General features: G+C 61.9%; 238 protein-coding genes, 1 tRNA gene and 3 pseudogenes (1 of these 242 only partly in view). 125 read left to right on the plus strand and 117 right to left on the minus strand.

Annotation, left to right across the window (positions count from 1 at the left end; translation table 11 throughout):
* Positions 1-126 precede the first annotated feature (126 nt).
* Positions 127-378, minus strand: coding sequence for a hypothetical protein (locus KBY73_RS10145; protein ID WP_254936986.1), 252 nt, complete (start codon positions 376-378; stop codon positions 127-129).
* 195 nt (positions 379-573) lie between these two features.
* On the opposite strand from KBY73_RS10145, the gene cysK reads away from it, so the two are divergent.
* Positions 574-1,560, plus strand: a complete 987-nt coding sequence (cysK, locus tag KBY73_RS10150) for a cysteine synthase A (protein ID WP_254936987.1) — start codon at positions 574-576, stop codon at positions 1,558-1,560.
* Positions 1,561-1,567: 7 nt separating this feature from the next.
* Positions 1,568-4,309 (plus strand): cation-transporting P-type ATPase, encoded by a 2,742-nt coding sequence (locus KBY73_RS10155; RefSeq protein WP_254936988.1) that lies wholly within the window; start codon positions 1,568-1,570, stop codon positions 4,307-4,309.
* On the opposite strand, the gene gorA is transcribed toward KBY73_RS10155, so the two are convergent.
* The 3 genes from gorA to KBY73_RS10170 form a co-directional block, all read right to left on the minus strand.
* Positions 4,306-5,649, minus strand: a complete 1,344-nt coding sequence (gene gorA / locus KBY73_RS10160; RefSeq protein ID WP_254936989.1) for a glutathione-disulfide reductase — start codon at positions 5,647-5,649, stop codon at positions 4,306-4,308. The two genes, KBY73_RS10155 and gorA, sit on opposite strands and share 4 nt — an antisense overlap.
* 18 nt (positions 5,650-5,667) lie before the next feature.
* Positions 5,668-6,666 carry a DUF389 domain-containing protein gene (locus KBY73_RS10165; protein WP_254936990.1) on the minus strand — a complete coding sequence of 333 codons (999 nt, stop codon included), beginning with the start codon at positions 6,664-6,666 and terminating at the stop codon, positions 5,668-5,670.
* Positions 6,667-6,791: 125 nt separating this feature from the next.
* Entirely contained in the window at positions 6,792-8,255 is a 1,464-nt protein-coding gene (locus tag KBY73_RS10170) for an ammonium transporter (RefSeq protein ID WP_254936991.1), read from the minus strand.
* A gap of 272 nt (positions 8,256-8,527) precedes the next feature.
* Here KBY73_RS10170 and KBY73_RS10175 point away from each other — a divergent pair, with 272 nt between their 5' ends.
* Positions 8,528-8,869 carry a P-II family nitrogen regulator gene (locus tag KBY73_RS10175; RefSeq protein WP_254936992.1) on the plus strand — a complete coding sequence of 114 codons (342 nt, stop codon included), beginning with the start codon at positions 8,528-8,530 and terminating at the stop codon, positions 8,867-8,869.
* A 132-nt stretch (positions 8,870-9,001) separates the two neighbouring features.
* On the opposite strand, the gene KBY73_RS10180 is transcribed toward KBY73_RS10175, so the two are convergent.
* Entirely contained in the window at positions 9,002-9,520 is a 519-nt protein-coding gene (locus tag KBY73_RS10180) for a phycocyanin subunit beta (protein ID WP_254936993.1), read from the minus strand.
* Between the two features lie 93 nt (positions 9,521-9,613).
* On the opposite strand from KBY73_RS10180, the gene KBY73_RS10185 reads away from it, so the two are divergent.
* The 3 genes from KBY73_RS10185 (at position 9,614) to KBY73_RS10195 (ending at position 11,809) form a co-directional block, all read left to right on the plus strand.
* On the plus strand, positions 9,614-10,870 hold the full coding sequence (locus tag KBY73_RS10185) for a glutathione S-transferase family protein (protein ID WP_254936994.1): 1,257 nt from the start codon (positions 9,614-9,616) through the stop codon (positions 10,868-10,870).
* A 6-nt stretch (positions 10,871-10,876) separates the two neighbouring features.
* Positions 10,877-11,434: a DUF2808 domain-containing protein gene (locus tag KBY73_RS10190; RefSeq protein ID WP_254936995.1), complete on the plus strand. Its 558-nt coding sequence runs from the start codon at positions 10,877-10,879 to the stop codon at positions 11,432-11,434.
* Positions 11,435-11,530: 96 nt separating this feature from the next.
* Positions 11,531-11,809: a DUF427 domain-containing protein gene (locus KBY73_RS10195; protein WP_254937307.1), complete on the plus strand. Its 279-nt coding sequence runs from the start codon at positions 11,531-11,533 to the stop codon at positions 11,807-11,809.
* Between the two features lies 1 nt (position 11,810).
* On the opposite strand, the gene KBY73_RS10200 is transcribed toward KBY73_RS10195, so the two are convergent.
* The 4 genes from KBY73_RS10200 to KBY73_RS10215 form a co-directional block, all read right to left on the minus strand.
* Positions 11,811-12,284 carry an SgcJ/EcaC family oxidoreductase gene (locus KBY73_RS10200; RefSeq protein ID WP_254936996.1) on the minus strand — a complete coding sequence of 158 codons (474 nt, stop codon included), beginning with the start codon at positions 12,282-12,284 and terminating at the stop codon, positions 11,811-11,813.
* A 44-nt stretch (positions 12,285-12,328) separates the two neighbouring features.
* The gene (locus tag KBY73_RS10205; protein WP_254936997.1) at positions 12,329-12,565 is read right to left on the minus strand and encodes a hypothetical protein; all 237 of its coding nucleotides are present in this window, start codon (positions 12,563-12,565) and stop codon (positions 12,329-12,331) included.
* Between the two features lie 104 nt (positions 12,566-12,669).
* Positions 12,670-14,838: a glutamine synthetase III gene (locus tag KBY73_RS10210; protein ID WP_254936998.1), complete on the minus strand. Its 2,169-nt coding sequence runs from the start codon at positions 14,836-14,838 to the stop codon at positions 12,670-12,672.
* Positions 14,839-14,963: 125 nt separating this feature from the next.
* A complete protein-coding gene (locus KBY73_RS10215) occupies positions 14,964-15,359 on the minus strand; it encodes a Hepatitis C virus core protein (RefSeq protein ID WP_254936999.1) in 396 nt (131 codons plus the stop codon).
* A 52-nt stretch (positions 15,360-15,411) separates the two neighbouring features.
* Between KBY73_RS10215 and arsS the strand changes: the two genes are divergently transcribed.
* From arsS to KBY73_RS10235, 4 genes are all read left to right on the plus strand, one after another.
* Positions 15,412-16,425, plus strand: coding sequence for an arsenosugar biosynthesis radical SAM (seleno)protein ArsS (gene arsS / locus KBY73_RS10220; RefSeq protein WP_254937000.1), 1,014 nt, complete (start codon positions 15,412-15,414; stop codon positions 16,423-16,425).
* 134 nt (positions 16,426-16,559) lie between these two features.
* Positions 16,560-16,967: a PilZ domain-containing protein gene (locus KBY73_RS10225; protein WP_254937001.1), complete on the plus strand. Its 408-nt coding sequence runs from the start codon at positions 16,560-16,562 to the stop codon at positions 16,965-16,967.
* Positions 16,964-17,557, plus strand: a complete 594-nt coding sequence (locus tag KBY73_RS10230; RefSeq protein ID WP_254937002.1) for a hypothetical protein — start codon at positions 16,964-16,966, stop codon at positions 17,555-17,557. Before KBY73_RS10225 ends, KBY73_RS10230 begins: the two co-directional genes overlap by 4 nt.
* 72 nt (positions 17,558-17,629) lie before the next feature.
* The gene (locus KBY73_RS10235; protein WP_254937003.1) at positions 17,630-18,118 is read left to right on the plus strand and encodes a LexA family transcriptional regulator; all 489 of its coding nucleotides are present in this window, start codon (positions 17,630-17,632) and stop codon (positions 18,116-18,118) included.
* Positions 18,119-18,241: 123 nt separating this feature from the next.
* On the opposite strand, the gene KBY73_RS10240 is transcribed toward KBY73_RS10235, so the two are convergent.
* Complete coding sequence (locus tag KBY73_RS10240; RefSeq protein WP_254937004.1) at positions 18,242-18,565, minus strand: hypothetical protein; 324 nt, start codon at positions 18,563-18,565, stop codon at positions 18,242-18,244.
* Positions 18,566-18,714: 149 nt separating this feature from the next.
* On the opposite strand from KBY73_RS10240, the gene KBY73_RS10245 reads away from it, so the two are divergent.
* Together KBY73_RS10245 and KBY73_RS10250 are read left to right on the plus strand one after the other, a co-directional pair.
* Positions 18,715-18,879 (plus strand): hypothetical protein, encoded by a 165-nt coding sequence (locus tag KBY73_RS10245; protein ID WP_254937005.1) that lies wholly within the window; start codon positions 18,715-18,717, stop codon positions 18,877-18,879.
* Between the two features lie 39 nt (positions 18,880-18,918).
* Positions 18,919-19,584, plus strand: coding sequence for a phosphoribosyltransferase (locus tag KBY73_RS10250; protein WP_254937006.1), 666 nt, complete (start codon positions 18,919-18,921; stop codon positions 19,582-19,584).
* A 2-nt stretch (positions 19,585-19,586) separates the two neighbouring features.
* Here the strand turns inward: KBY73_RS10250 and KBY73_RS10255 are convergent, their stop codons facing one another.
* The 5 genes from KBY73_RS10255 to KBY73_RS10275 all read right to left on the minus strand — a co-directional run bounded on the left by KBY73_RS10255 (position 19,587) and on the right by KBY73_RS10275 (position 23,152).
* Positions 19,587-19,748 (minus strand): hypothetical protein, encoded by a 162-nt coding sequence (locus tag KBY73_RS10255; RefSeq protein ID WP_254937007.1) that lies wholly within the window; start codon positions 19,746-19,748, stop codon positions 19,587-19,589.
* 421 nt (positions 19,749-20,169) lie between these two features.
* Complete coding sequence (locus KBY73_RS10260) at positions 20,170-20,607, minus strand: hypothetical protein (protein ID WP_254937008.1); 438 nt, start codon at positions 20,605-20,607, stop codon at positions 20,170-20,172.
* A 32-nt stretch (positions 20,608-20,639) separates the two neighbouring features.
* Complete coding sequence (locus KBY73_RS10265) at positions 20,640-21,470, minus strand: sulfite exporter TauE/SafE family protein (RefSeq protein ID WP_254937009.1); 831 nt, start codon at positions 21,468-21,470, stop codon at positions 20,640-20,642.
* Positions 21,470-21,997 (minus strand): rhodanese-like domain-containing protein, encoded by a 528-nt coding sequence (locus KBY73_RS10270; RefSeq protein ID WP_254937010.1) that lies wholly within the window; start codon positions 21,995-21,997, stop codon positions 21,470-21,472. Before KBY73_RS10270 ends, KBY73_RS10265 begins: the two co-directional genes overlap by 1 nt.
* A gap of 18 nt (positions 21,998-22,015) precedes the next feature.
* Positions 22,016-23,152 carry a rhodanese-like domain-containing protein gene (locus KBY73_RS10275; RefSeq protein ID WP_254937011.1) on the minus strand — a complete coding sequence of 379 codons (1,137 nt, stop codon included), beginning with the start codon at positions 23,150-23,152 and terminating at the stop codon, positions 22,016-22,018.
* Positions 23,153-23,261: 109 nt separating this feature from the next.
* Between KBY73_RS10275 and KBY73_RS10280 the strand changes: the two genes are divergently transcribed.
* Genes KBY73_RS10280 through KBY73_RS10295 form a run of 4 tightly spaced genes read left to right on the plus strand, consistent with a single transcriptional unit; the run spans position 23,262 to position 26,303 of the window.
* A complete protein-coding gene (locus tag KBY73_RS10280; protein WP_254937012.1) occupies positions 23,262-23,582 on the plus strand; it encodes a helix-turn-helix transcriptional regulator in 321 nt (106 codons plus the stop codon).
* A 49-nt stretch (positions 23,583-23,631) separates the two neighbouring features.
* Complete coding sequence (locus tag KBY73_RS10285; protein WP_254937013.1) at positions 23,632-25,182, plus strand: carboxypeptidase M32; 1,551 nt, start codon at positions 23,632-23,634, stop codon at positions 25,180-25,182.
* A 30-nt stretch (positions 25,183-25,212) separates the two neighbouring features.
* On the plus strand, positions 25,213-25,800 hold the full coding sequence (locus KBY73_RS10290; RefSeq protein ID WP_254937014.1) for an inorganic diphosphatase: 588 nt from the start codon (positions 25,213-25,215) through the stop codon (positions 25,798-25,800).
* Between the two features lie 14 nt (positions 25,801-25,814).
* On the plus strand, positions 25,815-26,303 hold the full coding sequence (locus KBY73_RS10295) for a L,D-transpeptidase (protein ID WP_254937015.1): 489 nt from the start codon (positions 25,815-25,817) through the stop codon (positions 26,301-26,303).
* Between the two features lie 279 nt (positions 26,304-26,582).
* Here the strand turns inward: KBY73_RS10295 and KBY73_RS10300 are convergent, their stop codons facing one another.
* The 4 genes from KBY73_RS10300 to rpoD are packed head-to-tail and all read right to left on the minus strand — an operon-like array spanning position 26,583 to position 31,317.
* On the minus strand, positions 26,583-28,601 hold the full coding sequence (locus KBY73_RS10300) for a chloride channel protein (RefSeq protein WP_254937016.1): 2,019 nt from the start codon (positions 28,599-28,601) through the stop codon (positions 26,583-26,585).
* On the minus strand, positions 28,576-29,526 hold the full coding sequence (gene hemC, locus KBY73_RS10305; RefSeq protein ID WP_254937017.1) for a hydroxymethylbilane synthase: 951 nt from the start codon (positions 29,524-29,526) through the stop codon (positions 28,576-28,578). Before hemC ends, KBY73_RS10300 begins: the two co-directional genes overlap by 26 nt.
* A 25-nt stretch (positions 29,527-29,551) precedes the next feature.
* On the minus strand, positions 29,552-29,950 hold the full coding sequence (locus KBY73_RS10310; protein WP_254937018.1) for a DUF1824 family protein: 399 nt from the start codon (positions 29,948-29,950) through the stop codon (positions 29,552-29,554).
* A complete protein-coding gene (gene rpoD / locus KBY73_RS10315) occupies positions 29,947-31,317 on the minus strand; it encodes an RNA polymerase sigma factor RpoD (RefSeq protein WP_254937019.1) in 1,371 nt (456 codons plus the stop codon). The genes KBY73_RS10310 and rpoD overlap by 4 nt, the downstream gene beginning before the upstream one ends.
* 403 nt (positions 31,318-31,720) lie before the next feature.
* Here rpoD and priA point away from each other — a divergent pair, with 403 nt between their 5' ends.
* Positions 31,721-33,952 carry a primosomal protein N' gene (gene priA, locus KBY73_RS10320; protein ID WP_254937020.1) on the plus strand — a complete coding sequence of 744 codons (2,232 nt, stop codon included), beginning with the start codon at positions 31,721-31,723 and terminating at the stop codon, positions 33,950-33,952.
* Positions 33,953-33,961: 9 nt separating this feature from the next.
* Here the strand turns inward: priA and KBY73_RS10325 are convergent, their stop codons facing one another.
* The 3 genes from KBY73_RS10325 to KBY73_RS10335 are packed head-to-tail and all read right to left on the minus strand — an operon-like array spanning position 33,962 to position 36,541.
* Complete coding sequence (locus KBY73_RS10325; protein WP_254937021.1) at positions 33,962-35,080, minus strand: DUF3153 domain-containing protein; 1,119 nt, start codon at positions 35,078-35,080, stop codon at positions 33,962-33,964.
* Positions 35,073-35,951 carry an acetylglutamate kinase gene (gene argB, locus KBY73_RS10330; RefSeq protein ID WP_254937308.1) on the minus strand — a complete coding sequence of 293 codons (879 nt, stop codon included), beginning with the start codon at positions 35,949-35,951 and terminating at the stop codon, positions 35,073-35,075. Before argB ends, KBY73_RS10325 begins: the two co-directional genes overlap by 8 nt.
* A 41-nt stretch (positions 35,952-35,992) precedes the next feature.
* Entirely contained in the window at positions 35,993-36,541 is a 549-nt protein-coding gene (locus tag KBY73_RS10335; RefSeq protein WP_254937022.1) for a DUF2854 domain-containing protein, read from the minus strand.
* A gap of 22 nt (positions 36,542-36,563) precedes the next feature.
* Here KBY73_RS10335 and KBY73_RS10340 point away from each other — a divergent pair, with 22 nt between their 5' ends.
* Complete coding sequence (locus KBY73_RS10340) at positions 36,564-36,767, plus strand: hypothetical protein (protein ID WP_254937023.1); 204 nt, start codon at positions 36,564-36,566, stop codon at positions 36,765-36,767.
* 23 nt (positions 36,768-36,790) lie between these two features.
* Here KBY73_RS10340 and KBY73_RS10345 read toward each other — a convergent pair whose 3' ends face one another.
* On the minus strand, positions 36,791-37,297 hold the full coding sequence (locus KBY73_RS10345) for a single-stranded DNA-binding protein (protein ID WP_254937024.1): 507 nt from the start codon (positions 37,295-37,297) through the stop codon (positions 36,791-36,793).
* A gap of 31 nt (positions 37,298-37,328) precedes the next feature.
* Between KBY73_RS10345 and KBY73_RS10350 the strand changes: the two genes are divergently transcribed.
* A complete protein-coding gene (locus KBY73_RS10350; protein ID WP_254937025.1) occupies positions 37,329-38,120 on the plus strand; it encodes a precorrin-6A/cobalt-precorrin-6A reductase in 792 nt (263 codons plus the stop codon).
* 3 nt (positions 38,121-38,123) lie between these two features.
* Here the strand turns inward: KBY73_RS10350 and KBY73_RS10355 are convergent, their stop codons facing one another.
* The 4 genes from KBY73_RS10355 to KBY73_RS10370 form a co-directional block, all read right to left on the minus strand.
* Positions 38,124-39,122: an adenosine kinase gene (locus tag KBY73_RS10355; protein WP_254937026.1), complete on the minus strand. Its 999-nt coding sequence runs from the start codon at positions 39,120-39,122 to the stop codon at positions 38,124-38,126.
* Entirely contained in the window at positions 39,122-40,441 is a 1,320-nt protein-coding gene (locus KBY73_RS10360) for an adenylosuccinate synthase (RefSeq protein WP_254937027.1), read from the minus strand. Before KBY73_RS10360 ends, KBY73_RS10355 begins: the two co-directional genes overlap by 1 nt.
* Before the next feature lie 88 nt (positions 40,442-40,529).
* Positions 40,530-40,964, minus strand: coding sequence for a photosystem II protein Psb27 (gene psb27, locus KBY73_RS10365; protein ID WP_254937028.1), 435 nt, complete (start codon positions 40,962-40,964; stop codon positions 40,530-40,532).
* Positions 40,965-41,011: 47 nt separating this feature from the next.
* Positions 41,012-42,838, minus strand: coding sequence for a proline--tRNA ligase (locus tag KBY73_RS10370; RefSeq protein WP_254937029.1), 1,827 nt, complete (start codon positions 42,836-42,838; stop codon positions 41,012-41,014).
* Positions 42,839-42,978: 140 nt separating this feature from the next.
* Between KBY73_RS10370 and KBY73_RS10375 the strand changes: the two genes are divergently transcribed.
* Positions 42,979-43,467: a hypothetical protein gene (locus KBY73_RS10375; protein ID WP_254937030.1), complete on the plus strand. Its 489-nt coding sequence runs from the start codon at positions 42,979-42,981 to the stop codon at positions 43,465-43,467.
* 359 nt (positions 43,468-43,826) lie between these two features.
* Here the strand turns inward: KBY73_RS10375 and KBY73_RS10380 are convergent, their stop codons facing one another.
* Complete coding sequence (locus tag KBY73_RS10380; RefSeq protein ID WP_254937031.1) at positions 43,827-44,525, minus strand: class I SAM-dependent methyltransferase; 699 nt, start codon at positions 44,523-44,525, stop codon at positions 43,827-43,829.
* Between the two features lie 82 nt (positions 44,526-44,607).
* Between KBY73_RS10380 and KBY73_RS10385 the strand changes: the two genes are divergently transcribed.
* A complete protein-coding gene (locus KBY73_RS10385) occupies positions 44,608-44,970 on the plus strand; it encodes a 2Fe-2S iron-sulfur cluster-binding protein (RefSeq protein ID WP_106502554.1) in 363 nt (120 codons plus the stop codon).
* A gap of 29 nt (positions 44,971-44,999) precedes the next feature.
* Positions 45,000-45,344, plus strand: a complete 345-nt coding sequence (locus KBY73_RS10390; protein ID WP_254937032.1) for a Spx/MgsR family RNA polymerase-binding regulatory protein — start codon at positions 45,000-45,002, stop codon at positions 45,342-45,344.
* Here KBY73_RS10390 and KBY73_RS10395 read toward each other — a convergent pair.
* Complete coding sequence (locus KBY73_RS10395; RefSeq protein ID WP_254937033.1) at positions 45,310-46,851, minus strand: hypothetical protein; 1,542 nt, start codon at positions 46,849-46,851, stop codon at positions 45,310-45,312. The two genes, KBY73_RS10390 and KBY73_RS10395, sit on opposite strands and share 35 nt — an antisense overlap.
* Positions 46,852-46,928: 77 nt before the next feature.
* Here KBY73_RS10395 and lepB point away from each other — a divergent pair, with 77 nt between their 5' ends.
* On the plus strand, positions 46,929-47,696 hold the full coding sequence (lepB, locus tag KBY73_RS10400) for a signal peptidase I (RefSeq protein ID WP_396096967.1): 768 nt from the start codon (positions 46,929-46,931) through the stop codon (positions 47,694-47,696).
* Here the strand turns inward: lepB and KBY73_RS10405 are convergent.
* Both KBY73_RS10405 and KBY73_RS10410 read right to left on the minus strand, forming a co-directional pair.
* On the minus strand, positions 47,659-48,939 hold the full coding sequence (locus KBY73_RS10405) for a dihydroorotase (RefSeq protein ID WP_254937034.1): 1,281 nt from the start codon (positions 48,937-48,939) through the stop codon (positions 47,659-47,661). The two genes, lepB and KBY73_RS10405, sit on opposite strands and share 38 nt — an antisense overlap.
* 3 nt (positions 48,940-48,942) lie before the next feature.
* Positions 48,943-50,277, minus strand: coding sequence for a histidine phosphatase family protein (locus tag KBY73_RS10410; protein WP_254937035.1), 1,335 nt, complete (start codon positions 50,275-50,277; stop codon positions 48,943-48,945).
* Between the two features lie 83 nt (positions 50,278-50,360).
* Here KBY73_RS10410 and KBY73_RS10415 point away from each other — a divergent pair, with 83 nt between their 5' ends.
* The 5 genes from KBY73_RS10415 (at position 50,361) to KBY73_RS10435 (ending at position 55,867) form a co-directional block, all read left to right on the plus strand.
* Positions 50,361-51,776: a CPBP family intramembrane glutamic endopeptidase gene (locus tag KBY73_RS10415; protein WP_254937036.1), complete on the plus strand. Its 1,416-nt coding sequence runs from the start codon at positions 50,361-50,363 to the stop codon at positions 51,774-51,776.
* A gap of 33 nt (positions 51,777-51,809) precedes the next feature.
* Positions 51,810-52,316, plus strand: a complete 507-nt coding sequence (locus tag KBY73_RS10420) for a hypothetical protein (RefSeq protein WP_254937037.1) — start codon at positions 51,810-51,812, stop codon at positions 52,314-52,316.
* Positions 52,317-52,329: 13 nt separating this feature from the next.
* The gene (locus KBY73_RS10425; RefSeq protein WP_254937038.1) at positions 52,330-54,147 is read left to right on the plus strand and encodes a penicillin-binding protein 2; all 1,818 of its coding nucleotides are present in this window, start codon (positions 52,330-52,332) and stop codon (positions 54,145-54,147) included.
* A gap of 116 nt (positions 54,148-54,263) precedes the next feature.
* On the plus strand, positions 54,264-55,445 hold the full coding sequence (locus tag KBY73_RS10430; RefSeq protein ID WP_254937039.1) for a transaldolase: 1,182 nt from the start codon (positions 54,264-54,266) through the stop codon (positions 55,443-55,445).
* Positions 55,446-55,489: 44 nt separating this feature from the next.
* Complete coding sequence (locus KBY73_RS10435) at positions 55,490-55,867, plus strand: Crp/Fnr family transcriptional regulator (protein WP_254937040.1); 378 nt, start codon at positions 55,490-55,492, stop codon at positions 55,865-55,867.
* Between the two features lie 8 nt (positions 55,868-55,875).
* Here the strand turns inward: KBY73_RS10435 and KBY73_RS10440 are convergent, their stop codons facing one another.
* The 5 genes from KBY73_RS10440 to KBY73_RS10460 all read right to left on the minus strand — a co-directional run bounded on the left by KBY73_RS10440 (position 55,876) and on the right by KBY73_RS10460 (position 60,257).
* Complete coding sequence (locus KBY73_RS10440) at positions 55,876-57,042, minus strand: NAD(P)/FAD-dependent oxidoreductase (protein WP_254937041.1); 1,167 nt, start codon at positions 57,040-57,042, stop codon at positions 55,876-55,878.
* Complete coding sequence (gene frr / locus KBY73_RS10445; protein WP_254937042.1) at positions 57,039-57,578, minus strand: ribosome recycling factor; 540 nt, start codon at positions 57,576-57,578, stop codon at positions 57,039-57,041. Before frr ends, KBY73_RS10440 begins: the two co-directional genes overlap by 4 nt.
* Before the next feature lie 8 nt (positions 57,579-57,586).
* A complete protein-coding gene (gene pyrH / locus KBY73_RS10450) occupies positions 57,587-58,294 on the minus strand; it encodes a UMP kinase (protein ID WP_106502448.1) in 708 nt (235 codons plus the stop codon).
* A gap of 65 nt (positions 58,295-58,359) precedes the next feature.
* Positions 58,360-59,043: a cob(I)yrinic acid a,c-diamide adenosyltransferase gene (gene cobO / locus KBY73_RS10455; protein ID WP_254937043.1), complete on the minus strand. Its 684-nt coding sequence runs from the start codon at positions 59,041-59,043 to the stop codon at positions 58,360-58,362.
* A complete protein-coding gene (locus KBY73_RS10460) occupies positions 59,040-60,257 on the minus strand; it encodes a site-specific integrase (RefSeq protein WP_254937044.1) in 1,218 nt (405 codons plus the stop codon). Before KBY73_RS10460 ends, cobO begins: the two co-directional genes overlap by 4 nt.
* Positions 60,258-60,448: 191 nt before the next feature.
* Here KBY73_RS10460 and hemH point away from each other — a divergent pair, with 191 nt between their 5' ends.
* From hemH to KBY73_RS10485, 5 genes are all read left to right on the plus strand, one after another.
* On the plus strand, positions 60,449-61,624 hold the full coding sequence (gene hemH, locus KBY73_RS10465) for a ferrochelatase (protein ID WP_254937045.1): 1,176 nt from the start codon (positions 60,449-60,451) through the stop codon (positions 61,622-61,624).
* Between the two features lie 40 nt (positions 61,625-61,664).
* Positions 61,665-62,228, plus strand: a complete 564-nt coding sequence (locus KBY73_RS10470; RefSeq protein WP_254937046.1) for a M23 family metallopeptidase — start codon at positions 61,665-61,667, stop codon at positions 62,226-62,228.
* 142 nt (positions 62,229-62,370) lie between these two features.
* Positions 62,371-64,143 (plus strand): biosynthetic-type acetolactate synthase large subunit, encoded by a 1,773-nt coding sequence (gene ilvB, locus KBY73_RS10475; RefSeq protein ID WP_396097051.1) that lies wholly within the window; start codon positions 62,371-62,373, stop codon positions 64,141-64,143.
* Positions 64,140-64,529, plus strand: a complete 390-nt coding sequence (locus KBY73_RS10480; protein ID WP_254937048.1) for a hypothetical protein — start codon at positions 64,140-64,142, stop codon at positions 64,527-64,529. Before ilvB ends, KBY73_RS10480 begins: the two co-directional genes overlap by 4 nt.
* Before the next feature lie 20 nt (positions 64,530-64,549).
* A complete protein-coding gene (locus KBY73_RS10485) occupies positions 64,550-64,756 on the plus strand; it encodes a GIVxVP protein (protein ID WP_254937049.1) in 207 nt (68 codons plus the stop codon).
* Between the two features lie 23 nt (positions 64,757-64,779).
* Here the strand turns inward: KBY73_RS10485 and KBY73_RS10490 are convergent, their stop codons facing one another.
* On the minus strand, positions 64,780-65,220 hold the full coding sequence (locus KBY73_RS10490; protein WP_254937050.1) for a hypothetical protein: 441 nt from the start codon (positions 65,218-65,220) through the stop codon (positions 64,780-64,782).
* Positions 65,221-65,368: 148 nt separating this feature from the next.
* Between KBY73_RS10490 and ppsA the strand changes: the two genes are divergently transcribed.
* Positions 65,369-67,789, plus strand: a complete 2,421-nt coding sequence (ppsA, locus tag KBY73_RS10495; RefSeq protein WP_254937051.1) for a phosphoenolpyruvate synthase — start codon at positions 65,369-65,371, stop codon at positions 67,787-67,789.
* 17 nt (positions 67,790-67,806) lie between these two features.
* Here ppsA and KBY73_RS10500 read toward each other — a convergent pair whose 3' ends face one another.
* Positions 67,807-68,874: a metallophosphoesterase gene (locus KBY73_RS10500; RefSeq protein ID WP_254937052.1), complete on the minus strand. Its 1,068-nt coding sequence runs from the start codon at positions 68,872-68,874 to the stop codon at positions 67,807-67,809.
* 289 nt (positions 68,875-69,163) lie between these two features.
* On the opposite strand from KBY73_RS10500, the gene KBY73_RS10505 reads away from it, so the two are divergent.
* Positions 69,164-70,867, plus strand: a complete 1,704-nt coding sequence (locus tag KBY73_RS10505; RefSeq protein ID WP_254937053.1) for an NAD(P)/FAD-dependent oxidoreductase — start codon at positions 69,164-69,166, stop codon at positions 70,865-70,867.
* On the opposite strand, the gene KBY73_RS10510 is transcribed toward KBY73_RS10505, so the two are convergent.
* From KBY73_RS10510 to KBY73_RS10525, 4 genes are all read right to left on the minus strand, one after another.
* The gene (locus tag KBY73_RS10510; RefSeq protein ID WP_254937054.1) at positions 70,806-71,168 is read right to left on the minus strand and encodes an AbrB family transcriptional regulator; all 363 of its coding nucleotides are present in this window, start codon (positions 71,166-71,168) and stop codon (positions 70,806-70,808) included. The two genes, KBY73_RS10505 and KBY73_RS10510, sit on opposite strands and share 62 nt — an antisense overlap.
* 104 nt (positions 71,169-71,272) lie before the next feature.
* Positions 71,273-72,088, minus strand: a complete 816-nt coding sequence (gene pgeF / locus KBY73_RS10515; protein ID WP_254937055.1) for a peptidoglycan editing factor PgeF — start codon at positions 72,086-72,088, stop codon at positions 71,273-71,275.
* A 9-nt stretch (positions 72,089-72,097) separates the two neighbouring features.
* Positions 72,098-72,982, minus strand: coding sequence for a Tab2/Atab2 family RNA-binding protein (locus tag KBY73_RS10520; RefSeq protein WP_254937056.1), 885 nt, complete (start codon positions 72,980-72,982; stop codon positions 72,098-72,100).
* Complete coding sequence (locus KBY73_RS10525) at positions 72,979-74,262, minus strand: S1 RNA-binding domain-containing protein (RefSeq protein WP_254937057.1); 1,284 nt, start codon at positions 74,260-74,262, stop codon at positions 72,979-72,981. Before KBY73_RS10525 ends, KBY73_RS10520 begins: the two co-directional genes overlap by 4 nt.
* Positions 74,263-74,311: 49 nt before the next feature.
* Here KBY73_RS10525 and KBY73_RS10530 point away from each other — a divergent pair, with 49 nt between their 5' ends.
* The 6 genes from KBY73_RS10530 (at position 74,312) to folE (ending at position 79,527) form a co-directional block, all read left to right on the plus strand.
* Entirely contained in the window at positions 74,312-75,115 is an 804-nt protein-coding gene (locus KBY73_RS10530; RefSeq protein WP_254937058.1) for a creatininase family protein, read from the plus strand.
* Positions 75,116-75,159: 44 nt separating this feature from the next.
* Entirely contained in the window at positions 75,160-75,879 is a 720-nt protein-coding gene (locus KBY73_RS10535; RefSeq protein ID WP_254937059.1) for an aldehyde oxygenase (deformylating), read from the plus strand.
* A gap of 62 nt (positions 75,880-75,941) precedes the next feature.
* The gene (locus KBY73_RS10540; protein ID WP_254937060.1) at positions 75,942-76,994 is read left to right on the plus strand and encodes a long-chain acyl-[acyl-carrier-protein] reductase; all 1,053 of its coding nucleotides are present in this window, start codon (positions 75,942-75,944) and stop codon (positions 76,992-76,994) included.
* Positions 76,995-77,024: 30 nt separating this feature from the next.
* Positions 77,025-78,014, plus strand: coding sequence for an acetyl-CoA carboxylase carboxyltransferase subunit alpha (locus KBY73_RS10545; RefSeq protein WP_254937061.1), 990 nt, complete (start codon positions 77,025-77,027; stop codon positions 78,012-78,014).
* Between the two features lie 38 nt (positions 78,015-78,052).
* Positions 78,053-78,775 (plus strand): SDR family oxidoreductase, encoded by a 723-nt coding sequence (locus KBY73_RS10550; protein ID WP_254937062.1) that lies wholly within the window; start codon positions 78,053-78,055, stop codon positions 78,773-78,775.
* Positions 78,776-78,783: 8 nt separating this feature from the next.
* The gene (folE, locus tag KBY73_RS10555) at positions 78,784-79,527 is read left to right on the plus strand and encodes a GTP cyclohydrolase I (protein WP_254937063.1); all 744 of its coding nucleotides are present in this window, start codon (positions 78,784-78,786) and stop codon (positions 79,525-79,527) included.
* A gap of 45 nt (positions 79,528-79,572) precedes the next feature.
* Here the strand turns inward: folE and KBY73_RS10560 are convergent, their stop codons facing one another.
* Entirely contained in the window at positions 79,573-80,055 is a 483-nt protein-coding gene (locus tag KBY73_RS10560) for a hypothetical protein (protein ID WP_254937064.1), read from the minus strand.
* Positions 80,056-80,114: 59 nt separating this feature from the next.
* Complete coding sequence (locus KBY73_RS10565; RefSeq protein ID WP_254937065.1) at positions 80,115-80,807, minus strand: phosphoribosylanthranilate isomerase; 693 nt, start codon at positions 80,805-80,807, stop codon at positions 80,115-80,117.
* A 55-nt stretch (positions 80,808-80,862) separates the two neighbouring features.
* Between KBY73_RS10565 and KBY73_RS10570 the strand changes: the two genes are divergently transcribed.
* The gene (locus tag KBY73_RS10570; RefSeq protein WP_254937066.1) at positions 80,863-82,125 is read left to right on the plus strand and encodes a site-2 protease family protein; all 1,263 of its coding nucleotides are present in this window, start codon (positions 80,863-80,865) and stop codon (positions 82,123-82,125) included.
* Here KBY73_RS10570 and KBY73_RS10575 read toward each other — a convergent pair.
* Positions 82,032-82,817 carry a lipoyl protein ligase domain-containing protein gene (locus KBY73_RS10575; RefSeq protein WP_254937067.1) on the minus strand — a complete coding sequence of 262 codons (786 nt, stop codon included), beginning with the start codon at positions 82,815-82,817 and terminating at the stop codon, positions 82,032-82,034. The two genes, KBY73_RS10570 and KBY73_RS10575, sit on opposite strands and share 94 nt — an antisense overlap.
* A 14-nt stretch (positions 82,818-82,831) precedes the next feature.
* Between KBY73_RS10575 and KBY73_RS10580 the strand changes: the two genes are divergently transcribed.
* Positions 82,832-83,635, plus strand: a complete 804-nt coding sequence (locus tag KBY73_RS10580) for a sulfite exporter TauE/SafE family protein (RefSeq protein ID WP_254937068.1) — start codon at positions 82,832-82,834, stop codon at positions 83,633-83,635.
* On the opposite strand, the gene KBY73_RS10585 is transcribed toward KBY73_RS10580, so the two are convergent.
* Positions 83,612-84,097, minus strand: a complete 486-nt coding sequence (locus tag KBY73_RS10585) for a CRR6 family NdhI maturation factor (protein ID WP_254937069.1) — start codon at positions 84,095-84,097, stop codon at positions 83,612-83,614. The two genes, KBY73_RS10580 and KBY73_RS10585, sit on opposite strands and share 24 nt — an antisense overlap.
* A gap of 89 nt (positions 84,098-84,186) precedes the next feature.
* Here KBY73_RS10585 and psaM point away from each other — a divergent pair, with 89 nt between their 5' ends.
* From psaM to KBY73_RS10600, 3 genes are all read left to right on the plus strand, one after another.
* The gene (gene psaM / locus KBY73_RS10590; RefSeq protein WP_106502470.1) at positions 84,187-84,291 is read left to right on the plus strand and encodes a photosystem I reaction center subunit XII; all 105 of its coding nucleotides are present in this window, start codon (positions 84,187-84,189) and stop codon (positions 84,289-84,291) included.
* 303 nt (positions 84,292-84,594) lie between these two features.
* A complete protein-coding gene (locus KBY73_RS10595; RefSeq protein WP_254937070.1) occupies positions 84,595-84,858 on the plus strand; it encodes a hypothetical protein in 264 nt (87 codons plus the stop codon).
* A gap of 27 nt (positions 84,859-84,885) precedes the next feature.
* Positions 84,886-85,866, plus strand: a complete 981-nt coding sequence (locus KBY73_RS10600; protein WP_254937071.1) for a protochlorophyllide reductase — start codon at positions 84,886-84,888, stop codon at positions 85,864-85,866.
* Here KBY73_RS10600 and KBY73_RS10605 read toward each other — a convergent pair.
* Positions 85,863-86,333 (minus strand): hypothetical protein, encoded by a 471-nt coding sequence (locus KBY73_RS10605; protein ID WP_396096980.1) that lies wholly within the window; start codon positions 86,331-86,333, stop codon positions 85,863-85,865. The two genes, KBY73_RS10600 and KBY73_RS10605, sit on opposite strands and share 4 nt — an antisense overlap.
* Positions 86,334-86,515: 182 nt before the next feature.
* Here KBY73_RS10605 and KBY73_RS10610 point away from each other — a divergent pair, with 182 nt between their 5' ends.
* Positions 86,516-87,274: a BMC domain-containing protein gene (locus KBY73_RS10610; RefSeq protein ID WP_254937311.1), complete on the plus strand. Its 759-nt coding sequence runs from the start codon at positions 86,516-86,518 to the stop codon at positions 87,272-87,274.
* A 58-nt stretch (positions 87,275-87,332) separates the two neighbouring features.
* Here KBY73_RS10610 and KBY73_RS10615 read toward each other — a convergent pair whose 3' ends face one another.
* Positions 87,333-87,914 carry a non-canonical purine NTP pyrophosphatase gene (locus KBY73_RS10615; RefSeq protein ID WP_254937072.1) on the minus strand — a complete coding sequence of 194 codons (582 nt, stop codon included), beginning with the start codon at positions 87,912-87,914 and terminating at the stop codon, positions 87,333-87,335.
* A 153-nt stretch (positions 87,915-88,067) separates the two neighbouring features.
* Between KBY73_RS10615 and KBY73_RS10620 the strand changes: the two genes are divergently transcribed.
* From KBY73_RS10620 to KBY73_RS10705, 17 genes are all read left to right on the plus strand, one after another.
* Positions 88,068-89,063: a sodium-dependent bicarbonate transport family permease gene (locus tag KBY73_RS10620; RefSeq protein WP_254937073.1), complete on the plus strand. Its 996-nt coding sequence runs from the start codon at positions 88,068-88,070 to the stop codon at positions 89,061-89,063.
* 4 nt (positions 89,064-89,067) lie between these two features.
* Complete coding sequence (locus tag KBY73_RS10625) at positions 89,068-89,349, plus strand: P-II family nitrogen regulator (protein WP_254937074.1); 282 nt, start codon at positions 89,068-89,070, stop codon at positions 89,347-89,349.
* A gap of 230 nt (positions 89,350-89,579) precedes the next feature.
* Positions 89,580-89,891: a BMC domain-containing protein gene (locus tag KBY73_RS10630; protein WP_106502566.1), complete on the plus strand. Its 312-nt coding sequence runs from the start codon at positions 89,580-89,582 to the stop codon at positions 89,889-89,891.
* Between the two features lie 64 nt (positions 89,892-89,955).
* Positions 89,956-91,365, plus strand: a complete 1,410-nt coding sequence (locus tag KBY73_RS10635; RefSeq protein ID WP_106502475.1) for a form I ribulose bisphosphate carboxylase large subunit — start codon at positions 89,956-89,958, stop codon at positions 91,363-91,365.
* Positions 91,366-91,518: 153 nt separating this feature from the next.
* Complete coding sequence (locus tag KBY73_RS10640) at positions 91,519-91,860, plus strand: ribulose bisphosphate carboxylase small subunit (protein ID WP_254937075.1); 342 nt, start codon at positions 91,519-91,521, stop codon at positions 91,858-91,860.
* 117 nt (positions 91,861-91,977) lie between these two features.
* Positions 91,978-94,356, plus strand: a complete 2,379-nt coding sequence (locus tag KBY73_RS10645; protein ID WP_254937076.1) for a CsoS2 family carboxysome shell protein — start codon at positions 91,978-91,980, stop codon at positions 94,354-94,356.
* Between the two features lie 7 nt (positions 94,357-94,363).
* Positions 94,364-95,869: a carboxysome shell carbonic anhydrase gene (locus tag KBY73_RS10650; RefSeq protein WP_254937077.1), complete on the plus strand. Its 1,506-nt coding sequence runs from the start codon at positions 94,364-94,366 to the stop codon at positions 95,867-95,869.
* Position 95,870: 1 nt separating this feature from the next.
* On the plus strand, positions 95,871-96,152 hold the full coding sequence (locus tag KBY73_RS10655) for a carboxysome peptide A (protein ID WP_254937078.1): 282 nt from the start codon (positions 95,871-95,873) through the stop codon (positions 96,150-96,152).
* Complete coding sequence (locus tag KBY73_RS10660) at positions 96,152-96,403, plus strand: carboxysome peptide B (RefSeq protein WP_254937079.1); 252 nt, start codon at positions 96,152-96,154, stop codon at positions 96,401-96,403. The genes KBY73_RS10655 and KBY73_RS10660 overlap by 1 nt, the downstream gene beginning before the upstream one ends.
* Before the next feature lie 63 nt (positions 96,404-96,466).
* The gene (locus KBY73_RS15075; protein WP_315858430.1) at positions 96,467-97,096 is read left to right on the plus strand and encodes a BMC domain-containing protein; all 630 of its coding nucleotides are present in this window, start codon (positions 96,467-96,469) and stop codon (positions 97,094-97,096) included.
* A 5-nt stretch (positions 97,097-97,101) separates the two neighbouring features.
* Positions 97,102-97,569 (plus strand): ferritin-like domain-containing protein, encoded by a 468-nt coding sequence (locus KBY73_RS10675; protein WP_254937081.1) that lies wholly within the window; start codon positions 97,102-97,104, stop codon positions 97,567-97,569.
* 22 nt (positions 97,570-97,591) lie between these two features.
* Complete coding sequence (locus tag KBY73_RS10680; protein WP_254937082.1) at positions 97,592-99,451, plus strand: NAD(P)H-quinone oxidoreductase subunit F; 1,860 nt, start codon at positions 97,592-97,594, stop codon at positions 99,449-99,451.
* A 7-nt stretch (positions 99,452-99,458) separates the two neighbouring features.
* Complete coding sequence (locus KBY73_RS10685; protein WP_254937312.1) at positions 99,459-101,003, plus strand: NADH-quinone oxidoreductase subunit M; 1,545 nt, start codon at positions 99,459-99,461, stop codon at positions 101,001-101,003.
* A complete protein-coding gene (locus KBY73_RS10690) occupies positions 101,003-102,142 on the plus strand; it encodes a CO2 hydration protein (protein WP_254937083.1) in 1,140 nt (379 codons plus the stop codon). Before KBY73_RS10685 ends, KBY73_RS10690 begins: the two co-directional genes overlap by 1 nt.
* Positions 102,143-102,205: 63 nt before the next feature.
* Positions 102,206-102,463: a 4a-hydroxytetrahydrobiopterin dehydratase gene (locus tag KBY73_RS10695; RefSeq protein WP_254937084.1), complete on the plus strand. Its 258-nt coding sequence runs from the start codon at positions 102,206-102,208 to the stop codon at positions 102,461-102,463.
* A complete protein-coding gene (gene cbbX, locus KBY73_RS10700; protein WP_254937085.1) occupies positions 102,460-103,386 on the plus strand; it encodes a CbbX protein in 927 nt (308 codons plus the stop codon). The genes KBY73_RS10695 and cbbX overlap by 4 nt, the downstream gene beginning before the upstream one ends.
* Positions 103,387-103,410: 24 nt before the next feature.
* The gene (locus tag KBY73_RS10705) at positions 103,411-103,881 is read left to right on the plus strand and encodes a hypothetical protein (RefSeq protein ID WP_254937086.1); all 471 of its coding nucleotides are present in this window, start codon (positions 103,411-103,413) and stop codon (positions 103,879-103,881) included.
* A gap of 23 nt (positions 103,882-103,904) precedes the next feature.
* On the opposite strand, the gene dnaA is transcribed toward KBY73_RS10705, so the two are convergent.
* On the minus strand, positions 103,905-105,296 hold the full coding sequence (gene dnaA, locus KBY73_RS10710; protein ID WP_254937087.1) for a chromosomal replication initiator protein DnaA: 1,392 nt from the start codon (positions 105,294-105,296) through the stop codon (positions 103,905-103,907).
* A 97-nt stretch (positions 105,297-105,393) separates the two neighbouring features.
* Here dnaA and KBY73_RS10715 point away from each other — a divergent pair, with 97 nt between their 5' ends.
* The 3 genes from KBY73_RS10715 to KBY73_RS10725 are packed head-to-tail and all read left to right on the plus strand — an operon-like array spanning position 105,394 to position 107,851.
* A complete protein-coding gene (locus tag KBY73_RS10715; protein ID WP_254937088.1) occupies positions 105,394-106,518 on the plus strand; it encodes a trypsin-like peptidase domain-containing protein in 1,125 nt (374 codons plus the stop codon).
* Positions 106,515-107,132, plus strand: a complete 618-nt coding sequence (locus KBY73_RS10720; protein ID WP_254937089.1) for a TIGR04282 family arsenosugar biosynthesis glycosyltransferase — start codon at positions 106,515-106,517, stop codon at positions 107,130-107,132. The genes KBY73_RS10715 and KBY73_RS10720 overlap by 4 nt, the downstream gene beginning before the upstream one ends.
* Positions 107,123-107,851, plus strand: a complete 729-nt coding sequence (locus tag KBY73_RS10725) for a TIGR04283 family arsenosugar biosynthesis glycosyltransferase (protein WP_254937090.1) — start codon at positions 107,123-107,125, stop codon at positions 107,849-107,851. Before KBY73_RS10720 ends, KBY73_RS10725 begins: the two co-directional genes overlap by 10 nt.
* 9 nt (positions 107,852-107,860) lie before the next feature.
* Here KBY73_RS10725 and KBY73_RS10730 read toward each other — a convergent pair whose 3' ends face one another.
* Positions 107,861-108,349, minus strand: coding sequence for a GNAT family N-acetyltransferase (locus tag KBY73_RS10730; RefSeq protein WP_254937091.1), 489 nt, complete (start codon positions 108,347-108,349; stop codon positions 107,861-107,863).
* An 8-nt stretch (positions 108,350-108,357) separates the two neighbouring features.
* Between KBY73_RS10730 and KBY73_RS10735 the strand changes: the two genes are divergently transcribed.
* The gene (locus KBY73_RS10735) at positions 108,358-109,194 is read left to right on the plus strand and encodes an alpha/beta hydrolase (RefSeq protein WP_315858431.1); all 837 of its coding nucleotides are present in this window, start codon (positions 108,358-108,360) and stop codon (positions 109,192-109,194) included.
* 1 nt (position 109,195) lies between these two features.
* On the opposite strand, the gene KBY73_RS10740 is transcribed toward KBY73_RS10735, so the two are convergent.
* On the minus strand, positions 109,196-110,995 hold the full coding sequence (locus tag KBY73_RS10740) for an ABC transporter ATP-binding protein (RefSeq protein ID WP_254937092.1): 1,800 nt from the start codon (positions 110,993-110,995) through the stop codon (positions 109,196-109,198).
* Positions 110,995-111,642, minus strand: a complete 648-nt coding sequence (hisG, locus tag KBY73_RS10745; RefSeq protein WP_254937093.1) for an ATP phosphoribosyltransferase — start codon at positions 111,640-111,642, stop codon at positions 110,995-110,997. The genes KBY73_RS10740 and hisG overlap by 1 nt, the downstream gene beginning before the upstream one ends.
* Positions 111,643-111,694: 52 nt before the next feature.
* Between hisG and gloB the strand changes: the two genes are divergently transcribed.
* Positions 111,695-112,438: a hydroxyacylglutathione hydrolase gene (gene gloB / locus KBY73_RS10750; RefSeq protein WP_254937094.1), complete on the plus strand. Its 744-nt coding sequence runs from the start codon at positions 111,695-111,697 to the stop codon at positions 112,436-112,438.
* Here gloB and KBY73_RS10755 read toward each other — a convergent pair.
* Complete coding sequence (locus tag KBY73_RS10755) at positions 112,435-113,550, minus strand: ABC transporter ATP-binding protein (protein ID WP_254937314.1); 1,116 nt, start codon at positions 113,548-113,550, stop codon at positions 112,435-112,437. The genes gloB and KBY73_RS10755 overlap by 4 nt on opposite strands.
* Positions 113,551-113,624: 74 nt before the next feature.
* Between KBY73_RS10755 and KBY73_RS10760 the strand changes: the two genes are divergently transcribed.
* A complete protein-coding gene (locus tag KBY73_RS10760) occupies positions 113,625-114,026 on the plus strand; it encodes a RidA family protein (protein ID WP_254929441.1) in 402 nt (133 codons plus the stop codon).
* An 18-nt stretch (positions 114,027-114,044) separates the two neighbouring features.
* Here KBY73_RS10760 and KBY73_RS10765 read toward each other — a convergent pair whose 3' ends face one another.
* Positions 114,045-114,212, minus strand: a complete 168-nt coding sequence (locus tag KBY73_RS10765; protein WP_254937095.1) for a hypothetical protein — start codon at positions 114,210-114,212, stop codon at positions 114,045-114,047.
* A gap of 346 nt (positions 114,213-114,558) precedes the next feature.
* On the opposite strand from KBY73_RS10765, the gene KBY73_RS10770 reads away from it, so the two are divergent.
* Entirely contained in the window at positions 114,559-114,705 is a 147-nt protein-coding gene (locus KBY73_RS10770; RefSeq protein WP_254937096.1) for a hypothetical protein, read from the plus strand.
* A 43-nt stretch (positions 114,706-114,748) separates the two neighbouring features.
* Positions 114,749-114,822 (plus strand) — tRNA-Pro (locus KBY73_RS10775).
* A 239-nt stretch (positions 114,823-115,061) separates the two neighbouring features.
* Here KBY73_RS10775 and KBY73_RS10780 read toward each other — a convergent pair.
* From KBY73_RS10780 to KBY73_RS10830, 11 genes are all read right to left on the minus strand, one after another.
* Positions 115,062-115,346: a hypothetical protein gene (locus KBY73_RS10780; protein ID WP_254937097.1), complete on the minus strand. Its 285-nt coding sequence runs from the start codon at positions 115,344-115,346 to the stop codon at positions 115,062-115,064.
* A gap of 103 nt (positions 115,347-115,449) precedes the next feature.
* Positions 115,450-116,259 carry a BRO family protein gene (locus KBY73_RS10785; protein ID WP_254937098.1) on the minus strand — a complete coding sequence of 270 codons (810 nt, stop codon included), beginning with the start codon at positions 116,257-116,259 and terminating at the stop codon, positions 115,450-115,452.
* Positions 116,256-116,531, minus strand: coding sequence for a hypothetical protein (locus KBY73_RS10790; RefSeq protein ID WP_254937099.1), 276 nt, complete (start codon positions 116,529-116,531; stop codon positions 116,256-116,258). The genes KBY73_RS10785 and KBY73_RS10790 overlap by 4 nt, the downstream gene beginning before the upstream one ends.
* Positions 116,531-117,067, minus strand: a complete 537-nt coding sequence (gene ssb / locus KBY73_RS10795; protein WP_254937100.1) for a single-stranded DNA-binding protein — start codon at positions 117,065-117,067, stop codon at positions 116,531-116,533. The genes KBY73_RS10790 and ssb overlap by 1 nt, the downstream gene beginning before the upstream one ends.
* Positions 117,064-117,309, minus strand: a complete 246-nt coding sequence (locus KBY73_RS10800) for a hypothetical protein (protein ID WP_254937101.1) — start codon at positions 117,307-117,309, stop codon at positions 117,064-117,066. The genes ssb and KBY73_RS10800 overlap by 4 nt, the downstream gene beginning before the upstream one ends.
* The gene (locus KBY73_RS10805; protein WP_254937102.1) at positions 117,306-118,649 is read right to left on the minus strand and encodes a recombinase RecT; all 1,344 of its coding nucleotides are present in this window, start codon (positions 118,647-118,649) and stop codon (positions 117,306-117,308) included. Before KBY73_RS10805 ends, KBY73_RS10800 begins: the two co-directional genes overlap by 4 nt.
* Positions 118,649-119,497 carry a PD-(D/E)XK nuclease-like domain-containing protein gene (locus tag KBY73_RS10810; RefSeq protein WP_254937103.1) on the minus strand — a complete coding sequence of 283 codons (849 nt, stop codon included), beginning with the start codon at positions 119,495-119,497 and terminating at the stop codon, positions 118,649-118,651. Before KBY73_RS10810 ends, KBY73_RS10805 begins: the two co-directional genes overlap by 1 nt.
* Positions 119,494-119,829, minus strand: coding sequence for a hypothetical protein (locus KBY73_RS10815; RefSeq protein ID WP_254937104.1), 336 nt, complete (start codon positions 119,827-119,829; stop codon positions 119,494-119,496). Before KBY73_RS10815 ends, KBY73_RS10810 begins: the two co-directional genes overlap by 4 nt.
* Before the next feature lie 145 nt (positions 119,830-119,974).
* Entirely contained in the window at positions 119,975-120,658 is a 684-nt protein-coding gene (locus KBY73_RS10820) for a hypothetical protein (RefSeq protein WP_254937105.1), read from the minus strand.
* 153 nt (positions 120,659-120,811) lie between these two features.
* Positions 120,812-121,156 carry a VRR-NUC domain-containing protein gene (locus tag KBY73_RS10825; RefSeq protein ID WP_254937106.1) on the minus strand — a complete coding sequence of 115 codons (345 nt, stop codon included), beginning with the start codon at positions 121,154-121,156 and terminating at the stop codon, positions 120,812-120,814.
* On the minus strand, positions 121,153-122,547 hold the full coding sequence (locus tag KBY73_RS10830) for a DEAD/DEAH box helicase family protein (protein ID WP_254937107.1): 1,395 nt from the start codon (positions 122,545-122,547) through the stop codon (positions 121,153-121,155). Before KBY73_RS10830 ends, KBY73_RS10825 begins: the two co-directional genes overlap by 4 nt.
* Before the next feature lie 81 nt (positions 122,548-122,628).
* On the opposite strand from KBY73_RS10830, the gene KBY73_RS10835 reads away from it, so the two are divergent.
* From KBY73_RS10835 to KBY73_RS10885, 11 genes are all read left to right on the plus strand, one after another.
* Positions 122,629-122,829, plus strand: a complete 201-nt coding sequence (locus KBY73_RS10835; protein ID WP_254937108.1) for a hypothetical protein — start codon at positions 122,629-122,631, stop codon at positions 122,827-122,829.
* Positions 122,829-125,525, plus strand: a complete 2,697-nt coding sequence (locus KBY73_RS10840; RefSeq protein WP_254937109.1) for a primase-helicase zinc-binding domain-containing protein — start codon at positions 122,829-122,831, stop codon at positions 125,523-125,525. The genes KBY73_RS10835 and KBY73_RS10840 overlap by 1 nt, the downstream gene beginning before the upstream one ends.
* A 544-nt stretch (positions 125,526-126,069) precedes the next feature.
* Entirely contained in the window at positions 126,070-126,588 is a 519-nt protein-coding gene (locus KBY73_RS10845) for a hypothetical protein (RefSeq protein ID WP_254937110.1), read from the plus strand.
* Positions 126,585-128,231, plus strand: a complete 1,647-nt coding sequence (locus KBY73_RS10850; protein ID WP_254937111.1) for a terminase — start codon at positions 126,585-126,587, stop codon at positions 128,229-128,231. Before KBY73_RS10845 ends, KBY73_RS10850 begins: the two co-directional genes overlap by 4 nt.
* A complete protein-coding gene (locus tag KBY73_RS10855; protein WP_254937112.1) occupies positions 128,228-128,929 on the plus strand; it encodes a sigma factor in 702 nt (233 codons plus the stop codon). Before KBY73_RS10850 ends, KBY73_RS10855 begins: the two co-directional genes overlap by 4 nt.
* Before the next feature lie 729 nt (positions 128,930-129,658).
* On the plus strand, positions 129,659-131,242 hold the full coding sequence (locus KBY73_RS10860) for a DUF4055 domain-containing protein (RefSeq protein WP_254937113.1): 1,584 nt from the start codon (positions 129,659-129,661) through the stop codon (positions 131,240-131,242).
* 16 nt (positions 131,243-131,258) lie between these two features.
* Positions 131,259-131,756 carry a hypothetical protein gene (locus KBY73_RS10865; protein WP_254937114.1) on the plus strand — a complete coding sequence of 166 codons (498 nt, stop codon included), beginning with the start codon at positions 131,259-131,261 and terminating at the stop codon, positions 131,754-131,756.
* Positions 131,757-131,759: 3 nt separating this feature from the next.
* A complete protein-coding gene (locus KBY73_RS10870; protein ID WP_254937115.1) occupies positions 131,760-132,929 on the plus strand; it encodes a LysM peptidoglycan-binding domain-containing protein in 1,170 nt (389 codons plus the stop codon).
* Between the two features lie 69 nt (positions 132,930-132,998).
* On the plus strand, positions 132,999-133,952 hold the full coding sequence (locus KBY73_RS10875) for a hypothetical protein (RefSeq protein ID WP_254937116.1): 954 nt from the start codon (positions 132,999-133,001) through the stop codon (positions 133,950-133,952).
* A 20-nt stretch (positions 133,953-133,972) separates the two neighbouring features.
* Entirely contained in the window at positions 133,973-134,260 is a 288-nt protein-coding gene (locus KBY73_RS10880; RefSeq protein WP_254937117.1) for a hypothetical protein, read from the plus strand.
* 128 nt (positions 134,261-134,388) lie between these two features.
* The gene (locus KBY73_RS10885) at positions 134,389-134,577 is read left to right on the plus strand and encodes a hypothetical protein (RefSeq protein ID WP_254937118.1); all 189 of its coding nucleotides are present in this window, start codon (positions 134,389-134,391) and stop codon (positions 134,575-134,577) included.
* 57 nt (positions 134,578-134,634) lie between these two features.
* On the opposite strand, the gene KBY73_RS10890 is transcribed toward KBY73_RS10885, so the two are convergent.
* Complete coding sequence (locus KBY73_RS10890) at positions 134,635-134,970, minus strand: hypothetical protein (protein WP_254937119.1); 336 nt, start codon at positions 134,968-134,970, stop codon at positions 134,635-134,637.
* Positions 134,971-135,114: 144 nt separating this feature from the next.
* Positions 135,115-135,333 (minus strand): hypothetical protein, encoded by a 219-nt coding sequence (locus KBY73_RS10895; protein WP_254937120.1) that lies wholly within the window; start codon positions 135,331-135,333, stop codon positions 135,115-135,117.
* A 404-nt stretch (positions 135,334-135,737) separates the two neighbouring features.
* Here KBY73_RS10895 and KBY73_RS10900 point away from each other — a divergent pair, with 404 nt between their 5' ends.
* Positions 135,738-135,965, plus strand: a complete 228-nt coding sequence (locus tag KBY73_RS10900) for a Nif11-like leader peptide family natural product precursor (RefSeq protein ID WP_254937121.1) — start codon at positions 135,738-135,740, stop codon at positions 135,963-135,965.
* A gap of 110 nt (positions 135,966-136,075) precedes the next feature.
* Here KBY73_RS10900 and KBY73_RS10905 read toward each other — a convergent pair whose 3' ends face one another.
* From KBY73_RS10905 to KBY73_RS10935, 7 genes are all read right to left on the minus strand, one after another.
* Complete coding sequence (locus KBY73_RS10905) at positions 136,076-136,252, minus strand: hypothetical protein (RefSeq protein ID WP_254937122.1); 177 nt, start codon at positions 136,250-136,252, stop codon at positions 136,076-136,078.
* Positions 136,253-136,504: 252 nt separating this feature from the next.
* Positions 136,505-136,810, minus strand: a complete 306-nt coding sequence (locus KBY73_RS10910; RefSeq protein WP_180667611.1) for a hypothetical protein — start codon at positions 136,808-136,810, stop codon at positions 136,505-136,507.
* A 306-nt stretch (positions 136,811-137,116) separates the two neighbouring features.
* The gene (locus tag KBY73_RS10915; RefSeq protein WP_254937123.1) at positions 137,117-137,518 is read right to left on the minus strand and encodes a LexA family transcriptional regulator; all 402 of its coding nucleotides are present in this window, start codon (positions 137,516-137,518) and stop codon (positions 137,117-137,119) included.
* 59 nt (positions 137,519-137,577) lie between these two features.
* Positions 137,578-137,796, minus strand: a complete 219-nt coding sequence (locus KBY73_RS10920) for a hypothetical protein (protein ID WP_254937124.1) — start codon at positions 137,794-137,796, stop codon at positions 137,578-137,580.
* Positions 137,797-138,128: 332 nt separating this feature from the next.
* Positions 138,129-138,392, minus strand: a complete 264-nt coding sequence (locus KBY73_RS10925; protein ID WP_254937125.1) for a hypothetical protein — start codon at positions 138,390-138,392, stop codon at positions 138,129-138,131.
* Between the two features lie 25 nt (positions 138,393-138,417).
* Complete coding sequence (locus tag KBY73_RS10930) at positions 138,418-138,984, minus strand: phage tail tip lysozyme (RefSeq protein ID WP_254937126.1); 567 nt, start codon at positions 138,982-138,984, stop codon at positions 138,418-138,420.
* A gap of 11 nt (positions 138,985-138,995) precedes the next feature.
* Positions 138,996-139,748: a L,D-transpeptidase gene (locus tag KBY73_RS10935; RefSeq protein ID WP_254937127.1), complete on the minus strand. Its 753-nt coding sequence runs from the start codon at positions 139,746-139,748 to the stop codon at positions 138,996-138,998.
* Positions 139,749-140,025: 277 nt separating this feature from the next.
* On the opposite strand from KBY73_RS10935, the gene ruvA reads away from it, so the two are divergent.
* A complete protein-coding gene (gene ruvA, locus KBY73_RS10940; protein ID WP_254937128.1) occupies positions 140,026-140,673 on the plus strand; it encodes a Holliday junction branch migration protein RuvA in 648 nt (215 codons plus the stop codon).
* A 183-nt stretch (positions 140,674-140,856) separates the two neighbouring features.
* Here ruvA and KBY73_RS10945 read toward each other — a convergent pair whose 3' ends face one another.
* Complete coding sequence (locus KBY73_RS10945; protein ID WP_254937129.1) at positions 140,857-141,342, minus strand: hypothetical protein; 486 nt, start codon at positions 141,340-141,342, stop codon at positions 140,857-140,859.
* A complete protein-coding gene (locus KBY73_RS10950) occupies positions 141,339-141,857 on the minus strand; it encodes a hypothetical protein (RefSeq protein ID WP_254937130.1) in 519 nt (172 codons plus the stop codon). Before KBY73_RS10950 ends, KBY73_RS10945 begins: the two co-directional genes overlap by 4 nt.
* A gap of 176 nt (positions 141,858-142,033) precedes the next feature.
* Here KBY73_RS10950 and KBY73_RS10955 point away from each other — a divergent pair, with 176 nt between their 5' ends.
* Positions 142,034-142,255 (plus strand): hypothetical protein, encoded by a 222-nt coding sequence (locus KBY73_RS10955; protein WP_254937131.1) that lies wholly within the window; start codon positions 142,034-142,036, stop codon positions 142,253-142,255.
* 64 nt (positions 142,256-142,319) lie between these two features.
* Here the strand turns inward: KBY73_RS10955 and KBY73_RS10960 are convergent, their stop codons facing one another.
* Positions 142,320-142,532: a hypothetical protein gene (locus tag KBY73_RS10960; protein ID WP_254937132.1), complete on the minus strand. Its 213-nt coding sequence runs from the start codon at positions 142,530-142,532 to the stop codon at positions 142,320-142,322.
* A gap of 206 nt (positions 142,533-142,738) precedes the next feature.
* Here KBY73_RS10960 and KBY73_RS10965 point away from each other — a divergent pair, with 206 nt between their 5' ends.
* From KBY73_RS10965 to KBY73_RS10995, 7 genes are all read left to right on the plus strand, one after another.
* Positions 142,739-143,647 (plus strand): major capsid protein, encoded by a 909-nt coding sequence (locus KBY73_RS10965; protein WP_261347701.1) that lies wholly within the window; start codon positions 142,739-142,741, stop codon positions 143,645-143,647.
* A 75-nt stretch (positions 143,648-143,722) separates the two neighbouring features.
* Positions 143,723-144,157 (plus strand): hypothetical protein, encoded by a 435-nt coding sequence (locus tag KBY73_RS10970; protein ID WP_254932038.1) that lies wholly within the window; start codon positions 143,723-143,725, stop codon positions 144,155-144,157.
* Between the two features lie 10 nt (positions 144,158-144,167).
* The gene (locus tag KBY73_RS10975) at positions 144,168-144,812 is read left to right on the plus strand and encodes a hypothetical protein (protein ID WP_254937133.1); all 645 of its coding nucleotides are present in this window, start codon (positions 144,168-144,170) and stop codon (positions 144,810-144,812) included.
* 77 nt (positions 144,813-144,889) lie between these two features.
* The gene (locus KBY73_RS10980) at positions 144,890-145,132 is read left to right on the plus strand and encodes a hypothetical protein (protein WP_254937134.1); all 243 of its coding nucleotides are present in this window, start codon (positions 144,890-144,892) and stop codon (positions 145,130-145,132) included.
* Between the two features lie 43 nt (positions 145,133-145,175).
* Positions 145,176-145,853 carry a hypothetical protein gene (locus KBY73_RS10985; protein ID WP_254937135.1) on the plus strand — a complete coding sequence of 226 codons (678 nt, stop codon included), beginning with the start codon at positions 145,176-145,178 and terminating at the stop codon, positions 145,851-145,853.
* Positions 145,854-145,865: 12 nt separating this feature from the next.
* The gene (locus tag KBY73_RS10990; protein ID WP_254937136.1) at positions 145,866-146,915 is read left to right on the plus strand and encodes a hypothetical protein; all 1,050 of its coding nucleotides are present in this window, start codon (positions 145,866-145,868) and stop codon (positions 146,913-146,915) included.
* A 3-nt stretch (positions 146,916-146,918) separates the two neighbouring features.
* Positions 146,919-147,113: a hypothetical protein gene (locus tag KBY73_RS10995; protein ID WP_254937137.1), complete on the plus strand. Its 195-nt coding sequence runs from the start codon at positions 146,919-146,921 to the stop codon at positions 147,111-147,113.
* Between the two features lie 13 nt (positions 147,114-147,126).
* On the opposite strand, the gene KBY73_RS11000 is transcribed toward KBY73_RS10995, so the two are convergent.
* Positions 147,127-147,714, minus strand: coding sequence for a sigma-70 family RNA polymerase sigma factor (locus KBY73_RS11000; protein ID WP_254937138.1), 588 nt, complete (start codon positions 147,712-147,714; stop codon positions 147,127-147,129).
* Positions 147,715-147,991: 277 nt separating this feature from the next.
* Here KBY73_RS11000 and KBY73_RS11005 point away from each other — a divergent pair, with 277 nt between their 5' ends.
* Both KBY73_RS11005 and KBY73_RS11010 read left to right on the plus strand, forming a co-directional pair.
* A complete protein-coding gene (locus tag KBY73_RS11005; RefSeq protein ID WP_254937139.1) occupies positions 147,992-148,525 on the plus strand; it encodes a hypothetical protein in 534 nt (177 codons plus the stop codon).
* Positions 148,526-148,532: 7 nt separating this feature from the next.
* A complete protein-coding gene (locus KBY73_RS11010) occupies positions 148,533-149,204 on the plus strand; it encodes an HNH endonuclease signature motif containing protein (RefSeq protein ID WP_254937140.1) in 672 nt (223 codons plus the stop codon).
* A 69-nt stretch (positions 149,205-149,273) separates the two neighbouring features.
* Here the strand turns inward: KBY73_RS11010 and brxL are convergent, their stop codons facing one another.
* The 8 genes and pseudogenes from brxL to KBY73_RS11050 all read right to left on the minus strand — a co-directional run bounded on the left by brxL (position 149,274) and on the right by KBY73_RS11050 (position 165,350).
* A complete protein-coding gene (brxL, locus tag KBY73_RS11015) occupies positions 149,274-151,298 on the minus strand; it encodes a protease Lon-related BREX system protein BrxL (RefSeq protein ID WP_254937141.1) in 2,025 nt (674 codons plus the stop codon).
* A gap of 125 nt (positions 151,299-151,423) precedes the next feature.
* Positions 151,424-154,096, minus strand: coding sequence for a PglZ domain-containing protein (locus KBY73_RS11020; RefSeq protein ID WP_254937142.1), 2,673 nt, complete (start codon positions 154,094-154,096; stop codon positions 151,424-151,426).
* Between the two features lie 641 nt (positions 154,097-154,737).
* Positions 154,738-158,478: pseudogene (pglX, locus tag KBY73_RS11025) on the minus strand (BREX-1 system adenine-specific DNA-methyltransferase PglX); the annotation flags it as partial.
* Between the two features lie 14 nt (positions 158,479-158,492).
* Positions 158,493-162,029: a BREX system P-loop protein BrxC gene (gene brxC, locus KBY73_RS11030; RefSeq protein WP_254937144.1), complete on the minus strand. Its 3,537-nt coding sequence runs from the start codon at positions 162,027-162,029 to the stop codon at positions 158,493-158,495.
* A gap of 2 nt (positions 162,030-162,031) precedes the next feature.
* Positions 162,032-162,658, minus strand: coding sequence for a BREX protein BrxB domain-containing protein (locus KBY73_RS11035; protein WP_254937145.1), 627 nt, complete (start codon positions 162,656-162,658; stop codon positions 162,032-162,034).
* Positions 162,655-163,644, minus strand: a complete 990-nt coding sequence (locus KBY73_RS11040) for a BrxA family protein (protein ID WP_254937146.1) — start codon at positions 163,642-163,644, stop codon at positions 162,655-162,657. The genes KBY73_RS11035 and KBY73_RS11040 overlap by 4 nt, the downstream gene beginning before the upstream one ends.
* Positions 163,644-164,204: a BrxE family protein gene (locus tag KBY73_RS11045; RefSeq protein ID WP_254937147.1), complete on the minus strand. Its 561-nt coding sequence runs from the start codon at positions 164,202-164,204 to the stop codon at positions 163,644-163,646. The genes KBY73_RS11040 and KBY73_RS11045 overlap by 1 nt, the downstream gene beginning before the upstream one ends.
* Before the next feature lie 168 nt (positions 164,205-164,372).
* Positions 164,373-165,350 (minus strand): hypothetical protein, encoded by a 978-nt coding sequence (locus tag KBY73_RS11050; protein WP_254937148.1) that lies wholly within the window; start codon positions 165,348-165,350, stop codon positions 164,373-164,375.
* A 125-nt stretch (positions 165,351-165,475) separates the two neighbouring features.
* On the opposite strand from KBY73_RS11050, the gene KBY73_RS11055 reads away from it, so the two are divergent.
* The 3 genes from KBY73_RS11055 to KBY73_RS11065 all read left to right on the plus strand — a co-directional run bounded on the left by KBY73_RS11055 (position 165,476) and on the right by KBY73_RS11065 (position 168,390).
* Positions 165,476-167,701, plus strand: a complete 2,226-nt coding sequence (locus tag KBY73_RS11055; RefSeq protein WP_254937149.1) for an ATP-binding protein — start codon at positions 165,476-165,478, stop codon at positions 167,699-167,701.
* A gap of 69 nt (positions 167,702-167,770) precedes the next feature.
* The gene (locus tag KBY73_RS11060; protein WP_254937150.1) at positions 167,771-168,001 is read left to right on the plus strand and encodes a hypothetical protein; all 231 of its coding nucleotides are present in this window, start codon (positions 167,771-167,773) and stop codon (positions 167,999-168,001) included.
* An 8-nt stretch (positions 168,002-168,009) separates the two neighbouring features.
* Complete coding sequence (locus tag KBY73_RS11065) at positions 168,010-168,390, plus strand: type II toxin-antitoxin system PemK/MazF family toxin (RefSeq protein WP_254937151.1); 381 nt, start codon at positions 168,010-168,012, stop codon at positions 168,388-168,390.
* 31 nt (positions 168,391-168,421) lie between these two features.
* Here the strand turns inward: KBY73_RS11065 and KBY73_RS11070 are convergent, their stop codons facing one another.
* Together KBY73_RS11070 and KBY73_RS11075 are read right to left on the minus strand one after the other, a co-directional pair.
* On the minus strand, positions 168,422-168,790 hold the full coding sequence (locus KBY73_RS11070; protein WP_254937152.1) for an AbrB family transcriptional regulator: 369 nt from the start codon (positions 168,788-168,790) through the stop codon (positions 168,422-168,424).
* Between the two features lie 176 nt (positions 168,791-168,966).
* Positions 168,967-169,587, minus strand: a complete 621-nt coding sequence (locus KBY73_RS11075) for a methyltransferase domain-containing protein (RefSeq protein WP_254937153.1) — start codon at positions 169,585-169,587, stop codon at positions 168,967-168,969.
* Between the two features lie 248 nt (positions 169,588-169,835).
* Here KBY73_RS11075 and phnC point away from each other — a divergent pair, with 248 nt between their 5' ends.
* The 4 genes from phnC to KBY73_RS11095 all read left to right on the plus strand — a co-directional run bounded on the left by phnC (position 169,836) and on the right by KBY73_RS11095 (position 173,368).
* Positions 169,836-170,618 (plus strand): phosphonate ABC transporter ATP-binding protein, encoded by a 783-nt coding sequence (gene phnC / locus KBY73_RS11080; protein WP_254937154.1) that lies wholly within the window; start codon positions 169,836-169,838, stop codon positions 170,616-170,618.
* Between the two features lie 21 nt (positions 170,619-170,639).
* Positions 170,640-171,518: a phosphate/phosphite/phosphonate ABC transporter substrate-binding protein gene (gene phnD, locus KBY73_RS11085; RefSeq protein ID WP_254937155.1), complete on the plus strand. Its 879-nt coding sequence runs from the start codon at positions 170,640-170,642 to the stop codon at positions 171,516-171,518.
* Positions 171,519-171,587: 69 nt separating this feature from the next.
* On the plus strand, positions 171,588-172,385 hold the full coding sequence (phnE, locus tag KBY73_RS11090; RefSeq protein WP_254937156.1) for a phosphonate ABC transporter, permease protein PhnE: 798 nt from the start codon (positions 171,588-171,590) through the stop codon (positions 172,383-172,385).
* Positions 172,386-172,387: 2 nt separating this feature from the next.
* Positions 172,388-173,368, plus strand: coding sequence for an NAD(P)-dependent oxidoreductase (locus KBY73_RS11095; protein WP_254937157.1), 981 nt, complete (start codon positions 172,388-172,390; stop codon positions 173,366-173,368).
* Positions 173,369-174,463: 1,095 nt separating this feature from the next.
* On the opposite strand, the gene KBY73_RS11100 is transcribed toward KBY73_RS11095, so the two are convergent.
* Positions 174,464-174,835: an AbrB family transcriptional regulator gene (locus tag KBY73_RS11100; RefSeq protein WP_254937158.1), complete on the minus strand. Its 372-nt coding sequence runs from the start codon at positions 174,833-174,835 to the stop codon at positions 174,464-174,466.
* Between the two features lie 137 nt (positions 174,836-174,972).
* On the minus strand, positions 174,973-175,572 hold the full coding sequence (locus KBY73_RS11105) for a thermonuclease family protein (protein WP_254937159.1): 600 nt from the start codon (positions 175,570-175,572) through the stop codon (positions 174,973-174,975).
* A gap of 182 nt (positions 175,573-175,754) precedes the next feature.
* Here KBY73_RS11105 and KBY73_RS11110 point away from each other — a divergent pair, with 182 nt between their 5' ends.
* Positions 175,755-176,042: a hypothetical protein gene (locus KBY73_RS11110; RefSeq protein WP_254937160.1), complete on the plus strand. Its 288-nt coding sequence runs from the start codon at positions 175,755-175,757 to the stop codon at positions 176,040-176,042.
* Positions 176,024-176,602, plus strand: a complete 579-nt coding sequence (locus tag KBY73_RS11115; protein WP_254937161.1) for a DUF4236 domain-containing protein — start codon at positions 176,024-176,026, stop codon at positions 176,600-176,602. The genes KBY73_RS11110 and KBY73_RS11115 overlap by 19 nt, the downstream gene beginning before the upstream one ends.
* Positions 176,603-176,606: 4 nt before the next feature.
* Here KBY73_RS11115 and KBY73_RS11120 read toward each other — a convergent pair whose 3' ends face one another.
* From KBY73_RS11120 to KBY73_RS11135, 4 genes are all read right to left on the minus strand, one after another.
* The gene (locus KBY73_RS11120; protein WP_254937162.1) at positions 176,607-177,458 is read right to left on the minus strand and encodes a hypothetical protein; all 852 of its coding nucleotides are present in this window, start codon (positions 177,456-177,458) and stop codon (positions 176,607-176,609) included.
* Positions 177,459-177,602: 144 nt separating this feature from the next.
* Positions 177,603-177,707, minus strand: coding sequence for a DUF1651 domain-containing protein (locus KBY73_RS11125; protein WP_315858435.1), 105 nt, complete (start codon positions 177,705-177,707; stop codon positions 177,603-177,605).
* Between the two features lie 19 nt (positions 177,708-177,726).
* Entirely contained in the window at positions 177,727-177,912 is a 186-nt protein-coding gene (locus KBY73_RS11130) for a hypothetical protein (RefSeq protein ID WP_254937163.1), read from the minus strand.
* A 7-nt stretch (positions 177,913-177,919) separates the two neighbouring features.
* Entirely contained in the window at positions 177,920-178,204 is a 285-nt protein-coding gene (locus KBY73_RS11135; RefSeq protein ID WP_254937164.1) for a galactose oxidase, read from the minus strand.
* A gap of 99 nt (positions 178,205-178,303) precedes the next feature.
* On the opposite strand from KBY73_RS11135, the gene KBY73_RS11140 reads away from it, so the two are divergent.
* On the plus strand, positions 178,304-178,429 hold the full coding sequence (locus tag KBY73_RS11140) for a hypothetical protein (RefSeq protein ID WP_254937165.1): 126 nt from the start codon (positions 178,304-178,306) through the stop codon (positions 178,427-178,429).
* Between the two features lie 72 nt (positions 178,430-178,501).
* Here KBY73_RS11140 and KBY73_RS11145 read toward each other — a convergent pair whose 3' ends face one another.
* The 6 genes from KBY73_RS11145 to KBY73_RS11170 all read right to left on the minus strand — a co-directional run bounded on the left by KBY73_RS11145 (position 178,502) and on the right by KBY73_RS11170 (position 183,288).
* Positions 178,502-178,822 (minus strand): DUF5615 family PIN-like protein, encoded by a 321-nt coding sequence (locus KBY73_RS11145; RefSeq protein WP_254937166.1) that lies wholly within the window; start codon positions 178,820-178,822, stop codon positions 178,502-178,504.
* Positions 178,823-179,125, minus strand: coding sequence for a DUF433 domain-containing protein (locus KBY73_RS11150; protein WP_254937167.1), 303 nt, complete (start codon positions 179,123-179,125; stop codon positions 178,823-178,825). It abuts the gene before it with no gap.
* A gap of 6 nt (positions 179,126-179,131) precedes the next feature.
* Entirely contained in the window at positions 179,132-180,076 is a 945-nt protein-coding gene (locus KBY73_RS11155) for an RAD52 family DNA repair protein (RefSeq protein WP_254937168.1), read from the minus strand.
* A 109-nt stretch (positions 180,077-180,185) separates the two neighbouring features.
* A complete protein-coding gene (locus KBY73_RS11160; protein ID WP_254937169.1) occupies positions 180,186-180,812 on the minus strand; it encodes a siphovirus Gp157 family protein in 627 nt (208 codons plus the stop codon).
* A 76-nt stretch (positions 180,813-180,888) separates the two neighbouring features.
* Positions 180,889-181,356: a hypothetical protein gene (locus KBY73_RS11165; protein WP_254937170.1), complete on the minus strand. Its 468-nt coding sequence runs from the start codon at positions 181,354-181,356 to the stop codon at positions 180,889-180,891.
* Positions 181,357-182,037: 681 nt separating this feature from the next.
* Positions 182,038-183,288: a site-specific integrase gene (locus KBY73_RS11170; RefSeq protein WP_254937171.1), complete on the minus strand. Its 1,251-nt coding sequence runs from the start codon at positions 183,286-183,288 to the stop codon at positions 182,038-182,040.
* A 380-nt stretch (positions 183,289-183,668) separates the two neighbouring features.
* Here KBY73_RS11170 and KBY73_RS11175 point away from each other — a divergent pair, with 380 nt between their 5' ends.
* The 4 genes from KBY73_RS11175 (at position 183,669) to KBY73_RS11190 (ending at position 186,313) form a co-directional block, all read left to right on the plus strand.
* Positions 183,669-183,950 carry a hypothetical protein gene (locus KBY73_RS11175; RefSeq protein ID WP_254937172.1) on the plus strand — a complete coding sequence of 94 codons (282 nt, stop codon included), beginning with the start codon at positions 183,669-183,671 and terminating at the stop codon, positions 183,948-183,950.
* A 250-nt stretch (positions 183,951-184,200) separates the two neighbouring features.
* Positions 184,201-184,668 (plus strand): DUF2493 domain-containing protein, encoded by a 468-nt coding sequence (locus KBY73_RS11180; protein ID WP_254937173.1) that lies wholly within the window; start codon positions 184,201-184,203, stop codon positions 184,666-184,668.
* Positions 184,669-184,744: 76 nt separating this feature from the next.
* Positions 184,745-185,377 (plus strand): siphovirus Gp157 family protein, encoded by a 633-nt coding sequence (locus KBY73_RS11185; protein ID WP_254937174.1) that lies wholly within the window; start codon positions 184,745-184,747, stop codon positions 185,375-185,377.
* 96 nt (positions 185,378-185,473) lie between these two features.
* Entirely contained in the window at positions 185,474-186,313 is an 840-nt protein-coding gene (locus tag KBY73_RS11190; RefSeq protein WP_254937175.1) for an RAD52 family DNA repair protein, read from the plus strand.
* Positions 186,314-186,332: 19 nt separating this feature from the next.
* On the opposite strand, the gene KBY73_RS11195 is transcribed toward KBY73_RS11190, so the two are convergent.
* A complete protein-coding gene (locus tag KBY73_RS11195) occupies positions 186,333-186,893 on the minus strand; it encodes a hypothetical protein (RefSeq protein WP_254937176.1) in 561 nt (186 codons plus the stop codon).
* Positions 186,894-187,794: 901 nt separating this feature from the next.
* Here KBY73_RS11195 and KBY73_RS11200 point away from each other — a divergent pair.
* A complete protein-coding gene (locus tag KBY73_RS11200; RefSeq protein WP_254937177.1) occupies positions 187,795-188,646 on the plus strand; it encodes a hypothetical protein in 852 nt (283 codons plus the stop codon).
* A 4-nt stretch (positions 188,647-188,650) separates the two neighbouring features.
* Here KBY73_RS11200 and KBY73_RS11205 read toward each other — a convergent pair whose 3' ends face one another.
* From KBY73_RS11205 to KBY73_RS11215, 3 genes are read right to left on the minus strand one after another with little or no spacing between them, the layout of a single operon-like run.
* Positions 188,651-189,205, minus strand: coding sequence for a DUF4236 domain-containing protein (locus tag KBY73_RS11205; protein WP_254937178.1), 555 nt, complete (start codon positions 189,203-189,205; stop codon positions 188,651-188,653).
* Between the two features lie 3 nt (positions 189,206-189,208).
* Positions 189,209-189,532 carry a hypothetical protein gene (locus KBY73_RS11210; protein ID WP_254937179.1) on the minus strand — a complete coding sequence of 108 codons (324 nt, stop codon included), beginning with the start codon at positions 189,530-189,532 and terminating at the stop codon, positions 189,209-189,211.
* Positions 189,525-189,695, minus strand: coding sequence for a hypothetical protein (locus KBY73_RS11215; RefSeq protein ID WP_254937180.1), 171 nt, complete (start codon positions 189,693-189,695; stop codon positions 189,525-189,527). Before KBY73_RS11215 ends, KBY73_RS11210 begins: the two co-directional genes overlap by 8 nt.
* A gap of 180 nt (positions 189,696-189,875) precedes the next feature.
* On the opposite strand from KBY73_RS11215, the gene KBY73_RS11220 reads away from it, so the two are divergent.
* Complete coding sequence (locus KBY73_RS11220) at positions 189,876-190,199, plus strand: hypothetical protein (RefSeq protein ID WP_254937181.1); 324 nt, start codon at positions 189,876-189,878, stop codon at positions 190,197-190,199.
* A gap of 456 nt (positions 190,200-190,655) precedes the next feature.
* On the opposite strand, the gene KBY73_RS11225 is transcribed toward KBY73_RS11220, so the two are convergent.
* Together KBY73_RS11225 and KBY73_RS11230 are read right to left on the minus strand one after the other, a co-directional pair.
* Positions 190,656-192,101 carry a hypothetical protein gene (locus KBY73_RS11225; RefSeq protein WP_254937182.1) on the minus strand — a complete coding sequence of 482 codons (1,446 nt, stop codon included), beginning with the start codon at positions 192,099-192,101 and terminating at the stop codon, positions 190,656-190,658.
* 131 nt (positions 192,102-192,232) lie between these two features.
* Entirely contained in the window at positions 192,233-192,895 is a 663-nt protein-coding gene (locus tag KBY73_RS11230; protein WP_254937183.1) for a hypothetical protein, read from the minus strand.
* A 1,600-nt stretch (positions 192,896-194,495) separates the two neighbouring features.
* On the opposite strand from KBY73_RS11230, the pseudogene KBY73_RS11235 reads away from it, so the two are divergent.
* Positions 194,496-194,706 (plus strand): annotated as a pseudogene (locus tag KBY73_RS11235) (cell division protein SepF); the annotation flags it as partial.
* A gap of 862 nt (positions 194,707-195,568) precedes the next feature.
* Here KBY73_RS11235 and KBY73_RS11245 read toward each other — a convergent pair.
* A pseudogene (locus KBY73_RS11245) lies at positions 195,569-197,184 on the minus strand (IS3 family transposase).
* Between KBY73_RS11245 and KBY73_RS11255 the strand changes: the two are divergent.
* The 5 genes from KBY73_RS11255 (at position 197,159) to KBY73_RS11275 (ending at position 205,715) form a co-directional block, all read left to right on the plus strand.
* Entirely contained in the window at positions 197,159-197,698 is a 540-nt protein-coding gene (locus tag KBY73_RS11255) for a class I SAM-dependent methyltransferase (protein ID WP_254937186.1), read from the plus strand. The pseudogene KBY73_RS11245 and the gene KBY73_RS11255 overlap by 26 nt on opposite strands.
* A gap of 431 nt (positions 197,699-198,129) precedes the next feature.
* On the plus strand, positions 198,130-199,659 hold the full coding sequence (locus KBY73_RS11260; protein ID WP_254937187.1) for an ATP-binding protein: 1,530 nt from the start codon (positions 198,130-198,132) through the stop codon (positions 199,657-199,659).
* A 7-nt stretch (positions 199,660-199,666) separates the two neighbouring features.
* Positions 199,667-202,609 (plus strand): Z1 domain-containing protein, encoded by a 2,943-nt coding sequence (locus KBY73_RS11265; protein ID WP_254937188.1) that lies wholly within the window; start codon positions 199,667-199,669, stop codon positions 202,607-202,609.
* A 5-nt stretch (positions 202,610-202,614) separates the two neighbouring features.
* A complete protein-coding gene (locus tag KBY73_RS11270) occupies positions 202,615-203,619 on the plus strand; it encodes a PD-(D/E)XK motif protein (protein WP_254937189.1) in 1,005 nt (334 codons plus the stop codon).
* A complete protein-coding gene (locus tag KBY73_RS11275) occupies positions 203,616-205,715 on the plus strand; it encodes an AIPR family protein (RefSeq protein ID WP_254937190.1) in 2,100 nt (699 codons plus the stop codon). Before KBY73_RS11270 ends, KBY73_RS11275 begins: the two co-directional genes overlap by 4 nt.
* A 547-nt stretch (positions 205,716-206,262) precedes the next feature.
* Here the strand turns inward: KBY73_RS11275 and KBY73_RS11280 are convergent.
* The 5 genes from KBY73_RS11280 to KBY73_RS11300 form a co-directional block, all read right to left on the minus strand.
* Positions 206,263-208,290 carry a DNA cytosine methyltransferase gene (locus KBY73_RS11280; RefSeq protein WP_254937191.1) on the minus strand — a complete coding sequence of 676 codons (2,028 nt, stop codon included), beginning with the start codon at positions 208,288-208,290 and terminating at the stop codon, positions 206,263-206,265.
* Positions 208,290-209,006 (minus strand): DUF6339 family protein, encoded by a 717-nt coding sequence (locus tag KBY73_RS11285; RefSeq protein ID WP_254937192.1) that lies wholly within the window; start codon positions 209,004-209,006, stop codon positions 208,290-208,292. Before KBY73_RS11285 ends, KBY73_RS11280 begins: the two co-directional genes overlap by 1 nt.
* On the minus strand, positions 209,003-210,040 hold the full coding sequence (locus tag KBY73_RS11290; RefSeq protein WP_254937193.1) for a hypothetical protein: 1,038 nt from the start codon (positions 210,038-210,040) through the stop codon (positions 209,003-209,005). Before KBY73_RS11290 ends, KBY73_RS11285 begins: the two co-directional genes overlap by 4 nt.
* 3 nt (positions 210,041-210,043) lie before the next feature.
* Positions 210,044-211,993 carry a hypothetical protein gene (locus KBY73_RS11295; protein ID WP_254937194.1) on the minus strand — a complete coding sequence of 650 codons (1,950 nt, stop codon included), beginning with the start codon at positions 211,991-211,993 and terminating at the stop codon, positions 210,044-210,046.
* 126 nt (positions 211,994-212,119) lie between these two features.
* Entirely contained in the window at positions 212,120-212,383 is a 264-nt protein-coding gene (locus KBY73_RS11300) for a hypothetical protein (protein WP_254937195.1), read from the minus strand.
* An 888-nt stretch (positions 212,384-213,271) separates the two neighbouring features.
* Between KBY73_RS11300 and KBY73_RS11305 the strand changes: the two genes are divergently transcribed.
* The 7 genes from KBY73_RS11305 to KBY73_RS11335 all read left to right on the plus strand — a co-directional run bounded on the left by KBY73_RS11305 (position 213,272) and on the right by KBY73_RS11335 (position 217,568).
* The gene (locus tag KBY73_RS11305; protein WP_254937196.1) at positions 213,272-213,853 is read left to right on the plus strand and encodes a sigma-70 family RNA polymerase sigma factor; all 582 of its coding nucleotides are present in this window, start codon (positions 213,272-213,274) and stop codon (positions 213,851-213,853) included.
* A gap of 107 nt (positions 213,854-213,960) precedes the next feature.
* Positions 213,961-214,179, plus strand: a complete 219-nt coding sequence (locus tag KBY73_RS11310; protein ID WP_254937197.1) for a hypothetical protein — start codon at positions 213,961-213,963, stop codon at positions 214,177-214,179.
* 59 nt (positions 214,180-214,238) lie between these two features.
* The gene (locus KBY73_RS11315; RefSeq protein WP_254937198.1) at positions 214,239-214,640 is read left to right on the plus strand and encodes a LexA family transcriptional regulator; all 402 of its coding nucleotides are present in this window, start codon (positions 214,239-214,241) and stop codon (positions 214,638-214,640) included.
* Between the two features lie 157 nt (positions 214,641-214,797).
* On the plus strand, positions 214,798-215,121 hold the full coding sequence (locus KBY73_RS11320) for a hypothetical protein (RefSeq protein WP_254937199.1): 324 nt from the start codon (positions 214,798-214,800) through the stop codon (positions 215,119-215,121).
* Between the two features lie 258 nt (positions 215,122-215,379).
* Complete coding sequence (locus tag KBY73_RS11325; protein WP_254937200.1) at positions 215,380-216,309, plus strand: ArdC family protein; 930 nt, start codon at positions 215,380-215,382, stop codon at positions 216,307-216,309.
* 371 nt (positions 216,310-216,680) lie between these two features.
* Positions 216,681-216,899 (plus strand): hypothetical protein, encoded by a 219-nt coding sequence (locus tag KBY73_RS11330; RefSeq protein WP_254931390.1) that lies wholly within the window; start codon positions 216,681-216,683, stop codon positions 216,897-216,899.
* Positions 216,900-217,394: 495 nt separating this feature from the next.
* The gene (locus KBY73_RS11335) at positions 217,395-217,568 is read left to right on the plus strand and encodes a hypothetical protein (RefSeq protein ID WP_254937201.1); all 174 of its coding nucleotides are present in this window, start codon (positions 217,395-217,397) and stop codon (positions 217,566-217,568) included.
* A gap of 104 nt (positions 217,569-217,672) precedes the next feature.
* Here KBY73_RS11335 and KBY73_RS11340 read toward each other — a convergent pair whose 3' ends face one another.
* From KBY73_RS11340 to KBY73_RS11350, 3 genes are all read right to left on the minus strand, one after another.
* Positions 217,673-217,909, minus strand: coding sequence for a chlorophyll a/b-binding protein (locus KBY73_RS11340; RefSeq protein WP_254937202.1), 237 nt, complete (start codon positions 217,907-217,909; stop codon positions 217,673-217,675).
* 131 nt (positions 217,910-218,040) lie between these two features.
* Complete coding sequence (locus KBY73_RS11345) at positions 218,041-218,163, minus strand: hypothetical protein (protein ID WP_254937318.1); 123 nt, start codon at positions 218,161-218,163, stop codon at positions 218,041-218,043.
* Complete coding sequence (locus tag KBY73_RS11350) at positions 218,160-218,303, minus strand: chlorophyll a/b-binding protein (RefSeq protein WP_094560385.1); 144 nt, start codon at positions 218,301-218,303, stop codon at positions 218,160-218,162. Before KBY73_RS11350 ends, KBY73_RS11345 begins: the two co-directional genes overlap by 4 nt.
* A 266-nt stretch (positions 218,304-218,569) precedes the next feature.
* Here KBY73_RS11350 and KBY73_RS11355 point away from each other — a divergent pair, with 266 nt between their 5' ends.
* Positions 218,570-218,740: a hypothetical protein gene (locus KBY73_RS11355; RefSeq protein WP_254937203.1), complete on the plus strand. Its 171-nt coding sequence runs from the start codon at positions 218,570-218,572 to the stop codon at positions 218,738-218,740.
* A gap of 132 nt (positions 218,741-218,872) precedes the next feature.
* On the opposite strand, the gene KBY73_RS11360 is transcribed toward KBY73_RS11355, so the two are convergent.
* Both KBY73_RS11360 and KBY73_RS11365 read right to left on the minus strand, forming a co-directional pair.
* Positions 218,873-219,025: a hypothetical protein gene (locus KBY73_RS11360; RefSeq protein ID WP_254937204.1), complete on the minus strand. Its 153-nt coding sequence runs from the start codon at positions 219,023-219,025 to the stop codon at positions 218,873-218,875.
* Between the two features lie 16 nt (positions 219,026-219,041).
* Positions 219,042-219,279, minus strand: partial view of a hypothetical protein gene (locus tag KBY73_RS11365; protein ID WP_254937205.1) — the 3' portion only. Its footprint extends 23 nt past the window's final position; only the last 238 of its 261 coding nucleotides appear in the window; its start codon lies off the right edge, out of view; it ends in the stop codon at positions 219,042-219,044.

A 219,279-nucleotide genomic window follows, 5' to 3' on the forward strand; every position in this document is an offset into this window, starting at 1 on the left:
GACGGAATCCCGTCGAGCGCAAGAACATTGCGCAACACAACTGTAACGGAAGATTGCGGCTTTGGTGAGAAGGCTGGTCAGGGGGCGCCAAAGCCCTGCTGATGAAGCCCATAAGTACCGCTGATGTCAGTTGCTGGTCTGGCTGCTTGCTCCCGCCCCAGCCTCAATGCCTAAGGAGCGGCAGGCCCCAATCGGGTCAACCCCAGGGGCCAAGCCCAAGGCCTTGCGCAGGGCATCGAGTTGGCTTACCGACTGCAGATCGATGTTGTTGACCATCTGTTCACAGGCGAGCTTCTTAAGAGCCTGGCCATCAGGACGACCACAGGCCGAAGTCAAGCTGAGCACCACAAGTGCACCTAAGCAGCCGAGCTTTCCCACCAAAACCAGATGATTACCTTGGCCAAGGGTGGAAAAAACAAAGCCCATTTGGGTCTGGTCGGACTGGGCTCATCTGGTCAAGCGGCAGCTGGAGACCCTTCATCTTCAAAAAGGCCTGTAAATACCGGCTAATTCCTGCTGTTCACTCGGCAGACCATCCCTAGGGTGCGACAAGAGAATGGCTCCCCTAAACGGATGACGAGCATCTACGCCGACAACAGCCTCACCATCGGCAAAACCCCCCTGGTGCAGCTCAATCGGGTCACCGAGGGATGCAAGGCCCGCGTTCTGGCCAAGATTGAAGGTCGCAATCCTGCTTTTTCGGTGAAATGCCGCATCGGTGCCGCCATGATTTGGCGCGCCGAGCAGGAGGGTCTGCTGGGGCCTGGCAAGGAGCTGGTGGAGCCCACCAGCGGCAATACCGGTATTGCTTTGGCTTTCGTGGCCGCCGCCAAGGGGATCCGCTTAACCCTGACGATGCCGGAGACCATGAGCCTGGAGCGCCGCAAATTGCTCACGGCCTACGGCGCCCACCTCGTTCTCACTGAAGGAAGAATGGGCATGCCCGGCGCCATCGGCGCTGCCAAGGAAATGGCAGCCTCCGACCCCAGTCGCTACGTCCTTCTGCAGCAGTTTTCCAATCCGGCCAACCCCCAGATCCACCACGACACAACCGGCCCTGAAATTTGGACAGACACCGAAGGATCGGTGGATGTACTCGTGGCTGGAGTGGGCACCGGCGGCACCATCACCGGCGTCAGCCGTTACATCAAGGGCACCCTGGGCAAGCCACTGGTTTCGGTTGCAGTTGAACCCAACAACAGCCCAGTGATCAGCCAGGCCAAGTCAGGGCAGGAGCTCAAGCCCGGTCCCCACAAGATCCAGGGCATCGGCGCTGGCTTTGTGCCCGCCAACCTCGATCTGGACTTGGTGGACCGGGTCGAAACCGTTAGCGACGAGGAGGCGGTGGCCATGGCCCGCCGGCTGATGAAGGAAGAGGGAATCCTGGCTGGCATCTCCTGTGGTGCTGCAGCCACGGCCGCCCTGCGGCTAGCCCGAGAGGAGGCCTACGCCGGCAAAACCATCGTGGTAGTGCTGCCCGACTCGGGCGAGCGCTACTTGAGTTCGGTGCTGTTTGAAGGGGTGTTTGACGAGAAGGGGCTTGCCCCACCATCTAGCTGAAGCCGCCATGCAGCTCTCTGCAAGCCAGCCGATCTGGAGCATCCCAGCGCAGGCAGTGCCGGCAGCTCTGCAGTGCACACTCCAAGGCCTGAGCGACTCGGAGGCCCAGCGGCGGTTAGAGAGGTTTGGAGCCAATCGCCTGCCAAGCCAGCGCCGCCGTTCCCTGCTGCTGAGGTTTGTTGATCAACTGGTGCACTTCATGGCCCTGCTGCTCTGGGTGGCTGGGGCCCTGGCGTTTGCGGCGGGCACGCCCCAGCTGGGCTGGGCGATTTGGGCGGTGGTGCTGGTCAACGGTTTGTTTTCCTTTTGGCAGGACTACCAAGCCGAGCGCACCCTGACGGCACTGAAGCGGTCCTTACCGCGCCAGGTGCGGCTCTGGCGCAACGGTGAACTCACCGAGCTTGATGCCGAGCTGCTCGTGCCAGGCGACCGAATCCTGCTGGAGGAGGGAGACCAGGTGCCCGCCGACGCACGCCTGATCCTGGCCAACGAACTCAGCCTGGATCTCTCGGTGCTCACAGGCGAATCGCAGCCAGTGGCGCGCCATGCCGATGCCATCGACTCACCTCCGGCAGACAAAGTTTTCCTGATTCCGTCCCGGGAGCGGACCAATCTGGTTTTGGCGGGCACCAGCGTGGCAGGCGGTCGCGGCGAGGCGATCGTCTACGCCACGGGCGGTGAAACTGAATTCGGCCATGTGGCCCACCTCACCTCCGCCACAACCAGGGGCATCAGCACCTTGGAGCAGCAGGTGGGCCACATCGTGCGCACCATCACAGCCATCGCCTTAACCATGGGGGCGATCACCTTCAGCCTCAGCCTTCTGTTTGTGGGGATGGGTCCCCTCGAAAGCCTTGTGTTCGCGGTAGGCATCATCGTTGCCAACGTGCCCGAGGGCTTGCTGCCCACGGTCACCTTGGCCCTGGCGATCAACGTTCAGCGTATGGCCAGTCAGAAAGCACTGGTACGCAGGCTTTCAGCCGTGGAGACCCTCGGCTCGGTAAGCGTGATCTGCAGCGATAAAACCGGCACCCTCACCTGCAACCGCATGGCGGTGGAGGAGATGTGGCTGCCCCAGGCAGCCGAGAAGCCAGGGGCTGATCGAGGTGCAGAAGCCGAGCTGTTGCTAGCGGCCTGCCTTTGCTCAAACGCCCAAATAAAAGCCAGCGCTGACGGCAGCAGAGCCCTAGGCGACCCCACTGAAACCGCCCTGCTGCTGGCAGCCCAGGCTCGAGATCTGGGCCTCGAGGTGCATCAGCAGCGCCATCCCCGCAGCCGGGAGTTGCCATTTGATTCCCATCGGCGCCGAATGAGCGTGATCGTGCCCACCGATTCCGGTCTGCAGCTGATCACCAAGGGGGCACCCCTGGAGCTGCTAGAGCGCTGCAGTACAGAGGACCGAGCCCAGGCAGTGGCCGCCAACGACGACCTTGCTTGCCGCGGCTACCGCGTCATCGCCGTAGCCCAGCGCCGGCTCGAGTCCACAGAGGAGCATGCCCCAGCCGATCAACTGGAGCAAAAGCTCAGCTTGTTGGGCTTGATCGCCCTCTACGACCCGCCCCGGCCGGAGGTACCCGAGGCGATTCGCCAGTGTCACCAGGCGGGCATCAAGGTCACCATGGTGACTGGTGACTACGGCCTCACCGCCCAAGCGATAGCTCGCCAGATCGGCCTGCTGGATATGCCGGCCAAGGGCAACAACCACGCCCAGGCCGACCCGGTGCGGGTGATCCAGGGCGACCAGCTCGAAATGATCAGCGATGTGCACCTGCGCCAGCTGCTTAAAAACCGCAATCGGCTGGTGTTTGCCCGGATGGCTCCGGAGCAGAAGCTACGGCTCGTACAGGCCTATCGCTCCCTCGGCGAAGTGGTTGCGGTAACTGGCGATGGAGTCAATGATGCACCGGCCTTGCGGGCGGCCGATGTGGGCGTAGCTATGGGCCTGGTAGGCACAGATGTAGCCAGGGAGGCTGCCGATGTGGTGCTGCTAGACGACAACTTCGCCACGATCGTCACGGCGGTGCGCTTTGGCCGCGGCGTGGTGGCCAACATTCGCAAGTTCCTGCCCTACGTGCTGGCTAGCAACGTCGCCGAGATGGCTCCGTTTTTAGCCATGGTGACCCTGCAGATCCCGGCGGCCCTAACGGTGCTGCAGATCCTGGCTGTGGATCTGGGCACCGATTTACTTCCCGCCTTGGGGCTAGGAGCCGAGGCGCCTGAATCTGGATTGATGCGCCAACCGCCCCGGCGTCGCACAGCGTCGCTGCTGGATGGGCCCCTGATGCTGCGCGCCTATCTGGTGCTGGGCCTGAGCGAAGCCGTGGTGTCGATGACGGCCTACCTGCTCAGCTGGCAGCAGCAGGGTGTGGGCTGGGCCGAGCTCAGGCTGGCAGCGCCCCTGCTGCTCCACGGCGAGGCCGGAGCAGCGCTTACGGCCAACCAACAGCAGGCCTCAAGTGTGGCCTTCAGCTGCATCGTCGCAGGCCAAATCGGTGTGGCGATGGCCTGCCGCAGTGAGCATCGCTCTGCCTTCGGCAGCTTGGTGGAGCAGGGCTGGCGCCGCAATCCCCTGCTTTGGCTTGGCATAGCAGGGGAAATACTATTTACAGCCCTACTTCTCTACTGGCCGCCCCTATCTCGACTGGCTGCAATGGTTCCCCTCGACAGCCGAGCCCTGCCTCTAATCCTACTGGCGCCGTTTGTGGTGATGTTGGCGGATGATTGGCGCAAAAGCCGGCTCCCTGCTTAGTTCGGCATGGTCACAAACTCCTCGGCAACCGAGGGGTGCAGGGCCATGGTGCGATCGAAGTCCGCCTTAGTGGCGCCCATGCCGATGGCAATTGCTGCCATCTGAATAATTTCAGCGCTGTGCTCGCCCACCATGTGACAACCCAGCACCTTGCCGGTTTCCAGTTCCACTACCAACTTGAGCAATACCCTGGGGCCCCGGCCAGGTAAGGCTTGGCTCATTGGCCGGAAACGGGCCCGATGCACCCGCACGCCCCCTGGGCCGTGGCGCAGGATCGCCTCCTCTTCGCTGAGTCCCACAGTGGCCAACTCCGGCTGACTGAACACCGCACAGGCCACCAGGCTGTGGTCTACCTGGCGCGGGCTAGCGCCATAGACACTGTCAGCAAAGGCCCGCCCCTCATCAATGGCAACCGGGGTGAGGTTGATGCGGTCGGTGACATCGCCAACTGCATAGATATGGGGCACGTTGGTGCGCTGGTCGCTATCCACCGGAATGCGATTGGCCTCAGTGGCGATAGCCGCTGCCTCAAGGCGCAGGCCCTCCAAAAAGGGGCGCCTTCCGGTGGCAAGCAGCACCCCACCGCAAGGAATGAATTCGCCAGCCTCGGTGTGGACGCTGAGGTTGCCGTCACTGCCAGTGATAGCTGCAGGACTGTGGGCAAAGCGAATCTCAATACCCTCCTGCTCCATGCCCTCTTGAACAGCCCTGGCAGCTTCAAGATCAAAGCCCCGCAGCAAATGATTGCCGCGTACCAGCTGGGTCACGCCCACGCCAAGGCCATTGAGGATGCAGGCGAACTCACAGGCGATGAAGCCTGCTCCTACCACCACAATTCGCTCTGGCAACTGCTCCAGCAGAAACATTTCATCGCTCATCCAGCCCAGCTCTGCCCCTGGAATCGCTGGCCGCTGGGGCCGCCCCCCCACCGCGATCAAGATGCGCTCGGCCCGCAGGCGACGCTCGCCAACGGCAATGGTGTGACCGTCTTCAAAGCAGCCCCAGCCGCGCACCAGCTCTACCCCTGCTTTCTCAAGAAAGCCGAGGTGCAGCAGATTGAGCCGATCCACTTCGGCGCGCACATTGGTCAGCAGTGTGCTCGGGTTGCGGCGAATCCCCTCGATTTCCCAGCCATAGCTGGCTGCATCGGCAAGCAAATGTTTGTAAGCGGAGCCATAAACCAGAAGCTTTTTGGGCACGCAGCCGCGGATCACGCAGGTGCCTCCCACCCGATCGCCCTCCACGATCGCCACCCGGACGCCATAGCTTGCGGCCCGTTTGGCAGCAGCTAGACCACCCGAGCCGGCACCAAGCACCACCAAATCGAAGTGTTCGTTCATGGGCCGGTTGCTTCTTGCTCAGTACTTCCCATCATCTCGGCTGCCTGGACCAATGATGTCAATGGCGCTGCGCTGCACCACCAACTGATAGCGCTGCGGCTGCTTGCTGTTGATGAATTGCTGCACCGCCGCCACTTGAGCGGGGGTGGGCAGATCAGCACGATTGACCCGCACAGAGGCACGAATCAATGGTGGTTTGCTTGTCCAGTCGATGGTGATGCCAACCAGCTGGGAATCTCTGCCAATGGTGATAGTTTCAGTTTTGAGGCTTTTGGCAATCGACTCTTCAATCCGCCGCTGGGCTAGCTGCCGCTGGGATTGGCGCACTAGCTGCAGAAAACTGTTGCTGAGTGGCAGCAGTAGCACCGCCGTAAACAGCAAACTCACCAATCCCATCTGACTGCGCCACAGACGCCTGCGCAGCTGCGGCTGGGTGGCAACCAGCAGCAGCAAGGCGCCGCTAAGAATGCCCAGCAGGTTGGTAACAAACAGCAGCCCGGCGCCACGGGCTGCTTGCCATTCGCCTGCGGAGAGCAGCAGCCCTAAAACGCAAACTGGCGGCACCAGTGCCACCGCGATGGCGGTGCCTACTAAGGATGAAACGGCCCGGCTGCGGATTTTGGCGTAGACCGCCGCTGCACCCGCCACCAGGGCAATGCCCAAATCCAGCAAGTTTGGGGAGGTGCGGGCAGCCACCTCAGCTCCAAATACCGGCATACCCACGCCAGCCCCCACTAGGGCAGAGAGCGAAACCGTGATCGCAAAGCCCGCGGCAAGGGTGAGCAGCGAGCGGCCAACTAGGGCCGGATCATGCAGCATCCCAAAGGACATGGATCGCAGCGGCAGTATCCACGGTGCAATGACCATCGCCCCGATCACCACTCCAGCGCTGTCTGCCAGCAATCCGAAGCTGGCAATCAGGGATGCCGAGAGGGTCAGAACCAAAAAATCGGCATCTAAGCGGGCATCAGCCTCAAACTCTGCTGCCAACTCTTCGAAGCTGAGGCTATCGACCATCTCGGCGTCGCAGAGGGAACGCCCATAAAGATAGCCACAGTCGATCTGCCCAACTAAAAAGCCCACAGCGGAGCTGCGGGCTGACTAAAGGCTTCGAGGCCTAGCTTGAAACAAAAAGCGAATACTTACTTTGCCGAGGTGGCGAAGTCTGGATAAGCCTCCATTCCATGCTCACCGATGTCGAGGCCGATAACTTCTTCGCTCTCGGTGACGCGAATACCACCAAAGAGGGCGCCGATAGCAGACCAGACTATCCAGGATGAAACGATTGCGAAAACGGCAAAGGCTGCCGCACCAACAAACTGAATGCCAAGTTGACTAAAGCCGTGGCCAGTCAGCAAACCCTTGTCCACATTGAACAAGCCCACTGCAAGGGTTGCCCATACTCCGCAGACGCCGTGAACGGAGAAGGCGCCAACAGGATCATCGATCTTGATGCTGTCGATGAAAGCAACTGAGAACACCACTAGAGCGCCTGAGATAAAGCCAACTACCCAGGCGCCAGGCATGGAGAAGCCATCACAGCCTGCAGTAACACCTACCAAGCCGGCAAGAATGCCATTGATGGTCATGGTGAGATCAGGCTTGCCGGGGCGCTTGTCAGGTCCCATCCCAGGCAGCTGGGATGCCAGGGTGCCAGAAATTGCGCCACCTGCAGCCCCAAGGGTCGTGGTCACAGCGATGTAAGGAACCTCAGGTGCCATGGAAAGCCAGGAGCCAGGGTTAAATCCATACCAACCAAGCCAAAGGATCAGAGTTCCTAGTGTTGCAAGCGCCAGGTTGTGACCAGGAATGGCTTGGGGCTTGCCATCAACAAATTTGCCAATACGGGGTCCAAGAAGCATGGCCCCGATCAACCCAGCCCAAGCACCGAAGGAGTGCACCACAGTTGAGCCAGCAAAGTCGATGAAACCAAGCTTGTTCAGCCAGCCTTCACCAACGTTCCACTGCCAGGAACCTGCGATCGGATAGAGAACTCCGACCAAAATCAGTGAGAAGATAACAAATTCGCCAAACTTTATCCGTTCTGCAACCAAGCCTGAAACGATTGTGGCAGCAGTGCCAGCGAACGCAGCCTGGAAGAGAAAGTCAACGCTTGGTACCAGTTTGCCATCGGTAACCATCTCAGGCGTGACGGTTGGATCGAAGAACAAACCACCAAACTTGAACCAACCTGGAATTACCCAGCTGGCGTTGTACATGATCTTGTAGCCGATGAACCAGTAGGCCGTAACCGCCAAGGCGAAAACGATCAGGTTCTTAGCGAGAATGTTGACGGCATTCTTGGAACGACACATGCCGGCTTCCACCATGGCAAAGCCGGCGTTCATGAAGATCACCAAGGCGGCGCAGATCAACAAGAACATGTTGTTGGCCAAGAAGGCCGGAGTGAGCTCGGGAAGCTCGGCAGCATGGGCCGCCAGATTGAATACACCTAGGCCAAAAAGTGCTAGGGGTACGCAGGCAAGCCATACAAGCGTGCGGCTGTTGCCGAAACCTTTGATACTGCGCAGCAGCATCATCGGGGCCTCGGAAAGACTGGCCTCTTGAAGGCGCTTGCGCCGGGGAGGGGTGGAAGCAATGGTCATGGGCAGATCAGAGGGACGGCTGCTCAGGTTGGGGATTGTCGAGATCCCATCGCCAAGAACAATGCGCTTTCATTGCGGGATGGGATGTTCGTTTTGATACCGAATCAGCCTCCGCCTCACCGCGGCACCAAGACGACTGCCTTGAAAGCATCAAAAATGTTCATTGCAAACATTTCGAGCGGCGGCGACCCGGTCCGGGCCGTGCTTGCTGCGGTTGCTACAAAAAGCCTGGCTGGTTGTGGCTAGATATCCTCAAGACTTTCTCTGACCACATGAAACAGATCCAAGCCATCATCCGCCCCGAAAAGCTTGATGCCGTCAAGGATGCTCTTGTTAGCATCGGCATCAATGGCATGACAGTTACCTCCGTCCAGGGCTTCGGCAAGCAGATGGGCTACGCCGAGGTCTACCGGGGCGTCAAGGTTGAAGCCCGCCTGCTAACCAAGACCATGATCACGGCTGTCGTGACCGATGCGGCCCTTGCTGGGGTGGTTGAGGCGATTAAGTCCGCGGCTCAAACCGGCGAGATCGGCGACGGCAAGATCATCGTTATCCCTGTGGAAGCTTCCATCCGGATTCGGACTGGCGAAATAGGCGATGTCACGCTCGATTGAATGATTATATCTTAGACAAGCGGAAGTCCACATTTTAGCCAGGTCTTTTCTTCGAGAAAAACCTATTTCAAAAATACGCCGCCCAATCTATTGATTGGGCGGCGTTTAACTTTGATTATCCAGAAGTTGCAATCAGCCGACTGCAGCAGCAGCGCGGTCGAAGTAGGTGCCAACTTCGGACATCAGGGCGGAGCAATCGCCAGGGGTGATGCCGTTGCGATCGTTAGCGATCGAGATAGCAGCGTCCTTCATTTTGCGAACGCCTTCTGCCACGGAAGCGCCAGGAACGCCGAGGGCGAGGTAGGTCTCACGCAGGCCGTTGAGGCAGCGGTCTTCCAGCACGGAAGCATCGCCAGTGAAAACGGCGTAGGTGACGTAGCGGAGGATGATCTCCATGTCGCGCAGGCAAGCAGCCATGCGGCGATGGGTGTAAGCGTTGCCGCCAGGAGCGATCAAGGCGGGCTGCTGATCGAAGAGATCGCGAGCAGCGTTGGTAACGATGGCAGAAGCGTTGGAGGTGATGCGGTTCACCGTGTCCATGCGCTTGTTGCTTTCGGCAACCATCGATGCGAGGGCATCGATCTGGCCGGCGTTGATGAATTCGCCACGGGCATCAGCCTGGGCAACAACCTTGGTGAAGGCGTCGAACATTGGAGCTCTGTTATGGAACTTCGCTTTCGAACCTTAGATAGGCCACCGAGCACCCCGCGAGCTCCTAGAACCAAGGCTGCTGCAGCGATAGGGATGGCGTCGACAGGCCAGGAAGTGCTCGATTGGCACGAGCTCGAACGCCTCGGTGCGTCCCCAGCCGATCCAGTCAACGGTCCCACCAGCGCCCAGGCCCGGCTGCGTTTGTTTGGCCAGCCGGAGGAGGCAGTGCGGGTCACCCTGTTCCGCGACCACCATGCCTGGTGCCCCTACTGCCAGAAGGTTTGGCTCTGGCTGGAAGAAAGGCGGGTGCCCTACCGGGTGCGCAAGGTCACGATGTTTTGCTACGGCGAAAAGGAGGCTTGGTTCAAACGGCTGGTGCCTTCGGGGATGTTGCCGGCGCTTGAGCTCGATGGCCGCCTGATCACCGAGAGCGATCGCATCTTGGAGGCCCTTGAGGCAGCCTTCGCTCCCTTGGGATTGGGCATGAACGATCCGGCGGTGCTGCCCCTGCGCCAACTTGAGCGCCTGCTATTTCGTGCCTGGTGCCAATGGCTCTGTAGTCCGGGGCTGCGGCCCGCCCAGGAGCAAGCTGCCAAGGCGGCTTTTCAGCGCATTGCAGCCAACTTTGAGCAGGCGCTCAGCCAGCACAGTGGGCCGTTTCTGCTTGGCGAGCTAGGCACCGCTGATCTGGTGTTCGTGCCTTATGTGGAGCGCATGGCAGCAAGCCTGGCCTACTACAAGGGTTTTCTGTTGCGCAGCGAGCATCCGGCCATTGGCCGCTGGTTTGAGGCGCTGGAGCAGCGCCCCACCTACCTCGGCACCCAGAGCGACTTCCACACCCATGCCCACGACCTATCGCCCCAGATGGGTGGCTGCTATGCCAGCGGAGACGCCAACCAACAAGCGCTGGCTACCCAAATCGATCGGGGCCCCTGGCCCCTGGGCAGTCCCGACCCGGAAACCAGCCAAGCCGAACCGGACAATGCGGCAGCTTTTGCACTCAGCCGGGTGATCAAGCACCGAGCGGCGATTCTTTGCCGCAGCCCCCTGGGAGCGGAAAACTTCGATGTGCCGCTCCGTACAGCTCTCACTGCCCTGATACTCGCCAAGCCCCTGCCAGCACCGCCGGTCTCTGCCCCTGCCCTGCGCTATTTACGCGATCGGATCAGCGTGCCTCGGGACATGCCGCTTCATGCGGCCCGGCGCCTGCGCCAGGCACTGGAAACCACGGCCAGCCTCGATCCGCTGGCTGGCACAGCCCAGGGAGAGCCGCTCCCTGTTGCCCATCGCCGTGATCAAGACCCCAAGCCATTTCTCCAGGCTGCCCCTAGCGTTTTTCCAGTCGCCTAGCTCCCTATGAACCTGGCTCGACTTCGCCGCCTTGCCCTTGGAGTGGCCCTATCTGCCTCGATTGGTTCAGGGCTGATCAGCAATGGCCGAGCCCTTGAGCTCAAGGGGTCTACGTACTTCACCAGCCCCCCCTGGAAGGTGGATCTGGTGAGCTACTACACCACTATTTTCGAGCCTTTTGCCGAGTACTACTTCACGATCAGTCTCGATGCCGATGCCGGTGCCGCCCTCGGCCGCCTCACCATTCAGCAGACCCGCGGGGTCGACAATCGCTTCCCATTTGCTGTGGAGCGCACCGAAGCCTTTTTGGGCCGGCCACGCCAGCGAGGCCAGCGGCTGCCAGTTCAGGCCGAGTTTGATGCTGCTGCAAGGCAGTTCAGCCTCACCTTTCCTGAACCAATCCCCCCCGGCTCCACCTTCACCGTGGTGCTCAGGCCCTGGAACAATCCATCCTTTTCTGACACTTACATGTTCCAGGTGACGGCCTATCCAGCCGGCCCCAACCCCTCGCCAGCGCCGGTGGGATTTGGCACCTTGCGGATCTACGACCCCGATTGGCGCTGAAGCCAGATTCAAGGCCCTTCTGGCCCCTCACCCTGCTGCCCCTCAACCTGCTGCCCCTAGTTGCCACAATTGGGACTTGATGGCCAAGTGACGCCGATGCAAGCCCAGTGGAATGGTCAGGTGATTGCCAGCAGCGATGACATCGTCAAGGTCGACGGCAACGCCTATTTCCCTGCCGCCGCCCTTGACCCCGACTGCATTCGCCCCTCCACCCATACCAGCGTGTGCGGCTGGAAAGGCACGGCTCACTACTACGACCTAGTTGTCAATGGCCAGGTGAACGCCAATGCTGTCTGGTTTTATCCAGAGCCCAAGGAGGCCGCTGCCAACATCCGCGGCCGCGTGGCCTTCTGGAAGGGAGTGCAGGTGACCTGAATCAGCTGGGTAGCAAGGAGGAGTGGTGATGGAGGATCCGCCACTGGCCATCCTCCAAGCCATACACAAATGTGTAGCGGGCTTCCACCGTGGCCTCTGGGTCGTGGAGGGTGAATCGGTAGGTGCCCGCATCGACGGCCCCATTGCAACCCAATCGGATCTGACGGTGCGTGACGCTGCCACTGGGGTGGCGGGCCAAGAAGGAGCTGAAGTAATCAGTGATGGCCTCGGGTGTCTCTCGCAACTCACTAGAGAGAGTCGGCAGCAGCAACGCATGGTCGCCATAGAGCTGGGCCACTTGGGCCGGATCGCCAGTGGCTAGAGCCTGATTCCAGCTTTCAAACCAGCCTTCCACCTGCCGCTCATCGAGGGGGCTGCAGGCGGTTTGGGGGGCTGGCTGAGCACTGGGGTAAGCATTGGCCTCAAGTGCGTGCACCGGTGTGGCGATCAGAGCTACGGCAAGGGCTAGGGCCAAACTGCAGGGCTGGAGGCCAGCCTTGAAGTGGCGAAGCAAAGGATTCAGCAACCTGGAAATCGCAGGGTGCGCCAGTCGCCGCTGGCAGTACTCACTTCAACGCCAATCTCCACAGGTCCTGAGCTGCCACCGCAGTGGACGTTCCACCAGCCAATCGCTTCGCTCCATGCGGCATCGAGGGATTCGTAGAGGTCGTCGAGCACTGGATGGGGGGCGCCCTGACGATCGACTAGGCGGTAAATCCGCACGTGGCTGGGGGATTGGGTTCGCACTGCTGGCATGTCTGGCTTCGCTGCTCTACTGATAATCATGGCCCTTGTGCCAGATCGAAACTGTCACCTTCACAACATCTTCCGGTGTTGCAGGTTGCTGTGCCTCCAGGGCATCAGCGCATAAAAAGCATCTCCTGGTAGCTGGGCAGGGGCCAGAGACCGTCGTCGACCAAGCCCTCCAGACCATCCACCGCCGCACGCAGGTCGCCGATTAGCGGCATCAGGCTGTCGGCGCAGTGACGCATGTGGGCTTCGGTGCCGTGAGGCGCGGCATGTAGGGCCTGATCGAGACTCTCGCAACCGTTGTTGAGCTGCTCAAGCAGCTCGCCCAACTGATTGCGCAATTTGAGATTGGGATGCAAGCCCATCGCCTGCTGCTCCTGCAGGGCCTGGCCCAGCTCGCCTAGGTAGCGCACAGCCGCTGGATATACCTGGGTGCGAGCAATCTGCAGGGCCAGCTTTGCCTCCACTTCAATCGCCAGCACGTACTGCTCCGCGTACACCTCAAAGCGGCTCTCCAGCTCCACCGCACTGAGCACTCCCTGGCGCTCAAACAGCTCCCGCACCTCCGGGCGCTGCAGCACTGGCAAGGCATCGGCGCAGGTGCGCAGGTTTTCCAGGCCACGCTCTTCGACAGCCAGACGATGCCATTCGCTGGAGTAGCCGTCGCCGCCAAACACCACGGCGCCGTGCTCGCGCATTACCTGCTGGAGCACGTTGAAGGCCGCTTCGCCTAGGGCGGTGCCGCTGTCGAGCTGACTCTGCAGCCGATCTGCAATCCAGCCGATCGAATCGGCCAGGACCGTGTTCATCGCCACTAGGGGCCCGGCTACCGATTGGTTGGAGCCAACGGCGCGGAACTCAAAGCGGTTGCCCGTAAAAGCAAAGGGTGAGGTGCGGTTGCGATCGCCGGGGTCCTTGGTGAATTCCGGCAGGGTGTCCACCCCCAGGGTCATCACGCCGCCCTTGGCGGAACTCTGCAGGTTGCCCTCGCGGATCTGGTTGAACACATCCTCGAGCTGGCTGCCCAGGTACATCGAGATGATCGCCGGCGGTGCTTCGTTGGCACCAAGACGGTGGTCGTTGCCGGCGGTGGCGATAACGGCCCGCAGTAGGGGCCCGTAGCTGTGGACGCCGCGAATCACGGCGGCGCAGAACAGCAGGAACTGCAGGTTGTCGTGGGGCGTTTGGCCCGGGTCGAGCAGGTTGCCCTGGGTGGCGTTGCCGATCGACCAGTTGACGTGCTTACCCGAGCCGTTGATCCCCGCAAAGGGCTTTTCGTGCAGCAGGCAGGCGAAGCCGTGCTTTTTGGCCGTGGCCTTGAGCACGGTCATGGTGAGCTGCTGGTGGTCGGTAGCGACGTTGGCGGCTTCGAAGTAGGGCGCAATTTCAAATTGTCCAGGTGCCACCTCGTTGTGGCGAGTCTTGGCGGGAACGCCCAGGCGGTAGAGCTGCTGCTCCACGTCCTGCATGAACACCTGCACTCGCTCGGGGATGGCGCCGAAGTAGTGGTCGTCGAACTGCTGGCCCTTGGCGGGCGGGGCGCCAAACAGGGTGCGGCCAGCGAGGAGCAGGTCTGGGCGCAGGGCAACGAAGGCGTTGTCGACCAGGAAATACTCCTGCTCGGCGCCGCAGCTGGAGTTCACCGGAGCAACTTCGGTTTCACCAAGCAGACGCAGCAGGCGCTGGGCCTGGCGATTCATCGCGGCGTTGGAGCGCAGCAGCGGCGTTTTTTTATCTAGGGCCTCACCGGTCCAGGAAACAAAAACGGTGGGAATGCAGAGGGTCACCCCATTGGGGGTCTGCATCAGGTAGGCGGGGCTGGTGATGTCCCAAGCGGTGTAGCCGCGGGCCTCAAAGGTGGAGCGAATGCCGCCATTGGGGAAGGAGGAGCCGTCGGGTTCGCCCTGCACCAGCAGCTTGCCCGTGAATTCGGTGATCACTCGACCATCACTTTTGGGCGAAATGAAGCCGTCGTGCTTCTCGGCCGTGGAGTTGGTAAGTGGATAAAAAACGTGGGCGTAATACAGAGCTCCACGGCCGCTGGCCCAGGTCTTCATGGCGTCGGCCACGGCGTTGGCCAACGACAAATCGAGCTTGCCGCCTTCCCGGATCGTGCGTTGGATCGACTTAAAGATGCGTCCAGGCAAGGCCTCCTTCATCGCCTGGAGGCCGAATACGTCGCTAGCCCACAGCTCATCGAAGGGGGCAGCAGCAGTTGTCGCCACCGGGCGTCGCCGCTGAATCTGCTGGAGGGCGGCGTAACGATGCGAGCTGGGCATGGGATCGATCTGAAAATGCTTTATGTGGGCATCCAATGCGGCAATCCCGCCCCCTTGTGTAGCCGTTGCTACAAAAACCACTCCCGCGCTCGAGGGCTTGTTGCTATGGCGACAGACTGGACAGCTCAGATCAAGTAGCGGCGAATGCTGGGCCGACTCCAGAACACCAGCGCAGCAGTGGTAGCCGCCCAAAGCAGACCAGACAGCACTGCGGTGAGCAATCGCCCCTCACTGAGCAGCGCCATGCGCACGATTCCGTAAGGCAGCCCAATCGCCAGGGCCATAGACAGGGCCACGATCGCCAGGATCTGGCCCCATGCACGCCACTTGAGCAGGGCGATCGAGGCCACCAGGCCCACCACGGCCGTGGGCAGTACGGCACTAGCGCCCACAACGAGATTGGCCGTGCGCCAGGTGGGATCTAGCAGGATTACCGCCAGGCCTAGGGGGATGGCCAGACCATTGGCCACCAAACCCAGGCGAGCCAGGGTCACGTAGCCGCGGGGGGGCTGCTGCAACATCGCAAACTCGGTGCCAGCGACTCACCATGCTCGTTCATGGGTAGGCGGCAGGATGGTGGTGTTCGCAAATGGACGGGGATTGCAACTCCATTCCGCCCCGCCCCCAACAGGGGCCCAAGGGCCAGCAACGGCCTTCCCGCCGCTGCAACGGGGACCCCTGACAACCCTGCAGGTAAACCTCGGTTACCGCTGTAACCAGGCCTGCAGCCACTGCCACGTCAACGCTGGACCATCCCGTACCGAAATGATGGATCTGGCCACCCTGGACCTGATCCCGCCGGTTCTAGCGGCTCGTCAGCTGAGCTGCCTCGACCTCACCGGTGGAGCGCCGGAGCTCCACCCCCAGTTCAGGGAGCTGGTGGTAGCTGCCCGCCAGCTTGGCGTCGAGGTGCTCGATCGCTGCAACCTCACGATTCTGTCGGAACCCGGCCAGGCTGATTTAGCCCGGTTCCTGGCGGATCAGGGCGTCACGGTGGTGGCCTCCCTGCCCTGCTACGCCGCCGAAAACGTTGATCGCCAGAGAGGCAGCGGCGTGTTTGAGCGCAGCATCGAGGCTCTACGCCAGCTCAATGCCCTTGGCTATGGCCAGCCAGGCAGCGGGCTAGAGCTGCAGCTCGTCTACAACCCCCAGGGGCCAGACCTACCCCCTCCCCAAGCCCAGCTGGAGGCCGACTACCGCCGGGTGCTCGCCGCCGACTTCGGGGTGGTGTTCACCAGCCTCTACGCCCTTGCCAATATGCCGATCCAGCGTTTTGCCAGCTGGCTCCAAGCCCAGGGAAAGCTGGAGGCCTACCAAGCCCTGTTGCAAAACAAGCACTGCGGCGCGAATCTCGAGCAGGTCATGTGTCGCTCCCTGATCAGTGTCGACTGGCAGGGCTGGCTTTATGACTGCGATTTCAACCAGCAGCTTGGTCTGAGCGCAGCTGGCCGGCCCAGGCGCCACCTGGGCGAACTGCTGGGCTGGGATCCGCAGGGGGATGCGGTGGCAGTGGCAGATCATTGCTTTGGCTGCACCGCCGGAGGGGGCTCCAGCTGCGGCGGCGCCCTAAGCCGCGCCGCGGGCTGAATGCCACCTGGCCACGATCAAAATTTTCAGCCTTTTCTCAGTTGGCTTTTCGAGTCGCTTCAGTAAGATGCGAAAAAATTACTGGGTTATGCGCATGCGCGGATGTTTACCAATATCCGCCTGCATTTGACTGAATGCCTGATCCTTCCCCAAGGAATGAGGAGCGACACATTGTCCCCTCAATCAGCATGACGATTCAGATCGAATTTCATGTCGATCCAGTGCCGTTTATTGGTCGCCTTTGGGATGTGAGCGCCTCTGGTGCCTGCCTGCTGTTTCCCATCCGCGAGCCTGTTGTGCCTGGCTTGGTCGGCACCCTCACGATTCACCACCCCACCTTCGGAGATCCGATCCGGCTGCGGGCCAGCTCCCTCTGGGTCGATCGGTTGGAGTCAGCCTCCTATGTGGGGGTGCGCTTTCTTGAAACCGTCGACTTCAACACCACCTTTTTGAGATTTTTGATGCGCCGCAGCGGTGGCCACACGCCCGTGGTTGGTTTTGGCGACCTTCGCTCTGGCACGGCATTCGGCGGCTTCAGTTGAGCAAGCAGCGCCTTGGCCCAGCCCTACTGATACCCCTTGGTCTGGGCTGGCTTCTGGCCAGCTCTGCCCAGGCCCTGCAGCGCCTGGTGGATCCAGTAGCGGTCTGCGTGGTGGCCCCCCGGGTGGAGCCGGTGACAGAAGGAGATGCCATTGGCGTGGTGCCCACACCCATGCCCCTGCTGGTCGTGGTCGAACCCCTGTTGGAGCTCCGCATCGAGCGCCAGGGCCTGCTGGCCTGGCAGCAGCTTGCGCCTGCCGAGCGCCCCTTGCGAGCCCCCCTGGCCTGGCCCCTGGCCCCCATTGCCCCCGGCGAGGTGGTGCTGCTGCGCCTGAGACCTGAGCAGGCGGCAGAGGGCAGCTTTGCCCAAGTGCAATTAGTGGGTGCAGACGCCGAGCGGATGGCCCGCACCGCGGCCCTGATCCTCTCCCTAGGCCAGAACCCCCCTGCCTGGCTGGCAGCGATTGAAACGGCTCTGGAAGCTGGAGATGTGTCGCTGGCCTGGGCCCTGCTGTTTGAACCCCAGCTTCCCGACGCAGCCGATCTAGTCGCCCTGCGCAACGAGGTGGTGCGCAGGGGCTGCGGCGACTGACGCGCCACTACGGCGCCGATCAATACACGCGTACTATTTTTTGCGCTAGTGTGATGGCCTTCGGGGATTGCCATGGCGAGCGATCTGATCTGGCTTGGTCCCTTGCAGCCATCGCATCACGACCTCGAGCCCCTGCTCCTGCCCCTGGCCGGCGAAACCGTGGCCGCAGGCTTTCCCAGCCCTGCCGATGACTACATCGAGGCAACGATCGATCTAAATGGAGCCCTGATTCCGCGACCGAGCTCCACCTTTTTGATGCGGGTAGACGGCGATGCCATGCGCGGGGATGGCATTCACCACGGCGATCTATTAGTGGTCGACCGCAGCGTGGGTCCCCGTTCGGGCTCCATCGTGGTTGCTGTGCACGAGGGGCGCTTTCTGCTGCGGCGACTGGAAGGGGCACCTGCCCATTGGCGCCTGGTGGCCAGCGATGCCACTAGCCCAGCCATTGCCCTGCAAGGTGACGATCCCGACCTGCTGATCTGGGGCGTGGTGATCCATGCGGTACATCACCTTTGGAAGCCATCGCCGCAATCGCGAGTCCGAGGAAGCCGCTTTTAAGCGTTCACCAGAAGCCTTTGGAATAAAGCCATAGGCCTAGCAATCCCATTGGCACAAACACTGCGCCAAGGATCTGCAACTTGACGGTGCGCGGAGATGGCTGGTTCGGACGAGGCATGGTGGTCAGGCTGAGGGGGAGAACAAAATCGGGCGGTAGGTGGGCCGAGCGGAGGGCGAAAGGCTCCACTTCACCCGGCAGGTGAAGGTGGCGTATTCACCTTTGATGGCAGTTGAGAGCCGCATGGCCGTAGCGGTTGCATTGGCTGGCATGCGGTATTGGGCCTGATTGCAGGAGTCCACTTCCGAGACGTCCGAGCTGTATTCAACGGTGCCACTGGTGGGCGCGTCCTTGGCGTCTGTTTGGCCAGCTTGGGCTGCGCAGGGAGCAAGCAGGGAAGTGGTGGTGCAAAGGGCCAACAGACAGGGAAAGGCAGCAATGCGGCGCATGGCTAAGCGTCAAAGTCTTCCTGTAATAGCCGAAGAGACGCAGCCGCGCCTAGGCGAGCAGCCAGTGCGGCAACCTGGCCCAGCAACGCGCTTAGGGCGGCTCTGATCCACGGATGCACTAAAAGAGATTTGGATTGCCATTTCCCATTATGAATCTGCGCAGCCGCCGCATTTTTCTGACAATTCTTGTCGTGGTCATCGCAGTGGTGGTGGCGGGTTTGGCAGCAGGAGCGCTGGTGAGCTTTCCTGCCTCATTACTGATTCCCTTGCTGCTTATGGCTGCGGCCACAGCCCTCTTTTACATCTGGGCCTAAAACCAGGGTCTAAAACGGATTAGTCGCGGCTGGCAGAACATGATTTTGCATCCACCTCGATGGAGCAACCGCCATCAGGCAGGCCTGGAACTGGCTGAGCGGCTAAAGATCAGTGCGGGGTGCGACCATGACAGCACAGTTATTGGCTTGCCACGTGGCGGGGTTCCGGTAGCCGTCGCCATTGGCAGGCAATTGCGGCTTCCCGTGGCCACCTGGTCGGTGCGAAAGGTGGCCGATCCCCTGCAACCCGAGCTCGCGATCGGCGCTATTTCGGCAGGGAAGGTTGCGGTATGGCGAAATGGCCAAGCAGCGGTGCGGCGTCAGGAGCAGGCCCTCAGCGAGGGCTGGCTCCAGCTGCAGGAGCGGGAATTAGAACGGCGGCAAAAGCTCTTCGGCGATCCAAGCCCGAACCAACTGCGTAATCGCCATCTGATCGTGGTAGACGACGGGATTGCCACTGGGATGAGTGTGCGAGCCGCCCTGCTATCCCTGCGTCAGGCCGAGCCGCGCAGCATCACATTGGCAATTCCTGTGGCGGACTGCGCGGTGGCAAACCAACTGGGAGAGCTAGTCGATCAACTCGAAATCCTGTTGCTGGTGGAGCGACTCCAATCAGTGGGCATGTGGTACGGAACGTTTAACCAGCTCGAAGATCGCGAGGTGCTTAATCTTCTGGCAGCGGGAACACCCGAAGCGCCCAGCTGAAATCACTGCTTGCCCTTGACCTCAAGATCGTGGGCACCCTTTTGCAAAAGGTAGGAATGGATAGCCTCTTTCAAGACGACACCAAGTTTTTTGCCCTCGAGGATGGTTAAAAGTTTCAAAGCTCGATGCTCTTCCACCGATAGCTCAACGGTAATTCTCGGCATGACTGCGAAGGTATCTGGACCGATCAGGCAAATCTATGCCAATACTACCGGAGGATGTGCAATCGGATATCAACACCTCAACGCCAACGCTTCGCTACAGGAATGTGAGATGATGCGTGCGGGAAATAGCTAGTTTAGTGAATTAGTGACAAGGCATTAATGCAAATTCTGTAATGGCGCTCCAGTGTTCCCTAAAAGCGTCGCTGGATTCCAAGTTGCCAGGCCGTGCGGCAGCCCCCCCCCCGTCAAGTCAGTGCTGCCAGTGGGTCTAAAGCTAGTTTCATTAAAGCTAGAGCTTTAGGGATGAATAATTATCATCAGGGTTTATCGGCCATGCCAGCTAATGCAAAATATAAAGACAGCTACGGTTGCGACAAAGGCAAAATAAAGTAGCCAGCCGGCCAATCAAGCAGGCATTTCTTCAGTCATGTTGGCGCCACCAGTGCCAGCCTTCAATATTGATCAACAAACCAAGCAGGGTCATCACTGCCATCAGCACGATCTGATCGAGGCGTGCATCTGGCACCAAAATATCTGCCAGAAGATGTAAGATATTGGTAATTGAGTAAACAACACTTAGCCAAAAGTGCAGACGCCTCAACGGCCGCCAGCGAATCCCTGGACCGATAGCGGAATCGGAGAAAGAGATCAGCACGATTACAAGCAATGGCAGCAGAAAATAGCCGAGCATGGCGCTATAAAGCAGCGGCAATGCTACGAGAGGTATTTTGCTGTTGATCTCGGGTGACTGCCCGTGGAATAAGGGCATTAAGCCCAGATCCACGTGGAACAGCATGGCCAGCAACCAGGCAATCCAGAGAGTGATCAACCGCTGGGCATGATTTGTAGTGGAGTGCATGGATGGTCGCGAAAATGGATATGACCCTGAAATCAGTGTGATGAGATCCTGGGGGGATAGCCGGAAATCAATCCAGCGGGTAGGGGCAAGCGCCTGCTGGCCTCCCAGCCGGTGAGCAGGGCCGAGCCAATCAGCAGAGCGGAAAAGCCCAGTCGCAACATCCCTTCCGGCAGTCGGGGAGCGATGTTTTGGCCGATCAGGGCGCCGATGGCTCCCCCGCCAACCAGGGGTAGCAGCAGGGGCAAGTGGGCCGCGGGCCAATGACCTAGGGCCAGTAACGCCACCAACGCATTGGCGGCGATCAGTACCAAGCTGGTGCCGCTGGCCAGCTGCATCGGTAATCCAGCCAGGAGCACCAAAGCCGGCACAATCGCAAAACCACCACCCACGCCGGCTACGCCGGTGAGCAGCCCCACCAAGAAGCCCTGGCCAGCCAAGCCCAGGTTGTTGGTAGCCCCCGATAAGACGCGGCCGCCCGATCCTGAACCAGGCACCGGAACGCAGCAAAGCAGCCAGGAAGCCAGCAGGGCCGCCGCCGAAAACAGCCCCAACTGAACAACCTCAGGGATTAGTCCAGCCTTCACCCAGGAGCCGCCGATCCAGCTACCCACCAAAGCCGGCAGGCCAAGCAGCAGGGCCGCCCGTGGCGCCACCAGGCGGCGGCGCAAATAAGGGCCGATGTTGCCAAGGGCCAGCAAGCTGACCACAAGTAGAGAGAGCGGTACGGCCGCCTGAATAGGAAGGCCGGCCCCAGTGACCAGCAGGGGCAAAAGCAGGATGGAGCCCCCGGCACCGAGCACGGCTAGGAGCAGGCCAATCAGGGCGCCGCCACCCGTTAGCAGGAGCAAGGTGGCTGCTGCCATCAAATCGACACCCGGTTCCAGGGCATCAGGGCCAGCAGGCGGGCCATGCCACAAAAACCACTGATGCCAGCAAACACCAGGCCGGCTCCCACAAACCAGCTGAGCAGAATCCAAGCCGGCGCCACCCAGCTGCCAAGGCCCAGACCGAGCAGCACCAAAGAGCCAGCGGCGATCTGAACCTGGCGCATCAGCGGCAGGGGGGCGTTGTTGAGCCTGCGCAGCGGTAAACCAGCCTGCTGCCAGCTGGGGATGCCGCCATCGAGATCGGCAAGGGGGCTGGTGTGCCCGTGCCGCACCAACTGGGCTAGGGCCTGGGCACTGCGGCGACCGCTGTGGCATACCAGCACCAGGGCTCCTTGCGGCAGCTCGGTACGGCTGAGTCGAGCCAGCGGCACATTGACGCTGCCTTCGATGTGACCGCCGGCGAATTCCATTGCTTCGCGCACATCGATCACGCTGACCCGTTTTTCAGCCAGCTGCCTGGCTAGTTCCTGGGCATTGAGACGGGTATCGAGGTCTGGTTTCATGACTGATAAGGAGGTTGATCAGGTGGAAGCGACGCCTTGCAGCGAGTAGCCCTCATCCGCCCAGCGGGCCAGGCCGCCGTGGAGGTTTGCCACCTGGCTGAGGCCGGCCTTAAGCAACTGCTGGGTAGCTAGGGCCGAGCGGCTGCCGGAGTGGCAGACCACCACCACCGGTTGATTGACGGGAAGTTCAGAGATGCGACCTTCCAGTTCCGGCAGGGGAATCAGCAGGCTGCCCGCCACCCGACCGTCTGGGCCGCCAAATTCCCCAGCCGAACGCACATCCAGCAAGGTGAGGCCATCACGGTGGGACGCCACCCAGGCGGGGTGAAGTTCGGGCAGGCCTGCATAGCTGCGTTGCAATGGCGCCCAACATGGGTTTGCAGCAGCGCTGGTGACGTCCTGATCAACGGGCTTGCCAGAGCGCATGTTGCCCGGCAGGGCTTCGGCGATCCGGTGGGGGTGGGGCAACTTCATGGACTCCATGTGACCAACGAAATCCCTTTCCGTGGCCATACCGCCCAGGCGGGCGTTGAAAGCTTTTTCTTCAACCACCGAGCTGACCGTGCGGCCCTCGTAGTCGTGGCCTGGATAGAGCAAGCAGGAGTCGGGCAGGCTGAAGAGTTGCTGGGTAATCGAGGCCCAGAGGGTATGGGGGTTGCCCTGCTGAAAGTCACAGCGACCGCAGCCCCGCACGAGCAAGGCGTCACCACTGAATGCCATCGACTGATCGTCGAGCACAAAACTGAGGCAGCCATTGGTATGACCTGGGGTGCTGCGCACCTCGAGCCAACGAACGCCAAAGGACAGCCGATCCCCGTGCTGCAGGAGCATGGTCACGTTTTTCGCCTTGGCGGCTGCAGCTAGGCCAATTGCACAGCCAGTGGCCTCGTGCAGCAGCCAGCTGCCGGTGACATGGTCGGCATGGACATGGGTATCCAGAGAGGCCACCAGCTCGAGCCCCAGCTCACGGATTAGGGCAAGATCCCGGCCATGGCGCTCAAACACCGAATCGATGATCACCGCCTGGCGACTGGACACATCGCCTAGTAAGTAGGTGAAGGTGCCGGTCTGGGCATCAAAAAGCTGGCGGAAGAGCAGGGATCCCCCTCCAGCCGCTGCCCGCAGGGAGATCGGCGTAAACGGGGCGACAACCATCGCGGCATTGCAGCTTGTTATGACCATAGCCGCATAAATGCGTCGCGTCCGGGGGTGTTCGGGAGAATGCGTCTGACGACATAATCGATAGATGGCTTATTCCAGCTCGATGCCGTCTCCCCAGTTGCTGGAGGAGTACTGCCAGTTTTTTCGTTTGCTAAGCGAGCCGGCGCGACTGAAGTTGATTTGTCAGCTCAGGGCAGGGCCCATGGATGTGGCAGCACTGATCGAAGCCACTGGCTTCTCCCAATCCCACATCAGCCGCCAGCTCGGTCAACTGCAGAGGGCTGGCCTAGTGAGCTGCGAGCGCGATGGGGTCCGCACGATCTGGAGCGCCGAAGGCGCCTTGGTAGACGAGCTCTGCTCCCTGATTCAAACCCGACTCAAGCGACGTCTGGAGAATCAGCTAGCCCAACTGCAATCAGCCTGAGCGCGCAGGTCCTGAAGCCAGAAGAAGATGGCTCTATTAGACGTTCAACATGGCGCAGGCCCCATCGCCCCTAGATCAGCTGCGGGAGCACCTGCGCCAGAGCCAGCTGCTGGGCTCAATCAGCAGTGCCCTCTATTACGACCAGAACACGGTGATGCCGGCGGCCGGTGCCGAATGGCGTGGCGACCAACTGGCCCTGTTGGCCAGTCAGCTCCACGAACGCCAGAGCAGCCCTGCTTACGCCGATCTGGTCGAGGCGGCGGAAGCCGAGCTGCAAGCCAGCACTCCGGCGGCGGTGCGCCGCAACCTGCAGCTACTGCGGCTTGAGCTAAATCGCCAGCGCTGCCTAGATCCGCAGCTAGTGGCCCAGATAGCCCAAGCCCAGTCGCGCGGCAATGCCATCTGGCAGGAGGCAAGGCGCCGCAGCGACTTCAGCATCTTTGCTCCGGCCCTGGAAAGCCTGATCGGCCTCCGCCGCGAACAAGCGACCCAACTTGCCGCTGCCGAAGCCCAACAGCGCAGCCCCTGGGAAATCCTGGCCCAGCCGTTTGAGCCCGACGTCAGCAAAGAACGGCTGCAGCAGCTGTTTGCCCCACTGCAGGCCGAGCTGCCCGTCCTGCTCCAGCAGGCAGCAGCAAGCCAGCTATCCCCCCTGCCAGAGCTACCCGAAGCCCTGCAGGAAAATCTCTGCACCGAGCTGCTCAACAGCTGGGGCTACGACTCGGCCTACTGCCAACGCTCCCGCTCGGCCCATCCCTTCTCCTGCACCGTGGGCCCCCAGGACTTCCGCATCACCACCCGGGTGGTGCCGGATCAACCCCTCTCCGCCTTCCTTGCCACCGCCCATGAATGGGGCCACTCCTTATATGAACAGGGCTTGCCCCGCACGGGCAACCACTACTTCCCCTGGCCCCTGGGTGAGGCCACCTCGATGGGGGTGCACGAGTCGCAGTCGCTGTTCTGGGAATGCCGCGTGGGCCGTAGCCGCGCCTTCGCCGAGCGTTGGCATCCGCGCTTCTGCACCGGCTTAGGCAGCTACGGTGGCAATAGCGGTGGTAGTGATCCCTGGGGCGGAGCCTTCGGCTTCTGGCGAGGGCTCAATCCCCTGCGGCCCGGTCTAATCCGGGTGGAAGCCGACGAGCTCAGCTACTGCTTGCACATCGTGCTGCGCTTTGAGCTGGAGCTGGCCCTGCTCGAGCAGGACATGCCGGTGGCAGAACTACCCCAGCAGTGGAACCAACGGATGCAGAAGCTGCTTGGAATCCAGCCGCAGACTGACGCAGAGGGATGTCTGCAGGACATCCACTGGGCCGAGGGCCTGTTTGGCTATTTCCCCAGCTATGCCCTGGGCCATCTGATCAGCGCCCAACTCGCGGAAACCATGGAGCGGGAGCTTGGTGGCCCAGGTGCCATCGAGGCCGCGATCGCTGCTGGTCAGGAGAGCAGTCTGCGGGACTGGCTGGCGAGCAGGGTTTATCCCCTGGGCCGCAGCGTCAATGCGGAAGAGCTGGTGGAGCAGGTGAGTGGCCAGAGCCTCAGCGCGGCAGCCTTCCTTCGCTATCTGCGCAACAAGCTGGAGCGCCTGCAGGCAGATACTTAGGATGCTGCTTAGCCACTCAAATTCCGCTTCATGGCGAACATCGACCACGCCCCGAGCCGCACAATGCTCAACCTGTTGCACGTGCTGCCGGCCTTCGCCGATGAAGCCAAGCTGCGTGTCAACGCGATCGTGGAGCTCAACTCCATGACGATCAACAAGTACGAACTGATCACAGAAACCGGCCACCTCAAGCTGGATCGCGTCGGCTACTCCTCGCTGGCCTACCCCTTCGCCTACGGCTGCATCCCCCGCACTTGGGATGAGGACGGCGACCCCCTCGATATCGAGATTGTCGGAGTCACCGAGCCCCTAGTACCCGGATCCCTAGTGGAAGCCAGGATCATCGGCATCATGACCTTTGACGACGGCGGCGAGGTCGACGACAAGGTGATCGCCGTGTTGGCCGATGACAAGCGCATGGACCACATCACCAGCTTCACCCAGCTTGGTGAGCAGTGGGTCACGGAAACCCAGTACTACTGGGAGCACTACAAAGATCTCAAAAAACCCGGCACCTGCAAGGTCAATGGCTTCTTGGAGCCCGTGGAAGCCGTGCGAATCATCAAGGAGTGCGAACGGCGCTATCTCCATATCATTGACACCAAGCTGGTGAACTGAGAGCCCGTATCTCTATGGCTAGCCACCTCAAACCCCTCTGGCTTGCCGCAGCAGCCCTGGCGTTGGCCCCGGCCTGGACTCCTGTCCAGGCCCAAAGCAATAGCCGGGAAATCGTGCTGCAGCTTGACAAGCGCACGATCAGCCTGCGTGAAGGCGGCAAGGTGCTGGGTAGTTGGCCAGTGGCGATTGGCGATCCCAGCACCCCCACACCAGTAGGGCGCTTCTCGGTGCAAAACAAGGTTGTTAATCCCAAATACCAGAGCACCAAAAGCGGCAAGATCAATGCCACCGTCGGACCAAATGGCCCCTTAGGCGATCGCTGGCTTGGATTCCAGAAAAGTGGACCCAACCAGTACGGCATCCATGGCACGCCAAATGCTTGGTCCTGGACGGTGACATCACGCGCAGCCGTGACCAATGGTTGCGTGCGCATGCTCCACGAGCATGTGCGCTCCTTATTTGACCAGGTGGAAGTCGGTACGCCAGTAATCGTGCAGCGCTGAAACCAGCAGATTGTCGGAAAATATTCTGGAGATAACCCCAGCTTTGGCCCCAAGCTGGGGTTATCGGCGTACCTTATAAGGCCAAAACAAGGCGTGAGGCCTTTCGACTGCGTCTATGTCTGCGGTTCCCCACTCCAGTGACTCCTGCGAACCCCAAGTGAGCACCACCTTGAAGTGGGCTAGTGACGGAGAGCTTTCAGCCCTGGATTTGGAGCGGATACTGGCCAGGCTAAGTGCGGTTGATCCAGCAGCCCAGGCTCTCTGTAGCCAGCTGCAGACTCAAGCTTGAGCCCCATTCTCTGCGGGTGTGAACTGGCGTGCAAGGGCCCGGGCCATGCCATCCCGGCTGGCCAAGCCACGTAAAGAAGCAACCGGCAAGCCGGGATTGGGAAGTCCATGGGGTAGCGCTGCCGCCGCCGCCGCAGGCACATCAAAAACCGGCAATTGGCGCAAGCCATTTGGCCTGAGCTGGTCTTCCAGCTGAGCTAGCTGGGCAGACATCGGCAGCCATACCAAGTCACCGCGGCGACAGGAAAGCAGGGTGGGCACCGGCAAAGAGCCGTCTTCATTGAACTCTCGCTCGGCACTTAGGGCCCGCTGCAAATCAGCCAGGGTGACCAGCCCCACCACCCAAGCCCCATCCGCCACCACCAGACAGTGGCCGTGGGCCTCCACCAGCTGAACCAAGGCCTTTTGGGCTGGTAACTCAGCTGCCAACACCAGGGGGGCTTCGGGCTCGAAAGCCTCAGCCACCTGCAGGGCGGCCAACTGGCGGCGGCGATGCTCCTCTTGAGGGTCAGGCCCTAGTAAGCCCGGATCAGCCAGGCCCTGCCAGCGCTCCACTAAGGCAGCACTAAGGCCGGCGGCGGCCATCAGCGGCAGCACAATTCGAATATCACGGGTGAGCTCAAACAGCAGCAGCAGGGCCGTCAGGGGAGCCCGGGCACTACCGGCCAGCACAGCGGCCATGCCCACCATGGCGTAGGCGGGAGGCTCAGCCACCGGTAGGTGCAGGCCACTGTCACCAAGCAGCTGGCCGTAGCAGTTGCCGAGCACCGCTCCCAGGAATAGTGATGGGGCGAAGCCACCGCCAACAAAGCCGGTGGCATTGCTGATACCAGTGGCCAAAAGCTTGACTCCTAGCAATACCAGCAAGGTGAGCAGGGGCACGCCACCCTCGCTGCCAAGCAGGGCCTCAATCGTGTCGTAGCCGACACCCAGCACCTGGGGAAAACCCAGAGCCATCACACCCACACAGGCACCCCCCAGGGCGGTGGGCAGGCCTGGCGGCAGCTGGCCCAGCCAGGCCTGCAGCCGCTCGCTGCGGCCTGCAGCCAGCAGGCTCACCAAGGCCCAGGACATCAAGCTGGCCACCAAGCCCAAACCCAGATACAGGGGCAACTCCAGCGGTGAGCGCACCTCATAAGCAGGCAGCCGCAAAATCGGTGTGTCGCCGAGCAGCAATTGGGTGACCAGCGAGGAAGCCACCGCCGCCACCAGCACCGCCCTCAAGCTGGGCCGCCCCTGAACGGCACTGAAGCTTCCTTCAAAAGCAAAAAACACCCCGGCAATGGGTGCCTTGAACCCCGCCGCCAGGCCTGCGGCCACTCCCGCGGCCACCAGGGCTTTCTGGCTCTGGGGCGAGAGCCCGCCGCGCAGGGCCACCCAAAGGCCGATATTGCCACCACTTTCAACGCTGGGCCCCTCCGGGCCGAGGGAGGCACCACTGCCCAGGCTGATGGATGCACCCAGCAGGCGCTGAAAGGGCAAGCGGGGCCGAGTGCTAACGGCGCCATCGGCCATCGCCATCAGGCTGGGTAGGCCAGGGCCCAGGTCACCGCCATAGCGGCGCAAAAGACCAACAGCCCAGCCCCCCAGGGTGGGCACCACAACCACCGGCCAAAGACTGATCCAATCGGGCAGGGAGGAAACCGGCAGGGGCAGCGGCTCAGGAACGGCCGGGGGCGGTGGCAGGAAGCCAAGCCCGCCGAGACCCACCTGGAGCAGGGCCCGCAGCGGTGTGCCCGCATCAGGAGCCACCGCCAACGGCAATTCGGGTGCTAACTCCGGCGGCTGGCTACGACCAACCGTTAGGAGCCCTTCCACAAAAGGTCCAAACAGCCCGTTATTGATGAAGCCCAGCAATTCGTGGAAGGCCACCACTGCCAGTCCCGTGAGCACCCCAATCAGGGCAGCCCAGGCCAGCAGATTCCATTGATAGGGAAGGGCGCGTGCCTCGGCTTCAACGGGGCTGGCTGCGGCTGGCGCTGGTTCAGGCTTCGGGCCGGACAGTTTCAAAAATCTCCTCCAGGATCTCGCCTGCGCCCTGGGCCTTCAAAGCATGGGCAAGGGCGATACCAATGGCCTCAGGGTCAGCCTGGGGACCAGAAGCCTCGTCGCGGATCAGGCGCAGGCCGTCGATGCTTGCCACCATGCCCGTTAATACAAGCGTATCGCCGTCGAAGCGGCTGTTGACACCGATGGGCACCTGACAGCCCCCCTCCAGCTCACGCAAAAAGGCTCGCTCAGCCAGGCAGCGACGGGCGGTGGGCTGGTGCTCCAAGACCTTGATCTGCTCCAGCACGGCGGCATCGCCCTCGCGGCACTCAATACCCAATGCACCCTGGCCAACGGCGTGGAGGGAAATGGAGGGGTCGATCAGCTCGTGGATGCGATCCCCCAAACCCAGCCTTCCCAAACCAGCGGCCGCCAGGATCAGGCAGTCGTATTCACCGGCATCAAGTTTCTCCAGGCGGGTGATTACGTTGCCACGCACATCCTTGAAGCTGAGGTGCGGGAAGTGGTGGCGCAGCTGGGCTAAACGGCGCAGGGAACTGGTGCCCACCACGGCGCCGGCGGGCAGGGTTGCCAGGCTCTTATCGCGGTGCTGTTCATGCACCACCAAGGCGTCGGCGGGATCTTCCCGCTCGGTGATGCAGCCAAGCATCAGCCCCTCGGGCAGGTTGGTTGGCAGATCCTTGAGGCTATGGACGGCGATATCAGCCTGTCCAACAAGCATCTGAGCTTCTAACTCCTTGGTGAAAAGGCCTTTATCGCCGATTTTGGCAAGGGCCACATCGAGAATCTTGTCCCCCTGGGTGGCCATCGCTTCGATGGTGATCTCCAGGCCGCTGTGGGCCTGGATCAGTTCATCGCGCACCCAATTGGTTTGCACCATGGCCAGCTGGCTGCGGCGGGAGGCGATGCGCAGGGGGTTGGCCATCAGGGGCAGATCACAGCCACTCAGATTAAGGGCCGAAGAAATCAAGGGGCAATGGGCCCCAGGTGTCTTCCGCAGCAGTATCTGCTGAACAATGACCACTGATCAGTAGGCCCTCACCTAAACCGGTTTCAGCGCGCACCTGAAAGCGGCCGCTGTTCTGGTTGGCCTTGAGGAAGACCGGACCCTCGATCGAATCGAGGGCTGCACCGGCGGGATCTAGCTCCAATTGCGACCAGCCCAGAGCCGTCTCAACCTGACGCAGACAGGTCACCGCAGCCGCTGCAGAAGTGGCCATCACTCCCGCCGTGAACCAGTCGCAACGAGCTAGCAGGGGCTCAAGCTCTGCCCGCAGAGCGGAGAGCGCTGCGGGGTCGAGCGATGGAGCAGTGCGCAGTCCCCGCAGGGATGCCAAGCCCTGACTCACTTGATGTACTCCTTGAGCACGCCGTTGCGGTTGGGGTGGCGCAGCTTGCGCAGGGCCTTGGCTTCAATTTGACGAATGCGCTCCCTGGTGACATCAAAGATCTGGCCGATCTCTTCAAGGGTCTTCATGCGGCCGTCATCCAAGCCGTAGCGCAGACGCAGCACGTCACGCTCCCTGGGGCTGAGGGTGGCCAGCACGCCCTCGAGGTCCTCACGCAGCAGGTTCTTGGCCACATCCTGCTCAGGGTTTTCGATATCGGCCTCGATGAAGTCACCAAGACGGGAATCCTCCTCTTTGCCGATCGGTGTCTCCAAGGAGATGGGTAGCTGGGCGCTTTTGGCGATGAAACGCAGCTTCTCGATGGTCATTTCCATCGATTCGGCAATTTCCTCTTCGGTGGGCTTGCGGCCGAATTCCTGGGAGAGGGTTTTGGTGGTCTTCTTGATCCGGGAAATGGTTTCGTATAGATGCACCGGAAGGCGGATAGTCCGTGACTGATCAGCGATAGCTCGGGTGATCGCCTGACGAATCCACCAGGTGGCGTAGGTAGAAAATTTATATCCCTTTTCGTGGTCAAATTTCTCGGCAGCACGGATCAAGCCGAGGGAACCCTCCTGAATCAGGTCCTGGAAGCTCAGGCCCCGGTTCATATATTTCTTGGCGATCGAAACCACCAGGCGCAGGTTTGACTGCACCATCTTTTCCTTGGCTCGGCGGCCGAGCATCAGGCGCCGGCGGAACTTGATGGAGGGCATCTCCACCAATGCCGCCCACTCCTTGTTGTCGGGCTGGCGGCCGTGATCGGCCTCAAACTGAGCTGCAATCTCCTCGAGCTGGAGCAGATCGGCGATCTTGCGGGCTAGCTCGATCTCCTCGTCGGGCCGGAGCAGGCGGATACGGCCGATCTCCTGGAGATAAACCCGAATCGAGTCTTCGGTGTAGACACCTTTAGGCCCCACCTTGATGCTGGCGAGGGCCTTGGCAGCCTTCTCGTCCTTCTCGGTAGAGCTGCCGGATGGGCCTAGATCATCGGCATCGTCCAGCTCGGCGGTATCGACGGGAGCCTCAGTCATGGCCTTGGCCGCCGCGGCTTTAGGAGCTGAGGATTTGCTTGCGGCCGGCTTTGCCTTTGGAGCAGCCTTTGCCTTGGTAGCAGCAGTTCCCTTAGAAGCAGCAGGGGCTTTGGAGGCAGCCTTTGCTTTGGGAGCGGCAGTTCCCTTGGAAGCAGCAGCGGCTTTGGCGGTGGCTTTTGCTTTTGGCTTTGGTGCAGCCTTCTTGGGCTTTACTTGCACCTCTTCACCGGACGACGTGGCCACCATCAAGATTTCCGGGGTTGCTTTCGGCTGGGCAGCAGCAGCAGGGCTCATAGGTAACGAAAACGAAATAACAAAAAATGGGTAGGAACGCATCACCTCAAATCGGGTCTAAATATCTTCTGCCTGCAATCGGCAAAAAATCGTTCCAGCTAAGCCGGGATTAGCCGTAGGAGCTGGTGCAAGACCAAGAAAGCGGGAAGGAAACCTCGGAAGCGGTGGTAGTCGGCAGGGAAAAGTCGAGCGACCCGGCAAAAAGCAAGGGGTCGGTGGCCGAAGCCTGGAAGGGTTGGCCGAGGCCTGGACAGGGCTGACAGGGGTGGTCGCAGACCGGGAGGCCGAATGGTGGGAGGCTGGCTCCCGGGGTCTCGCTTCAGGTCTTCCCGCTGGACGGAACTCTGCTTAGTTCCGACGGCAGTCCTTGAACTGCCCAACATTCACATCCTAAGAATGGGTTGTGACCTTTGCAAGCTTGTCGATCCCCTGGCTGCAGATCTGGCTCGAAGCCGGGCGGGAAGGCCAGGTATTCACCTATGCCAACTCCCCCGAAACCCCAGCAGGGATTGGGGATTTGGTGCGGGTGAAGCTGCAGGGCCGCCCGCACACAGGCTTGGTGGTGGGCTGGCTTGATCAATTACCCGCAAGTCTCAGCAGCAAGCGAATACAGCCAATCCTGGAGGTTTGGCAGCGGGCTGCCGTGGATCCCGATTGGCAAAACTTAATGACAAGCGTGGCGCTGGAGTGCCACACGAGCCTGTTCAAAACTCTGAAAAGTGCCCTGCCACCGGGCTGGCTTGGCCAGCGCAACCAGGGGCCCAGCAGGCCAAGCCGCGCAATCTGGCTGGTGGAGCGATCCCAGGCAGCACTCCCAAGCCAGCCCCTCACCGAGCGGCAGCAGCAATTGCTTGATCATCTAGGGCGCCATAGGGGGCCAGTGCCCCTGCGGGATCTTTGTGGTGAGGCTGGCTTCAGCCGCGCCGTGCTCAAGGGGCTGGAGGCTCGGGGTCTGGTGCAGCGCCTTCAGGCTCCCACCGAGGGCAGTGGAGCTGGCCTCGCACCGGCCCACTGGCCTCCCCTGACGGAAGCCCAGGCTGCTGCTGTCCAGGCTCTAGCCGGTGCCCCAGCGGGCGCGGAATTTTTGCTCTGGGGTGTAACAGGCGCTGGCAAAACTGAGGTGTATCTGCGGGCTGCCGCCCAAGCTCTAGAGGCGGGGCAGGCCACACTTTTGCTCACCCCGGAGATTGGCCTAATTCCCCAGTTGCTCGACCGGGCACGGGAACGCTTCGGCTGCCGGGTGGTGGAGTTCCACAGCGGCCTTTCCGATGGAGCCCGGGTGGCGGCCTGGCGTCGCTGCCTGGAACCAGAGGCGGTGGTGGTGGTGGGTACCCGCTCAGCGATCTTTCTGCCCATGCCCAGGCTGGGCCTGATCGTGCTCGATGAGGAACACGACAGCTCCTACAAGCAGGACAGCCCGATGCCCTGCTACCACGCCCGCGACGTAGCCCGCCTACGGGCCCGGCACAGCGGGGCGCGGCTGGTGCTCGGCAGTGCCACCCCCTCCCTGGAGAGTTGGTTGAGCTGTCACTCCCCCCAACCAGCCAGCCGCCTCCTACGACTGCCGGAGCGCATTGGTTTGCGGCCCCTGCCTGCCGTACGGGTGATCGACATGCGCCACGAGCTCGCGGATGGCCACCGCCGCCTGATCAGCCGGGCCCTGATGGGGCGCTTAGAGCAGCTGCAGGAGAAGGGCGAACAGGCAGTGGTGCTAGTGCCCCGACGGGGCTATCGAGCATTCCTGAGCTGTCGCAGCTGCGGTGAAGCGGTGCTCTGCCCCCACTGCGATGTAGCCCTCACCGTGCACCGCTCCAAAGGGGGCCAGGAATGGCTGCGCTGCCACTGGTGCGACCACCGCGCCGAGATGGGCAATCGTTGCGGCCACTGTGGCTCCACGGCCTTCAAACCCTTCGGCGCGGGCACCCAGCGGGTGATGGAGCAGCTGGCAACTGAGCTTGAAGGGTTGCGCCTGCTGCGCTTTGACCGTGACACCACCCGGGGCCGCGACGGCCACCGCCGCCTGCTCGATCGCTTCGCCCAAGGGCAAGCCGATGTATTGGTAGGCACCCAGATGCTGGCCAAGGGCATGGACCTACCCCGGGTCACGCTTGCGGCGGTATTGGCGGCAGACGGGCTTTTGCATCGCCCCGATCTGCGCTCCTCCGAGCAGTGCCTGCAATTGCTGTTGCAATTAGCGGGCCGGGCGGGCCGCGGCGAAAAGCCAGGCGAGGTGCTGGTGCAGACCTACAGCCCCGACCACCCGGTGATTCGCCACCTGGTGGATGGGCGCTACGAGTTGTTTTTGGCCGAGGAGAGCCAGTTGCGCCGCCAGGGTGGCCTGGTCCCCTTCAGCCGGGCCTGCCTTCTGCGTCTGAGCGGACCAAGTGCCAGCGGCACGGCAACCGCCGCCGCCGCCTTGGCGGAGAGAATCCGCAGCCAAGTGGCGGCAGCGGGATGGCTGTTGATTGGTCCCGCTCCGGCCCCGGTAGCCCGGGTAGCGGGCAAGAGTCGCTGGCAGTTGTTGCTGCATGGTCCCGCCGGCCAGCCCCTGCCCTTGCCAGCTGAAAGCCTGCTGCGGGAGGCGCTACCTGCGGGGGTGGGTCTGGCGATCGACCCCGACCCCCTCAGCCTTTGAGCACCGCTCTCAAGCCGGTAGTTCCGGCAGGCCGAATCCCAGCAGACGCCGCAGCCGCTCCAGGGCCAGCACCAGGGCCAGGGCCAGGGCAATCAGGGCGCCGCCAATACCAAGACCACTCCAGCGCCAGCAGCTGAGCTGCAGGGTATTGCTGGCGCCAAAGCGCAGGGGCCAGTGCAGGGCTGCTCGTCCAGAAATTGCCGCAGCGGGCTCGGGACTGGCCAGTCGGACAGCCGCAGGGGTCACAGGGGCCAGGTCGATGGCGGCGCTGAAGCCCGGCAGAGCGGTGAGCCCACGCAGGTCCACTGCCAGTTCAAGGCTTTGGTGCACTCCCAGCAGCCAATTGCGCTCTCGCAGCTGGAAGTGGGGAGGCGGCAGGGCCACACCGGCCAGATCCGCTGCCGCGCCCAGGTTCGCTGCCAGCAGGGCAAGGGCCTCGGGCGCTGCTAGCACCGGGCTCTCCAGGCGCTGGTGAAAGCCGTCAGCGCCAGCAGCTGGCTTGGGCTGCTTGGCCGGGTGAAATCCCTGGCTCAGCAAGCTGCGGCCAAACTGACGGGCCCAGGGCTCGGGTTGGGTACCGGGGCTCGATAGGCCATGGGCGATCTGCAGCCGGCCCGGCCCCTTAAAGGTCAACTCGCTGCGCACCTCGGTGCAGCCGCTGAGCAGCAGCGTCAGCAGCAACAGCAAAACTGCCAGCACAGCGAAGCCCACTGGAGCCCTGGTGGGCCCCACCGGTGGCGGTGGCGGCGGTGGCGGCTTGTTGGAGCGGCGGCCGCGAGCAAGCTGCTGCATTTGGCCGCCCATGGCCTCGGCCGAGCCCAGATCGGGCAGGGTGATCGACCACTCGCGGGGGCGCTCGAGGGCCGGTGCCTCCAGCACGGTGAGTAGGTCTATGGCCTGAGCCCGCAGGCTTGCATCACGGCAGCGCTTGATCAGCCGGCAACACAGGATCGCCCGGCCGTTGTCGCCCCGCCCCATCCAGGCGGTGGCGAGCAGCAGCTGAATCTCAGCTCCGGTGGCGGTAGCAGCAGGATGCTCACTGGTGAGGGGATCCAACAGGCGTACAACCTGGCCGTAATCGCCCCGCTCGAGGGCTGCACGGGCTGCAGCCAGCTGGTCTTCAGCCATGGCAGACGCGCTGGCTACCCACCACCATGGTGCCAATTCCCGAATCGGTGAATACCTCCAGCAAAAGGGCGTGGGGCACCCGGCCATCGACGATGTGGGCCGCCGCCACTCCCTGGGCCAGGGCCCGGATGCAGCACTCGGTTTTCGGGGTCATGCCGCCTGCCACCACACCGTCATGGATTAATTGGCGTGCCTGCGCCAGGGTCAGCTGACGAATTAGGGAGTCAGGATCGTGGCGATCCTGCAAGATCCCTGCCGTGTCGGTGAGCAGGATCAGTTTCTCGGCCTGTAAAGCTGCGGCCAGTTCACCGGCCACGGTATCGGCATTGATGTTGTGGGCCTGGCCATCAGCATCGGCGGCCACGCTCGAGATCACAGGGATGTAGCCAGCTTCAAGCAGGGGGAAAAGCACTGCCGGATCTACTGCCGCCACCTCTCCTACCAGCCCATTTACTCCGCCGGCGTAGGTGCGGGCCCGCACCAAGGAGCCATCACTACCGCAAAGTCCCACGGCCCGGCCACCCACCTGATTGAGGCCGTTAACAATGTTTTTGTTGACCCGGCCCACCAGCACCATCTCCACCACGTCCATGGTTTCTGGAGTGGTGACCCGCAAACCATCACGGAATTCGGGCTCGATCTGGAGGCGATTCAGCCAGTCATTGATCTCCGGGCCGCCGCCATGGACCACCACCGGCTGCACCCCCACCGAGGCCAGCAGCACCACATCGCGGTAAACAGCATCGCGAAGCTCCGCTTGCACCATCGCCGCGCCGCCGTACTTGACCACCACCCGGCGGCCCGCAAAGCGTTGGATGTATGGAAGGGCCTCACTTAGGACCGACACCCTCAGGGTGTCCTGGCTGCTGATCAAGGTTTCGCTTCTCGATGGGGCAGATGCATTAAGGGGTGTTAGCTAGCGCTGGGCTCGGGCACCAGAGCGAGGCTGAATTCATCGCGGCGCTCGGGCTTGATGTCGGCAATCAAACCGGGGCCAAAGAAGCGGCCCAGCCGATCAGCGCGGGCCTCCCAGCGATCTAGGGGCACCCCTTCGCAGCGAAAGCGCAGGCGCAAGCCATAGCGGCCATCGCAGTCGAGCTCCTCAACACTGAGCAGCTGGGGCGGAGCGTCCTCGTCCCAGAGCTTGAGCACCTCCAGGGAGCTCTCCAAATGGGCTTTCTGGCCGTAGCGCCAGCGATCTACATCGGCCAGCAGCTTGCGCAGGGGCTCGCTCTCCGGCAGGTCCCGCAATTGCTTGAAACGGGAGGCCGGCGTGAGTCGCTTAGGTGGAGGCAGCTCAGAGGATTTCAAGGCCAACCCACCCAACAGGATCGGAATGCCGTAGAAGATCGTCGGCAGGCTGAGATTGGGGATATCGGTGGCGTAGGCGATCGTGCCGATCACCGTGAGCACAGCCCCCGCGATGGTCACGAGGCTGCCTGGTGAGAGAAGTGCTTGCATACAACCATCTTCCTTTATGCCCATGGCGGATGCGACCACCAGCCGGCCCAGCGAAACCGGCACAGCCGAACTGATCAGCAACCTCAAGAGCGACCGGCTCTGGTTATTGCGCCAGATTGATGCGGGTCGTTGGCCCCAATGGCGCCTCGATCTAGCCGCCCTGGAGCGGGAGCTGGGCCAGCTGCTCGATCAGTTGAGCGACGCAGATTCCAGCGCCGACGCCTAGCTCTGAACCGGACCAATCCCAAATCAAAAAGGGATGTCGTCGTCGTCAGGGAGATCAGGCACCAGCGGGGAGGTATTCCAAGTGGGGGGCTGGGCACCTGCCGGCGCGGCTGGAGCCGGGGGAGCCGCCGAAGCAGCGGCCTGGGGTTGGTTCATCGCTGGGGCAAGGCGCTGGGGCGCTGGCGCAGTTGCGGCAGCTTGATTGACAGCAGGACTGCTGGTGGCGCCAGGGCCCATGCCGTGCAGCCGGGCCAGGGTGAATTCAGCGCGTTTTTCCTTGACGCCGTCCTGACGGGTGACGGTATTCATGCGCAGCCGGCCCTCGAGCATCAGCCTCTGGCCAACCTGCACCCGGTTCTGGAGCTCTTGGGCCAAATTTCCCCAGCCGACCACCTTCAATTGACCCGGGGGATCATCGGGACGCAGGCCATCTATCTGGACCGCCATCTCCGCCACCGGCGTCTGATTGTCCTGGGTGTAACGCACCTGGGGCGCTTCCAGCACCTCAACCTCGAGCAGACAGTGATTCACTCCCCGGCAAACATTGGTGGATCCCATCCTGATGCACCGACCTGAGATTCACCAGACCTCGCCCCGTCTGTGGCTGATAGGCGGCACCGGCGAAGGCCCCGTGGTGGCAGAGCGGCTGCTGCAGCGCGGCTGGCACCTAACCGTGAGCGTTGTTGGTGCAACAGCGGCCCTGGCCTATCGCCCCCATCCGGGGCTAACCCTGCGCGTTGGCGCCATTGATGGCGAGCAGGGGGTGTGGGCAGAACTGGCGGCCGCCGAATCGCTGGGTTGGCCCTACGCGGTGGTGGTGGATGCCAGCCATCCCTTCGCCTGTGTGGTGAGTCGCCAGCTGGCCGCCGTGTGCAAGCAGCGCCGCCAACGGCTGATACGGATGCTGCGACCCACCCTGCCTGGAGCGGCAACGATCCTGCCGAGCCTGGAGATGCTGCGTAGTCGCTCGCTGCAGGGCCACCGCCTCCTATTAGCAATCGGTGCCCGCCAACTAAAAATGGCGCTGGCCTACAGCCCCGGCGCCCGTCACTTCGCCCGGCTGCTGCCCAGCCCAAGGGCCCTACAGCTGGCCATGGCAGCTGGCTTGGTGGCAGATCAGGTCGCCTGTCTCCGCCCAGGCTCGGAGCTTGAGGTGGAGCGGTCGCTGATTCGCCGCTGGCGCATCACCACGGTGTTGGCACGCCAGTCGGGCGGAGTTACTGAACAGCTCTGGCAGCAACTCTGTGCCCGCACAGGCCCCCAGCTATTGCTGATCGGCAGGCCAGCAGAGCCAGCGGGAGTACAAGCTTTAAGCCAAAGTTGCCTATTGGAGGCTCTGGTGCTGCCGCAGTGAGGCTCAGCCCAGGTGCTGGGCTACTAGCTGCTTGAGCGAGCCCTGGGGCCGGGGGCCTAGCTGGGTCACGACCTGACCTGCGCAAAGGGAGCCCAACCGTCCACAGGCGTCGATGGCCTGGCCCTGGGTGTAGGCGTGCAGGAAGCCAGCGGCGTAGAGATCACCCGCCCCTGTGGTGTCAAGCAAGGGACCGAGCTGGAAGGGGGCGACGCTGTGGGTGCCGGCGCCATTGAGTACTACCGATCCCTGTTCGCTGCGGGTGAGGGCTGCCAGCTTGCAGCGTCCCCGCACCTGGTCGGCAGCCTCTTCAAAACTATTGGCCTTGTAGAGGGCAGTGATCTCCATTTCGTTGGCAAACAGGATGTCGACGTGGCCGTCCACCAGCTCCTGAAAGCTTTCGCGGTGACGCTCGACGCAAAAAGCATCCGACAGGCTCAAAGCCACCTCGCCCCCATGGGCGCGCGCCACCTCGGCCGCAGTGATGAAGGCCGCCTTGGCCTCGTCGCTGTCCCAGAGGTAACCCTCTAGGTAGAGCACCTTGGCTTGGGCAACCATCTCAAGGTCGAGGTCGGCTGGATCCAGCCCCACCGAAGCACCTAGGTATGTGCACATCGTGCGCTGGGCATCTGGAGTCACCAGGATCAGGCAACGGGCCGTGGAGGGCCCCTCCGTGGCCGCAGGGGTGTCAAAGCGAGCTCCAACCGAGCGGATGTCGTGGCTAAAGATCCCCCCCAGCTGATCGTTGCGCACCCGACCGATAAAGCCCGCCCGGCCGCCCAGTTGGGCAACCCCGGCCAGGGTGTTGGCAGCGGAGCCACCGGAGGTTTCAAGGCCCGGTCCAACGCTGGCGTAGAGGCGCTCGGCTTGGGCTTCGTCCACCAGGGCCATGGTGCCCTTGGTTAGTTCGAAGTTGTCGATCAGGTCGTCGTCGGCTTGCACCAGCACGTCAACGATGGCGTTGCCAATGCCGACGACGTCGTAGCTCTTGTCCATGGGATCCATCAGGTGCTCAGCAGGGCCCGCTTGGGACCGTGAATGGGGTCTTCCACAACGATCGTCTGATCGCGGTTAGCGCCAAGGGAAACGATGGCGATCGGCACCTCCATCAGATCGGCAAGAAAGCGCAGATAGCTCATCGCCGTTGGAGGTAATTCCTCGAGGCTGCGGCAATCTGCAGTAGAGGTTTGCCAACCCGGCAAGGTTTCAAAGATCGGCTGGCAGCGGGCGAAATCCTCCGAACTGCTGGGAAAATATTCGATCCGCTCGCCGTCGAGTTCGTAGGCAACACACACCTGAATCTCGTCGAGCTCATCGAGCACATCGAGCTTGGTGATGGCCAGGCAATCGAGGCCGTTCACCTCCACCGCATAGCGACCTATCACCCCGTCAAACCAACCGCAACGGCGGCGGCGGCCCGTGGTGGTACCAAACTCACCGCCCCGATCACAGAGGTGATCGTTGAGGCTGCCCTGGAGCTCGGTGGGGAATGGGCCTTCTCCTACCCGGGTTGTGTATGCCTTGGCTACCCCGATCACCCGATCGATCAAGGTGGGGCCCACCCCTGCTCCGATGCAGGCACCGCCACTCACCGGGTTTGAGGAGGTGACATAGGGATAGGTGCCGTGGTCAAGATCCAGCAGGGTGCCCTGGGCTCCCTCAAACAGGATGTTTTGGCGGGCCCGCGCAGCGCTGTGGATAGTGCGGGTGCAATCGACCACATGGGGCGCTAGCCGCTTGCCGTAGCCGACGTATTCGGCCACAACCGTCTCGAAATCCAACGGCTCAAGGCCGTAGAGCTTCACCAGAATTTCGTTCTTTTCGGCAAGGGGGCCGGCTAGGCGATCCCGCAACCGATCCGCATCAAGAATGTCCAGGATGCGGATGCCATTGCGCTCCGATTTATCTGCGTAGGTGGGACCGATGCCTCGGCCTGTGGTGCCGATGCGGCGATCGCCGCGGCGCTGCTCCATCGCCTGATCCAACAGGCGGTGGTAGGGCATGGTGACGTGGGCCGTAGAAGCCAGCTTCAAGCCACTGATGTCGATGCTGTAGGTGGCGAGCATGTCGAGCTCGCCCAGCATCACCTTGGGATCGACCACCGTGCCGGAGCCGATCAAGCAAATTGTGTCCGGGTAAAGGATCCCGGAGGGGATCAGGTGAAGTTTCAGCACTTTGTCGTCCACGACGATGGTGTGGCCGGCGTTCACCCCGCCCTGATACCGCACCACAACGTCGGCTGAGCGGCTGAGAAGATCCGTGATCTTGCCCTTCCCCTCGTCACCCCACTGCGCACCGATGACGACAACGTTGGCCAAGGACACAGCGGCCCGGAGCCGCTTCTGAGCACAATCCGAGAGCTTCTCAGATCGTGGGGTCCTTCGTCAAAGATGGACTGCTCGGCTCAGGGCCTTAGGCGCCGCGAGTCGCGTTCGTTTCAGCCTTCTTGAGCTCCTTGGCGATCCGCTCCTTAAGCGCCTCAGGCAGCGGGCGATTGGGATAATTGGTGTAGTGGCCAGCCAGGGAGTTGATGGCCGTCTGCATGGTGGTGAAAGAGCCCAAACCGTTCACCGCGCTGCGGGGGCGGTAGCGGGCCATGTAGCCATTGCTCAGGCTGCGAGCTTCGATCTCGGCCTCAGCGCGGGCAGGATCATCGGCCCCTAAGGCAATGGTGCTCAGCAGGCTGTCGGCCACCGCCACAGTGTCCTCGACGTAGTTACCAGAAAGACCAGTATTTGTAGAGCTACAGGCAGTCAGAGCAAGGCTGAGGCAGAGCACCAGCGCTATGGCCAAGCGTGAAAAAAGCTGCTTCAGCCGCTGGCGGAAGGAGGGAAGCGCAGCGGCCATGGGTGAAATGCGAATTCCCCGATCCTAGAAGCCGCCTGAGGGGCCATTCAGACAGGCAGGCCCATGCGCTGGCTTGCCAAGCATGGCAGCAGGGTCTCAAGCAGCTCAATGGCCGGCAGATCGCGCTTGCTGCAGCTGGAGCGCTCCACCAACTCCACCTGACCATCAGCAGCTCCGCGACCCACCACTACCCGCCAGGGAATACCAATCAGATCGGCATCCTTAAACTTCACTCCAGCCCGCTCACTGCGGTCGTCCAGCAATACATCTACACCTGCTTCCTGGAGACGCAGATAGAGCTGCTCAGCCAAGCTGCTCTGCTCGGCTTCGGCCCAATTGGCCGCCACCACGATCACTTCGAAGGGCGCAATCGATACGGGCCAGCAGATGCCATTGCCATCGTGATGTTGCTCAACAGCCGCCTGGGCCAAACGGGAGACACCGATGCCGTAACAGCCCATCCACAGGGCTTCTTCCGAGCCAGCCTCATTCGTGAAACGGGCCTCAAGGGCCTCTGAATATTTGCGGCCCAGCTGGAAAATGTGTCCCACCTCGATGCCCCGACTTGCCTGGAGCTGCTGGGAGGGGTCGTGTTGGCAGCGATCACCTGGTTGGGCGGCCCGCAGATCAAGGCTCTCAGGGCAGGGGCAGAGGGATCCCCAGGCCGCGCCTACTAGGTGGATATCGGTGCTGTTGGCGCCACACACAAAGGCGCTGAGTTCAGCAGCGGTGCTGTCAGCTAGTCGCAAGAAGTTTTTGTTCCACTGACCGGAATCGCTCAGCAGCCCATCGGCTAGGTGGGGACCCATAAAGCCAAAGGGCAAGGGCAGCAGCCCTTCGCCGGCCGCGGCCTCCCTAGTAATTGGGGAAATGTCCAATAGCGCCCCGTGCTCCGCCGAGCAGCGGGCCGTGACTGCATTGGCCAGCTTGACTTCGTTGAGTTGTTGATCGCCCCGCAGGCTCACCAGCAGGGGCTGGGCGCTTTCATCTTCAAAACGGGCCAACAACATCAACACCTTTACGGCTTGACAGGGCTCAATGCCATGGCCAGCGCAGAGATCTTCAATACTGCTTTGGCCAGGGGTGGCCAAAGGTTCACCCTTACCGCCAGCCCGCGGTCCACCCGGTAGGGAAATTGGGTCGGCGGCTAACGAAACAGCCCGCTCCTGGTTGGCGGCGTAGGCCCCATCGGAACTGGCCAAAATCAAATCCTCACCGGCCTCTGCCGTAACCATGAATTCCTGGCTGGCCGATCCACCAATCGCACCGCTGTCTGCCTCCACTGCGACAGCTCGCAAACCACAACGGGCAAAAATGCGTCTGTAGGCTCCGTCCATAGCGGCGTAGGTTTGCCGCAATGACTCCTCATTGGCATGGAAGGAGTAGGCATCTTTCATGATGAATTCGCGACCACGCATTAAGCCGAAGCGGGGACGAATCTCATCGCGGAATTTGCTCTGTATCTGATACAAATTGACAGGCAACTGCCTATAAGAGCGCAACAGATCGGTCGCCAGATATGTGATCACCTCCTCATGGGTGGGCCCCAGCCCCAACTCACGCCCCTGACGATCCTCCAGGTGGAACATGATCCCCTCCCCTGCGGTGTAGCCGGCCCAACGGCCGCTGCGCTGCCACAACTCAGCCGGCTGAAGTTGGGGCAACAGGGTTTCAAGGGCTCCGGTGCCGTCCATCTCCTCACGCACCACCCGGGAAACCTTCTGGAGCACCCGCCACATCAAGGGCAGATAGGCGTAGATGCCCGAGGCAACCCGTCGGATGTAGCCGGCGCGAAGCAGCAGCTTGTGAGAGGGAATCTCAGCCTCCGACGGATCGTCGCGGAGCGTCACCAGCATCAGGCGGGAGACGCGCATGGCAGGAGCTTTCGATGAGGGCGGAACCTATCACCGACACCCAGCCAGGGGAGCCGGTATGGGGGTGACCACCGCTGCTGACTACCTGCAAAACCCCTGCTATGTTCTCGATCTGATCCCGTTAGTCCAAAAGCCGTCTCATGCCACCCCAGCCCAGTTCTGCAAATGGATTGGGGGCAATCGGGCTACCTGCTGGTCTTATCGCCCAGGCCGAACCTGCAGATACGGGATCCACTGAGATCGCTGAAGGCCTAATCGGTATTGATGAGGTCCAAAGGGCTCTCAACCGTTCTCGGGCATCTGTATACCGCTATACAAATACTGATCCACGCAATCTCAATCCGCCTTTCAACGCGCGCAAGTTGAATCCGGAATACCGCAGCGATCAAAAGGATCCGCTGATGTTCCACCCCAACGAGGTGGCCCGTTTTGCCCGCGACGTGCTGCGGATCAAGGAGGTAACGGTTGAGGTACTCAACTCACCCTCCACTGCCACCCAACAATTGTTGGGTTCGATTCTCGAAGAGCTGCGCTCGATCCGATTGCGCCTAGACCATCTCGATGGCCGCCCTGCAGACCTGAGTGCCCGCCGCGATCAACACGATCAAGGCTCCCGCCCTGCCGCCTAAACATCGACATGGCTACTTGAACGAGTAGATAACTGTTAGATCCCCAATTTCTGAGCCACAGTGCCAGAATTGAAAAAGTCCCTTTGAATTTCCGAGTGGAATAGGTGCTCTTGTGCGCCTTTCCTATTGCTATGGATTCAGTTCCCCGAGATTCCCAACCCTCTTCCATCGCCCATCTTGCCGAAGCGAGCGCGCCAGAGCGCGACCTTGATGAGCAGGGCGAAGATCCATTCAGTACGGGCCCCCAAGCCCTTTCAGGCCTGCTGGGAAGCCTGATCGCCCTGGCCACGGCTGTGGTGCCGCTAGCCATGGTTGTCGCTGGACGACCCTTCAGCTATTCGGCCCCGAGCTTCGAGGGCTCAGGGTCGGCGCTGCAGCAGAAAGCCCTCGTAGCCGAGAGCCTGAAAGATCCTGGCCGGATCTCCAAAGCCAGCCGCGTTGACGAGCGCCGTTAGCCGCGCCTCACCAATCGGGTGGAGTCCTTGGGTAAGAGGGGCGAGATCGTGAGGATCAGCGTTGAGGCCACTAGCCCGTTGGAAACCCATCCAGGCTGCCTCCACCTGGCTTTGCAGGGTTGATCGCTCCGGTGCCATCAAATCAACCAGCACGAGTTGGCCACCAGGCTCAAGGCTGCGGGCAAGGGCTGTAAGGAACGCAAGCTTGCTGCCATCGTCTGGCAAAGACTGCAAAACCAGCACGGACAGGGCGCCAGCAAAACATCCGTCGGCGTTGAGGTCCTCGACCGTGGTTTGACGCCAGCTGATCGACTCGACACCCAGTCGCTCTTGAGAAGCCGCGAGCATCTCAGCGGAGGGATCGATTGCGGTGAGCTGCCAGTCCGGGCGCTGGGCCCTTGCCTCCACCAGTTCTGCTCCGGTGCCGCAGCCCGCCACCAACACAGCTGCACCAGAGCTGCCGGCCCTGGGCGAGGCAGCCAGCAAAGCAACCGCCAGGCGAGCCAGGCTGGCGTATCCCGGAATCAGCTGCTGGACTATCAGGTCATAACCAAGAGGCAGGTCATAACCAAGAGGCAGGTCGGAACTGAGGGGCGTTGACACAGCTCGTTCGCGAAGGTTCCGATGCTAGGCATCGGGACGGGCGTGACCTAAGTTGAACGGCGCCCATTCCCCCAGCTCGACCGTGCCCACCATCCGTTTTGAACAGGAAGGCCAGACGGTCGGTTGCATCGAAGGTGCCAATCTCCGCAAGGCTGCCCTGGATGCGGGCATCAACCCTTACAAAGGGCTCAACAACGTCAACAACTGCGGTGGCATCGGCCAGTGCGGCACCTGCGTCATGGAGGTGATCGAGGGCATGCAAAACCTTTCACCCCGCAGCGATGTCGAGGAGGTTTACCTCTCGGATCGTCCAGCCAATTTCCGCCTCAGCTGCCGCACCAGCGTCAACGGCGACGTCACCGTGCGCACCAAACCGACCAACGCCGTTGGCCAGGGTTCAAACAGCCTGGTGGGAGCTTTGAAGTCCCTAATCGGCATCAAATAAGCGGCCGGCACCCCAATCCGTAGCTCCGGATGAAGCTCTATAGCTATCCCCGCTGCAGTACCTGCCGCAAGGCAATCGCCTGGCTGACAGCCCGTCAACTAGCTGCCGAAACGCTGGACATCACCGAGCAGCCCCCCAGCATCGCCGAACTTGAGCAGGCCTTGGCCCAGCTTGGAAGGCAGCGCCTGTTCAATACCAGTGGGCAGAGCTATCGGGCCTTGGGAGCCGCTGCGGTGCAGGCTATGGACGACCAGGCCGCCCTGGCCGCGCTGGCCGCGGACGGCAAATTGATCAAGCGGCCTTTTCTGGTCGCAAACGACGGGAGCATCCTCACCGGCTTCAAGGAGCCGGAGTGGCTGGATCTTCTGGGCTAGCGGGGCCAGGAGCGGTCATCAACTGGTCGAGCTCCTGGATCAGGGCTTCGATTCCGGCCCTGTTGATCTGGCTGAGATAGGTGCCCTTGGCGCCGTCTATCAAGGTGCACAGCAGCTCCTGGGAGCGCTCTAGGGCCGAGCCGCTCTCGAGGGCCGCGGCCAGCTCCTCCCAGAACCGGTCGATGAATCGCTGTAGTAAATCGAGCTGCACGTCATCGCGGCGAGAAAGCTGGTTGCCAGTGCTGCGGGAAAGCTCAAGGAGGCTGTCGACCATGCCGCTCGCTAGCTGGCGACTGATGCCGGTCTCGACCTGGAGCAGCGGTTGCAACTGGCGTAGCGGTGCCGGCACGACGGTGCGCTCGAGACTCTGACGCAGGCTGTATCCCAGTAAACCTTGCAGCTCCGGCGCAAGCTTCGGTGCCACCCGGCTCAGCAGCAGCGGCGCCCAAATCCTCACCAGCTCCACCAGCGCCCGCTCGTCATTGCTGCTGGCCACACTCTGATGGCTGCGCAGGGCTCGCAGGCGCTGGGGCCAGCGCCGCGAACGAATCAAGCCCTGGGTGCCATCGAGGATCTGCAGTGACAGCACTTCAAACAGCTCCACCGCTAGCAGCGCCACCACCCCCCGGCTCACCACGGCCCGCAGCGGCTCAAAATTGACCAAGCCGGAGGTCTGCAGGCGCTCAAGCACCGGTACCAGCCGCAGCCAGCGCCAGAAGGGCAGCAGCAGGGGCAGGTCGCTCCAACGGCGCAACAGGGCATCACCCCAGCTGATGCCCGGCAGCCGGCGCCGCAGCCGGATCAGCCGCAACAAGATGTCTAGGACAAAGACGCTCTGAAACAGCAGCAGGTCGATGCGCCAGAAGTGGTCTGTGGGTCGGCCGTTTTCATCGATCGAGCGCCAGTAGTTGGTCGCCACCAGCGGCAGCACCTGGTCGTTCCAGAAGCGCCGCTCCTGGCTCCAGCCGCTGGTTCGTATCCGCTCTGGACTCAGCAACAGGCTGGAGGCCTGGCGAGCGGAATCCCGGTCCGCCCGCTGCCGCAAGCGATTTTTGATTTTCTCCAGGGTTCCCGAGGCCTCAGATGCCAGAAATGGATTGCTATCGATCAGCTGGGCCGTGAGTTGGGCCTGACGATTCAGCAGGAGCACCTGGCGAGGCTCGGGTGCCTGGCCGGCCGGCAGGGACAGCAGGGCCGCATCGAGTTGGCGAAATTGCTCCAGGTATGCCTGGGTCTCCCGGTGGGGCTCAATGCCCTTGATCGGATCCACCAGGGGGGTGACATCCGGGATGACGGTGAGGGGCACCACTAGGGGCACCGAGGGGATCGGGTAGAGGTTGCGCTGCAGCCAGAAGGTGCGCAGCGGCACGTAGGTGATGTCGAACGCCACCCACAGCAGGTTGACGCTGGCCCACACCGCCACAAAGCGGTCCCAACCCAGCATCCAGCGGCCCACTGGCTCCGCCGATGCCGACTTGGTGCGATCTTGCCAGCGAGGGGACGCCATGGTCTTTGGCGGGGTGGTTGTTGTGCCTAATCTGCCCTGTCTGGTTCGGTGAACCTGAACAAAGGAGATCTGCTGTCTTGAGCCCTTCCAACAGTCCAGAGAGTGGTCAGGTTGCCAATCAGGAGGGCGGCAGTCCCAGCCCCTCCCTGATCCAGCCCGAACAGGCACCCCAAGAGAGCCCCTGGGACTTCTGGCGCAGCGTCCTGATCACCTTGGCTGTGGCTCTAGGTATTCGCCAGTTTCTGGTGGAAGCCCGCTACATCCCCTCGGGTTCGATGCTGCCAGGGCTGCAGCTTCAGGACCGCCTTTTAGTGGAAAAGCTGAGCTATCGCCAGCGCTCGCCGCGGCGCGGCGAGATTGTCGTATTCCATTCGCCCCACCGCTTTGACCCGGTGCTGGCAGCTGGATCAAGCTCCAATCCCCTGCGTTGCCTGCTGGTGAATCTGCCTCTCCTGGGCAGCCTGCCCGGGGTTGCCAACCCTGCCTGCGATGCCTACATCAAGCGGGTTGTAGCTCTGCCCGGTGAAAGGGTTGTGGTGGATCCAAGGGGACACGTATTCATCGATGGCCAGCGGCTGGCCGAGCCCTACGTCCAAGGCGATTGCCCCGTAGATAGCCAGGGTATGGGTCCATGCCGAACCTTGAATGCCGTCGTTCCAGCTGGCCACGTGCTCACCCTGGGCGACAACCGGGCCAACAGCTGGGATGGCCGCTTCTGGCCCGGGGGAGCGTTCCTGCCCGAAAGCGAAATCATCGGTCGGGCCTTCTGGCGCTTTTACCCCTTCAACCAAACCGGTGCCCTTGGAGTCACAAGCTCCAGTGATCTGCCGGCTGCAGGCCGGTAGCCCGCACGGCCCCGCATAGCGACTGGCCCAAGCGAGGCTGGTTGGCTGCCATCGACAAGGATTCACTCCGCTCCCAGCTCCAGGGGTGCTGGGGGTCAAACAGCAGCCAGCGGCGAGTTCCGTGGCTTAATTGCTCGGGGGGCAGCCCCAGCAACTCGGAGCCTCCCCAGCTCAGGGCCTGCCAGAGCAGCTCCACGCCCCAGCCGCGGCGCTGCACCAGCTCTTGCCACAACAGCGGCAGCACAAGCCCATGGCGGGCGCCATGGCCGGCCACTCCGGCCCGCCGCTGATCGAGGGGCAGCAGCTGCTCTTCCGCATCAAGGGGCAGATGGTGCACGGCCACGGCCGTAAGCAGCCGCTGCTCTAGGCCAGCGAGCAAGCCCAGGCGATCAGCGGGAGTTCCCAAGCTGGGCCGCAGCCGCCAGCCCTCCTCGGTGGGGTGGAGATTGCCGCTATCAGCGAGCAGGTGCCACCAGCTGACGCTGGCCAGGGGGCGCTTGGGGGCCTGGGCCAACAGATCCACCCCAGCGGCTGTGGATAGGTTCATAAGCCGCAGCGCCACCGCCGAGCGCGCCTGAGCCAGGCTGAGCAGGCTCTGCAGCGGCAGGGTTTCGCTGAGCTCCGGATCAAGGGGCCAGCCCGCCCGAAGAGCATCAACCCCCTCGCGCACGAAGCCACCGCCGCTAAAGCCGGCATCGCGCGGGGCCACCAGCACGGGCCGGCTGCCCATCTCCCCCAGCAGCAGGCCCCGCTCCAGCAAAGCCAACGGTGGTTGCTGATCAGCGCAGGCCAAACCGATGGCACCGGCAGCGATTTGATCGGCATGGGGGGCCAGCTCCTGATCGGCACCATCCAGGCTGAAACTGCCCCAAAGCAGTAATTGCATCGGCTCGGCCCACTCCAAACCAAGCCGCTCCGGTCGATCACGCCAGGGAGTTGCCCAGGGCAGCAGGGCCACGGTGCCGTAGCCGCCAGCAGCAGCGGCGGCCGTCAAGCTGGCCAGATCTTCCGCTCGCCCGCCGCAAGGTTGCTCCAGCACGCTGTGGGGGTCAACCAGCACTGGGGCTAGTAGCCAGGAACGGGCGTCGGTGGGGCTGAGGCCAAGGGCCTGGGCCCTATGGCTGGCGCCTTCGCCCCAGAGGAGCAGCTCGCCACCCCTATCGATCAGGGCATCTGCCCTAATGATCGGTTGGCCAGGACCGGTGAGCAGCTGAACCTGGTGAAGCCAGAGGGGGAGCGTCAAAACTCAGAGAGCACCGGCTGCGGTGCGATCCAACACGCCTCCAAGATGGGAGGTGAGGTTCATGGCGGCCACCACAGGACGGCCAGCTGGACCATCGGGGTAATCAATCACCGTGACACCGCCATTGCCCTGCTTTATGGCCCATATGTCGCTGGGTTGTAGGCCCAGCAGCCCGCACAGGATGGTCTTGTTGACCGCGTCGTGGGCCACCACAAGGGCAGTTTCGTCGGTGCGGAGGCTGGCAGCTATGCGAGCCCAGGTGATTAAAGAGCGGTCCCAAACCTCCTGGAGATTCTCCCCCTCAGGCATCTGCACGGTGTGGGGTGCCCGCTTCCAATCGGCCAGCAGCTGGGGCCAACCTGCGGCGATCTCCTGCTCCAAGCGGCCCTCCCAGAGGCCGTGGCCGATCTCCACTAGGCCCGTGCTGCTGGTGAGGGGCACACCAGGATGGCTAGCGAGGATTGCCTCGGCCGTTTGGCGTGGCCTGGCCATGCAGCTGGTGTAGGCGCGATCGATGCTCACCGGGGCGAGAAAGCTGCCAGCGGCCTCGGCCTGGGAGCGTCCGTTGGCATTGAGGGGAATGTCGATCTGGCCCTGAAAGCGACCCTCTCGGTTCCAGTCGGTTTCGCCGTGACGCACCAACAGCAGTCGGGCGCCTGAAGCTTTAGGGGGCAGGGGCTCACCCAGGTGGGCCACCCCATTGAGCGACTCCACCTGGACGCCGCCCCTGCTGACATTGAGCACAGAGATGGAACAGTTGTCGACCCGCAGCCGGCGGAAGCCGCTGAGGGGCAGCTCCAGCAGGGCTAGTAGTAGGCAACGCAAGATGGCGTTATGGGCCACCACGAGCACGGTCTGGTGAGGGGCCTGATCGTCAGCTAGCGCGGCGGCATGGCGGTCAAACAGCAAATGACGGAACTGCTGGGCCTGGGCCATCAGCTCCTGCAAAGGCAGGTAAGCGCTGCCATCGGGGCGCTGCAGCTCAAGCAACTCAGGGGCTTTGCGCCATTGCTGCTCCTGCTCGGTGTAGCGCTCCTGCAACTCCTGTCGCAGCAGACCGCTCCAGGGGGCCAGATCAATTTCCAGCAGCCCTTCCGCCTGTTCGGCAACCAGGTCCTGGCCCTGCTCGGCCAGGAGCAGTCGGGCGGTTTCAGCGGCCCGCCGCAAAGGGGAGCAGTAGGCAGCGGCGCAGGTCAAATCGCGCAGGGCCGCTCCTGTGGCACAGGCTTGGCTCTGGCCAGTTGCCGTGAGGCTCGACAGGTCGTCGCGGCCCTGGATTCGATGCTCCAAATTGAAGCTGCTCAGCCCATGGCGCACCAACACAATCCGAAGGGGCACGGGCTCGTCGCTGCTCAGATCCCATCGTATGGGAGGGGTGCGGGCCAGAATCCCGACACCGGCGCGCCCTGGAGGGCCTGCGATTGAACGCCAGCCCCCCCCCGCAACCCCGCCAGAACGCTGGATGGACCACTGGACTTGCCCTGCTGAGCCTGGTGCTCAGTGGCCTGCTTTGGATCGCTGGCCTGGTTGACAGCCTGCAACGCCCATCTGTGGGCAATTCCCTGGAGCTGCGCCAACTGGAGCTGACCGCCCTGGCAGCACCAGCACTGCCGGCTGGCCTGCGCCAAGCCCTCACTGGCGCCCAGCCCCTCGAGGCCCTGCGCCTTGATCTGCAGAAACAGTTGGATGGCAATCCCGTGCCGCCAGCACCTCAGCAAGAGCTGCAACTGGCCCTACTGGAGCTTCAGGCCGGCCAGGGGAGTGCTGCACGCCAGCGGTTACAAGATCTCAATCAGCAGGTGCCACCTGAGCAGCGCCTGCTGCTCAAGGCCCTGCTCGAACCAGTATCCAGAGCCGCCACCCGCGCCCCAGAGCAAGCGGCACTGGAGCAACTACTTAGGGGCTGGGACCTGTCTCCCCTGAGCAGCCAACTGGTGTGCCAAGCCCTAAGCGAGCCCCAAGTTGCTTGTGGAGATCGCGCCGCCCAGCAGGCAGCAGTGCTGCGCCTCCTCGGAACCGCCGTAGTGCCGGTGATGCTGCTGCTGCTGGGCTCAGCCCTGCTGCTGCGTGAACTGTGGCTGCTCTGGCGCGGCAAGGCAGCTCCGCCCGTCCCGCTGGTTGGGCCACCCCTCACCCTGGCGGAGGTGACCCTGCTGATCGCTGGCGGGTTCGTGGTGCTGGGCGAGCTGGTGATGCCCCTTGTGCTGGCGCCGCTGCTGCAGGGCCTGCTCAAACCGTTGTCCAGCCAGCCGGCCCTGCAACAGGGATTGCTGGTGTTGGGGCTCTATAGCGGCCTAATGGCAGCGCCACTTGTCTTGTTGTGGAGCCAGCTGCGACCCCATGGACCCAGGCCCCAAGGGGGCTGGTTGCAGTGGCACTGGCGGCCGCTGGCTAGTGCGCTGAGCCGAGCTTTGCTTCAGGTGTTGCTGGTGTTGCCGCTGGTAGCCCTGGTGGGATGGCTGCTGGAGCGTTTGGTTGGCGATCCCGGCGGCAGCAATCCCCTGCTTGAGCTCGTGCTCAACAGCGCCAATCCCCTTGCCCTGTTGTGTTTCGCCATTACGGCTTTGGTGCTGGCACCCCTATTTGAGGAAACCTTGTTTCGGGGGGTGCTGCTGCCGGTGCTGGCCCAGCGCTGGGGGGGGATGGCTGCAGTGGTCGTGAGCGCCCTGCTTTTCGGTATCGCCCACCTCAGCTTGGGAGAACTGCCACCTTTATTTGTGTTGGGACTAGGGCTGGGCTGGCTTCGGCTGCAGAGCGGACGGCTCGGGCCCAGCGTGCTGATGCACAGCCTCTGGAATGGCCTCACCTTTGCCAATTTGTTGTTACTTGCTGGCTAAGCGTCTGCCAGCTATTGCTGCCTGGCGCCAAGGATGGTTCAATCGCGCAGTGCATTGCCCGATCCCTTGGTTGCCTCCCTTTCGCCCCGGCAGGCTCCACAGCGCAGCGTGACTGCAGGGGCAAATCCAAGTCGCAAGCTGCAGCAACGCACGCTCAAGCTGATTCAGGGTTCGCTCTCCGGCCGCAAACTGGAACGCCGCGCACCTTGGATCTCCAACCTGCACCGGGCCACTGATGGCACCCTGGCTGGTCTCGGAATCTGCATGCTTGCCCTCAGTGCCCTAACCCTGCACTGGCAAAACCAATGGGGTGTGAGCTATCAGCAGATGGAGTCGTCCCAAGTGCTGGAGCACAAGCTGCAGGAATCAGCCGCCCTCCTGGAACAGCACCACCTTGGCGCCGTGAAGCGTCCCGGCTGGCTGGTACCCACCAGCAGCGAAAAACTCATCTACCTGCCGGCCCCGAGCGTGGCTTCAGGCCCATCCGGCTTGCCACTGTTGAGCAGCCTGCCCCTGCGCCAGATCCGGACGGCCTATTGATGGCAATAATTCAATGAACAGCAGCCGTCAGCGCGGTCCGGTTCGGGCTCCTCGCAGCTCCCAGCAACGCGTGGTAGCCATCCAACCAGTTCCCGCTGGACGCCTGCTAGCTGTTTACGGCTTGCTCTGTGCCGGTTTAGTTGGCCTGGCGGGTCGGCTCGCCTGGCTCCAGGTGGTGGATGCGACCAACCTGCAGACCCGGGCCCATGCCATCCAGACCCAAACCACCAAGCCCATCGGCAAGCGGCGCACGATCGTCGATCGCAATGGCCGTCTAGTGGCTCTCGATGAGCAGCGTTTCACACTCTGGGCCCATCCCCGTTATTTCAACTTCCCAGGCGACGACCCCCAGAAAATCCGCACGGCAGATGAGGTGGCCGGCAAGCTGGCGGCCGTACTCGCCCAGCCCAAGCCAGCCCTACTGCAAACCATGGCCGGCCGGCCTAGCGGCGTGAAGCTGCGCACCGACCTCGACCCCGAAACTGCAGAGCGGGTAAGGCAACTGGGTATTAGTGGTCTCGATCTAGAGGCCTATCCACACCGCATCTATCCCCAGGGCTCCCTCTTCGCCAACGTGGTGGGCTTTCTCAACCTGGAACGCGTTCCCCAGGCTGGACTGGAACAAAGCCGCGACAGTGATCTCAAGCGCCAGGAGACCGCCGTGCAGATGCGCCGCGGCGCTGATGGCACCCCCCTACCAGCCGGCCTAACGGCCGGCTCCCTCTACGGCGACGACCTGCGCCTGCAGCTCACGCTTGACGCCCGTTTGCAACAGGTAGCCCTTCAGGCCCTGGCAAAGCAGGTGAAGAAGTGGAACGCCAAGCGCGGCGCGGCCCTGGTAATGGACGTGCGCAATGGCGAAATGCTGGCGCTGGCTTCCACACCCACCTACGACCCCAATAAGTTCTGGACATTTAATCCGGGGTTGTTCCGCGAATGGTCTGTGCAGGACCTCTACGAACCTGGCTCCACCTTCAAGCCGATCAACCTGGCGGTGGCCCTGCAGGAAAAAGCCATTCAGGCCAATGGTCGCGTTGCAGACACCGGCCAGCTCAGCATCGGCGGCTGGCCAATCTTCAACCACGACAAGCGGGCTAACGGCTTAATCGATTTCCCTACCGTTTTGCAGGTGTCGAGCAACGTCGGCATGGTCAAGGCCATGGCCCAGGTGAAGCGCGATCGCTTCTGGCACTGGCTGCGCACGATGGGGATCGACGAAACCCCCGACACCGACCTGCCCGGGGCGGTGGCCGGCGAGCTAAAGACGCGCAAGGACTTCACCGGCCAGGCGATCGAACCTGCTGTCGCCGCCTTTGGCCAGGGGTTTTCCCTAACCCCGCTGAAGTTGCTGCAACTGCACGCCATGCTTGCCAACGGCGGCCGTCTGGTGAGTCCGCATATCACCCGCGGACTGCGCTCCGGCGATGCCCTAGCCAGCGCACCTGCAGGCAGTGGTCTTCAGTTGCTTGATCCAGGCGTCACCCGCACGGTGATGGCCTGGATGGAATCGGTGGTGGACAACAGCAGCGGCCTGGGTATGAAAATTCCCGGTTACCGCATCGGCGGCAAGACCGGCACCGCCCAGAAGGCTGAACGTGGTGTCTACATCCCAGGGGCCCTGATCACCAGCTTTGTGGGCCACCTGCCCATCGACGATCCCCGTTACGTGGTGCTGGTGGTGGTGGATGAGCCCAAGGGGGGTAATACCTTCGGTTCCACGGTGGCGGCGCCAGTAGCGCGCCAGATCATCGATGCCCTGCTGGTGCTTGAGCGGATCCCCCCTTCCCACCCCAAGGAGCTGCAGAAAGCAGTAGCTAAGCCCCGCGCCTGAGCGCCTGTGGCCGTTCCCTCAAGGAAGGGCATCGCTGCTGGGACAACCCGAAAACGCTGGCTAGCGTGGCTGCAACCCGGGTCGATGCCCCGCCATCAGCCCCCCTCATCCAGCCAATGGCCAACCTGCTCGACCAACTCGCTGCCATGACCGTGGTGGTGGCCGATACCGGTGACATCGACGCGATCAAGCAGTTCACGCCCCGCGACGCCACCACCAACCCATCGCTGATCCTGGCGGCAGCCCAGATCCCCACCTACCAGAATCTGATCGATCTCTCCTTGCAGGAGTCGCGCCAGGTGATGGGTGCCGACGCCGGCGCCGATGCCGTGGTGCGCGAAGCCCTCGATGAGATCTGCATCACCTTCGGCAAGGAGATCCTCAAGATCGTGCCGGGACGCGTCTCAACTGAGGTTGACGCTCGCCTCAGTTACGACACCGAGGCAACGATCACTAAGGCCCGCAAGCTCATAGGCCTTTACAACCAAGCCGGCATCAGCAACGACCGGGTACTGATCAAGGTGGCCTCCACCTGGGAAGGTATCCGCGCAGCTGAACAACTGGAACGGGAAGGTATTCACTGCAACCTCACACTTCTGTTTGGCTTCGCCCAGGCCGTCGCCTGCGCGGAGGCTGGCGTCACCCTGATCTCTCCGTTCGTGGGGAGAATCCTCGATTGGTACAAAAAGAGCAGCGGCCGTGACGGCTATCCAGGTCCAGAAGATCCCGGTGTGATCTCCGTAACCCAAATCTTCAATTACTTCAAGACCTACGACTACAAGACGGAGGTGATGGGGGCCAGCTTCCGCAACATTGAAGAGATTATCGAGCTGGCCGGTTGCGACCTGCTGACGATTTCGCCGGCGCTGCTTGATCAGCTGCGCCACACCGATGGCGAGCTAGAGCGCAAGCTCAACGCCTTCGACCCCGCCCCCACCGACGACCAGATCCACCTCGACGAAGCTAATTTCCGTCAGATGCTGGCCGCAGATCCAATGGCCACCGAGAAACTCGATGAGGGCATCCGTGGTTTCTGCAAGGCCATCGAAACCTTGGAGGCCCAGCTAGCTCACCGTCTTGCCGAACTGGAAGGTGGTGCCGCCTTTGGCCATGCCGTGCATGAAATCTTCCTACTCAACGACCTTGATGGCGACGGCTGCATAACCCGCGAGGAGTGGCTTGGCAGTGATGCGGTGTTTGATGCCCTCGACACCGATAAGGATGGGCGGCTTGCACCGGAAGACATCAAGGGAGGTCTGGGGGCTGCCTTGGTGGGGACAGGCTTGAGCAAGGCTTAACCGAGGTGGGTCACACTAACCTTTAAGTACTGGATAGCGGCCCCGTGAACGCCCTCGACACCATGCGCGCCTTGGCCAGCAATGGTGAGGTGGTCAAGCTTGAGCCTGGAGAGCTGATTTTCAGCTCTGGCGAGGCCGGTGACTGCATGTTTGGACTGCTTGAAGGTTCGGTCCAGCTCAGCTGGAATGGCGACCAAGGCCACGAACAGATCAACGCCGGCGATGTATTCGGGGCAGGCGCACTGGTGACCAGTGATCACCGCCGCTACGGCAATGCCAAGGCCCTAACCGCCTGCAAGGTGCTGGTGATGAACCGCGAAAAGTTTCTGTTTGCCGTGCAGGAATCGCCGATGTTTGCGATTGAGTTGCTGGGATCAATCGACCAGCGGCTGCGCCAACTCAAGGACTGCACCAAGATCTGACCAGACCTTCAATTGCGCTGAAACAGCAGTCGGCGGATCACGCGCTGGGCGATATCGCCGTAGCCCATCTCGCCGGAAAGGATCTGGGCGATGCGCTGGGGAGCCGTTGGCCGCTTTATGCCGAGTTGGTAGCCAACCCGCGGCACCCGGTAGAACACCTGGGCAATGCGCTTCCCCCAGGCCATCGAGGCGCCCCACTCAGCCCGCATGCGATTGGTGTAGCCAACCAGGGCCTGACTATCACCGGCTAGCCAGGGAATCAGAGCTTCTGCGGCCATGCAGCCGCTGATCAGGGCAGGCCGTAGCCCCTCGGCCAGGAAGGGGTCGCAGAGGGAGGCGGCATCGCCCACCACCACCAAACCGGCATTGGCACCCTGGCCATGCAAGGGGTGGTGGCCATCCCAGATGCGTAGGCGGCCCGGCTGGCGAACGCCTGCATGCGGCGGCAGGCCGAGGCTGGGCAGCAGCTGGCTAAGCACCGCCTCGGCATTGGCGGGGTCTCGGCCAATGAAGGTGCCCACGCCAATGCTGTAGCCCCCCTTGCGGGGGAAGGTCCAGCAAAAACCGTGGCGCACCAGGCCAAACTCAAACCGGGCCGTGCTCGGGTCGCTCACCTCACAATCCACCTCCACTGACACTGTTTCGGCGTAGCGGGGCTGGCTTGGACCAAGGCCATGGCGAGCCGCCAATAGGGAGCCTGAGCCATCGGCGATGACCACGGCTCGGGCCTGTAGCTGCAGCTGTTTCCCCTCCGGTCCGCGGGACTGAAGCTGCCAGCAATCGCCTGCGCGCTGCAGGCTTTCCACCGCCACCCCAGTCAGAAAAGTGGCTCCAGCGGTCTGGGCCTGCTCCACCAAATAAGCATCCAGCACGGAGCGGCGCACGATCCAGAAGGGCGAATCACCGGGCAGGACCGCCGTAACCGGGTCGCCCAGGCACCAGGTGAAGCGCACCTGGTCAATCACCGCATCAACTGCAGGGCTGAGATCGAAGGGAAATAGCCCCTGCATCGAGGCCGCCATGCCACCACCGCAAGGCTTGGATCGGGGGAAGCTGGCTCGCTCTAGCAGCAGCACCTCTAAACCGCCAGCTGCTAGGTGGAAGGCAGCAGCAGCGCCAGCCGCACCAGCGCCGACCACCACCACATCAGCCACGCCAGGCGGCGAGCTGGTCACACCTTGAGGATGTCAGCTTCCTTAGTAACCAGAAGCTTCTCAAGCTCAGCGATGAATTTATCGGTGAGCTTCTGCACCTTTTCCTGCTCGTCGCGGCTCTGATCTTCGGAGAGATCGCCGTCTTTTTCCTGCTTTTTGACCCTGTCGATGGCGTCACGGCGCACGTTGCGCAGGGCAACCTTGCCCTCCTCGGCGTATTTGGCAGCCAGCTTGCAGAAATCCTTACGCCGCTCTTCGGTGAGGGGTGGGATGTTGATCCTGATCACCTTGCCGTCGTTGTTGCAGGTGAGACCCAGGTCACTCATGGAGATGGCCTTTTCGATCAGGCCCATCGAACCGCCATCAAAGGGCTGGATCTGAATCGTCTGGGAATCGGGGGTGGAGATGGTGGCGAGGGATTTCAGCGGCGTTTCGGCGCCGTAATACTCCACTGAAATCTTGTCGAGCAGGGATGGGTTAGCTCGACCGGTACGGATGGTGTTGAAGGTGCGTTGGGTCGATTCCAACGACTTGCGCATGCTGGCTTCCAAATCCATGGCTGGCGTCAGGGGTGAATACGGGTACCAATCGGGTCTCCGGCTACGGCGCGGCCAATGTTGCCGGGGCCGAACAGGTCAAACACCACGATTGGAATGGAGTTGTCCTTGCAGAGGGCAATGGCGGTGCCGTCCATCACCTCCAGCTCGGAGCTGAGCACCTCCAAGAAGGAGAGACTCTCGAAGCGCACCGCATCGGCGTGCTTATTGGGGTCTTTGTTGTAGACCCCATCCACTTTGGTGGCCTTGAACACCACATCGGCGCCGATTTCAGCAGCCCGTAGGGCGGCGGTGGTGTCGGTGGTGAAAAAGGGATTGCCGGTGCCAGCAGCGAAGATCACCACTCGGCCCTTTTCCATGTGGCGGATCGCCTTACGGCGGATGTAGGGCTCGGCTACCTCCTGCATGGAGATGGCGCTCTGCACCCGGGTGGGCACACCGGCCCGCTCCAGGCCGTCCTGAAGGGTGATGGCATTCATCACCGTGGCCAGCATGCCGACGTAGTCGGCGGTGGCCCGATCCATGCCAGCGGCCGATCCCTTCAGGCCGCGGAAGATGTTGCCTCCGCCCACCACGATCGCCAGCTGGGTGCCACCGGCAACGCAGGCAGCCACATCGGAAGCAATCGACTGCACGATCTCAGGATCGATGCCATAGCCCTGCTCACCCATCAGCGCTTCGCCGCTGAGCTTGAGGAGAACGCGCTTGAAGCCCATTGATACCCCTGATCTGCCGGAGCGTAGCAACGGCCTGGCGAATTAACCTGCCGCCGCGGCCAGGCTCAGAACTCAATCCCCCGTTGAGCCTTGACCCCTTGCTCCCTGAAGGGGTGGCGCACCAGCTTCATTTCGGTGACTAGGTCGGCCCGCTCCAGCAGCTGCGGCGGGGCGCCCCGGCCCGTCAGGGCCACGTGAGTGAGCTCCGGCCGCAGGTCCACTCCGGCAAGCACCTGTTCAATTCCCAGGTAACCCAGCTTGAGGGCCACGTTTACCTCGTCGAGCACCACCAGCTTGCGACTTGCATCCGCGAGATAGACCAACGACTGCTCCCAGGCCTGCTGCACCAGCTGCCGATCACGATCCCGGTCTTGGGTTTCCCAGGTGAAGCCTTCGCCCAGGGCGTGCCAGTGCAGCGCCTCGCCAAACAGCTCCAGGGCTTTTGCCTCCCCGGGCTGCCAGCCCCCTTTGATGAACTGCACCACCGCCACCTGGTCGCCATGACCCAGGGTGCGCAGCGCTAGGCCAAGGGCCGCCGTGGTTTTGCCCTTGCCATCGCCGGTGAACACCAGCACCAGGCCCTTTTCCAAGTTGCGCTCACCAACCCGCTGTTGCTGCACCTCCTTGCGTCGGGCCATGCGGCGGCGATAGCCATCCTGATCAGCTTCTGGCGCCAGATCACCGCCGGGACCCAGCTCCGCCGCGGCCGCATCAAGGCTTGAGGCTTGGTCGCTGGGGTGCTGATTCACGGGGTTAGCAAAGCGGTGACACCACTCTGGCGGTGACGGGCCAGGGCCGCATCCACCGCCTGCTGCTGGTCGCGCCGGGTGATCCAGTGGTGATAGGTGCGGGTATGAATAGCCACCGAGTGGCCCATCATCCGGGCCGCGACCGTGTCTGGCAGGCCGATGTGAATGGTTCGCACCGCCCAGGCATGGCGCAGGTCGTAGGGGGTGATCGGCAACTCGTAGCGGCGAAACTGCTCAGCCACACGGCGGCCCACCTGCTGCAGGGTCGTGTGGCGCAGATCGGTTGCCACCGCTGGTAAGGGCGGCTGGGAGTCCCCCAGCTGCTCCAAGCCGAAATGCTCCACCCAATCGGGCTGGAACGGCCACACCTGATGTTCACCGGTCTTGGAGGTGGGCAGCACCCGAATTACCCGGTCACCACCAGGGGCAAGGGCCGAAAGATCGCAGAAGAACACCTCGTGATTGCGCAAGCCGTAGGTGGCCATCAACCCGTAGGCCAGGCGCCAGGCCGGATTGGGGATCTGCTCGGCCCACAACAAAATCTGAGGATCACCCGGAAGCCGCCGGAATTGGGCCGCATGTAGGCCATAACCAGCAGCCCGCTCACTCCAATTATCGGGCAGGTCGAGCTCAAAGTGGCGAGCCAGGGCGGCCAGGGCGGTGCCGCACTGCTGGCGGCTGCGACTGCTGGCGGCATAGCTCTCTAGCGCCATCTCGAGTAGGGGGAGACCCAAGGGCAGGTCGCGCTCGGCCGCAACGGCCGCCAGGCGCCGCAGGTAGGGCAGGTAGGCGCTGCTCCAGGTGGTGCGACAACCGGCAGGGTTGCGCCGGCGGCGGGGATCGGCAAAAAATGCTGCTTCAAACGCTGTCAACCCCAGAAAATCGCCAGCGACGGGCTGTGTAGCTGCAGGCAACCGTGACGGCAAAGGTGTAGGTGGCTGAGCTTGTTGAACCCCCCAGGCACTCCAAGCGAAGCGCCCTTGCTGCAGCTGACGCAACACCTCTTTAAGCCGCTCCCTAGCCAGCTCAAGACCAGCAGTATCGGCAGGCAGCCCGAGACTGATGCGCTGCACAGGGTGGCGGCCCGAGCCCTGGCGACAGGGAAGGGGCCCGCGCAGGCCCAACCTTTGGCCGCGCAGCTCGATGCGCAAGGAGACACCGGCTTGGGCTAGCGCCTGGTTTGCCTGGGCGAGGCGGATTTGCAACTTGGACAAGGCTTGAGTGGAAACTGCTGCGCTGGCATCTGCCCCAACCAGATCCAGCTCCACCGCTGCTTTTGCCATGGGCCCATCACAGAGGCTGACGTTCCAGCACAGAACTTGACGTTATCGATCGTGCGCCTTGGTCGCTAGGGGAGGAGCGGCAGCGTTACGCTCACAGCCTCTGAGCCGCGCGGAACGAGGGCATGGCCAAAGTTGGCGTGCTGCTGCTGAACCTCGGTGGTCCCGAGCGTATCCAGGACGTTGGTCCGTTTCTTTACAACCTGTTTTCCGACCCGGAAATCATTCGGTTGCCTAATCCAGCTCTACAAAAACCGTTGGCCTGGTTGATTAGTACTCTGCGGGCTGGCAAGTCCCAGGAGGCGTACCGCTCCATTGGTGGTGGTTCACCGTTGCGGCGTATCACCGAGCAACAGGCCCGCGAACTCCAGAGCGAACTGCGCACACGCGGCATCGAAGCCACCAGCTACGTGGCGATGCGCTATTGGCATCCCTTCACCGAGTCGGCCGTGGCCGACATCAAGGCCGACGGGGTTGAGGAGGTGGTGGTACTTCCCCTCTACCCCCATTTCTCGATCAGCACCAGCGGTTCGAGTTTCCGCGAGCTGCAGCGGTTGCGCCAGGCCGACATTGGCTTTTCCCGGCTGCCGATCCGCTGCATTCGCAGCTACTACGACGACCCCGGCTACGTGGGTGCAATGGCCGGCCTGATTGCCCGCGAAATCCAGGCTTGCCCCGAACCTTCAAAAGCCCATGTGTTCTTTAGCGCCCACGGGGTGCCTAAGAGCTATGTGGAGGAGGCGGGCGATCCCTATCAAAAAGAGATCGAAGCCTGCGCCCAGCTGATCATGGAGCGACTGGGTCGTGATCTGGGCTTCGCCAATCCCTTCACGCTGGCCTACCAGAGCCGGGTTGGTCCGGTCGAGTGGCTTAGGCCTTACACAGACGATGCCCTGCAGGATCTCGGCGCCGCTGGCATCAAGGATTTGGTGGTGGTGCCGATCAGTTTCGTCAGCGAGCACATTGAGACCCTCGAGGAGATCGATATCGAATACCGGGAGATAGCGACCGAGGCAGGCATCATCAATTTCCGGCGCGTGCCAGCCCTAGACACCACCCCAGCCTTCATCAACGGCTTGGCCGATCTGGTGCAGCAGGCCATGGCTGGACCCGAGGTGAACCTCGACCAGGCAGCCGAATTGCCCAGCAAGGTGAAGCTGTATCCCCAGGACAAATGGGCCTGGGGTTGGAACAACAGCTCTGAAGTTTGGAATGGGCGCTTGGCGATGGTGGGATTTTCCGCTTTCCTGCTGGAGCTACTCAGCGGCAAGGGACCACTGCATGCTCTGGGCCTGCTCTGAGCGCCGTCTAAGACAGGGCGGACTGACCGCGGCGGCGGTCATGGTCAGCGGCAGCGCCTGGCTGCTGATGTCCAGCTCGGCGGGGCTGGCCCAGAGTCGCTGGCAGATGGGGTTTTTTCCCGTCACCAGCTTTCTGGCCTACACCAGCCATTTCGGTACCCGCACCGGCCCCTGGGGTCGGGTGGAGCCCCATTACGGCCTTGATATCGCAGCGCCCATGGGATCGCCTATCCGCAACTGGTGGGCTGGCTCAGTGCAGGACGTGATCAACGACGGAGGTTGCGGCTTGGGGCTGGTGATTCGCTCGGGCGATTACGAGCACATCTACTGCCATCTATCTGGGCGGGTTTCAGGCGGCACCTACAGCAGTGGTCAGGTGCTGCTGCGCCAGGGCCAGGGCGTACGCACGGGCCAACTAATCGGCCATGTGGGCATGAGCGGCCGCACTACTGGTCCACACCTGCATTGGGGCATGCGCCATGGCGGCCGCTGGCTAGACCCGGCCCAGATCCTACGAGCTATGGCAGCCGGCAGGCGCCAGCAACCTGGGCGGGCAGCTGCCCCGAAAGCGCCGCCGGCAACTAGGGTTGCCGTAATCCGTTAACCGCCAAGTTGATTGGCCTGCAGCAGCCGTGACGCTGACGCCCCTCGCCTCTGCGGCTCAGTCCGCTACCGCCACTAATTCTGGTGATGACTCTGCTGCTGAAGCTTTTGCTCCTCAGCGAGTAAACGGCGGCTACGCCCTGATGGACGCCCTGCATCGCCATGGAGTGCGCCACATCTTTGGCTATCCCGGCGGCGCGATCCTGCCCATCTACGACGAACTGCACAAGGCAGAGTCTCGTGGCTGGTTGAAGCATATCCTGGTGCGCCATGAGCAGGGCGGCACCCATGCGGCCGATGCCTACGCTCGAGCTACAGGCAAAGTTGGCGTCTGCTTTGGAACTTCGGGGCCCGGCGCCACCAACCTGGTCACCGGCATCGCCACCGCCCAGATGGACTCGGTGCCGATGGTGGTAATCACCGGGCAGGTGCCCCGGGCCTCGATCGGCACCGACGCCTTCCAAGAAACCGACATCTTCGGCATAACCCTGCCGATCGTGAAGCACTCCTGGGTGGTGCGCGATCCCCGCGATATCGGCAGGATCGTGGCTGAAGCCTTTTTGATTGCTGCCAGTGGTAGGCCCGGTCCGGTGCTGATCGACGTGCCCAAGGATGTGGGCCTGGAGGAATTCGACTACACGTCGGTAGCTCCGGGCTCGGCGATCCCAGCTGGATTCAAGTTGCCACCCAGTCCCGACCCTGAAGCCGTTGCCGCGGCCCTGGCCTTGATCCGCCAAGCCCGTCGCCCCTTGCTCTACGTCGGTGGCGGAGCCATCAGCAGCGGGGCCCATGGCGCCGTGAAACAGCTGGCCGAACGCTTCCGCCTGCCGGTCACCACCACTTTGATGGGTAAGGGAGCCTTCGATGAGAAGCACCCCCAATCGGTCGGCATGCTCGGCATGCACGGCACCGCCTATGCCAATTTCGCAGTCACAGAGTGCGATCTGCTGATTGCCACCGGTGCCCGATTCGACGACCGGGTCACAGGCCGGCTGGATGGCTTTGCGCCCCGGGCCCAGGTGATCCATATCGATATCGACGCGGCGGAGATGGGCAAAACCCGCCTCCCCGATGTGGCCTTGGTGGCCGATGTCCAGGCCGCGCTAGCAGCCCTTCTGGCTGCCTCAGCCCAGGACAGCTCAGAGGGGCGCACCGAGGCCTGGTTGCAGCGCATCGACAGCTGGAAGCAGAACTACCCCTTGGTGGTGCCCGATCCGGAGGGAGACATCGCCCCCCAGGAAGTGGTTGTCGCCCTGAGGGAGTTGGCACCAGATGCCTTCTACACCACAGATGTGGGCCAACACCAGATGTGGGCCGCCCAGTTTCTACACAATGGCCCCAGGCGCTGGATCAGCTCGGCGGGCCTTGGCACGATGGGGTTCGGCATGCCCGCAGCCATGGGCGTGCAGACCGCCTTCCCGGATGAGCAGGTGATCTGTGTCGCCGGCGACGCCAGCATCCTGATGAACATTCAGGAACTGGGCACTCTCAGCCAATACAACCTGCCGGTGAAGGTTGTGGTGATCAACAACGGTTGGCAGGGCATGGTGCGCCAGTGGCAGGAGAGCTTCTACGGAGAGCGCTACTCGGCCTCGGAAATGACCAATGGCATGCCGAATTTCGCGGCCTTAGCGGAATCCTTTGGCGTTCGTGGCGTACGCATCGACGAACGGGCCACCCTGCGCCAGCAACTGCAGGAGGCCCTTGACCATCCCGGGCCTGTCTTCATCGATGTCAAGGTGCGCCGCAACGAGAACTGCTTTCCGATGGTGCCCCCGGGTGCCAGCAATGCCCAGATGGTTGGGCTGCCATCCCATCCGGAGCTGGCTATCGACACGAGCCGCCATTGCCACTCCTGCGGCAGCACCACCGAAAGTGCCCACCTGTTCTGCCCCAGCTGCGGAGCCAAGCTTTGAGATGGCTCGCCGCATTGCTGGTTGTTTTACTGGTGTGGCCTGGAGCCGCCTTGGCAGCTGAGGTGCTGCAGGTGCGGGGGGCAACCCTGCTGCAGCTAGGCGACCAAAACCGTAGCTACACGGTGCAGCTGGCCTGTGTTGAGGTAGCTGAAGCTCAGCAGGCTGAGGCATTGGCCTGGCTTCGCCAAGCCGTTCCTCGCCACACCCGCGTCAATTTGCGGCCGATGGGCCAGAAGCAGGGTGTGCTGTTGGCAAGGGTTCAGCCGCTTGCTCCCGTGCGTGGCAGCACAAACCAAGCAGCAGATCTGGGCAGCGGTTTAATCGCAGCTGGTCTTGCCCAAGCCGACTCCCATAGCAACGCCGACTGTGCCAACGTCGCAACCTGAATGCGGCCACTTATCTGCCCATGAGTCTGAATCGCACCGCCAAGGGCATCGTGCTGGTGCCCTCCCTGCTGCTGGGAGGTGCCTTCCTAGCGGCTGGGGTATGGAGTGAGGGCCCAGCGGCGAGCAATAAAACCCTGGCCATTAGCTTGGGCGGATTGCTGATGGCGGCTGGGCTCCTGGCCCAACTTCTACCGGAGAGCAAGCCAGAGTCTTCCGACTCCGACTGATCTCCAGTCAAAGGGAAAATTATTTACTTCTTGGGCTGGGCCTTGGTGGCCTGGGCTGTGTATTGGGCTATCACTTCGTCCACAAATTTTTTGTCGGCGGCGGTGATCTTGGCGTAACAGCCCTGCTTAACCCGGCCCACAATCTGCACAATGCTGCCATTGACAATCTGGGAAGCCTCAAGCTTGCCGCTGCCAGCTATCTGACCGCCATGGGCAGTGGTCACCACGTAGGTGATCGCCTTGGCATTGGAGATAACGGCGTTCTGCACCGCCAATTTTTGCTCCACTGCCAGCTCACATACGTTGACGGCGGCGGCGAGAGCCAGATCGTTCATGGTCTCAATGCTGACTGGCTTGGCCGCAGCGGCGGCAGCCCCAGGCGACTGGGCGAAGGCAGGAGCTCCCAGCAGAGCGGTGGTACTTAGGGCGGAAGCCGTGATCCAGGCGAGAGAAAAGCGAGACACAGAAACTTGCGAGCAACGAAAAAGCTTCAACCCACTGTGCCACCCATTTCGAACCAGCGGCAGGGGATGTGGGGCCTGCATCGCTGGCTCAACAGTTAAGACAACGCTCCAAGAAGGCGCCAGAGTCAGGGGTGGCTGCCAACTACCCATGCCAATTACCCATGCCAACCGCCGCGAACTGCTCGTAGTGCCGTTCGCGGCTGTTGGCATCGGAGCGATCGCCGCGGTGGGCGGCAAAAACGCCTCCCTCGGCGAAATGATCCGCGAGCTCGCGGGCCAGGGGGTGCGGGTGCCTGGAGGCTTCGCCACCACAGCCGCCGCCTACCGCCACATGCTCTGCAGTAACGACCTTCGAACTCCGCTGCAGGCCCTACTCCAAAACCTGGATGCTGATGATCTCGGTGCCCTGCAGGCCGCCGGCAAAGCCGCCCGCAACCTGCTGCTGAACGCCAACTTGCCAGCCGACCTAAGCGAAGCGATCCTGGCCGCCTATCGAGAGCTGGCAACACCAGATGGCGTTTTGCCAGCTGTGGCAGTGCGCTCCAGCGCCACCGCCGAAGACCTGCCCGATGCCAGCTTCGCTGGCCAGCAGGAGACCTTCCTCAACATCCAGGGCGAGGCAGCCCTGCTGCAGGCCTGCCGGCGTTGTTACGCATCGCTGTTCACCGATCGGGCGATCTCCTACCGCCAGCTCAATGGTTTTGACCACCTGGAGGTGGCCCTTTCGATCGGTGTGCAGCGCATGGTGCGCTCCGACCTGGCCTGCGCTGGGGTGATGTTCAGCATCGACACCGAAACCGGCTTCCGCGATGCGGTGCTGCTCACCGCCGCCTATGGCCTCGGTGAAAACGTGGTGCAGGGGGCCGTTAACCCCGATGAGGTGCTGATTTTTAAGCCAACGCTTGAGCAGGGGTTTGCGCCAATCCTCAGCAAGCGACTGGGCAGCAAGGCGATCCGGATGGTGTACGGGGAAGCGGGGCTCACCGTGACAAACGAGCCCGTGCCGGAAGCCGAGTGCAACCGCTTCGCCCTCAGCGATGACGAGTGCCTAACCCTGGCCCGCTGGGCCTGCCAAATCGAGCGTCACTACAGCGCTAAGCGTGGTGCTCCCACGCCGATGGACATCGAGTGGGCCAAAGATGGTCTCACAGGCGAGCTGTTCATCCTCCAAGCCCGTCCTGAAACCGTGCAGTCGCGGCAGCAGCAGGCGGTGCTGCGCAGCTGGCACCTGGAGCCCCATCAAGCGGAAACCCTGGTGAGCGGCCGCGCCATCGGTGCCTCGGTGAGCAGCGGCGTAGCCCGGGTGATTAAAGATCCCGGCGAAATCAGCCGTTTTGAGGCTGGTGACCTACTGATCACCGAACGGACCGACCCCGACTGGGAGCCGATCCTCAAACGAGCCAGCGGCGTGGTGACCGACCAGGGCGGCCGCACCTGCCATGCGGCGATCATTGCCCGCGAGATGGCCATTACGGCCATCGTTGGCACCGGTGATGGCACCCAGCGCATCCAGGACGGCGACGCCATCACGATCAGCTGCTGCGAAGGCGATGTGGGCCGGGTGTACCGGGGCAACCTGCCGTTCAGCGTCACGGAGCAGGCCATTGGCCATCTGCCCGTCACCCGCACCCAGATCTTGATAAGTGTGGGCAATCCGGAGGAGGCCTTCAACCTCGCGGCCATTCCCTGCGACGGGGTGGGCCTAGCCAGGCTGGAATTCATCATCGCTAATCACATCAAGGTGCACCCGCTGGCCCTGCTCCAGCCTGAGCTGGTTGCTGACGCCCAGCAGCGGCAGCAGATAGCCCGGTTAACGGCCGGCCACACCAGCCCCGCCGAGTACTACGTGGATCTGCTCGCCCAGGGCATGGCCCGCATTGCAGCGGCTTTCTATCCCAGGCCGGTGATCCTGCGCTTTTCCGACTTCAAGAGCAATGAATACGCGCGCCTGCTGGGGGGAGCTGCGTTTGAACCCAACGAGGAGAACCCGATGCTCGGCTGGCGGGGCGCCTCCCGCTACTACGCCCCCGCCTTCCGCGCTGCTTTCGCCCTCGAATGCCAGGCCCTTAAACGGGTGCGCGACGGCATGGGACTCACCAATGTGATCCCGATGGTGCCCTTCTGCCGCACCGCCGAGGAAGGGGATCGGGTATTGGCAGAAATGGCCAGCTCCGGCCTGGTGCGGGGTGAAAACGGTCTGGAGGTGTATGTGATGTGCGAGCTACCCAGCAACGTGATCGCGGCAGAGGCGTTTGCCGAGCGCTTCGATGGCTTCTCGATCGGCTCCAACGACCTCACCCAGCTCACCCTGGGGCTCGATCGCGATTCAGCCTTGGTGGCTGAGTTGTTTGACGAACGCCATCCGGCTGTGAAGGCCATGATTCGCCTGGCAATCCAAAGCGCCAAACGCTGCGGCCGCAAGATCGGCATCTGCGGCCAAGCCCCCAGCGACTACCCCGATTTCGCTCGCTTCCTGGTGGAGGAGGGCATTGATTCGATCAGCCTCAACCCCGACGCCGTGATCGCCACCCGCCTGGAGGTGGCCAGGATCGAGGCCAGCTTGGGCTGAGCCGCCAACCGCATCTCTCAGCCGATCCGCCGCAGCGACGGTCCCTGGCTGGGTTGAATCTGGGCGGGGAGCTGCTGGCTGCTGATCGACTCCAGGGTGGTCATGTTGTAGCTGGTGTAGGTCGTACGTCCCGCGCCATCACCCTGGGGCCAGAAGGCATCGATCACGGTGAGGGTCTGCACCGGAGCCGTGCTGTCCTGCAGCCGGCGGCGCGGACCGCTGCCCAGGGCGCCGAGGTTGAGCAGGTCCAGTTGACCCACCCGGCCTGGGAAGAAGGCGTGATGGTGGCCGCTGATGTAGGCATGGGCCCCGGTGCGCTCCAGCAGCTGGCGCAGGGTCTCGCTCTGCTGCAACACCTCGCCAGGCCGGTCCCGGCCCTGGCCTACGGCCAGCAGCGGCAGATGGCCAAGCACGAGGCGCAACCGGGCTGATTGGGCCTCGGGGCTGCGCAGCTGGCGCTCGGCCCAGGCCACCTGTTCGGCGGGCAGGGCGGCCGAGGAGGCATCCCACACCAGTAGGAAAAGGTCGTGCTGGCGCACGCTGTAAGCGAAGGGAAAGCGGCTGGCATCAACAAACTTGAGCCCCAAGGCGTTCTGCTGGCCGCGCCAATAGCGCTCCGCTTCCTGGCGATCGAGCTCAAATATGTACTGGCCCGCAGAGCGCGCCGAGGAGGCGTCGTGGTTGCCCATGGTGATCGCCACCGGCAGCCCGGCCCGCTCCAGAGGTGCCAGCAGTTGGCGGTGGAAGGAGGCCCACATGGCACTCAGATGCACGCGGCTGAGCCCCTGCTTCTGCCCGGCCACCATGTCGCCGCCGCAGAGCACCAGATCGGGTTTCCAGCTGGGAATTAGCTCGACAGCTCGCAGCACCTCCGGCAGATAGCTGGTGGAGCCGTAGCTGCTGTTGAGATCGCTGATCGCGACCAGGCGCAGGTCGCCCCGGGGCGGCAGCAGCGGTTTGGCACCTCCCCTAGGGGCGGCAGCGGCATCAGGGCGCAGGCCTGATGCCGCTAAGGCGGCCACTCCCAAGCCAGCCAAGCTGAGGAAGCCACGTCGGGAGAGGTAGGCACCAGGCCAGATGACCATCGGCCAGGTCACCATCTTCGCTGTGCTGCGCTGGAACATGCCCATGGTTTAGCGCCCCGCTCAGACCGACAAGCGCCAGAGCAAGGTGCCGTGGGCCGTAGCTCGCAGCACACAAAGGGCCGCCAGGGCCATGCAAAGGGGGCAGTGGGTAATCGACAAAGAATCGATGCCGCATCGGCTTCCAGCCTGGCAGCCCAATCCAATTTCAGGCGTAGTGGAGCCAAGACTGCTGAAATAACGCCATGAATCAGCGCCCGGCTCCCGTCCAGGCGCCCCCCTGGAGTCGGTAGTGCTGCGCCTGAGCGAATTGAAGCTGCCCCTCGACCACAGCGAGGCCGACCTGGCGGCGGCAGTGCTGAGGCGCCTGCGGCTCGCCCCCGATCAACTACTTGGGTTGCGGCTGGTTAAACGCAGCGTTGATGCCCGCAAGAGCGCGGCGATCACCCTCGTTTACAGCCTTGATCTGGATTTGGACCTTGATGCCAGGGCCGAGGCCCGGCTCCTGAAGCGCTTTGCCGGCGACCCCCACCTGCGGCCCAGCCCCGACACGACCTATCACCCCGTCGTAAGCGGAGCCAACGCAGGCAAGATGCGACCAGTGGTGGTGGGAGCTGGTCCCTGCGGCTATTTCGCGGCCCTGCTGCTGGCCCAAATGGGGTTTCGTCCCCTATTGCTGGAGCGGGGCAAGGCGGTCAAGCAGCGCAGCGCCGACACCTTCGGCTTTTGGAAGGGGAGCGCTGACTTCAATCCCGAATCCAATGCCCAATTTGGCGAGGGTGGCGCTGGCACCTTCTCCGACGGCAAGCTTTACAGCCAGGTGAGCGAAGCCAAGCCCTACGTGCGCAAGGTGCTTGAAGAGCTAGTTGCCGCAGGCGCTAACCCTGACATCCTCACCCTGCACCACCCCCACATCGGCACCTACAAACTGGCCACGGTGGTGCGGGGGTTGCGGCAACGAATCGAGACCCTAGGGGGCGAGGTGCGCTTCCAGTGCCGGGTAGACGGCCTGGAGCTGAATCCCGTGGACCGCTCCATTCAGGCTCTGCAGCTCGATAGCGGCGAACGAATTGCCGCCACCCAGGTGGTGCTGGCCCTTGGCCACAGCGCCCGGGACAGCTTTGAGATGTTGAAAACCGCCGGCGTGGCGATGCAGCCCAAGCCTTTCGCAGTTGGTCTCCGCATCGAACACCCCCAGAGCTTGATTGACAGGGCCCGCTGGGGGCCGGCCGCCGGCCACCCCCGCCTGGGCCCAGCTGAATACAAGCTGGTGCATCACTGCCGTGAGACAGCCAACTTGGGCCGCAGTGTCTACAGCTTTTGCATGTGCCCGGGGGGATTGGTTGTGGGGGCTACCTCGGAGCCAGGTCGAGTAGTCACCAATGGCATGAGCCAGCACACCCGCAACGAACGCAATGCCAACAGCGGCATCGTGGTGGGTATCGAGCTAGCCGATCTGACGCCCTACGGCGAAAGCGCCGACGATCCCCTCGCCGGCGTTGCTTTTCAGCGCCATTGGGAGGGTCGCGCTTTCGTTACAGGCGGCTCTAACTACCAAGCACCTGCCCAGCTGGTTGGCGATTTCCTTGCCAACCGCCCAAGTCAAGACAGAGGCGGAGTGATTCCTTCATACCAACCAGGGGTTTGCTACGGGAATTTGGCTGGCTGCCTACCGGAGTTTGTGCTGACAGCTATCCGAGAGGCCCTGCCCGCCTTCGAGCGCCGCATTCCCGGTTTCCTAATGGGCGATGCCCTGCTCACCGGTGTAGAGACCCGCACCTCGTCGCCTGTGCGGCTGCCCAGAGACGAAATAACCCTGGAGTCTGGAAACACCCCAGGGTTATACCCAGCCGGCGAAGGAGCTGGTTATGCCGGCGGAATCCTCTCGGCAGCAATTGATGGCATCAAAGTTGCCGAACAGGTAGCCCTGTCGATCACTCTTCCTCGTCCTCAGCACCCAGTGGTACCAAGCGAATCTGTTTGCGGCCCAACTTGATTTCGAACTCATCGCCAGGCTTGAGGTCAAGCATGCCCGTATAAGCCTTGCCGACCATCAAGTTGCCGTTGAACTGCACCTTGGTGTTGAAGCTGAGTTTGCGGCCGCCCTTCCCTGTTTTGGCTGCACCGCCAAAATCGACTCCCTTGGCATTCAAGAGAGCCTCGTAGAAGGCTGTGAAGTTCAGCCGTTCTGAACCGTCTTTTTTGTGGGAGACATAGCCGCAAGCGCGAACCAAGTCAGACTTGCTCACATCCCCGAGTTCTTTGACCTTGGCGAGAAGGTCGGCACCAGTGAGCATCGATGATAATTATGCAACTACTGCATTATTGCGCAGAAACAGGCCCGACTGCAAGCAAAGCGGCTTGAATTGAATGCGAATCCAGCTCGAAATAGCGCCAAGATTCAAGCCTGAGAAACAATGCCGCCCCACTGCACCGCCTTCACCTGATCGCGACGCCAGGAGTGAAAAAGCAGTGGTTCGCTGGCTGTGCAAAGAGGGCAGCGGCCAATTTGCGCCGTGGGCACCCCAAGTAGCTCCAGTTGGAGCTGGGCTGCAAGACGAATATCAAGGCGATCTTTCATAGGATCTTCATCGGCCTGCAGAGCGCCGCACTGACGCAACTGCTCAAGCAAAACAGGCAGCAAAGACGCTTCAGGGGCGGCGGCTAGAGACGCCGCAACCTGTTCAGACACCAGCCGCTGCACTTGGTAGGAGCCACCACCGATCGCTGGTCCTAGGGCCACCAGCAGCTCGGCCGGCCGGCTGCCTCCATCCACCAGCTGCTGCACGGCGCGCTCGAGGATGCCACCAGCCACACCGCGCCAACCAGCGTGGCAAGCCGCCACCCGGCCAGTAGCGGGATCAGCAATCAGCACCGGGGTGCAGTCAGCGCCACAAGCCCAGAGGCTTTGGCCGCCGGCATCACTAACGAGACCATCGGCCTCTGGAAAGGGATCGGCGCTGGCCTGACTGGCTGGCAAAACCACGGCGCTGTGCACCTGGCGCAGACGGTGCACACTCACCCCAGCGCTCACATAAGCCGCCAGCACCTCAGGCCCCCGTCCCTGCCACTGGCGTGTAAAAAAACCGTGCTCAAACGACTGGAGCAGGTCGCACTGGAGGTAGTAGCCGCCATAGGTACCTATCCAGGTCCAACCGGGCAAGGAATTGAAGTCCCGGTCGGGACGATCAAAGGGGGGATCAACCGCTTCGGCCATCGTTGGGCATCAAGCGTCGGGAAGATCGCGCAGCAACCAGAAGCCCTCAAAGCGCTGGTCCTGCTCGCTGGCCTGAACGGCGAGAAACTGAAGCCCACCGGCCTGCTCTCGGGCGGCAGCAAAAGCTGCAGTGGCCACCTCTGCCTCCTCAGCCGGCAAGTTGGTAAGCAGCCAGCGGTCCTCAAGGCCAGCCTCAAGCACTAGCTGCAGGCCACTGATCTCAAGCCGCACGGGTTCGAGCCCAGCCAGCCAGCCGGCCAGGGCCAGGGCCCTGGTGGAGCTGAATAGGCGAATACCCGGCACCGGCAGCTCGGCAGACACCCCCTCTGGCAGGGGTACGAGGCCCGCAAAGCCAAGCTCCCACTCCGATGCAGCGGCTAGGACACCCAAGGGCAAGGTGGCCCAGGCCCAACTGTCGCCCCGCGCCGCTTCCGGCAAGGGCACCGCAATCGATCGCAAAGCCTTGGGGGGCGGGGCTAACGGGCCGGCCATGTAGCCGGGCTCCTGGGGATACACCAGGCGCTCCCGCTCCTGCAGCCAGCTCACTAGGGCGTAGGTACGGCGGCTGGGTACCAGCTCCAACCCCAGCCCCTCCGCCGCCCGCTGCACCATGGTGCGCATCGAGGCACGCCAGCAGCGCAGCCGCCTCGGCGGTCCAAAACCTTGGGAGGCGGCAGCAGCCAACGCTGCCTCCAGAGCCTCCCTCAGCCAGATCGAATTAACGCTGGTGGCTGGGCAGGCCTGGGCCCAGCGGAAGGATTCGCTCGCTACATCCCCTGGTCCGGGCACCTCAGGGGTGGAACAGATCAGCAGCTCCCAGCGCTTTTTGCCATCTTCTTCAAGGATGGGACGCGAGTAGTAGTCGAGCTCCCAATCTGGAGCGGCCTGCTTCATCCGGCCCCTTGTTCTTGCTGGCGCAGCACCGAGCGGGCCCGGTTGGCCCGCTCTGGAGCCTCAGCCATCACCTTGTCGCGATCGATCAGCAGTTCACCGGGCTGGCCTTCGAGAAGAGCGGTATTAAGAGCGATTCGGCCTCGGCCCGGATCCAGCTCGGTGATCAGGGCCTTGACCCTGTCTCCCTGGCCAAAAACCTCACGCAGGTCCCGCAGCTGACCACCACTAATTGCCGATTGGTGCAACAAACCGCTCACACCGCCTAGATCGACAAACAAGCCATAGGGCTTAATTGCCACCACCTGGCCTTCGACCAGCTGACCCACCTCCAGGTTTTGGAACAGGGCTGCAGTGGCAGCTTTCTTCTCGGATAACACCAGCTTGCGGGTCTCTGGATTGACCTCTAGGAAAGCGGCCCCAAGGGTCTTACCCACCAAAGCCTCATGGTTTTCACCCTCCTGCAGCTGGGAGCGGGGGATGAAGCCGCGCAATCCCTCAAGTTCACAAGTGACACCACCTCGATTGAAGCCGTTCACTTTGACCTGCACCACCTTTCCTTCCTTCTCCAGGAGCCTCACCTTCTCCCAGCTCTGGCGCAGGGCCAAGGCACGGGCGCTGATGGTCACCATGCCATCGGCGTTTTGCTCGCCGGTGACGAGCACATCCACCTCCAGCCCCTTGGGAAAGGTCTCCTTGAGGTTGGTGATCACCCCCAGGCCGCACTCTTTCTTGGGCATAAAACCCGGCGCCTTGCCACCGATGTCCACGTAAACGCCATCGCTTTCGACACCTATCACGGAGCCGCGCACCACCTCTCCAGTGGTGCCATGGGGCTCATGGTCGTCAAGAGCAGCCAGAAAGGCTTCTTCGTCAAAGTCGAAATCGTCGACGCTCCGCGCGGCGGGCTTGGTGCTGGGCTCTCCGGCAACAGCAGCCTTGGGAGCACGCTTCTGACCCGGGTCAGGGCCCAGCAGATCGGCCATGGTGAGGCCCTCCATGGCCCCCAGGTCAAACAACTCGTCGTCGTTTCGGGCGGGAGCGGCGGCAGGTGAAGCAACCCGGTTAAGGGGAGCGAGCTGAGAGGGAGCCTGGGGAGCTGAGGCAAGGGCAGGCTCAGTCGCAGCCGGCGGCGGGGCGGGCTCGTCCTTGCGGATCATCAAGACCTGGGGCGGCTTACGCAGGGGCGCCAACGGCTGGGGGCGTGCAGGGACTGGGCGCGCAGGACCAGGGGGCACGGGCCGGGATGAGGATGAGGGCGGTTGACTGCCGGTACCGGCCATCTCCACTAAGGGCTGAGAGCCCCACACTGTAGTGATTAGTCCTCAAAAAATGCCCCAGCAGCGCCACCTTGAGCAGCTGGCCTGGCCGCAGGTTCAGGAGCTTGCAGCCCAGCCAGGAAGCACGGTTGTCTGGCCCTGGGGCGCGGTCGAGCAACACGGCCCCCAACTGCCGCTCGGAACGGATGGCCTGTTTGCCGAACGAGTGCTGGACGCAGTTTTGGCAGCGCTGGAGCCAAGCCTGCCGATCCTGCGGCTGCCGCTGCAGAGCATCGGCTTCTCCCCAGAGCACCGTGGTTTCAGTGGCACCATCAGCCTCCCCCCCCAGGTCCTGATCGAGCAACTGGTGGCTGTGGGCCACGAACTGGCTGGCACAGGTTTTCAGCGCCTGGTGTTGTTTAACGGACACGGTGGCCAAATATCCCTGCTCCAGACCGCTGCGCGCCAGCTGCGGGCGGAGCGGCCCGAGCTAGCCGTGCTGCCCTGCTTTTTATGGAGTGGTCCCGAGGGGATCGCCGAGCTCATCCCCGAACCGGAGCGCTCCGACGGGCTGCACGCGGGCTTGGCGGAAACCAGCCTGATGCTGCACCTCGCCCCCCAGCTGGTGGGCGAACAGCGCCCCAGCGATGGCAAGCGAGGCGAGGTCATCCCATCGGGCTGGAGCCTGGAAGGGGCCGCCCCGCTTGCCTGGCTCAGCCAGGAACTCAGCCTCACCGGAGTGGTTGGCGACGCCCGCGGCGCTTCTGCAGCCCTGGGAGCGCAACTTTTTGACCGGTTGGTCGCAGGTTGGCAGCACCGCTTCGAAACCCTGCTGGCCAGCTCCTGGCCAGGCCAAGGGACGGTCAGGGTTCGGTAGGGGGTGGTTACAGTCAGCTGATCAGATCCAACAGCGTGGCTGCCATGGCAACTCTTGCTCCTATCAATGTCACTGAGGCGTTCCCATCCGACCAACTGCCCGACTTCAGCACAGATACCTACAAGGACGCCTACAGCCGGATCAACGCGATCGTGATTGAAGGCGAGCAGGAAGCTCACGACAATTACATCTCTATCGGTGGGCTGCTCCCCGACCAAGCTGAGGAGCTGACCAAATTGGCCCGCATGGAGCTCAAGCACATGAAGGGCTTCACAGCTTGCGCCAACAACCTCGGCGTCACTGCTGACATGCCGTTTGCTAAGGAGTTCTTTTCTCCTCTGCACAACAATTTTCAGAAGGCTTTAGCTGAAGGCAAGGTCACAACCTGTCTTTTGATTCAGGCTATTTTGATTGAGGCCTTTGCCATTTCGGCGTATCACATCTATATCCCTGTAGCCGATCCATTTGCGCGTAAGATCACCGAAGGGGTTGTCAAAGATGAGTACACACACCTGAATTACGGTCAGGAATGGCTGAAAGCCAACCTTGAAACCGTGCGGGGGGAGCTGGAGCAGGCAAACCGTGAGAATCTTCCCTTGGTGCGCAAAATGCTTGAGCAGGTTGCCGGCGACGCGGCTGTTCTTCAAATGGACCAGGAGGATTTGATGGCCGATTTCCTCACTTCCTACCAAGAGGCACTGCTCGAAGTTGGCTTCACTTCCAGGGAGATCGCCAAAATGGCTGCTGCTGCACTGATCGGCTGAAGCCCTCCTGCCAGGCGTGTCGTGGCAAGATGTAGCGTCCGCGACATTCTCTGGGGTTGCCCATGTTCGGCCTGATCGGTCACTCCACAAGCTTCGAGGCTGCTCGTGAAAAGGCGCGCACTCTTGGCTTTGAGGAGTTTGCCGAAGGTGACCTCGACGTCTGGTGTAGTGCCCCCCCCCAGCTGGTGGAGCATCTTCAGGTCACCAGCGCCACAGGCAAGACCATAGAAGGGGCATACATCGACTCCTGCTTTGTGCCAGAAATGCTGAGTCGGTTTAAAACCGCTCGCCGCAAGGTGCTCAGCGCCATGGAGCTGGCTCAAAAAAATGGTATCGATATCACCGCTTTGGGCGGATTTACCTCGATTATTTTCGAAAATTTCAACCTGCTCAAGGAGCAGCAAATCCGCTCCACCACCTTGGAATGGGAGCGATTCACTACCGGAAACACCCATACCGCCTGGGTGATTTGTCGCCAAGTCGAAACCAATGCCCCCAAGCTCGGTATCGATCTGAGCCAAGCCCGGGTCGCAGTTATCGGGGCTACCGGCGATATCGGCAGCGCTGTATGCCGCTGGCTGAGCCAGCGCACTGGAGTTAAGGAGCTTTTACTGGTAGCTCGCCAGCCCCAACCCTTGCTGGACTTACAGCAGGAGCTTGGTGGCGGCCGGATCCTCAAGCTGGAGGAGGCCCTGCCGGAAGCCGACGTGGTGGTTTGGGTGGCCAGTTTGCCCCAAACGCTGAGCATCGATGCTGCCAGCCTTAAGTCGCCCTGCCTGATGATCGATGGCGGCTACCCGAAAAACCTAGACACCAAGGCCAGTGGCAACGGCATCCATGTATTGAAGGGGGGCATCGTTGAGTTTTTCAGCGACATCACCTGGCAAATGATGGAAATGGCTGAAATGGACGACCCCAAACGTCAGATGTTTGCCTGTTTCGCCGAGGCCATCCTGCTGGAGTTCGAAGGGATCCACACCAACTTCAGCTGGGGGCGCAACAACATCAGCCTCGACAAGATGGATCTGATCGGTGCCGCTTCCCTGCGCCATGGCTTCCAAGCCCTGGGGCTGTCCGCCCAGATCGATCCCACCCCGGCCCTGACTACTGCCTGAATACCTTTCGTCCCCTTGCCCATCCCCGCCATGGCCCGCCGCGCCTTGCTGGAGTTCGAAAAACCACTAGTTGAGCTCGAAGAGCAGATCGAGCAGATTCGCCAGTTGGCTCGCGACTCGGAGGTGGATGTGAGTCAGCAGCTGCTGCAGCTCGAGACCCTGGCCACCAGACGTCGCAAAGACATCTTCGATGCCCTGACGCCCTCCCAGAAGATCCAGGTGGCCCGCCACCCCCAGCGGCCCAGCACCCTGGATTACATCCAGGTGATTACTGATGAGTGGCTGGAGCTTCATGGTGACCGCCGTGGCAGTGACGACCGGGCCCTAGTGGGTGGGGTTGGCAGGATCGGTGAGCAGGGTGTGGTGCTGCTGGGACACCAAAAAGGTAGGGACACTAAGGAAAATGTCGCCCGCAACTTCGGGATGGCATCCCCAGGGGGCTATCGCAAGGCGATGCGGCTGATGGAGCATGCCGATCGCTTTCGTCTGCCGATCTTGAGTTTCATCGATACGCCGGGGGCCTACGCGGGGGTGCTGGCTGAGGAGCAGGGGCAGGGTGAAGCGATCGCCGTCAATCTGCGTGAGATGTTCCGGCTGCGGGTGCCGATTCTTGCCACGGTGATCGGCGAAGGCGGATCTGGTGGCGCCCTGGGCATCGGCGTCGCCGACAGGCTGCTGATGTTTGAGCACAGCGTTTACACAGTGGCCAGCCCAGAAGCCTGTGCCTCGATCCTGTGGCGGGACGCAGGCAAGGCCTCCACCGCCGCCGAGGCTCTCAAGATCACAGGACCCGATCTGCTGAAGCTCGGCATCGTTGACCTGGTGTTGCCCGAGCCCTCCGGCGGCAACCACTCGGCACCTCTGCAGGCCGCTGAAACCCTTAAATCTGCCTTGCTCGAGCAACTCAGCGAACTGCAGGGCCTAAATGAATCCCAATTGGTCGAGCAGCGCTACGCCAAATTTCGCCGTATGGGAAGGGTGCTCGACAGCGAGTCCCCAATTGCCTCCCCCGGCTCTTAAGGTTTACTTCAGATCCCGTTACCTCCCAAGGCCTGCCTTTGCCTGATTCAGCACCTGTTGCTCTGATCACCGGCGCCTCCCGAGGCATAGGTGCCGCAGCAGCCCACAAATTTGCCTCTGCTGGCTACGACTTACTCCTGCTGGCCAGGAGCACTGCCGACCTCGATTCGCTCACAACGGCTCTAAAGCCCACTGGCAGGAGAATCGAATCCATTGGCATCGATCTGGCCGAGCCAGCCACTATTGCTCCCGGACTGGAAGATCTCTGCAGCCGTGGGCTCACCCCTGCTGTTGTAATTAACAATGCCGGCGTTGCTTATACGGGCTCCCTGGCAGAGATGCCCCTGGAGCAATGGCAACGATTGATGCAGCTGAATCTCAGTGCTGTATTTCAGGTGTGCCAGTCGCTGCTGCCTAGACTCAGGCAAGCTGGCGGCGGACAGATCATCAATGTGAACAGCCATGCAGCCCACCAAGCCTTCCCCAACTGGGGCGCTTACTGCGTTAGCAAGGCCGCTCTCCTCTCCCTCAGCCGATGCCTTGCCGTCGAAGAACGCCCCTTTGGCATACGGGTAAGCACCCTCACCCTAGGTGCGGTGAATACGCCACTCTGGGAGAGCGAAAACGTCCACAGCACGTTCGATCGCCGTGCCATGCTTGACGTTGAAAGGGCATCTGAAGCCCTGCTGTACTTGGCCCAACAGCCAGCCACCTCAGTGGTGGAAGATCTCACCCTCATGCCGGCCGCCGGCGCGCTTTGAGCCCCCCTATGACTTCCACCCTGCCGTCCAGCATTCCTTCGCGCACCGTTACACCTGATTCAGCTCCCCTGCCCATAAGTCTGCGAATCCGGGAGCGTCTTGACGCGGCAGGAGTTGCGTACCTCGCAAACGACAACATCGCTGACCACCTTCGCGATGGTGAGCTCGAGCAATTGGAGATTGAGGTGGCGGGCAAAGTTCGCGAATTACTACGTAGTCTCGTCATTGATATAGACAAAGATCACAACACCGAGGAGACAGCTGAGCGTGTCGCTCGGATGTACCTGCACGAAGTTTTCAAGGGGCGCTATCACGAGCAACCTAAGATTGCCAGCTTTCCAAATGTCAAAAAGTTGGATGAAATTTATACCGTTGGTCCGATTACCGTTCGTTCAGCCTGTTCACACCACTTAGTGCCCATTCTGGGCAATTGTTGGATTGGTATCAAGCCAGGTGATCGGGTAATTGGCCTATCCAAGTTCTCTAGAGTTGCCGACTGGGTATTTTCAAGGCCTCATATACAAGAGGAGGCTGTAATGATCTTGGCCGATGAGATCGAGCGTCTCTGTGAGCCCCAAGGTCTGGCGATTTTGGTAAAAGCCCAGCACTACTGCATGAAGTGGCGTGGTGTGAAGGAGCCCCAAACCAGCATGGTCAATTCTGTGGTGCGGGGCGATTTCCGTCTTGATCCAAGCCTCAAGGCCGAATTCTTCGAGCTGGTTAAGCAGCAGGAGTGCATGCTTTCCACCTAAAGCGAAAGCTTTAGGTGGAAAGTCACCTTGCCTCTAAAACCAACCTCAGGGTTTGCTGCCAACTGGTCCAATAGCCGGCGAAGCCTGCCGGCTAGAGCCACTACCTTGGGCTGGCACCGCTACCACCACCATTACCTGGGCCGAAACGTCTTGAAGTTGCAAGACGTAGCTGGGCCCCGCAGCGCCTTCAATCAGCAGCCACTGGTTGGCACCCGGGCTACGCCGGTACCAGTGAAACGCCGAGGCTGGCAATGCGGCCAATAGGTCGGCTGCGGCAGTGGCCTGCAGTACTGCCCCCTGCACGGCTTCACCTTGCAGCACCAGCTGCTGTAAACCATTGATTTGCTGCTGAACAGCACTCTCCTGTTGCAGATCCGTATTGATCTGCTGTCGCAGGGCACGGATCTGGGACTGGGGGTCGGCACTCACCCCTGGTACGCAGGAAAGCTGGCCATCCACCAGCTGGCAGCCCACTAGGTCCTGGGCCCGAATCGGTGCCAGCAGGGCTAGTCCTAAACCCGAGCCCATGGTCACCGCCAGGGCCCAGAGGGATGGACGAAGAAGCGCAGATCTACAAAACAAACCCATCAAGAAGGGGCAAGACCCACCGATCTTGACTGGGAAGGCCCAGCTAGGCCAGCAACCCGTACCGCAGCCACTAGTGCTGCAACCTGATCGAGATCCTTATTGCCTGGGCTTCGCTCCACGCCGCTGGAGGCATCGAGGCCTGTGGGGCACAGCTGGGTCAGTAGTTCCGGCACTCGGTCGGCCCGAATGCCCCCTGCCAGCCACCAGGGAAGAACTGGCGTAAATCCCTGCAGCCACTCAATCGGGATGCGATGGCCCGTGCCTCCTAGCTGGTCGGGCACCCAGGCATCGAGAAGCAGGGCATCCACCACCAGGGCGTAGTCAACGGCCCGCTGCAGATCATCCGGCCTGCGAATCCTCAGGGCTTTCCAGATCTCACAGCCCAGGCGGGAGCGCAGCTGGTCGCAGAGCTGGGGTGTTTCCGAGCCGTGCAACTGCACCACAGCATGACCATGTCCTAGCTCTAATTGGGGCCACTGCTGCTCGAGCGGATCGGCCACCACCAGCACACCGCGGCAGCAAGGCGCAGCTGCCCGCATCGCCGCAAAAAGCGCCTGCCGGCGTTCAGCCTCAAGGAAGCGAGGCGAGCCTGGCACCCCGATCACGCCGATCGCATCCACCCCCAGTTGAGCCACCGCTGCGGCCTGGTCCGGATCCCGCAACCCACAGATCTTCAACAGGGGGGGCGCCATGGCGAGGGCAAAGGCTTTCGCCCCTTTCTAGGATCAGACACCAAGACAGAGGGCAGTGGGAGAAGGCTGGCAAATTTTCAAAATTCGGGGCATCCCCCTACGGATCCACCCCAGTTGGTTTGTGATCTTGGTGCTTGCCACCGCGGCCTTCCAACAGCACTACAGCCTCACCCTCAAGGATCCGATGAGCGGCGCGGTGCTCTGGGGCCTGGGGTTGGTTACGGCAATGTTGCTGTTCGTTTCAGTGCTCCTGCACGAATTGGGCCACTCCCTGGTGGCCCTGGCCCAGGGGGTGGAGGTGCGCAGCATCACCTTGTTCCTGCTTGGTGGCGTGGCCAGCGTGGAGCGCGAGTGCAGCACCGCCCGCGGCGCCCTGCTGGTGGCAGCTGCTGGCCCTGCCGTAAGCCTGGTGCTGGGTGTGGGCCTGCTGGCAGCCACCCATCCAGCCGCCCATCTCTCGCCCCTGCTGGGCGCCATGGTGTCGGAGCTGGGCACCCTCAACATGGTGCTGGCCCTGTTCAACCTGCTGCCCGGCCTACCGCTGGATGGGGGCCTGATTGTGAAGGCCCTGGTGTGGCAGGCGAGCGGTAGCCAGCGGCGCGGCGTGGAGGTCGCCAACAGCTGCGGGCGCTTCCTTTCCCTGCTGGCGATTGGCATGGGCACCGTGCTGCTGCTGCGCGGAGGGGGCCTCAGCGGCGCCTGGTTGATGCTGCTGGGCTGGTTTGGACTTGGGGCCTCGCGCAATCAGCGCCAATTGCTAGCCCTGCAGCAAACCCTCAACGAATTAAAAGTACGGGATGCGGCTGGGCGGCGATTTCGGGTGCTTGAGGCGGCAGGTCGGTTGCGGGAACTAAGCCAGATGCGTGTCTCCCAAGCCAGCGAGGTCCACCAAGGCGACTGGCTGCTGGTGTGCGATCGCGGCCGCTGGCAGGGCTTCATCGACGACAAGCCGCTGCAACAACTGCCAGTGCAGCGTTGGGATACGGACAGCATCGGCGACCACATCCAACCGCTCTCGAGCCTGCCCTCCATCCGGGAGTCGGCACCGCTGTGGCAAGCGGTGCAGCAACTAGAAGCCAGCGGCCGCAACCGACTGCTGGTGCTAAGCCCCGCCGGACTCCCCTGCGGCACCATCGAACGCCCCGAGCTCGGCGAGGCGGTGCTTGCCAAGTTGGGGCTGCGCCTGCCCGCGCCCATGCTCGAGGCAGCTCGTCGCCAAGGTACTTATCCACTTGGCCTGGCCCTAGCCCAGGTGGTGCGCTCCATGGTGGCCTCTGGTGAAGCAAGCGAGGAGGGGCCAGCCAACGCCAGCCAGTAACTGGCCTCGGTCGCTGCAATCAGTTCCCATTCCTCGCTGCTGAGGGGGATGGTCCTGTTGCCGGCAGCAGACGCAGGCAGCTCAGCTTGGGCCGCTTGAATCAAACGCAGCTCTAGCTCAGCACGGTCTACGGGCAGAACTGGCAATTGGGGTGGCGGCCCGCCAAACACAAGTTTCCATAAATCGGCGGGGGGCTCCAAAAGAATCGAGCCGTGCTGCAGCAGGCAGCCGCGGCGCCAGAGCTGGGCGCTGCCAACCCGCTTGACGCCGCTGGCGTGCCCTAGATCGGCGGCCGTACTGGTGGCAAAGCAGCTGCTGGGTTGTGGGCTGGCGGCCTGCCGGCCTGGCTGTAACGGCAGGCCCAACGAGGCAAAGCAATTGACCAGCCAGGCGCATGCGCGGCCGTACGTCTGCAGACGCGACAGGGGGGGGTCCGGCCACACCAGGGCGTAGGTGAGCTCTCCGGCGTGGAGCACGGCACGGCCGCCACTGGGTCGCCGCACTAAATCGATCACCCCCGCCGCTGCCAGCGCCTGCCAATGGGGTTCTATGCAGCGCTGGTGAAACCCCAGCGACAGGGTCGGGCGCTGCCAGGAGTAGAGCCGAAAGGCCGGTGCCCGTTGGTCCAGCAGCAGGCTGTCTATCGCCATCTGCCTGGCTCCCGGATGGCAGCTGCTGGGCAGCAGCCGCATGGCTGGTAGGGGAGATGCTGGAGAGTGATCCATTGCGCCAGGTTGCCCGGATGTTGTGGAGCCTGTTGCCCTATCTGCCCCTTGGCCTGCTGGCGGGTCTGCTGTCAGGCGTACTGGGCATTGGCGGTGGTCTGGTGTTTTCACCCCTATTGCTGCTAGCCGGACTTGATCCGCACAAGGCCCTGGCCACCAGCACCCTGGCGATCGTGCCCACCACCCTGGGTGGCACCTGGGCCCACCTGCGCAACCGCAGCCTTCCCTGGCGCGGGGGCTTGGCGATTGTGCTGGGGGCAGGCCTCGGTGCCGGCCTGTTCAGCCAGGTTGGGCTGGTGCTGCATGGCTGGATGTTGCTCGCAATGCAGGCGTTGATGTACGGAGGGCTGGCCTTGAGCTTTCGCCCCCCGTCTTCGCAGGCTGCCATCGATACCCCCAGCTTGAAGCTGGCGGGTTTGGCAGCCACGGGCATGGTCGCAGGCATGGCCACCGGCTTGCTCGGTCTCGGCGGAGGCCTGGTGATGGTTCCCCTGATGGTGCAGCTGATGCAGGTGCCAATTCACCTGGCAATCCGCTTCAGCACCCTGGCGGTGCTCACCTCGGCCTCAGTCGCCTCAACCACCTTCCTGCTGGATGGGCGAGCACTGCTGCCGATCGGGATGCTCCTAGGAGGCACAGCAGCTGTTGCCGCACACTGGTCGGCCGCCAGACTGGATCGGGTCAGCGATGGTCAGCTGACCTGGCTGCTGCGGGCCTTAACTCTCATATTTGCGCTCGACAGCGGTCGCAGGGCCCTGGCGCTACTGCTGAGCCGCCCCGGCTGAAAGTGGCGCCCAGAAGCCTCCGTCTAGCTCGTAGCCAAGCACCGCAGCCATTTGGGTTAAGCCCTGACGGCAACTCAAGCCGTGCAGTCGCGCCCAGGCGTCAAGGCTGAAAAGCCTGTGGGTGATCCAAAGTTCCAGGGACTCGGGGGCAAAACGGATGCCCTCCGTGCGGCTGAATTGGTGGGGCAGCACCATAGCCACGTGGCGGGTGAGTTGGCCGCCGCCACGCTCGAGCAACAGGGGCAGCCAAGGAGCTTCCGCATCGGCCCGTAGGGACCAAAGCCGCAACTCGGCAATTTCCGAAAGCTCCCGGGGGTCGTCGTCTGCACGGGGCCAATTGAAGTGAAGCTCCAGGGAACCAGCCTGCTGGACAAGGGCCTCAGGGCTAAGGCTGAACCAGGGCTGGAGAGCTGCAAGATCCAACTGGCGGATCTGACTCTCGGAAATCTCCACAGGGGCCATCAAGAGCTGTGACAGCAGGGCGGGACAACCTGGACCGTAGCCACCTAAGGGCAAAGAATGGGGCGAATCCAGTTGCTTACTGCCCTCCCATGGTTTCCACTCTCAGCCAGGCCGAAGTGCTGATTGCCTTGGTGGTTGCTGCCCATGCGGGCGTGCTGGCCGTTCGCCTCTGCTTCAGCCTCTACAAAGCCTGAGAAGCTGGCCTTTGGTCCTTCCAAGCCTTACCCCTTGGCAAGTCGGGCCTGGCCAGCTAAAAGCGTCTAGGCCCCAGCGGGGTTTGATCCCTCGTTGCTCCCATGCCGCCTCTCGTCCCATCCAGTTATCAGGCCAGGCAAAATCTGCCCTTGCGGCGACAGGGAAAGCCGCTTTCTGGCGCGCATTCCAAGCCGGACTCGCTCCCCAAGCCTGCCTCTCAGCTCGATCCCCAGATAGTTTCTGGCGGCGAAGCAGCCGCACTGCAAGCCCTCTCAAGTGAGCGGCAGGAATTGCTCTGCAGCGTGATCGGCCTGGCTCTCAAGGTTGGCCTTGTTGTGGTCGCTGGTGTCAGCCTGGTGCGCCTTGCCTCTGCCTATCAGGAGCGGATGGAGCGCCAGGGTGAGCTTTCGGCGGTGCTCGACCTTGAACGGGCCAAACTCTCTAAAGCACGTGAACGCTTTGACCATCTCTTCATGGTGGAAGGGGAGCAGCGGCTGATCCGCGAGCAAAACCAGTGGATTGCCCCCAATCGCCTGCGGGTGGTTTGGCAGCAGGCCAACCCGTAGGTTGGGGCCCCTGTCTCAACTCACTTGATGGCCGCAACAGCAGCCGCCGGAACGGTTTTGATCACCGGCACCACCTCAGGGGTGGGCCTCAATGCCGCCAGTGCCCTCGCCAAACGCGGCTGGCATGTGGTTACGGCTAACCGTGATCCCGTTAAAGCCGCTGCTGCCGCAGCCAGCCTGGGGATTCCTCCAGATCAGCTCAGTCATCTGCGTTTTGACCTCGGCGATCTCGACAGCGTTCGGGTGGGAGTTGAAACTTTGGTGGCGTCCCTGGGACGCCCCTTGGACGCCCTGGTGGTTAATGCTGCCGTCTACAAACCGCGGCTAAAGCTGCCTGAGCGCTCCCCGCAGGGCTACGAAATATCGATGGCCACCAATCACCTGGGGCACTTTTTACTGATTCAGTTACTACTGGGCGACTTGCAGCGCTCAAGCCACCCCTCGCGGCGAGTGGTGATTCTCGGCACTGTGACGGCCAACTCCAAGGAACTTGGTGGCAAGATTCCGATCCCAGCTCCAGCTGATCTCGGCGACTGTGCCGGCTTCAAGGCCGGCTTTAAGGCCCCTATCGCCATGGCCAATGGCAAGGCCTTCAAACCTGGCAAGGCCTACAAGGACAGCAAGCTCTGCAACATGATCACGACCCAGGAGCTGCATCGTCGCCTGCACGAAAGCACCGGCATCGTGTTCAGCTCGCTATATCCAGGCTGCGTTGCCGACTCGCCCCTTTTCCGCAGCACGCCGCGGGCATTTCAGACAATTTTCCCTTGGTTCCAGAAAAATATCACCGGCGGATATGTAAGCCAGGCATTGGCAGGAGAGCGGGTTGGCCAGGTGGTGGCCGATCCAGATTTTTCCGCCTCAGGTGTGCACTGGAGCTGGGGCAACCGCCAAACCAAAGGCGGACAGCAATTCAGCCAGGAGCTGTCCGACAAGGCCAGCAACCCCGAAACGGCGCAGACCTTGTGGGAGGAATCAATGAAGCTGGTGGGGCTGGCGCCGGCCTAAAAGCGACGGCGGAAGGCATCGTCGCTCCGGCTTGATGCTTCTTCAGCGAGGCTCAATTTCCAGACGTTGCGGCTGAGGCGGCGGGCCTTGAGACCGCCTCGCTCGACCGTTTCACTGGTGGGGCGGGCACCAAGCAGCTGACTCACCTCAGAAGTGCTGAGGGGTGCCCCGGTCTGGACGGCCAGCTGGGTGAGCTCGAGCCGTTGCCGCAAAGCAGCCAGATCGGCCTGGCCGCCGTCTTCGGCTTCAGACCAAAGCCAGGGCAGGTCGTGGGACGAACCGGCCATCTTCTGCATCAATCCCATACCGATGAAAGCCAGTGCTTGCTCCGGCTTGACTCCTTGGGCTGCTGCCTGAGCCATCCATTCAGGCATCGGAGCACTGTTGACAGCGTCTCCGGCGGGCATGGGTTCGGCCTGGGCAGCCTGGCTGCGAGTGGAGCTAGAAGCGGTGCGGCGGGTAGCCATGGACGTCCCTTGAACGTTGGCCGGACGGTACCGGCTCAGCCGCGATGGGCAAGGGGCAGGGGGCTTCAGGGTTAAGATCCAGCCGCAGCAAAGCCGATAAGAGGGCTAGCTGTTCGAAGGATTTTCCCTTGCCATCCCGCCTTCCCTCCCGAGACGAACTGGCGCTGCGCCGGCGTCGGGAGATGGCGCTTGGCTCAAGCACTAGTAGCGGCACCCAGATCACTGGCACCCGGGTGGGCAGCGACAGCTCGGGCGCCAGTTGTGTGATTACCACCGACAGCGAGGGCTCCCGGCTGGCACGCCAATCCAGCCATGTGCAGTCGATTGAGCTGCGCACATACGTATTTCTTGATTCGCTGCAGCCCCAGCTAGCTGCCTACATGGGCACGGTTAGCCAGGGCTTCCTGCCCATTCCCGGTGACGCCTGCTTGTGGCTGGAGGTATCGCCCGGCATGGCTGTGCACCGGGTTACCGACATAGCCCTCAAGGCCAGCACCGTGCGGCTTGGCCAGATGATCGTGGAGCGGGCCTTCGGCTCCTTGGCGCTCTACCACCGCGACCAGAGCAACGTTCTCCACTCCGGCGACGTGGTGCTCGAGGCCATCGGCAGCCGGGTGGAGCTCCGCAGCCGTTGCGAGGTCAGCTGGACCGAGATCATCCGGGCGATCACCCCTGACCACGCCGTGCTGATCAACCGTCAGAACCGGCGCGGGTCGATGATTCAAGCTGGGATGAGCATGTTTATCCTGGAAACTGAGCCCGCCGGTTACGTGCTGATCGCAGCCAATGAGGCAGAAAAATCCTCCAACATCACTGTGGTGGACGTGAAAGCCGTGGGTGCCTTCGGCCGTTTAACCCTGGCGGGGCGGGAGGGTGATGTGGAGGAGGCCGCCGCCGCCGCGATGCGGGCGATCAGTCACATCAACAACAAGGCCAGTTGAGCCAGGGGCTTGATCTGGCAATTGAGCTACTGGCAGTTGAGCTACAGGCAGTTGAGCATTAGTTGCTCAGCTCCAGCAGATGGAGCAACTTCGGGGCAAGAGCCCGTGCTGCCTTGCCGCGGCTGCCGAGCTTGGCCTTGAGGTGGGGGCCCATCAGGGCGTAGGAGCAGCCTGCCTCGCGCACGTAAAAAAGGCTGTCGTAACCAGGGCCATGACCCTGGGGAGCGCGCAATATCTGGCCGCGGCAGATCCCCTCAGCCTCGGCCCTGGTGGTGCCGGATGGATCGGCCAGGGCCATGGCGCTGCGGAAGCTGGCTCCGCGATAAAGGCTGTCACCCAGTTCTTTCAACAGACGGTGAATCCGCTCGTGGTCGGTGGGGGCGTAGCGAGCCGAAAAAATACCCGGAGCTCCATCCAGTGCATCCACCTCGATGCCTGAGTCGTCGGCGAGGGCCCAGTGGCCGGTGATGCGGGCAACAGCCTCGGCTTTGAGACGGGCATTAGCGAGGTAGGTCGCTCCGGTTTCTTCAATATCGAGACCGGGCGGCTGCGGCAGGACATCCAGCTCAACCAGCTCAAGCATCGCGCCGATTTCGGCCACCTTGTGGGGGTTGCCACTGGCGACGACCAGGATCGGCATTCAGCAGGAATCGTGGGAAGTCATTGTCCCCCAATGAGGTGTCGATGTCGGGTCCAGCTTGCAAACACCGGACTCCTGGCTGTCATTTCCTGCAGCAGACCTACGGTTGATAGATGCCTTGGCCCCCGCGTGATTGGGTTCCAGGGGTAACGGATGGACCCAAGCCTGATTCTGCAGAACCTGGTCAGCCCACCGGTGCTGTTTTTTTTCCTTGGCGTGACCGCCGTACTGGTGGGATCGGATCTGGAAATCCCAGCCCCAATCCCAAAGCTGTTCTCCCTCTATTTGTTGCTTGCCATCGGATTCAAAGGTGGCTTGGAGCTGCAGCACAGCGGCCTCGGTGGCCAGGTGCTGCCCACAATCGCCGCCGCCATGGCGATGTCGCTATTGGTGCCGCTCTACAGCTACCTGGTGCTTAAAACCAGGCTGGATGGCTTTAACGCCGCCGCCATTGCCGCCACCTACGGATCGATCAGCGCGGTGACCTTCATCACCGCCGAGAGCTTTCTGGAAACCCAGAACCTGTCCTTCGATGGCTTCATGGTGGCTGCCCTGGCCCTGATGGAATCGCCGGCCATCATTGTGGGCCTGCTGCTGGTCAAATTGGCAGCCCCTAGCCAGCAAGGTGCGGGGCCGAAAATGGGCTGGAGCTCGGTGCTGCGGGAGTCATTTTTAAATAGCTCGGTATTTCTACTGGTAGGCAGTCTGGCGATTGGCTTATTGGTTGCAGCATTCAGCCCAGCCAGCATCGACAAAATGCTGCCATTCACCGACAAACTTTTCTATGGCGCCCTCAGTTTCTTCCTGTTGGACATGGGGATCGTTGCGGCCCAGCGGATCCGAGATTTACGACAAGCGGGAGCCTTTCTGATCGGCTTTTCGGTGCTGATGCCACTTTTCAATGCCCTAGTAGGCACCCTGATCGCTCGAGGCTTGGGCCTTGGACCTGGTAATGCCCTGTTGTTTGTGGTGCTGTGCGCTAGCGCCTCCTACATCGCGGTACCAGCAGCCATGCGAATGACAGTGCCTCAGGCTAATCCCAGTTTGTATATATCGACAGCCCTGGGAGTCACCTTTCCCTTCAACATCATTGTTGGCATTCCCCTATACATGGCCATGATTAACGCCCTGCTTCCCGCTGCCGGATAAATCAATGAAACGCCTCGAACTGATCCTCAGCGAGCGGGAGTTGGACGCGGTGATCCAGGCAATGGAAACCGTGGGTGTGCCCGGTTATTCCGTCGTCAGGCACGTCACCGGCAAGGGTCCGCATGGCTCGGTGTCCGAGGGCATGGAGTTCAGCGGTCTAGGCGCCAATGCCCATGTGATCGTGTTCTGCGAAGCGGATTTGCTGAATGCACTACGTGCAGCACTTCGCCCCCTTTTGACTTACTACGGCGGAGTGGCGTACGTCACAGACGCCGAGGCCCTCTAGTTGCTGGGCAAGCAAATTTTGATCAAAACGGGAGTAACGGGGCCGAAATCACTTGCCAGCACTACAACGGCAAGCATTGCCTAACGTTTTGTGATGCACTGATCAGCCTGCCTTATCTAAAGACGACGCAACAGTGATGGTCGGTTCCGGCCAAATGGCTTGACGGGGGGTTTGGCTGCCGACCATGGTTGCGAGCGAACATTCAACCCCACCTCCACCAGGAGCAGGTAATGGCAACTGAATCCATGGGCATCGCCCTCGGCATGATCGAAACTCGGGGGCTGGTGCCCGCGATCGAGGCGGCTGACGCCATGACCAAGGCCGCCGAAGTGCGCCTTATCGGTCGTGAGTTCGTCGGTGGCGGCTACGTCACCGTGATGGTCCGCGGTGAAACCGGCGCCGTCAACGCAGCTGTGCGCGCCGGGGCCGATGCCTGCGAGCGCGTGGGCGACGGCCTTGTGGCCGCGCACATCATTGCTCGCCCCCACCGCGAAGTGGAGCCTGCCCTGGGCAACGGCAACTACGCCGGTCAGAAGGACTGAGTTGACCAACGTCTGAGGCGTTAACCAACCCATTTCCCTTACCGACCCAACCGGAGAATCATTCATGGCTAAGAAGTACGAATCCGGGGTTAAGGAGTACCGCGACACGTATTGGACTCCTGATTACATCCCCCTCGACACCGATCTGCTGGCCTGCTTCAAATGCACCGGCCAGGAAGGCGTCCCCCGCGAAGAAGTTGCCGCTGCTGTGGCCGCTGAATCCTCAACCGGCACCTGGTCCGCCGTGTGGTCCGAGCTCCTCACCGACCTCGACTTCTACAAAGGCCGTTGCTACCGCATCGAAGACGTTCCTGGCGACAAGGAAGCCTTCTATGCCTTCATTGCCTATCCCCTCGACCTGTTCGAAGAAGGCTCCATCACCAACGTGCTGACCTCCTTGGTCGGCAACGTGTTCGGCTTCAAGGCCCTGCGCCACCTGCGTCTGGAAGACATCCGCTTCCCGATGGCGTTCATCAAGACCTGCATGGGTCCCCCGAACGGCATCGTGGTTGAGCGCGACCGTATGAACAAGTACGGCCGTCCTCTCCTGGGCTGCACCATCAAGCCGAAGCTCGGCCTGAGCGGTAAGAACTATGGCCGGGTTGTCTATGAGTGCCTACGCGGCGGTCTGGACTTCACCAAGGACGACGAAAACATCAACTCCCAACCTTTCCAGCGTTGGCAGAACCGTTTCGAGTTCGTTGCTGAAGCAACCAATTTGGCGCAACAGGAAACCGGCGAGAAGAAGGGGCATTACCTCAACTGCACCGCTGCAACTCCTGAAGAGATGTATGAGCGCGCCGAGTTCGCTAAAGAACTGGGCCAGCCCATCATCATGCACGACTACATCACGGGAGGCTTCACCGCTAACACCGGTCTTGCCAAGTGGTGCCGTAAGAACGGCATGCTGCTGCACATTCACCGTGCAATGCACGCTGTGATTGACCGCCATCCCAAGCACGGTATCCACTTCCGAGTGCTGGCCAAGTGCCTGCGTCTCTCCGGTGGTGACCAGCTGCACACCGGCACGGTGGTCGGCAAGCTGGAGGGCGACCGCCAGTCGACCCTCGGCTATATCGACCAACTGCGTGAATCCTTCGTCCCCGAAGATCGCAGCCGCGGCAACTTCTTCGACCAAGACTGGGGCTCCATGGGCGGCGTGTTCGCCGTGGCTTCCGGCGGTATCCACTGCTGGCACATGCCCGCACTGGTTGCAATTTTTGGCGACGACTCGGTGCTGCAGTTCGGTGGTGGTACCCACGGTCACCCCTGGGGTTCGGCTGCTGGTGCTGCTGCTAACCGCGTAGCTCTCGAAGCCTGCGTCAAAGCCCGTAACGCCGGTCGTGAAATCGAGCGCGAAGGCCGCGACATCCTTCTGGAAGCAGCGAAGCACAGCCCTGAGCTGGCTATCGCCCTGGAGACCTGGAAGGAAATCAAGTTCGAGTTCGACACCGTCGACAAGCTCGACACCTGAAATCGCCAGTCTGAGATGGTGAGTGGGGCAGGCAACTTGCCTACTCACCTCCCAGAACGGAATATTCAGATCTAGAGATTAAATTAATCTCTACGAACGAGATTAAGAGCCTTTCATACAAGGTTCAAACATTCCATCCACACAAGGATCCCCATGCCTTTCAAGAGCACCGTGGGTGACTACCAAACAGTCGCCACCCTGGAGACATTCGGCTTCCTGCCGCCGATGACCCAGGACGAGATCTACGACCAAATCGCTTATATCATTGCCCAGGGTTGGAGCCCGCTCGTTGAGCATGTCCATCCCAGCAACTCCATGGTTACCTACTGGTCCTATTGGAAGCTGCCCTTCTTTGGCGAGAAGGATCTGGGTGTGATCGTGAACGAGCTTGAGTCTTGTCACCGCGCCTACCCCGACCACCACGTTCGCTTGGTGGGCTACGACGCTTATACCCAAAGCCAGGGTTCCTGCTTCGTGGTTTTCGAAGGACGCTGATCCCAGCCCTTCCGGGGCTCGAGCCATTGGCCTGGGCCCCAACCCCTTTCCCCTGCTGGCTAGTTCGCGCTGCGGACTGGTCGGCACCTTTTCAGATATTCCATTCGACGGGCGGACATGGCCAGCACATCCAGCCGGGAAGCAGCTTTGGAGCGCCGCAGGGCTCTCACCAACGGCGGCAAAAAAGCCGCCATCCGGTTCACCTCCGGTGCGAGCCGTGTGCGCTCGGTTGAAGACGCTCGCCCCACCCGCACAGCCGCAGCGCAGGAGTCCTCAGCATCGGTGGCCAAGGCGGCTCCAGTTGCTGCCCCGGCTGTGAACGCTCGGGCTGCTGCCTCTCACCGCAGCCTTGCTGCACCTACCGGCTCCAGCCGGACCACCCAGGCCCGTCCAATCGCAAATCCCAGTAGAGATTTGGTGCTTGCCCGACGGGAAGCCCTTTCCAAGCGCGGCAAACGTGCCGACACCTCCAGCGACCGCACTCGCACGGACCTGGCAAAAATTGCACCCATAGTCCAGGCACCTGCAGCGGAAGCCAAGTGCAAGTGCCAGGGCGAGAATGCTGCTGCACCGGCCCTTATGAGCCTCAGTAACCGCACTAGTCAAACAAGCGCAAGTAGTGGCGATCGCCGTGCCACAGCCAAGCGCCTCTCTCAACTGGATCCCAGCAGGGCCCTTGTGCTTGCCCGGAGAGAAGCTCTCTCGAAGCGTGGCAAGTCAGCTAACGCGCCCAAGAGCACAACAGCCGCTTCGGTATCCCGCCAGGGCAATCCTGATATGAGCGCCCGCGAACTTTCCCAGAAGGTGCGTGAACTGCGGGCCAAGGTTGGCAGTGCTGGTTCCAGCAGAGCCGGCGGCACCCGCCCCTCCGGCCCAAACCGCCACGGCGCCAAACAGGCAGCCGCCGCAGAAGCGCCCTGGAAGGTAGGCGTTAGCGAAACCAGCTCTGGTCAGGTGGTTACTGGAACCCAGGCAAATCGCTCAGAGAAAACCACTGGTAACGAAGCAGCTACCTGCCGCGCCATTACGGGCACCGAATATCTCGGCGCCGAGGTGTTCCAGGCCTTCTGCCAGAGCGGTCCAGTGACAAGTCAACCTGCCAAGGTGCGAGTTAGCGCCACTACCCATGGCAACCGGGTCACTGGTAATGAGGTCGGTCGCTCTGAAAAGGTGACTGGCGATGAGCCCGGTACCTGCAAGAACGTCACCGGAACCGAATACGTTTCCGCCAATCAGTCAGCAGCCTTCTGCGGCACCTCCAGCCCGAGCCCTAGCCCCCGCAAGGTTGGGCGCAGCCAGACCCAGGGAGGCCAGGCTGTATCCGGTGTGATGGTTGGTCGCTCAAGCCTTGTCACTGGTGACGAACCCGGCTCGGGTAAACAACTCACCGGCTCCCAGTACATATCCGATCAAGGCCAGGTGACCGGACGAGCTCCTACCAAGGTTGCAAGCTTGCATACCCTTCGGGGCACTGGCATCACCGGCACCCATGTGGGCCGCAGCGAGCATGTCACCGGTGATGAGCCCGGTAGCTGCCGCCTGGTAACTGGTGATGAATACGTCGGCAGCCAGCAATACGCCGATTTCTGCGGCAGCAAGCCCGAGCCGGAGGCGGCCAAGGTGGGCTTCAGCGTCACCAATCGGGCCCAGATCGTCAGCGGTACCCACACTGGCCGCTCCTCCAATGTCACCGGTGATGAGCCCGGCACCTGCAAGGTCGTAACCGGCACGCCCTACGCCGGCCTTGAGCAGGCAGGGGACTTTTGCAACAGCAAGTCCGTCGCCGAAATGCGTCAGCGCACTCCGGTGCGGGGCTCTAACCGCATGAGTGGCATACAGCCAGGCATTGGTGGTGTTCTCACCGGTGCCGGCCGCGGGGCCTGCGAAGCCGTCACCGGTACTCCCTATATAGGTGGGGATCAACTCGCCAAGGTTTGCGGTGCCGCCGCAGCCCAAGACTCCGACTTCCCCCAACCCCTGGCGGGCAGCCAGCCCTGGCAGCAATTCAGCATTCAATCCCCGGCTCGCTCAGCCCAGCTGGGGCGAGAACCAGCAGGGGCCGTAACCGGCACCAGCTACGAGCAGGGCAGCAGGATTACCGGCCCTTTTGACTTGGCCGGTGACATGGTCACCGGCACCGAGCAATTCCGCTTCGATCGTCGCGGCAGTAGCCACATCGCCCGCGGGTCCATTGAGGTTCCTGTGAGCGTTGACGAGGATGCCCGTCCAACCTCCAGGGTTACCGGCGAAGGCATCTCTGCTGGCTTGAAGATCACTGGTGATGACTGGGATCGGGGTGATCGGGTCACCGGCACGGAAGGAGTTTCAGCCCGGCGCCGCAACCCCACTCGGCCAGGCTCTAAGACCTCGATGCCCGCAGCTCTCCAGCCGAAGCGCAACGAGGAGCGTCCCGAGCCAGTCAGCCGTGTCACCGGTTCCAGCGGCAACACCACGGCCGGTTCTCTGATCACGGTTTCCGGCGGCGCCCGCGGTTGATCTCCTGATGCCCCGACGCCCTCTCGCCACTGCCTATCGCCCGCTGGCTCCTACGGCTCCCCGCCGTCGGCCCGGCACAGCTGCCGCGAGCGAGCTAGTGGCGACTGGCTTGCATCCGCTTAGCGATGGCCAGCTCAATGGGGTCCTGAGGGCCTACGAAGATCAGGTCAAAGGGGCATTTGATCGCATTGTGCCCTTGCTCAAGCGCCTTTCAGCCCTGCAGCACGAGGCTGATTTCATTGAGCAGGCCCAGCGGCTGGCCAGGGCAGAACTGGGCTTTGAGTTGCCGCTGCCCATCCTCGAGAAGGCCTGGGTAAGCCAGCTCGACATGCGCACTTTGTTCGCCTGGTGTGTATTTGAAACCTACGAACAAACTAGCGACGCCTTCTTTCAACACGACCCCTTGGGAGGCAAGCCCGGTAGTCCAGCAGCCGAAGCCTTCAATGAGTTTCTACTGTCCTGTGGATTCCACCTACTAGACGCAACCCCTTGCGCTGACGGGCGTCTAGCCCACGCCATGGCCTATGCCCTGAGAATTCCATTCAGTTCGGTGCGTCGGCGCTCCCATGCTGGTGCCCTATTTGACGTCGAAAACACGGTCAACCGCTGGGTCAAAACTGAACATCGCCGCTACCGGGAAGGTCAGCCCAATTCGGCGCACGATGACACCCGTTACCTCAAGGTGGTGCTATACCACTTCAGCTCAAAAGATCCACTGCATGAGGGCTGTGCTGCCCACGGCAGCGATGACGCCTTGGCCGCCTCCTGTGGCCTAGCCCGGCTCAAGGATTTCCAGCAGGCCGTTGAAAACAGCTTCTGCTGTGGTGCCTCAGTAGATCTGTTGCTACTCGGCATCGACACCGACACCGACACGATTCGTGTGCATGTGCCGGGCATTGATGGCAGCACCAACCTGGAGAGCTGGTTGGATGCAAAAGCGGCCTATGAGGCCACCCGCCATCTCAATGCGGTTGAGGGCCGGGCCCGCATTCAATCGCTGGTGGAGCAGGCAGCGGCCAGCAGTCCCGACCCGGGCATGGTGAAGCTGATAGCCCGCCTGATCGAGAACAACATCTCCCAGATTGACTATGTGCGTCAGTACCACCGGGGCAGCTACGGCGATGCTGGCCATGCGGAGCGCTTTATCGGTGTGGGCATAGGCTTCAAGGAGATCCATCTGCGCAACCTCACTTACTTCGCCTATATGGACACGGTGGAGGAGGGAGCACCCGATTTAGATGTAGGCATCAAGATTTTCAAGGGTTTGAACGTTTCTCGGGGCCTGCCTGTGCCAGTGGTGGTGCGCTTTGACTACAACGGCAAGGTGCCTGGGGCGAGGCAGCGAGCCATCCGCAATTGCCAGCGGGTGCAAGCAGCCATGGAAAACCGCTATCCCGAGCTATTTGAACAGGGTCTGTTGCATGCCCTGCTCACCGTGCGGGACCAAGACCGTCACACCCCAGCTGAAGCTGTAGGTTCCACCATCACATTCGCGAGCGGAGGAGGGCACTGACATGTTGATTTGCAAGGTGGTAAAACCACTGGTGTCCACTAATCGCATCCCAGATTTTGAGCACAAGCACCTGCAGGTGGTGCTCGATGGCAGCACTCAGAAAGTGGCAGTTGATGCCGTGGGCTGCGTGCCAGGCGACTGGGTGATCTGCGTCGGCAGCTCAGCTGCGCGCGAGGCCGCTGGCAGCAAGTCGTACCCGAGCGATCTAACGATCGTGGGAATCATTGACCACTGGGATCCTGATGCTGGCAAGGCGCAAGTTCCGCCAGGAGGTGCTAGCTAATGGAAATCATGCAGGTCACCGGCTCTCTGGTTTGCAGCCAGCGGGTTGCTGGATTAGATCACTCCAATCTGCGCGTGTTGCGCACCGCCAAGGGCAAGCTGAGCGTTGCGGTCGACCCAGTCGGTGCATCCCCAGGTAACTGGGTATTCACCGCCAGTGGCTCTGCGGCCCGTTTTGCTTGCGGTAATCCCGAGGTGCAGACCGATCTCACGATCGGCGGAATCATTGATTTCTGGGAGCCCGATGGCTAGGCGGCCCGGGTAGCTAGCTGCCCGAGCGACCTGTCATCACTCCAGCCCCCATACTCCTGAGCCATGGCCACCCCCACCCCTAAATCCACCACCAGCGGACCTGTTGCTGCCAAATCCGCACCCGCGGTAGCGGCAGCTAGCTCCACACCGGTGGCTGCAGAGGCGGCGGCCATTTCGACCCCACCTGCAGCGGCCCCCAAGGCCCTGCCGGCGGCGGCAGCCCAGCCCCCTGCGGCGAAAGCCGTAGCCAAGCCAGCTGCTTCGACAGCGCGCCGTGCTTCCAGCACGACTCGCCGCTCTAGCGCCAGCTCAACCGGCCCCCGTACCGGTGCCGGCAAGGGCGCCGGCACCACCCCCCCAACCACTCCTTCGCGCAGCAACGCCATGGCTCCTTCCATTCAGGGCATCGCCCTCGGCATGATCGAAACCCGTGGCCTGGTGCCGGCGATCGAAGCCGCAGACGCCATGACCAAGGCCGCTGAAGTGACCCTGATCGCCCGTGAGTTCGTTGGCGGCGGCTACGTCACCGTGATGGTGCGTGGCGAAACAGGTGCTGTGAATGCAGCAGTGCGTGCCGGCGCTGATGCCTGTGAGCGCGTCGGTGACGGCCTGGTTGCTGCCCACATCATCGCCCGTCCCCACAGCGAAGTTGAGCCTGCCCTTATCGCGACTGCTGCCACCCGTCGCCTCTGATGGCCATGGGCGCCGTTCATCCGCGCGTCCTGGGTTACCTCGGCCGCGCCCTGAGCTTGGAATTTTCCGCAGTTCAGCAGTACATGACCCAGGCCTCCCTAGTGGAGCTCTGGGGAGATGTTGATTCGGCTACCCGGTTTCGACGCGAAACGGTGGAAGAAATGCAGCATGCTGAACGCCTCGTGCAGCGCATGCTTGCTCTGGGGGTGGCTCCTGCCGCATCCCAGTTGAGGCCCGTTGCCCATGCCGCCGATCTAGTCGGATTGCTCCGGCTCAATTTGGCCCTCGAAAACGACCTGATCCATCACTACGCCGAGGCAGTTCGCTTTTGCGTTTTGGTGGGTGATGGCGCTAACGAAGCCCTGTTCAGGAGTCTCTGGAAAGAAGAACAGCACCACGGCGAAGACCTGGGGGCCTGGCTGCGCAGCCTTGGCTCCAGCCCCAACCCCTTGATGGACCGGGCCACCTTCTGAGCCGACTAACGCCCATCCCCCCTTGTTCGCCCCACCCCTGCCACTTTCGATCCAGCTGGCCTGGTTGATCCCCCTCTATGGGTTCAGCGGCATGGTTTTGTCCCTGCCGTGGGCTGCTGGCTGGATCAAGCGTCACGGTCCTCGCCCTGCGGCCTATCTCAACCTGATCGTCACGCTGCTGGCGGTGGTGCATGGCACCTTGATCCTGCAGCAGGTATGGCTGCTCGGTCCTCAGCACATCGAGATCCCTTGGTTTCAGGCTGCCGATCTCGACCTGCGCATTGGCTTCGACTTATCCCTGACCAATCTGGCCGCCCTTGAGCTGGTGACCGGACTGAGCTTGGTGGGTCAGGTATTTGCCCTGGGCTACCTGGATAAGGAGTGGGCCCTGGCCAGGTTTTATGCCTTGGTGGGCTTCTTTGAAGGCGCCCTTGCCGGAGTTGTACTGAGCAGCAATCTGTTCATGAGCTATTTCCTGTTGGAAATGCTCACTCTTTCCACCTATCTGCTGGTGGGGTTCTGGTACGCCCAACCACTGGTCGTTACGGCGGCCAGAGACGCCTTTTTGACCAAGCGGGTTGGCGATGTATTACTGCTGATGGGCGTAGTCGCTCTCTCAGCCTGGGCTGGCTCGATGGAATTCGACGACCTTTATGTGTGGGCAGCTGAATCCCATGCCAGTGGTTCGCTGACCCCGCTTGCGGGCACCCTGCTCGGGCTGGGCCTGATTGCTGGACCCATGGGTAAGTGCGCCCAGTTCCCGATGCACCTCTGGCTTGATGAGGCCATGGAGGGTCCAAACCCAGCCTCAATTCTGCGCAACTCCGTAGTCGTTACCGCTGGAGCCCTTGTGCTGCTCAAGGTGATGCCGCTGCTGCGGTTTTCACCGCTGGCGGTTGATGTGTTGCTGGTGGTGGGCACAATCAGCGCCTTGGCTGGCGCCTTGGTGGCGATCGCCCAAGTGGATATCAAGCGGGCCTTCTCCTACTCCACAACCTCCTATCTGGGCCTGGTATTCATTGCAATCGCCCTGCAACAGCCGGCTATTGCCCTGTTGCTGTTGTTTGCCCATGGCCTCGCCAAGGCCCTGCTGTTCATGAGTGTGGGCAGCGTTATTGCCACCACCAACTGCCAGGACCTCACCGAGCTGGGTGGCCTGGGCTCCCGCATGCCTGCCACCACTACCGCCTACCTAGTGGGGGGAGCGGGCCTGGTGGGTTTGCTGCCCCTTGGCTGCTTCTGGTGCTTCGGCCTGCTGGTGGAGGCGCTAGGCCGCACTGCACCATTTTTTGCTGCTGTTGTGCTGATCACCAATGCCCTAACAGCCTTCAACCTCACCCGGGTATTCCGGCAGGTGTTTATGGGAGCGCCCCTGCCAAAAACCAAGCGGGCCCCTGAGGTCAACTGGCTGATGGCCCTACCAATGGTGAGTCTGACCGTGCTGGTAGCCCTCCTGCCAGCCTTGATGGCACGGATAGATTCGGTGCCGGGCCTTGCCTCCTTCCCCCTGCCCCTCGCCACTGCTGTGGTGGCAAGCGGCGTGGCAGGAGTAATAGGCGGCTGCCTGGCGCCCCTGCACAAGTTCTGGTCCCGATCGATGTTCCAGCCCCTGCGGTTGCTCCAGGATCTGCTGGCCTACGACTTTTACACCGAGCGCATCTACAGGGTGACGATTGTGGCGGCGGTGGCTGGCCTGGCACGATTTAGCAACTGGATCGACCAGGCCCTGGTAAGTGGCTTTGTTAATGGCATCGGCAGGCTTTCCCTGGCGAGCGCCGAAGGGCTGAAGCTCTCGGTGAGCGGCCAGCTGCAGACCTACGTCCTAACGGTCCTATTGGCGATTGTGCTGCTGCTCACCTCGCTGCAGTGGTTGCACGGATGAGGAGCGCCTGATGCTGAGCCTGCTGCTACTTATTCCTCTGCTGGGTGCTCTTGCCTTGGCCCTATGGCCCGGCAACCCCTCGCCCGGACGTATGCGCACCGTGGCCCTGGTGGTGTTGGGCCTGCAATTGATTTGGAGCCTGCTGGTGCTGCTCCGCTTCGACACAGGCCTCAGTGGCATGCAGCTGCAGGAGTCATTTGTCTGGGTAGGCAGCATCGGCCTCGACTACCGGCTCGGGGTCGATGGCTTGTCAATGCCGCTGGTGCTGATCAATTGTGCCCTCACCTTGGTTTCAGCGATCTGCACCCGGGACATCAACCAGCGGCCCCGCATCTACTTCGCCCTGTTGCTGGTTATCAGTGGAGCGGTCAACGGTGCGTTCTTAGCCGAAAACCTGCTGCTGTTTTTCCTGTTCTATGAGCTGGAGCTGATCCCGCTCTGGTTTCTGATCAGCATCTGGGGTGGCGCCAACCGGGCCTACGCGGCCACAAAGTTTCTGATTTTTACAGCGGTGTCGGGGATGCTGATTCTCGGCGCCTTCCTAGGCCTGGCCCTATTAACCGGCAGTGTGGATTTCAGCCTCACCCCTGTCACCAGTGAAAGGCTGGCGATGGGAGGACAGCTGGTGCTGCTCGGCGCACTGCTGGTGGGATTCGGCATCAAGGTGCCCCTATTCCCCTTCCACAACTGGCTGCCCGATGCCCACACCCAGGCATCTACTCCAGTGTCAGTGCTGCTGGCAGGGGTGCTGCTCAAGCTGGGTACCTACGGTTTGCTGCGCTTCTGCATGGGTCTTTTCCCGGAGGCCTGGGCCCTGCTGGCGCCAGGATTGGCCATCTGGGCAGCCGTTTCTGTGCTGTTTGGCTCCCTGGCAGCGATCGCCCAGCAGGACATGAAGCGGATGGTTGCCTATAGCTCCGTGGGTCACATGGGCTACATCCTGCTAGCTGCTGCGGCTGCCACACCGGTAGCCCTGCTCGGGGCGGTCTTCCAGATGGTTAGCCACGGCCTGATTTCAGCCCTGCTATTTCTGCTGGTGGGCATTGTGTATCGCAAGACGGGCACCCGGGATCTTTCGGTGCTGCATGGTCTGCTCAACCCTGAACGGGGTCTGCCTTTCACAGGCACGCTGATGATTTTGGGGGTGATGGCCAGTGCCGGTATGCCTGGCATGGCCGGCTTCATTTCGGAGTTCATGGTGTTCCGCGGCAGCATCACAGCCTTCCCCCTGGCGACCTTGCTTTCAATGGTTGGTTCGGGCCTTACGGCGGTTTATTTTCTATTGCTGGTTAATCGCGCCTTCTTTGGCCGCCTGGCAGTGACGCCTACCACCGACTCGGTGGCCGACGGTCGCCTCGATGTGCGCTTGGCCGCCGTGGCGCCCCGCGAAACCATCCCGGCAATGGGTCTGGCCTTTGCCGTAGTGGCCATCGGGCTGCTGCCCTCGGGCCTCGGCAAGTTGAGTGAGGCTGCCTCCACCTCCATGGCCCAACTGCCAGCTCTGGTGGCGGCAATGCAACTAGCTGCCCTGCATCCGTGGGGGGTGGGCTGATGCCAATCATCTCGGCCGAACTTGTCCACGCTGGGGGTAGGCCTGCTGCCCTAGAACTCGAACAGCAGCTACTCAGCGGCCACACCCTGCTCAGCGAATCCGCAGACCACCTAATCGAGGTGGTGGATGTGCTCAAGAGCTACGGAGAGGTGCTGGATGCTTACAGCATCAACCTGATCTTCCAAGCCGAGCAGCAGTTCCTGCTGCCTTTTCCACTGTTCAAATACCTTGACGGTGACAAAAATCCGGCCAAGATTTGGCGCCACCTAATCCACGACCGGATCAACTTCGAATACGCCGAATACTGCATGAAGGCCATGCTCTGGCATGGCACCGGCGGACTTGATGCCTATCTGGATTCCGATGCGTTTGCGGCTAACTGCGCAGCGATCATTCGCCGCAAGACCCGACTTGATCCCTTGCTGGCCTTGCTTAATCCCCTGTTCAAGGGCTTCCTGCCCGAGCTGATTCGTAGCGCGGCCACTACCCACGCCCTTGGTCAGTTTTGGAGGGTCATGAGCGATCTTTTCATCGATCTGGCCGTGGCTGAGGCAGATGGCAGGGTGGGGTCTATTGAAGCTGTAGTCGAATTCATCAAGGACGGACTTGTCGCCGCCGCTGCTAACCCGATCACCTACGGAGTGGAGGTTGACGGCGAACACTTCTGGGTGCTGCCTCCGGAGGCCGGTCTCACCTTCCTGGTGGATGTGGCAGTGCCCTACGTGGAGGCTGTATTTCTGCGGGGCATGCCGTTTCTGGGCACGGTTAGCTTCAATGCCCAGGCCCAGCAGATCTCACCGGATCAGGCGCAGTTTGCCTATGGCGCCCTATTTGCCGACCCCCTACCGAGCATGGGCGCCGGCATTCCACCCAGCCTGCTGATGCAAGACATGTTCCGGCATCTGCCGGAGCGGTTGCACCAGTGGTATCGCGAGCGCACTCGGGGGGAGGGAGATGTGCGGGTGAAAATCTGCATGAGCTTCCAGAAGTCGATGTTTTGTGTCACCAATGCGGCGATACGTGGCACCTTCCCCCAGCCGCTCAACAGCAGCGAACCAGCAGCCCAGGCAGCAAATCGCGCCTATGCCGCCGCCTGGGCTGCCCGGCTGGCCACTGCCCGTACAGATTGCCTGGACTGAGCTTGCCTTGACTGATCCTGCCTTGGCTAAGCCGCCCAAAATGACCTGTTCTAGCTTCAAGTAATGGACCAACCCTGGACCCCGCGCCCCAAACCCGAGCAGGCCGAAAGGCTTGAGCGGCGTGTTGAATTCAGCGACTACGCCACCACCAGAGACTTTCTGGAGCGGCTCAATGCCCTCTGCGAGGCTGAGCAACGCTTCCCCGATATCAGCTTCGGGCGTACCTACGTGAACCTGACGCTGCGTGCCGAAACCGAAGACGGCCCAATCGAAGCAGCGGACTGGGCCTTCACAGCAGCCATTGATGCTCTGGTCTGTTGACACTCCCAGCCCCGGGCAACGACACGGTGATTGATCTTCAGGCGGCCTATGAAGGAGCCGGCATTCAGGCGATGCTCGATCAACTCGACCTGGAGCTGATCGGCCTACGGCCGGTGAAGGCGCGCATCCGAGAAATCGCTGCCTTACTGGTGGTCGACAGGGCCAGGCAGCAGGTGGGGCTAGAGACCAAGCCGCCAAGCCTGCACATGTCATTTACGGGGCGACCGGGCACGGGCAAAACCACAGTTGCCGCCAGGATGAGCAAAATCCTGCACGGCCTCGGCTACGTGCGTAAAGGCCATGTGGTGACCGCTACGCGCGACGATCTGGTGGGGCAATACATCGGCCACACCGCGCCAAAAACTCGGGAGATGCTCAAGAAGGCAATGGGCGGTGTGCTGTTCATCGATGAGGCTTATTACCTCTATCGACCAGAAAATGAAAGGGATTACGGCGCCGAAGCCATCGAAATCTTGCTGCAGGTGATGGAGAGCAATCGCGACGACTTGGTAGTAATTTTTGCGGGCTATAAGGAGCGAATGGATATTTTTTATCAATCTAATCCAGGGCTCTCGTCCCGGGTGGCAAACCATATTGATTTTCCTGACTACAGCGCCGAGGAACTGCTTGCTATTGCCCAATTGGTGCTAGCTGCCGAGAACTACCGCTTCAGCGAGGAGGCCACTGCAGCCTTCGCCGACTACATCCACCGGCGTATGCAGCTGCCCTTCTTCGCCAATGCTCGCTCGATCCGTAACGCCATCGATAGAGCCCGGATGCGCCAGGCCAACCGCCTATTCAGCCGCCTCGGCAGCCCCCTAACCAAACTCGATCTGATGACGATCGAGGCTGAAGACATCACGGCCAGCCGTGTATTTGACGGTGAAGTAGAGGGACTAGACCCATCTCGTCCCCTCACCTAAACTTGAGTCTGATTTGATCGCCCCATGTCCCTGACACGCCGTACCGCAGCCGGATTCGCCCTGGGAGTTGCCCTTTGGGGCGGCAGCGCCGTCGCTGCCCCCACCTGCACCTTTCTGCAACCGATTGGGGGAAATGGCAGCTCACCGATCGTGTCCAAGTCGGTCGGACGGGGCAAATTGATCGGTAAGACCAACTGGAACACCGATTTCTTCATCACCCAGCCGTACACCAGCTTCAAGTTTTTCTTCACGGCTAACTCCTCAGATGCCCAAGCCCAATACCCAGTGGAGGGCAATATGAAGTTCAGCGATGGCTCAAGTCTGCAGATGTTCAATACTCTGATGAATCCGCCGATGGGCACAGGCAAAATGTTTGGCCCCTTTGCAAGCGTGCCCGGCAAGCAGGCAACCCAAATGAATTTCAAGGTAGGGGCAAGCAATGATCCCGCTGCCCTGGGATTCAGTTATAGGATTTCAGTGCAGGGTTGCCGCTGAATTCAATGTAATTAAGCAAGTGTTTAACGACGCTTGCGGGAATCAATCTGCAGCAGGTCTCGCACCTGCTGCACCTGGCGCGAAAGGACCGGATCACTATTGAGTTTGCGGTCTATTTGCTCAACGGCATACATAACCGTGGAGTGGTCCTTGCCACCAAAAGCTTCACCGATGCGCGGCAGGCTCAAATTGGTGCTCTGGCGCATCAAATACATCCCCACCTGGCGGGCCTGGCTGACTGCTCGCTTGCGGCTAGCGCTGCGCATTTCTTCGACGCCTACACCGAACACCTCGGCGACCTTCTCGATTACCTGGACCGGCTTTACCTCCACATCGCTACCACCGGGATCGAGCATGGGGGCCACCGATTCCACCGTCATCGGCAGGCCTGTGATCGAGGCGAAGGCCACCGCCCGGGTGAGAGCCCCCTCGAGCTCACGGATGTTGGAGGTGAAACGGCCAGCGATGAACTGGATCAGGTCACGGGGCAGCACCATCTGTTCCTGCTCTGCCTTCTTGTGCAGGATCGCCATGCGGGTTTCCAGATCCGGAACCTGGATGTCGGCAATGAGGCCCATCGAGAAGCGGGAAATCAGCCGCTCCTGCAGCCGGGGGATCTGGCTGGGGGGGCGATCGGAGGCAATCACGATTTGGCGGCCCGCCTCGTGCAGGGCGTTGAAGGTGTGGAAAAACTCCTCCTGGGTGTATTCCTTGCCCTCAATGAACTGTATGTCGTCCACCAGGATCAGATCGGCGGCGCGGTAGCGGTCGCGGAAGGCCTGCATGCCGTCCTTGCGGATCGCCTGGATCAGGTCGTTGGTGAAGGTTTCGGTGCTCACATAAAACACCCGCGCATCGGGGTTGATCTCCAGCCGGTAGTGGCCGATCGCCTGCATCAAGTGGGTTTTGCCTAGCCCCACGCCACCGCACAGGAACAGGGGGTTGAACTCCCGGCCCGGTGCTTCGGCTACCGCCAGGGCCGCAGCGTGGGCCATGCGGCTGTTGGGTCCCACTACGAAGCGGTTGAACACGTAGCGGGGGTTGAGGCCCGGCGCCAATTTGCGGGGGGTCTCGCCCGTAGCCCGTGGCGCGGCATCACGTTTGTCGACAGCCACGGGGGCCACGGCCGCCACCGCAGCACTGGCGGACGCCGCAATGACGTCATCACCGCTGGCTGCGGAAACCCGAACCTGAACCGGCCTGCCGGCGATCTCACTGGCAACCGCCTCGATCGTGCCGAGGTAGTTCTTGCGCAGCCAGCCACAGGCAAAGCTGTTGGGGGCCTCAAGCTGCAGCTGGCCGGCCTCAAATCCTTGACAGCGAGCCGGTCGTATCCAGGTCTCAAAGGTTGGCTTGCTGAGGTTGGCCTGCAGGGCCTGCTGAACCTGGTGCCACAGCTCCTCTCCCTGCTGCACCGAATTCCGCCGTCTCGAAGGAGTCGAATCTACGCATGGTTGCGCAGCAGGGCCGTCTTTAATGAAACGGATTCAGACCTGGCCCAGTTCCATCCCCATGCTCCGCCTCCCCCCCTGCCGTCGAGCTGCGCTGATCGCCCCTGCAGCGCTGCTGCTGGTGGGCTGCAGCCAAGGGCTGCCTGGGCTTCCTGGCCGCCAGAGCACCCAGATACCGATCAGTGATGCGCCCCCAACGCCGCCGCTGCAGCAGGGCAACACCCTGATCGTTGATGCGGTTGCCAAGGTGGGGCCAGCCGTTGTGCGAATCGACACAGTCAAGCGGGTGGTGAACCCCCTGGGCGGCCTGTTCGGCCGCGGGCCCACGATTCAGCAGCAGCAGGGCCAGGGCTCGGGCTTCATTACTCGTTCTGACGGGGTGTTGCTCACCAATGCCCACGTGGTGGAAGGAGCCAGTGAAGTGACCGTGACCCTGCCCGATGGCCGCACCTTCACCGGCAAGGTGCTCGGTAGCGATCCGCTAACCGATGTGGCGGTGGTGAAGGTGGTGGCCTCCAAGCTGCCGGTGGCTCCACTGGGCGATTCCGCCAAAGTGCGCCCGGGCGAATGGGCCATCGCCATTGGCAATCCGCTGGGCCTCGATAACACCGTCACAGCTGGAATCATCAGCGCCATTCAGCGCACCAATGCGGTGGGTGAGGGCCAGCGCGTGCCCTACATCCAGACCGACGCCGCCGTGAATCCCGGCAACAGTGGCGGCCCCCTAATCAATGATCGGGGTCAGGTGATCGGCATCAATACAGCGATCCGTCAGGCCCCAGGCGCCGGCCTGAGTTTTGCGATCCCAATCAACGTTGCTCGCCAGATCGCCGCCCAGATCCTCGAGAAGGGCTCCGTCAGCCACCCATACATCGGCGTACGCCTGCAGGCCCTAACGCCCCAGTTGGTTAGAGAGATCAACGCCAGCACCGATGAATGCCGGCTTCCCGAGGTGAATGGGGTGGTGGTGGTGGAGGTGATGCCCGGCAGCCCAGCCGCCGAGGGTGGCCTCAAGCCCTGCGACCTGATCGACCAGGTGGGAGGCAAGGCCGTAAAGAACCCCTCCGAGGTGCAGCTGGCAGTGGACCAGGGCCGGGTGGGTCAGCCTCTGGCCGTATCCCTGCGGCGCGGCGACGGGCGGCTGACCCTGCAGCTCAAGCCAGCGGAACTGCCCCGCCAGGGGTGAGCGCTACCTGCAGCCGCCAGCTGATCGTGATGGCCCGCTGGCCGGCTCCGGGGCGTTGCAAGCGACGCTTGGCCCGAGAGCTTGGTGCAGCCAGGGCCGCCCAAATCCAGGCGCGGCTAACAGTGCACACCCTAGCGGCGGCTAGGGAAGCCCGCCAGGTTCACGGCCTTGAACTGGTGCTTGCCGTTGAGGGCTTGGGTAGCCGCGCCGCCAGGCGTTGGGGCCAGGCGCAGGGGGCGGATAGAACCGTGCTGCAGGGGCGAGGGGCTCTGGGATTGCGTATGCAGCGCCAGTTTCAGCGCGCCGCCAGGGAAGGGGCCAGCCAGGTGGTGCTGATAGGCAGCGACCTGCCCCAGCTCGAAGCCAGCGACCTGTCAGCCGCCTTTACATCCCTTGGGCACCGCCATGGGGTGTTGGGCCCGGCCCAAGATGGGGGCTACTGGCTGATTGGCTTGCGGCGTCCCGACCCGGAGCTGCTCGCCGGCATCGCCTGGGGGAGCGCGCAGGTGCTTGAGCAAACCCTGGCGGCAATGGCGCGGCGGGGCCTGGAGCCGGAACTGCTAACCCGCCGCGGGGACCTCGACTGGGCCAGGGACTTGCTGCCATGGCGCTGATCACCCCAACCACCATTACCCCAACACTCTCCGTGGTGATTGCGGCCCGCAATGAGGCGCTGCGGCTGCCACTTTTGCTTGCCGATCTGGCGGCGGGGTGGGAATTGCTGAAGGAGATTGTGGTGGTGGATGGCAGCAGCGCCGATGCCAGCGCCCGGGTGGCGGCCCTAGCTGGTGCCCAGGTGCTGGCCAGCCCCCCCGGCCGGGGGAGGCAGTTTGGTCTGGGAGTTGAAAGCAGCGGCGGCTCCTGGCTTCTGCTGCTGCATGCCGATGCCCGCCTTCCAGAGCGCTGGCAGCAGGCCGTGGCACGGGCCATCGACCTCAATGGGCCAAAACAAATCGATGCGGCCTGGTATTTCGACCTGAAGATCGCTGGTACTGGCCCTGGCCTGCGGCTGGTGGAGGTGGGTGTAGCACTACGCAGCCGCTGGCGGCAGCTGCCCTATGGAGACCAGGGCCTGCTGCTGCCCCGATCGCTGCTGCAGCGGGCAGGGGGCCTGCAGCCCTTACCCCTGATGGAAGACCTGGAGCTGGCGCTGCGGCTGCGGCGCCACTGCCGGCTACGGCCGCTGGGTGCCCAGCTGAGGGTTGACGGTCGCCGCTGGCAGCAGCTGGGCGTATGGCAGACGGCACTTAGCAACGCCCAGCTGCGGCGGGCCTGGCGGCGGGGCGGCAGTGCCGAGGAGCTGGCTAGTCGCTACTACGAAGGGGGGTCATAGAAGCCGGCGCTAAGGCGAATACCAGAAGGCGCAACGGCGTTGCAGCGGCTCAAGCTCCCAGCCCTGGGCGACATAAAAGGCCACCACCTCTGGGTCGGCAAACAGGCTGACCCGATCCACTTCCATCGAGCGCAGCTGATCGAGGACGTAAACCATCAACTGCTTGCCCAGCCCAGCCCCCTGATAGAGGGGATGTACTGCCACGTCCCAGACAGTGGCCTCGACGACGCCATCGCCGGTGCAGCGGGCAAAGCCCACCAGCTTGGGCATCCGGGCGTCGTGGCGCCACAGCCCCACCCGCAGCAAGCTGTGCTGCAGGGCTTTGCGCACGCGGCGCAGTGGCCGGCGGCTCCAGCCCACGGCATCGCAGAGCCGCTCAAGCTCGAACAAATCGATTTCCCGCTCGCGGCTGAGCACCAGGCTGAGCTGGGAATTGGGCGTGGGGCAGAGCCGGTGCTGGTCCCCGTAGAGGCTGGTGAGGAGCTCGGCCGAAGCCACAGGGGCGGGTGCAACGCAATGGAACGATCCTGCCCGATGGTCGTTCGAGCTGCGATCGCTGCGCCAGCCTGGGGGGCCTGGATTGCCGAGCGCTGGTGCCCCAAGCCCCCTCCCCCCTGCTGGTGGCACTACACGGCTGGCTGCTGGCCGGCAGGCTGTGGACGCCCCTAGCTGCCGCCCTGGCACCACGCTGGGAGATGTGGAGTCCGGATTTACCCGGCTTCGGCCAGCGGCCCAGGCCCCGGGGGCTGCAGCCAAACCTGGCCAGCTATGGCCGCTGGCTAGCAGCAGCGGCCCAGGAGCAGGCGGGCGGCAGACCAATAGTGCTGCTGGGCCATTCGCTCGGGGGCAGCGTCGCCCTTCATGCGGCGCCCCTACTGGGCGAGCAACTGGTGGGCTTGATCCAGATCGCCGCTGGCGGTGGTGTGTATCAGCCGCGAGCCTTTGCCCAGGTGCGCCGCGGCGGCGCCCTGTTTTTGCGCTGGCGGCCTGGCTGGCTGGCGGAGCTGCCGGGCAGCGATCCGGTGCGCAGCCCCCTGCTCGCCGAGCGCCGGGCTGCCCAGGGCCTGCTGGCCTGCAGCACCGGCCGAGGGGCGGTGCGCCAGCTGCCCCAGCTCACCGCATGCCTGCAGGTGCCAAGCCTGTGGATTGCAGGCGAACGCGATCAGGTGATGGCATCTCGCTACGTGCGCCATCTGGCCGGTTACGCCCGACAGCACGAGTTCATCGAGCTGGCTGGAGCTGGCCACCTGCCGATGGGACAGATGCCGGAGCAACTGGCGGCACCGATTCAGCAGTGGCTGAGCCGGTTGTCAAGCAGCCAGTCGCCAGGGTCTGAAGATTGATTCAGAGCGCCGCCAGGCCCCGCTCCTGTAGGTCGGCCAGCTGGGCATAGACACCCCCCGCCAGGCGCAACTCGCTGTGGCTGCCCTGCTCAATCAAGTGCCCCTTGCGCAACACCAAGATGCGATCTGCTGCCTCCACAGTGGCAAGGCGGTGGGCAATCACTATGGCGGTGCGCTGTTGCAGCAGCCGCGAAAGGTCGCGCTGCAGGGTGGCCTCTGTGGAGGGATCCATAAAGGCTGTGGCCTCATCCATCACCAGCACTGAGGGATCGCGGATTGCCACCCGGGCTACCGATAAAAGCTGGCGCTCACCGGAGGAGAGGTTGCCGCCGCGCTCACGCAGCTCGGTGGCCAGCCCATCAGGCAGGCGCCGTAGCAGGGGCTCTAGGCCCAGCTCAGTGCAGATCTGATGCAGGGCTTCGCTGCTGATCGGAGCGTCGAGGCGCAGGTTGTCAGCCACATTGCCGCTGAACAGGAAGGTGTCCTGCAGGACCACCCCAAGGCGCTGGCGCAGGGTGGGAATCGGCAATTGGCGAATGTCGATGCCATCGAGCAGGATCCGGCCGCGCTGGGGCTCATAGAGCCGGCACAACAGCCGGATCACGGTGGTTTTGCCTGAGCCGGTAGGGCCTACAAGGGCCACGTGTTCACCGGGAGCAATGCGAAAGGAAAGATCGGTGAGGATCGGGTCGTCTTCTCGATAGGCAAACGACACGTTCTCGAAGATCACTTCACCAGCACTGGACCGCTTAGTGCCGCTCTGAATGGCTGCAGCAGAGCGTTCACTAGCGGGTAGATCAGCGATCTCGATCGGTTGCTCGAGCAGCTCGCCGATGCGTTCAACTGCGGTGAGGCCCCCCTGGATCTGGGTGAAGCGCTCCGCCAGCTGGCGCAGGGGATCAAACAACCGCTGGGAATAAAGGATGAAGGTGGTGAGGGTGCCTAGGCCCATGGCACTGCCGAGCACCATCCAGCCGCCCAGGGCAAGCACCACGGCCACGGCGCTCAGGGCCACCCATTCGATGAAGGCCGAGATGGCGCTATCAAATAGAATTGTGCCGTTGACGGCCTCGCGATAGGCGGCGGTGACCTGGGAGAAACGGGCGCTGTTGGTGGCCTCGCGGCGGAACATCTGCACCACCTCCAAGCCCTGGAGGTTTTCCTGCAGATCGGCGTTGAGCTGGCTGAGCTCCTCACGCACCCGGTAGTTGGCTTTACGGAAGCGACCCTGCAACCAAAGGATGCCAAGCACCACCGGCACCTGGCTGACCAGCAGCAACAGGCCAAGTCGCCATTCGATCGAGATCATCGTGACAGCGATCACCAGCAAAGTGACCATGTCGGCCAGCACACCTACGGCGCCGCTGCCAAATACCTCGGCTAGGGCATCGACATCACTGGTGAGCCGGGTGAGCAGCTTGCCAACGGGGGTTCGGTCGTGGAAGCGCAGCGACAGCGCCATGGCGTGGGCAAACAGGTCGTCGCGGATGCGGGCGGTGAGCCGCTGGCCAACAGCCTGAACGTTGAAGGTTTGGATGCCCTGCAGGCCAAGACGCAGCAACACCGCACCAAGCAGCATCAGCACCAGCAGGCGCAGGGCATCTGGCACCGCCATGCCATCAAGCCAGCCCAGGGTGGGCTCGCGCCTCAGCACGGCGATCGCCTGGCCCACCAGCAGGGGCTGCACTGCAGCGGCGAAGGCCACCGGGATCAGCAGCAGCAGGGTGAGGCCCAGGCGGCGGCGGTCCCGGCCGAGGTAGGGCAGCAGGCGGGCTAGGCGTTGCCGGTCGAGGCCTGCCATCAGCGACCTCGGGGGGTGGCAACCAGAGCGATGCGGTCGACGATTCCCTGTAGGGGACCGTCGTCGAGTCGCAGGGCTAAGGGGTGGCCCACCAGCCTGGCGGTGGAGTGGAAAAGATCTTCAATGGCGATCAGGCCGTTTTCATCCAGGGTGCGACCGGTGGCCACCAGATCGACGATCGCTTCACTCATGCCGGTAATCGGTCCCAGCTCCACCGATCCAGCCAGATGGATCAACTCCACCGGTAGGTCGAGGGCATCAAAGAAGGCCTGGGCGCATCCGGTGAATTTGCTAGCAATGCGGCAGTGGGCGGGCAGCTCGGAAGCGCGGCGATAGCCACTACTTGCCTTGACCGCCACGCTCATGCGGCAACCACCGAAACCCAGATCGAGCAGCTGGGCCACCGGCAGCTGGTGTTCGCGGATCACGTCGTAGCCCACCACGCCGAGCTGGGCCTGGCCGTAGGCCACATAGACGGGCACATCAGCATTGCGCACCAGCAGGGCCCGGGCCTGACCGCAGGCGCTGGGCACCATCAATTGCCGATTGCCGGGCTCAAGTAGGCCAGCAAAATCGAGGCCAGCGGCCGCAAAGCGAGCCACCGAATCCTTAAGCAGGGCACCTTTAGCGAGGGCGACGGTGATCATGCCGGGGCTGCAGCGGTGATCATGGAAAGGCGCCACAAACTGGACTTTAACGATGCAGCAACTCAGCGTCGGGCTGATTCCGGTACTGCGCGACAACTACATATTTCTGCTGCAACGCCTCGGCCAGGCGGTGGTGGTCGATCCTGCGGTGGCAGAGCCAGTGATCGCTGCCCTCGAGCAGCAGGGGCTGGAGCTGGTGGCAATCCTGCACACCCACCACCACAGCGACCACATCGGCGGCACCCCCGGCCTGCTGGCCCGCTGGCCCAAGGCGGCGGTGCTGGCCAGCCGCGACGACCTGCAGCGAATTCCGTTGCAAACCAAGGGGGTGGGCGATGGCGACAGCTTTGAGTTGCTGGGTGAGCCAGTGCAGGTGATCGCCGTGCCTGGGCATACCCGCGCCCACATCGCCTACTACCTGCCCGCTTCCGGGCACCTGTTCTGCGGCGACACCCTGTTTGCTGGCGGTTGCGGGCGTTTGTTTGAGGGCAGCGCCGCCGAAATGCATGCATCGCTGCAGCGGCTGGCCCAGCTACCGGCAGCCACCAAGGTGTGGTGCGCCCACGAATACACCCAAGCCAATTTGGGCTGGGCTGCCGCTGTGGTGCCAGCCAGCGATCCCTGTGCCGGTGCTATCGAGGCGCGGCTGGTGGCGGTTGCGGCGGCGCGGGCCCGGGGCGAAGCCACCATCCCTAGCAGCGTGGAGCTGGAGCGAGCCACCAATTTGTTTGTGCGAGCCAGCAGCCCGGAACAGTTGGCCGAGCTGCGGCGAAGCAAGGATCACTGGCCCAGCTAGGTCGGCTGGGCAGGGGGGGCAACCTGCAAGGCCTGCTGGGATGGGAAGAGCACGCCGGGGGCTCCCGGGCGCAGGGCTAGCCGGCAGCGTTGGCCACGGCTGTATTCGGCCTCCAAAGGCAAGCGCAGCCGCAGTTTCAGATCACCGAGCTGGACTCGATAGAGCCATTCACGACCCAGGAATTCGCGACCCTGCACCCAGGCCTCGCCCTCCGCATCTGGATGGAGGGCAATCGCCTCCGGACTGACCAGCACCTCCTCGCCATCGCCTGCCGCTCCCCCTTGGGGCAGCAGGGTGGAGCCGGCAGTGGCGAGCAGGCTGCCTAGAGCTGTGATCACTTGATCACCACACCGCTGGGCCGGCAGCAGGTTGCCTTGGAGCACAAAGCGGCCCACAAAGGAGCTTGCGGGGTGCTGCACTAAGTGCCTGGGGCTGGCGCATTGGTGCAGCACCCCATCGCGCAACACCGCCACCCGATCGCAGATGGCGAGTGCTTCTTCGGGATCGTGGGTAACGATCAGGCCGCTGGCACCACAGCGCGAAAGCACGGCAGGCAGCTCGCTGCGCAGCCGCAGGCGCACCTCCACGTCGAGGTTCGAGAAGGGTTCATCGAGGAGCACCACGGAGGGGCCCGGCGCCAGGGCCCGGGCCAATGCGAGCCGTTGGCGCTGGCCGCCCGAAAGCTCGTGGGGATAGCGGCCCTCCAAGCCATTGAGCCCGAGCAGCTCCAACAACCAATTGGCCCGGCTGCTGTCCTGACCGCGCCGCAGGCCAAAACAGGCATTGCGCCAGGCGTCGAGGTGGGGGAACAGGGCGTAGTCCTGGAAAACCATGCCAACGCCGCGGCGCTCCGGTGGCAGCCAGCGGCCGGGACCGGCCACGGTGCGGCCGTCGATCAATACCGAACCGCGCTCTGGACGCTCAAAACCAGCGATTAAGCGCAGCAGGGTGGTTTTGCCGCAACCGGAGGGTCCAAGCAAGCCCACCAATTCGCCCTGATGGAGGGCCAGATCAATACCCTGCAGCGTCCAGTCGCCTGCGGTTGCATTGGCGTAGCGGTGCCACAGGCCATGCAGCTGCACGTGTTCGCGCAACGGCAACTCGGCAGGCATCAGCTCGGCAAGGGGGCTGGCGATCGGCGCAGGACCGGCAAGGGCCATAGGCTCAGCCACCATCCTGACCTGGCATGAGTCACCCGATGCAGCCCGAAGCCGTTATCACCGCCAGCGCCCCGGCGCCAGTAGGCCCTTACAACCAGGCGGTGAAGGCGGGAGGAGTGCTGTATTGCTCCGGTCAGATCGCCCTGGATCCCAGCACTGGCTTGATGGTGGGGGCTGGCGATGTGGAGGCCGAGACCCGCCAAGTGCTCAGCAACTTGCAGGCCGTGCTGGAAGCGGGCGGCAGCAGCCCAGGGCAGGTGCTGCGCACCACGGTCTTTCTGGCAGACCTGGGCGATTTCGCTCGGGTTAATGCGATTTATGCGGAGCTGTTTAGCGATGGGGTGTCGCCGGCTCGGGCCTGCGTCGAAGTGGCGGCTCTGCCCAAGGGGGCTCGGGTGGAAATCGACTGCATTGCCCTAGCCGCTTAGGAACTGATTGCAAAGGAATTAGCTGGGCGGATTCAAGGGGCAATCCATCAGCCTGGCGGCTTGCTCGTCTACGGCGCTGAGTCGCTCCAGGATTGAGCGCAGGTCGAGGACGGACAACTCGCCATCTCGCCCCCACTTCATCACCGAGCGACCGATATCAGTTGAGTCGCCATTGCCGGAGCTCATCGCCATGACCAGGTCCCCGCGTGTTGATTTCAACACTAGCCAGGCGCGGGGAGTAGGAATTCAAATAATTCGCCCTGCACCAGCGCCGAGCTTTGGCAAGGACTTGGGGGCTGGGGATGACGCCGGGCTGGAGCAGTGCAAAAGGTCTGCAAATGTGACGGCCAGTCTTCGGCGCGGAAGACGGCGTACGGGGAGGAAACCGGGGTGGAAACAGGGGCGGAAACCATGACCCTGGGCAACTAATACACCCGTACTATAGGCGAGTGACTGCATTGTCAACTGCCCCGGCCGGCCTTGGCCTGGCCCGCTTTGACCAGGATGATGGTCTCGCCTGTCTGCGATTGAGATGAAGCTCCCAGAGGGTTGGCGGGTCTGGCTGCTGGTCATTGGGCTGAATGCCCTAGCCGGCTATCTCTGGTTTATCGATCGAGGCGTTGAGCCGCCAGCCGCTGGCGGCAACCTCCTGGACCTGATCCGATCCATCGGCCACTGAGCCTTGCCTGATGGCGCCGACGCACCCCTAAGCTATTTTCCAACGGGGCGTGGCGCAGCTTGGTAGCGCGGGTGCTTTGGGAGCACTAGGTCGCAGGTTCGAATCCTGTCGCCCCGATTGACTTTTCACCGATAAGCCCCCTGCTTTGTGGGCAAGATGTGGGCAAAGCCACCAGGCGCCGCCTTCCTCAAGATTCAAGTTCTGGCAGCGGGACACAGCAAAACCAGCAGGACTGGCGGCTTGATTCCCTACAAGCCCTGCTGGACCCCTCTCAGGGCGTCACTGGCCCACTCCAACAAAAGGCCCTGGACCAGTAACGGACTGAACCAGGGCTTTCGTGGACGTGCCTTAAGGGCTCAGTTTTTCTCGAGGAGATGGGGCGTGCGGGCCGTTGCTTCATTCATCGCTTCGTTACAGCGCTCTAGGTGATACAGAACTGGTGAATTGCTGCTTGGGAATTTGCGGCGCCAATGCACCCCAGCCCGGAACAAGCCGGCCTTGCGCCAGCGCCCCAGGGTTTTCTCGCTCACACCGAGAAGCGGAGCCGTCGATCGGGCATCAGCCCATTCCTGGGTATGGGCTAGTTCGACTGGCTTGGCAGGGGGCTGCGGACGGCTGTGACGAACTCTTGGAGAGACCATTACCGGCCCCTCCTGCAACAGCGAGGATTCACATTCGACTTCTGGGCCACCAGGCCGCACTGCCCCTCGGGGGGTAGGCCGACCAGAGCAATGCTGTCTGACATCACCCTTCCCCCTGCAGCAACGCCACCACCGCTGGATCCCAGACGAGCTGCTGCCGGTGCTCGCCGCGGCTGCAGCGCGGCAGGGCGATACCCCAGTCGCAGCCGACTGCGGTGAGCTGCCAGTCATCAAGGTCATTGCGCACCTGCAGGCCACAGGCCGCCAACCGGCGGTTGATATCCCTGATCGTGCGGCCCAGCCGCTCGGCCAGTTGCTCTGCATCCAGGCGTTCTTCGGCTGGCGCACGACCTTGCTGAGCGGGCCGATGAGCTGAGGCCGCAGAGTTGGTGTCGCAAAGGATCTGTTGCAGTGGGGCCAGGTGGAGGCCGGTGCTGGCCTCGATGTCCTCAATGGCCGCGAGGAGCGCATCGGAGTAACCGACGCCGGTGAGCTCGATGATCTCCTCGGCAAGCCGCAGCACCGCCTGCACGGTCTGGGTCTTTTCCCCAGCCGAGCCTGATAAGTGGGCCCTTGATTTGACCTGGTGGTTGCGCTTGATGGCGGGCAGCAGCTCATGGGTGAGCCAGCGCCGCATCCGCCAGGCCGTCTGGCTGTCGTCCAGCAGCAGCGAGCGCAGTAGGCCGCCTTCACTGATCAGGGCCAGAGTGCAGCCCTCGCTGCCTGGCCCCTCCTGGGAATAGAGGCACTGCTCCTCCTCCCGCAGGCTGGCCAGCCCCCTGGCGATCACAAGCTGGCCAAGGGCGCCAGCTATATCAACGGCGACGAACCAGGCATCACCGTGCTCATCGGTGCTGACCCGAATGCGGTGCCCCTCGAACGGATAGGGCACCAAAGCGGTTGTGCTGCTCATAGCTGAGAAGGCGAGAGGACAGTGGCGCCAGCTGCGCCAGTGGTGGCGAGGGGTGCTCCTGCCTGCGGTCTCCGGGGAGCTGGCACCGGGCCGGAGAGCAGCAGCAGGATCGTGCTCAGTTGCAGCGCCAGCAGCAGCCACAGCAACCACTGCAGCTGCTGCAGCGCTCTGAGCCCCACGGTGGTGGCGCTTCTCTGGCGGGTGCGGCAGAAGGCCGGCAGCTGGGGACTCTTTCCCCTGCCGCCTAAGCGGACGTTGGTGTGCTGGCTCATCAGAAGGGCACCTCCTCGTCGCTGATGGGGCCGCTGGTGGTCCAGGCCGGTGCCGCCGGTGCTGGCACTCCAGCGGGTGCGCCCCATGGCGCCGCGCTCGAACTGCGGGAGCCCTCTGCAGCGGCGGTTGCCGTCTGAGACGCCGAGCCACTGACGGACTGGCCAGCGGAGAAGGCCGCTAAGTCGGCGGCTTTTTCTTGCTGCTGCGTACCGCTCCTGCCCTCACAGAACTCCAGGCGGTCGATCACCACCAGGGTCTTGCTGCGCATCTCACCGCTGCTGCGGTCACTCCACTGCTCGAATTCGAGCCGCCCGACGATCGCTACCTTGCTGCCCTTGCGCAGGTAGTCCCCCGCCACCTGGGCGGTCTTGCCCCACGCCTTGCAGTTCACCCAGAGCGGCTCCTGGGGCTGGCCGTCGCGCGGCGGGCGGTTCACCGCCAGGGTGAACTCGCAGACGCAGCTGCCGGTCTCAAAGAAGCGCAGCTCCGGATCTCGGCCGGCATTGCCGACCAGCACGATCAGATTGATGCTCATGCTTCCATCTCGAGCGCCGAGCCGGTGCGGGCCTTGATGCGCTCCTGAACCGCCAGCAGTGACGGCAGGCCGATAAGCGGATGGGTGCGCACCAGTTCGTGCAGTGCTCCGCTCCAGGTGATGTTGTGCCTGCGGGCGAAGGCATCGACCCGCTCAAAGGTGTCGTTGTTCATGGCGATGGTCTTCTTGTGGTTGCCGATCCGCTGGCGCAGTGGCCGCGGCTTCTGGGGGGAGGTGCTCATGTCCCCGCCCCCGTGCTCTGTTGGGCGCTCTCGCTGACCTCGAGCTGCCGGCGGCGCCTGGAGATCGCGCTCCAGAGCCGCTCGGCGTTCTCGTCGTTGATCTGGCCCGCACTGAGCAGCTGGTTGACGCGTCCGTAGGCGCGCTCGAGCTCCAGCAGGGTGGCGATGTGTGGGATCTGGCTGAGGCCCACCTCCACCGGATTCAATTCAGGCTCTTGAGCTGGGGCTGCCTCTTGAGCTGGAGCCGGGCTTGGAGCCGAGGCAGCAGCGGCCTGGCTCCTGCTTCTCCGCGGTGCTGGCTGGGTGCCTGCGGCAGGGGTCTCGCTGGCCTGCAGCGATAGGGCCTCCTGCTGCCCGCCTTGCTGCTCGCCTTGGTGCTCAGCTGGGGTGGCCGGCTCCGGCGCAGCCCCGCTGGTGTCCACAATCTCGGCGTCGATCACCTCTTGCTGTGTATCAGCGTTTCCCCCATGGGACGGCTCGATACGCCCAGTGGCGCTGTTTTGGGTTTCCGGCGGAATCATTTTGTCTTCGCGAGGGCGTAAGAGGTTGGGTACAGCGGCGGCGCGGGAGCCAGCTGCAGTACGCCGGGTGGTGGGTTTTTCCGGCGCCGTGGCGGCTGGCCCAGCGGGTTCCTCAGCGGCCTGGCTCCATGTCGCAGCGGCCTGAGGTGGCGCCTGGATTTCAGTCCCAGTAATGCTGGCCCTGCCAGCCTCTCGGACCGTGACCGCCTCGATGTCGAGCGCCTCCTCCTGGGTGATCAAGCCCAGGGCGATCTCCGGGCAATAGACGTTCGACCACCAGGCCGCGGCGCGGTAGCGCAGCATCTGGCCGGTCATCGTCTGCCACTTGCTGGTCTCGTTGCCCTGGCGGTCCTTGCGGCTCCACCAGCCCTCCTTGCGGGCCAGCTCGAGGGTGATCGTTTCCCCCTCCAGCACCTCACCGGTGGCCTTATCGGTGGCTACCGCGTAGCAACTGCTGGGCTGCTCCTTGGCGTCAAAGACAAAGCGCAGCGGCGAGAAGCGGCCGCTGGCATTCACCGTGGCGATCAGGAACTTGCTGCTCCAGGTCGGCCGCCCGTGGATCGGCGTCATGTTCTGCATCACCACTAGCGGTGAGAGGCGCATGCGCCCGGCGATCTCCAGGGCGATCAAGCTGTTGGCCAGCCCCTGCTGCCCCTGGTACTCCTTGGGCACAAGGCTCGAGGAGCACAGGGCTTTGGCCATGCGCTGGGCGGCGTCAAAGGCGGCGATACCGCTGAACACCTGCAGGGTGTCTGTCGCTGGGGCCAGGGCTGAGGAAGGGGATGGACCTGAACTGGTGGAGAGGGTGGAGTCGTTCATTAGAAGAGATCAATGGAATCCAAATCAATGCCTAAGGTTTCGGGAAGGCTGAAATCTTGAAAGACAGGACGGAATGCCTGGCGCCCGTGACTCGGCCAGCTGCCGGTGGCCTGGCATTCGGCGATCCGCCGGAAGGCCTCCTCCCGCCGCTGCAGACCTTTTTCCAGGTCTTGCCCATCAAAGATGAGCAGGCTGCAGTCGATCGGGGCGGTCAGATCGCTAGGCCACTCAAAGGCGATCACCCCGGTCTCGAGCGGCGGCTGCCCATGGCGGTCCTCATGGCCTAGGGCCAGGTGGGCTAGCTGCAAGTCATAGGCCAGGTCCTTGGCCTGCCAGTAGAACTTCCGCGGCACGGCGCTGCGGGTCTTCTTGAGGTCAAACAGCCGGCCGTCGCTGGTGACCACATCCGGCAGGCAGCGGCAGGGCCGGCCCGCTTCGTCTTGCCAGAAGTGGGGCTGCTGGCTGAGCGACGGGTCCAGGGCCGCCAGCACCTCGCCCACCACTGGGTCGGCGTGGAGGGCATCAGCGATGCGCTGGGCCTGCTCCACCATCTCGACGCTGACGGGTGTCAGTCCGGCTGCTTCCGCTTCTGCGCAGTTGGCGGCGCCGATCTTGGTGTTGCGGGCGATTGATCGATACGCGGCGAAGCGGTCATCAATCCGAAAGGGGGGCGTCAGCAGGGCATCGACCAGATCGCCTTTGACCATGTCCGCCGAGGGAACGAATTTTGCGGCCCCTGGCCCGAAACGATGGCTCCAGGTCCGCATCGTGCCGGTCACTGCAGCCTTGAGCGCCGTGGGGGACCAAGCGGGATGGCAGTGATACTCCGCCAGAGAGAAATTGCTCATGGCGAATCCTCCAGGCCATAGCCCAGGACGATCCGCCGCGCTTCTAGCAGCGAGGGGCAGAGACCTGAATCAATCCCGCCGCCGCCGCAGTGCAGCAGCGTTGCCACGTAGCTCCCGCAAATGCTCTGCCGGAAGCTGATGGCGATGCCGTGGCCTGCCAGGGCCGCCAGTGAGTCGGCTGTGATCTCCCGCCAACGCTGCTGCCACTGGGCCAGAGCGGCGGAGAAGGAGGCCTGGATCAGGATGTAGTGCTCCAGATCGGAGCGTTGCAACCCCTTGGAAGCAGGGGGCAAGGAGAGGGAAGCCGTAAAGGCTCGTTCGCGTTGATTCACCTTTCCGCAAAGAAGGATGCCAACGCTACCCCTGCGGTTATCCATTCGGGAACCCTTAAGCCAGGTATTCCGGTACCGCATAAATGCTTTTTTGGTAGCGCACGCGACGGCGCTACCTGCTGCTTTTTGGCATCCTCTGCGCCTGTTATGCCGCCTTGCTGAGAGGCTCGCTGGGCTCCAGCTCCGGGGCCACCTCCCGCACCCAGGCATGCAAGGCCTCACGGGCGATCGGGACGAGGGCCGGGCCCAGCCGCTCCCCGGCAAACAGGGCGTTCTCGATCGCCACTACCTGCTCCATCGGCAGATCTCCCGCCTTGCGCAACACCTGCATCGCGGCGGACACCGGCCGCAGCCCGACCAGTTCCAGGGCCTGATCGAACAGGCTGCGTAGCCGCTTGGTCTCAGCCTCGGCGTCGATCTCCTCCTGGCATGGCCAGAGTTCGGCGGGACCCTCCAGCTTGCCGATGTAGCAGGCGAACCAGTCTTCTGCGCCCCAGGGGCGGCCGTCGGCATGCAGCACTGGCCTTGCCCGCTGCACCCGATCGCGCAGCAACCGGTCCTTGATCGCGCCTCGCTCCTCTTGCGCCAGGCACTCGTTGAGCACCGCCAGCTGGATGAAGGTGCTGGGCTGGGGCTGCAACACCTTGCTGTTCTCCAGGTTGCCCCACTGGCCGCCGGCGACCCGTAGCGGCCAGGGGATCAACCCTGGGCAGGCCTTGGCCCAGTCCTGGGCGGTGGTGACGGACCAGTCATTGCTCTTGCGCCAGTTCCGCAGGAACTTGCCGAACTGCACTCGGGCCGCATCCAGCTTGTCCTGCAGGCTTTGCATGGGGTTACCGTTTGGGAACCCTTAAAGTATCCCGTGCTTCTTGCTAAGCACCAACCCCCAATGGTCGGCTTCGTGACAGGCTGTTACGGGCAATATGAGCTCGATCAGCGGTGACAGTTACGGGGGGGGCTGAGGCAAGCCGCACCGGCCTGATTAGCTGAGCCTCAGCACCCGCGCGGCTTCTTCGACACTCGTGGCAACGCCGCTGTAGCCACCAAAGCGTTCCACCAGCTCAAGGAATGAGCGCTGCTCCTCCCGCAGCCTTCCTTTCGGGGCCTTCACCTCGATGGCGCTGAACACGGCCAAGGTTTGGCCCAGGTGCTCCGGGCCAATCAGCACCTGGCGCAGGCCGATTAGATCGCTGCTGCCTTTGCACAACCCATAGGTCACCAGCCGGCCGCGTTCATCACGCAACGCACCGACGTTGTTGCGCCACAGCCGCACTGGACTTGAGCCCAGCTGCAGCCGAATCCGTTGCTGTAGCTCCTGCTCGCTCACGCCAGCAGGCTCCAATGTCCTCGCGTCTGGCGGCTGGCGATCACATGGCGTGCCCAGCCCTTGGGGTTCTTCATGCCGCGCTGGGTTCCTAGGGCCTCCAGCTCCGTGGCGGTTCGGGCTCGGCTCTGCTCCCGCTTCCGTTGGCGGCGCAGCTCCTGCTGGTTGATTTCCCGCAGCTCTCCTTCCACCGTGATCAGCTTCTGGCGCTCCGGCCGGAACACATGTCCGCATTCCGGGCAAACGCTGAGCGTGCTGGCCATCGCGCAGAAGCACTGCGGGCAGGTCTTCACAGGCGGGGCCTTGCTCTGCTCCCGCTTCTTGACGCCATCAAGGCTCCACTCCTGCTCATCGAGGTGGTGCCCGAGCCGCTCGATGTTGCCGACGTGATCCAAGATCACCGCGGTCTTCCCTGGCTGCGGGCGCAGGCAGCGGCCGATCATCTGCAGGTGCAGCGCCAGGCTCTGGGTGGGCCGCAGCAGCAGGCAGCCTCCCACCGAGGGCACATCAACCCCCTCACCGATCAGGCTGCAGCTGGTTAGCACCTTCAGCTCACCGGACCCCAGCTGCTCCAGCAGCTGCCTGCGCGTGCCCACATCCTGGCTGCCGTCGATGCTGGCCGCCCTGATCCCCCGCTCAGTGAAGGCCTCGGCCACCGCCTGGCCGTGGGCGATCGAGCAGCAGAAGGCAATCGCCGTACGGCCAGCCAGGTGGCGCTGGTAATGGCTGACCGCATCGCCCAGGATGCGGCTACCGCCGAGGGCACCGGCGGCCTGGCGTAGATCGAAATCGCCCATCCGGCGCCGCAGCCCCTTGGCTGAAAAGCCGATCGGTGGGGCATAGACCCGGGCCGGTGCCAGGTAGCCGTTGTCGCTCAGCCAGGCGGGAGTTGGACCGAGCACCATGCAGGAGAACCAGGCACCGAGAGGCTGGCCATCGCTGCGGCAGGGTGTCGCAGTGACGCCGAGCACCTTGGCGGTGTTGAAGTGCTCCAGTGCCTTCGCCCAGGTGGAGGCGCTCGCGTGGTGACTCTCATCAATCACCAGCAGCTGGAAGAAATCGCGCGGCAGCATCGATAAGCGCCGGGCCAGGGCCCCCACCGAGGCCACCTGCACCGGTGCCCGCAGGTTCATCGAGCGGCCGGCGGCGATCAGGCCGTGCTCCACGCCTAGGTCCGCAAGGGAGCGGGAGGCCTGCTCCAGCAACTCGGCCCGGTGCACCAGCACGGCGATGCGGTTGCCGCGCGCTGCCGCCTGCTGGGCGATGTGGCTGAACACCACCGTCTTGCCACCACCGGTGGGCAGCACAAACAGCACGGCGCGGTGCCCCTCCAGGAAGGCAAGCCGGACCCGCTGCACGGCCTCCAATTGGTAAGGACGCAGGGCGATAGCCACGGCACGCCGACAGCACTTAGCCAGACTTTAGGGCTACCTGAAACTATTGCTAGGCTTTTGCGGTAGCACTCCACTGTCATCATGAAGCGCGTACAGCTGCAGCTCCCTGAGCCCGTCGTCGCCTGGATCGACCGCAACGCCGACGGCATCGAAAGCCGCGCCTCCTTCGTCAGGCGCACCCTGGTGCAGGTGATGCGCGGCGACGAGCGCAGGCTGCCCCCTGCCCCCAGCGATTCCCTTTCCAGCGACTCGCTGTCCAGCTATGGGGCTTCCCTGCGCTGATGGCGAGCGATGTGCTGCTCGCAGCTGATGGCCACTGGCCCCGGCTCCTGACGGAACTGGCCGGCCTTACCCCGGAGCAGCTGCAGGACCGGCACCAGCCCTGCCCCGCCTGCGGCGGCACCGATCGCTACCGCTGGGACCGCGACGACGGCCCCGGCGGCTGGTACTGCAACCAGTGCGGCGGTCGCGAGCGCAGCGGCGGTGGCGGCAGCGGCATGGACCTGCTGCTGCGCGTGACCGGCTGGGATTTTGCGACCGCCGCCCGCCACCTAGAGGCCCATCTCAGATTGGAACAACCAAAACCGCTGCGGGCGGCGCTACCCCCTCCTGTCGCAGCGCAGCGAGCGGAGCCCCATGTCTCCTGGGATGGCCTGCTGGCTTCTGCAGACCCCACGGCTTCTCCCTTGTCAGCAGCGGTGCCGGCATTCCACCTGGCGCTGCTCGATGAGCAGGCAGCGCCGCTGCCCACCGGCAGTCCCTACGCCTACTCCGACCACCAGCGCGTCAGCCGCGTTGATCGATCCGGCGGCAAGGTCTTCTACGCCAATCACCGCACCGACCAGGGCTGGCAGCGCGGTGCTGGGCCCGCTCCCTGGCCCATGTACCAGTGGCGGTCGCTGCTGCAGGCTCGCGGCCACTGGCTGCTTGAGCTGGAAGGGGAGAAGTGCGCTGACCTGCTGATCAGCGGTGGCTTCCTCGCTTCCACCCAACCGGGCCACGCCCACAGCAGCCCCCAGATCGCCGAGCGCTACCGCGCCCTCCGGCAGGCCGGTGTGGCCGGCATTGTCTATCTCTCTGATCACGATGAGCAGGGCCAGCGCCGCGCCCGCCAGGTGATCAAGGCCGCAGCGGAGGTGGGCCTGCCGCTGCTCCACCTGCCGGCCGGCGAGATTTGGAGTGGCCTGCCGCCGGGCGGCTCGGTTGATGACGCTCCAGGCCTGCTGGGGGAGCGCATCAGCGTGATCCTGCGGGCCGCCCGGGCCGCCCACCTGCGGATGAATCACGTCGCAGTTGACTGCACCGCCGCTCCGGTACTTCCGTGCCCCACCCCTGGTGGAACAGCGGTGCCGCGGGAAGCCCACACCCCAGGCGAACGGCCATTTCTCTGCCTCGGCTTCGATGGGGATGGTTACTACTACCAGCCCTGCTCGACAGGTCAGGTGGTGCGACTGGCCTCCTCCTCCCACGGCGGCATGAATCTCTGCCGCCTGGCGCCGATCGCCTATTGGGAGACCCTCTTCCCCTCCAAGACGGGGGTCAACTGGACCGCCGCTGCTTCTGATCTGTTTACGCAGCAGGCCGCCGTTGGGATCTTTGATCTGGACTGCCTGCGCGGTCGCGGCGCCTGGGCCGATGCAGGGCAATCGGTGCTCCACCTCGGTGATCGCCTCGTTGTCGATGGCCGCAGTCAGCCCATCACCCAACCCTTCTGCTCACGCTTTCACTACCAGCGCGGCGCGGCCATCCACGGGCCCGGCGATGCCACTCCCTTGAGCGATCAGGAAGCGTTCATGGTGCTCTCGATTGCCGAGCGGTTTCACTGGGACATCCCGGCGTCCTCCCTGCTGCTTGCAGGTTGGGTGGCCCTGGCGCCGATCTCCGGGGCGCTTAGCTGGCGCCCGCACCTCTGGCTTACAGCCGCTGCAGGCTCGGGCAAGTCGACCTTGCTGGAGCGCTTTGTCGGGGTGTTGCTGGGGGATTTCGCCCTGCCGGTGGTGGGCAACACAACCGAGGCCTTCATCCGCCAGGCCCTGCGCTCCGATGCCCTGCCGGTTGTGATCGACGAGGCCGAGAGCAACGAGAAAGCCGATCAGCAGCGCATCCAGCAGATCCTTGCCCTGGCCCGCTACGCCTCCAGCGAGACACGTGCTTCGATCGGCAAGGGCTCCGCCGCAGGGGAGGTGCAGCGGTTTCGGGTTCGCTCGATGTTCCTGCTCAGCAGCGTTTCAACCGCCCTCAGGCAGGGCGCCGACAGACGACGCTTCTCCCAGCTCACCCTGCGGGCCCCGGATCACCTCCAGCCATCGGCAAGGCAGCGCCACTGGGAGGAGCTCGACCGTGACCTGGAGGAGCAGATCACTGCCGGCGCCGGCCGTCGCCTGATCGCCCGAACCGTGGTCCTGCTCCCGATGATCCGCCAGGCAGTGCGGGTCTTCTCCCGCGTTGCGGCGGCCCACTTCGGCTCCCAGCATCAGGGGGATCAGTACGGAACGCTGCTCGCTGGCGCCTGGGCCCTGCAGTCCAGTGAAGTCCCGACAGCTGCCCAGGCCCAGGCCCTGATCGCTGGCAGTGACTGGAGCACCTTTCAGCAGAGCATCGGTCTGCCCGATGAACGGCGCTGTCTCAATCGCATCCTGCAATTCGAACTGCGGGTGGAAACCGAGGACCGGATCCATACACGCAACGTCGGCGAGCTGGTCGAGACGGTTGTCACCCCCGGCGGTCTTGATCCCGTGAGCGCTCGCTATGCAGAGGAGATCCTCTCGCGCCATGGCATTCGCATCCACGAGGGCCACCTGCTGGTGAGCAACACCGCCGAGGCGATCGCCCGCATCCTCGACGGCACCCCGTGGGCCTCCAGCTGGAGCACGATCCTTTCCAGATTGCCGGGAGCGCAGCCCACCACGAACTCGGTGCGCTTCAAGGGGGCCGGCTCCAAGGCCAGGGCCTGCGCCATCCCCATCAATAGCCTCTGAACAGCTCGGCAGCGCAGATCCACTGCAGGGCAGCCATTCTGGCCTGAGACGAGGGCCGGTTACTTCGCGGTGACCTGAATCCAGGTGGAACGCGGCGTTCCGCCCCCCAAACGCCCAGATCCATTGCGCTGCAATGGGTGGAACGGTTGGAACGGGTGGAACGCTCAGCAAGGACATCCCCCTAGATAAATAGGCAGCTAAGCCTCGGCAAGGGATCGGCCCGATCGGTAACCCAATAGCCCCACCAATTGGTATGCAGCTTTAGGCCTCTATCTATATCTATATCTGTATTTAGTGTTCCATTTGTTCCACCACCGTGGGAACGCTGCTCTGGCAACCGATCTGGCCGGAACGCGGGCCGTTCCAGCGCCGTTCCAGCCGTTCCGGGACCAGCCGCTACAAAGCTGACCCGCGGCCAGAGCGGTGATCAGGCCTGCGGATATGCGAGCGTGGATAAAGCATTTATGCTTTCGCTGAAACAAATTCCAGCTATGGCACCTGCGTACTCCCCAGCTGGGTCCCTGCGGCTCTGGTTGTCTGGCTGATGTCTTTTCAGCAAGCGCCACCTATCGACGAGGTCATCGAGGCCCTGCGCTCTGCCCCGCTGGATCAGGACGCCGATGGCCGGTCCCTCCTCCCCTCAGCCGGCGTCGATCCCTCTAGGCCAGTCGGGAAGGGCAATCCACCCCGGCTCCGCCGTCGCGGCAAGGTGGCGCCCAGGCCCACGGCGATGGAGGTGGAGCGGCGCATCGCCGAGGCGCAGCTGTGGATTGCCCAGCGCATGCCCCTGCTGCGGATCTACGAAAACGCAGGAGCCAGCTGGGGGGTCACCAACACCCGCACGGTCCGCTCCTATTTGGATGCGGCACGCCAGCGGATGGTGGAAGACCTGATCAGCAACCGCCTCGAACATCAGGCCCAGCACATCTACGCCCTCTACGACTGCGCCCGCCGGGCGATGGATGCTGAGCAGTTCTCTGCGGCGGTGGGTGCCTTCCGGGTGATTGCTGAGATCGGCGGCATCCTGCGGGGCCCCATCAAGTCACCGGAGCTGAGGGGATGACGGGCGCTCCCTCAAGTACGGCACTTGTGCAGGGCCCTGCAGCAGCTAGCAGCGGCCTGCTGCTGAGCGAGCTCGACCCCTGGGGTGACGCCGGCCTGCTGCACCTGCCCACAACCACCACAGCCGAGCCATCGGAACCCCAGAGCCTGCGCAGCTTTATCGCTGAGGCCTACCCCCGCTATGGCTTCCACCGCTGGGCTGAGGTGCTGATCGAGCTGCTCCAGGCCGTAGCCGATGGCCAGCTGAGTCGCCTGATCGTCACCTGTCCTCCCCGACTCGGCAAAAGTCTCCTGGTTTCCAAGCTGTTCCCTGCCTACTTCCTGCAGCGCTACCCGCACCTCTTTGCGGCGATTGCGTCGTACTCGGCGGAACTGGCCTACGCCCACTCCCGAGAAGCGCGCCACTTCTACCGGGTGACCGGTCATCTGCTGGCCCGCGATTCAGCGGCGGTGGGCAACTGGCTGACCCGTCAGCGGGGTGGCTGTATCGCTGCTGGTGTGGATGGCCCCTTTACGGGCAAGGGTTACAGCCTGGGGATCATCGACGACCCCTACAAGGGCCCAGGTGATGCGGCATCACCGGCGTTGCGTCAGAAGCTGATCGACTGGCTGCGCTCGGTGTGGCTCACCCGGTCCGAACCGGCCATGGTGCTGGGGCCGGATGGCAAGGAGCAGCCGAACCTCTCAGCCCAGGTGGTGGTGCTCACCCGCTGGGACCACCAAGACGTGATCGGCTGGCTGTACGAGCAGGAGCTGGGCGAGGCGCCGCAGCAGTGGACCGTGCTGGATCTACCCGCTGTTGCAGAAGAGCCGACCGAACGCCCCAAGCTGCCGCCTACCTGCACATTGATACCCGATTGGCGCCAGAGGGGCGAGGCCCTCTGCCCGGAGCGCTTCCCTCTAAGCGAGCTGCTCAAAATCCGTGCTCGCCTGGGCGCTTACTGGTGGGCGGCGCTGTATCAGCAGCGGCCCAGCCCGGCGTCTGGGTCAATCTTCCTGCGCAACTGGATCAGGCCGCCCTTTCCGCGGGAGGAGACAGGAGCTAATGCTGGCCGCCAGCGGCAATACGCCCTGCTGGCCCTCTCCTGTGATCTGTCCTTCAAGGGGGAGGCAGAAAGCGACTACTGCGGCTTCTGCCTGGCGGGCCTGCTGGCACCCCCACCGAGAACGCTCAACCCGCGCAGCGGTGAACCCGAGGGGCCGCCGCACAGCACTGCCTTGGAGATGGAGGTGCTTTGGGCCGCCCGGCACCGCTTTGGCTTGCCGGAGGTGATCCGCTTCTTGCTGGGCTGCCTGCAGGCCCTGGAGCAGCAGGGTCTTCGCCCCAACGCCGTGCTGATTGAGGACGCCGCCAACGGCCCGGCTGTGCTGCAAACCCTCCGGCGCCGCGTACCGGGGATGCTGCCGATCACGGCGAGAGGCAGCAAGGAGACCCGCGCCCATGCCGTCGCCCCCCTGGTGGAAGCAGGTCAAATTCGTTTTCACCACCGCGCCCAGCCCTTAGTGGAAGAAGCAATTCGTTTCCCTAAGGGCAGCAAGGATCTGGTGGACGCCTTCTGCCACGGTGCCCTGTGGCTTGAGGGCCGCTACTGGAAGGCTCAGGGGATCCAGCCGGTGGTGACGCCACTACTGGTGAGCCGGTGAGCAAGCTGCTGCTGTCCGCGGTGCGGGAATGTTCCACGCCATCCCTGGTGGGGAGCCCAAGCCCTGCCGTGCTGACTTCGGCAGCCGTGCAGCTGGTGCTGCCGATCACGGTTGTGCTGGTGGGTGATGCCGCAGGTGCGGCGCAAATGCTCAAGCAACGGCTCTACCGCCGGCCGGCGTGCCATGCCCGGGCACAGCAGCTGGATATCAACCTGCAGGCACCGGTGCATCACCCGGCGAGGCCCAAGTGTCAGCCGACGACGCGCTGCAGGCCGCAGCGGCAACGGCCAGTGCGGCCCCACGCCGCTGCTGATGCCCTGGCCCTGGAGCACATGGACCTTGCTGAGAAGATCGCCGGCAACTTCGCTCGCCGCACTGTTCACCCCAAGGAGGACTTGCTGCAGCTGGCGATGATTGGGCTGATCAAGGCGGCGCGCCGCTACGACCCCTCACGGGGGCCTTTTCGGCCCTACGGGCGCACGTATGCCAATGGGGAGATCACACACTTTCTGCGGGACAACGGCTTTCTGCTCAAGGTGCCGCCGACCTGGCGGGAGCTTCATGCGCGGGGGCAGCGATTGCTTACATCGGGAGTTGTCGTGGGCGAGATGCTGGAGCGGTTAGGGATCAGCCGGGAGCATTGGATTCAGATTGTCGATGCTTGCTCAGTTCGGGTGGTGGCCTTCCCTCTCGAGTAACGCCGTGCGAATTGGCCGACATTCCTGCTTATTTGACATTCCACTCTGGTCGCATCGACCAAATCAATAGTCTTTCAACTACAGACGCCGTTGGTCGATCGGGAACACAACACCACTTTGCGAGGATGTGCACTCGGAGGTATTCGCGACGTTGATTGCGGTTCGGGTACTTGACAGCAAACACGCGCTGGAGTGTATGGCCATCGTCACCGCTTAAATGCTTCGACAGCAGGCGGTCCCGCAGCCCTTTGGAGCCGATGGCCTGGCCGATGTATTTAATTTTATCTTCGTGTACAAGTGCGTAGATCCCAGGCGACGCTGGTGGATCGGCGGATCCGAGAGGAATAGCCTGTGCTGATATTAAGTCAGAGATTATTGCCTCGAACTCAGGGATGCCCAGCCGAAGTTGATTTATAGGGTCGTTCAAAAGCTTTCCTCAGCTCTCCAGAGATTATTGAGATGGTCATCATTAAGATCCGAGGCTTCTGACTGCCCCCACAAAAACCGTTGCGTTCGATAGTTCACAACGCAAGACCATTGAAAAGTAATGGGAGTGTTGAATTGCACTTTCCTCGCCAGCATCTTCACTGCACTCGGATAGTAAGGCGTGGTTTCTATCCAGGCTTTTGCCCCTCATTAGCAGACAGCTCATCACGATGCAGCTCTTGCATCCCCACTGCCAGTTTGCCTTTGGCGCCTCTGGCAAGAGCAGGTACCTGTTTTGTCGGTGTGCCCACCATCCATCGCCGCAGATCTGCTCGCACCACCAGCCATTCGCTCACTTCTCCACCGCGATCTGAAGCCCCTGCCCAGCCCCCTTGGCTTGAACACCCCACTCTCTCCGGCCTGAGGGATCGCCTGCAACTGGTCTACGACTGCTGGACCCTGCTCGAACTCCCCGACGGCACCAGCCGCCGGCCGCTGTATCTGACCCGCGGCATAGAAGAACCTGAGGCCTGCTACATCAAGCGGCTGGAGGCCGCCCGCCCCACCGGCTTCTACCGCGATGCCCTGCGCACCTACGCGGGGATGCTGTCTCGATTGTCCTGGCAGGAGCTACCCGATTCCCTGACTCGGGTGGCCACCGATGTCGATGGACAAGGCACTGACCTGGGTGTGTTCCTGTTCCTGGCCGACCTGCTCACCCTGCGGGACGGTGGCTGTCTAATCCTGCAACTGCCGCCCCAGCACCGCTGGCCCTCAGAAGGGGACCGGCTGGAAGCCCTTGCCAAGGGTGACCGGCTCTCCCTGCCGCGGTTGCAGCTGGTGCCCCGGGGTGACCTGCTCAACTGGCTCCTGCCCACCGACGGCGCCTCAGGCGCTCCTGCATCGGGGCCAGTTGAGATCGTCTGGCGGGAGCCGCGCCGCCAGGCCCTGCCGCCCCGTTACTCCAGCGGCAATGCCGCGGTGCCCACGGTGCTGATCGACGCCCATGGCGGCTTAGTGCCGGATCCACAGGCCTGGCTGTACCGCAGCCTTTCAGTGACGGACGACGGCCTGGTGCTGCGTACCTGGCAGGCCAACCCCAATCCCGGAGCTGTTGATGGCTACGACGTGGTGCCGGTGGGTGAGCCTTCGCTGCTGCCGCAGCGCTTTGACCTGCCAGCCCTCTGGTACTCGGTGGATGGCAGCGCGTTTGGTGAGGGCGATCTGCCCCACCTGGGCCTAGCCCACCAGTACCTCAACCACTACCGCTGCCGCAGCGACTACGAGGATCTGTTGTCACGAACGGCCCTGCCCGTGGGCGTACGCACCGGGCTGGTGGATGCCTACGGCTTCCGGCGCAGTGATGGCGCCCTGGGTTCCGGTGCTGCCACCGGCGGCGCAGAGGGCCAACGCCCCCAGCGCCTGGTGCTCTCCACCTCCTCCTTTATGGACCTGCCGGAGGGTGCCAAGTTCCAGTGGGTGGAAATAGAAGCTCGCTCACTGGCGGAGCACCGGGCTTATTTGCAGCAGCTGGAAGAAGCCATGCGCCGCGACGCCCTGATCCCAGCCGGTGGCCACGGTCCAGCCCGCACCGAGCTGGAAATATCCCTGACTGCTGGCCAGAGCTTTGCGGTGCTGCAGTCGCTGGCGGGCCAGAAGAGTTCGATGCTCAGCACCCTGCTGCGCCAGTGGACCCGCCTGACCGGCGAAAAGCTCTCCGATACCCCTGCCTGCAGCGTGGAGATCTGCCCGCTGGTGCCGCCGCAACCACCGCGCAAACCCCAGCCCTCGGTGCAGGAGTGGCTGGTGCTGCATGAGCGGGGGGTGATCGACGGCGTCGAGTTGCGCCAGCAGCTGGGGCTGGGCGAGATCACTGGGGGCAGCTGAGCTGGCAACGGAGGGCATGACCCAGTCCTCCCCACCCACCTGCACCTGGCGCCCAAGCGACGCAGAAGCCCTGCGCATTGCCCTCTCGATTCCTGTCAGCTCACCTTCTCTCTCAGCCCTGAACCGGGAGATGGCCCTGCTCCAGAACCACTACCCCACGGGGGTGTGCACCGCCCAGGGCCATCTCGATGCCATCGCCGTTCTGGATCAGCAGCTGGCGGCACTGACCCCAGCCGAGGTGAACAGCCCAATCCGCAGCAGCCGCAAGGGCGTCGCCGGTGGCGTCGTGCCCAACCCGCTGCCCTTGAGCAAGTTGGCGGTGGTCGAGTACGCCACCGAGCTGCTGCTGGAGGAAACCGAAAGCGAATGGAACCCTGCTGGCCCATCACCAGCTGTAGTGCTGAACCGGCAGCGCAGCCAGCACATAGGCCAGCTGGCGCTGCTGCTGCCAAGGCTGCAGAACTGGCGCCAATGCAAAACCGATCCCTTCCAGGGATCACTGGTGCGGGGCTGAGCGATGGAGCAGCTCATCTCGCCGCTGAACCAGGGCCTTAACCCTGTGCGGGCCGCAGGGCAGTGGGGCCAGCTGGTGGGCTTGCCAGCGGCCTCACCAGCGACCGACAGCCGGGTGGCTCAGCCCCTTGCTGCGCCTCTATGGCTGGCTTTGCAGCCCTACGCCAATGCTCGCCTCTGCCTGTTTGAAGTCGACCGGCCCGAGAGCCGCAGTCCGGTTCCCATCCGCCGCCACGTGATCGACTGCTTCCTCGAGCAGCAGGGAATTGTTGGCGGCTACAACGACACCGCCCTTACCGACCCGGGGGATGTGCTGCTGCAGGGCTACCTCTGCCGTGCGGCGATCCTGCCGGTGAGCACCAGCAACACCTTTGACTGGCTGGCGGCCGAACTCGATTGGGCTACCCCCGGATTCCGCGACGAGGCACCGCTGCCCTGGGACCCAGCGCTGCTGGGCACGGTGCAGGCCCCCTGTCAGGGGGTGATGTGGCTTGGGGATCTGGCTCAGCTGCGGTCCGATGGCGGGCTGCCCTCCGGTGGTCGTGCCCAGTTCGCCGGCTGCCTGGTGCAGCACTTCGGGGCGGACTACGGCCCTGGTGGCATTGGTTTATTGGTGCAGCCACTGCTGGGGGAAGCGATCCAGCTGGTGCTCAGGCCCCACAGCGTGTTGGTGCTGCGGGATGGCGACACCTTGAACTTGATCGCTGAGCGCTACGGCACCACCGTGGCCACCTTGCGGCGGAGCAACCCCCAGCTGGAAAGCACCCAAACGATCACCGCAGTTGAGGGCGACTCCCTGGCGGTGCTGGCTGGCCGGCACGGCACCACAGAAAGCAAGCTGCGCAGCCTCAACACGGTGCTGCAGCAGAGCGAGCCGTATGTCACCAGCGAGGGTGAGACCTTGAGCAGCGTGGCGAGCGCGCAGAACCTCAGCCTCTTTCTGCTGCGCGAGTTCAACCCGGAGCTGAGCAGCTGGCCCAGCGAGGAACCCCTGCCCTCCGGCACCACCCTGCTTCTGCCTGTCTATCGCTCCACCACGCCGGTCCCGGCCGGGATGCAACTGCTGGTGCCGGGTTATTTGCCCTCCACCCAGCTGCCAGCTGGAGAGTGGATCTACCTGCCGGCGAGGCGCTCTGCAGCTGTGCTGGATGAGCTGCCTGAGCAGGGCTTTTGAAGAGCTGGCAACAGGGAAAGCGAGCGCAGCCCGGACGGGGCGCCCGCAACACCACAGCCGTGATGGGTGATGTCCTCTTCCTTCTTCTCTGACTTCAGCCGCACCAGCAGCGGCACCGCTCCAGCGCCTTTGGCCCCTACTGCTCGATGGCAGATCTACCGCCAACAGCAGCAGCAGCCCAACCAGGGCCCCGCTGGCTCTGCTCCACCTGCTACTGACCCCGACCTTCTCGACAGCGACGGCGCCGCTGACGCTGGCCTGGATTCTGCCGAGGGCGACGACACCTTCGACCTCTCCCTGCCCCAAGACCCAGGTGTCAGCGGCAGCAGCGACAACGATGACCCCCCTGCTGCCACCACAAGCAGTGCTGAACCGTTGCGCGCCGAACGTCGCCGCAGCAACCAGCTCGAAAAAGAGCTGCGCAAGGCCCGCGCCCAGCTGTCGCGCTTCTCTGAGATCAACCCCGATGAATACGCCCGCCTGCAGGACGCTGAGCGCAAGCGAGAAGAGTTCGAACGCCAGGTAGGCGACCGTGAACGCCAGCTTAATGAGGCCAACATCCGCCGCGTGCGCAGCGTTGAAAAAGAACGGGACGAGGCCCGCTCCCAGGTGCAGAACCTGCGCAAGGAGCGCTTGCTGGAGCGCCTGTTCTCAGAAGCTGAGGGCCGGGTCGGCGGCGATGAACGGGGCACCTTCTTTGACACCTTCGTGACGCTGTGCGGTGGCCACTTCCAGCTGGGGGATGTGGACGGCCGTGAGCGGCTGCTTCCCGTCGATGGCAAGGGCCAACCCCTCACCGCCGATGGCGTGGCGCTGTGCGATGGCGACTACATGGAGGAGCTGCGCCGTCACCCGGTATTCAGCTTCCTGTTCCAGCAACGCAGTGGCCTGTATGCGGGCACGGTCGCAGAGGCGGGCCATGACCACAGCGCCGCCCCAAACCTGCAGACCCTGAGCACCGCCGAGCTGTATCTAGAGGCCGTCAAGGGCACCACGCCCAGGGCGGCTGCACCACGGCGCTGATCACACCCGCCCATAGAGCTATGGCCTGGTATCTGGTGTTCTGGCGTAACCGCTCCACATCAACCGTGGTGCCAGCCGCCAGCGCCAGCCAGGCCCGCTCCCGTGCCCGCGCCAAACAAAAGCAGGGTTACGGCACGATCGTTGCCGCACGCCGCGCCAACGCCCAAGACGCTGGCTTGATCAGAAAAGGGACCTGGGTGCGCCGTCGCCGTGATGGCAGCAGCCCCCAGTTCGGCTCTGCTCGCTCCAAGGCCAGGGCCCGGCGGCAGCGCAGCCGTTATCGGCGCTGGTTGGGTGCCCATGGCTGAGCCAGCCAGCGATCAGCAGGACGTCGTGCAGCAAGCCGATCTGTAACAGCCGCGAACGGCACTGGCACCGGCAGCGCTGCTCCGCTTTGCTGCGGCCCAGCGCGTCCTACCGCTGCCCCGTCATACCCATGTCCACCGCCCCAGAGGCCAGCGACTACGTGCTCCTCCATCGGGATACCGGCTCAGCGCTTTACAAAACCCGCGCGACGGAGGAGGAAATCGCTCGCGCCAATTACAGCCTCAGCCGGGCCGGTCAGCGGTCGCGGTTTGTGACCGCCAGATACCTGATGCATCACCAGCCTGTCCAGGACAGCTAAAACCGAAGCGGCTGCCTGCTCTGGGGCAGCGGTGGCGGCCACTGCCAAGGGTTGTGTCTATGAGAGGCACCGGAAGCCCAGATCCAGCACGAACGCGCCCTCCTTGCAAAACGGACACTGCATCCCCTCCAGCTCAAAGGTGGATCTGATGGTTGCTGCTCCGCACTCTGGGCAGCAGGTGATGGGGGCACGGGAATCAACCCGGAACCCATGGCCGCATTGGAGGCAGAGATGGGGCGAGTCGTTGCCAATGCAGCGGGCCAGCCCCTCATGGTTGGGGTGGTAGGCGTATTCCTTGCGCCCGCTTGCGTTGATGAAGTAGGGGTTGCCATCGGACCAGGACTGCACGTCCTTGGAGCAGTGGTTGCAGACGTAGCGGATGCACTCAGCCATTTAGTGCTGTGTCGTGGGGTGTGCGGTGAGCCATCACGGCCGAGAGCGCAAGAGGCCTTTCTGATGCCCATGTTGACCGCCTCAGCCCGTGGCGACCTGAAAGGCCCGGCCACCAAGCGGCAGCCGGGCCTGAGCCCCAAGGGCTCAGCAGACCGAGACGGTGCAGCCGGGGGTGCCCTGCAGCTTGCGGGCAAAGGCAAAGGCCTTCTCAGCGGGGATCAGCCGCATCTTTTTGACGGGCTTACCGCGGCGGCCAAAGAACTCGACCTCACAGGGAGTGGAGCCGAGCTTCTGAACGCCGGGCGCATAGCGGTGAACCACAAGCATGCGGACTTCACAGACGGGGCCTTGGGGAGTGGCCATGGCTGGGGTGGTGCGGAGAACACCGACCAAGCGCCCCAAAGGTGAGCACTAGCCAGGGGCGAGAGCAGCGAGCCTTGCGTCAGCCCTTGCTAGTGCGAGCCGCAGGGGCATGCTGCGGAGGGGTTTCGCAACGCCCGGCCAGCCAGCACCCACTGGCCCTGCTGAAAGACCCGTGCTGCCTCCTCACCGCGTCCGGTGAACAGGACTGCTCTCGACCCTCTGCGATCGAGGCGTGGTCCAGCTGCTCCCATTAGTTCGGATGAGGTCTGGTTTACCCAGAAGGATCTGACCTTCATCCCAATAAAGGGCAGAAAGCAATCGGGCGGAGTGCAGCAGCGTGCCCTGCGGAACCTGGTGCCAGGGGCTATCCCACGCGAACGTGAGCGCATAACGGGCGCACGCGCATGAGCTGGTCTGATCTGGAGCGGTTGGTGGCTGATGCAGAAACCAGCCAGGCGCTCCAGCAGACCCTCAGCCAATGCAGTAGCCGCCAAGAGCTGCTTCACACCGCTCGTCAGTTGGGCTATCGGGTGACCAAAGGCGACCTGCTGAATGCCTGGCTGGAGCACCACAACGCTCCTGCAGTGAACGGAGCCGGTGGTGCTGATCGATGGGCAGCTGGCGGCAGCTGAGCTGCCTGCAATTAGGCCAACTGGTGCAACACCGGTTTGGGCCGCAGCCCTGGAATCCCCGAGCAGGCGCGAGTGGGTGGAGGGGCGTAGGCCGCCAGCGGGCCTGGGCCCTAGACGGCCCAGCGCAGGGGCTGCTCCCAGGCTTCCTCTGGGCAGATCAGATCCCAGCAGCAGGCGATCGGCTCTGGCAAGGAGAAGAGCACCAGCTGCCGAGCTGCTGTGGTGGCTGGGCCGGCCTTGCGCTGCCTGGTGCTGCTGGAGCGGAGCAGGGTGGAGGTGGCTTGCATCGCAGGAAGGAGAAAAAACGCCCCCACTCGCGCCCATCAAGCCGCCGGGTCAAGGCCGCCAGTAGGGCGCTCGCCTTGGCTTTGACGCTGCGGCGCTGCCAGCCCGTCAGGTTGCTGGCACTTGGGCGAACCATCGGGGAAGTGCTCTCCCCTGCGGTGCACCACTACTGACCCTGAACGCCAGCAATCCAACAGGGGGGAGAAAGCCGGGATTAGGCCCCCGGCCGGGCTTGAGCCTGTGGCTCCTGAGCCTTAGGCCAGAGCGTGACGCTTGGCTTCTAGCTCGCAGCGCAGCACCAGCAACTCATGCTGGGCCAGCAGCCGCTGATCGAGCTCATCAACGCGGGCCAGACACTTGCGGATGGCGGGCAGGACCTCCTCTTCCAGGCGGGTGATCTCCTCCTCTCCATAGGGCTGCTCGCTCCAGGTGCGGCGCAGCGGCAGATCACGCCGAAGCATCAGCACCACCTCGATGGAACGGAGGGTGGATTCGAGCAGCAGGAACGGATCTTCTTCTGGCCTGCAGAACGGTGAGGCGGCAGCAGAGCGGATGGCCATGAAATCGGCGCCAGGTGTGGCGCAGCGACGGGACTTCCCGAAGCGGAGGCATGACGCAGGAATGCCTCAGACTGAGGAAGCCCGGAGCAAGCCACTGGTGGGCAAGGCAAGAGTTTTGGACCTGGGTCTGATTGGGGTGCAGCGGAATCCCTGAGCAGGCGCGAGTGGGTGCAGCAAAGCCGGATGTGCAGCGTGTTCAGCGCAGAGCTGGAATCCCAGAGCGGGAGCGAACGGGTGGAAGCTCGGAGCGATCAAACATCCGAATTTCGGTTGTTTGAGTCTGCTTGCTTCCCTGACTACCCCAGCTCAGATCTTTCGCAAACGCGGCTTGTTGAGGTGATGCACCGCATGCACCACCACGCCAAATAGGCCTGAGCGATCAAAGACCTCCAGGTCCAAAGGAATTGCTACCTCGTTTGGCCGCACGGGTTCAAGTAACCACTGCTCCCCCTGCCGCAAGAGCGGGCGCATCAGGAAGCTGCCCTGGTGGGCAACGACGACGACATGGCCGGAGCAGGGTTCCACGCTGCGGTCAATCACCATCAGGTCGCCATCATTTATGCCGTGCTGGCGCATCCCATTGCCGCTGGCCCGCATGTAGAAGGTGCAAACCGGGTTGGGAATCAGGGCTGCCTGGAGATCCAAGCCCTCACCCAATGAACCCAAGCAGAAGGGCACAGGCTCGCCAATGGGCAGGTCGGCCAACATCAAACCAGCAACGGCAGCAGTACAGCTGTTCTACTCCTGCCGAGGTGGGTTGGGCCGGCTCAGCTGCCGGCTTCTGGCCAGGGCACCAGCTTCATATCCCCCACCTTGTTCCAGGTTTTGCATTTGGGATCAGCCAGCCGGTAGAGGGCGTTGCCGTCTGGTCCGCTCTTGGTTACCACCAGCACTGGATTGCCAGGCCAGCCGATCCGCCAAAGCTGCTCACCATCGGCCAACACAATCAAATCGCCAGTGGCAGGGTGCTTGAGGTCTGGGGCCATCGCAGCAGGGTAGAAACCCAGGGTTGCCCTACTGGCCACATGCGATCAGGGGCTGACTACCTCTCAGGCATCAGACGCCTGAGCTGTGGTTTCCCTCAGGACACGTGAACAGGTACATCCACAGACGTGTTGAAGACTTCAAGGGCTGAGCAGCCATGTTTGGCATGGCGCTCAGCCTCTTCTCCAAGGGGTATCCGGGGGAGGCAGGCTGGGTGGATGCCCTGGACTCCCTACGCCGATTGGATTTTTACGCTGGTGAGCACCGGCAGCATGCTGCTGATTGCTTGGCTGGTGTTGCGGCCTAGGCAGTGAGAGCAGGAGCTTGATCGCGCTCAAGAGGGAGGTGCCATCCGCGACAGCGCTGCACCGCCCAGCAGCGCCAGCAGCAGCTTGAGGGTGGAATCAAAGCCGCCCTGCAGCTGCTCCAGCGTGCCGGGGCAGATCTGACCGACAGGACGGCCCTGGAGCGCCCTTTGGCCGCAAACCCCAGCAGCCAGCGAATAGATCAGCAGCTGGGTGCCGATCACCACCGCCAGGGTCTTAAAGATGAATCGCTCCCGATCGAAGGGTGGCCGTGGTGCTGGTTCTGGTGTCACGGTTCTCTTTCCTCCTGCCGGTTGATCAGCCCCCTGCGGGAGGCAGCACAAGCTCACCGCCCTGCAGCAACCCCCAGATCCTTTGGGCTTCCGCCTGGCGCCGCTCTAGGTGCGGTGTGCCGGGCCTGAAGTAACCCTCAGCCGCTGCGGCTGAACCGGTCCAGTAGGCCGCTGCCGCTGCTGAATCCATGCCAGAGGGGCGGTCTTCAAAGACGCGGGTCCAGCCGATCAACGAGCCCTGGGGCGGATCGTGCAGACCGGCGTACTCCTCAGCGAAGTACTGCTGCTGCCAGCTGTTGCTGTTGGGATCGATGCCTTCTGCGATGGCCTGTAGCCGTGCTTCGTCATAGGCACTGCGCCGCACGCCGGTGTACTGCATGGCCCCACGGCCAGCGCCACTGCCCGCCTCGATTACATCGAGGTTCTCCAGCTCCGGCTCACCGGTCTCGATGACCATGCAGCCCAGGAAGCCGCAGGCCTCTTCAGCAGTCAGCGGATTGATGACACCCAGGCTGGACTTGGTGACGCCGCTGCTGCAGAAGAAGCTGAGCCAGTGCTGCAGGTTGGAGTGGGGCCCGGACTCCTGGTTCACAGGCCCCGCCGTCACTTTTTTTCCTGGAACACCCCCACATAGACCGTGCCCTGGCGGTAAAGGGGCAGCACCTTGTCGCGTAGATCGACGTTGTGAATACGGATGCAACCCAAGGTGGGATGCAGGGGCTGCTGCGCTGCCCAGGCACCAGGCCAGCCGCAGGCGGATCCACCGCCGTGGAGCATGATCCCGGCCCGGCCGGCCTTGATCTCCTGGCCTTCCAGCTCCTCCAGGTCAAAGGAGTACCAGCCGTAGGCCATAGCGGTATCTGAGCAGGGTGGATTGGGGTTCTGCTCGTAATCGGCATACAGCTGCCCCAGCTTGTAGAGACCAGGCGGGGTGTCGGTGTTGGTGTGGCTCCAGTCGGTATCAGCGCCCTGCCCCCGGGCCAGACAGGGGATCTTCCAGAGGAACTTGCCGCTGTGGTCGTAGGCCTCTAGGTCTTCGTCGCGGTCATTCACAAGCAGGTAGGAATCACCCGGTTTGACCGGTGCTGCCATCTGTGGGCCGGCCATGCCGGCTTCCTCTGAACCGCGGGGATCGAGGCCGCCTGCCGGTGCTGGCGGCAGCGGCTCAGGGGTTGGGGGTGCTGGCGGCTTGCTGCTGTAACTGACGGCCCAGGGCGCTTGTTCGTCGAGGATCGCGGCGCCCTGGTCGCTGCTGCTGATCACCTCATACAGCTGACCAACGGCGTGGATCTGCTGCTTCTCGGCCAAGAAGAAGCGGAAGCGATCGAGGAAGCGATCGGCACTCATCGATGTCATGGCGACTGGGTGGGGAGCTGATCCCCATTGCCAGTGCCAATTGCCTGCCACAGCACCGCGCTTTTACTGCGGATCTGTCAGGCCTGCTGCCCCATCCCCCCCAGCTGACGTTGCTCACCCTGCAGTGGCGAGTCTTCCGGTGTAGGCGCTGAGGTCAAATGGATCTCACCGGGACGCCGGCAGGAAGCGCGATAGGCCAGTCACCGTGATGCGCTCAGCCGGCGAAGCAGCATTGCCTTGGCACAGCGGGCACGATGGGGAACCAATTACTGACTCCATGATCGGCTGGCTGCAAGGGCAACTCAACCATCCCTGGCAGCAGGACAAGCGCTACGGCCTGCTGCTGGTGTGTCAGGGGGTGGGTTACGAGGTTCAGGTGAGCCAGCGTCAATGGCAGCAGCTACCGGTGCAGGGCAGTGCTCTGGAGCTGCACATCCACCTGGCTATCCGCGACGACGCCTGGATTCTCTACGGCTTTGGTGAGCGCCACGAAAGGGATCTGTTTCGGGAATTGGTTGCCGTCAGCGGCGTAGGGCCCCAAATGGGCCTGGGATTACTGGGAGTGATGGATCCCAGGGAGTTGGTGCAGGCCATCGTGCAAACCGATCTACGCCGGCTCTGCCAGGCGCCCGGGGTGGGCAAACGCACCGCCGAGCGCTTGGCTGTCGAGCTGCGGACCAAACTGCAGCAGCGGTTTCTGGGGCAACTGGAAAACCACGGCGATCCGGATTCGCTGGCAGACGGCCCCCTGCTGCCGGCAGAAGGCCGTGATGAAGTGCAGCTAACCCTGGCTGCCCTGGGCTACGAAGCCCTTGAAATCCATCGCGCCCTGCGCGCCGTAGCCGCCGTGGGCATCGGGGAGTCGGCCGGGGCAGAAGATTGGATCCGAGAGTGCCTGCGCTGGCTATCCCGCCCAATGGACTGAGACGGCATGACAGCTGCCCGCTGGAAGGTATGGAGGGGACTTGCACCGTAGGTCCCCAAATCGGGCCAGCCAGCCAGACCTGCCCGCCTGGGCCCATCGCGAAGGCCACGCTCAGCACCAACGACAACCCCACACCGGTAAGTGCGCCAAGCCCCACGGGCCTGAGGCCCTGGTGGAGCAGCATCAGACGATCCTGGGCATTGGCGCTCTGCAACTGTTGCCTGTGGCGCAGGGCCCACACCCCAGGCTGAGTCCCGCCGCCAGAAGGGCCGCTTCCAGGCTTTCGATCCCCACCGCCTGCGGCATGCCCTCGGCCAGCAGTGCATCGATACCGCCATCGAGATGGGCACTGCCGATCTCCCACGGCTCCATCACCGCAGCGCCGCGGGAGCGGTTCCAGCTGGCGGTTTCAAACTGCCAGCCCTGCGCGGCGGTGCCGCCATCGGCCTGGGGGATCCAGTGGCTGAGGACCTTGTCTGCGAGCCAGCTGCGCAGAGCGACCTCCGGGTAGGGGGTCCGCAGCAAAAGCTCGGGCAGCTGACCGTTGAGCTCAGCCGCATGGCGGACCAGCCGGTCCTGAAGGATTGAGAAGGCGGCTGGATCGGCCAACGCGTCCCCAAGCCGCGCGATCAACGCCCCCCAGCGCCCGGCTGGGAGCTGGGGGCTCATGCCAGCTGGTTACCCGGTTGGCCCTGCTCGCCATCGAAGAACCGGCGCAGATTCACACCAGCCTCGTTGGCAGCGGCCAGGAGCTCAGCCCGCTGCGCCTCATCCAGGCCATCCCAAAAGGCATGGAAGAGATCGAGCGAGGCCTTGCCCATGCCCACGAACCCCAGCACTGCCAGAGGCCAACTCAGCCAGGGGAAAACCAGCAGCACCAGGCCGAGCGCCAGGCTTACGACCGCGCCCTGCTTGGTGGAGGCCCAGACCGTCTCGCCAATGGCGCGGATTTGGGTGGCACGGTCGATCACGCCGCGTTGGCGCAGGGCCTCGGTGCGCAGGGCGGTGAGCAGGGCCTGGTAGCCGGCATAGATGACCACCCCACCGAGGGAGGATTCCAGGACGAACTCACCGCCATTGATGGCGCCGCCATTGGCATTGATATCGATCGAGGCCAGCCCAGCGCTGGGCGCGGCTTCCCAGCCGGCGCGTGGGATCTGGAAGGGATCTTGGTTGCGGCTCATGGTCTGATAACCACTGTGAGTTGTAACAGCATTACCCCGGTGGCAAGCGGTGGCAACGCCAGCGCTGCGAAACACCACTTGGATGCAGACCTGGCAATCCTGTGGGAGGACGAAGCGGCGCGTGCCGTTTACCCTTCCGCACCGCAGTTCTTTCTCTTTTGCGCTGCACTGCTGCCATGACCACTGTCGATCGCCACTTGGACCCCGTCCATTACGCGGTGTTCTTCTCTGGCTCATTGGGCGATGGCATCGAGATGGTGCAGGCCCTTGATGAGCCCCATGCCGTGGATATCGTCCTGGCCCAGCACCCTGACGCTCATGTGAAGGCCGTTCCGGCCGCCTCCATCGAGGGCATGAATAAGCACCGCCTTCTGTTTTCTTGGCTGGAGTCGCTGTAAAGCCCAGTGGCCAAAGGCCAGCAATGGTTGGGCGAGAGAGCTCACGCTCGCTGGCCCCGGTTGCTCAGAGCACGATCACCCGGGCGGCTGCCCCCCAGATCAGCTGCTGATTGCGGGCCAGCAGCAGGGCCTGCTCACGCGGCAGCCAGTGGGGATCGGCGCAGATCTGACCCTCGCCATCGAGGAATAGCCGCCGCGCCGTAGTGCTGCTCTTGGCGGCCAGACGGAAGGAGATTAAGCGGATCGGGCAGACCGGCTCAACGGGAATGGTGGCCATGGCGGTGTGACAAGCAGGACGCGACCACCGCGCCCCGGTGCTGCCTCGGCCCCTGGGACGAGCAAGCAAGGGGCAACCTGCGGAGCGACTGCTATTGCCGCCGCCAGCCTCCACCTCATGCCCTGAGCTGAGCATCAACTGACGGTCCAGACGCGACCTGGCAACAGCTGCTGTTGTCACTGGGGCAAGGCCCCGGGAGAGTGCCCTTGGGCCTGACCTTGATTGAGGCGCAGAAATATGCCCGCCGCGCTGAACAGCTGGCGGTGCTCAAGACCTTTGCTGAGGGGGAGCTGCTGCGCCGCCTGCCCTTTCGCAACCTTGTCGGTGGCTCATTGAGCTTCCCGGCTGAAACCAAGCTGCCCCGCGTTGGTTTCCGGGCAGTGAATGAGGGCTACCGCCAGAGCTATGGGGTGATCAACTCCGATTCGGAGTTTGTGCACCTCTTTGGCGGTGATCTGGATGTGGACCGCTCGATCGTTGATCTGCAGGGCCCTGAGGCCCGTGCTGCCCAAACCGAGATGAAGGTGCGCTCCATGCGCCTCACACTGGAAGCCGCAATCATCAATGGCGATGACACCTTTGATCCGCGGGCCTTCAACGGGCTGAGCAAGCGCCTGGCACCTGGAGACGAGCAGACAATCGACAACGGTGGCAGCACCCTCAACCTGCTGGCGCTTGAGGCATTGAGCGACAGCGTGATCGGCTACGGCGGCGACAAGGTGCTGATTGCCAGCAAGGCCGCCCGCCGCCAGATCAGCACAGCCTCCCGTCAGGCCGGCGGCGAGCTGTATGAGGTGATCGACGGCCGCCACTATTTCGAGGGGATCGAAATCCTGCTGGTGGAGGAGGACGCCGAGGGCCATGCCGTGCTCGGTTACGACGAACCGGCAGGCACCACCTCCATCTACTGCTGCGTACTGGGCGATGCGGCGGTCTGCGGTCTGCAGGGTCCGTTTGAGGGCAGGTATGGCATTGCGGTGCGTGATTTCGGGGAGGTGCATGACGCACCGGTGTTCCGCACGCGGGTGGATTGGTACGTGGGCTTTGCCGTCTGCAACCGCAAGGCAGCGGCCCGCCTCTACAACGTCGCGCCCATGCCGCTGGTGCTGCCCTAAGCGCCGCCTGCTGGGCAACGCAATAACCCTGCCCGCGCCAACTGATTTGTCCCCCTTTGATCTGGAGCCCTATCCATGACCACCCAAGCCACCCGGCTGCTCGATGCCCAGACGGTGCTCGTCGGCTGGATCAACCATTCAGCAACCGACTGCTACGAACACAGCCGCAGCAGCGGCGATGTCATCAATCTCGGCACCGATCTCGATGCCTCCTGCTCCTTTGTGCTGGTGGCCTCCCATCCCGGCCACAGCGACGCGGTAACGGTGACGCTGGAGCTTGCGCCGCTGCTGGCTGACGGCACTGCCGGCAGCTGGATCACTGCCGCTGCCGTCGCTATCCCCGCCGCTGGCGGCAAGGTGGAGGCGAGCATCAGTGGTGCTGCCCTTCTGCTCAATCCAGCCGACAGCGAGTTGGTTACGCCGCCCTGCCTGCGCCTGGCGCGCGCTGTGATCTCCCCGAGCACACCGGTAGGGATGTGCGTGGCGCTGACCGCCAACCAGGGGCTTTGAGGTGAGTGCCATGGACACCGCAATGCCCTTGCAACTGCTGCAACCCCTGGATAGCAACAACCCCGCCTCCACGCCGGTTCACCTCTCGGGCCCGGAGCAGCGGCTGAGCGTCACCCCGGATCCGGGTGTGGGCGATGACTCCCTGCTGCCACCCAGCCAGCTGCTGATCGTCAAGGACGGCGAGAGCCGCTCGATCTGGCCGGTGCACCTGGCTGGCTGGCTGGCATTGGGCTGGCAGCTACACACGCAGTCGGCAGAAGCTGCGCCCGAGCCCGAGCCGGAGCCAGCGCCGGAGCTGGTGGATGCGCTTGACCTTGAGCCCGAGCAACCGGAAGCGACAGAGCCCGCCTCAGCACTGGATGAGACCACGCCCACCGGCGAGCTGCTGGAGTCAACGGAAACCCCCACCAGCGACGGAGAAGCCCTGCTGGCTTCTGAGCCCCCTGATTTCCAGGCGATGACCAAGGCCCAGATCGTCGAATACTGCTCGGCTGTTCATGGCGTAGAGCTCGATGCCAGCCAGACCAAAGCCGAACTGGTCGAGCAGGCCACGGCACTGGAAGCCCAGGCCAGCGGCAGTACTACAGCCACCAGCGAGGGCAGCAACGATGCCGCGGATCTCGCTGCTCTGGAGCTGGGTGATGCCCTGCTCTGATCACGGCCAACTGCAACCGAGCCAGCGCATTCCTGGCTGGGGGCTGGCAACAGCTCTGCAGCACTGCCCTGGCGCCGATGGCCACTCCCGATCCGGCTGTGCTGGCCGAGCTGACGGCCCAGTGCCGCAGCAGCAGCCGGCCCCAGGGGGTGATCTTCTTGGGCCAGGCCCAGCTGCAGGACGGCGGCACCCCTGAACCGCCCCCAGCCGGGGGCATCAGTTCGGTGCAAGCTCTAGCGCCGCTCATCAGTGCCGCCGCCAGCAATGGGGTGGTGGTGCTCGCGCTGGACCTGCGCCTGCTCAGCCCCCTACCGCCCTGACGCCAAACCCTGATCCCCCCAACCCTGTTTTCTGCTGATCGTCATGGCTACCACCACCGAGAGCCGCACCGCCGGCCGTTCCCTGCCCCAGCCCACCGACCTGCTGCTGGTGCAGCGCGGCAGCACGCCCTACCGGGCCACGGCTGATGAGGTCAAGGCGTTCATGCTCACTCCCGCCACCGCAGCATCGATCGGTGCAATCAAACCCGGCACCAACCTCTCGGTGGATGCCGATGGCACTCTCCATGCCGCCATCTCCGGTGCCCTCACCTACCGAGGTGCGATCGACCCCACCACAAGTGAGGCCCCGGCAGGCGCTGCAGTCGGGGATGTGTACCTGGCCAGCAGCTCCGGCATTGCCCTGGCCAGCTGGAGCGGCATCGCCGGCCAGGACATCGCCCAGGGGGATCTGCTGCTGTTTGACGGCACGATCTGGAGTGCCAATGCCGCTCTGGGCCCCGATGGCGCCGGCGTGATCCGCATCCAGGTGGCTGCACCGCTGGCCATCGATGAAAGCGATCCAGCTCAGCCGCTGCTGAGCGTTGAGCCTGCCTCCACCGCTGCTGCAGGCGTGCTGCGCCTAGCGGCTGCCGAGGACCTCACCGCCGGTACCGAGGGCGCCGCTGTCGATGCTGCAGCCCTCAAGGAAGCGATGGCCACTGCCCAGCCGGCCGGGGACTACATGCCTCTGGATCTCAGCACCCTCCCAGCTCTGCCCTGATCGCCGCAGCTGATGACCCTCCAACCAGGCGACCTGCTGGCGATCACCCGCCCTGCTGGCCCCGCTGCCGGCACCTATCAGCTGCCTGCAGCAGCACTGGCGGAACTGGCTGGCCAGACACCAGTGCTGGGAATCACTGGCGTGCTCTGGTCAACCGTGCGTTCAGCGGCAGACAACAGCTGGCAGGCGATCTGCTGGGCGCCGGAGCTGCAGCTCTACGCCTGCGTGGCGGGTAGCGGCACGGGCAATCGGGTAATGACCTCAAGCGATGGCATCCGCTGGAGCCCCCAACTATCAGCGGCGGATCAGAACTGGGTGGCGCTCTGCTGGGCTGCGGAGCTGGGGCTGTTCGTCGCCGTCAGCGACAGCGGCCTTGGTAATCGGGTGATGACCTCACCGGATGGCACCAGCTGGACCCTGCGCCAGACGCCGGCCAACAACAACTGGACCGGGGTCTGCTGGTCGCCCGAGCTGGGCCTGTTGGTGGCGGTTGCCAGCAGTGGCACAGGCAATCGGGTGATGACCAGCAGCGATGGCTTCACCTGGACAGCCAGACCGGCTGCTGCAGATCAGGAATGGCGCTCCATCTGCTGGGCGCAGCAGCTGGGGCTGCTGGTGGCGGTGAGCAGCACCGGCGGCAACCAGCGGGTGATGACCTCAAGCGATGGCCGCAACTGGACCCTGCGGACAGCTGCCGTAGCCAACAACTGGACAGCGCTCTGCTGGGCGGCGGAGCTGGGTTTGCTGGTGGCGCTGAGCAGCAGCGGCCGGGGCAACCGGGTGATGACCTCCCCCGATGGGATCAACTGGACGAGCCGGACCTCAGCAGCCGACAACGCCTGGACCTCCCTCTGCTGGGCGCCGCAGCGGGAGCTGCTCGTGGCGGTGAGTAGCAGCGGCACCGGCAACCGGATCATGACCAGCGGCGATGGCATCAGCTGGACGGTGCGCAGCTCCCCAGCTGATCTGGGCTGGCGTTCGCTCTGCTGGTCGCCCCAGCGGCGTCAGTTCGCGGCTGTGAGCAACAGCGGCGCTGGCAACCGGGTGATGGTGAGCCCCTGAACCATGACTGACACCAAGGCACCCCTGCCAGTGATTGGCTCGCGCTGCTGGCGTGACCTGATCAGCCCAGAGAGTGGCGCCACCGTGCTCAGCCTTGCGCCCGAGTCCCTCAATGCCGATCCGATGGTGGAGCTGGCCTACGACGAAGGCGGCAGCGGCTGGTGGCCGCTCTCCACGCTGGTGTTCGAGCAGGCATGAGCCAAGGGGGGCCTCAGCCCGCCCCCACCAGCTGGTGCCGCAGAGCCTCAAGCGCTTTCTTCTGGGCCCGCTGCACCGACATGGCGCTGATTTGCAGCTGCTCTGCCGCCTGCCGGAGTGAGAGGCCCTCAAGGATGGTGAGCCTCAGAGCCGTGGCTTGAGCTGCAGGCAGCTGATCTACCAGCTGCTCCAGCGCCAGATCATCAGCGGGCCCGGCTGCTTCTGGCTCGGGGCTGGCCAGCTGATCGAGCAGGCACGGCTCGCCATCAGCGTGGCCATCAAGGCTGATGTGACCCAGGGGGCACTGACCCTGCTCATGCAGCCGGCGTGGGATACGCACCAGCCGCACCCGATCGCGCAGGTGATGCTGCAGGGCACCTGAGATGCAGCGCCGCAGATAGGGCTCAGCTGGCTCACCTGCTTTGCAGCGCAGGACAGAGTGGAGCAGGGCTTCTCTAGCCACCTGGATCAGATCCTCCCGCTCGACCAAAGGGAAGAAGCGGCGGGCTACAGCTGAGGCAACGGCATCAGCCAAAGGCAGGTGCTGGAGCACAAGGGCATCACGGGCGCGGAGAGCAGAGCGGGAAAGCGGGGCAGCCATCTGGGGACGGCAGAGAACCCCACCCCCAACGGCCAGCCGCAGGGATGTGACAAGGACGCCCCAACGGGGCGCATGGCTAGATCCTTGACGCAGCGCGAGGACTGGACGAGGGATTTAGGTGGGTGTTTGACGGCCTGGTGGCGATTACTCCCGTTTGTCGCCAGCAACGCCTTAGGAGCCCACTCCTGCTGAGCTGCGGCGCCCCCTACAACAGGAGAGCAATGACAGAAGCAGTTGACACTGGTATGACAGAGGTTCGCAACTGCAGCGGCAATCTTTGGCCAGCATCAAGGAAGCAGCTAGGGACTGGCTACGCCTACCGGTAGTCACCGCGGGATCTGAATACTTGGTGATGGGTTATTTAATGCGTAGAAATATACTTGCCTACAAGGCGCCACCTGGAAACGAAGGATACGACCTAATTTGCATTCACCCTGAACCCAGGCATAATCCATCAGAAGTAGAAAAGGCGCAAATCAGGGTCCAAGTGAAAAGCAGATATGCAACTGATTGCGACCGTGGCTTCCCCGTTAAGGAGAAGAGCCTGGCTGCATTCGACTACCTAATTGTCGCCTTCCTCAACATCGGCAATTTCTATGGGAAAAACGATGGCAGTACGGGCTCTTGCGAGCCTGAGTTCTACACCCTGCCCCAGTCCTTCGTCAGGGAGCATCACGACTCAAGCTCTAGCTGGGAGAAGGTCAGACTGAAGAAGCTCCAGGACGAGATAGAGCCCTTCAAGAATGAGAAGGGCTTTGAACTTATCGCTCAAGAGCTTGGCATCGCCTCTCCAAGAAAAAATCGCATCTAGGAGCAGCATGAAGTTCCGGCTGATCCAGTCGAATGATCGCGGCTTGCTGACCAAGGTGGGCGATCGAACCTATGCCCGCCGAAAGCCTGCCAAGGGGGAGGAGCTGCTGGAGCTGCCAACACTCTTCATCTGGGTTAAGAAGCCACAGCGCTACCTAGCCCGCTGCTGGACGCGCTGGACGGGAGAGGTCCTGGAGCAGGACTTTATCTATGAAGTGACACGCTTTCGGGAGGTCATTGATCTGCAGGGACAAACCTGCTTCCATCAGTGGTGCTCTCACCAGCTCAGGCAAGAGATGTGGACGATGCGCGGAGAAGTGGTCGATCTCAGCCAGCTGAGCTGCCCTGAGCCCGAGGCTGTCTATGAGGCCAATCGACACAAAGGTAGCTCCGGCCTCCAGCGGAGAAAAGCACGCATCATTGCCCAGTCGCCTGCACTTTCGGAGGAAGAGAAGGAGCGGTTGAATCAGATCTATGGTCTTCGAGACTCCCTCAATCAGGCCGAGGGGCGCATCAGCTATCACGTCGATCACATTCAGCCACTAGCTGCTGGCGGCCTGCATCATCCTGATAATTTGCGGGTACTGGCAGCTTTTGAAAACATGCGCAAAGGAGCCAAGCTCCCTGACGCTGCTACTCGCAAGCAAGATGCTTGTGGGAGAAGCAGATCAGACCATTAGGAACTGACGTAATTTCTGATTGCAGAGATCAGGCACTCCCTTCCTGTCGCCAGGCGGCACAAAAAACACTCAGTTGAGATCAAGCCCCTTGAACGTCGCCGTCTTCACATCGTTGTAGAAGATCGGATCGATCTTGTCGATCTCATCGGTGTTGATCTCGAGGAAGCTGCGCTTGTTCTCACCCGGGATCAGGGCGCAGCGGGCGCCGTTATCCATGGCGACCTGGAGCGGCTCCACAAGGGAGCGGGCGGCCTTGATGTTGCCCTGAATGCTCATGTCGCCCATGACCAGCATGCCGGCCCTGGCGGGGGCACGGCGGATGGCGGAAAAAGCGGCCAGAAAGAATGCCACGCCAACCTCAGCTTCAACCTTGTTGCCCAGGAGGTCGATGGCTTCGACGTTGTAGTCGTAGCTGTCGGCCTCGTGGCTAATCGAGAAGGCGCTCTTGTTGGCCTGTAGATAGGCGAAAGCGCGCTGGATGGATTCCTTCATCTGGCCGCTGATGCCACCTGCCGGCTTGAGCTTGCCGTTGCCTGCTGCGATGGAGACCTCCAAGCGGTAGAGGCCAACCGTGCCATCCCCAGTTACGGACGCGGTGTAGACCGAACCCGGCGCCATCGGCTCCGCGGCGATTAGATCCTGACCGCCCTGCTCGGGCACGCCAACGAAATGCTCCTCGCCCGTGTCGTTGTCTGAGTAGCTGAAGGAGGTCTGGCTGTACTCGAAGGAGCCCATCTTCTTGAGCTGCTCCTTGACGCGCCTGCGGCACTCGATGGCGAGCTTGACGATGTCTTCCAGGTCTTCCTTCGACGGTTCCCCATGGGGATGGATGATCTTGACCAGCCCGGAGACGGTGCGGCGCACGGCCTTGCGGTCACGGGTGTTGAGGTGACTGCCTAAGCCGAAGTGGCTGTCGCAGAGCTCGGTGTAGTTGAGCTTGCGCAGGTCGCGCAGGGCCTCGGCCAGGTAGTCGATCACGAAGCCGTAGTGGTCCGTGAAGAACTCGTTGCGCATGTTGGGAACTTCCCAGCCCGGCAGGTAGCAGTGCAGCCGGTCGATGAAGGCGCGGTCGTCGCGAATCACATCGGGCATCGGTGCGAACAGGTGCCCCGTTTGCACCATCACGTCGATCGGCTGCTGGGTGTTGCCGAACATGGCGATGCTGGCGTCGCCGGCAAAGCTCTCGGCACCACGCTGGAACTGCCCCGACTCGCAGTAGGTCTTCATGGTGGTGATGACCTCCTTGGGCATCTTCTGGAGGTCAGCCACCTCGTCGAAGCCGACCACGTCCCAGATCGACACCATCCCTTTGACCTTGCCGCTCATGTGGCCAAACAGGTTGGCCACGGTGGTGGGGCCGGTGAGCAGGGCCGCGTAGGGCGAGAGCTCCTGAACCGCAAAGCTCTTGCCGGTGCCGCGAGGACCCAGCTCCACCAGGTTGTAGTTGCGCTCGCAGAGCGGGATAAGCCGCAGCAGGAATAGGAGCTTGAGCCGCTGGCTGAACTGGGAGGGCTCGTAGCCCATCGAACGGATCAGCAGGTCGATCCACTCCTCGGTGCTGAACTGCGTCCGCAGCTTGCGGTATTCATCGAGGTTGAAGCTGGCCAGCTGGATCGGCGTCAGCTGGCTGATCGAGAAGGGCGCCTTGCTGTCGTTCTCCTCCCACTCCACCTCCACCTGCGCCCACACCCCGCCAGTGAGCAACCGCTCAAAGGCATGCACGTCGTCATCAGCGATGCGCAGGCTGTTGCTGCCGAAGTTGACGCACTCGGCCACATAGGTGTTGCCGACCAGGCGCACCTTCACCTTGTCGATGAAGGTGTAGCGGCCCTTCTGCTTGACCTTGCTCTGGGCCTTGGTGGCCTCGTCGGGTCTGATGTAGTTGTTGGACAGGGTGTCGCGCACCACGGAGAGGCCCAGCTCGATGGCGGCGGCATCGGAGGAGGCGCAGTATTTGCCGAGCAGATACTCGAGCACGAACACCGGCACGTTGGCGCCGACCTTCACGGCCCGCACCAGGTCCTTGCGGACGCACTTACCCGCAAAGACCTGATTGACCTTGTCGTCGAGGGCGTCGCGGGCGGGGGTGCTCATGGGGGCTGGATTAGGTGGTGCTTGCTGAAGTGCTGTGCTTTGTGAGGCAGGGCGTTTCGTGGATCACGTCTGCCAATCGAGCTGTGGTGGAGGGAAGCCGCCCAGGTGGTAGGTAACAGGAGCCATCAGCCGAGCAGGTCCACTGGCAGATCGGGGCTGCGGTGCAGCACCAGATCCGTGGCGGCGTCGCGCAGCTCCAGGTAGAGCTTCTTGCCGCTCCAGTCGCCGGGAATGAGCAGGCCGATGGTGGCGGCCTGGCCGGGGGTGAGGGTGAGGCGGTTTGTGCCTGTGTCGAGCTCAGCGTCGATGGCCTGGATGGGCGTAGCGACCAGGTCTTCTGTCTTGCAGTCGTAGGCAGCGAGCACGGTCTGGCGGTTTTTGCCCTGGTTGAGCAGGTCGATGGGTAGCTCGATCGGCACCATCAAGATGCGATTGGTGACCCTCTCAACCAGCGTTCCTGGCCAGGGCTTCTGCTTTTTGGCCTTGCCTGCGACCTCAGGTGCAGCGCCAGGGGCTGCGCAGCGGAAGCTGAGCAGGGGGATCAGCAGCTCCTGGATGCTGCTGCCGCCGTGGTGAAAGCAGAGACTGCCACCAGCCTTGAGCACCCCGGAGGAACGGGGCAGCACCACCGAGAGACCGTTTTGTCCGTAGCCAAGGGCAGCGGGCTGGATTTCCACGCAGGAGGGATTGACGGCGGAGGGGTGGCCAAGCCAGCAGCGCCGCTCCAGCTTGAACAGCTTTCCGTCCGGCGGGTCGATGCGCATGGCGGGCTCTCGGCCCAGCGGTAGATGCAGGAAGCCGTGATCCGCGGTGATCACGAAGCGCTCCAGCGGCTGCTCCAGCGGCAGGGCAGCCAGGCGGCGCACGGCGTCTTCGATGGTGTCGAGCTCGCGCTGCATGTCGGTGCGCACATTGGCGAGGTTCTCGTCGGTGTCGCGCTCACCGGCGTGGTCGATGCCGGTGCTGGTGACCACCACTGGACCAGTACCGGCCAGCTTCTCGAGCAGCACGGCCTCCTTGCTGCGAATCAGCTCCACCAGCGAGATCACTACGGCGGTGGGCACACGCTGCTGCAGGTGGGCGAGGCGCTTGGGCTTGTCATTGCTCCAGCCCACCGGCACCCCATCGACCACGGAGCAGGGGCTGCCAGCGACATCGGCCACCGCAAAGCTGCGCTCCGCGCCGGGCAGCAGGGCTGCCATGCCAACGGGCGTGATCGAGGGCAGGGCGGCCTGGGCGATCTCCAGCTTGAGGTCGCTGAGCTGCTCGCGGCTCCAGCCGCTGAAGCGCTCATGCAAGGTGGCGCCCATCTCGTAGCGCAGGGCATCCACCCAGAACACCACCGCCCTGCCGGCGCCGGGCTGCACCCGCTCGCTCCAGGTGCGCGTCTGCGGGAAGGCACCAGGGATAAGCCAGCCTGCCTGCTGCAAGGCAGCGGTGAAACGTTGGGCCTGCTGCTCCAGTAGGGCCTCGTAGCGGCCCCGCAGCTGCTCTAGAGCGTCTCTGATTTCCACTTCGCTGGCGGTGAGCTCAGCCACCTGCTGCTCCAGGCGCCGCTGCAGGCCATCGACCTGCTGGGCGGCCTCTGCCTGATACGGAAGCCAGGCTTCAACGGCAGCGGCGGCCTTAGGCAGCTGAGCTTGCGCCTGCTCGAGGGCCACCCCGAGGGCGGCGGCGGTGCGGGCCAGCTCCCACTGCAGCCGGCGCCTGGCTTGCTGGGCATCGGTGGGCTGACCCACCAGCCAGAAGCTGTTGTGACGGGCGGCCACCAGCTCCTGCGCCTTGGCGTACTCGCCCTGGGTGAGGAAGACGTCGACGCTGCGCAGCAGGAACTGTTCTTCGCAGGGGAAGGTGTCGATCGAGCCGAGCACGCCGGGCCGCTCGCCGCTGATCAGCGAGCGCAGCTCAAGCTCAGCTTCGATGCGATTAGCGATGACGATGTAGGCGGGCGCGTGGCTGCGGCGCAGGCCCTGCACATCTGCGAGGGCGTTTTCTTCGGCGGCCTTACCCACCGGCAGCGACTGCCTGGCAAAGGCGCTGAGCTCATCGCCATGCCAGTCGTGCAGGAACTCATGCAGCAGCAGGGCCCGCTGGGCCCGCTGGCGCCAGTCGGCCAGGGTTGTCTCTACAGGGAAGCCCAGGCCCCAGCGGCTGTGGAGCAGTTCCTGCAGTTCGTTCTCCAGCCCTTTGGCGCTGATGGCGTCATCGAGCCCATCTGCTGCCAGCCAGAGGCGGGCCAGCTCGGCGTTCTCGGGAGAGCTGTTGCGGCCCAGCTGCTGCTGAAACAGCGCCTTGAGCTGACTGAAGCCGCCGCTACCTGCTTGCTCCAAGGCCAGGGCGATGTCGCGGTAGGTGAGATCGGGCCGCTTGAGCAGCTGCTCCACCTTTTCAGGCTCGAGCACCTCACGCAGGTAGCCGCGGGCACGGCTCACCAGCTTGATCTCGAAGGTGGAGCCAGCGCGGAGCAGCTCAAGCAGCACAGCGCGGCCTTCGCTCTCCTGGCGATCCGGTAGGTAGACGAGCAGCGGATCGGGCAGATCTGCTGCGACGTGCGGTTCAAGCTGGCTTCGCAGTTCATAGAGGCTGCTGCCAGCCAGCGCCCAGCCGGCCTGCTGCTCCCCGAAGCTGAGGCTGCCAAGCTCCCTGGCGCTGGGCGAGGCCGTAGCGACATCGTCGAGAAAGGGCCGCAGCTGCTGGCCCGGATCAAAGACCAGCAAAACCCTGTGCTCGCTGAGCTGCTTGGCCAGCTCCTGGCAGAGGCGGCGGTGGAGCTTATTGGGGGCTTCCGCTGCCATCATTCGCCCTCTCCAGCTTGGCTCTCAACAGCCGCAAGACCTGACTCGCTGAGCCGGTACTTGGCTCCACGGGCAGCCCCAAGCTGCTCGATCTGACCGCCTTCCTTGAGTTGCTTGATCACAGCTGTGAGCGAGGCAGCCTCCACATTCAGCAGCTCGGCAATGGCGTTTCTGCCGAGACCGTCCGCTGGAGCGGCGGTGAGAACCAGCAGGGTCTGGCGGGAGGTTTCCGCATCTACCTCGGGGGCAGATCCGCGGGGCCGGCGGGTTGTGCCAGTGGAGGATGACTTCGCTACCCGTGGGGTGCGGGTGCGAGCGGCGGCTACAGGTGGAGAAGCTGCCAGGAAGCGTTCAAGCGCGTTCTGCACCGCAGGCTTGCTGTACTCGGCGAGCAGGGCCTCTAGCTCAGCTTCCGGCAGCTGACGCTGCAACCAGTTGCCCTTACTGGTCTCCTGCCAGAGGCGCTCTACTAGCCCGTGGGCGATAGCCAAGCTGCGATCGGTGATGCACTTTCTGATCACCCGCTCGGGCCAGAGATGGAAGGCGAGATGGGCCCAGTCGTAATCGCCTTTAACCAGCTTGTCCCAGCATTCCTTACATTTATTCTGCCAGGGGGCGTAGGGCGTGACGCGCCAAAGTATGGCGTGATTGATAATCACGCCATCGTTGAGATTTGGGCTCCAGAGGGAAGCCACTAGACCAAGCTCACTCTTAAATATGATTAAATCCTGAAGCAGGATCTGTACCTCCCGAAGGCGGCTGGCCGAATCACTCGAGATGGCTCCTTGGGATTCAAGTTCAAACTGTTCTCGCTCGGCCTCCTGAATACGTGGCTCGACGAAATCACGCAGCACTCGATATAGCGTGTCTTGCGTGAAGCGATGGTAGTAAAGCCAGACTGAATAGCTGCCGTTGCCAGCGGAGACCTGCCAGTAGATGGGGGCCTGACGTCGGCTCTTGGAGTAGCGTTTGAGGTGATCGGCGAAGAAGCCAGCAGACTTACGAAAATAATCACGAAGCGTCTTTACGCCGAGGATTTCGCAAACTTCGTGTTCAACGGACTCGGATGTAAAGCTGCCCTCCTGGCCACCCCAGATAATTGCAATGACCTCGCGGATGCGGCGGTCGAGGTCTAGCGGATGATTTGGGTCATCCACGAGGATGCCGTTCCACGGAATTAGGACGGGATACGCGGGGGCCACATCTTCCTGGAGGGCTGGCAAACCATGGTCATTCTGCAACTGGCCGGGTGGACAGATTGGCAATGGTGCAAATGGATTCAACAAAGCTGGTGCAAGCCGCTTGCCAATTGCGAAATTGATATCCCATTGCCCCACACATGCTCCAACTGCGTACGAAACTAAGTCTGCTACATCAACGAAATCGGAGCGAAGCTTTACTCTGAAACTTTTCACATCATGGCTGTCTGCCGCATTTAATATATTCTCCTCGACTACTGACGCAAGGCGTAAGCCAACTTTCTGAAGCGAGGACCGAACTAAATCAAGAGTGGATCTGCATGCTTCTGCCCGAGAGGCGACGGCATGAAGCGGCGATACAAATAACGAAGATGGCTCAATAGCCTGCTCAAGCATGTCCATTTCAAGGTATACATCTGTTGCCAACTCGCTGAGCACAAGCAAGTCATTCGCGGGCCTAGGAAGCAAGCCAATTGAACCTGTTTCATAGTTTCCAAACTTTGACAGGGCCTCAATTGCGGACAAGTACTCTGACGAAGAGAGCAGCAAAGGCAGGGCACTGGTCCATTTAAATGCATCCTCGCCCGAGGGAAAGATGATGCCATTCTTATTCGAGAAGCACGCCCCTGCCCGCAATCTCCTACAGCTAAAACCTTTTTGGCTTCTCTTGGAAAACGCAGCACCTGGGGTGCCATAATATTTTGAGGATTGCCTCGTTCTTGCGATATTCCCGCTATTGGTCTCGGCAAATGCCGCGATCTCGGCCCCAGCTAAATGTCGCTTAACTACAAGGTGCAAGTCTCCTGAGTACCAAGAGTAATCACCGCCCTTGGAAAAGATGTGCCAAGTATATCCAATCTCGCCCGCTGAGACTTCCCATTTTAATCGAACGAATCTACTGTCGTCTTCTGTTGCTAAGCCTTGGGTCGTGCTGGCGAACCCTGCGGAAAAATTGTCACCGGACTGCAGGCGGCTGATCGCTTCAGATTCCAGTTCCAGAAGCAACTGTAGCCCCGGCAGAGAGCAAATCGTTGATAACAGCGCTACCTTCCATTCGCCTGAACTTATAGCATCAGCACGCTTATGAACCTCTTGAGACCTGACGCTCTTGTGCAGAAGCTCTCCTTGCTCATTGCTGGAAATGATGTAAGCGGCTGTTTCAACAAGCGCTCCGTCAAGAACCCCTGCGCCTAGATCTGCGAGTATAGAAATGCGCTTGCCGGTCCCGCCGACTATTTCCTTCCGGAAGTCAAGCAGATCACGCCCAACAGAGAAGGCGCGCGACGTGATTGCGCCAAGCAGCCCTGTAGTTGACAGTGAAAGATTCATCAATCGTATGATCATCGCTGCATAGATATCATTCTTGCCGCCACTATGTGCCGTACTCATGTAGTCAAGCACGCTCTTGATGGGCTCGCCGAAAGGCGGATTCATTAATGTCACGTCGTAGCGCTTACGACAGATATCAATAAAGGCAAAACCCTGCGCCGCATCCTCCGCAAAGAGCCGACGCTGATAACCTCTTCGGTATTCAGCCTGCTCCGCGTAGTGGCGCAGAGCGGTGTAGATGCGTTCCTCAATACCAACCCAGAAATCCCTGGTGAGGTTCTGAAGATCAGCATTCAGGGAAGAACCCACCCCTCCCAGTTCTGCAAATTCAGTTGCGCTGAACAGATCCCGCTGCCGAATTGCAAGCTTCTGCCAGTCTCTTTGCCCCTGCTCAATCGCATCGCGAACTTCCTCCTCAATCTTGAGCAGTGATCCGGCCTCTCCTGCCAGCTGCATCTTGTCAAAGATCGTCTCCAACAACTGCTGAACAAGACCCCTTTCTGCTTCAGGGAACTGCTGATCAACAAAATCAGCCAGTAGTTCCCGCTCACCTGGCATCGGTTCAGCGCACACCACATTGGAGCGAGTGATTGCTGGGCGAGCTGCAACCTCTACCCCCTGCTCCTGCCAGGCTCGCTGTGCTCTTAGCCAGAGGGTCAGCCTGGCGATTTGGGTAGCCCGAGGATCAATGTCTACGCCGTGGATGTTGTGCAGCAGGATCAGCCTGGGCACCTCACGCAAGAAGGCTGCCTTGCGGGCAAAGCCAGCTGTATAAGTAACAAAGGGTGCAAAGGCTTCTCCTTGCTTGGCCTGCTCATCTGAACCATGGGCGATCTCCCAGGCCTCCTCGTAGATCGCTAGATACAGGTCAAAGGCATAAAGCCCAAAGTGCATCGAGCCGCAAGCTGGATCCAGCATGCGGATCTCACGCGGATCCTTTAGCGGGCGGTAGGGAATGTGCACCGGCTGGCGCAGCAGCTCCTCCTGGCTGATGGCTTCATCAGCAACGACCTCCGCTGGCGGCTCTTCCCCAGACTGCAGCCAGATCTCATTAGGCCGCCGCACCTGGTAGCGGCAGCGCTCTTTTAGGCCGGTATCGCCCTGCCGCATCTCATACCAGATGCGCCCCAGGGTGTTATCGGTGAGGAACTCCACCACATAGCGCGGTGTAAAGAACTGGTTGCGCACCGCCAGCTCCCGGCTGTTGCGGGGCGCAGAAGACTCCTCGCGCATCTTTTTGCGCTCGGCATCGCCGTTGAAGTACTGATAGATCCAGCCCAGGGTTTCGTCTTCTCTCCAGAGCTCAGCCAGCTCTGGCCTATTGAGGATGTCCAGCAGCTCCAAGAGCGCTGTGCGCTTTGGCCACAGCAGGCTGGCTGGATCGCGGGGATCAAATAGGGCCCGCAGCTCGCGGCTTACGTCTTCAAAGATCGTCTCCAGGTACAGCCGGTAGCTGCTCTCTTGCTCCACCAGCAGCCCTTGGGCAACAGCGGTGAACTCCTGGAAACCCTCGCTCTCTAACCCACCGCTGACGCAGCGCCGCACCAGCTCGCGGGCCTCCATGAGTTTCAAGGCCACAAAGCGGTTTAACGCCGTGAAGGCCATCTCCCGCAGGGCCAGCAGCAGGGCCTCCTTCTCATCGTTGATCTGCGCAGACCTGTGCTCGATCCAGGCCAGGAGCTTCTCGCGGAGTAACCGCTGCTCGGCCTGCAGGTGGGCGCCAGGCTCCTCGCTCCAGCGGCCGGCGGCCACATTGATGTCGTAGGTCTCCAGAAGCTGCCTGCTGAACTCCTCTTCCAGCAGGCGGCGGGCGTCCTGGGTGGCCTTCTGCAGCTTGCTGCGTTGCTCCTTTTCCATGGTTTAGGCCCTCCTCATTGCAGTAAGACCTTGCGGTCGTTGCCTAGCTCTGCTTCGCAGCGCTGGCGGATGCGGTTGAGCACGTCGTCGAGGCCCGCCGCATCGAAGGGTTCGCGACACAGCTCGCGCACACTCACCGTGCTCACCTCCTGCTCGGGGAAGGCCCACTTCTGGGCGATCTGCTCCTGCTGGCGCAGCAAGCCTTCGAGCATCGCCGGCTGATCGCGTAGCCGCACCAGATCCAGGGCCTCGGCGTCGCTGGCCTTCTGCTGCAGCGGTGCCTTCAGCTGCTGCTGCCGCTCTGGCTCCAGCGCCGTAAAGCCAGGGGTCTGCTCCAACTGCTGCACGCGCTGCTGCACCTGAGCAGCAAGGGCCTGCTGGGCTGCCTGGCGCCGCTGCGCGTAGGCCTCCTCCAACTTCCTGGTGAGCTGGTCGATCTCAGGCAGCTTCTCGTAAAAGCTTGGTGCCTGCAGCCGATCGTCCAGCGCCGCCTGTTCCGCGTGCAGTTCCGCCGGCAGATCAGCCTCCTGCAGCAGCTGGCCCCAGATCTCAGCGCTCAGGGCTTTTCGAGCACGCTGCAAATCAGCGCTGCGGCTAGCGAGCGTCTCCTGGATTCCCTTGGCCTTCTGCCAGGCCTCCTTGACGGCTTCTGCGCTGCTCTTGAACGCCAGCACCACCTCCTCATCGTTGTTGTCCTGCCAGGTGGACACCTGCTCACTGGCCTGCTCCAGCACCTCAATTCCTGGCAGCTGCAGCGGTGCCAGCGCCCGGCTGGCGCTGTTGAGTTCGGCATTGACGCCCACCGCCACTACGCGGATCTCACGGGCTAGGGGGCCTGGCTGCACGCCAGCGACGGTTTTGCCCGCAAACTTCTGGAACAGCTGGCTTGCTTGCAGCACGTCTTCTGGCTTCAGCTTGCCGGCGTGGGCGACAAAAAGCGTGGCGCGGAAGGTGCTGTTGTTGGTGAATAGGGGCCGCACCTGGGGGTTGGCGGTGCCCACAAAGCTCTGGGCGTTGTGGGTGGCCTTGAACTTGCCTGCCACCTGCAGGGCCGCCACCAGAAACCTCACCGCATCGAGAGTCCAGCCGTAAGGAGCAGCACCAAAGTGATCGGCCAGCTCTTTGCCGCTCCAGCCGGCACTCTTCACCTGGCTGCGGTTGAGCACCGCCTGCAGCGCTGGGCGGTTGGTGTCGATCACCCACTGGCCGCCTTCCTCCTTGCAAAGCCGCAGCTTTTCGATTGAGCCGGTGAGGCCCTTGAGGTTGTCGGCGCTGAGCAGCTTGGTGAGCTCCTCGCTGCTGGGGCTCACCTCCGCTTCACCAAAGCGGGCGTAGATCTTGGCCAGCCCCTCCTTGAGCGCCTCGCGCATCGCATCAACGGCGCTGGCGGGATTGGCTGGAAGCTCACAGATGCCGCCATTGAGCAGGATCTTGCCGTGGATCAGGGTTTGCTCCAGCAGGCGGCAGGCCTCCTTCTGGAAGCCAGCCAGCTTGCGGCGCTCCTCGCTGACCAGCTGCACCTGCCCTTTGTCGGTGGCGCCCTTGCCTTTGAGATCGATCACCTTCTGGGAGCGGAACCACTCGCCCAGGGTTCGATCCAGCTCTTGGCTGGCGCACATCGCCCAGAAGAAGGTATTGGTCTCCTGCTGGCTGGTCTGGCGCAGCTGCTCCACCCGCTCTTCTTGCACCTCGCTGCTAGCAACCCGCTCCACCTTCACGGGCACATCACCCTTCACCAGCTCGCTGCCGCGGAAGTTGAGGGCAGCCTTGAAGCTCTTGACGCCACTCCCTAGAGCTGCGCTTGGCACCGGCTCCCAGATCAGCTTGAGGGCCTCAGCCAGCAGCCCATTGCGCTCTGGCACCGAGGGTGCCTGCTGGTTGCGGGTCTGCTCCCAGTCTTCCTCTTGCGCAGTGGGGATCTTGTAGGTGCCGTCGGCCGCCTTGCGGATAAGGTTGCGTTCAGCTAGGTGCCGGCAGGCCTCCTGCACCTGGGATTCGAGCGAATCTGCATCGATGGCTGGGTGCAGCACCACGGCCACATTGCGCTCAGTGGCCGGCACCTGATCGACGAACTGCAGCAGGCAGATCGCCTTGGCCACCGGCACCGCCAGCGGATGATCGGCCTTGCTGGCGATATCGACGATCTTGCCGCGGTACTGCGAATCGATGTTGTTGCTCTGCAGATCAAACACCCGATCCAGGGTCACAAGCGAGCCCACCTGCTTGTCAGCCAGCCCGCTTTGGGGATTGGTGAGCAGCTCCTGGGCCAGCTTGATGATCGCCCGGTTGGCACCGCCGAACTGCTTGCTGGCGCCCCCGGAGAGGCGCAGACCCGACACCACCTGAATGATCAGCTCGATCTGATACGGCAGCAGGGGGTAGAGGGCCGCGAAGCCTTTGGCGCCCAGCTCGGGCAAGCGAATCTTGGTGTCGAGCTTTGTGTGGGTGGCCAGGCGGCCCTGATGCTGCTGGAACAGCTCGGTGAGGGTCACCTCTCCCTGGGCGCTCTTGCCCAGAACCCGCCGGCTGGTCACCTCAGCGATGTCGGAGGGCTCCAGCACCGGCTTGTAGGGGAAGCGATCCTGCAGACGCGCCAGCTCGGTGCGGTTGTCGTCGAGGTAACCCACCACATCGGAGAGCTTCTCCTGGGAGGTGACCATCACCCACACCCTGCCGCGGCCCTTAATGCCCAGCTGCTGCACGATCGCCTGTAGATCAAGCATCTTCTGGATGTCGCGGGCCACGTACTGGCCCACCTCATCCACCACAAACATCAGCTGCTTACCGGGATGCTTGCGAGCGAGTAGCTCGATGGTGCGCTCCGCCAGGCTGGCAGGTGTGATCGGCACGTTTTGATCGCGGGCGTTTTTAAGCCAGCTGTCTTTCTCGGCGTAGGTCTGCGGTTCTATGGCCTGCATCACGGCACTGGCCCTAGGCATCGCCTGCAGCAGGCGCGTCTTGGCGATCGCCCAGTCTTCTCCTGGGTAGAGCTCAGCAAAGGCAGCAAGGAAGGCCTGCAGCTGGCCCTGCTCTTCCAGCTCGATTTCTAGTTCGGCCACCTCCAGGCTGCTGGAGTAGCCGAGGTGATCAAGCAGCTTGCGATAGAAGATCTTGGTGAGATCTTCGCTGGCATTGACGTTGCGATCCGCCGAGACATCAAAGATGATTGCTTCTGTGGGGATCTGCTCCTTGATCGCCCCCAGCAACGCCTTGATCGCCTGATTATTAGCTCGCTGCGCCAGTAGGTCGCCTGCACTGACGCCGCCCAGGTCCCGGTTGCTGATCGCTAGGCCCACATATTTGGCGAAGCTCGACTTACCTGCCCCGAAGAAGCCCGCCACCCAGATCGCAATCGCTTCGCTGGGTTGATTCACCGACTGGCGATAACCCTCCAGCACCTTGAGCATGCTGCTCTCAATCGATTCGGTGAGGATGTATTCATCGATCTCCTGGCGCACGATCGCCACATCGTCTTGATCGACCTTGATCACTTCCTCGATCTTGCGATCGATCCGGCCGGAGAAGAGTTCGCGAATGGTTTGGGTAGTCATGGTCAGGCGAACAGCTTGGGGCGGTAGTTGTGGTCGGCATCTGCTTCATCCATAAAGCGCAGCCCTGCTGGACCATCCCGCTGGCCGGGGTAGAAGAGCACCACCGGATGCAGCACCCGGTTGCGCAGGTTCTCAAGCAGGGCCGACGGGCGGTGCAGGTCAAAGAGCGACCCCACCCGCTCCAGAAACACGAGGTGGCTGCTGGTCGGCTTGGAGGTATCCACCGCCTGCGCCACCAGCTCATCCAAGGGCACCGCTCCAGCTGCCTTGCCGCTGAGCACATCCCGCAGGGTGTCGCGCACCAGCTCTGGCCCCAGCGAGGCTTCTGCCTCAGCGATCTCCTCCAGCGACAGGCCGGCGGCTTTGATCGCCTGCTCCAGCAGGGCAGCCAGTGAAAGCCGCTGCACTGTCTTGCCCGCGTTCTCCAGCCGGATGGTGAGATCGCGCAGCTCAGCTCTGAGCTCCCATTCGTCCTCCGGTGGATACAGAAAAATCCCGAAGGGCATGTCGGTGTAGGTGCTCAGCCCTGCCCCGGAGTCAGCGGCAGTAAGTACGGGCTCAAGTTGCTGCTGCAGGCAGCGCTGCCACTCCTTCATGCCTGCGCCGCGAGTTCCCAGCGTCTGGCTCATGACCACACCTCCTGCACCAGGGCCTCGGCGCTGCTGGCCGGCAGCTTGAGATCCACCACTGATCCAGCGCGGTAGTAGCTGATCACCTTCGCCTGGTGCAGCAGCAGCAAGCGGTGCTCCAGCTCCGCCTCCGGCAGCCGGAACCACAGCCAGCGCGGATCGGCCAGGGCAGCTGCGGTGGTGCGGTTGCTGGCCAGGGCCTGCAGCAGCACATAGAGCAGGGGCTCATCAGCCAGGTAGTAGGCCGTGAAGCGGCGCTTAACGCGGCCCTGCAGCAGCCCAAGATCCACTCCCGCCTTGAGCAGGCCGCCGGCGACGCGCTTGCGGGTGGCCTCGCTCCACTCCGCGACCTCGGGATGACCTTGGGCGCCCGTGCTCTCCAGCCAGGTGAGCACCTGGGCTGTTTGCAGTAGGTCAGCACCGTCGCGATGCACCTGGGCGCTCCAGCGCAGTCCGTCGCCGAGGAGCTGCTCGCTGTTGGCCAGGTGCCAGAGAAGCAGCGATTTCCAGTGGCGTTGGCCGGTTTCCGTCCGCGCCGCCAGCACCAGGGCCCGATCACGCCCCGCTGGCTCGAAGCGGGAACTGAGGGCACTGCAGACCTTCTTAAGCCAGGCCTGGGTGGGGGCGCCGATGCTGTTGCTCTGGCGCAGCTGTTCGAGGTTGGCGCGCTTGCTGGCCACCAGCTCCCAGCCCTGCAGCGCCTGCAGGGTGTCGCTAACTAAGGGACCGCGAATAAGGCCATCGCTCCGGTAAGGGGGGATAGCGGCTGTTTTGGCTTTTGACTTGGCCGTGCGCTTGGGCGTGGTCTTGGCTGCTGGTGCCGCTGGCTTGGGCTGGGGTTCGGCCTTCGCCTTGACAGATGTTTTCTCGCTTGCTTTGCGTGCCGGCTTGGGGGCCGCCGGCTTTGCCGGAGCAGCCGCCGTCTTCTCGGTGGTGGGAGCAGCCGCTACCGCCGGCTTGCGCCTGGTCTTGGTTGCCGCTGCCATCAGCCTGGCACCTGCAGGTAGGGCACCACCAGCTGGCCGGGCTGGCCGCAGACGAACGCTGCTGCCAGCCGCTCTATGTGCCCCTGGTTGATCTCGAAGGGAGCGTCCAACCGCAAGGCCTTGGCGGTCTGTGGGGTCTGGTTCCGTGCCCAGTCGAGCGCCTCCGAATCCAGCTCGGCCAGCTCGACCAGCGCCTGGGGCCATTGCTCCGTACTCAGGGCCCAGGCCGCCTGGAAGCAGTCCGCCCACTCCTGGGGTGCATCCAGCCAGCGGTTGCGCTCGTTCTCGTACGCGTCTTCCAGCTGGGGCGTCAGCCGAAATAAATGACAGGTGATCGCTCCTCCCGGGCTGGGCTGAATCCCCAAGGCCTCGTCGCAGGCCAGCTGGGCCACCCGGAAGCCAGCCCTGGTCTGCGCGAACGGCGAGGAACGCGGAAAGCCCTGCTGGAACAGGAACTCCCCAGTGCTCGTCAATACGCCACTGTTCCACCAGCCCAGCCGCTGGGTCTCGCCCAGGGCCGCCACCACCAGGCGAAGCTTGAAGAGCTGGCGGAAGTCCATCCGGGTGGGGCAGGGTGCGGCTATCTCGCCCCAGGATGATGCCTTAATGGCGCAGCTGGCCAGTGATTGGCAAAACCCTGCAGCACAAGGGGTTTGCTCGCTGGCCGAGGCAGTTCCACAATTATGCGCTGGGTGCATATTTTTGAAGCCATTGGCTATACAACCCCCTCACTCCGCAGCCCCCTCGCCAGCACCCACCCCTTCTTCCAACGACCCCTCCAACCCCAGTAGGGCCCCAGCTCCCCGGGCCACGGCCCGGAAGGCGCGTCGCTGGATTACCCGCAGCGTTGCCTTGGCTGCTGCAGGTGCCTGCAGCTCCTGGGGCAGCAGCAGCCACAACTGTTCTTGCAGAAACAGCCCATCGGCAACCGGCACCAGACCCTGCTCCTGCCACCAGCTTCTGGGGGCCAAGGCCGGGCAGAGCGGCACCGCTACGGGCCGCTGCTGCAGCTGCTCTAGCCAGGCCTGCGGGTCCTGCCAGACCCGTGAGGCGCGCTCCAGGTTGCCGATGCAGGACTCGAGCTCCCCATGCAGCAGGGGCATGATCTGGGCAGCGGGCAGCAACACCTGCTCCTTCCACACGTCAGCCCAGCGCTGATGGGCCACTAGCTGCAGCGGCAAGGTTCCCAGCGGCAGCACCTGCACTCCAGGCCAGTGCGGCAGCTCCCCGCTTGCCAGCTCCTGGTTATGGCAAAGGGAGGAGACCAGCGCTCCATCGATCACGCCCTGGGCCACCAGCGTTGCCCAGTCGCCGGCGGGATGGAAGCAGGGCGGCACCTGCAACACCCCGGGCAGCCCAGCAAGCAGCGACTGGTGCAGCGCATCGGTGCCCAGCCGCAACCGGCCGTCTTCTAGGCGATGGGCCCTGCTGGCCAGACGCAGGAAGCGCAGGCTGCTGCTCCCTCCCCAGCGGCACACCTTGCGGGGACCACGCGCAGGTTGGAGGCGGAACTGCTCAGCCAGCTCCCAGTAGCTGCGGCTCACCGTGGTCTGGTGCATCGATAGGGAGCGGGCGGCGCGCATCTGACTGCCGCTGACTTCCATCAGATCCAGCACGTGCAGGTTGAGCAGCATCTCGGGTGGCCTGTAGGACTTGCGCCGCCGCCGCGCAGGCGGCACAACGGCAGCAGAACGCTGGATTGACACGGCAGCGCGGCAGCAGAACGGGGCAATCAGCCTTGCCCTTTTCCAGCTCCCGTCCACCCTCCCTCCCGCGAAGAACCCAGCCGGCTGAAACCCCCTGCCAGCACTGAGCCGGCCGCTCCAGTTGGTTGGCGGCTATTGCCGCGGGCCGTAAGGGCCAGCAACCTGCAGCAATGGAGCCCCTGCGCTGTCACCTACTAATCGGCCCGCCCGCCAGTGGCAAGAGCACCACTGCTACGGCTCTCGCCCCTTTGCTTGCAGGGCCTGAGGGGCAGCCGGCGGTGGTGCTCGCGACCGATGCGATCCGCGCTGAGGTGTTCGGCGATTCGGCCGTTCAGGGGCCCTGGCCGTCGATCCAGCAGCGGCTGCATGAGCGGTTGATCGGTGCGGTGGCAGCCGGTATGCCGGTGATCGTGGATGCCACCCATGCCCAGCGGCCCTGGCGGCTGGCGATCACCCAGCAGCTGGCCTTACCCAGGCCAGTGGAGTGGATCGGCTGGTGGCACTTCACACCGGTGAGCACCTGCCTGCGCTGGAACGAGAAACGGGAGCGCCCCGTTCCCGTCCCGGTGATTCGCCGCATGGCCGCTGCCTTGGCGGATGAGGCCTTTGGTCCGGGGCGGGCGGAAGGCTTTGCCTCGGTGGTGGCGGTGCAGCCCACCCAGCAGCGCGACCTCACTACTTATTTACGTAGCGAACTCTCCCGTCTCACCCGCCGCATCAGCGCGGCCTGCAATCGCCAGCACCAGTTGCTGCTCCACGGCCACTCGCGCCTGCTTGATCTAGAGCGGCTGCTCTACCTGCTGCAGCTGCTCGCGGCGCACCCCGATCTGGCGACAACCGATCAGGGCAGCCGCGAGGCCCTAGAAACGCTCGTTTCACCGCTGCCCAGCGGTGAGCTGCCCCAGCGGGCGGCCGCCCTGCTGCGCACGCTCCATGGCGTCTGCTACGGCGATGCCGAGGCTGTACGCCGCGATCTGGCCTGGCTGGAGGGCCAGGGCTTCTTCTCCGCCACCCCCGTGACAACGGGGATTCAGCCCCTGCCCCTGCTGGCTGCCACCTCTGAGGAGCAGGCCCCCCGCAGTGGCGGCGTCCATGGCGGTCAGCCGCCGATGGCTGATGCAGCGGTGTTTGTGCGGGTGATGACGCTGCTGCGCCATCTGCTGCAGACGCCCTTTGACCGGCCACCGGAAGGTCCGGGGGCACTGGCGATGCAGCGGCACCTGCTGGAGCGTCTCGCTGAGATCCCCGGCGGCCACGGCTCAGGTGAGCTGGCGACGCTGCGCAAGGACATCGAGAAGACCCTCACCCCTTACGGCTTTCGGCTGCACCACGACAACCCCCGCCATGGCTACTGCCTTGGCACCGCCCTGCTCTCAGCGCCGCGGCTGGTGGAAATCCATGGGGTGGTGCAACACGCGGCCCAGCGGCTGGGTGATCCCACTGCGCAGGATCTGCTCGATGAGCTGGAGCAACGCCTGGCCTGGGGCGGCATCGAGGTGACGGCCGCGCCGCCGTTACGCACCTATCTCGATGGCGCCCATCCCGGTGCGGAGACCCTGCAGCGGGGCAGCCTGGCGGAACCAAGGGAAGCTGAGCGGATCGAGACAGCGATCTTGGAGCACCGGCGCGTACGCCTGCTGCGCCAGAGCACCTTTGGCGGCGGCGACAACCGCGGCGAGGAGATCCGCGCCTGGCCCCTGCAGCTGGTCTTCTCAGCGGGGCTCTGGCACCTGGCCTGGGAGGACGACGCCATCGGCCGGCCCCATGGGTTGCTGCAGAGCGAACGACTGGAGCAGCTGGTGTTCCTGCAGGCCGAACCGCGGGGTCGCCGCAACGAATCCGACCACAGCACCGCGCTCGCCAGGCTGCAGCGGCTGCTTCATCACTGCGGCGGCATCGAGCTGGGTGATGACCTCACAGCCCAAGAGGGTCTCTGCCAGCCCAGCAGCGAGCAGCGCCGCCGCCAGCTGCAGACCCTGCGCCTGTCCTGCAAGAGCGAGGCCTACGCCGCCATTCGCCAGGGACAGCTTCCCTTCTCCCTCGACCAGATCCGGCTGGAACGGCCGGCTAAGCAAGCAAAGCCCACGGCTGCGGCCCAGGGCACCACAGCCGACTCGGTGCATCCGGAGCTGGCCCAGGTGCTGACGCCCAACCCCAGCGGCGACAGCCATCCTCATCCGGTGGAGATCGACCTGCCGCCCTGGATCCTGGCCCGCGGCGTCGCCCTGCGCCGCTGGCTCTTCTCCCACGGCAGTGCCCTACGCATCGAGGCACCGGAAGCGCTGCGCCAGGAGCAGCAGGGCCAGGCGCTGGAGATGCTGGCTTTGGCTCAGCGACGCCCCGGCAGTTGAGCTCGAACGTGGGATTGGGCTTAACGTTGAGGTGTGGCTCCGTGTTGTCAGCGCAGGCCACCTGCCGCCATGCCCCCTGCCGATTACGCCACTGAACAGCCCGAGGCTCCCTTCTCCGTGCGCCGCAGGCAGCGCGGGGGACGACGGATCGTGCAGGTGAGCAGCTCGCTCAGCGCTATGGATGCTCTGCGGGCACGGATCCGTTCGCAGAGCAAAGCGGTGGCAGAGCACATCGCCACCGATGCGGAGGCCAGTGACTTCATTGCCGACTGGGGCACGCCTGAACCCCTCAACCGCTGAAGACAGGCGTGGACTTGCGGGCTGGGCAGATCATCACCGTTGATTGGCGCAAAGATCCAAATGACCCTGGGCTGGACCCTCAGCCTCCCGAGCCCAACAAGCTGCGGCCAGCTGTCGTCGTGCAGGACTGCGAGCTGTTTGACCCTGCCTATCCAACAGTGCTGGTGGTGCCGATGACTGGCGACCCCTCGCTGGCGATGGCCGATCTGACTGTCGTGCTCCAACCCAACAACACCAACGGCTGCAGGAAGGTGAGCTATCTGCTGCCACAGAACCTGACCTGTGTGGCGAAGACTCGCATCACAGATGCCACTGCTTGCTGCGTGACTACCACCGAGCTGCAGCAACTCCGCCAGCTGGTTGTGTTGGTGATCGGTGGCTTCTCTTGAAGAGCCGCAAGCAGCTCAACCGAGGAGCAGCTCACTCCTCTTCTGCGCTGCCTAGGGGAATCAGCTTGATCTGCTTTTTGCCCAGCTTGATCTCAAACTCATCGCCTGGCTTGAGGTCGAGCATGGCGGTGTAGGCCTTGCCCACCATGAGATTGCCGTTGAACTGGATCTTGGTGGTGTAGCTCAGCTTGCGGCCACCCTTGCCAGTGCTCCGGCCGGCGCTATCTGTTCCAAGGTTCACCCCCTTGGCAGTTAGCAGTGCCTCGTAGAACGCAGTGAAGTTGAGGCGCTCGCTGCCATCTTTTTTGGTGCTCACATAGCCGCACTCGCGCACCAGCTCAGATTTAGAGACATCTCCGAGTTCCTTGACCTTGGCCAGTAGTTCAGGACCGGTGAGCATGAGGTATCAAGGCAAATTCGTTACGACTTCAAATTAGCGATCATCAGTGGGTTTGGCATTAGAGCTCGCAACACCATTGCCGTCTACGCACAATCCTTGCTCTCCTGACCCGTAGGTTTCCCGTTTAGCGCCATGAGCAGTATTCCTCTTATATCAATGTGCATGAGGCCGGATACTCAGCGCCGCCAGAGCCCCAGCCATTCGTTGTCGCGCACGAGGGCTGAGCCTTGCTCTGAACCCTGCGCTGGCTCCCAGAGCTCCTGGCGAAATCCTGCTGCCGCCAGCTGCTCCGCCAGCAATGCCGGGTCGCTGCCCCACGGAGGGCCATCCGGCCGCGGGTGGCACCAGAAGAGCCCCAGCAACCAGCCCTCGGGAGCTAGTAACCGCGCCACGGCGTCGAGATAGGTCTCGCGCTGAGCGGGATCAATCGCGCAGAAGCAGGTGTGCTCCAGCACGCCCTGCAGGCTGCCGGTTGTGATGCCGGCTGCCGCCAGCGCCGCCCCATCGAAGAGATCGGCCTGCAGCCAGCGCAGCTGGGTGCGATCAGAACCATGCACCGCCTGGGCGCGCTCAATGGCCTCACCGCTGAAGTCCAACCCGATCACCTCGTAGCCGAGATCGGCGAGCAAGGCCGCCTCATGGCCCCGGCCGCAGCCGGGTACCAACACCCGACCCGGTGGCTCAGGCGCTCGGCTGTCGGTGCGCAAAAAGACATTAAGCGGTGGCGCAGGCTTGCCCAGCTCCCAGCGATCATTGCCGTCGCGGTAGCGCTGATCCCAGGCGGAAGCAGTAATCACAAGAAACTCATCCGTGAAATATTCGACAGGAGCCCTTCTGTCGCTTAAACACCTAAGATTAAAAAAGTGTACATAAATCAAAATAGCCTAAATTAATTACTAATTACCACGCAGATGTCGCCCAGGAGACAAAATTTTGTAGCCCTGGAAACATCCAAGAAATAATCAACCAATAAGGGAACCTTAACCCAGTCGTTACACACTCTCAAAACACGGGATTAAGGTTTATGGAGAAATAATTTTTTTCAATGAATGCTATCGAGTTAAATAATGTATCGGTAAAGTTTAGTAATAAATATGCTGTGCATAACTGTGATATCAGCTTCAAGACTGGAGAATTTACCGTTTTACTCGGGGCATCTGGCGCTGGTAAATCAACTCTTTTGCGAACACTAAATTTGCTTCAGAAATTAACAACTGGCGAAATATTCGTTCCGGGGCTTGGCAAGGTCGAGGGGGTAACAAAAACAAGAAGGCATCGCAAATCAACAGCAATGGTTTTCCAGAGCCACCAGCTTCTAGAGAGAAAAACAGCACTTGAAAATACGGTATTAGGGAGACTTCCCTACCATCATGGTTTAAGTACACTTCTTCCATTTCCAAATAGAGACCGGCTATTAGCACTAGAAAACCTCGAACGGGTTGGATTACTAGAAAAAGCATTGACGAAATCTAGCGACCTGAGTGGAGGCCAAAAACAAAGAGTTGGGATTGCAAGAGCATTGACTCAAGGCCCTAAAATCATCTTGGCAGACGAACCGATCGCAAGCCTTGACCCTGTCACTTCAGACGGAATACTCAAGTTACTAAAAGATATTTCAATTGACCTCCAAATAACTACTATTTTAAGTCTCCACCAAATTGATTTTGCATGTAAATATGCAGATCGCTTGATAGGGCTAAATAGCGGATCAATTATTTTTGATGGCAAGCCAAACGATCTGACGGAATCAGACCTGAAACGGATATATGAAACAGAGTCAAAACAAATCCCAACTACTACACAACTTTTGGCCACCCTGGCCAACTAATCCAAGCGGACCCAACAAATCATGAAGATTAAGTTAATCCTGCAAGCCGTTACTCTTACGGTAATTGCCTTGATAATACCGACTAATTCATCCAATGCATCAAGCAAATCAGATCCAGATACTTTAAAAGTTGCTCTACTGCCAGACGAGAATGCAGCAACTATAATCAAAGACAATAAGGGATTACAAGAGTATCTGAGCAAAAAGCTTAACAAGAAAATCGAATTAATCATATCCACCGATTATTCTTCAATGATAGAAGCTGCTAGAAATGAACGAATTGATCTTGCATACTTTGGGCCGCTATCCTATGTTATTGCGAAGGACAAGAGCAAGATTACTCCGTTTGCCGCTAGACTTAGAGATGGTTCAACTACATACAAGTCCTGCCTCATAGGAAACACCAAAGCAGGTATAAAATCATATAAAGATCTCAGAGGCAAAACTGTTGCATTTGGAGATCCTGCATCAACTTCTAGCCGCCTTTTCCCGCAGTTAACGCTTGCTGATTCCGGATTAATTGCTAAGCGCGATTATAAGCTTGTATTTGTTGGTGCACACGATGCGGTAGCTCTCTCAGTTCAGACTGGAAATGCCCAAGGCGGGGGGCTTTCATGTCCTATCTATGAGTCATTGGTGAAAAAAGGAAGGATTGATACCACTAAGATCACACTTCTCGGAAAGACCGCACCGATTCCACAATATCCTTGGACTATGCGGTCCAACCTTAATCCGAAGCTAAAGCAGAAAATCGTTGCCGCCTTTTTGGGACTTAAAGATGAATCTATACTCAAAGCATATAAAGCTGATGGATTTGCTGCAGTTACGGATTCTGATTACAATGGCATTAGGAAAGCCGGCAAGATACTTGGGCTAAAGCTAGATACATTTGTCAAGTAAGTCTATCCAGGCTAATACTTAGCCCTAATTTCTCAAAAGCTATTAGGGCTTTTCTCTTTTTCGAAACTCATGAATTCCTTTAAGTCAATTATCAGCCAACAAAAAAGTAGTCAATTAACAACTGCACTCGTTTCAATTGTTATTGCGATTGCAATTCTTTCTAGCTTTTCAGTTGTAGGCTTATTTGATAGCCAAAGAATAGCAGAGGGGTTGCCTGCAATAGGAATTCTGGTCAAGGAAATGGTTCCACCAAACTTTTCACGATGGCAGGAGTGGCTGATCCCCCTGCGTGATTCGGTGGCAATGAGTATAGCCGGTACTGCAATTGCTGTAATAATTTCAGTACCCCTATCAATATTTGCTGCCAGAACAACTACTCCTAATAAACTCATCTATTCATTTTCAAGACTACTGTTAAATTGTCTACGATCAGTCCCAGAGCTAATAATGGGCATAATATTTGTAGCTGCAGTCGGCTTTGGACAGCTTCCCGGGGCTCTCGCTCTTGGCCTACATTCAGTGGGAATGGTTGGAAAGTTTTACGCTGAATCAATAGAATTACTTGATAAGGATCCAATTGAAGCAATAACTTCTACAGGCGCAACACATTTTCAAGTAGTGACAAGGTGTATTCTACCCTTAGTATTTCCTCAGATGGCGGATGTTGGACTATATAGATGGGAGTACAATTTCCGAGCATCTCTAGTTGTAGGAGCCGTTGGCGCTGGTGGTCTCGGACTCGAAATTGTCAGTTCACTCAGAATTATGAACTATCAAGAGGTTCTAGCACTACTAATGGTTGTACTTATAATGGTCACAATAGTAGATAGCTTGAGCACAGCACTCCGTAAGCGTGTATCTTCTTGAAAATGCCTAAAAATTCCAAGATAGTAGTAACAAACAAAGTTTTTGATGAAACGCTTGAATTTCTCTCTCAATATTGTGAGATCATTGCTAATCAATTTGAGGCACCCTTGTCTCGTTCTGAACTGTTAAAGAGGTGCGGGGATGCTGAAGGCGTAATCGTTTTCATGCCAGACCACATAGACTCAGATTTTATCAAGCAATGTAAGAATCTCAAGGCTATTTCTGGCGCTCTAAGAGGTGCAGACAATATTGATGTATCTTTCTGTTCGAATAATGGGATAGCATTTGCTATAATCCCTAATTTGTTAGCACAACCAACTGCTGAGCTCGCAGTAGGCCTAATGATAAATCTATCAAGAAATATGCTCCCTGGCGATAAGTATGTAAGAAGACAAGAATTTAAAGGCTGGAGTCCACGATTTTATGGCAGCGGCCTCTACAGAAGATCTGTAGGTATTCTTGGAATGGGTCAGCTTGGAAAAGCACTGGTAAAACTGGTTCACGGTTTTGAGTGCGAAATTAGCTATTTTGACAAAATAGATATTGATTCAAGTTCTGAGGTATATAATGGATTAACGAAGAAAGGACTTGACGAACTACTGTCAGTGTCGGATTTTGTGGTTAACATGCTTCCTCTTACCAATGATACATACCATCTAATTAATGCCGATAAGCTTAGTCTATTTAAGAATGATTCTTACCTTATTAACGTTGGAAGAGGTTCTACTGTATGCGAACAGGCTGTCGCTAAAGCGCTTTTAAATAATAAAATATTAGGCTATGCAGCAGATGTCTTCGAATTCGAAGACTGGGCCTTAAACCATAGGCCATCTTGTATTGAAAGCGGTCTTTTAAGTAATGACTTAAATACTTTCTTGACTCCTCACATTGGATCTGCCGTCACTCAAGCACGCAAAGAGATAGAAATGTCTGCAGCCAAAAATTTACTTTCGCTCTTGGGAATCTGTCATAGTAAGGGCTAGGAAAAATCTTGTGATTTCTTGCCAATCTTTGTGTATTCAGGATAGATTATGAGTTGGCTGTGATCAGTGGTAGTATTAACATATGATCGTTCAATTCTGTTGTCAGCCAATCCTGAAACAGGCTTAATACTTTTAACCATTATTTCAAACCCGAATGAAATATCCCATGTCAGAATAGCAAGCTATTTCAATGTATGATTCATTGCCATGATCGCCAACTGTTGGTGCTGGAATGTATTCGACGACACCTCCGGGGTAGGTGTGCCAAGCACCACCGAGGGGATTGTTTGCGTCTTATCTAATCCCGGCTGATGTAAATAACTTGCGTGTAGACCTTGATGTGGTTGTTACATAGCAATTCGCCTCCTTATCGCCGCCAGAGATGGGGCTTCCTGCCGGTTCGGATAGCCAGTAGCAGGGTACCTTGTCTGAAGAGGGGCAGGTCGAGAAGATTTAGACATGGATTCTCGAGCAGCAGAGTGTAAGCCTGCTAAACCGGGGGACTAATTGCGATCAGGGCAGGAGAGAACAGATTCGGAGCTGGCCGCTGCATATAGTCTACTGAGATGGGTTGTGGCACCTGGCCCTGTCGGCCGATGGCATCGGTCGACCCCATGGTTTGCTGCAAAGCGAGCAGCTTGAGCAGCTGGTGTTCCTGCAGGCCCCGGCCCGCGGCCCCCCCCAATTTGAGCGCGCACCAGCTGCAGAACTTGCGCTGCTCTTGCAAGAGCGAGGTCTACGCCGCCATTCGCCAGGGACAGCTTCTTCTCCCTCGACCAGATTCGGCTGGAACGGCCGGCTAAGCAAGGGGAGCCCAGGTTTGCGGCCCAGGGCGCCACAGCCGACCGGGTGCATCCGGAGCTGGCCCGGGTGCTGACGCCCAACCCCAGCGGGGACAGCCATCCCCACCCGCTGGAGATCGACCTGCCGCCCTGGATGCTGGCCCGCGGCGTCGCTCTGCGGCGCTGGCTCTTGTCCCACGGCAGCGCCATACCCTCGAGGCCCCGGAGGCGCTGCGTCAGGAGCAGCAGGGCCAGGAGCTGGAGATGCTGGCGTTGGCTCAGCGACGCCCCGGCAGCTGAGGGAATGCTTGCTTCACACCTCGTCGTCTGTGCTTCCCAGGGGGATCAGCTTGATCTGCTTTTTGCCCAGCTTGATCTCGAACTCATCGCCGGGCTTGAGGTCGAGCATGGCGGTGTAGGCCTTGCCCACCATGAGATTGCCGTTGAACTGAATCTTGGTGGTGTAGCTCAGCTTGCGGCCACCCTTGCCAGTGCTCCGGCCGGCGCTATCTGTTCCAAGGTTCACCCCCTTGGCAGTTAGCAGTGCCTCGTAGAACGCAGTGAAGTTGAGGCGCTCGCTGCCATCTTTCTTGGTGCTCAAGTAACCACATTCGTGCACCAACTCAGATTTTGAGACATCGCCTAGCTCCTTAACTTTGGCGAGCAGCTCGGGGCCGGTAAACATTGCGAGTTTTGCAGTTGTTTTATAATATGCTAAAGCCACATGATATGTCATTCTACTGCTACAAGAGGCAAGATCTTGCCTCCAAGGCCTCTGCAACAACCGGTAGTGCAGCTACGAAATACGGGAAAGGATGTCTGTCAACGGAGTGATTCGCAAGCTTCTCCATCGCCATTGCCATCTAGATAGCTGTGCCCCTGGCGCAGCAGCTCCTGGGCTTTGGCATAGGAGCTGATCTCGCTGCAGCGGTAACGCCGGCCGCCTGGTGTTGTGCCATCAGGAATAACGGCTGAGCGGCGACCTCGCCTGAAGTCCCAAGGCCGGGTGATGCCGCCCTCCACTTGCCAGACCCCAAAGCGCCGCCGGCTGGCACGGTATTCCGCGTCCAGATACTCCTTGGCGTTACACCCACTGAGGTACTGGCGGTAGGCAAAGGCTTGGCCGTCTTCCACCATCGCCAGGTTGATGTTGATCTCTGAGATCACCTCGGCCACCGAGCGGCCATAGAGATCGGTGGTTTTGATGTTGAGGTTTACCTCCCGGCCAATGGGCAGGCGCTGCTGCAAATACGTGCGGGCCTTCAGCCCGTAAGGGGTCTGGGCGGTCTCAGGTGCATCGATGCAGGCCAGCCGCACGGTGAGGGCCTTGCCCGCCTGGCGCACCCGGATCGTGTCGCCATCGCCGATGGAGAGCACGGTGGCCTTGACGCCCTGTGCGACTACCTCGCTTGGCCAGGCCAAGGCCGCCAACGCAACCACAACCAGCAGAAAGTTTCCAGCCATTGCCGGAGTTTGTACCGGCAGCCTTTTCATGCTGTTCCTGCATGACTTGGTTGCAGCTGGCTCATTCGCGCCAATCTGTACCTATGCCTAACAAGACGATGGGCCGCAATCGTCTGCTCCTTGCCTGCGCAATTGCAGCTTTGACTGCAGGCAGTGCCCTAGCCCAGCAGCCGGTGCAACCGCTGCCCAAGGTTGGAGGCTGCCCGCTTGGCTACTACAGCTCTGGCGGCTACTGCGTGCCGAGCTCTGGTGGTAACAGCCGTGGCGCCATCGAGAAAAGCGGCGCTGGCTGTCCGCTGGGTTTCTATTCCTCTGGCAACTACTGCCTCAGCAGCCCCAGTAACGACCGTGAGGCAATTCAAAAGAGCGGCAAGGGATGCCCGCTGGGTTGGTATTCATCCGGCAGCTATTGCGTCAAGAGCCGCTGATTGCCATGGGCTTCCGCTTTCGACGCTCCACCCGCCTGGGCCCGCTGCGCTTCAATTTCAGCAAGAGTGGATTGAGCTCCATTTCCGTTGGTGGGCGGGGCGCCTCGTTCAACATCCCGGTAAACCGCAGCGGCGGCACCCGGTCAACAGTGGGGCTACCGGGCACCGGTCTGAGCTGGAGCGTGGAGCACACGCCGGATCGTGCAGCCGTGATCCCTGCAGGGGAAGCGGCGGGCCTGCCCAACAGCCGCCGGCTAAGGCCAGGGCAGCTCGATGCCTTTAAGCAGTCACTGCTAGCGGTGCTGCACAAGGAGCTTTTTGCGCCAGGCTCCACCGGGGAGCAGCTCTGGGACCTGGGCTTGGTGAGCCGCCTGCTTGCTGCTGGCTCCTTAGCTGCACGAACCGCTGGCCTGCTGGCTCTGATCGAAACGCCCGAGGCAATGGAGGCATATGTACTGCGGGCCCAGGGGCAGGACGATGCCAAACGTCGCGCCCACCGCTGCATCGAGGCGGGGCAGGAAGCCTCACGGCTGGCGACGGCCAGGGGCTGGTTGCGCTGACGGCTCAGGCCAAGCGATCTTCTGAAAGCTGGCGGAAGGCATCGTTCAGCAACACCACCTCGGAGAACGACTGCTCGAGGTCAGAGAAGCGCTGAGGGTCAAACAGTTGATCGAGATCGAAGTTGAGGATCGGCCGGATGCTGGCCGGCACGCTGAGAAAGTCATTGAGCTTGCGCAGCATCTCGGCAGCGCTGGCATGGGCCTGCTGCAGCTTGTACTCCTCCGCCTCAAAGGCAGTCAGCGCTTGCTGCAACTGGGGAATCGCCGATTCGAGCAATTCATTGCCCTCTGCTTTCTCCAGTGTTTCCACCAGCGCTGACGTCAGCCCAGCCAGCTTGGTGAGCGCATCGGCGGTCCAATGGCGCTCCTTGAGGCAAGCCATGGCAGCGCGCACCGCCTTGGCCTCCACCGAGAGGTCATCGAGCAGGCTGATCCCAGCGCTCTGCAGCCAGGTAGTAACACCACTGGCTGCCCGCAACCGGCTGCGTTCCACCGGCGGGTTGATGCTGGTGGAGATAACGCTCGAATGGCGATAGTTGCTATCTGAGTCAAGCGTGCGGCACACCACATTGATCCTGGGGGTGTAAAGATCACCGGCCACGTTGAGGGAGTCGATTGCCCCAAACCGCTGTTGAACCATGCAGGGGTCATGGCGAAAACGTTGTTCCACCTGTTGCATGAGCAGCTTGAGCTGTTGCTGGTTGTGGAGCAGAGCGGCATAGACCACCGCTGCGATGGCTGCCACCAGCACGGCTGCAATCAAAAAGAAATGCCAGTAGGCCAGCACAAACCCCAGGGCCACCAAAGCCAGCAGGCCACCGCAACCGATACCGCATCCATTGTTCTGCTGGGCCATGGCTGCCTACAACCCACCACCAGCTTGGCCTGCTGGGCAATGATCACCAGAGAGCTGTCGCAGGAAAGCCCAGCGGCAGGGGCAGCGGCACACTCCGCCTCCTCGCTCTCCTGCTGCGCAAGGCGATCTGCGCGCCAGAGAGCATCAACGGGGTAGCAGAGCAGGTGGTGGCGTCCACTGGGGCTGACAGACCTGCCAGCCAGCCTTCCGCTTCTCGGCCCAGAGCTTGATCGCCTCGTCCCGTCTGATCTCCTTGCGGCACTACCGCTTAGCGGAAGGCTGCGCCTAGAGCAGGCGCCTGGCCGGGGATCAGTTCGCCGGTGGTGAGCTCCAGGGCCTGGGAGTAGCGGCTGTAGCGAACCGGGTTGAAATGGAGCACCTGACGGCTATCGCTGATCCAGCCTTCTTGAGGAGAGAGAGGTGGCCGCTTGCCGGTGACAGCGCTTGGGTGCATGGGCGGCTCAGGCCACCTCCGGCGCCCAGCCTTGGCTCCGGGTCATGTCATCAGTCCAACCCTGGCAGCGGCTGGTCAGGTGCTCGCCGTGGGCGATCAGCCCCTGATTGAGCTGACAGGTGAGCACCGGGATGCAATTCACCCCGGCGTGGTGCCTGAACCAGTGGCAGGTCATGCAGACCTTGCGGCTGCGGGTTTTCAGCATGGTGCCCTCATCGAGGTAGGGCCACTCTTCGATCGGGAGATCGAGCCGGGCATTCAGTGCTGCGGGCCGGGGGAGAGGGGCACCCATGACCAATGACCAATGCGTACGTGTGTACTAGTACGATTGGCGGGCTTTGCTGCCGAGGCGCTTGGAGCTGGATACGGTTCAGTCAGAGGAGAGGTGCCGATGCTTCGCGAGCTTGTTCTGGCAATCGGCATCCCCCTGGTCCTGCTGCTGCTGGCGGTGCTGGCAATGGAGCAGTGGCGTGATCAGCTGCCGGGGTGGCTGCAGCGGTTGGCCGAGCGGCCGTAATGACTTTGGAACGCCGGCATCGGATTGATCATCGGCTTATCGCTACTGCGCTGGCTGCTGCAGCGCTGAGGCTCAGGGAATGGGCAGCTCCTGGTAGTCGCCCGCTGTAATAGCGGCGACTGCCGCCTGAATTTCGCCAGTGACCTGGCGAATCCGTGGCCAGCTGGTGGTGGTCAGCACCAAGATCGCGATGCTGCGACCCTGCAGGTTCTGCTGGTAGCGGAGGTTGGTGTCGGTGGTGAGCAGGAGCTCGTAGCCCTCCTGTTCCGCCAGGCGAATCAAATCCCCATTGGTGACGGTGGACCAGCCGAGCTCATAGGCCGTTGCCACGACATGGCCGGTCAGGGAGCGGCGTAGGGGAACCGGCGTTCCCTGGTCAAACAGGATCCGCACTCAGGCGACAGCTGCCGCCGTGCTGCGGGCGACATGCTCCAGCACCGAGCGGGCTTGCTCCGGTGTGACCCCGGGGAAGAGCTCTACAAATTCAGCCAGGGAGACTCCGTCTTCCAGGTTTTCGAACAGAGCCGCCACCGGGATCCGCGTGCCGCGGAACACCCAGGCACCACTGATGCGCTGCGGATCCTGCTCCACCGCGGTGCAGCCAGCCCAGCCGAGTTCGGTTTGCGTGCGCATGGCCCCATCGTGGCCGATCTCTTTCAGGGTAAGCCGCTCGATGACATTGAGCTGCTTCCTCATCAGCGCTTAAGCCGCAGCTTGGTGTTGCACCAGAAACGTCTCGATCCAGTCGTGATGCCTGCGCTGGCAGATCCGATCGGCGATGGAAGGCGCATCAGCCGGCACCTGGAACCGCTTGCGGAATGCCTTGGTAAACCCCTCCAGAGCAGGGCGGGGCAGGCCCCGAACGGTGGCGAGGATCTGCTGGATGGTGCCTGGATCGAGCGGGTCAAGGCTTGGATCTTTCTCTTGCTGCACAGGCGATTGGGACTGCTGCCGGGGAGCCGCTTCTGCTGGCCTGTTTCTGGTGTTTGCGGCGGGGGCCGTAGTGGCTGAACTGGTGACCTCCCTCTGCTGCTTGTCGTAGAGCGCCAGACCAAACGGATTGCCAAAGGTCATCAGCGCTCTTTTCATCGCATCGGTCTCGGCCTCCTTGATGGCGGACTCATGGCCCTGGCCCAAGTCGATGTCGATGCCATGGCCGGCGCCAGTGCCTTCCCGAACCAGTGGAGTCATGCCTCCGGCTGTGACGGTGATGCGTACGCGGGCGGTGTAGGTGACGCCCCAGCCGGGCTTCTGGTCCCGACCAATCAATCGCTCAGCCTGTGCAACGCAGCGAACGGCGATGGTTTGGCGCTGCCAGCCGTCAAAACCAAAGATTCGGTTGGCTTCTGCGATTACCTGCCAACCCTCCAAATAGCTCACGCGGCTGCGGCCCTGCTCCCGCAGGCGGACTTTGGCCCGATCAAGCGGGGCGGCCAGGGCGGCGAGCTGCTCGGGGGAGAAGCCAAGGGGCTGAGCCTGGAGAACTTGCGGCGCCGCGGCTGATGGCGGGTTTGCTGAGGTCTCCATATCGGACCGGTCAGCAGAGCCGATCACCTCCAGAGCGGAGTGCGGCCGCTGGGCCGGACGAGGAGCTGCGGGGCGGCTGCTGGTGCTGGACCCATTGGTGGAAGGGGCGGCGACTGTCATGGCGATGGGAAGCGATGGAGCGAGAAGAAGAAAGAAGCGAAATCGGATCAGAAAGAAAGGGCCCGCCACTGCAGCGGGCCATGTCGCGGGGGCCTTTGCCCCCCTCCGGTCAGTGGATGCGCCAGGAGCGGCGGTTGAGCAGCTGGGCCCCAGCGATCTGGCGGCCGGCTTTGAGGGCTTCCTTGATGGCGTTCTTGTCTGGCTTGCTGGTGGTGGAAAAAGTGAGCCACTCGGCATCGAGGGCCTCTTCGTCGTCGATCACGACGGCCTGGGACTTGCGGGAGGTGAGCTCGTGATCAGGGAAGGAGAAGCGCGTAGCCGCCGGCTGCAGCTGGGTGAGAACAAAGATCAGCGATTCCTCCAGGGCATCAGCCCGGCCGGCATCGCTGCGGGCCAGATCGGCGAGCCGCTTGGCCTGCTGGCTCCGGTAAGTGGCCTGACCACGCAGGTGCTCGATCACCCAGCAGGTGGCATCGGCCTTGGCGGCGAGGGCCTGCTTATTGCCCTCTTCTGCAAGTAGGGCTGCCTCCAGCTCGGCGAGGGCTGAGGCGCGCTGCTCGGGATCATCAGCTTCCAGCTGCTCGGCTAGCTGGGAGATGACGGTGGTGAGCTCCTGGGCCTCGCTGCCCAGCTGCCAAAGAGAACCCGATCGCCTAAGTGAGCAGGCAGGGCCTGCAGCTGGAGGATCCGAATTGACTACAGGAATGGCGGCGGAAATAGCGGTGAGAACAGGCATGACAGTGAGAAGGCGATGGGGATGGAAAGAACGGAACGGAGCGCCAAGGGCGCGAAAGGCTTGTGGTGCTGGGGGATCAGGAGAAGCCGGCGCCAACCGGCACGGCGCAGAGCCCGGCAGCTGGGCTGACCTCGACCACGGCAATCGGCACCGGGGAGCGGGTCGCCATGCGGCGGGCTTCTCTCACCAGCGAGGCGGTGCCTGGGCCGCCGGGGAAAGCCACCACCAACACCGAGGCGAGCGAGCCCGGGGAGTTGTGGGCCACGGCTTTGGCAATGGCCTGCTCGAGTAGCTCCCGATTACGGATTGGCCCAGCGGCCCGGCCATGGAGCTGCCATTGAGCTGGCATAACCAGGGCTGACCAACCCAGCTGCTGGGCAGCGCGACCAATGGCGGCATCAGCGCCGCGGGCACCGCCGTGGAGAAGCAGATGCACCAGCCGGCCACCGCTGCGAGCGAGCAGCTCAGCGGCCACGCGCTGCTGAGGCCAGGCCAGATCACGGCCGCCTCCGGCCGCGATCACAAGCGAATGGGATGGGGCCACTGCGGGCCCAGAAGGAATACAAAGATCCATGAATCAGCTGCCAGAGGTGACAACTGATCGGGGCATCACAGCTTCTTAAAGCAATAGAGCAGTGATGGCGAGATCAGAGATTGGATTACCGCAGGCGATGGGCTAGGGGCCTTTGGCGCAGCCCTTATTCTAGCAGTACAAACGCACTCTAAAGCGGGAAGAACCCTTGCAGGGCAATGGATCTATGCAAAACCTGGCCATGCTCGGAGGGGTCTGCAATTGATAAGCAGGCCAACCAGATTCAGCTCTGAATAGCCAGCCGGCCGCGCAGCCGCGCGAGGAGACTTGGGGCCTTCCCCTTCCCCATCAACGCGGGCGAAGGTCCGGCCACCGCAGCCGCGGGGAAGTGCCTATGCCCACCATCCCCAAATCACCGGCCCCGGAGCGGAGGGCGGCAGCGGCTGGCCGATGCACGCCACGGCGCAGCCGTGGCACGCTGAAGGACGGCCGCTGCCGGACGTAGCCGTGCGGTCCGTGATCAGCCGTAAGCCAACCGCTCCGCAGATCTCAGACGCCCTGCAACACATCGGGCCGCTCAGAGCCACCTTGAATCGATGAGGTTTGCCCTGCCAGCCTGAACGAGGTCCTGCTTCTCCTGCGCCACGGTTGCCAGACCCGCTGCTGGTGGACGTGTTCGATGCTGGCCCTTAGCTACTGGGCAGCAGAAAGATCAACCCCGAGGAGTGCTGCGTTCGCCCGCTCGAAGGCCGCAGCCGTTCCTGAGTGGCTTGCCCAGGGATATGAGCGGCAGTGGACCTCGAAGCTGTGACCCATGCTCAATGCCACCGACCCGGCATCGATGCCGCGCAGGTGGCCACGCAGGCTGTAGCTGTGCCGGAAGCTGTAGGGCACTAGCCGCTCACCTTTGGCAGCCAGGAGCGCTTTGAGGCTGCACCAGCCGTGCTGGCGGTTGAGGTAGGTGCCGATCGCATCCCCAGCGCCGGTTCCGCTACTTAGCGGCGGGAGCTCGATCAAGCCCGCCTGCCACCGCCCCATCAGGTTCCACTGCTGCACCGTGCCTTCTGAATCCACCAACGGCAGCGGATGCACTCGCCGCGGTTCAGTGTCGCCGCCGCCGCTGCGCTTCCGATAGCTGCACCACCAGTAGGGCTGGCCGGTGCTGCGGTCCTTTTGCACCGAGAGGTGCAGCAGCTCGATCGGTCTCAGGCCGAGTTCGGCTAGAAGCCGCAGCGCTTCTGCCCATCGCCCACCCGCCGCATCGACGGGCAAGGATGCCAGGAGGTTGATGATCTGTTGATCCTCGATTGGATCCCCCTTGCTGCGGTTGAGATCTTGTGTGGGCCTGCTGCCAATGTGCGAACGGAGATCGCTGGGAGGCAGCCACATCGCCGGGAAGCCCTCGCGGTTAACGCAGTAGCGCAGAAACTGCGATAAGGACTGAGCTCGAATCTGTCTCATCCGACTTCCCGTAGCCCACTGCCGGATCATCTGATCCAGCAAATTGGCGGGGGACGTTGGTGCCTTCTGGCTGGTAAGCGCCGCAACGGCATCGGCAATCACAGGCGCGTAGCTGTGGTCCCACGTGACCTGCTTGACCGCACGGCCGTGCTCCATCTTTTGCACTCGGAACCGCTCAACGGCGCCAGCCCAGTCCATCACTGGCTTTGGTGCTTTGCCATCAGCAATCTCAGCTGCGGCCTTCAGGGTGTGCCCCTCTGCAACCAGTGGGTAGATATTGCGTACACGGGTGAGAACATCACCAACTGACGCTTTGGCCCAGTCGAAAGGAAGGAAGACGGTCTGCTTTGGCTGGCCGGGGTAACGGAGCTCTAGTCGCACCTGGCCGCGGAACTCGTAAACGTTCCAGCCCTTGGCGGTGCTGCTGCGCACCGATGTCCTTAGAGCTTCTGACCAGGACTCCTGGCGACGTATCGCTGGCATAGCAGGGGCCCTCGACAGCCCGCTTGTGGGCAAGATGTGGGCAAAACTAGCCCAGCCTGACCGGACAAGGCCACCCAGCGTCGACCAAAACCCTGATCAACACTGAAACGGCCTTATGGGGGCTGAACCCAATAGCCGCTTTGGGAGCACTAGGTCGCAGGTTCGAATCCTGTCGCCCCGACTAGTCACCGCAAGGGTTCTCGGCAATACCGGGAACCCTTTTTTCTTGTCTGCAAGAGAAAGTGCAAGAGAACAAGGAGCTTCAGGCCTTGCGTTGCTCACGTGCGGACATGGGTCGGTGGTGGCTGGAGTCAGGACCATCCGGCAGGAGATGGGGCCAGAGCCCGAGTTTCTCTTGCATCTCTTGCAAACCATCGCCGATGCGCAGCCCTGCGGCAGAACAGCAAGCTCCGCTGGGCTACGGCCGGCAGCGGCCGTCCTTCAACGTGCCACGGCTCTGCCGTGGCGTGCATCGGCCAGCCGCCGCCGCCCTCCGCTCCGGGGCCGGCGGTGTGGGGGTTGTGGGCATGGCCGCTCTCCCGCGGCTGCGGTGGCTTAGCGGCCAGCCGCCGGTGGGTGGCTGGGGTGAGGCCCCAGCTTCCCTCGCGCGGCTGCGCGGGCACTGGTCAATTTTGAGCGGATCTGGTGGTCTTAATTCTTAGTAAGCCGAGGCCGCTGCGCATGGGCTTGCTTTGTGCAGATCAATTGCCTTGCAGTGGTTTTACTGGCTCATAAGTGCACTTGTACTGCTAGAATATGGGCTGCGCCAAAGGCCCCTAGCCCATCGCCTGCGGTAATCCAATCCCCTGATCTCGCCAGCGCTTCCGCTCTTTTATTTGCGGTGTGTTGCCCCGGTCAGTTGTCACCTCTGGCAGCTGATTCATGGATCTTTGTATTCCTTCTGGGCCCGCAGTGGCCCCATCCCATTCGCTTGTGATCGCGGCCGGTGGTGGCCGTGATCTGGCCTGGTCCCAGCAGCGGGTTGCTTCTGAGCTGCTGGCCCGCAGCGGTGGCCGCCTTGTTCACCTGTTGCTCCACGGCGGTGCCCGCGGCGCTGATGCCGCCATTGGTCGCGCTGCCCAGCAGCTGGGTTGGTCAGCCCTGGTGATGCCGGCCCAATGGAAGCTCCATGGCCGGGCCGCTGGGCCAATCCGTAATCGGGAGCTACTCGAGCAGGCCATTGCCCGGGCTGTTGCCCACAGCTCTCCTGGCTGCCTCACCTCTGTGCTGGTAGTCGCCTTCCCCGGTGGTGCCGGCACGGCCTCGCTGGTGAGAGAAGCCCGCCGCATGGCGTCGCGTTCTCCGGTGCCGATTGCCGTGGCCGAGGTCAGCCCAGCAGCCGGGCTTTGGGCAGTGTCGGCTGGCGTCGGCCGCTCCTGATCTCCCAGCGCCACAAGCCTTTGGTGCCCCTGGCGCTCCGTTCCGTTCTTTACATCCCCATCGCCTTCTCACCGTCATGGCTGTTCTCACCCCCATCCCTGCTCTAGTCGCTGCACCTGCCCCAGCGGCAGCCCCCTCGGTATCAGGCCCTGCCTGCTCCCTCCAGCGCTCCGGCTCCATCTGGCAGCTGGGCAGTGAGGCTCAAGAGCTCACCACCGCCATCGGCCAGCTGGCCGAGCAGCTGGAAGCTGATGATCCCGAGCAGCGGGCACTGGCCCTCGCCGAGCTGGAGGCCGCTCTTCTGGCAGAAGAAGGCAACAAAGCTGCCCTCGCCGCTAAGGCCGATGCAACCTGCTGGGTGATCGAGCACCTGCGCGGTCAGGCCGCCTACCGCAGCCAGCAGGCCAAGCGGCTCGCCGATCTGGCCCGTGGTGATGCCGGCCGGGCTGATGCGCTGGAGGAATCGCTGATCTTTGTCCTCACCCAGCTGCAGCCGGCTGCAACACGCTTCTCCTTCCCCGATCACGAGCTCTCAAGCCGCAAGTCCTCCGCCGTTGTGATCGACGACGAGCAGGCCCTCGATGCCGAGTGGCTCACTTTCTCCACCACCAGCAAGCCGGACAAGAACGCCATCAAGGAAGCCCTCAAGGCTGGCCGCCAGATCACCGGCGCCCAGCTGCTCAACCGCCGCTCTTGGCGCATCCACTGAGGGGGCAGAGCCCCCCTCGATATGGGTCTGTTGCAAGAGCCGTCCCAACTCACTTCATCACCACTCCAGCGCAATTCATTCACCCGGTTCATCACCATGACCACAACTGTTTCCTCCAGCTCACCTAGCTGTGTTTCTCCGTCCAGCGCACCTGGCGGTGCGACCTTCTCCGCTGAGCAGATCGCTGCCCTCTCAGCCCCGCTCGATCGCGCCAAGGTCAAGCAGCGCGAGCAGGGCCGCTCCAAGGTTTCCTACCTAGAAGGCTGGCAAGCAATTGCAGAAGCGAACCGCATCTTTGGTTTTGACGGCTGGCAGCGCGAAACCGTCACCCTCCGCTGCGTCAACCAGAGCGAACGCACCATCGGCCGCGACAACCGCCCTGGCTGGGGTGTCACCTACACCGCCCGCGTACGCATCAGCATCAGCACCGCCGGCCAGCCGGCCCTGATCCGAGAAGGCAGTGGGGCTGGCCACGGCATCGATGTGGACCTGGGCCAGGCCCATGAATCTGCCCTCAAGGAGGCCGAAACCGATGCCATGAAGCGCGCCCTGATGACCTTTGGCAATCCCTTTGGCTTGGCGCTCTACGACAAGCAGCAGAGGGAGGTCACCAGCTCGGCAGGGGAAAGCAGCACTCCTCCCCCGACCAGCGCCAGCAACGGCACGCGATCAATCCATCGCCGCCCCTCGCTAGCAGCTCCTATCCCCACCAACGACCCAAGCCTGATACCCCTCGATCCAGCCATCACCCGCCAAATCCTCGCCACCTTGCGCGGTCTGCCCCGGCCGGTGCTGGAGGGGTTCACCAAAGCCTTCCGCAAGCGGTTTCAGGTGCCGGAGGAGGCCACATCAATCGCCGATCGGATCCTGCAGAAGCAGCATCACGACTGGATCGAGGCCTACCTGGTGCAACACCAGCAGGTGGTGGCTACATAGCCCTGAGTGGGCTTTCGCGTCAGGGCGCGAAGTGTCTGGAATGGGGGCTGGTTGTGCGCCGTGGAGCAACGGTGCAGCTCAGAGATTGATGGTCCTGTCGACCAGGCAGGTGGAACCAGATAACGGTGGGCAGGTTCAGATCCCGAGCCAAGTAGGCCACAGTTGTGGCGACCTCCTGCACAGCTCGAGTTGTGCTGCAGCCCTGACTGAGGGCGGATTCTTCGGCGATCGGCTCGGGCGGGAAGAAAGGTGACTCTGAATCCATCACGGAACCTTCTGATGCCCAGCCGTGGTGATGACCGGAAGCGGCACATGGTTCCAGGCCTGGTGTGGCCTGCTCTGCAATGGGCCCGAGCTGAAGACCTGTGGGTGACAACTGCACGCTCACCTCAGCACCCTCGTAGGTATGCAGCTCATTGAGGTCGCCGAAGCATCTGCTGAAGGCCTTGGCCTTGCAGGTTCCGCCCTGTGGATGGATCAGCAATACGTCGGCATAGGGGTCACCCGTTGCGGAGACCCCGTATGCCTCGACCCTGTTCAGCAGATAGCGGTTTGGCTGGGGCGCAGGCATCACCGCCACCCCATTACTGAAGCGACCAAGCGCTGTTCAGAAGAGCAGGAGCTGCCCACCGAACAAGCCACGGAAGGCATCAAGCTCGTTGCGGGAACCGTCAAGGCGCCATGAGCCACTGACAAGTTGTGTACGCCGGACTCGCCGTCCGGCTTCTGATGAGTCACCATTAAGCAGCTCTTGTTAGGGAGCACCCTTCAAGGGGAGGCTCAGGGAGGTAGAAGCCCCTGGGCCTTTCCTTTTGGAAAGACCCAGGGCTCCCTGCCCGGAAGACCGAGCGAAGCCAGTCCCTGTCGGGTGTCAAATCAGTTTGGCAGCACCGGTGGGGTGTGCAACGCGTGACTAGCACCAGGGACAGCGCAAGCGCGCATGGGGTTGCGAAATGTTGCAAAAATTTGGGGGTTGTGCATAGACTCGCGCGTTGTGAATGTCTTGCGCACGAGTTCTTCAGGGCTGCGCACTACGGGCCCGTGTATCCCGAAATATCACGAATCCCCGAGACCGTCTGCGGCGCAACGGGTCTTAAAATGTTCTCATTAGACTTTCCTTGGGACAATGTGACGATTGAGGAAGTGTCCTCGTGGGTGCGGCGAGGGGCTGGGCCTGCCTCTCTGCCTCGTCGTTTTTATGCGGCGGCTGCATAAATCGGTCGATTGGACGCAGTACGGCAGGCAGGTCATGCCTTTAGCCAGCGGCTACCCATTGGATGGTTTGTGGGCCCATGGCGCTGGCGATCACGCCACACGGTCTGCCCTGGCTTGCAGGCTGCTGGCTTCTGCGGGGCGCAACGGCCGGTCTGCCAGCCCAGCCATTACCGCCATCCTTCTTTCGCTCCCGCCTGGCTTTCCTGCGATAGCTAACTGGTGATCATTGCCCAGCAGGCCAAGCTGGTGGTTGGTTATAGGCAGCCATGGCCCAGCAGAACAATGGTTGCGGTATCGGTTGCGGTGGCCTGCTGGCTTTGCTGGCCCTGGGGTTTGTGCTGGCCTACTGGCATTTCTTTCTGATTGCGGCCGTGCTGGTGGCAGCCATCGCAGCGGTGGTCTATGCCGCTCTGCTCCACAACCAGCAACAGCTCAAGCTGCTCATGCAACAGGTGGAACGACGTTTTCGCCATGACCCCTGCATGGTTCAACAGCGGTTTGGGGCAATCGACTCTCTCAACGTGGCCGGCGATCTTTACACCCCCAGGATCAATGTGGTGTGCCGCACGGTTGACTCAGATAGCAACGAACGCCATTCCAGCGTTATCTCCACCAGCATCAGCCCGCCGGTGGAGCGCAGCCGGTTGCGGGCAGCCAGCGGTGTTAACACCTGGCTGCAGAGCGCTGGGATCAGCCTGCTCGATGACCTCTCGGTAGAGGCCAAGGCGGTGCGCGCTGCCATGGCTTGCCTCAAGGAGCGCCATTGGACCGCCGATGCGCTCACCAAGCTGGCTGGGCTGACGTCAGCGCTGGTGGAAACACTGGAGAAAGCAGAGGGCAATGAACTGCTCGAATCGGCGATTCCCCAGTTGCAGCAGGCGCTGACTGCTTTTGAGGCGGAGGAGGACAAGCTGCAGCAGGCCAACGCCAGTGCTACCGAGATGCTGCGCAAGCTCAATGACTTCCTAAGCGTGCCGGCCAGCATCCGGCCGATTCTCAGCTTCGATCTCGATCAGCTGTTTGACCCCCAGCGTTTCTCTGACCTCGAGCAGTCGTTCTCCGAGGTGGTTTTGCTGAACGATGCCTTCCGCCAGCTATCAGAAGAGCGGCTGGCCTGAGGCGTCAGCGCAACCAGCCCCTTGCCGTTGCCAGACGTGAGGCCTCCTGCACCGCTTCGATGCAGCGCTGGGCGCGGCGTTTGGCATCGTCCTGCCCCTGAGCCCGGAATACATATGCCTCCATCGCCTCCGGCGTTTCGATCAGAGCCAGCAGGCCAGCGGTTCGTGCAGTTAAGGAGCCAGCAGCAAGCAGGTGGCTCACCAAGCCGTGATCCCACAGCTGCTCCCCAGTGGAGCTGGGTGCAAACAGCTCCTGGCGCAGCACCTCCAACAACTGCTGCTTAAGGGCATCAAGCTGACCGGGCCGCAGCCGGCGGCTGTTGGGCAGCCCTTCCGCTCTCCCCCCAGAGATCACGGTTGGACGATCCGGCGAATGCTCCACGCTCCAGCTCAGGCCCGTGCCCGGCACTCCCACCGTGGTGCGCGCACCACCACTCCGGGCGACGGGGATGTTGAACGAGGCGCCCCGCCCACCAACGGAGATGGAGCTCAACCCGCCCTTGCTGAAATTGAAACGCAGCGGGCCCAGGCGGGCAGAGCGGCGAAAGCGGAAGCCCATGACTCAGCGGCTCTTGGCGCAGTAGTTGCCTGAGGAATACCAGCCCAGCGGGCAGGACTTGCCGGTTTTCTGAATCGCCTCGCGCTCGTTACTGGGGCTGCTGAGGCAGTAGTTGCCAGATGAGTAGAACCCCAGCGGGCAGGAGTTGCCGCTCTTCTCTATGGCGCCGCGGGTGTTGCCACTGGTGCTCGGCACGCAGTAGCTGCCGGAGCTGTAATAGCCCAGCGGACAACCTCCCACTTGCGGGAGGGGACGCACCGGTTGCTGGGCCAGCGCGGCGCTGGCACTCAGCAGCATGCCGGCGGCGATCAATAGTGGCTTACTCATCGGTGGTGGGCTTTGCCAATTCATCGAGCAGGCGGCTAACTAGGTCACCACGGCTGTGCAGACCCCACTCCTTACGCAAGTCATCCAGCCACACCAGGGTGGATTGGCGCAGCTCAACGCTCACCCGCACATAGGGATCGTCACCGAAAGGAGGCCGACTCATCGAGAGGCTGCGGGCTTTTCAGCATGGATGGCCAGAGAGCCGCATGCAAGCCCATGGGAGGGCTTGCTGCAGTGCGTTCTGGGATGGACTGGATGAGGAGCAGCGCTCGGCCCTCTATCGCGCCGCTTTTGAAGCCGGCGTCAATCTCAGCCACGGGAGGGCGTCCTCAGGGCAGACGGCATGATTCCATCTGCCCTGAGGGCCGGTGGAGTTGCGGCACTTTTAACCCGCCTGCTCGAGCAGCCGCTGGATGCGACACAAATTGCGGTGCTCCAGGAGCGGCTGCTGCGCCAAGGCGCGGAACGGCAGGATCAACTCCCCGAACTGCTGCTGCGCAGTCCGCATCCTGCGGATGATCTTCAGCACTGGCTGGCGGACAAGGACCTCAGAATCTGGTGGCCGCAGGCGCAGGGGGGAACAGCTGCGCAAGGCTGGCAGTTCGGAAGCGCTGGCTGGAATCGCAGCCGTGGTGCGGAGGCCATGTCTCCCTCCGGCATCGCATGAGCCCCCGCCGACGGCGGACTCGAATCCTTGATGCACCGGGGGGGGTGGCGTCTGATGTAGATGGGCACTGCCTGTACGAGGGCCCGTTCCCTTCGGCAATTGCTCTTGCTGCACAGCTGCTTCATCAGCGCAAGACCTTGGCCATCACCCGTCCATCCGAGCGCAATGTGCTTCTGCATCAGTCCGTCAGAGCGGTGGGCCTCTCCGCACTGAGCGGAGCCGGGTTTTCCCTGGTGATCAGCTTGTCGCTGGCCCTCATTCCAGGGGGGTAAGCTCTGGCTACTTGCAGACACAGTTGGCAGCGCAACACGCTTGCTAACCGACTTGGGAGATAAGGCTTTTGAGCTTAAAACTTGGGGCTCAAGATAGTAAGCAGAGCAGTCAAGGAAGTTTAAACTAACAGGACATGGCTCGTAGCACCTCAAAATAGATGTTTAAGCGCGTCCGAATCTTTAATTAAAACGGATTTTCGGACAGAAGCTGATCGATTCTTTCCTTGTATAACTCCTCTTGCGTGTCAAGCATAAAAGATCTATTGACCTTGACAATCCTTATCTGAAACTCTTTTGTTTCCTTTAGCTGATCATAGCTGCAGACTCCTAGTCGGAGAGCCGGCCATACAATATTTGATTGTAAAACGCAATGGTAGTACTCAAATCGTTGGTTGATGAGGTGCAATTTGTCTCTGATCTCATTACGGAGAGATCTGAGGCGTGTATAGATTTTTTGCGCGCGTTTTTCTATAGAATCAGTTTCTATTGCTAGCTCCTGGTGCGCATGCCTGTCAAGGATTAAGGATTGATTATCAGCGATATCTATAACACTAATCTTTGCTCCCCCGACAGCAGAGTCGTTTGGATCACCGAATCTCGCCTGACGTGCCGATTGGGAGGACATAAGGCTAAGTATTGCCTCAATGTCTTTATTCATCCATGGCCGAAGTAGAGAGTTCTTGATATCTTCGGCCTTGTCTGCTACTAGAAGGCTAAGCTGCTCCTCTAGCCAGGCGAAATGAGATCCCGATTCATCATGAGTTTCCCGAATAATGTCTACTATTTCATAGAGATCAGCCTTTGATAGAGATGTCACTCCCCCATTTGATGATGAGATGTCTGGCTGCTGTAACGCGTGGTAATCATCATGAGAAGTTTCAGACTCGCTCGGCAATTTATGCAAAGGTGGGCCGTTCTTCAGGAAATCAAATACAACTTCGGTATCACTCCGAAATGCTTCTTCATGGTTATTAATCATTGCCAGCGGCTTATCTTCTCCGTCACTAAGCGGGGCGCTAGTCCACCATTCTTTGCTTTTGGAGTATTCAGAGCAATTCTCCACCAGCTGGAGAAACCGACTCATGGTCGCATGATGATACACATGAAAAGCTTTATCACTACCATCCCTTAGCTTCGAGTGACTGGTACGGTTGCGATACGAGACGAGTAGGAGCGAAGACAGTTCGATGATCTCTTGGAAGTCAAAGGTGAACTCTTTTATTGAATCCTGTATTCCGGCGTCACTAATAGCCCTGGAGGCTTCCGGATATTGCTTATAATAAATAAGGCGTTTCAGCAAGTTTGAAACACTGATCCTGCCCTTGAAATCGCTAAGATAGCCAATCGCAGCTTTAAGTTCAACATTCGTGCATTGTATCTCGCGAATGCAGCTCTCGAAAAAATCTGCGTCTGCAATGAAGATCTTTTTTCCTTCTGAGTCTATGCCTGTAAATTGGGCTTTCGTTCCGGGAACTGATCCCGCGACAGGCCCTTGATCAGTTTGTGTTGTTTTATAATCGCCATAGCCCTTGAACTCAACCTTAATGCCCTTGCATATTTCAAAGAGAGAGGCCAGCGATATGAGGATTCCTTGTGTAATCCAAGGCTGACGCCGATCGTCGTAAGACATAATGATCAGAGATAAAGGCGGCGAATTGGGGTGAATTGCACGAACACGTAGATTTTTAGTATAAATCCAAAGTCCTCTTGTATATATCTAGCATTTCATCCTTTTGTCGGCAGCGCCCGAACTGATCCTTATCAGGACTTGAAACCGTTCTGAACATCACTGAATGCCCTGAAACTCTTAACTCGAGCTCCTGAATCCTTCCGCCCTAAGCCCAGGGCATCGCACAATCTCGCGTATATGCGAGGAGGAAAGCCGCCACGATATTGCCAGGCATCTTGGTCGCGTTCCATTTCCAATATGCCTGATATATACTTGTATTTGGCGCTAAGCTTGTTAGCGATAATGTAACTTGAGACCTGCCTGCTTTCGGTAAATCCCAAGGCCTTGACCTCATCTACAAGTTGAGCAAACTCGATCTCTTCAAGCTCATGCCGCTTAATGGCCTCAACCCGCATCAGTTCCTGGGTTTTGATAAAAGAGTCTTTCTCCCTCCATCTACCCGCGCCACGTTGCACTGCCTGGGCAATGTCACTGGAAATTAGCGCTTGTCGCGAATATTTATCTATCTTGTCCTGAAGGGCTACATGGCTTGACCAAGATGCGACGTCATCTTCAATCTCCATCAAGGTACGCGGAGACACATCTGGCAAACGAGATGATATTTGTATGGCAAGCTCCTCTAAAGCTTTTAGGAGATTTGGCCTGGCTGGACTCTTTTCAGAGAAAGTGCGCATTATCGACGCTCGAATCGCATCGACCTTGTCTTTTAGCTCAAGCTTGCTTGTCGAGCCCATAAGTTGCCTAATCTCTTGGTCTGTAAGCATAAGATTTGGAACCTATTTGCTTGGGGGCATAGGCTATCATGATTCTGATATAACCGGTATCCTAAAGTCAGGTCGGTGGTGAGTTGGGGCGTGATCAGCAATGCACATGTTAAGGGCTACAAAGCAAGCCTAAAGATGCTCCAATGAGAGCTTGCTTCAGGGCTAGTCTTGATTCTTTCCACTGGGTCTTTAAACCTTTACGAAAGGCCCCTAGGTCCATCTTGATTGGGTCTTGTGGTGGGAGACTTTTTCTTGGAAAGCATCTCGAGCGTCCAACGGCTTAGGTGGTCTTCATTCTCTAGCTGAGCAAATATCCATTTAAGTACGGTTCTGCGACTCGCAAATCCGAGTTGATCCTTGAGGGCATCGACAACAGAAATCTCAGCTTGCTCGCAGTGGATATAATTAATCTGGCAGTCACGAGAATGTTCGATCTTGAAAGACAGCGTTGACTGTGATGGCTTTAAGTGGTTTGCTGGTTGATTCATGCTTGCTCAATAGCAACTGATGAAGCCGCCTATGGCATAACAGCTGGTTGTGCCATGGTTGTCTGTATATGTCGCGATTGCTCCATTCCTGCCTAGGGGAAGTACATAACCATTCCCTGAGTAGCCGCCGGAGCCGTTGATGCTGTAGTTGCTGAACTGTGGAGAGCTGTAGCCGCTATAAGACCATGGATACGCGGAGGCGGGGGTGGTCAGGGCTGCCAATGGTGCGGCGAACGCGATTGTAAGCAGAAGCTTTTTCATTATTTTGTTAGGCGAGTTGGATGAATCCTGGCTAAATGTGTATCAGCAGTTAATAAGCTGTGAGCAGCTGTTTGAGCGATAGCGCAGGTTTTGTTGCAGGCCTGGCTGGTATGAGCCGGGCGAAGAGACCTGCGGGCGGCCGGGCGTGAGTCGCGGACCGAAGTAGTCCCCGCTCGACCAGCCATTTCCTCGTTGAAAGTTCTGCTGAGAGGGAGAGAGGCCATACCCGCCCCACTGAGCAAAAAGTGGATAGGCATTCACTGCCTGGAAAGGCGTTGCGGCGGCGACCGCACCGCAGAGCGCGGCCAGAAGGGGGCGAATCATTTTGGACATGGGTCCTCTTGGTGGACTCTTTAAAGGATATGGGTCCCTAGGGGGGACCCCGCTAGGAGGTGTGACAGGTGCTGCATTGGCACAAGGCATTGCAAGTCTTGCTCTGACCAGCTTTCAGCGGTTAGCCTGAAGTCCACCGGAGGGACTGCCTTTCTCTCCTCTGCTTCTGGGTCCTTGCAATGACTGGAGAGTTGAATCCCCAAGCGTCGGGAATGCCATTGATACCTACTGAGCTCCCCGGCGCGCTCAAGCGCTCTCGCCAAGTCAAGGTCACCCTCAATGCCGCCGAGCTCGAGTTTTTGGACCGAGTCGTTGCTCAGATGGGTTCAGATCGATCGTCTGTTTTTCGCCATCTGCTTCGTATGGCAGCAGGGGGTGCGTTCTCGGGTTCGGACGAGACGTCAATGAGCGAAAGGGAAACTGGCGTTTCCTGCTTGGATTCACCCTTGGTTAGGGATAGGGAGCCGAGATCTCCGGGCGGGGTCAAAATGTTTGAGCCGCGTACTTTTGACGAAATACCTTCTGCAATTCAGGCATTGCGAGAAGAAAAAATTGTTCTTCTCAATCTGACTATGGTGAATTCGGATCAGGCACAGCGTGCAGTTGATTTTGTCGCTGGCGGGACTTTCGCCTTAGACGGCCATCAAGAGCGGGTTGGGGAAGCGATATTCCTGTTCGCGCCTAGCTGTGTCCCTGTAGAAGCGGTTGCAGCCGCTTCCGTCGCAGCTGGGAAACAACATGTCAAAGGTAGTACGCCACCCCTTTTGGCTGAAACTCCCTTTGAGGACCCAGGTGGAATGGATATGCCTGTGTCGGATACAGAGATTCATCGGAATGACCTGGAAGCTCATGAGCCCGATCTTTCTGTAGTGGCCAAAAGCATTGCTGACGATTTGGGTTCCGAGGACATCGCCTGAATATTCAGGGTGTACCCCCAGAATTCCTCAGCACCTGCGGCAGCACACAAACGATGCAACCTGGCCTTGCACCGGTGATGAATTGTGGTGGCACCTAAGAGCAGGAGTTCATCGCCCAGATCTTCCTGCTGGCCGAACGTTGGCTTTGGGTCCTGCGCTGCCTGGCTAACAGCAGAGAGAGCAATACGCCAGGTATGCCTACCGCTCATTTCATCCCCGGGCTGCATAACCCAGGTCTGGATCACAACCGAGAAGGTCAAGCCTTGAGCATCTCTTCTCCCAAACGTGATCTCCATTCCTTTCCTGTCAGGCCCAAGACAGGTCATGCGTGAACCCACAGACACCCGACAGGCAGACCTTGGTGTGAGCAGGTGACCCCCGCAACCGGTGCTAAGGCGCCCCCCACGGGTCGCCTTTTGAATGCTGTGCTGCTGAGATCCGCACCATGGCCGCATCGAACTGGAACCAGCGCTATCTAGAGGGCAGTGATCGCTGGGAGCTGGGCAAGCCCGCGCCGCCTCTAGATACCTTTCTGCGCACTGAGCGCCGAGCACCCCAACCACCGGGTCGGGTGTTGGTGCCCGGCTGCGCCCGGGGCCATGAGGCGGTGACTTTCAGGAAAGTTGTCACTCCTTGGCTGCCACTCAGGCGGCCTGAACCAAGGGTAACTCCAGGGCCAGTTCGTGCTCTTCCAGTGGCTTGTTTATCCACACTTCTGCCGGTTGACTCCAGCAACGGGTGGCACCGCTCCAGCGCGTTGGATTGGCACGGCGGGCGGCCTCGTAGACATCAGTGCGCTGCTGGCAAATTGCCTTGGCAGCTCCACTGTGGCGCTGGTGGGGCGTCACGAATTTGATCGCGCTGTGGTGGTGCCGGTGGTTGTACCAATCAACGAACGACACCACCCACTGGCAGGCCTCGCCCTTGCTGGCAAAGGGCCGGCTCGGGTAATCAGGCCGGTATTTGACCGTACGGAACAGGGATTCCGAGTACGGGTTGTCGTTGGAGACCCTTGGCCGGGAGAAGGATCTGAGCACGCCCATCTCCTCGAGCCGTGATTCCAGCGTGGCCCCACGCATTGCATTGCCGTTGTCGGCGTGCAGGACCAGGGGTGGCTGGTGGCACTGGCGGCTGCCAAAGCCGCTGGGGCGGCGGTAGCGCTCCTTGAGGCAGGCACGCTGCACCAGATCCGCTGCGATCTGAGCCGACTCCACCTCGGCCACATCCCAGGCCACCACTTTGCGGCTCCAGACGTCGACCACCAAATAGAGGTAGAGCCACACACCCCGCACCGTGGTCGGCAGGAAGCTGATGTCCCAGCTCCACACCTGGTTTGGGCCATCCGCCCTGAGGCGCGGCACCGAGCGCGGCTCCTGAGGCAGCCTGGCCCTCCCCCGGCGGTGGCACTGACCCGCCTGGTGCAGCACCCGATAGAAGCTGCTCTCTGAGCCAATAAACAGCTTTTGATCGGCCAGTACCGGCACGATCTGCCCTGGCGGCAGCGAGGCGTACTCCGGCTGGTTGCAGGTCAGCAGTATTCGCTGGCGTTCTTCCTCGCTCAGGCGGTGACCCACCAGGCGAGCACTGCCTTTACGGCGATCCACGCCGTCCCCATCACCCAGGAAGGCCTTTCGCCAGCGTTTGAGGGTGCGCAGGCAAATGCCGATCACACCGCAGGCCCTCAACAGGCCGGCGCCCGCAGCATTGGCCTCGCCGATTAACTCGATCACCTTCCTCCGGTGCACGGCGCTGGTCAGCCTTCCTCGTCCTCCGAACAGAAGGCATCCCACTTTTTTTGCAGCACCAGCAAAGCCGCCATTTCCGCCATGGCCTTCTCCTTGCGCTGCAACTCCTTTCTGAGGGCCTTGATCTCCCGCTGGTCCTGGGCGCGGAGCTTCTCGAGGTCCTTATGTTCGACCATCGTCAGCACCGGCTTGGCGTTGGCATCCTGGGCCGCCTGCCGCCAACGGCTTACCTGCTCCGGGAACAGGCCCCGCTCGCGGCAGTAGGCGCTGAGCTCGGTGGCGTTGAGGCCAGAGCTCTCCAGTACAACCGTGAACTTGTCGGCAGCGCTCCAGCCCTCTGGTTCCTTCTCGGATGACGGCACCACCTCTCCCTGCAACCGCCAGGCCTTTCTCCAGTTGTAGAGGGTGGCGAGGTGAATGCCCAGCTCTTCTGAGATCCGGGCCACGCTCTGCCTGTGCGGCGGGCTCATCCGCCTCCTCACATCAGCCTTGACGGCCTCGCTGTATCGACGCATTAGTCATGTCCTCAAGCCCCCGGATGTACTGATCAGAGGGGTGACAACTTTCCTGAAACCGGGGGAGGCGGCCTTGCTCGCCGATCTCGGCTACGAGGTGATCGGGCTGGACTTCAGCTGTGAGGCCATTGAGCGCGCCCAGGCGGTGCATGGTTCTGATCGCACCCAGCTGCGCTGGCTGCAGGCTGATCTCTTCGATGGGGCGGCACTGGCGGCAGCCGGCAACAGCACCGGCAGCCTGCAGGGCGTGCTGGAGCACACCTGCTTCTGCGCGATTGATCCCGCCCAGCGCGAGGCCTATCTCGACACCGTGGCGCGGTTGCTAGTCCCCGGGGGCTGGTTGCTGGGTCTGTTCTGGTGCCACCAGCGCCCGGATGGTCCCCCTTGGGGAAGCGACTCGGCGCTGTTGGCGCAGCAGCTGGCGGCAGCCGGATTCCGCCAGGAACTCTGGGAGCCAGCGCAGGGCTCAGCCCCAGAGCGCGACAACGAGTGGCTGGGGCTCTGGCGGCACTGAGTACCTGAACCAACAGACCCTGCACACCAAAGTCGGAGGAATAGCACTCATGCTGCTAAACGAGAACCCTGAGGTTTAAGGGAGCAAGGATCGTGAGCAGCCGGCAGGAGAAAAAAGGGGGGGGAGAGTGATGGACCTAGCGCGTAACAGGACTCAGTCAATGTATGGGGGGGAACTGCTAGCGGTTCCCATTGGCGGCTTTCTGACGCAGAATATGCAAAGTTGCCAGATGAGCTCCCTGATTTTGACCCAACTGCTGCTGGCGATACAGCTATGACAGATAGCACTCAAGACTATCCGCCTATTGTCTGGCCACGCAGCGAGCGGGTTGGCAGTACTCGATGCGTATCTAACGACTTCACCTCCTTCAAACAAGGCTCGAGACTTTCGCCTTGAGCTGCTGAAACTAACGCTATCAATGCAAAATGCATATGAAGTCTATCGGCAAACAAGACAACTATGAGGAAGTAGCGCCAGAAGCGTCAGCAATGATAGAATCAATGCGGGCGTATGGTTATACGCTTGCTACCGCAATTGCCGACGTTATCGATAACAGCATTGCGGCGGGAGCTAAGTCCGTCTGGCTCGAGGCTCGTTGGGCGGGCCGGGATTCATGGTTCACCATCGCTGACGATGGAGTCGGGATGAGCGAGACGGAGCTGCGAGATGCAATGCGACTCGGCAGCAAAAACCCTCGCCTTGAGCGTGACCCAGTTGACCTCGGGCGCTTTGGCTTGGGATTGAAAACCGCAAGCTTGAGTCAGTGTCGCCGTCTCACCGTTTTTTCTAGGCAGAATGGGTCATCGATCCAAGTCCGGCGCTGGGACCTTGACCACCTCGCCAGAGCTGAAGTGGCGGGTTGGCAATTGCTTTGCACACCACATCACGACTCAAAGGCAGATGTCTCGCAGATTGACAAGCAGCCGTCGGGCACGATCGTTCTTTGGGAGGTGCTTGACCGGATCGTCCAAGACGCTGACTCTGGAAACGAACGCGTCCGCTCTCACTTTTTACGAGTGGTCGCTGAAGTCGAACAGCACCTTTCCATGGTTTTTCACCGCTACCTGGATGCACCCCGGCCCCGACTTCAAATCGTGCTCAACGGCAACGAGGTCGAACCATGGGATCCGTTTCTGGAGGCACATCGAGCAACCCAAACGACCCCAGAGGAATTCATCCACCTCCCTGGCCACGCCCTGAATATCTCAGTTCGTGGTTATGTTTTGCCCCATAAAGACAAGCTCAGTGCCGAGGCCTCCAAGAAGGCATCGGGGCCTGAAGGCTGGAATGCACAGCAGGGCTTCTATCTTTATCGCAACGAACGGCTGATCGTCGCGGGTAGTTGGCTTGGCCTTGGCGGATTGCGCCCTTGGACGAAGGAAGAGCACTACAAGCTCGCCAGGATCCGGCTCGACATCCCAAACTCCATGGACCACCTATGGCACCTCGATGTGAAAAAGGCTCACGCAACACCGCCACCGCAGATTCGGGAGCGTTTGACTGGGCTCGCCCAGGGAGTTCGCGAGAGTGCACGGTCTGTGTTCGCGCATCGTGGGCGGTACGGAACTCGAACCAGGAAGGAGGAGATCCATCGTCCATGGAAGCCGGACAAGCGCGGTGGACGTGTCATTTACAAGATCGATCGATCCCATCCGGTGGTACGTGCGGTCCTAGCCGAGGCCGGCACCAAGAGTCCTGGACTCGAGGCGATGCTCCGAATCATCGAGGAAACGGTGCCAGTTCAGCAGATCTGGTTGGACGTTACCGAAAGCCCTCAGGACGTGGCAGCACCGTTTCATGGTGCACAATCGAATGAACGACGCATTGTTATATCAACTGCCTACGACGCTGTTCGCAGAAACCTTGGGCTGACCCACGAAAAGACTGTTGAGCGGCTGAGTTCCTGGGAGGAATTCTCTGACGACGAAACCCTGGCCATTCTGGCTTCACTCAAGAGTTGACCGCCCCATGAACCAGAAGAACTACGAAGCAGTCCGGTCGATGGTCAGAATTCGCCTCGACCTCGAGCTCGGGGATGACGACACATCTCTACTAGAGGGGCGTATCTCTCAAATGGTGCACGAAGTCGCAAACATGCTCGGTGTCACCGATATTGATATCGGGGTCCTGATTGCGGAGTTGGAGAGCTCTTATCAGACGCTGATCGGTGTGGAGCGTGCTCTCGTCTCCGAAGGAGACGGCTGGGCTCCCTGGCTCAATAAGCGGAAGGCCGAGGTGGACTGGATTTTCTGGGACCGATACCAAGAGTATCTTCGCAACGAAAAGTCCTGGCCCAAGCTGACGGTTGAGCGACTCGACCAGGCTACGGATAAGGTCTTGGGCTACATCTCGAACCCCGAGGTTAAGGGTGCATGGGATCGGCGCGGGATGGTGGTGGGTCACGTTCAATCAGGCAAGACGAGCAACTACGTCGGCCTGATTTGCAAGGCTGCTGATGCTGGCTACAAGGTTATTGTCGTGCTGGCTGGCTTCCACAAGAGCCTGCGAAGCCAGACCCAGATACGCCTAGAAGAGGGTTTCCTCGGTTACGACCGAGGAGCGACTATGAACGACCCCGATGGACGTAGAGTTTCTGTAGGCGTAGGCAACGCCAGGCTCTATGGATCGAGCCGAAGGAATGCCGACTCCATCACAACACGCGCCGATGATGGCGACTTCAAGCGAACGCTGGCGAAGAACTTCGCAATTAACCCTGGCTCAAATCCACTTCTCTTCGTAGTCAAGAAGAACGCTTCTGTCCTGAAAAACCTACTGGATTGGGTCTGTTGGGTTGCGCAGGACAAAGATGACGAGGGACGCCCTTATATCAAGGGTGTCCCTCTGCTCGTAATCGATGATGAGGCCGATCAGGGGTCGATCGATACGCGGGCAGGTGCCTTTGATGAAGTCGGCAAGCCGGATCCTGACCATGACCCCACGGTCCTCAACAAGCGCATTCGCCAGCTCCTCCACACCTTCGACCAAAGCGCCTACGTCGGGTACACAGCGACGCCATTCGCCAACATCCTGATCCATGAGCAGGAGCAGACCAGCGACGAGGGTGAAGGCTTGTTTCCCCGCAGCTTCATCGTCTCTCTGCCAACTGCCTCGAACTACGTCGGACCCTCATTGATCTTCGGTCTCTCGAACTCTGATGGAGATGAGGCGGAAGCGCTTCCAATTCTTCGAGAGGTTCGTGACCACGCAAACAGCCTTGATCTTGATGAGAAGGAGGGATGGATTCCACCGAAACATAACAAGGCGTTCAATCCCCGGTGCGATGGAAAAGCCTCGATACCAGAAAGCATGAGAAATGCGATTCGGACATTCGTCATTGTTTGTGCAGTTCGAGCTCTGCGTGGGGATGAAACAGCGCACAACACCATGCTCATCCATGTGACTCGGTTCACTGCTGTCCAGAACATCGTCGTTCAGCAGGTGCAATCTGAGATTACAGACACCCAGCGCCGTCTCCGCCTTGGTGATGAAGGATCTCAGATCCCAGTGCTTAATGAGTTCCTCTGCCTCTGGGAGCAGGATTTCCTGCCGACTATGGCAAAGCTGAAAGATCGCGGGCTGGCGGCTGACTGCGCGCCAGTGTCTTGGGAGCAGCTGGAGAAACAGTTGGTCAGTGCAGCGCTCTCGATCGAGGTGCGAGAGATCAATGGATCTGCTGGAGATGTTTTGGACTATCTCAGGCACGACTCCGGCCTAAATGTCATTGCGGTGGGAGGGGACAAACTCTCACGGGGCCTAACCCTAGAAGGCCTGTCCGTAAGCTATTTCCTTCGCGCATCACGGATGTATGACACGCTCATGCAGATGGGCAGATGGTTCGGATATCGCCCAAGGTTCCTCGACTTATGCCGTCTTTATACCACTCGGGACATGATGGTCTGGTTTGGACACATCGCAGAAGCGAGTGAAGCATTACGCGAGGATTTTGATCGGATGGCTGCGAGTGGAGGTACGCCACGAGACTTCGGACACCGAGTGCAGTCGCACCCACTCATGCTGGTGACCTCGGCGGTGAAAATGCGGAATGGAACAAGCATCGAACTCTCATTCGAGGGAGACATCAGCGAGACGGTCAACTTTTGGCGTAAAGAGTCCCAGCTGTCACGCAACTGGGGCGCAGCGATCAACCTCATTGCGGTTGCCGAAGGGAACGGAGCTGTCGCCTCTCGAGGGACACCCATCGCTAAGTTGGCAGGGTCGTGGGTATGGCCAAACGTGTCACCCACAGCAATCCTGGGATTCCTAACTGACTACCGAGAGCATGAGGCGTCGAAGAAGGTGAAGACAAAGCTGCTTGAGGACTATATCCGAATGGAGAATGCCGTAGGCCGACTAACTGAATGGACAGTGTTTGTTGCCTCGGGAACCTCGGAAGTTGAGTGCACTCTGGGTGGAGCGACTTTTAGCCTTGTCGGACGTGCATGGCACGCCGACGAGACTGACAAACCAGCTCTTCAAAAGGCGAATCACTATCGAATCCGCCGTCTTATCAGTCCGGCAGATGAGGCAGCGGACCTCAGCAAACCGCAGTGGGATGAAGCACTTAAGACCGCTATTCGAGAATGGGACAATAACCCAGATCCAGAGAAGAAGAAGGGCAAGCGCCCCACTCGACCGAGCGGGACGGCCATTCGGCAGATTCGCGACCCCAAACGTGGGCTACTCCTTCTCTATCCTCTCGACCCGAACGATGAAGATGGAAAGTTACCGGAATCGGCATACCGCTACACCGACAAGGTTGAGGCGAACGCACGGAAGGCTCCGGTTCTCGGCTTCGGAATTAGCTTCCCCTGTGTTACCTCCGATAAAGCGTCGAAGGTAAAGTATGTCGTTAATAACGTCTACTGGGAGCAGGAGTTTGGTGCTTCGGGTGATTACGGTATTGACGAATGAAGATATTGTTCGCAACCTGGGATCGTCTCGCGATCAGTGGTGAGAGTGGTGATGGTTTTGTCCGGTTGCGATTGCCGGAAGTGCGGGCCGCAGCTACCTACGCAGCAAAGTCAGTCGCTGAAGGCCTAGAAGCCATTCTCATGGAGGTAGAAACACAGGCACTCTCTGCCCAAAACGACTACCCAGAGGGTCATGGATTCTGTGTCCATGCACACATGCTGGAACCCGGGCGCGCTGGACGCACGCGGCTCATAGTTACTTTGACCGATGGCCGGTACAGAGATATTTTTTATGCTTTGGCAGAGGATGTGGTAACGAAGCTGGCTGAGGTCAACACTGAAAATGAGGCCGTTAGCATTTTTATCACCCGACTGTCTCGCTGGCAGTCATTCATGCGAAAGCACGGTGCGGCAGGCCTCTCCTTGGAGGCTCGCCGAGGTTTGATTGGGGAGTTATTCCTTATGCGTAATCATCTGTTGGATCGCTGCAGTCAAGACGTTGTCATCGCCTCATGGAAGGGTTGCAAGGGTGCCAATCATGACTTTCAGTTTTATCACGGCAGCATTGAGGTGAAGTCAACAAGTTCGAACACACCTCATGCCTTCCACGTATCGAACATAAATCAGCTGGATTCCCCAGGCCAGGGTCAACTCTTTGTCTTCTTAGTACTACTTGAGGAGTCAGAATCGGGTGAAGCCTCCCTGCCGGATGTGGTTGACTCCTTGCAAGATCTATTCGAAGGATCTGCTCTTGACACATTTGAAGAAGGCTTAATAGAGGCGGGCTATACCGAAGCTCAAAGGGAGATTTACTTGAGTCCGCGTTACACTATTAGGCGTGAGTACTTCTACCGAGTAGACGATTCCTTTCCTCGCTTGCGCGAGAATGTGCTGCCGTCTGGGGTGGAGGAAGTAAAGTACCAAGTCGCCATCTCCGCTTGCGTCGAATTCGAAGTGCTCTCATCCGAAACCCTTGATACCGTGCTCGGACCGCGAGGAGAAGCAGAATGAGCGGAACAGATATTGGATTTGAGGAATACCTCTCCACACTGTCGTCTCGTGTCTCAAACCAAGCAATTGAGGCGGCAACAGGCATCGATGATGTCGGTGTTGTCGCGTTCCGAGAAGAGGCTTTCACAGAAGTGGTACTTGCCACACTGGAGGACCTTGGCCAGCTTGCCGACACGCAGAACTGCTACTTCGACCGGCGACTTGGCAGAGGGATCGCGAAAGTTAATGCTTGGGGGCTGGACGAGGAGAATGGTCAGGTCACCCTAGTAACCACCATCTTTCGCGGTCTGGGGACTCCAGCCAGCATTACCCGAACCGAACTCAACCAGGCCATTGATCGCGCCCTCCGGGTCTTCAGCGAGGCCTGTCGAGATTGGTTCTCCGAAATGGAGCCTGCCTCTGACGCATTCGACATGATGCAGCGTCTCCACGAGGTTCATGATCAAGTCGACCGCGTCCGGATTGTGGTCATCGGGGATGGCATTGCAGCGGACATCGGCAATCTAGATATCGGGAATGATTCTCTCCAAGTCCAAGCAGACATCTGGGACCTGCGCCGGCTCTTCCGCGCTGACTCATCAGGGCGCGCGTACGAACCCATCGAGATCGACCTTGTTCAATGGCTCGGACAGCCTTTGCCGTGTATCGCCTCGCCGGAGTCTGAAGCAGGCTTTGACGTCTATCTAGCCATACTCCCCGGGAACCTTCTTCATCAGCTATATCACGAGTTCGGCGCTCGCCTTTTGGAGCTCAACGTTCGTTCGTTCCTCCAAGCCCGCGGCAAGGTTAATCGCGGCATCCGGGACACCCTCAAGGACGAACCCTCTGCATTCATCGCCTACAACAACGGCATATCCGCTACAGCAGAATGGGTTGAGACAGCTAGCAGTGGGGCAGGTCTCGCCATCACGAAGCTCCGAGGCCTGCAGGTCGTCAACGGCGGCCAAACTGTTGCCTCCATTCACCGAGCCAAGGACCGAGACAAGATCGACTTGTCGGACGTCTACGTCCAAGCCAAGCTCACGGTGGTCAGGCCCGAGCAGGTGGAGACATTGGTTCCACTTATCAGTCGCTACGCGAATACTCAGAACCGTGTGAACGAGGCCGATTTCTCAGCGAATCACCCCTTCCATGTGAAATTGCAGCAGCTTGCGCTCACAGTATGGGTACCAGGAGAGCAAAGTCGTTGGTTCTATGAGCGCGCACGCGGCCAGTACGAGGTCGCGCAGCAACGGGAAGGCAGCACACAGGCGCAGCTCACCCGATTCAAGAAGGCCAACCCACCGAACCAGCGGTTCGACAAGGTGAGTCACGCCAAGTACAACAACACTTGGGATCTTCTGCCCCACATCGTAAGCAGAGGCGGGCAGAAGAACTTTGTGGCATTTATGCAACAGTTGAGCAAGGAGCACGGTGCTCGCTGGGAACCTGATTCTGCGTACTACCGTGATTCGATCGCAAAGGCCATCATCTTCAAGCATGCCGAGCGACTAGCCCGTCAGCACAAATTCCCTGGTTACCGTGCTAACGCTATCGCATATACAGTTGCCCTTGTGTCGTACAGGACCGCAGGTCGGATCAACCTCGATCATATCTGGGACGAGCAGCTGCTGTCCCAGGCTCTCGCCGATACTCTCGATAGCTGGATGACGCAAATCTACGACGCGTTCGTCGAGTCAGCTGCGGGGAGAAATGTGACGGAGTGGTGCAAGAAGGAAGATTGCTGGCGGCATCTGCAGACCCTTGACCTCGCGGTATCGGCCGAGCTGGAAGCAGAACTTGCGGAGGGTCAGGCGCTGCCCGAGCTGCCGACGGGCGGCAGCAAGAGTACGGCCTCTCTCACCACCCAAGACCGTGAAAATATAGCGAGAGTGATGCAAATCTCGGCAGAAGAATGGGTTCACATCTCCGGCTGGGGGTCGCGCACAGGCACTTTGCAGCCCTGGCAATGCGGTATCGCCACAACACTCGCAAGCTACGCGGCTGGTAGTTGGGCGAGGATTCCTTCGGACAAGCAGTCCAAGCATGGTGTGAAAATTCTTGCTCAAGCAGACCAAGAGGGTGGACGGATCGGTTCGGAGGAAGATTCTTTATAGAATGGGGATATTGACATGGCCCGTTGATGGATAAGTGGTTGATTTCCCCGCTAATCCAAGTGCCGGCCACGATGTAAGCTCATAGCAACTTACTCATGTGTCTAATAAAAGTTAGCTTGAAGAGCAAATCTCCCTCGGATAGCCACTAAGCGGATACGCAATATTGCGGCCGTCTGGAGCCAATACACGACTCTGAACTAAGCTTCGCAGCCTGTTACGTCGTCTCGGGTGCCGGTACAGGCTTCTAAACGTGATCTGCATGACTCATCTGAGGTTCTACTGGCGCAGCATTCTGCGGTGCTGTTAGTGCATGGGTGTTGCACAGACCATCATCCTGGCTGCCGCTTCACAACCAACCGAGGGTCCCGGACAGATTTCTGGGAAAAGAAATTCAAGCTGTACATGGATCGCGACAAGCGCCATCCACAGCAACTCTTGAACATGGACTGGATGGTGAGGGTCGAGTGTGAGCGCGATCTCAGTGTTATGCCTTCAGTGACGGCACAGCTTGCGCAGATAAGGAGACTCGGTGGGAATAAACAACAGATCAGATAGAGAGCTGAAGCCCTTGCGCACAGAGGCCTGCACGATGGAGGGGGCAGGAACGTTCATCCGTCTCACGCGCTCCCTCGCAGACAGGTTGCGGTCCGCACCAGCGATCCGCCACAGCGACAGCCGAGCGGTAGATCCGGCCATCCGGATCCCCACCAAGCATCACTCCGAGGTTCAGCTCCCTAAGCTGCCGGGATTTCTCAGCCTCGAGCTCCGGAAGATTCCTCACTCGGGCCACGAGTCGACCGAGAGCCGTGTTGCAGCTGCGATCAGCCGTAATCCCTACCATGGCCAGACACTGCCTGATGCGATCACGTCCCACGCCGGATAGGGAGTCATTGCGAACCCATTGACTCCAAGGCAGCTCATCCTTGAGCTGAATCGCTACCCCCTCCAGAAGGTTTTCGAGGCCCTCGAAACTCAAGCTTCGCAATGTGCGGCGCCGGTTCAGGTCATTGAGAAACACCTCATGATCAGGCCAGCGTGTTATCAGTTGAGGCCAAAATGTCTGATGGCGATGAAGAGGCAACCGGCTCACAAGGAACTCCCCGAGAAATGCCCTCCAGGCCTTGAGGGAATCAGATAGATCCACCCCTTTCTCCCTCTGGCGCGCCCACGGCAAAAGGGAGTCACCACCCTCCTCGCGATACCAACGCAGTAGCTCATCTCTGACTGCTTTGGGATCCGACCATTCCTCGTGCGGATCACCGTCGAGCACGGCCTCGAGGAGAGACCTGCCTAGCGCTGCACCCACCAGGGGAGCCACAGCTTCTCCGACCTGGTGGAACCGGTTGGAGGGAGTGCCATGGAAGAGGAAACCATCCGGGAATGACTGCACCCGGGCGGCTTCACGGATAGAGAGAGTGCGGTTCTGCTTTGGGTGGATGTACCAGTAACCATCCTTGGACATGTGGGCCGTGACGGTGAGGCACGGCTCGTCGGTCTTGAGGATGTTGTATTTATTGCTGAAGCTGTATTCCCTTGTATCAGTCTCGGTGGATGTGGGCACCGATCTTTTGGTGACGGAATACCGACGCTGCTCATCATCGAGCTCGTGATATCGGAGCCCCGTCTTGCGCATCAGTTGGAAGGTCTCGAGATCATCACCACGCACCTTGCGTGTGATGTGATCTGGCAGCTCGTGCTTGGTCACGGGTAGCCAGCTGCGCATGAGAGCTTGGTAGGGCGTGAGTGGTCCTGCGTAGGCGCCGTTCTCGCTCCATTGCTCCCACCAGTCCCCGACCAGCGGAGGCAGATCCGAGATGGCATGGTCTAGGGGAACAGCCTGTTCCAAAGATGAGCAGTCAGGCTCCGGCCATTGCAGGGGAGCCGCATACCCGATCCGAGTACCGGCGATAAAGAGTCGTGGCCGGAGCTGAGGTACCCCGTATTCCCAAGCATGGACGATCCGGGCATGCACGCGATAGCCGGAGGCTTCAGCCCTGCTGACGATTCCACGGAAGACCTCCTGATCGCCCGTTTGGGCGATGTCAGGCACGTTCTCCATCAGAAAGGAGCGCGGCATCACTTCCTCGACCACAGTGAGGAAGGACTCCCAGAGTTCTCGGCGACCTTCATTCAGCTGACGGTGTTGATCGATGACGCCCTCGTCATGCTTTCGCCATCGGATGTTGCGTGAGAACGGCTGGCAGGGAGGTCCACCGGCGACGAGGGCGATTTCACCGCAGCCATTGAGCGTGCGGCTGATCTCCTCGAGTACATCAGGGCTGCTTAGATCACACTGGTGGGAGCACCCTGCGAAGTGATGCCTGTGGGTGGCGATTGAATCAGGCCTGATGTCGCAGGCCAGGATCACCTCAAAGCCGGCACGGTGAAGCCCCAGGCTCAGGCCCCCCGCACCGGAGAAGAGATCGACCGCCAGAGGCTTCGAAGGATCAAGAGATCTGGCATGCCGTGGCAGATCGCCGATCGCACAGCTGAGCGGATGAGGATCCAGCCTCTGATCCGGTCCCTTTAAGGCCTTGAGGCGATGCGGGTCGTTGCCCACGAGGCTGCGCACCATCAGCCGACGCCCTCCTCAAATCCTTGGCGAACCAGTTCAGTGATCTCGTCTTCCTCGAGCAGGTCGAGGCACAGCGACCCACCCAGTGCATTCAGCCGCCTGACTCCGGCCCGGACCTTTAGGTCTGGGAGATCGGCGAGCTCTCGCGTGAGCACACGGTTCACCGGTGGCAGCAGTCCGTACTCACGGTCACTTACGCCGAGATGGAGTTCCTGACTGCTGAACAGGCGACGGACGAGGTCATACTCCTCACCCTGCGCCCCGATCAGGCGTTCGGCGGCGAAGAAGAGCCGGGCGAAGGTATTACGGCCTTGGCCGTTGATCGAAGGCGTGCCCAGGAATCGTCCGGCAGGCACAGGTCGGTGGCCCTGCCCCTTGAGAAAACCCTCCTCGGGATCAGCCGGAGGGAGACCTCGCCATCGACGCCAGACCAGCTCTGGATACCGGACAACACAGAACCAGTGCCAGACACGCATATCGGTGGTGATCTCCTCAGGGAGATGCCTGAGGCATCGATGCAACGGCTCCACTAAGTCGGCATCTATTGCTGAATCGCCCGCTCCCCTGCTGTTGAGATCACTGATCAGGGCATCGAGTTCGGCTAGGTCAACATCTTGATCAACCGGTAGGACGGAAATCTTGTCCGGATGGCGCAGTGCCTCAATCAGGCCTGATTCACTCAGGAAAGCGCTAAGCCTGAAGAGACGCTGTGTCATGCCGCCTTGACCTCCCCGACCTGAGTAAGTGAATCGGCCTCATCCCCAGGCTGGATCTGCTGTGCATCGGCCATGGCTTCGGCGAGCTGGACCAGCTTCGTCTCCTCCTGAATGAGCGCAGGCAACTTCATCAACAGCCGGCTGAAGCCCCCCGCTGATCTCAGCTCGGCCGCCACGAGCAGCAGTGCTGCATGTAGGGGGACATCGGCATCGACCATTCCCGCAGCGAAGAGACCCAGCAGGCGTACCTGCCACCCACTGAGCGAATCGATTGCCTCTTGAGTGCTCAAGGCTGCGTCCTCCTCCAGCGTCCGCTGCAGGTGATGCAGAACATCAGCAACGAGAAGAGGCCAGACGCTTGAGCAGATGGTGATAAACAACGCATCGCGCTGGAGAGCCCCGCCGGTGCGGCGTCGTGAGCGACTCATCAACAGACGTCTCAGCGGTGCGGCGACATCCGCGTTGAGTTCGAGTGTCGGGGGTTCACCCGGTTGAAGCCTCCATAGCTGATGACTGCGGCCGGAGGAAAAGCTCTCCCAGCGCAACTTGAAGATGGCCTCTTCAGTTGTGGATCGGCTCGTGAAACGAACCACATGGATCCTGCTGCGACCCACGATCTGTCCTTTACGGCCGGCCAGTCCGTCCTGAGCTTCCAATGCAGCCCGAGTACGGACGAGCAGAGCTTCGGCCCTGATCTCCTCGCCATCGAGGAGAGAGTTGTAGCTGATCTCGGCGAACCACAAGCCGAAGCCATCCGGTTCTAGGGGAACGAGCAGACGTCGCCCGGTGGAACGGCTTATCAACCGACAGAAGAAGCCTGCAGGGGGCAAGTCCTGCTCATCGGCGGGGAAGCTGTCTTCCCAGCCCCAAGGAGGTGTCAGCAGGATCTCGAGCCTTACTTCGCTGAGATCACCGCGGAAACGGAAAGTGACCGCATTGCTGACTTCCTGAATCACCTCCTCGGCAATGCTCTCCGGGGCAGTGACGCGGAAGGCACCATCAAGATCGACCGTCTTCCAGGGAAGGAATTCCATATATCAGCCCCCCTGCCTGAAACCTGAGAGGCTCGGATCGACCCCGGCAGGTGGACTGACGAGACAGCGGAAGGGCAGTGAAGTGAAGCTGCCAGCCACTGAGAAGACAAGGCGCCGGGAATCGGAATCATCCACTGATAGATCTCTGTCGGTGCCAAGCAGCTCCATGGAGCCAATCCGCCAGGCCTCTCCTATTCCGGAATCGGCGATGCTGCGGAAGCTCAGGCCAGCCACCGCGGCGGCGGTTCCGCGTCCGTGGCGGATCAGTTCACCCTGGAGCGCCCATGCGCCCCGGCTCTCATCGAACCAGGAGCTGTCACGGTCCAGATGAATCTCCAGGCGTGGCTTTTCGCCCCGTTCAGTAGATGTACCAGAGACCCTGCTCTTCCCGAGATTGAGCATGCGCATCAAAAGATCAGGGCCGCTGCCCGGCGCCTCCACGTCCGCGATTAGCAGTCTCTGGATGACAATCTGACGAAGCTCGGAGCGAAGGCTGCGCAGACGTCCGGCTGAACCGCGCCAGTCGTAGCTCTCCCTCAGGCGCCTAGTCGTTGGCAGCCAATCATCATGGGTGACGGGTTCCGCAGCCCTGAAATATTCCTCGACATCGGCTGGCAGAAGCCCCTGCTTCTCAGTGACTTCCGAGGTGGGAGCGTGAAAGAGGGCACACCCGACCAGCGCGACCGCGCAGTAGGTGCCGCCATCGGCCAGCCGGTTGCCGTCGACGTAATCGACGACCATGCCCGCGCCCCTGATCAGGGCGATGGTGGAACGACAGGGAAGACAGGCCTCCGCCGATGACACCCTCGTCACAGCGAGACGGATAGACGTTTCTCCTGGGTCATGAAGCAGACGGGGGTGTTCCGCAGGACGAATGCGGCGGGGGATCGGGAAACCCGGCACATCCGTGGCGGCGCTATCACCTGGGCTGAGTGCCGACTCAGAGGATGGGCTGGTGCGTGCAGCTGCAAGAAATGGAGCCCATAGTCCATCGATCTCGGCGCGGCAGACGTGGGAAGCGGAACCGTTGCCGGAGCGGAAGACCCTCGCCTGAACCTCTAGGCGCCCCCAGCTGATGGCAGGCCAGAACCATTTGGAGGCGGCCTGAGTGAGGTCGTGACAGAGCTCTTCGGGTTCCCTGATGCCCAGATCGGAGGCCTCCTCTCGGTCCGGCTCGTGGAAGCCAGGTATTAGAAGTGTCGTGCCGGGGGCATTGATGCCGGCTCTGTCGAGGAACAGAGCGGATGCCTCTCCCGGGTCCTGCCAGGAGGACTCCGCAACAGGGATACCATCGCGCAATCCGGGATGCCCCAGATAAGCGCCGTCCAGCCAGGCGCCTTCATCCGTTTCATGGGAAGGAATCTCGCTACGGCCAAAGACCCGCAGACCCTTTCCCTCAATCCCCGAGACACTTGATGAGAACAGAACCGTCAGAAGACGGGAGTGCATCCAGCTGACAGCCTTGCCTAGGCCGAAGCTTCCGCCACGCCCCGCCTCATCTCCGGTCGAAAAATTCTGAACGCAGAGGCGCCTGAAGTTCCCCGTCTCGTCCCAGTCATCCCCGGTCAGCCCTTCAGTGTTGCTGTCACTGATCCGCAGGCAGACGAGTGTGGGGGCCTCCATTGCTTCAAGTCCCGCCTTGAGCGTGAGGGCTGCGCCCCCCATACCCTTGACGGCGCTGATGTGACTTCTCAAGCCCTCCCAGTCGAGGGCCTCGAGCATTCGGTTGCGCTCATCACCACTGATCAGGAGCAGATCGAAAAAGACACGGGCTTTCTCAGCGCCTAAGCGCCTGTCGCAGCTGTTCTGGCAGACCTCCCTCACCAAGGTCTCCAGCAACGGTCGCCTGCGCTGTGCAGACCCACCCTCAAAGAGCTCGGCCGCTGCACTGCCACCGTTAGCACGCCCCTGGCCGAGTGAAGGCGTGGATACCCACTTCAGTGGTGTCGGCATGACCCCTGGCTTAGGCATCGACACTAAATGCAGTATCGGCCATAAGCCGCAATTGGGGGACAGTCCTGGCAAATGGCTTGCACAGGCCCGCTCCAGGCTTTCTGCGGAGGACAGAGCGGATGCCAATTAGTCAAACCAGCCTTCATCGCAAGCCCATGAATAGAGAACACCCTCAAGCTCTTCCAGAGATCCAGTGTGGAGAAGGTTTGCGATCTCAAGTCGGAACGCTCCATCTGAAGCTCGAACAATATGCAGAACTTCTTCACGATCACAGGCCTCTGGCGTGACAGCTTCGTTGTTCCAATAACTGAAGACTCTTTCGCCGGGCGACTCTGGATCAGCCCAAGTAACCCGCAACGTCGCACGGAAGCCTGCAAGGGTAACGACCACGGCTGCTCGCTCAATACAAGCGTACTATAAGACCTGTGGGTGCCGAGCCGCAATATTCTCGCCGTGATGACACTTGCGGAAATCCTCAGAGCGCTCGACGAAGGGCTGCCGGTCCTCTGGCAGAACCCTGGTTACGTGGTCGAACGCTCCGCGGGAGGCGGCACCTGTGTTATCCGCTCACTTTCAACGGGTCATTGCATCTGCTTGACATGGGCGGATGGAATAACACTCAACGGCAAGGAAGACGAGTTTTTTATCGGCCAAGGTTCGACTCTCCCCCCCCGAAGCTGAAGAATGCGGGTGCAACAAGCATCGAGAAGCAAACGCTCAGGCAACCCTGGCTGAAAACGGTTAATGTCCCGCCCCGCGCTGGAGGTGGCGTCCTGCGCTGCGCCCACAACGGCCCTCGCTCACATCCAGACCGCCCGCCGGCTTCATTCCTCTGCCAGCAGCGATGGCTTCCTGCTCTGGCTCAGTGATGAGTGCTGGGGCCGAGGGCGAACTCGGCGTGCTGAGCTCTTAGTAGCCCAGCCTTCTCCGCAGGAGTTGATCTGCTCAGCGAGAGGCAGGCCGAGCAGCCTGAGCCACGTTGATCCCGATGGAGGGCCTGCTGCCCTTCTAAAGGCCGGGGGGCTTCTTCTGGCCCCCTTTCATCCGACTTCAGCGGGGCCCAGCAGCGGCATTACGGATCTGAGCATGGACGCGACTGGCTTGGCCCACTGCTCTGGAGTCGAAGGAACTGGATCGCCACCAGGCCGTCAAACACCCACCTGAATCCCTCGTCCAGTCCTCGCGCTGCGTCAAGGATCGGGCCATGCGCCCCGTTGGGGCGTCCTTGTCACATCCCTGCGGCTGGCCGTTGGGGGTGGGGTTCTTCGCCGTCCCTAGATGGCTGCCCCGCTTTCCCGCTCTGCCCTCCGTGCCCGCGATGCCCTGGTGCTCCAGCACCTGCCTCTGGCTGATGCCGTTGCCTCAGCTGTAGCCCGCCGCTTCTTCCCTTTGGTCGAGCGGGAGGATCTGATCCAGGTAGCCAGAGAAGCCCTGCTCCGTTCAGTGCTGCGCTGTAAAGCAGGCGAGCCTGCAGAGCCCTATCTGCGCCGCTGCATCTCAGGTGCCCTGCAGCATCACCTGCGCGATCGGGTGCGGCTGGTGCGCATTCCACGCCGGCTGCATGAGCAGGGTCAGTGCCCCCTGGGTCACATCAGCCTTGATGGCCACGCCTCTGGCGAGCCTTGCCTGCTCGATCAGCTGGCCAGCCCAGTGCAAGAAGCAGCGGGGCCCGCTGATGATCTGGCGCTGGAGCAGCTAGTAGATCAGCTGCCTGCGCCGCAAGCCACGGCCCTTAGGCTCACCATCCTTGAGGGCCTCTCGCTGCGGCAGGCGGCAGAGCAGCTGCAAATCAGCGCCATGTCGGTGCAGCGGGCCCAGAAGAAAGCGCTTGAGGCTCTGCGGCAGCAGCTGGGGGCCTAGTGCCCAGCCGCTTGGCGCGGAGCCAGGCGCACCTAACCCGTGCGCGCCCCTGCCGATTGCTCTGCCGCACTGACAGCCAATCGCCTGTGGCTTTCTACGGTGCAGCGATGGCCCCAGACCTCAAGCACCCTGCCACCGGCGATTTGATTGTGTTGGCAGGTGATGAGAAGCTTTGGCGGATCGGCTGGCCTGGTGCGCCGGTCCTGGTCGTCACCAAGAGCGGAGCAGGCGGCAACGCCCTCTATCGGCTGGCTGATCCCAAATGCAAAACCTGGAACAAGGTGGGGGACATGAAGCTTGCGCCCTGGCCAGAAGCAGGCAGCTGAGCCGACCCAACACGCCCCGCCAGGAGTAGAACGGCTGTACTGCTGCCACTGCTGGTTTGATGTTGGCCGACCTGCCCATTGGAGAGCCTGTGCCCTTCTGTTTGGGTTCATTGGGTGAGGGCTTGGATCTCCATGCCGCCCTAATTCCTAACCCGGTCTGCACCTTCTACATGCGGGCCAGCGGCAATGGCATGCGCCAGCACGGGATCAATGACGGCGACCTGATGGTGATCGACCGCAGCATTGAACCCTGCTCCGGCCATGTCGTCGTCGTTGCCCACCAAGGCAGCTTCTTGATGCGGCCGCTTTTGCGCCAGGGGGAGCAGTGGTTGCTTGAACCCGTGCGGCCAGGAGAGGCAGCAATTCCTTTGGACCTGGAGGTATTTGATCGCTCAGGGCTATTTGGCGTAGTGGTGCATGCGGTGCATCACCTCAGCAAGCCGCGTCTGCGAAAGATCTGATCAGTCTTGCCTTGACCTGACCTGTGCTGAAGCCTCGCTCTGGCTGGGTCGGCTTCCGGTGGGGCTTACTCCGGGTCCTCTCCATTGTGCTTCCTTCCTGCGTCAGTACGCCTCTGGGATCGGTCCCATCGCTGCGCCACACCTGGCGCCGAATCCCATGGCCACCTATAGCGCCCAGTCCAAGTTCTGCCGGCCAGAAGAAGATCCCTTCCTGCTGCTAGATCGCGCCTCGCGCTCTATCGAGCAGCTGCTGCGCCGTGATCTGCCGCTGCGCCGCACCTGGAGCGAGCAGCCCTATGGAGAAGAGGAAATCACCCTTTTAGAAGAAGAGGTGCTGCCTGCCATCGCTCAGTGCCTGGCACGAATCGATGCCATCGATTCAGCCCTAAGCGCTGCTGGAGAAGAGCTCTATCGCCAAGAGCTATTGGCAGCAGCTCAGAAGCGCCGGGTTCTGCTCCCAGGGGAGGTGGCACTTATCTGAGCTCCTGCAGGCCGCCATATCGGCGGCCTGCTTTATCTCTTTCGCCGCCAAGTGGACCTATCGGTGGTGGTCTGCGGGGCGCACCTAGCGGTGCAGATCTACTGAGCGCACCTCCCGGTGCGACAGAGCCTGGAGGACAAGGGTTTGGTACGCGCAGGGAACTTCAGTGTGCGCAGGTGGCGCAAGGGCTACGCGAGCGGCTAACGCCGCCCTTGCCCTCACCGGCGCGGTCACTTCCAGTCCTTTGCGCCCTATCCAATGGCCGCATCACCAAAGTCACGCAGCAAGAGCTCAGGTCCCTCGCCAGAAGAAGCGCTGGTCCGTGATCTCATCAAGCTCCTAGAAGCTGGCAGCACGCCATGGCGCAAGCCTTGGGATTGCCACACCGGCGGTGTTCACATCAATCTGCTCACAGGCCGTGCCTACCGCGGCAGCAATCCAATCCTTTTGGAGCTCGGCATGTCCATGCGTGGCGCTGAGCTGCCCTTCTGGTGCGGCTTTGGGGAGGCCAAGAAGTTGGGCATCTTCCCCCGCAAAGGCTCAAAGTCCGTCCGCATCCTGCGGCCGCAGCTGCACTCCAGCGAGAAGGAAGTGTCCAATGGCGAGAAGGTGCTGCACAGCTGGGCCAGCTACCGCCCAGTGCCGGTATTCAATGCCTGCGATCTTGAGGGCGATGCCTTGGCTGGCTTGATCGCCGCACGCATGCCAGCCCCAAAGGAGCAGGCCCAAGAGGGACGGCCAGCGATTGAGCCGATCGCCCGCGCCGAGCACGTTCTCTCTGCTTGGCCGGTGCCAGCCAGCTGGGGTGGTGAGCGGGCTTTTTATTCCACCAGCTCCGATCGCATCCAGCTGCCGCTGCGCGAAAGCTTCCACGGGGCGCCAGCGCTCTATGCCACCTGGGGCCATGAGGCCATTCACTCCACAGGCCACGAGTCGCGGCTTAAGCGGGATCAATCCGGCGCCTTTGGCTCCAGCCGCTATGCCCGAGAAGAGCTTGTGGCCGAGCTGGGCAGCGTTCTGCTGGGGCAGCGGCTGCAGATCGGCTGTGAGCTCACCAATCACGCCGCCTATCTCCAGAGCTGGATATCAGTGCTGCGCCAATCCCCAAAAGTGTTGCTGCAGGTGATCAGTGCAGCCCGGCAGGCGGTTGATCTGATCTGCCCAGAGCCAGAAGCTCCAGCCGGCTAGGCCGGTTTCATGGGGCCTCTGGCCCTTTCCCCTGTATGAGCACTCATGCGTGGTTGACACCGGGTGCCTGAAATGCAGGCGCTTCTTTTGCCAGACAGCAGGACCCCATCCCTTGAGGTTTTCTCACCGCCCCCCTACTGCGTAAAGGCAGCACTCAGCTCCTCTTGCTTTGGTTGATCCCTGCCGTAGCAACCGGCAGGCGGAATGAACCAGCACCGTTGGCTTTGGAGCACTGCTGGTAATTCGTCGAGCACCCCTTGCAGGTTGCCCTCACTTGCTCGCAGACGGAAAGGGCTACGCAAGTGGCTACGCCACCCTTGCCTGCTGCTGCGCCGTGGGGCGTGACCTAGGGGTTCCTCGCCAAAATTTCCATGGCAGCTCCACAAGGCCCCGTCTGCAATATCCGCCTGCTGATCGTCCATCGCTATGCGCCCGGAATCAAAAAGAGCGGCGCTGTGCCCTGCACCGTTGAGCACTTCGGGAGGCGCGGTAAGCCCGTCAAGAAGATGCGGCTAATCCCTGCTGAAAAAGCATTTGCCTTTGCCCGCAAGTTCCAGGGCCTCCCCGGCGTCACCGTCTCAGTCTGCTAATCCCCCAGTGGGGGGCCATCGGCCCCCTTCAATTGGGGTGCTGGCTTGGTGGCAGGTCTAGCGGGCAGGGGAGCAGAAGAGAGCAGGAAACAGACCAAAGCAGCGGCCTTTCTTGCTCCACCCGCTCCCGCCTGGTCGGGGTTGCGCGGCGTTTGCGGCCGCTGAATAAACCATGCAATCCGGGCAAGCCGGGCACAGACCTATGGGGCAACAGCGAGCCAGGGGATTCCACCGCTCCCGCCTGGTCGGGTTCCATTGCCCTTTTTGCTCGCTTGTCAGCTGGAAGTAGAGCAGCGGCCTGCCTGCTCCAGCCGCTCGCTCCCGCTCGGGCATTCCGCATAGGCCCGTGCCCGCTGTCGCACCGCTAGGTGCGCTGAGCAGAACCGCCCATTCAGCACCTCAGGTGGGTGGAAGGGGCCCATCGGGTCTGCAAAACCGCTCTCCAGTTTTCCCCGCTTCTCGGGGTGTCAGGTGCGCGTTCTTTGCATCACAGCGATGTTCCCGCTCTCCACCACCATGCAGTCCCTCATTGATGCTTGGGAAGAAGCACAAGTGTCCGGTCAATGGCAGGAGCCCCAGCCCGAGCCCGCCTATCCAGCAGCCTGGTGGCTAATCCAGCTGGAAGAAGAGCACCAAGAGCTCGAGCCTCCACTGCGCTGGTCCGTCTAGCCGGCCAACCGGCGGCCTTGGAGGCCGCCGGTTAATCCATTGGCAACCAACAAAAAAAACCCAGGCAATACCTAGGGGTCAGAAAATAAAAGGCCTGCAGAAGCTCAGAAGCAGAAGGGCAGGAACTGAGTGCGGCAAGCGGCGTAGCCATCAACCAAGGCGCCGAGGCCAATTTGATGGGCGATGCCAAAGCCGGTGAGGCCTTCCACCACGATGCCTGTAACGATGCCAACCATGGCGGCGCGGCCGTTAAACAGTTCAACTTGCTTGAGCTGCTCCATGAGGTTCAGCTGTTCGGTGCTGTCATCAAGCGCTGGGTCGTTAGAAGGAGTGTTGGTCATGGCTTTTGGTGGCGGAACAGTTGCTGGCAAGCAGAAGAAGCAAGAGTTAGAAGCTCAATCGGCAAGATCCGGCTGATTGAGAGCACCAACAATCCAGGCACCGATAAGAACGATGGTGATTGCGGAAATCATCAAACCCTCTTAGCCAGGTCCGTAGGCCGGCTCAGCACGTAGATCGTCATTGCCGAGAGCACAACGGTGATCAGGGCTACGACCGAAATTGCAGTGGTGTAATCGGTTTCCATGACGTTCAACCCAGACCGATTTGGGAAAGGATGCCCTGGCCGGTGAGCAGCTCGGTGCCAAGACCGATCACAAAGCCGAGCATGGCCAGACGGCCATTCCAGGTTTCGGCGAAAGCGACAAACCCGAAGCGAGAAGCGGACTCAGTCATGATTGTGACGAAGTGTTAAAGCCAATGTAACAGGTTGTGAACATGCGATGCAAGGGGCGCCCAGCTCTGGCCTGCTCGGCTACTAGCGACGCTTTCTGTCTGCTCCCACTGACAGGAGCAGCAGCCGCCAGCCGTCACCAGCAGGGTTGATGCAGAGCGCTTTGCCGCAGTCATTGGCGCCCGCTTTGATCTCCATGACAATTGATCATTCAGACCGCAGGCATCTCGCGCTAGCAGCAGAGCTGGTTTCAGGTGAGCAGCAGTCCATGCAGCAGGACCTTGACTACCGGCTTTTGGAATCCACCTACCGTCAATCAGCTGAATACGCAGCGATGGTTCAGCGCTACCCGCTGCTGCGTAGCTGGATCACCGCTTGCGAGTCTTCTGAGCTGGTGGGCCATCCACCTTCGGTGGGCGATGAGCAACAGGCGGCATAAGTTCGCCGAGCCGCTACAGCACCAGCGCCCCCAAGGATTGAGAACTGGAGTTGTGGGAGTTCTGCCGGTGATCAAGGCGAAAGGAGGACCGCCACCGGGGGTGCTGCCCCCGCCCCTGAAAGGGACTAGCAGTTACCCCTCAGCTGAATCCTGAGCAGCGAGGGGATCTGGAAGCCCCTGGGTAATCGCCAGTGCTCGTTTGTAGATGGCACTTGAGGTTGCACCGGCAGCCTCCATGGCGATCCGCATGTTCTGCCAGTAGTGCAGTGTTTTGTCTTGCGTCATGGGAGCTGCTGCGGTGTCAGGCGCAAGCGGCCGCTACGCCGCGGCGCCGGCCGAGCGGTTCGATCCATTCGTTGAGCACAAGCTTGTGCTGAACAAGACGACTAGGCAGGCGGCACCCGAGGTTGATCTGCCCCTCATCTACCAAGCGCCCCAGCCGTAGCGCCAGGGCTTCCTCGTGGCGGGCAAAGGCGCCTTGATGGGAGGCAACCCAGGAGATTTCATGTTCCGTGATCACACCGCTAGAGATCGACTCC

The sequence above is a fragment of the Cyanobium sp. Tous-M-B4 genome, assembly GCF_024345395.1.
In the GTDB taxonomy this organism is placed as follows: Bacteria; Cyanobacteriota; Cyanobacteriia; order PCC-6307; family Cyanobiaceae; genus Cyanobium_A.

Excerpts from the sequence above, each read along its gene's own strand:
- KBY73_RS11200 (WP_254937177.1), top strand. The coding sequence starts at position 187,795 with ATGGCCCAGCAGAACAATGGTTGCGGTATCGGTTGCGGTGGCCTGCTG.
- KBY73_RS10190 (WP_254936995.1), top strand. The coding sequence starts at position 10,877 with ATGAACCTGGCTCGACTTCGCCGCCTTGCCCTTGGAGTGGCCCTATCT.
- KBY73_RS10225 (WP_254937001.1), top strand. The coding sequence starts at position 16,560 with ATGCCTGATCCTTCCCCAAGGAATGAGGAGCGACACATTGTCCCCTCA.
- KBY73_RS11035 (WP_254937145.1), bottom strand. The coding sequence starts at position 162,658 with ATGAGCCAGACGCTGGGAACTCGCGGCGCAGGCATGAAGGAGTGGCAG.
- KBY73_RS10895 (WP_254937120.1), bottom strand. The coding sequence starts at position 135,333 with ATGGCCACTCCCCAAGGCCCCGTCTGTGAAGTCCGCATGCTTGTGGTT.
- KBY73_RS10350 (WP_254937025.1), top strand. The coding sequence starts at position 37,329 with ATGCACCGACCTGAGATTCACCAGACCTCGCCCCGTCTGTGGCTGATA.
- KBY73_RS10945 (WP_254937129.1), bottom strand. The coding sequence starts at position 141,342 with ATGAGCCCCCAGCTCCCAGCCGGGCGCTGGGGGGCGTTGATCGCGCGG.
- KBY73_RS10615 (WP_254937072.1), bottom strand. The coding sequence starts at position 87,914 with ATGCCGATCCTGGTCGTCGCCAGTGGCAACCCCCACAAGGTGGCCGAA.
- KBY73_RS10240 (WP_254937004.1), bottom strand. The coding sequence starts at position 18,565 with ATGCGCCGCATTGCTGCCTTTCCCTGTCTGTTGGCCCTTTGCACCACC.
- KBY73_RS10165 (WP_254936990.1), bottom strand. The coding sequence starts at position 6,666 with ATGGTCGATAGCCTCAGCTTCGAAGAGTTGGCAGCAGAGTTTGAGGCT.
- psaM (WP_106502470.1), top strand. The coding sequence starts at position 84,187 with ATGGTTTCCACTCTCAGCCAGGCCGAAGTGCTGATTGCCTTGGTGGTT.
- KBY73_RS10560 (WP_254937064.1), bottom strand. The coding sequence starts at position 80,055 with ATGGGCTCGGGTTTAGGACTAGCCCTGCTGGCACCGATTCGGGCCCAG.
- KBY73_RS11205 (WP_254937178.1), bottom strand. The coding sequence starts at position 189,205 with ATGGGCTTCCGCTTTCGCCGCTCTGCCCGCCTGGGCCCGCTGCGTTTC.
- KBY73_RS10265 (WP_254937009.1), bottom strand. The coding sequence starts at position 21,470 with ATGGCAGCAGCCACCTTGCTCCTGCTAACGGGTGGCGGCGCCCTGATT.
- psb27 (WP_254937028.1), bottom strand. The coding sequence starts at position 40,964 with ATGGCCGCTGCGCTTCCCTCCTTCCGCCAGCGGCTGAAGCAGCTTTTT.
- KBY73_RS11330 (WP_254931390.1), top strand. The coding sequence starts at position 216,681 with ATGGCAGCTCCACAAGGCCCCGTCTGCAATATCCGCCTGCTGATCGTC.
- KBY73_RS11190 (WP_254937175.1), top strand. The coding sequence starts at position 185,474 with ATGACCACAACTGTTTCCTCCAGCTCACCTAGCTGTGTTTCTCCGTCC.
- KBY73_RS10620 (WP_254937073.1), top strand. The coding sequence starts at position 88,068 with ATGGACCCAAGCCTGATTCTGCAGAACCTGGTCAGCCCACCGGTGCTG.
- KBY73_RS10920 (WP_254937124.1), bottom strand. The coding sequence starts at position 137,796 with ATGGCCCCAGACCTCAAGCACCCTGCCACTGGCGATTTGATTGTGTTG.
- KBY73_RS10255 (WP_254937007.1), bottom strand. The coding sequence starts at position 19,748 with ATGCCGAGAATTACCGTTGAGCTATCGGTGGAAGAGCATCGAGCTTTG.
- KBY73_RS10530 (WP_254937058.1), top strand. The coding sequence starts at position 74,312 with ATGCCCCAGCAGCGCCACCTTGAGCAGCTGGCCTGGCCGCAGGTTCAG.
- KBY73_RS10755 (WP_254937314.1), bottom strand. The coding sequence starts at position 113,550 with ATGCCTGCCGAGTTGCCGTTGCGCGAACACGTGCAGCTGCATGGCCTG.
- KBY73_RS10500 (WP_254937052.1), bottom strand. The coding sequence starts at position 68,874 with ATGGTCATCTGGCCTGGTGCCTACCTCTCCCGACGTGGCTTCCTCAGC.
- KBY73_RS11280 (WP_254937191.1), bottom strand. The coding sequence starts at position 208,290 with ATGGTGCGCAGCCTCGTGGGCAACGACCCGCATCGCCTCAAGGCCTTA.
- ppsA (WP_254937051.1), top strand. The coding sequence starts at position 65,369 with ATGCCAATTACCCATGCCAACCGCCGCGAACTGCTCGTAGTGCCGTTC.
- KBY73_RS10765 (WP_254937095.1), bottom strand. The coding sequence starts at position 114,212 with ATGAGCTCCGGCAATGGCGACTCAACTGATATCGGTCGCTCGGTGATG.
- KBY73_RS10760 (WP_254929441.1), top strand. The coding sequence starts at position 113,625 with ATGAGTCACCCGATGCAGCCCGAAGCCGTTATCACCGCCAGCGCCCCG.
- KBY73_RS10275 (WP_254937011.1), bottom strand. The coding sequence starts at position 23,152 with ATGGTTGTCGCCCCGTTTACGCCGATCTCCCTGCGGGCAGCGGCTGGA.
- phnD (WP_254937155.1), top strand. The coding sequence starts at position 170,640 with ATGAAGATTAAGTTAATCCTGCAAGCCGTTACTCTTACGGTAATTGCC.
- KBY73_RS11260 (WP_254937187.1), top strand. The coding sequence starts at position 198,130 with ATGAAGTCTATCGGCAAACAAGACAACTATGAGGAAGTAGCGCCAGAA.
- KBY73_RS10250 (WP_254937006.1), top strand. The coding sequence starts at position 18,919 with ATGATTTTGCATCCACCTCGATGGAGCAACCGCCATCAGGCAGGCCTG.
- KBY73_RS10280 (WP_254937012.1), top strand. The coding sequence starts at position 23,262 with ATGCCGTCTCCCCAGTTGCTGGAGGAGTACTGCCAGTTTTTTCGTTTG.
- KBY73_RS10340 (WP_254937023.1), top strand. The coding sequence starts at position 36,564 with ATGGCGGATGCGACCACCAGCCGGCCCAGCGAAACCGGCACAGCCGAA.
- KBY73_RS11100 (WP_254937158.1), bottom strand. The coding sequence starts at position 174,835 with ATGTTTACCGGCCCCGAGCTGCTCGCCAAAGTTAAGGAGCTAGGCGAT.
- KBY73_RS10695 (WP_254937084.1), top strand. The coding sequence starts at position 102,206 with ATGGACCAACCCTGGACCCCGCGCCCCAAACCCGAGCAGGCCGAAAGG.
- KBY73_RS11010 (WP_254937140.1), top strand. The coding sequence starts at position 148,533 with ATGAAGTTCCGGCTGATCCAGTCGAATGATCGCGGCTTGCTGACCAAG.
- KBY73_RS10905 (WP_254937122.1), bottom strand. The coding sequence starts at position 136,252 with ATGCAAGCCACCTCCACCCTGCTCCGCTCCAGCAGCACCAGGCAGCGC.
- ssb (WP_254937100.1), bottom strand. The coding sequence starts at position 117,067 with ATGAGCATCAATCTGATCGTGCTGGTCGGCAATGCCGGCCGAGATCCG.
- KBY73_RS11175 (WP_254937172.1), top strand. The coding sequence starts at position 183,669 with ATGCGCAGCCCTGCGGCAGAACAGCAAGCTCCGCTGGGCTACGGCCGG.
- KBY73_RS10715 (WP_254937088.1), top strand. The coding sequence starts at position 105,394 with ATGCTCCGCCTCCCCCCCTGCCGTCGAGCTGCGCTGATCGCCCCTGCA.
- hemH (WP_254937045.1), top strand. The coding sequence starts at position 60,449 with ATGGCCAAAGTTGGCGTGCTGCTGCTGAACCTCGGTGGTCCCGAGCGT.
- brxL (WP_254937141.1), bottom strand. The coding sequence starts at position 151,298 with ATGAGCACCCCCGCCCGCGACGCCCTCGACGACAAGGTCAATCAGGTC.
- KBY73_RS11070 (WP_254937152.1), bottom strand. The coding sequence starts at position 168,790 with ATGCTCACCGGTCCTGAACTACTGGCCAAGGTCAAGGAACTCGGAGAT.
- KBY73_RS10655 (WP_254937078.1), top strand. The coding sequence starts at position 95,871 with ATGTTGATTTGCAAGGTGGTAAAACCACTGGTGTCCACTAATCGCATC.
- KBY73_RS10810 (WP_254937103.1), bottom strand. The coding sequence starts at position 119,497 with ATGAGCAATTTCTCTCTGGCGGAGTATCACTGCCATCCCGCTTGGTCC.
- KBY73_RS11000 (WP_254937138.1), bottom strand. The coding sequence starts at position 147,714 with ATGGCTGCCCCGCTTTCCCGCTCTGCTCTCCGCGCCCGTGATGCCCTT.
- KBY73_RS10675 (WP_254937081.1), top strand. The coding sequence starts at position 97,102 with ATGGGCGCCGTTCATCCGCGCGTCCTGGGTTACCTCGGCCGCGCCCTG.
- rpoD (WP_254937019.1), bottom strand. The coding sequence starts at position 31,317 with ATGAGCCCTGCTGCTGCTGCCCAGCCGAAAGCAACCCCGGAAATCTTG.
- ilvB (WP_396097051.1), top strand. The coding sequence starts at position 62,371 with ATGGACGCCCTGCATCGCCATGGAGTGCGCCACATCTTTGGCTATCCC.
- KBY73_RS10740 (WP_254937092.1), bottom strand. The coding sequence starts at position 110,995 with ATGGCAGGCCTCGACCGGCAACGCCTAGCCCGCCTGCTGCCCTACCTC.
- KBY73_RS11305 (WP_254937196.1), top strand. The coding sequence starts at position 213,272 with ATGGCTGCCCCGCTTTCCCGCTCTGCCCTCCGTGCCCGCGATGCCCTG.
- KBY73_RS10880 (WP_254937117.1), top strand. The coding sequence starts at position 133,973 with ATGGCCTGGTATCTGGTGTTCTGGCGTAACCGCTCCACATCAACCGTG.
- KBY73_RS10980 (WP_254937134.1), top strand. The coding sequence starts at position 144,890 with ATGGCCACTCCCGATCCGGCTGTGCTGGCCGAGCTGACGGCCCAGTGC.
- KBY73_RS10820 (WP_254937105.1), bottom strand. The coding sequence starts at position 120,658 with ATGCAAAGCCTGCAGGACAAGCTGGATGCGGCCCGAGTGCAGTTCGGC.
- KBY73_RS11135 (WP_254937164.1), bottom strand. The coding sequence starts at position 178,204 with ATGGGTGCCCCTCTCCCCCGGCCCGCAGCACTGAATGCCCGGCTCGAT.
- KBY73_RS10910 (WP_180667611.1), bottom strand. The coding sequence starts at position 136,810 with ATGGCCATCCGCTCTGCTGCCGCCTCACCGTTCTGCAGGCCAGAAGAA.
- KBY73_RS10960 (WP_254937132.1), bottom strand. The coding sequence starts at position 142,532 with ATGGCCACCATTCCCGTTGAGCCGGTCTGCCCGATCCGCTTAATCTCC.
- KBY73_RS10840 (WP_254937109.1), top strand. The coding sequence starts at position 122,829 with ATGGCGAGCGATGTGCTGCTCGCAGCTGATGGCCACTGGCCCCGGCTC.
- KBY73_RS10295 (WP_254937015.1), top strand. The coding sequence starts at position 25,815 with ATGGCTAGCCACCTCAAACCCCTCTGGCTTGCCGCAGCAGCCCTGGCG.
- KBY73_RS10395 (WP_254937033.1), bottom strand. The coding sequence starts at position 46,851 with ATGGCGTCCCCTCGCTGGCAAGATCGCACCAAGTCGGCATCGGCGGAG.
- KBY73_RS11160 (WP_254937169.1), bottom strand. The coding sequence starts at position 180,812 with ATGCCTGTTCTCACCGCTATTTCCGCCGCCATTCCTGTAGTCAATTCG.
- KBY73_RS10605 (WP_396096980.1), bottom strand. The coding sequence starts at position 86,333 with ATGGCTACCCGCCGCACCGCTTCTAGCTCCACTCGCAGCCAGGCTGCC.
- KBY73_RS10625 (WP_254937074.1), top strand. The coding sequence starts at position 89,068 with ATGAAACGCCTCGAACTGATCCTCAGCGAGCGGGAGTTGGACGCGGTG.
- KBY73_RS10290 (WP_254937014.1), top strand. The coding sequence starts at position 25,213 with ATGGCGAACATCGACCACGCCCCGAGCCGCACAATGCTCAACCTGTTG.
- KBY73_RS10180 (WP_254936993.1), bottom strand. The coding sequence starts at position 9,520 with ATGTTCGACGCCTTCACCAAGGTTGTTGCCCAGGCTGATGCCCGTGGC.
- KBY73_RS11325 (WP_254937200.1), top strand. The coding sequence starts at position 215,380 with ATGGCCGCATCACCAAAGTCACGCAGCAAGAGCTCAGGTCCCTCGCCA.
- KBY73_RS10540 (WP_254937060.1), top strand. The coding sequence starts at position 75,942 with ATGTTCGGCCTGATCGGTCACTCCACAAGCTTCGAGGCTGCTCGTGAA.
- pgeF (WP_254937055.1), bottom strand. The coding sequence starts at position 72,088 with ATGGCCGAAGCGGTTGATCCCCCCTTTGATCGTCCCGACCGGGACTTC.
- KBY73_RS11185 (WP_254937174.1), top strand. The coding sequence starts at position 184,745 with ATGGCTGTTCTCACCCCCATCCCTGCTCTAGTCGCTGCACCTGCCCCA.
- KBY73_RS10890 (WP_254937119.1), bottom strand. The coding sequence starts at position 134,970 with ATGGCTGAGTGCATCCGCTACGTCTGCAACCACTGCTCCAAGGACGTG.
- KBY73_RS11310 (WP_254937197.1), top strand. The coding sequence starts at position 213,961 with ATGGCCCCAGACCTCAAGCACCCTGCCACCGGCGATTTGATTGTGTTG.
- KBY73_RS10525 (WP_254937057.1), bottom strand. The coding sequence starts at position 74,262 with ATGGCCGGTACCGGCAGTCAACCGCCCTCATCCTCATCCCGGCCCGTG.
- KBY73_RS10660 (WP_254937079.1), top strand. The coding sequence starts at position 96,152 with ATGGAAATCATGCAGGTCACCGGCTCTCTGGTTTGCAGCCAGCGGGTT.
- KBY73_RS10800 (WP_254937101.1), bottom strand. The coding sequence starts at position 117,309 with ATGAGCACCTCCCCCCAGAAGCCGCGGCCACTGCGCCAGCGGATCGGC.
- gloB (WP_254937094.1), top strand. The coding sequence starts at position 111,695 with ATGCAGCAACTCAGCGTCGGGCTGATTCCGGTACTGCGCGACAACTAC.
- KBY73_RS10975 (WP_254937133.1), top strand. The coding sequence starts at position 144,168 with ATGGACACCGCAATGCCCTTGCAACTGCTGCAACCCCTGGATAGCAAC.
- KBY73_RS11060 (WP_254937150.1), top strand. The coding sequence starts at position 167,771 with ATGCCCCCTGCCGATTACGCCACTGAACAGCCCGAGGCTCCCTTCTCC.
- KBY73_RS11095 (WP_254937157.1), top strand. The coding sequence starts at position 172,388 with ATGCCTAAAAATTCCAAGATAGTAGTAACAAACAAAGTTTTTGATGAA.
- KBY73_RS10565 (WP_254937065.1), bottom strand. The coding sequence starts at position 80,807 with ATGGCGCCCCCCCTGTTGAAGATCTGTGGGTTGCGGGATCCGGACCAG.
- KBY73_RS11320 (WP_254937199.1), top strand. The coding sequence starts at position 214,798 with ATGGCCACCTATAGCGCCCAGTCCAAGTTCTGCCGGCCAGAAGAAGAT.
- KBY73_RS11225 (WP_254937182.1), bottom strand. The coding sequence starts at position 192,101 with ATGTCTTACGACGATCGGCGTCAGCCTTGGATTACACAAGGAATCCTC.
- KBY73_RS11210 (WP_254937179.1), bottom strand. The coding sequence starts at position 189,532 with ATGAGTAAGCCACTATTGATCGCCGCCGGCATGCTGCTGAGTGCCAGC.
- brxC (WP_254937144.1), bottom strand. The coding sequence starts at position 162,029 with ATGACTACCCAAACCATTCGCGAACTCTTCTCCGGCCGGATCGATCGC.
- KBY73_RS11140 (WP_254937165.1), top strand. The coding sequence starts at position 178,304 with ATGCTTCGCGAGCTTGTTCTGGCAATCGGCATCCCCCTGGTCCTGCTG.
- KBY73_RS10650 (WP_254937077.1), top strand. The coding sequence starts at position 94,364 with ATGCCCCGACGCCCTCTCGCCACTGCCTATCGCCCGCTGGCTCCTACG.
- KBY73_RS10510 (WP_254937054.1), bottom strand. The coding sequence starts at position 71,168 with ATGCTCACTGGTGCCGACCTTCTCGCCAAGGTCAAAGAACTCGGGGAT.
- KBY73_RS11150 (WP_254937167.1), bottom strand. The coding sequence starts at position 179,125 with ATGAGGAAGCAGCTCAATGTCATCGAGCGGCTTACCCTGAAAGAGATC.
- KBY73_RS10630 (WP_106502566.1), top strand. The coding sequence starts at position 89,580 with ATGGCAACTGAATCCATGGGCATCGCCCTCGGCATGATCGAAACTCGG.
- KBY73_RS10155 (WP_254936988.1), top strand. The coding sequence starts at position 1,568 with ATGCAGCTCTCTGCAAGCCAGCCGATCTGGAGCATCCCAGCGCAGGCA.
- KBY73_RS11275 (WP_254937190.1), top strand. The coding sequence starts at position 203,616 with ATGAGCGGAACAGATATTGGATTTGAGGAATACCTCTCCACACTGTCG.
- KBY73_RS10915 (WP_254937123.1), bottom strand. The coding sequence starts at position 137,518 with ATGTTGGCCGACCTGCCCATTGGCGAGCCTGTGCCCTTCTGCTTGGGT.
- KBY73_RS11290 (WP_254937193.1), bottom strand. The coding sequence starts at position 210,040 with ATGGAATTCCTTCCCTGGAAGACGGTCGATCTTGATGGTGCCTTCCGC.
- KBY73_RS11265 (WP_254937188.1), top strand. The coding sequence starts at position 199,667 with ATGAACCAGAAGAACTACGAAGCAGTCCGGTCGATGGTCAGAATTCGC.
- KBY73_RS11170 (WP_254937171.1), bottom strand. The coding sequence starts at position 183,288 with ATGCCAGCGATACGTCGCCAGGAGTCCTGGTCAGAAGCTCTAAGGACA.
- KBY73_RS10580 (WP_254937068.1), top strand. The coding sequence starts at position 82,832 with ATGCTGGAGAGTGATCCATTGCGCCAGGTTGCCCGGATGTTGTGGAGC.
- KBY73_RS11355 (WP_254937203.1), top strand. The coding sequence starts at position 218,570 with ATGCAGCAGGACCTTGACTACCGGCTTTTGGAATCCACCTACCGTCAA.
- KBY73_RS10990 (WP_254937136.1), top strand. The coding sequence starts at position 145,866 with ATGACCCTCCAACCAGGCGACCTGCTGGCGATCACCCGCCCTGCTGGC.
- KBY73_RS10210 (WP_254936998.1), bottom strand. The coding sequence starts at position 14,838 with ATGCCCAGCTCGCATCGTTACGCCGCCCTCCAGCAGATTCAGCGGCGA.
- KBY73_RS10640 (WP_254937075.1), top strand. The coding sequence starts at position 91,519 with ATGCCTTTCAAGAGCACCGTGGGTGACTACCAAACAGTCGCCACCCTG.
- KBY73_RS11315 (WP_254937198.1), top strand. The coding sequence starts at position 214,239 with ATGTTGGCCGACCTGCCCATTGGAGAGCCTGTGCCCTTCTGTTTGGGT.
- KBY73_RS10935 (WP_254937127.1), bottom strand. The coding sequence starts at position 139,748 with ATGACATCGATGAGTGCCGATCGCTTCCTCGATCGCTTCCGCTTCTTC.
- KBY73_RS11155 (WP_254937168.1), bottom strand. The coding sequence starts at position 180,076 with ATGACAGTCGCCGCCCCTTCCACCAATGGGTCCAGCACCAGCAGCCGC.
- KBY73_RS11220 (WP_254937181.1), top strand. The coding sequence starts at position 189,876 with ATGATTCCATCTGCCCTGAGGGCCGGTGGAGTTGCGGCACTTTTAACC.
- KBY73_RS10725 (WP_254937090.1), top strand. The coding sequence starts at position 107,123 with ATGGCGCTGATCACCCCAACCACCATTACCCCAACACTCTCCGTGGTG.
- KBY73_RS10955 (WP_254937131.1), top strand. The coding sequence starts at position 142,034 with ATGACCACTGTCGATCGCCACTTGGACCCCGTCCATTACGCGGTGTTC.
- KBY73_RS10645 (WP_254937076.1), top strand. The coding sequence starts at position 91,978 with ATGGCCAGCACATCCAGCCGGGAAGCAGCTTTGGAGCGCCGCAGGGCT.
- KBY73_RS11020 (WP_254937142.1), bottom strand. The coding sequence starts at position 154,096 with ATGATGGCAGCGGAAGCCCCCAATAAGCTCCACCGCCGCCTCTGCCAG.
- KBY73_RS10185 (WP_254936994.1), top strand. The coding sequence starts at position 9,614 with ATGGCGTCGACAGGCCAGGAAGTGCTCGATTGGCACGAGCTCGAACGC.
- KBY73_RS10950 (WP_254937130.1), bottom strand. The coding sequence starts at position 141,857 with ATGAGCCGCAACCAAGATCCCTTCCAGATCCCACGCGCCGGCTGGGAA.
- frr (WP_254937042.1), bottom strand. The coding sequence starts at position 57,578 with ATGGATTTGGAAGCCAGCATGCGCAAGTCGTTGGAATCGACCCAACGC.
- pyrH (WP_106502448.1), bottom strand. The coding sequence starts at position 58,294 with ATGGGCTTCAAGCGCGTTCTCCTCAAGCTCAGCGGCGAAGCGCTGATG.
- phnC (WP_254937154.1), top strand. The coding sequence starts at position 169,836 with ATGAATGCTATCGAGTTAAATAATGTATCGGTAAAGTTTAGTAATAAA.
- gorA (WP_254936989.1), bottom strand. The coding sequence starts at position 5,649 with ATGAACGAACACTTCGATTTGGTGGTGCTTGGTGCCGGCTCGGGTGGT.
- KBY73_RS10575 (WP_254937067.1), bottom strand. The coding sequence starts at position 82,817 with ATGCGGCTGCTGCCCAGCAGCTGCCATCCGGGAGCCAGGCAGATGGCG.
- KBY73_RS11230 (WP_254937183.1), bottom strand. The coding sequence starts at position 192,895 with ATGGGCTCGACAAGCAAGCTTGAGCTAAAAGACAAGGTCGATGCGATT.
- hisG (WP_254937093.1), bottom strand. The coding sequence starts at position 111,642 with ATGATCACCGTCGCCCTCGCTAAAGGTGCCCTGCTTAAGGATTCGGTG.
- KBY73_RS11360 (WP_254937204.1), bottom strand. The coding sequence starts at position 219,025 with ATGACGCAAGACAAAACACTGCACTACTGGCAGAACATGCGGATCGCC.
- KBY73_RS10470 (WP_254937046.1), top strand. The coding sequence starts at position 61,665 with ATGGTCAGCGGCAGCGCCTGGCTGCTGATGTCCAGCTCGGCGGGGCTG.
- KBY73_RS10875 (WP_254937116.1), top strand. The coding sequence starts at position 132,999 with ATGTCCTCTTCCTTCTTCTCTGACTTCAGCCGCACCAGCAGCGGCACC.
- KBY73_RS10985 (WP_254937135.1), top strand. The coding sequence starts at position 145,176 with ATGGCTACCACCACCGAGAGCCGCACCGCCGGCCGTTCCCTGCCCCAG.
- KBY73_RS10390 (WP_254937032.1), top strand. The coding sequence starts at position 45,000 with ATGAAGCTCTATAGCTATCCCCGCTGCAGTACCTGCCGCAAGGCAATC.
- KBY73_RS10485 (WP_254937049.1), top strand. The coding sequence starts at position 64,550 with ATGAGTCTGAATCGCACCGCCAAGGGCATCGTGCTGGTGCCCTCCCTG.
- KBY73_RS11045 (WP_254937147.1), bottom strand. The coding sequence starts at position 164,204 with ATGGACTTCCGCCAGCTCTTCAAGCTTCGCCTGGTGGTGGCGGCCCTG.
- KBY73_RS11040 (WP_254937146.1), bottom strand. The coding sequence starts at position 163,644 with ATGGCAGCGGCAACCAAGACCAGGCGCAAGCCGGCGGTAGCGGCTGCT.
- KBY73_RS10870 (WP_254937115.1), top strand. The coding sequence starts at position 131,760 with ATGGAGCAGCTCATCTCGCCGCTGAACCAGGGCCTTAACCCTGTGCGG.
- KBY73_RS10770 (WP_254937096.1), top strand. The coding sequence starts at position 114,559 with ATGAAGCTCCCAGAGGGTTGGCGGGTCTGGCTGCTGGTCATTGGGCTG.
- KBY73_RS10215 (WP_254936999.1), bottom strand. The coding sequence starts at position 15,359 with ATGTTGCAGCAGCCCCCCCGCGGCTACGTGACCCTGGCTCGCCTGGGT.
- KBY73_RS10690 (WP_254937083.1), top strand. The coding sequence starts at position 101,003 with ATGCCAATCATCTCGGCCGAACTTGTCCACGCTGGGGGTAGGCCTGCT.
- KBY73_RS10245 (WP_254937005.1), top strand. The coding sequence starts at position 18,715 with ATGAATCTGCGCAGCCGCCGCATTTTTCTGACAATTCTTGTCGTGGTC.
- KBY73_RS10865 (WP_254937114.1), top strand. The coding sequence starts at position 131,259 with ATGACCCAGTCCTCCCCACCCACCTGCACCTGGCGCCCAAGCGACGCA.
- KBY73_RS10785 (WP_254937098.1), bottom strand. The coding sequence starts at position 116,259 with ATGAGCAGCACAACCGCTTTGGTGCCCTATCCGTTCGAGGGGCACCGC.
- KBY73_RS10285 (WP_254937013.1), top strand. The coding sequence starts at position 23,632 with ATGGCGCAGGCCCCATCGCCCCTAGATCAGCTGCGGGAGCACCTGCGC.
- KBY73_RS10420 (WP_254937037.1), top strand. The coding sequence starts at position 51,810 with ATGGTTCAATCGCGCAGTGCATTGCCCGATCCCTTGGTTGCCTCCCTT.
- KBY73_RS10995 (WP_254937137.1), top strand. The coding sequence starts at position 146,919 with ATGACTGACACCAAGGCACCCCTGCCAGTGATTGGCTCGCGCTGCTGG.
- KBY73_RS10780 (WP_254937097.1), bottom strand. The coding sequence starts at position 115,346 with ATGGTCTCTCCAAGAGTTCGTCACAGCCGTCCGCAGCCCCCTGCCAAG.
- KBY73_RS10335 (WP_254937022.1), bottom strand. The coding sequence starts at position 36,541 with ATGCAAGCACTTCTCTCACCAGGCAGCCTCGTGACCATCGCGGGGGCT.
- KBY73_RS10635 (WP_106502475.1), top strand. The coding sequence starts at position 89,956 with ATGGCTAAGAAGTACGAATCCGGGGTTAAGGAGTACCGCGACACGTAT.
- KBY73_RS10425 (WP_254937038.1), top strand. The coding sequence starts at position 52,330 with ATGAACAGCAGCCGTCAGCGCGGTCCGGTTCGGGCTCCTCGCAGCTCC.
- KBY73_RS10885 (WP_254937118.1), top strand. The coding sequence starts at position 134,389 with ATGTCCACCGCCCCAGAGGCCAGCGACTACGTGCTCCTCCATCGGGAT.
- KBY73_RS10805 (WP_254937102.1), bottom strand. The coding sequence starts at position 118,649 with ATGAACGACTCCACCCTCTCCACCAGTTCAGGTCCATCCCCTTCCTCA.
- phnE (WP_254937156.1), top strand. The coding sequence starts at position 171,588 with ATGAATTCCTTTAAGTCAATTATCAGCCAACAAAAAAGTAGTCAATTA.
- KBY73_RS10545 (WP_254937061.1), top strand. The coding sequence starts at position 77,025 with ATGGCCCGCCGCGCCTTGCTGGAGTTCGAAAAACCACTAGTTGAGCTC.
- KBY73_RS11350 (WP_094560385.1), bottom strand. The coding sequence starts at position 218,303 with ATGACTGAGTCCGCTTCTCGCTTCGGGTTTGTCGCTTTCGCCGAAACC.
- KBY73_RS10175 (WP_254936992.1), top strand. The coding sequence starts at position 8,528 with ATGAAACAGATCCAAGCCATCATCCGCCCCGAAAAGCTTGATGCCGTC.
- KBY73_RS10705 (WP_254937086.1), top strand. The coding sequence starts at position 103,411 with ATGTCCCTGACACGCCGTACCGCAGCCGGATTCGCCCTGGGAGTTGCC.
- KBY73_RS10355 (WP_254937026.1), bottom strand. The coding sequence starts at position 39,122 with ATGGATCCCATGGACAAGAGCTACGACGTCGTCGGCATTGGCAACGCC.
- cysK (WP_254936987.1), top strand. The coding sequence starts at position 574 with ATGACGAGCATCTACGCCGACAACAGCCTCACCATCGGCAAAACCCCC.
- ruvA (WP_254937128.1), top strand. The coding sequence starts at position 140,026 with ATGATCGGCTGGCTGCAAGGGCAACTCAACCATCCCTGGCAGCAGGAC.
- KBY73_RS10970 (WP_254932038.1), top strand. The coding sequence starts at position 143,723 with ATGACCACCCAAGCCACCCGGCTGCTCGATGCCCAGACGGTGCTCGTC.
- KBY73_RS10900 (WP_254937121.1), top strand. The coding sequence starts at position 135,738 with ATGAGCTGGTCTGATCTGGAGCGGTTGGTGGCTGATGCAGAAACCAGC.
- KBY73_RS10520 (WP_254937056.1), bottom strand. The coding sequence starts at position 72,982 with ATGAAGCAGGCCGCTCCAGATTGGGAGCTCGACTACTACTCGCGTCCC.
- KBY73_RS10600 (WP_254937071.1), top strand. The coding sequence starts at position 84,886 with ATGGCCGCAACAGCAGCCGCCGGAACGGTTTTGATCACCGGCACCACC.
- KBY73_RS10205 (WP_254936997.1), bottom strand. The coding sequence starts at position 12,565 with ATGCCAGCAGTGCGAACCCAATCCCCCAGCCACGTGCGGATTTACCGC.
- KBY73_RS11335 (WP_254937201.1), top strand. The coding sequence starts at position 217,395 with ATGTTCCCGCTCTCCACCACCATGCAGTCCCTCATTGATGCTTGGGAA.
- arsS (WP_254937000.1), top strand. The coding sequence starts at position 15,412 with ATGGTGGTGTTCGCAAATGGACGGGGATTGCAACTCCATTCCGCCCCG.
- KBY73_RS10850 (WP_254937111.1), top strand. The coding sequence starts at position 126,585 with ATGACGGGCGCTCCCTCAAGTACGGCACTTGTGCAGGGCCCTGCAGCA.
- KBY73_RS10260 (WP_254937008.1), bottom strand. The coding sequence starts at position 20,607 with ATGCACTCCACTACAAATCATGCCCAGCGGTTGATCACTCTCTGGATT.
- KBY73_RS11340 (WP_254937202.1), bottom strand. The coding sequence starts at position 217,909 with ATGACCAACACTCCTTCTAACGACCCAGCGCTTGATGACAGCACCGAA.
- KBY73_RS10790 (WP_254937099.1), bottom strand. The coding sequence starts at position 116,531 with ATGAGCCAGCACACCAACGTCCGCTTAGGCGGCAGGGGAAAGAGTCCC.
- KBY73_RS10270 (WP_254937010.1), bottom strand. The coding sequence starts at position 21,997 with ATGAAACCAGACCTCGATACCCGTCTCAATGCCCAGGAACTAGCCAGG.
- KBY73_RS10325 (WP_254937021.1), bottom strand. The coding sequence starts at position 35,080 with ATGGCTGAAGACCAGCTGGCTGCAGCCCGTGCAGCCCTCGAGCGGGGC.
- folE (WP_254937063.1), top strand. The coding sequence starts at position 78,784 with ATGACTTCCACCCTGCCGTCCAGCATTCCTTCGCGCACCGTTACACCT.
- KBY73_RS11215 (WP_254937180.1), bottom strand. The coding sequence starts at position 189,695 with ATGAGTCGGCCTCCTTTCGGTGACGATCCCTATGTGCGGGTGAGCGTT.
- KBY73_RS11120 (WP_254937162.1), bottom strand. The coding sequence starts at position 177,458 with ATGGCCCAGCAGAACAATGGATGCGGTATCGGTTGCGGTGGCCTGCTG.
- KBY73_RS15075 (WP_315858430.1), top strand. The coding sequence starts at position 96,467 with ATGGCCACCCCCACCCCTAAATCCACCACCAGCGGACCTGTTGCTGCC.
- KBY73_RS10170 (WP_254936991.1), bottom strand. The coding sequence starts at position 8,255 with ATGACCATTGCTTCCACCCCTCCCCGGCGCAAGCGCCTTCAAGAGGCC.
- KBY73_RS11285 (WP_254937192.1), bottom strand. The coding sequence starts at position 209,006 with ATGACACAGCGTCTCTTCAGGCTTAGCGCTTTCCTGAGTGAATCAGGC.
- KBY73_RS10585 (WP_254937069.1), bottom strand. The coding sequence starts at position 84,097 with ATGGCCCCTGTGGAGATTTCCGAGAGTCAGATCCGCCAGTTGGATCTT.
- KBY73_RS10235 (WP_254937003.1), top strand. The coding sequence starts at position 17,630 with ATGGCGAGCGATCTGATCTGGCTTGGTCCCTTGCAGCCATCGCATCAC.
- KBY73_RS10430 (WP_254937039.1), top strand. The coding sequence starts at position 54,264 with ATGGCCAACCTGCTCGACCAACTCGCTGCCATGACCGTGGTGGTGGCC.
- KBY73_RS10370 (WP_254937029.1), bottom strand. The coding sequence starts at position 42,838 with ATGCGCGTCTCCCGCCTGATGCTGGTGACGCTCCGCGACGATCCGTCG.
- KBY73_RS10845 (WP_254937110.1), top strand. The coding sequence starts at position 126,070 with ATGTCTTTTCAGCAAGCGCCACCTATCGACGAGGTCATCGAGGCCCTG.
- KBY73_RS10835 (WP_254937108.1), top strand. The coding sequence starts at position 122,629 with ATGAAGCGCGTACAGCTGCAGCTCCCTGAGCCCGTCGTCGCCTGGATC.
- KBY73_RS10195 (WP_254937307.1), top strand. The coding sequence starts at position 11,531 with ATGCAAGCCCAGTGGAATGGTCAGGTGATTGCCAGCAGCGATGACATC.
- KBY73_RS11130 (WP_254937163.1), bottom strand. The coding sequence starts at position 177,912 with ATGCACCCAAGCGCTGTCACCGGCAAGCGGCCACCTCTCTCTCCTCAA.
- KBY73_RS10535 (WP_254937059.1), top strand. The coding sequence starts at position 75,160 with ATGGCAACTCTTGCTCCTATCAATGTCACTGAGGCGTTCCCATCCGAC.
- KBY73_RS11295 (WP_254937194.1), bottom strand. The coding sequence starts at position 211,993 with ATGCCGACACCACTGAAGTGGGTATCCACGCCTTCACTCGGCCAGGGG.
- KBY73_RS10375 (WP_254937030.1), top strand. The coding sequence starts at position 42,979 with ATGCCACCCCAGCCCAGTTCTGCAAATGGATTGGGGGCAATCGGGCTA.
- KBY73_RS10610 (WP_254937311.1), top strand. The coding sequence starts at position 86,516 with ATGGCGCTTGGCTCAAGCACTAGTAGCGGCACCCAGATCACTGGCACC.
- hemC (WP_254937017.1), bottom strand. The coding sequence starts at position 29,526 with ATGGCCAACCCCCTGCGCATCGCCTCCCGCCGCAGCCAGCTGGCCATG.